Source organism: Streptomyces sp. NPDC048111, from assembly GCF_043202815.1.
In the GTDB taxonomy this organism is placed as follows: Bacteria; Actinomycetota; Actinomycetes; order Streptomycetales; family Streptomycetaceae; genus Streptomyces.
Window position 1 is genome coordinate 327,811 of sequence record NZ_JBIDBD010000003.1, and the last position, 193,897, is coordinate 521,707.

General features: G+C 71.8%; 145 protein-coding genes. 57 read left to right on the forward strand and 88 right to left on the reverse strand.

Features of this window, described 5'->3' with window-relative positions:
• Positions 1–691: 691 nt before the first annotated feature.
• Positions 692–1,324 carry a type I-E CRISPR-associated protein Cse1/CasA gene (locus ACGF3I_RS09340; protein WP_393130015.1) on the forward strand — a complete coding sequence of 211 codons (633 nt, stop codon included), beginning with the start codon at positions 692–694 and terminating at the stop codon, positions 1,322–1,324.
• Here ACGF3I_RS09340 and cas6e read toward each other — a convergent pair.
• The 10 genes from cas6e to ACGF3I_RS09390 all read right to left on the reverse strand — a co-directional run bounded on the left by cas6e (position 1,279) and on the right by ACGF3I_RS09390 (position 13,763).
• The gene (gene cas6e, locus ACGF3I_RS09345) at positions 1,279–1,932 is read right to left on the reverse strand and encodes a type I-E CRISPR-associated protein Cas6/Cse3/CasE (RefSeq protein ID WP_393130016.1); all 654 of its coding nucleotides are present in this window, start codon (positions 1,930–1,932) and stop codon (positions 1,279–1,281) included. The genes ACGF3I_RS09340 and cas6e overlap by 46 nt on opposite strands.
• Positions 1,929–2,093 carry a hypothetical protein gene (locus tag ACGF3I_RS09350; protein WP_393130017.1) on the reverse strand — a complete coding sequence of 55 codons (165 nt, stop codon included), beginning with the start codon at positions 2,091–2,093 and terminating at the stop codon, positions 1,929–1,931. The genes cas6e and ACGF3I_RS09350 overlap by 4 nt, the downstream gene beginning before the upstream one ends.
• 174 nt (positions 2,094–2,267) lie before the next feature.
• Positions 2,268–3,092 carry a type I-E CRISPR-associated protein Cas5/CasD gene (gene cas5e, locus ACGF3I_RS09355; RefSeq protein WP_393130018.1) on the reverse strand — a complete coding sequence of 275 codons (825 nt, stop codon included), beginning with the start codon at positions 3,090–3,092 and terminating at the stop codon, positions 2,268–2,270.
• Complete coding sequence (gene cas7e / locus ACGF3I_RS09360) at positions 3,089–4,264, reverse strand: type I-E CRISPR-associated protein Cas7/Cse4/CasC (RefSeq protein ID WP_393130019.1); 1,176 nt, start codon at positions 4,262–4,264, stop codon at positions 3,089–3,091. The genes cas5e and cas7e overlap by 4 nt, the downstream gene beginning before the upstream one ends.
• Before the next feature lie 21 nt (positions 4,265–4,285).
• Positions 4,286–4,960, reverse strand: a complete 675-nt coding sequence (gene casB, locus ACGF3I_RS09365; protein WP_393130020.1) for a type I-E CRISPR-associated protein Cse2/CasB — start codon at positions 4,958–4,960, stop codon at positions 4,286–4,288.
• Between the two features lie 30 nt (positions 4,961–4,990).
• The gene (gene casA / locus ACGF3I_RS09370; protein ID WP_393130021.1) at positions 4,991–6,598 is read right to left on the reverse strand and encodes a type I-E CRISPR-associated protein Cse1/CasA; all 1,608 of its coding nucleotides are present in this window, start codon (positions 6,596–6,598) and stop codon (positions 4,991–4,993) included.
• A 64-nt stretch (positions 6,599–6,662) separates the two neighbouring features.
• Positions 6,663–9,389 carry a CRISPR-associated endonuclease Cas3'' gene (locus ACGF3I_RS09375; RefSeq protein WP_393130022.1) on the reverse strand — a complete coding sequence of 909 codons (2,727 nt, stop codon included), beginning with the start codon at positions 9,387–9,389 and terminating at the stop codon, positions 6,663–6,665.
• Between the two features lie 1,077 nt (positions 9,390–10,466).
• A complete protein-coding gene (locus tag ACGF3I_RS09380) occupies positions 10,467–11,552 on the reverse strand; it encodes an IS110 family transposase (protein ID WP_393130023.1) in 1,086 nt (361 codons plus the stop codon).
• A 902-nt stretch (positions 11,553–12,454) separates the two neighbouring features.
• Entirely contained in the window at positions 12,455–12,667 is a 213-nt protein-coding gene (locus ACGF3I_RS09385; RefSeq protein ID WP_393130024.1) for a DUF6243 family protein, read from the reverse strand.
• A gap of 370 nt (positions 12,668–13,037) precedes the next feature.
• On the reverse strand, positions 13,038–13,763 hold the full coding sequence (locus ACGF3I_RS09390) for an SDR family NAD(P)-dependent oxidoreductase (RefSeq protein WP_393130025.1): 726 nt from the start codon (positions 13,761–13,763) through the stop codon (positions 13,038–13,040).
• 311 nt (positions 13,764–14,074) lie between these two features.
• On the opposite strand from ACGF3I_RS09390, the gene ACGF3I_RS09395 reads away from it, so the two are divergent.
• A complete protein-coding gene (locus ACGF3I_RS09395; RefSeq protein WP_393130026.1) occupies positions 14,075–17,062 on the forward strand; it encodes a BTAD domain-containing putative transcriptional regulator in 2,988 nt (995 codons plus the stop codon).
• Between the two features lie 90 nt (positions 17,063–17,152).
• Here the strand turns inward: ACGF3I_RS09395 and ACGF3I_RS09400 are convergent, their stop codons facing one another.
• Positions 17,153–17,359, reverse strand: coding sequence for a hypothetical protein (locus ACGF3I_RS09400; protein WP_393130027.1), 207 nt, complete (start codon positions 17,357–17,359; stop codon positions 17,153–17,155).
• A gap of 252 nt (positions 17,360–17,611) precedes the next feature.
• On the opposite strand from ACGF3I_RS09400, the gene ACGF3I_RS09405 reads away from it, so the two are divergent.
• The 17 genes from ACGF3I_RS09405 (at position 17,612) to ACGF3I_RS09485 (ending at position 54,747) form a co-directional block, all read left to right on the forward strand.
• Positions 17,612–18,922 (forward strand): ATP-binding protein, encoded by a 1,311-nt coding sequence (locus ACGF3I_RS09405; RefSeq protein ID WP_393130028.1) that lies wholly within the window; start codon positions 17,612–17,614, stop codon positions 18,920–18,922.
• A 26-nt stretch (positions 18,923–18,948) separates the two neighbouring features.
• Entirely contained in the window at positions 18,949–19,392 is a 444-nt protein-coding gene (locus ACGF3I_RS09410; protein WP_393130029.1) for a cobalamin B12-binding domain-containing protein, read from the forward strand.
• Positions 19,389–20,651: a methylaspartate mutase gene (locus ACGF3I_RS09415; RefSeq protein ID WP_393130030.1), complete on the forward strand. Its 1,263-nt coding sequence runs from the start codon at positions 19,389–19,391 to the stop codon at positions 20,649–20,651. Before ACGF3I_RS09410 ends, ACGF3I_RS09415 begins: the two co-directional genes overlap by 4 nt.
• A 67-nt stretch (positions 20,652–20,718) precedes the next feature.
• The gene (locus ACGF3I_RS09420) at positions 20,719–21,711 is read left to right on the forward strand and encodes an asparagine synthetase A (RefSeq protein WP_393130031.1); all 993 of its coding nucleotides are present in this window, start codon (positions 20,719–20,721) and stop codon (positions 21,709–21,711) included.
• Positions 21,708–22,964 (forward strand): glutamate synthase-related protein, encoded by a 1,257-nt coding sequence (locus ACGF3I_RS09425; RefSeq protein ID WP_393130032.1) that lies wholly within the window; start codon positions 21,708–21,710, stop codon positions 22,962–22,964. The genes ACGF3I_RS09420 and ACGF3I_RS09425 overlap by 4 nt, the downstream gene beginning before the upstream one ends.
• 272 nt (positions 22,965–23,236) lie before the next feature.
• A complete protein-coding gene (locus ACGF3I_RS09430; protein WP_393130033.1) occupies positions 23,237–28,003 on the forward strand; it encodes an amino acid adenylation domain-containing protein in 4,767 nt (1,588 codons plus the stop codon).
• A 29-nt stretch (positions 28,004–28,032) separates the two neighbouring features.
• Positions 28,033–32,484, forward strand: a complete 4,452-nt coding sequence (locus ACGF3I_RS09435; protein ID WP_393130034.1) for an amino acid adenylation domain-containing protein — start codon at positions 28,033–28,035, stop codon at positions 32,482–32,484.
• Between the two features lie 89 nt (positions 32,485–32,573).
• Complete coding sequence (locus tag ACGF3I_RS09440; protein WP_393130035.1) at positions 32,574–34,382, forward strand: non-ribosomal peptide synthetase; 1,809 nt, start codon at positions 32,574–32,576, stop codon at positions 34,380–34,382.
• A complete protein-coding gene (locus tag ACGF3I_RS09445) occupies positions 34,379–35,230 on the forward strand; it encodes a thioesterase II family protein (RefSeq protein ID WP_393130036.1) in 852 nt (283 codons plus the stop codon). Before ACGF3I_RS09440 ends, ACGF3I_RS09445 begins: the two co-directional genes overlap by 4 nt.
• A gap of 135 nt (positions 35,231–35,365) precedes the next feature.
• Positions 35,366–35,575: an MbtH family protein gene (locus tag ACGF3I_RS09450; RefSeq protein WP_393130037.1), complete on the forward strand. Its 210-nt coding sequence runs from the start codon at positions 35,366–35,368 to the stop codon at positions 35,573–35,575.
• Between the two features lie 69 nt (positions 35,576–35,644).
• Positions 35,645–36,667, forward strand: a complete 1,023-nt coding sequence (locus tag ACGF3I_RS09455; RefSeq protein ID WP_393130211.1) for a TauD/TfdA family dioxygenase — start codon at positions 35,645–35,647, stop codon at positions 36,665–36,667.
• Positions 36,668–36,700: 33 nt separating this feature from the next.
• Complete coding sequence (locus ACGF3I_RS09460; RefSeq protein ID WP_393130038.1) at positions 36,701–50,101, forward strand: amino acid adenylation domain-containing protein; 13,401 nt, start codon at positions 36,701–36,703, stop codon at positions 50,099–50,101.
• The gene (locus ACGF3I_RS09465) at positions 50,098–51,387 is read left to right on the forward strand and encodes an MFS transporter (RefSeq protein WP_393130039.1); all 1,290 of its coding nucleotides are present in this window, start codon (positions 50,098–50,100) and stop codon (positions 51,385–51,387) included. Before ACGF3I_RS09460 ends, ACGF3I_RS09465 begins: the two co-directional genes overlap by 4 nt.
• 6 nt (positions 51,388–51,393) lie before the next feature.
• Positions 51,394–51,963: a GNAT family N-acetyltransferase gene (locus ACGF3I_RS09470; protein ID WP_393130040.1), complete on the forward strand. Its 570-nt coding sequence runs from the start codon at positions 51,394–51,396 to the stop codon at positions 51,961–51,963.
• Between the two features lie 117 nt (positions 51,964–52,080).
• On the forward strand, positions 52,081–52,911 hold the full coding sequence (gene ddaH / locus ACGF3I_RS09475; protein WP_393130041.1) for a dimethylargininase: 831 nt from the start codon (positions 52,081–52,083) through the stop codon (positions 52,909–52,911).
• Between the two features lie 83 nt (positions 52,912–52,994).
• On the forward strand, positions 52,995–53,900 hold the full coding sequence (locus ACGF3I_RS09480) for a 4'-phosphopantetheinyl transferase family protein (protein WP_393130042.1): 906 nt from the start codon (positions 52,995–52,997) through the stop codon (positions 53,898–53,900).
• Entirely contained in the window at positions 53,866–54,747 is an 882-nt protein-coding gene (locus ACGF3I_RS09485; RefSeq protein ID WP_393130043.1) for a hypothetical protein, read from the forward strand. The genes ACGF3I_RS09480 and ACGF3I_RS09485 overlap by 35 nt, the downstream gene beginning before the upstream one ends.
• 39 nt (positions 54,748–54,786) lie before the next feature.
• On the opposite strand, the gene ACGF3I_RS09490 is transcribed toward ACGF3I_RS09485, so the two are convergent.
• The 7 genes from ACGF3I_RS09490 to ACGF3I_RS09520 all read right to left on the reverse strand — a co-directional run bounded on the left by ACGF3I_RS09490 (position 54,787) and on the right by ACGF3I_RS09520 (position 61,463).
• The gene (locus tag ACGF3I_RS09490) at positions 54,787–55,374 is read right to left on the reverse strand and encodes a hypothetical protein (RefSeq protein ID WP_393130044.1); all 588 of its coding nucleotides are present in this window, start codon (positions 55,372–55,374) and stop codon (positions 54,787–54,789) included.
• Complete coding sequence (locus tag ACGF3I_RS09495) at positions 55,374–56,543, reverse strand: ROK family glucokinase (RefSeq protein ID WP_393130045.1); 1,170 nt, start codon at positions 56,541–56,543, stop codon at positions 55,374–55,376. The genes ACGF3I_RS09490 and ACGF3I_RS09495 overlap by 1 nt, the downstream gene beginning before the upstream one ends.
• 75 nt (positions 56,544–56,618) lie before the next feature.
• Positions 56,619–57,461, reverse strand: coding sequence for an ATP-binding cassette domain-containing protein (locus tag ACGF3I_RS09500; RefSeq protein WP_393130046.1), 843 nt, complete (start codon positions 57,459–57,461; stop codon positions 56,619–56,621).
• Positions 57,458–58,495: an ABC transporter permease gene (locus ACGF3I_RS09505; RefSeq protein ID WP_393130047.1), complete on the reverse strand. Its 1,038-nt coding sequence runs from the start codon at positions 58,493–58,495 to the stop codon at positions 57,458–57,460. The genes ACGF3I_RS09500 and ACGF3I_RS09505 overlap by 4 nt, the downstream gene beginning before the upstream one ends.
• Positions 58,492–59,475, reverse strand: a complete 984-nt coding sequence (locus tag ACGF3I_RS09510; RefSeq protein ID WP_393130048.1) for a sugar ABC transporter substrate-binding protein — start codon at positions 59,473–59,475, stop codon at positions 58,492–58,494. Before ACGF3I_RS09510 ends, ACGF3I_RS09505 begins: the two co-directional genes overlap by 4 nt.
• A 128-nt stretch (positions 59,476–59,603) precedes the next feature.
• On the reverse strand, positions 59,604–60,617 hold the full coding sequence (locus tag ACGF3I_RS09515; protein ID WP_393130049.1) for a substrate-binding domain-containing protein: 1,014 nt from the start codon (positions 60,615–60,617) through the stop codon (positions 59,604–59,606).
• A gap of 126 nt (positions 60,618–60,743) precedes the next feature.
• Positions 60,744–61,463, reverse strand: coding sequence for a GntR family transcriptional regulator (locus tag ACGF3I_RS09520; protein WP_393130212.1), 720 nt, complete (start codon positions 61,461–61,463; stop codon positions 60,744–60,746).
• Positions 61,464–61,618: 155 nt separating this feature from the next.
• Between ACGF3I_RS09520 and ACGF3I_RS09525 the strand changes: the two genes are divergently transcribed.
• Entirely contained in the window at positions 61,619–62,620 is a 1,002-nt protein-coding gene (locus ACGF3I_RS09525) for a Gfo/Idh/MocA family oxidoreductase (RefSeq protein WP_393130050.1), read from the forward strand.
• A 100-nt stretch (positions 62,621–62,720) separates the two neighbouring features.
• Here the strand turns inward: ACGF3I_RS09525 and ACGF3I_RS09530 are convergent, their stop codons facing one another.
• Complete coding sequence (locus tag ACGF3I_RS09530) at positions 62,721–63,923, reverse strand: cytochrome P450 (RefSeq protein ID WP_393130051.1); 1,203 nt, start codon at positions 63,921–63,923, stop codon at positions 62,721–62,723.
• A gap of 210 nt (positions 63,924–64,133) precedes the next feature.
• On the opposite strand from ACGF3I_RS09530, the gene ACGF3I_RS09535 reads away from it, so the two are divergent.
• On the forward strand, positions 64,134–64,904 hold the full coding sequence (locus ACGF3I_RS09535; protein ID WP_393130052.1) for a hypothetical protein: 771 nt from the start codon (positions 64,134–64,136) through the stop codon (positions 64,902–64,904).
• A 28-nt stretch (positions 64,905–64,932) separates the two neighbouring features.
• Here ACGF3I_RS09535 and ACGF3I_RS09540 read toward each other — a convergent pair whose 3' ends face one another.
• The 3 genes from ACGF3I_RS09540 to ACGF3I_RS09550 form a co-directional block, all read right to left on the reverse strand.
• Entirely contained in the window at positions 64,933–66,123 is a 1,191-nt protein-coding gene (locus tag ACGF3I_RS09540; RefSeq protein ID WP_393130053.1) for a cytochrome P450, read from the reverse strand.
• A 25-nt stretch (positions 66,124–66,148) separates the two neighbouring features.
• On the reverse strand, positions 66,149–66,832 hold the full coding sequence (locus tag ACGF3I_RS09545; RefSeq protein ID WP_393130054.1) for a response regulator: 684 nt from the start codon (positions 66,830–66,832) through the stop codon (positions 66,149–66,151).
• 92 nt (positions 66,833–66,924) lie between these two features.
• Positions 66,925–68,148: a sensor histidine kinase gene (locus ACGF3I_RS09550; RefSeq protein ID WP_393130055.1), complete on the reverse strand. Its 1,224-nt coding sequence runs from the start codon at positions 68,146–68,148 to the stop codon at positions 66,925–66,927.
• Between the two features lie 146 nt (positions 68,149–68,294).
• Here ACGF3I_RS09550 and ACGF3I_RS09555 point away from each other — a divergent pair, with 146 nt between their 5' ends.
• Positions 68,295–68,501 carry a hypothetical protein gene (locus tag ACGF3I_RS09555; RefSeq protein WP_393130056.1) on the forward strand — a complete coding sequence of 69 codons (207 nt, stop codon included), beginning with the start codon at positions 68,295–68,297 and terminating at the stop codon, positions 68,499–68,501.
• A gap of 170 nt (positions 68,502–68,671) precedes the next feature.
• On the opposite strand, the gene ACGF3I_RS09560 is transcribed toward ACGF3I_RS09555, so the two are convergent.
• The gene (locus ACGF3I_RS09560; RefSeq protein ID WP_393130057.1) at positions 68,672–69,496 is read right to left on the reverse strand and encodes an AIM24 family protein; all 825 of its coding nucleotides are present in this window, start codon (positions 69,494–69,496) and stop codon (positions 68,672–68,674) included.
• A 179-nt stretch (positions 69,497–69,675) separates the two neighbouring features.
• Here ACGF3I_RS09560 and ACGF3I_RS09565 point away from each other — a divergent pair, with 179 nt between their 5' ends.
• A complete protein-coding gene (locus ACGF3I_RS09565) occupies positions 69,676–70,416 on the forward strand; it encodes an SDR family oxidoreductase (RefSeq protein WP_393130058.1) in 741 nt (246 codons plus the stop codon).
• 95 nt (positions 70,417–70,511) lie between these two features.
• Here ACGF3I_RS09565 and alc read toward each other — a convergent pair whose 3' ends face one another.
• Positions 70,512–71,627, reverse strand: a complete 1,116-nt coding sequence (alc, locus tag ACGF3I_RS09570) for an allantoicase (protein ID WP_393130059.1) — start codon at positions 71,625–71,627, stop codon at positions 70,512–70,514.
• Between the two features lie 4 nt (positions 71,628–71,631).
• Positions 71,632–72,969, reverse strand: coding sequence for an allantoinase AllB (gene allB, locus ACGF3I_RS09575; protein WP_393130060.1), 1,338 nt, complete (start codon positions 72,967–72,969; stop codon positions 71,632–71,634).
• Positions 72,970–73,280: 311 nt separating this feature from the next.
• On the opposite strand from allB, the gene ACGF3I_RS09580 reads away from it, so the two are divergent.
• Positions 73,281–74,084, forward strand: coding sequence for an IclR family transcriptional regulator (locus tag ACGF3I_RS09580; protein WP_393130061.1), 804 nt, complete (start codon positions 73,281–73,283; stop codon positions 74,082–74,084).
• An 84-nt stretch (positions 74,085–74,168) separates the two neighbouring features.
• Here the strand turns inward: ACGF3I_RS09580 and ACGF3I_RS09585 are convergent, their stop codons facing one another.
• Positions 74,169–74,903 carry an ABC transporter ATP-binding protein gene (locus ACGF3I_RS09585; protein WP_393130062.1) on the reverse strand — a complete coding sequence of 245 codons (735 nt, stop codon included), beginning with the start codon at positions 74,901–74,903 and terminating at the stop codon, positions 74,169–74,171.
• The gene (locus ACGF3I_RS09590) at positions 74,900–75,943 is read right to left on the reverse strand and encodes an ABC transporter permease (RefSeq protein WP_393130063.1); all 1,044 of its coding nucleotides are present in this window, start codon (positions 75,941–75,943) and stop codon (positions 74,900–74,902) included. The genes ACGF3I_RS09585 and ACGF3I_RS09590 overlap by 4 nt, the downstream gene beginning before the upstream one ends.
• 133 nt (positions 75,944–76,076) lie before the next feature.
• On the opposite strand from ACGF3I_RS09590, the gene ACGF3I_RS09595 reads away from it, so the two are divergent.
• Positions 76,077–77,258, forward strand: coding sequence for a sensor histidine kinase (locus ACGF3I_RS09595; RefSeq protein WP_393130064.1), 1,182 nt, complete (start codon positions 76,077–76,079; stop codon positions 77,256–77,258).
• A complete protein-coding gene (locus ACGF3I_RS09600; protein WP_393130065.1) occupies positions 77,255–77,896 on the forward strand; it encodes a response regulator in 642 nt (213 codons plus the stop codon). Before ACGF3I_RS09595 ends, ACGF3I_RS09600 begins: the two co-directional genes overlap by 4 nt.
• A gap of 850 nt (positions 77,897–78,746) precedes the next feature.
• On the opposite strand, the gene ACGF3I_RS09605 is transcribed toward ACGF3I_RS09600, so the two are convergent.
• Positions 78,747–79,055: a DUF5955 family protein gene (locus tag ACGF3I_RS09605; RefSeq protein ID WP_393130066.1), complete on the reverse strand. Its 309-nt coding sequence runs from the start codon at positions 79,053–79,055 to the stop codon at positions 78,747–78,749.
• Between the two features lie 165 nt (positions 79,056–79,220).
• Between ACGF3I_RS09605 and ACGF3I_RS09610 the strand changes: the two genes are divergently transcribed.
• A complete protein-coding gene (locus ACGF3I_RS09610) occupies positions 79,221–79,850 on the forward strand; it encodes an NTP transferase domain-containing protein (protein ID WP_393130067.1) in 630 nt (209 codons plus the stop codon).
• Positions 79,851–80,137: 287 nt separating this feature from the next.
• Positions 80,138–81,757 carry a malate synthase A gene (gene aceB, locus ACGF3I_RS09615; RefSeq protein ID WP_393130068.1) on the forward strand — a complete coding sequence of 540 codons (1,620 nt, stop codon included), beginning with the start codon at positions 80,138–80,140 and terminating at the stop codon, positions 81,755–81,757.
• A gap of 105 nt (positions 81,758–81,862) precedes the next feature.
• Here aceB and ACGF3I_RS09620 read toward each other — a convergent pair whose 3' ends face one another.
• Together ACGF3I_RS09620 and ACGF3I_RS09625 are read right to left on the reverse strand one after the other, a co-directional pair.
• The gene (locus ACGF3I_RS09620; protein ID WP_393130213.1) at positions 81,863–83,380 is read right to left on the reverse strand and encodes a YfcC family protein; all 1,518 of its coding nucleotides are present in this window, start codon (positions 83,378–83,380) and stop codon (positions 81,863–81,865) included.
• Between the two features lie 62 nt (positions 83,381–83,442).
• Positions 83,443–84,801 (reverse strand): M20/M25/M40 family metallo-hydrolase, encoded by a 1,359-nt coding sequence (locus ACGF3I_RS09625; protein ID WP_393130069.1) that lies wholly within the window; start codon positions 84,799–84,801, stop codon positions 83,443–83,445.
• A gap of 202 nt (positions 84,802–85,003) precedes the next feature.
• On the opposite strand from ACGF3I_RS09625, the gene ACGF3I_RS09630 reads away from it, so the two are divergent.
• Entirely contained in the window at positions 85,004–86,206 is a 1,203-nt protein-coding gene (locus tag ACGF3I_RS09630; RefSeq protein WP_393130070.1) for an FAD-dependent monooxygenase, read from the forward strand.
• 23 nt (positions 86,207–86,229) lie between these two features.
• On the opposite strand, the gene ACGF3I_RS09635 is transcribed toward ACGF3I_RS09630, so the two are convergent.
• Entirely contained in the window at positions 86,230–87,219 is a 990-nt protein-coding gene (locus ACGF3I_RS09635) for a fibronectin type III domain-containing protein (RefSeq protein ID WP_393130071.1), read from the reverse strand.
• Positions 87,220–87,377: 158 nt separating this feature from the next.
• On the opposite strand from ACGF3I_RS09635, the gene ACGF3I_RS09640 reads away from it, so the two are divergent.
• Positions 87,378–87,986, forward strand: a complete 609-nt coding sequence (locus ACGF3I_RS09640; protein ID WP_393130072.1) for a TIGR03086 family metal-binding protein — start codon at positions 87,378–87,380, stop codon at positions 87,984–87,986.
• A 221-nt stretch (positions 87,987–88,207) separates the two neighbouring features.
• Positions 88,208–90,373, forward strand: a complete 2,166-nt coding sequence (locus ACGF3I_RS09645) for an NAD-binding lipoprotein (protein WP_393130073.1) — start codon at positions 88,208–88,210, stop codon at positions 90,371–90,373.
• 13 nt (positions 90,374–90,386) lie between these two features.
• Here ACGF3I_RS09645 and ACGF3I_RS09650 read toward each other — a convergent pair whose 3' ends face one another.
• Complete coding sequence (locus ACGF3I_RS09650; protein WP_393130074.1) at positions 90,387–91,226, reverse strand: pentapeptide repeat-containing protein; 840 nt, start codon at positions 91,224–91,226, stop codon at positions 90,387–90,389.
• A 356-nt stretch (positions 91,227–91,582) separates the two neighbouring features.
• On the opposite strand from ACGF3I_RS09650, the gene ACGF3I_RS09655 reads away from it, so the two are divergent.
• Together ACGF3I_RS09655 and ACGF3I_RS09660 are read left to right on the forward strand one after the other, a co-directional pair.
• Positions 91,583–92,449 (forward strand): chitosanase, encoded by an 867-nt coding sequence (locus ACGF3I_RS09655; RefSeq protein WP_393130075.1) that lies wholly within the window; start codon positions 91,583–91,585, stop codon positions 92,447–92,449.
• Positions 92,450–92,627: 178 nt separating this feature from the next.
• Entirely contained in the window at positions 92,628–93,089 is a 462-nt protein-coding gene (locus tag ACGF3I_RS09660; protein ID WP_393130076.1) for an excalibur calcium-binding domain-containing protein, read from the forward strand.
• Between the two features lie 96 nt (positions 93,090–93,185).
• On the opposite strand, the gene ACGF3I_RS09665 is transcribed toward ACGF3I_RS09660, so the two are convergent.
• From ACGF3I_RS09665 to ACGF3I_RS09700, 8 genes are all read right to left on the reverse strand, one after another.
• Complete coding sequence (locus ACGF3I_RS09665) at positions 93,186–94,595, reverse strand: nucleobase:cation symporter-2 family protein (protein WP_393130077.1); 1,410 nt, start codon at positions 94,593–94,595, stop codon at positions 93,186–93,188.
• A 424-nt stretch (positions 94,596–95,019) separates the two neighbouring features.
• Positions 95,020–96,411: an 8-oxoguanine deaminase gene (locus tag ACGF3I_RS09670; protein ID WP_393130078.1), complete on the reverse strand. Its 1,392-nt coding sequence runs from the start codon at positions 96,409–96,411 to the stop codon at positions 95,020–95,022.
• 51 nt (positions 96,412–96,462) lie between these two features.
• Positions 96,463–97,863, reverse strand: coding sequence for a nucleobase:cation symporter-2 family protein (locus ACGF3I_RS09675; protein WP_393130079.1), 1,401 nt, complete (start codon positions 97,861–97,863; stop codon positions 96,463–96,465).
• A gap of 67 nt (positions 97,864–97,930) precedes the next feature.
• Positions 97,931–98,854, reverse strand: coding sequence for a factor-independent urate hydroxylase (gene pucL, locus ACGF3I_RS09680; protein ID WP_393130080.1), 924 nt, complete (start codon positions 98,852–98,854; stop codon positions 97,931–97,933).
• Positions 98,855–98,859: 5 nt separating this feature from the next.
• Positions 98,860–99,264, reverse strand: coding sequence for a hydroxyisourate hydrolase (gene uraH / locus ACGF3I_RS09685; protein ID WP_393130081.1), 405 nt, complete (start codon positions 99,262–99,264; stop codon positions 98,860–98,862).
• Entirely contained in the window at positions 99,264–99,776 is a 513-nt protein-coding gene (uraD, locus tag ACGF3I_RS09690) for a 2-oxo-4-hydroxy-4-carboxy-5-ureidoimidazoline decarboxylase (protein WP_393130082.1), read from the reverse strand. Before uraD ends, uraH begins: the two co-directional genes overlap by 1 nt.
• Before the next feature lie 168 nt (positions 99,777–99,944).
• Complete coding sequence (locus ACGF3I_RS09695) at positions 99,945–100,334, reverse strand: helix-turn-helix domain-containing protein (RefSeq protein WP_393130083.1); 390 nt, start codon at positions 100,332–100,334, stop codon at positions 99,945–99,947.
• Complete coding sequence (locus ACGF3I_RS09700; protein ID WP_393130084.1) at positions 100,331–100,582, reverse strand: hypothetical protein; 252 nt, start codon at positions 100,580–100,582, stop codon at positions 100,331–100,333. Before ACGF3I_RS09700 ends, ACGF3I_RS09695 begins: the two co-directional genes overlap by 4 nt.
• 123 nt (positions 100,583–100,705) lie before the next feature.
• Here ACGF3I_RS09700 and ACGF3I_RS09705 point away from each other — a divergent pair, with 123 nt between their 5' ends.
• From ACGF3I_RS09705 to ACGF3I_RS09725, 5 genes are all read left to right on the forward strand, one after another.
• The gene (locus ACGF3I_RS09705) at positions 100,706–101,539 is read left to right on the forward strand and encodes a TIM barrel protein (RefSeq protein ID WP_393130085.1); all 834 of its coding nucleotides are present in this window, start codon (positions 100,706–100,708) and stop codon (positions 101,537–101,539) included.
• 62 nt (positions 101,540–101,601) lie between these two features.
• Positions 101,602–102,492 (forward strand): 2-hydroxy-3-oxopropionate reductase, encoded by an 891-nt coding sequence (locus tag ACGF3I_RS09710; protein ID WP_393130086.1) that lies wholly within the window; start codon positions 101,602–101,604, stop codon positions 102,490–102,492.
• 220 nt (positions 102,493–102,712) lie between these two features.
• A complete protein-coding gene (locus ACGF3I_RS09715; protein WP_393130087.1) occupies positions 102,713–104,170 on the forward strand; it encodes a catalase in 1,458 nt (485 codons plus the stop codon).
• 465 nt (positions 104,171–104,635) lie between these two features.
• On the forward strand, positions 104,636–104,833 hold the full coding sequence (locus ACGF3I_RS09720; protein WP_393130088.1) for a hypothetical protein: 198 nt from the start codon (positions 104,636–104,638) through the stop codon (positions 104,831–104,833).
• 57 nt (positions 104,834–104,890) lie between these two features.
• The gene (locus ACGF3I_RS09725) at positions 104,891–105,586 is read left to right on the forward strand and encodes an HAD family hydrolase (protein ID WP_393130089.1); all 696 of its coding nucleotides are present in this window, start codon (positions 104,891–104,893) and stop codon (positions 105,584–105,586) included.
• 99 nt (positions 105,587–105,685) lie between these two features.
• On the opposite strand, the gene ACGF3I_RS09730 is transcribed toward ACGF3I_RS09725, so the two are convergent.
• Positions 105,686–106,924, reverse strand: coding sequence for an alpha/beta hydrolase family protein (locus tag ACGF3I_RS09730; RefSeq protein ID WP_393130090.1), 1,239 nt, complete (start codon positions 106,922–106,924; stop codon positions 105,686–105,688).
• A gap of 324 nt (positions 106,925–107,248) precedes the next feature.
• Positions 107,249–107,470: a hypothetical protein gene (locus ACGF3I_RS09735; RefSeq protein ID WP_393130091.1), complete on the reverse strand. Its 222-nt coding sequence runs from the start codon at positions 107,468–107,470 to the stop codon at positions 107,249–107,251.
• A 208-nt stretch (positions 107,471–107,678) separates the two neighbouring features.
• On the opposite strand from ACGF3I_RS09735, the gene ACGF3I_RS09740 reads away from it, so the two are divergent.
• The gene (locus ACGF3I_RS09740; protein WP_393130092.1) at positions 107,679–108,461 is read left to right on the forward strand and encodes an ArsR/SmtB family transcription factor; all 783 of its coding nucleotides are present in this window, start codon (positions 107,679–107,681) and stop codon (positions 108,459–108,461) included.
• 78 nt (positions 108,462–108,539) lie between these two features.
• Here ACGF3I_RS09740 and gcl read toward each other — a convergent pair whose 3' ends face one another.
• The gene (gcl, locus tag ACGF3I_RS09745; protein WP_393130093.1) at positions 108,540–110,327 is read right to left on the reverse strand and encodes a glyoxylate carboligase; all 1,788 of its coding nucleotides are present in this window, start codon (positions 110,325–110,327) and stop codon (positions 108,540–108,542) included.
• Between the two features lie 299 nt (positions 110,328–110,626).
• Between gcl and ACGF3I_RS09750 the strand changes: the two genes are divergently transcribed.
• Positions 110,627–111,319, forward strand: a complete 693-nt coding sequence (locus ACGF3I_RS09750; RefSeq protein WP_393130094.1) for a hypothetical protein — start codon at positions 110,627–110,629, stop codon at positions 111,317–111,319.
• Positions 111,320–111,428: 109 nt separating this feature from the next.
• Here the strand turns inward: ACGF3I_RS09750 and ACGF3I_RS09755 are convergent, their stop codons facing one another.
• Positions 111,429–113,036, reverse strand: coding sequence for an AMP-binding protein (locus ACGF3I_RS09755; RefSeq protein ID WP_393130095.1), 1,608 nt, complete (start codon positions 113,034–113,036; stop codon positions 111,429–111,431).
• A gap of 115 nt (positions 113,037–113,151) precedes the next feature.
• Positions 113,152–114,693 carry an AMP-binding protein gene (locus ACGF3I_RS09760; protein WP_393130096.1) on the reverse strand — a complete coding sequence of 514 codons (1,542 nt, stop codon included), beginning with the start codon at positions 114,691–114,693 and terminating at the stop codon, positions 113,152–113,154.
• A gap of 291 nt (positions 114,694–114,984) precedes the next feature.
• Here ACGF3I_RS09760 and ACGF3I_RS09765 point away from each other — a divergent pair, with 291 nt between their 5' ends.
• Complete coding sequence (locus ACGF3I_RS09765) at positions 114,985–115,644, forward strand: LysE family translocator (RefSeq protein WP_393130097.1); 660 nt, start codon at positions 114,985–114,987, stop codon at positions 115,642–115,644.
• Between the two features lie 455 nt (positions 115,645–116,099).
• Positions 116,100–116,450 (forward strand): SAV_915 family protein, encoded by a 351-nt coding sequence (locus ACGF3I_RS09770; protein WP_393130098.1) that lies wholly within the window; start codon positions 116,100–116,102, stop codon positions 116,448–116,450.
• 52 nt (positions 116,451–116,502) lie between these two features.
• Here ACGF3I_RS09770 and ACGF3I_RS09775 read toward each other — a convergent pair whose 3' ends face one another.
• A complete protein-coding gene (locus tag ACGF3I_RS09775) occupies positions 116,503–117,720 on the reverse strand; it encodes a winged helix DNA-binding domain-containing protein (RefSeq protein ID WP_393130099.1) in 1,218 nt (405 codons plus the stop codon).
• A gap of 319 nt (positions 117,721–118,039) precedes the next feature.
• On the opposite strand from ACGF3I_RS09775, the gene ACGF3I_RS09780 reads away from it, so the two are divergent.
• Together ACGF3I_RS09780 and ACGF3I_RS09785 are read left to right on the forward strand one after the other, a co-directional pair.
• Positions 118,040–119,257 carry a magnesium and cobalt transport protein CorA gene (locus ACGF3I_RS09780; protein WP_393130100.1) on the forward strand — a complete coding sequence of 406 codons (1,218 nt, stop codon included), beginning with the start codon at positions 118,040–118,042 and terminating at the stop codon, positions 119,255–119,257.
• Between the two features lie 328 nt (positions 119,258–119,585).
• A complete protein-coding gene (locus ACGF3I_RS09785; protein ID WP_393130101.1) occupies positions 119,586–120,116 on the forward strand; it encodes an SMI1/KNR4 family protein in 531 nt (176 codons plus the stop codon).
• A 1,527-nt stretch (positions 120,117–121,643) separates the two neighbouring features.
• On the opposite strand, the gene ACGF3I_RS09790 is transcribed toward ACGF3I_RS09785, so the two are convergent.
• The 25 genes from ACGF3I_RS09790 to ACGF3I_RS09910 all read right to left on the reverse strand — a co-directional run bounded on the left by ACGF3I_RS09790 (position 121,644) and on the right by ACGF3I_RS09910 (position 150,165).
• Entirely contained in the window at positions 121,644–122,780 is a 1,137-nt protein-coding gene (locus tag ACGF3I_RS09790) for a hypothetical protein (RefSeq protein ID WP_393130102.1), read from the reverse strand.
• The gene (locus ACGF3I_RS09795; RefSeq protein ID WP_393130103.1) at positions 122,777–123,085 is read right to left on the reverse strand and encodes a helix-turn-helix domain-containing protein; all 309 of its coding nucleotides are present in this window, start codon (positions 123,083–123,085) and stop codon (positions 122,777–122,779) included. The genes ACGF3I_RS09790 and ACGF3I_RS09795 overlap by 4 nt, the downstream gene beginning before the upstream one ends.
• Positions 123,082–123,837, reverse strand: coding sequence for a hypothetical protein (locus ACGF3I_RS09800; protein WP_393130104.1), 756 nt, complete (start codon positions 123,835–123,837; stop codon positions 123,082–123,084). The genes ACGF3I_RS09795 and ACGF3I_RS09800 overlap by 4 nt, the downstream gene beginning before the upstream one ends.
• Positions 123,834–124,121 carry a hypothetical protein gene (locus ACGF3I_RS09805; protein WP_393130105.1) on the reverse strand — a complete coding sequence of 96 codons (288 nt, stop codon included), beginning with the start codon at positions 124,119–124,121 and terminating at the stop codon, positions 123,834–123,836. The genes ACGF3I_RS09800 and ACGF3I_RS09805 overlap by 4 nt, the downstream gene beginning before the upstream one ends.
• Positions 124,115–124,906: a hypothetical protein gene (locus ACGF3I_RS09810; RefSeq protein ID WP_393130106.1), complete on the reverse strand. Its 792-nt coding sequence runs from the start codon at positions 124,904–124,906 to the stop codon at positions 124,115–124,117. Before ACGF3I_RS09810 ends, ACGF3I_RS09805 begins: the two co-directional genes overlap by 7 nt.
• 109 nt (positions 124,907–125,015) lie before the next feature.
• On the reverse strand, positions 125,016–125,717 hold the full coding sequence (locus ACGF3I_RS09815; protein ID WP_393130107.1) for a Crp/Fnr family transcriptional regulator: 702 nt from the start codon (positions 125,715–125,717) through the stop codon (positions 125,016–125,018).
• 128 nt (positions 125,718–125,845) lie between these two features.
• Positions 125,846–130,288: a hypothetical protein gene (locus ACGF3I_RS09820; RefSeq protein WP_393130108.1), complete on the reverse strand. Its 4,443-nt coding sequence runs from the start codon at positions 130,286–130,288 to the stop codon at positions 125,846–125,848.
• 145 nt (positions 130,289–130,433) lie between these two features.
• Positions 130,434–130,973, reverse strand: a complete 540-nt coding sequence (locus tag ACGF3I_RS09825) for a Pycsar system effector family protein (protein ID WP_393130214.1) — start codon at positions 130,971–130,973, stop codon at positions 130,434–130,436.
• Complete coding sequence (locus ACGF3I_RS09830; RefSeq protein WP_393130109.1) at positions 130,973–131,896, reverse strand: hypothetical protein; 924 nt, start codon at positions 131,894–131,896, stop codon at positions 130,973–130,975. Before ACGF3I_RS09830 ends, ACGF3I_RS09825 begins: the two co-directional genes overlap by 1 nt.
• The gene (locus tag ACGF3I_RS09835; RefSeq protein ID WP_393130110.1) at positions 131,893–133,965 is read right to left on the reverse strand and encodes a hypothetical protein; all 2,073 of its coding nucleotides are present in this window, start codon (positions 133,963–133,965) and stop codon (positions 131,893–131,895) included. The genes ACGF3I_RS09830 and ACGF3I_RS09835 overlap by 4 nt, the downstream gene beginning before the upstream one ends.
• Entirely contained in the window at positions 133,962–134,861 is a 900-nt protein-coding gene (locus ACGF3I_RS09840) for a hypothetical protein (RefSeq protein WP_393130215.1), read from the reverse strand. Before ACGF3I_RS09840 ends, ACGF3I_RS09835 begins: the two co-directional genes overlap by 4 nt.
• A gap of 129 nt (positions 134,862–134,990) precedes the next feature.
• Positions 134,991–135,632 carry a Crp/Fnr family transcriptional regulator gene (locus tag ACGF3I_RS09845; RefSeq protein WP_393130111.1) on the reverse strand — a complete coding sequence of 214 codons (642 nt, stop codon included), beginning with the start codon at positions 135,630–135,632 and terminating at the stop codon, positions 134,991–134,993.
• A 25-nt stretch (positions 135,633–135,657) separates the two neighbouring features.
• Entirely contained in the window at positions 135,658–135,870 is a 213-nt protein-coding gene (locus ACGF3I_RS09850; protein ID WP_393130112.1) for a hypothetical protein, read from the reverse strand.
• 2 nt (positions 135,871–135,872) lie between these two features.
• Positions 135,873–137,165, reverse strand: a complete 1,293-nt coding sequence (locus ACGF3I_RS09855) for a DUF6177 family protein (protein WP_393130113.1) — start codon at positions 137,163–137,165, stop codon at positions 135,873–135,875.
• A gap of 97 nt (positions 137,166–137,262) precedes the next feature.
• On the reverse strand, positions 137,263–138,114 hold the full coding sequence (locus tag ACGF3I_RS09860; protein ID WP_393130114.1) for a hypothetical protein: 852 nt from the start codon (positions 138,112–138,114) through the stop codon (positions 137,263–137,265).
• A complete protein-coding gene (locus tag ACGF3I_RS09865; protein ID WP_393130115.1) occupies positions 138,111–140,126 on the reverse strand; it encodes a hypothetical protein in 2,016 nt (671 codons plus the stop codon). The genes ACGF3I_RS09860 and ACGF3I_RS09865 overlap by 4 nt, the downstream gene beginning before the upstream one ends.
• A complete protein-coding gene (locus tag ACGF3I_RS09870) occupies positions 140,123–140,524 on the reverse strand; it encodes a DUF6507 family protein (protein ID WP_393130116.1) in 402 nt (133 codons plus the stop codon). Before ACGF3I_RS09870 ends, ACGF3I_RS09865 begins: the two co-directional genes overlap by 4 nt.
• A 672-nt stretch (positions 140,525–141,196) precedes the next feature.
• Complete coding sequence (locus ACGF3I_RS09875; RefSeq protein WP_393130117.1) at positions 141,197–141,763, reverse strand: dihydrofolate reductase family protein; 567 nt, start codon at positions 141,761–141,763, stop codon at positions 141,197–141,199.
• Between the two features lie 114 nt (positions 141,764–141,877).
• Positions 141,878–143,005 carry a hypothetical protein gene (locus ACGF3I_RS09880; protein ID WP_393130118.1) on the reverse strand — a complete coding sequence of 376 codons (1,128 nt, stop codon included), beginning with the start codon at positions 143,003–143,005 and terminating at the stop codon, positions 141,878–141,880.
• Positions 143,006–143,154: 149 nt separating this feature from the next.
• Positions 143,155–143,829, reverse strand: a complete 675-nt coding sequence (locus ACGF3I_RS09885) for a potassium-transporting ATPase subunit C (protein WP_393130119.1) — start codon at positions 143,827–143,829, stop codon at positions 143,155–143,157.
• A gap of 24 nt (positions 143,830–143,853) precedes the next feature.
• Positions 143,854–145,989 (reverse strand): potassium-transporting ATPase subunit KdpB, encoded by a 2,136-nt coding sequence (gene kdpB, locus ACGF3I_RS09890; RefSeq protein ID WP_393130120.1) that lies wholly within the window; start codon positions 145,987–145,989, stop codon positions 143,854–143,856.
• Positions 145,986–147,650, reverse strand: a complete 1,665-nt coding sequence (kdpA, locus tag ACGF3I_RS09895) for a potassium-transporting ATPase subunit KdpA (protein ID WP_393130121.1) — start codon at positions 147,648–147,650, stop codon at positions 145,986–145,988. The genes kdpB and kdpA overlap by 4 nt, the downstream gene beginning before the upstream one ends.
• Before the next feature lie 8 nt (positions 147,651–147,658).
• Positions 147,659–147,748, reverse strand: coding sequence for a K(+)-transporting ATPase subunit F (gene kdpF / locus ACGF3I_RS09900; RefSeq protein WP_366103141.1), 90 nt, complete (start codon positions 147,746–147,748; stop codon positions 147,659–147,661).
• 314 nt (positions 147,749–148,062) lie between these two features.
• Complete coding sequence (locus ACGF3I_RS09905; protein WP_393130122.1) at positions 148,063–149,580, reverse strand: DEAD/DEAH box helicase; 1,518 nt, start codon at positions 149,578–149,580, stop codon at positions 148,063–148,065.
• 381 nt (positions 149,581–149,961) lie between these two features.
• Entirely contained in the window at positions 149,962–150,165 is a 204-nt protein-coding gene (locus ACGF3I_RS09910) for a cold-shock protein (protein WP_100580096.1), read from the reverse strand.
• A gap of 427 nt (positions 150,166–150,592) precedes the next feature.
• Here ACGF3I_RS09910 and ACGF3I_RS09915 point away from each other — a divergent pair, with 427 nt between their 5' ends.
• The 4 genes from ACGF3I_RS09915 to ACGF3I_RS09930 all read left to right on the forward strand — a co-directional run bounded on the left by ACGF3I_RS09915 (position 150,593) and on the right by ACGF3I_RS09930 (position 154,639).
• Positions 150,593–151,663: a sensor histidine kinase gene (locus ACGF3I_RS09915; protein ID WP_393130123.1), complete on the forward strand. Its 1,071-nt coding sequence runs from the start codon at positions 150,593–150,595 to the stop codon at positions 151,661–151,663.
• Positions 151,660–152,316 (forward strand): response regulator, encoded by a 657-nt coding sequence (locus tag ACGF3I_RS09920; RefSeq protein WP_393130124.1) that lies wholly within the window; start codon positions 151,660–151,662, stop codon positions 152,314–152,316. Before ACGF3I_RS09915 ends, ACGF3I_RS09920 begins: the two co-directional genes overlap by 4 nt.
• A 123-nt stretch (positions 152,317–152,439) precedes the next feature.
• Complete coding sequence (locus tag ACGF3I_RS09925; RefSeq protein WP_393130125.1) at positions 152,440–153,078, forward strand: GPP34 family phosphoprotein; 639 nt, start codon at positions 152,440–152,442, stop codon at positions 153,076–153,078.
• A gap of 1 nt (position 153,079) precedes the next feature.
• Positions 153,080–154,639: a carboxylesterase/lipase family protein gene (locus ACGF3I_RS09930; protein ID WP_393130126.1), complete on the forward strand. Its 1,560-nt coding sequence runs from the start codon at positions 153,080–153,082 to the stop codon at positions 154,637–154,639.
• A gap of 28 nt (positions 154,640–154,667) precedes the next feature.
• Here ACGF3I_RS09930 and ACGF3I_RS09935 read toward each other — a convergent pair whose 3' ends face one another.
• The 7 genes from ACGF3I_RS09935 to ACGF3I_RS09965 all read right to left on the reverse strand — a co-directional run bounded on the left by ACGF3I_RS09935 (position 154,668) and on the right by ACGF3I_RS09965 (position 164,217).
• Positions 154,668–155,555, reverse strand: a complete 888-nt coding sequence (locus tag ACGF3I_RS09935; RefSeq protein ID WP_393130127.1) for a polysaccharide deacetylase family protein — start codon at positions 155,553–155,555, stop codon at positions 154,668–154,670.
• Positions 155,556–155,929: 374 nt separating this feature from the next.
• A complete protein-coding gene (locus ACGF3I_RS09940; protein WP_393130128.1) occupies positions 155,930–157,162 on the reverse strand; it encodes a GNAT family N-acetyltransferase in 1,233 nt (410 codons plus the stop codon).
• A gap of 114 nt (positions 157,163–157,276) precedes the next feature.
• Entirely contained in the window at positions 157,277–158,428 is a 1,152-nt protein-coding gene (locus ACGF3I_RS09945; RefSeq protein ID WP_393130129.1) for an XdhC family protein, read from the reverse strand.
• Between the two features lie 46 nt (positions 158,429–158,474).
• Positions 158,475–159,938, reverse strand: a complete 1,464-nt coding sequence (locus tag ACGF3I_RS09950; RefSeq protein WP_393130130.1) for an NCS2 family permease — start codon at positions 159,936–159,938, stop codon at positions 158,475–158,477.
• 354 nt (positions 159,939–160,292) lie between these two features.
• On the reverse strand, positions 160,293–162,698 hold the full coding sequence (locus ACGF3I_RS09955) for a xanthine dehydrogenase family protein molybdopterin-binding subunit (RefSeq protein ID WP_393130131.1): 2,406 nt from the start codon (positions 162,696–162,698) through the stop codon (positions 160,293–160,295).
• 2 nt (positions 162,699–162,700) lie between these two features.
• Complete coding sequence (locus tag ACGF3I_RS09960; RefSeq protein ID WP_393130132.1) at positions 162,701–163,318, reverse strand: (2Fe-2S)-binding protein; 618 nt, start codon at positions 163,316–163,318, stop codon at positions 162,701–162,703.
• Between the two features lie 2 nt (positions 163,319–163,320).
• Complete coding sequence (locus tag ACGF3I_RS09965; protein WP_393130133.1) at positions 163,321–164,217, reverse strand: FAD binding domain-containing protein; 897 nt, start codon at positions 164,215–164,217, stop codon at positions 163,321–163,323.
• A gap of 263 nt (positions 164,218–164,480) precedes the next feature.
• On the opposite strand from ACGF3I_RS09965, the gene ACGF3I_RS09970 reads away from it, so the two are divergent.
• Together ACGF3I_RS09970 and ACGF3I_RS09975 are read left to right on the forward strand one after the other, a co-directional pair.
• Positions 164,481–166,151, forward strand: a complete 1,671-nt coding sequence (locus ACGF3I_RS09970; protein WP_393130134.1) for a PucR family transcriptional regulator — start codon at positions 164,481–164,483, stop codon at positions 166,149–166,151.
• 141 nt (positions 166,152–166,292) lie between these two features.
• Positions 166,293–167,069 (forward strand): hypothetical protein, encoded by a 777-nt coding sequence (locus tag ACGF3I_RS09975; protein ID WP_393130216.1) that lies wholly within the window; start codon positions 166,293–166,295, stop codon positions 167,067–167,069.
• A gap of 78 nt (positions 167,070–167,147) precedes the next feature.
• Here the strand turns inward: ACGF3I_RS09975 and ACGF3I_RS09980 are convergent, their stop codons facing one another.
• Positions 167,148–168,005, reverse strand: coding sequence for a GntR family transcriptional regulator (locus ACGF3I_RS09980; RefSeq protein ID WP_393130135.1), 858 nt, complete (start codon positions 168,003–168,005; stop codon positions 167,148–167,150).
• 122 nt (positions 168,006–168,127) lie between these two features.
• Here ACGF3I_RS09980 and ACGF3I_RS09985 point away from each other — a divergent pair, with 122 nt between their 5' ends.
• Both ACGF3I_RS09985 and ACGF3I_RS09990 read left to right on the forward strand, forming a co-directional pair.
• Positions 168,128–168,976, forward strand: coding sequence for a (2Fe-2S)-binding protein (locus ACGF3I_RS09985; RefSeq protein ID WP_393130136.1), 849 nt, complete (start codon positions 168,128–168,130; stop codon positions 168,974–168,976).
• Between the two features lie 193 nt (positions 168,977–169,169).
• Positions 169,170–170,231, forward strand: a complete 1,062-nt coding sequence (locus ACGF3I_RS09990) for a DUF2637 domain-containing protein (protein ID WP_393130137.1) — start codon at positions 169,170–169,172, stop codon at positions 170,229–170,231.
• Between the two features lies 1 nt (position 170,232).
• Here the strand turns inward: ACGF3I_RS09990 and ACGF3I_RS09995 are convergent, their stop codons facing one another.
• From ACGF3I_RS09995 to ACGF3I_RS10015, 5 genes are all read right to left on the reverse strand, one after another.
• Entirely contained in the window at positions 170,233–170,700 is a 468-nt protein-coding gene (locus ACGF3I_RS09995) for an ATP-binding protein (protein WP_393130138.1), read from the reverse strand.
• Positions 170,701–171,500: 800 nt separating this feature from the next.
• Positions 171,501–173,405 (reverse strand): protein kinase, encoded by a 1,905-nt coding sequence (locus ACGF3I_RS10000; protein ID WP_393130139.1) that lies wholly within the window; start codon positions 173,403–173,405, stop codon positions 171,501–171,503.
• A 705-nt stretch (positions 173,406–174,110) separates the two neighbouring features.
• Positions 174,111–175,853, reverse strand: coding sequence for a pyruvate dehydrogenase (locus ACGF3I_RS10005; RefSeq protein ID WP_393130140.1), 1,743 nt, complete (start codon positions 175,851–175,853; stop codon positions 174,111–174,113).
• A gap of 27 nt (positions 175,854–175,880) precedes the next feature.
• Complete coding sequence (locus ACGF3I_RS10010) at positions 175,881–177,083, reverse strand: protein phosphatase 2C domain-containing protein (RefSeq protein ID WP_393130141.1); 1,203 nt, start codon at positions 177,081–177,083, stop codon at positions 175,881–175,883.
• 144 nt (positions 177,084–177,227) lie between these two features.
• Positions 177,228–181,007 (reverse strand): S8 family serine peptidase, encoded by a 3,780-nt coding sequence (locus tag ACGF3I_RS10015; protein WP_393130142.1) that lies wholly within the window; start codon positions 181,005–181,007, stop codon positions 177,228–177,230.
• Positions 181,008–181,196: 189 nt separating this feature from the next.
• Between ACGF3I_RS10015 and ACGF3I_RS10020 the strand changes: the two genes are divergently transcribed.
• The 3 genes from ACGF3I_RS10020 (at position 181,197) to ACGF3I_RS10030 (ending at position 183,251) form a co-directional block, all read left to right on the forward strand.
• A complete protein-coding gene (locus ACGF3I_RS10020; protein WP_393130143.1) occupies positions 181,197–182,177 on the forward strand; it encodes a helix-turn-helix domain-containing protein in 981 nt (326 codons plus the stop codon).
• A gap of 66 nt (positions 182,178–182,243) precedes the next feature.
• The gene (locus ACGF3I_RS10025; RefSeq protein ID WP_393130144.1) at positions 182,244–182,726 is read left to right on the forward strand and encodes a DUF456 domain-containing protein; all 483 of its coding nucleotides are present in this window, start codon (positions 182,244–182,246) and stop codon (positions 182,724–182,726) included.
• Between the two features lie 135 nt (positions 182,727–182,861).
• A complete protein-coding gene (locus ACGF3I_RS10030) occupies positions 182,862–183,251 on the forward strand; it encodes a PPOX class F420-dependent oxidoreductase (protein WP_393130145.1) in 390 nt (129 codons plus the stop codon).
• Between the two features lies 1 nt (position 183,252).
• Here the strand turns inward: ACGF3I_RS10030 and asnB are convergent, their stop codons facing one another.
• The 4 genes from asnB to rsgA form a co-directional block, all read right to left on the reverse strand.
• Positions 183,253–185,094 (reverse strand): asparagine synthase (glutamine-hydrolyzing), encoded by a 1,842-nt coding sequence (gene asnB, locus ACGF3I_RS10035; RefSeq protein WP_393130146.1) that lies wholly within the window; start codon positions 185,092–185,094, stop codon positions 183,253–183,255.
• Between the two features lie 192 nt (positions 185,095–185,286).
• Positions 185,287–186,387, reverse strand: coding sequence for a calcium:proton antiporter (locus ACGF3I_RS10040; protein ID WP_393130147.1), 1,101 nt, complete (start codon positions 186,385–186,387; stop codon positions 185,287–185,289).
• 138 nt (positions 186,388–186,525) lie between these two features.
• Positions 186,526–187,893 carry a bifunctional transcriptional activator/DNA repair enzyme AdaA gene (locus ACGF3I_RS10045; protein ID WP_393130217.1) on the reverse strand — a complete coding sequence of 456 codons (1,368 nt, stop codon included), beginning with the start codon at positions 187,891–187,893 and terminating at the stop codon, positions 186,526–186,528.
• A 660-nt stretch (positions 187,894–188,553) separates the two neighbouring features.
• On the reverse strand, positions 188,554–189,705 hold the full coding sequence (rsgA, locus tag ACGF3I_RS10050; protein ID WP_393130148.1) for a ribosome small subunit-dependent GTPase A: 1,152 nt from the start codon (positions 189,703–189,705) through the stop codon (positions 188,554–188,556).
• Between the two features lie 578 nt (positions 189,706–190,283).
• Between rsgA and ACGF3I_RS10055 the strand changes: the two genes are divergently transcribed.
• Together ACGF3I_RS10055 and ACGF3I_RS10060 are read left to right on the forward strand one after the other, a co-directional pair.
• Positions 190,284–192,032 (forward strand): ABC transporter permease, encoded by a 1,749-nt coding sequence (locus tag ACGF3I_RS10055; RefSeq protein ID WP_393130149.1) that lies wholly within the window; start codon positions 190,284–190,286, stop codon positions 192,030–192,032.
• Positions 192,033–192,132: 100 nt separating this feature from the next.
• Positions 192,133–193,590, forward strand: a complete 1,458-nt coding sequence (locus tag ACGF3I_RS10060; protein ID WP_393130150.1) for a nitrate/sulfonate/bicarbonate ABC transporter ATP-binding protein — start codon at positions 192,133–192,135, stop codon at positions 193,588–193,590.
• Positions 193,591–193,897: the final 307 nt, after the last annotated feature.

A 193,897-nucleotide genomic window follows, 5' to 3' on the forward strand; every position in this document is an offset into this window, starting at 1 on the left:
TCCCGGGGGGCCCCCCCCCCGGGGCCCCCCCCCCCCCCCCACCCCCCCCCCCCCCCCCCCCGCGCGCCCCCCCCCCCGGGGGGGGCCGGGGCGGGGGCCCCCCCCCCCCCCCCCCCCCCACGTGGTGGTGGGCGGGAAGCAGATCTTGCTTGACGACGAGCTGGGCCTGGTCCGTCGGTGAAGGGAAGTGCCGGCCCGACTGATACCCCCTGCATCGGCAGGGAAAGCGATTCCTGCTTGTCGAGACCTATTCCGGCTCACGGAGCACCCTCACAGCGGTGAGGAAGCAGGGCAGCTCCATCAACAGCTCGATGGCAGGCCGAGGCTCAACGCTTGAGTCGGCGATGCGCTTCTGCGGAGGCCAGAAGGATCGCACCGCAGGTCGTGCCCACTGCCGGTGCCGGTTGCACGACCACCACCACGACTACGACAAACGCAATGAGCACGAACAGATGTAGAGCGGCGGGAGGGAACGCTGCTAACGCGGAGTGACCTGAGCGATCAGCCATCAGACGGTCCTGTCTTATGAGAGTCCACACCCGGTCCGTGTGACTCCCGAGTGCGCTGAGGCAGTGAACGATTCCCGATCCACCACCTTGATCGCAACACTTAGACCGATTCCTGCTCACTTCTGCCGAGTCGATTGCGACGAGGAATTGTCTGTGGGTGAATCGGGGCGATCGACGTCCGGATGTCAGTGGCGGCTGTTTCACTGTCCTGCACGAGCCCGTCTCGGCGGGTGCTGACGGCGTGCGGGCGGAGAGGGGAGCCGCGGGGTGGGTGTCCGGGCGGGTTTAATCTGCGGGAGGAGCCGTGGATTCCGGTGCGGGTGGGGGGTGTGTCCTTAGGGGGCGGGCTGCGGGAGTTGTTCCATCGTGCCGGTGAGGTCGAGGATGTGGAGTTACCGGTGGCGCCTGCTGCCTCGGGGCTGCTGTGGATCCTGGCCGCGATCACGGCACGTATAGCCGGGCACGATGGTATCCGGATGGACGACGAGGATCTGGCCGCAGACGGCGACGCCTGGTTAGCCCCGAGGAATAGCGTCCTGGCCGGCGGCTTCGAATGGAGCGCGGGGGCCTCGGCCTTCGGAACACCCCCGCGTCCGCGGGGGTGTTCCGTCGGCCTCGTCCTGGGCCTTGTCCCTCGCGGCGTCCTCCCCGCTGCGGCGGGGAGGACGCGATTCAGCCCGGGGCACCGGGACTTGAGGACGGAACACCCCCGCGGCGAGGGTGGGGGCGGCGAGCCGGGCCCGGGTGTCGCCGCCCTTGCGCGGGGCGCTCACCCGGTAGTTGCGGGGGCGAGGGTGAGCAGGCCCGCTCCGTAGGGTTTGGCGCGGCCGATGCCTGCGAGCAGGGCGTGGGTGAGAGCGTCCGGGTCGGTGACGGTGGCCGTGCCGTCGTAGCGGGTGAGGTGGTGGCGCATGGGGGATGCGTCTTTGCCGCGAGGCCGGGCGGGGTCGACGGTGGTGGGGGCGAGCGTGTTCAGGTGCAGGCCGGCGGTGGCTGCGCGTTGTTGCCACCAGTGGTCGGCGTCGGCTCCGGTCAGGGCGATAATTTTGCCGCGACGGCCCTTCTGTTCCAGGGGCAGTCGTTCGGTTTTGCTGGGGTTGACGGTGATGCGGTAGCGGACTCCGAGGCCGGGCCGTAATGCGGTGAACATCGGCGTGAGGTCTTTGAGTTCGGTGGTTCCGTAGTCCGTCGGCAGGCGGCTGGGATCGATGGGGTGGGTGGCCTGGACGAGGACAGTGGTTGCGTGGTCGCTCTGGTCGAGGCGGAAGAGAAGTCCGCCCGCGTGGCGGGGGCTGTCGCCGAGGCCGTCGGGAAGAAGACGCATCAAGGTTTTGTGCATCTGGGTGGCATCGCGCAGGTCGCGCTGGACGTTGCGGCTGTGGGGGTTGAGGCGGATGCGGGCCAGGGTGGCTGCGGGTGTCACGCGACGGTCTCTTCCTGGGTGGCGTAGGTGACGAGCTGCTGGTGCAGCGGGGTGCGGTGGTCGAGCAGGCGGGCGGGGAGGTGCTCGACGGTGCGGCGGACGGTGCGCTTGCAGTGGCTACGATCGAGGGCAAAGCTGACCAGGTGGTCGTGGATAGTCATCTCCACGGCGTCGACGGGCGGGAGCTTTCAGGGGTGTTGGCATACGGGCCTATGAACCCGTCGGAGTCATCTGGCGCACAGGTTGGTGCAATCGGATGCCCTGGGTACTGCCGCTGAGAGCGCGGCGGGCCTGGTGCGAAGTTGGTAGGCACACGATGTCGGTCAGCCACGCAGTCACTGGCCGCTCCTCTCCGGGTGGGAGATGTGGGCATCGATATAGCTCTGAAGCTTCTCCAGGTAGCCGATGCCGAAGCCTTCGTAACGTGCATTCGGTAGGTACGCGGCACGCCGGTACAGCGGCCGGGGCCGGTACAGGCGCTCTGTCGGTGCGAACGAGATCGGCTCGTCGGTGACCTCGCCGCTGTGGTGGTCACCGTCACCGCTGTCTGGGGCATCGGTGCTCACGGGGAGGACTCCGAGCGGTCTGTCGCCGTAGAACTCGATCGGCTGCGGGCCGCCGCGTGGCGTTTTGGCTGCCAGTGGTATCCGGACCAGGTGCTGCAGCGGATTTTCGACGGTTCCCAGCAGTACCGGACCTTCTGGCGGGCAGGACCGGCGGCCGAGGAAGAGGGGCCAGTGCGGGTCGCGCAGGGCACCGGCGCATGAGTGAAGCAGTTCTTCATCCTCGGACGTGAGCGCGAGGGTGAAGGATGCATCGGATAGGTACTGACGCTTGGAGACGAGAGTGCCCTTGTTCTTGGGCCGGCGTTCCCCATCAACGGTGATCACCGTCTCGTCGGCGGGTAGCCCGCCGCCTACTGTGTGGTAGTCGGAGAGCACGACGCCGGGTCGGTCGACACGTACGGTCATCGACAGTTCCGCGAGGTCGTCCAGGGGGGCTTGGCGCTCTCGTCCAAGACCTGCGGCGAGCATGCCCACGATGCCGGACCGGGTGGGGAATCGTGCTGTGTCGCGGCGCAGGTATTTGCTGTGGGTGCCCCAGGACTGCAGTGGGCCTGCCAGGCGCAGCAGCAGGCCGCGGGCGGGGCTCTCGGTCACTTCGGGGCCTCGGCGAGAGCGTTGTCGATGGAGGTGTTGACGAGGTTCTCGAAGGATGCGTGGCGCTCGCCGAGGTGCTCCAGCTTGTCGAGGTGAAGGGAGGCGTGTGCCGCGTGCAGGACCCGCGCGGGGCCGAGGAGTGTGTTCGCGGCCTTGGAGTAGGCGTCGACGCTTTGCACAGAGCGGGCGACGTAGCCGCCGTGTTCGGCGGACCGTACGGGTTCTTCGAAGGCTGCGGCGAATGAGAGGGGCCGGTCGGAGCGGACGGCCACGTGGACCAGGTGCGGGAGCGTGTGCGGGGCGGTGGAGTTCTTCTTCGCCTGCGGCAGCGATTCGATGAAGGAGAGCAGGAACTGGCGGGCGAGTTCGCGGGCTGCCTCCAGGCCGATGGCGTTGTCGTCGCTCAGGTTCTTGGTGAGTTCCCTGAGGTCGATGGTGGCGAACCGGTAGAAGGTGCCGGTACTGAACTCGGCGGTGCCCATGTGACCGCTGCCGGTTTCATCGCCCCGCGTCGCGGTGAAGTCGTCGACGGCCGCGAAGTAGTCGAGTTCGATCTCGGTGCTATGCGTGGTGAAGGCATGCGCGACCTGGACGGCACCGTCGACACCGGCGTGGTCGACCTCGGCGAGCATGCGGCCGAAGAGGTTGATGACGCCGTTCCTCCGGGTCAGGACCTTGTCGATTTTTCCTTTCAGGGCGCTCTCAGGCTTGGTCTTCCCCTTCCCGGTGAAGTCCGTGGTGAGCGTGTCCTTGTGGGCTTCGGCGATGTCAGCGAGTTCTTCGACAGCGTCTTCGGGGAGGTAGACGAGTGCGTTGGTCAGGACTTTGTTCGTGAGGGGCTGTTTGTCCTTCCCCTTGGCCACCTCCCATTTGATACTGCTTCCCGCCGCGACATGCGCACCCGCACGTTCGGCAAGGGCCTCATCCCATCCACGGCCGTGGAGCACTTCGGCGACCCGCTCGCCAATGCGGCGTGTGCGCAGTGCGTTGTCGCCGAGCGTGTCCTGGAAGTGTTCGCGGATGGCCCTCTTCCAGGACTGACTGGAGATGCGGGTACGCAGGGCGTCGCCGTAGAGCATGGTTTTCACCGAGTTGGTGTCGTCCCGGTTCAGGTTCGCGTAGGGAACGGGCTGGACGACGTGGATGTCGATGAAGCGTGGCTTGCGGTCCATCAGGTCTCCTGTGATGAGGGTTCAGTCCTGGCCGGCGCGGTCGGTGATCCGGTAGAAGTCCTGCAGCCAGCGGCGGCTGATGCGCCCGGACTGGTAGGGCCAGTCGACGAGGTCTGCCAGCAGCTGGCCCCAGTCGATGGTGGCGCCGCTGGTGCGTGCCTGGTTCACCGCGGCGGGGAGGTGGAGGTGGATGCCGCGGAGGCTCTGCCGTGTCAGGAGGTTGATGCGGCTCTCTGCGGCGCTCATCCGCATGGATGCGCCCTTGGCCATAACGGCACGGCCGAGCGTGGCGCCGAACGAGGCGCCGTAGGGGATGGGCCCGGGCGCGGCGGCCCCCGTGTCGGGTTCGCCGTTTTCCTGAAGTACCTGCTGCGTGACCGCTTCCACCTCCACGGCGGTGTCTTCGTCGTCCTCCTGGTCGAACGCGAAGGCATGCCGGGGCTGGGCCGCGATCAGGGATGCCACGGTGTAATGGGCCTGCGCTGCTCGATCGTCACACCCCTCCGGCAGGAGCGGTGTCAGCAGCCGGTGCATAGCGCGGGCGCGCGGGTGGTTCAGATCGCGGCGCAGACCCGCGCGCAGCGCCCCACGAGCACCGGGGTCGGTGCGGCACAGGTGTTCGATGCGTGCGGTGAATGCGGCGTACGCAACACGGTTTCTCTGGTGCTTGCTCGCTTCAGGGCTTTGGAAGGTCATGCCTGTCCTCGGGTCGGCGGGCGGCGGTCACTACTTGCCGGCCGCCCGTTTCGTGCGCGGCTGCGCCATCGCCTTGCGCGGGTCTTTCAGGGCGGCCAGAATGATTGCTTTCGCCCTGGTGACGGCTTTCGCGCCTCGTGGGGTGCGTGTCACGGAGTCGGTCACCGTCTCGTACGCGTCGAGTGCGTGCCGCCCGAAAGCCCTGCACGTGGCGTCGAAATCGAAGCCGGAATCCTCGACACCGCCGGTGCGGTTCAGCCGCCGAAATCGTGACCAGAACTCGTCCTCCGCTGACGGCCAGTACCGTGCCATGGCCGCGTCCAGCCAGGCTCCCGGATCGTTCTTCTTGTCATCCGTATACGTCAGCCAGGCTTCCTTCGTAGCCAGCTCCAGCCGCTCCCCGAAGAGCTCGCCAAGTTCACGGAGCCGGCGAACCGGCAGCTCCGCGCTCACCACGTCCTCCTCCACTCGCGACAGAAGGACCGGGGTCGTGGAATCGACGTATTGACGGTTGGCCGCCTGGCTGGCGTCCTGTTCGAAGCCGAGCGCACGTACACGCAAGTACTGGCTGACGTCGAAGGCATGATCCATCACCTTCGGCTGGACGGGACTGGAGTCGTCCAGCTGCTTGAGCAGAAGCGCGTCGACATCACGCCACAGGGAACGGGAGGAGCGGGCAGCGCGAGGGAAGGTCTTCCCGTCCTTGTCGATGTCCCAGATCAGGTAGTCGTCTTCCGGCCGGATGCGTTCGGCGTTGTAGGCCCAGGTGATGTACGCGTCGGCGGTGTGCTCACGGTCCTGGTCGGGGACGAGGTGGAGAGCGTGCTGGGAACAGGCGGTGAGCCGTGAGCAGGGGCCCTGCGGCTCGGGCATCGGCTCGAGTGGGTTTGGGAGGTCGTCACGCTCCCAAGGACACAGGTCGCTCTGCCGGCTGACGTCGCCGTCCGGCGGTGTCAGACCTGCCAGCAGCGTCAGGAAGAGGTTGTCGCACTCCGGGTGGTACGACAGCGCAGCGCGCAGTGGTGAAGCCTTTGCGTAGTGGTGGCTCACCTGGCCGACGGCACGACTCGAGAGGCCGCCTGGAGCCCCCCAGTAATGCCAGGTCAGCAGCGACAGTGCTGTCTGCGAAAGGTTGGGGAGGACGAGATGTTCATGGCTCCAGTGCCCGAACCAGGAGTGGTTGTTGCCCGCCGCTCGGCTCATGACCAGTTTGTGGACGCCGGCGGTCCGGTTCCTGTCGCACTGGTCGAGGAGGCGCGGGTCCTGGAGCCAGGGGCGCTCGCGGTCGAACAGGTCGAATCGGTGGGTCCACTGGTCGAAGTAGCCGACGATGCCGGCCTGGCGGCCGTCGGGGAGTTCGATGCTTTGCTCCGGAAACCCTTGCTCAAGGATTTGTTCCCGCCGATCGCCCCAGCTTCCCGGACCGGACTCGTCCAGGGCGGTGATCCGTGCGGTGAGCGCGTACAGCACGCGCAGCACAGCAGAGTGAGCCGGCGCTTCCGGTATCGCCAGTGCGCGGATCTCCCGGGCCTGCAGGAACAGGCTCCTGAGGCTCACGTGAGATGGGCCTGACTTCCCATCCAGCCATGCGACCGGAATCCATGGCTGGTCGATCAGATTGGACGCGGATGCGGACACGCCCCTCCCCCCGTGGTCGTACTCCACCGCATGGTAGAAGGACGCGCCCGGACAGTGCGGGCTGTTACGTCAACCGGTCAATTTTCAGGCCGAGTTCACTCATGCAGAAACGGTGCGTCAGGCTGGTATGCACCCACTCACCGTCGTCCCGTGTCAGGTTCAGTCGCAGAACATTCTGGAGAGCGGCCATGCCGCGCCAGGCAGCGTTGGCGTCGCCCTCCACCCCCTCGACGAGCCGCCTCGGCACCGGTATCAGATACGGGACGAGCTGGCCTGGATTCGGTTTTCTGTTGGAGCCGTGTTGCTCGAGTTTCTGCTCCAGGACGCCGTCCTCCAGTAGGTACACCGTCTGCCTCTGCTTGTTGACCCAGGGGTAGAGGCAGACCACATGAACCATGTCCTCGCCGAGCACCGCGGAGAGCAGTCCGGGCTCCAGGCCCGGGTGGTCGCGGCTCAGCAGGCCGAGGTCACCGTCGAGTTCTCGTGGTCCAGGCACCGCCAGCCAACCCGCAGTGCCGCCGGCTCTGCGTTCCCGGACCGTGCGCTGGTTGTCGAGCTGCTGGAGCTCGCCCGCCCCGGCCTCCCGCAACCTGTCGACGAGGTCGTCGGCATACACCTCATCCAGCAGCGGGGGCAGTTCCTCAGGAAGCACAATGGTCCTGCCTGATCCCAGGAGCAGGTCGGTGCGCCGTATCAGCGAGGCGTCGCCTGTGGAGATCCTGTCCGCCCGGAGCACCACCAGCCTCGGCCGGTCACTCATGCTCTGCGCCGCGCGGGCCACCAAGTCCGCGAGTGGTGCCGGTCCGGAGATGACGAGGTCGAAGTGCAGTCCCCGGACGTGTTGCAGCATCGGTGTCGTCACCAGCACCGAGGTCGCGGCGACTCCACCATCGGGGGCAGAGGCATTCCGGCAGGCCGCGAGCCGCTGCCACCTGTCCTTGTTGCGCATCTGTTCATGGACCAGGGTCACTGCAAGGCTGGGCTGATCCTGTGTGAGCTGGTGGAACGTGCGGATCGCTTCCGTCGGTGTCGCCCGGTAGACGACGGCCCGCCTGTTGCCTGCAGAGACCATCGGCGCAAGAGCCGCGTGGATCTCCCCGTACGGCGAACCGTCGACGACTCGGATGCCGAGCGTGCGGGCGGGTGTGGTGCGGGCAGGCTGCTGAGGCAGGTGCCCGTCTCCCGATCGGGCGTCCACGAATGACCATCCCGGCGACCGCCGAGGCTGGGTCACCGGCTCTTGGCCGCCGCCTGCGCCTCGGCGGTAGGCGGCCAGCATCGCATCCACGGACTTGTCCGCGGCCGTCGCTGCCAGGACAACAGGAATCCGCAACGCGGCAGCCCACTCCAGGAACCGGAGCATCAGCTTCTGCCCCCAGGCGCCACGGGCATGGGCCTCATCCACGACGACGACCTTGCCGGACAGAGCAAAGAGCCGCATGACGTTGAACTTCACCGGCAGGACAGCCTGCAACAGCTCGTCCACCGTCCCCGTGCCGAGCGCCGCCAACAGCGCACGGTGATGGGAATTGAGCCAGCTGTTCGCTGCCGGGGCCCACTCCTCACCAGGCTCCGCGCTCACTCCCCCCGTCGCGTTCGCGCGCGCCCACTGCTCCGCGGCTTCTGCCGGCTTCAGCCGGGAAGAGCTGTGGAGCAGCAACGGCCGCCAAGGCCCGGTCAGCGCCTGCCCGGCGAACGCGTGGACGTGCGCCATGTGGCTGTCGGCCGCTGAACCGGTTGGCAGTGCGTAGAAGAGGCCCCGCGCGTTCGCCGCATGCCCAAGAACCGCCGCTGCCCGAAGGATCGCCTCGGTTCGGTCGGCTGACGGCGGAGCAGTCACGACCACCAGGCCCGGCCCGTGGTGGGCTACCAGGTCAGGCACCTGTCGCGCCATGCTCTCCCCAAGGCCAGTCTCCCCCAAGCCCTGGGCAGGCTCCGGCGGCCGGGCGAAACCCGTCCCCAGCAGGTCCGCCCGCTGCACCAAAGTGCGAGCCGCCGTGCGTGCGATCTGCCAGTAGGCATCCAGGTCTTCGGGAGTTCCAGCCCATCCCTCATCCGGGAGCCGGAGCACGATCTCCTCTTCGATACTGGCCAGCCAGTCCGACAAGGTCACCAAGCCCGTCAGAACAACGGCCGCCTCCGGCGTCAATCGCCCCTGCGGAACGGAGGCCGCCCCGACCACTCTGCGCACCTCCGCGAAGTGGATCCGGCGCTGCTCCTCCCAACTGCCGGCGCCCATACCGGGGTGGCGCGCAAGAGGACACCTTAAGTCCTTGTCGTAGAGCACCGGGTGGAAACGCCCACCGTGCCCACCCAGGAGCTGGGCCACCGCGTGGCTGAGCCGGGACTGCGGACGCCGACTCGATGCCGGATAGCCACTCTCCCTGAACGCCCCCGCCAGCCACCAGTGCGCCGCCGCTTCGTGCGACTGCCCGTCCTTGGAGGCAGCAGCACCGAACCCGTACCCCGACTCACCGCCCAGCTCCACAGCACGCAGCTTCTTGTCTGCATATTTCGGTCCGCTCGGGTGCAGTTGGAAGGGCACACTGATCTTCCCGATATCATGCAGCCCCGCCCAGAACGCCGCGAGCTCACGCGCCCGCCCTGGCGAAACCTGCAACGCCTCCACCACCATGCGCCGCTGATGCGCGGTCAGCAGTTCATCCCAGACCAGCTCAGCGACGGCCGCCGTATCCAGCAGGTGACAGATCAATGGATGCGCGCGATCCGCACCACGAGCGTCCTCCCTCAGTCCAGCATGCTTGCCCCAGAGCCGGGCATCCAGGGTCATAGCCCTCCCTATAGAAAGCTCCTCAGCAGAACGCAACAGAGCGGGCCTCACACGCAACGTCTCTGCGCCTTGCCACACCTCTCGCGGATCATGGGAGGAACTTCAGCCAACCGCAGAGCCACGAACTGGCTCTGCCCTTACACTACTTACCGCTGCACGTCTCCCTGGGAGGTGCAAGGAACCTTATTGACTATCCAGCCGGCAACACACCGAGATGAGCCCACGACCCTCTCGAGGGACGCGGCGCAAACCCTCGACTGTGGTATCCGCGATGGAGAAGCAATGTCCAGGTTCCAGCAAAAGTTCGTCCAGCGGCGCGAGGTCCTCCTCGAGGTCTCCCGCGTCGTGGTCAGCGCGGTACTCCGTGTACTGATCAACGAACTCGTCAGCTGGCTCTTCTGAGCCAACGGTGACGGACCCCAGGGGTCCGTCACCTCCTTGCATACCAACGTTGCTCCGCAGGCTGGCCCGGTCTCCACACAGCGATAGCCCAAACGACGCCTGGATACTGAGGCCCTAATTTCTCCGTCGTCAAGCCAGGCCCACGCGAGCAGGCATCAGCAGCTTTTCAACGACAAGTGGCGGGGCTCATGCCCTCCGCGTCCGTTCCTTGAAACGTGAAAAGCGACATCAGTGAGGAACTTGGCGGCATCCGCCCTGCCGACGCGGGGGTGTTCCGAGGTCCATGAACACATGCGCGTGCCAACCCCTCCGTTCTCTCTCCCCCCGACGCGGGGGTGTTCCGTACGTCTACTGGCCGCTGCTCGACCCCGTAGAGATCGCCCTGCCGATGGAGGGGGTGTCCCGCCGCCGGGTCCGCCCGCCAGGGCGGTGGTCTTCCACGGTGCAACTGCCGCGTGAGGATGACCGCAAGCTTCCCCCGCGTCCTCCAGTAGAGGCTTAGACGGTTCGACCTGGTGCGTGCGACGCGTACCTAGGAAGCGAGGACACGCGAGGGAATATCAACCCCGGCGCGCTGCGATGAAGCTCGTCATCTCCTTGCAGGCGGGCGGGACACCCTTCCCGGGAAGAGATCTGAGGATTTGGCCAGCACCCTCCTTCGCCTCCCGAGCCGGATCACTGAGACTCGCCGACATCCCGACGATGCCCCAGGACGAGGCCGTAGACCTCCCTTGCCACATATCGTTTCAGGCAGCGGATGATCTCGCGCCGGGTCTTCCCTTGTGCCACACGCCGCTCGTAATACACCTGGGTACGCGGGTCCCAGCGCAACCGTGTCAGCACGATGCGGTACAGGGCGGCATTGGCCTGCCGGTTTCCACCGCGGTTGAGCCGCCGATGGCATCTGCCGCCGGAAGAATATTCAACCGGGCTTGCCCCGCACAACGCAGCGAACGACGCTTCACCACGCAGGCGTTCCGCATTATCTCCCATGGTGATCAACAAAACGGCGGCGCTCCGTGGCCCGATCCCCGTGGCAGCGAACAACGCGGGGTAATGCGACTCGATCACCTCGGTCAGACGCCGCTCCAGTTCCCGGGCCTGCATGGTGAGGTGCTCGATACGCTCAGCCAGTGAACGTAACGTGAACCTCGTAGCCCGCACCACAGGGTCGTCGTCCGCGTCATCTTCGCCCAGGTCTGCACAAGCCCGAATCAGTGCTCGACGCTGCAACTTCGCCAGCCTTTCCCGTAAAGCCGGCTCGGTCGTTACCAGGATCGCCTTGAGCTGATTGATGGCCTGAGTACGGGCCTTGACGGCAGAGTCCCTGGCCGCGTTGTACATACGGGCCACCTCCACCGGACCATTCCCTGCCTTTACGCGAGAGCAGGCGCGGCCACTTAGCACAGCACGGGCAGCGGCCTGTGCGTCACCCTGATCAGATTTACTAGTTCGACGGCGAGCCGAACGGCCCGGCCCAGGGGCCTCGAACACGTCAATCCCTCGCGACCGTAAAAGGCGGGACAGGGCCGCCCCGTAATTTCCGGATCCCTCCACCCCGGCACGCCGCACAACACCTAACCGGGCAGCCCACTCGATGAGTTGGTCATATCCGACCGCAGTGGCCGGGAAGCTCGCCACGGCAAGCGTCTTCCCCATCGCCGAGACCACAGCGGCTACATGAGTGTCCCGGTGCGTGTCGACACCGAGAACCACCTCCTCAGCACCCTCGGGAAAATGGAGGGGAACAGTGCTGACCACGATCGCTCATTCACCGCCTTCAGTAGTTTCAAGCCAGCGTCGCCACTGGCCCGGAGGAGCGGTCATCAGTGAGACGGTGCACATTCCTCATGCAAGGCAGTCCTCTGGACACACTCCCCCGAGACAGGTCCTGCGCGCACTGCCGTGCACCAGTGATCGACGTAGGATCGTTAGGGCACTTCGGCCAGAAATTACAAGAGCCAGTTACCAGTTGACGGCAGTACCTTGACCATTCTTCCCAGCTGTCCAACGCCAGAACACCACTACCTCTGCACGAATGCTTCCCGGCGAAGCACACCCCGTCCCGCGCAACCCAAAAGCCGTACCGGCTCGCAACCGTGCGCGCCCGCGCAGACGCCCGACCGGCATGCGCCCTCAACTCCGCTCGCCCTGTAGTCCCCACGGGCCGTCCGCCCGAACGAAGAGGCCCCCGCCGACACCCGCCGACGGGGGCCCCATCTATCACCAAGTCTCACAAGCGACTCACGGACACCGTCGACACCCCTGGATGACAAGGTGCTGACCTGCGTAAACAGCCTCAGCCTGGACCACCTGGACGCCAGCAGACGGTTTGGCCTACCTATGCCATGTAGTGCCCAGTGAGGGACCCATGACCAGGACAGGGGCGTCTTCTGGCCCGTCAACGCGGTATTGCAGGGTATTCATCGGTGTCTCACTCACCCGCCCGACCCTCTCATCAGTCACGACAGCCCGTATGAGCGGGGTCCTTGCGCCAGGCGCGTCGGGTCTTGCCCTCTTTGATCCGGCGCCCGTAGTAGTCCTGGGTGCGCGGGTCGACCCGCAGGGGGGTGAACACGGTAGGGGTCATGTCGAGCCCGGCAGACGCCTCGACCCTGGCGCACGGCCTCGGCCCCGCACGGGCGCCCCGCGGCGGTACGTCGTCAGCTCTTGGGGGTGTCGTCGCCCGTCTGCCCGGCACCGGCCGCGTCGGCCTTCTCGCGCATCTTCCGCACCAGCTCCGCCTTCTGGTCGGCTGCACCCTGGCGGTCGAGGTTACGGTGCGGACCGTTGTTCTGCCGTTCGGTGCGGGACAGCTTCTTGCGCTGGCCGCCGCCCTGGCCCACGGGGTTGTTGATGTTCTTGCTCACGGTCACAGGTTCTCCCGGTCATGATGTGAAGTGATCTACGGATTCGTTGGTGGGGGACGGGCGGCGACGTCGAAGGAGGTCAGCAGGGGCCCGTCACGCGCTCACTCGTGAATCGGTGTCTGGAAGAACATGACCAAGACGTTACCCGCTTCCGTCGGCCCCGCACACCGAGGTCTTGGCCCTCCTGCTCCGCAACGCCGGCCAAGTGGTGCTCAGACCCTGACCACCCGCAGGACGCCAGATCCTCGTGCACCAGATCGCGCGCGTACAGCTTCAACTCGACGCTGATCATCTCCACCGCCTCCGGCCGGCCAGCATCCAGGCCAGTCACGCGGGACGCAACGCCGTTTCCGTACCGGGCCTCACGGCACCGGCCTCAGGCCAGTCCCCCCGTCGCCCGCAGGTTCTGGCCCGTGATCCACCTGCCGTCCGGGCTCGCGAGGAACGCGACGACGGCGGCCACGTCGGACGGCTCTCCGAGGTGGCCCAGTGGTGTCGCGCCGGCGACCGCCTCCAGCGCTTCGGGGGGATTGGCGCCGCGGAGCATGTCCGTGTCGGTCGCTCCCGGAGAGACGGTGTTGACCGTGATGCCCCGTGGTCCGAGCTCCCGGGCGGCGACCGCCGTCAGTTGCTCGATCGCGCCCTTGCTCGCGGCGTAAGGACCGATGCCCGGCACCGGACGCACGGTGTTCACCGTGGAGATGTTCACGATCCGCCCGCCGTCCCGCATCTGCCTGGCCGCGTAGCGCATCGTCAGGAAGACCGAGCGCGTGTTGACCGCCATCACGCTGTCGAACACCTCCAACTCGGTCTCGGCGAGCGGAGCCGGGCGGACGACCGTCGCCGCGTTGTTGACCAGGATGTCCAGGCCGCCGAGGTGGGTCAGCGCGGCTTCCATCAGCCGCTCCGGGGCGTCCGGCTCCCTCAGGTCACACCGCACTGCCCGGGCGTTGCCGCCGTTCTCCCGGACGACGCGGACGACGTCGGCCGCGGCCTCCTCACGGGCGGCGTAGGTGAAGACCACGTCGGCCCCGTCACGGGACAGGCGCTCAACGATCGCCCGGCCGATCCCCCGGGACCCGCCCGTGACCACGGCCGTCATGCCTGTGAGCACTGCTCCTCCACTCTGGCGCAAGAACGATGCGGGACCCCCGACCGTACGGACATCACCGCCCGCGCTCAATGGTCCTGGTCGGCATGATCCGCCGGACCGGCCTCTGCGGATCGGGTTTCGGTGACCCCCGGCCCCCGCACCCCCGCCCGGAAAGCGGGCGCGGCGCCCTGGAATACGGACGAGTACGGGCGTGCCCCTGGCTCTGCGAGGAGTGTGGGGGATACTTCCCCGGGGGGTTCGGAGCGCGATACCGGTGCGCCGGATTGGGGGTGGTTGAGGAGCGAGGGGGCTCTGGGTCCATGAGCGAGGACATTCGATTCACGGTATTGGGTGCCGTCCGGGTGGTGCGCGGCGAGGCCGATTTCGCGACGGGGGCGCCCCAGCAGCAGGCCCTGCTCGCGGCGCTGCTCCTGCGGTCGGGGCGGGCCGCGGCCGCCCATGAGCTGATCGGGGCGATCTGGGGGGAGGCCGCACCGGACTCGGCGCTGGCGAGCCTGCGCACCTACGCGTGGCGGCTGCGGCGGATCGTCGAGGAGGACCGCTCGGCGCCCAAGCGCCTGGTCTCCCTGCGGGACGGCTACCACCTGCTCGTCGACCCCGCCTCGGTGGACGCGGTGCGCGCCGAGGAGCTGGCGGCCGGGGCCGTACGGGCCAGGGACGCGGGTGACGAGGACATGTGCGGCCGGCTGCTGACCGAGGCTCTCGACCTGTGGCAGGGCGAGCCGCTGGCGGGCGTGCCCGGGCCGTTCGCCGAGCAGCAGCGGTCCCGGCTGGTGGCCTTGAGGCTGACCCTCCTGGAGGAGCGCTTCGACCACCATCTGCGCGAAGGCCGCCACGAGTTGCTCATACCGGAGCTCATCGCCTTCACCCACGAGTACCCCATGCAGGAGCGGCCCTACGGATTCCTGATGCGCGCGCTGTACGCGACCGGGCGGCAGGCCGAGGCGCTGGCCGCGTTCGGCCGGGCCCGGCACTGGCTGGCCGAGGAGCTGGGCATCGACCCGGGCCCGGAGCTGTGCGCGCTGCACGAGCGGATCCTCACCAACGACCCCTCGCTGCTCGCGGCCCCCCGCGAGCGCCGCTCCGTCGCGGTCGAGGTCCCGGCGGCCGAGCCCGCGCAGCGTCCGCCGACCGACCGGCCCGCCCAACTCCCGCCCGCCACCGCCGACTTCACCGGCCGCGCGGCGGACCTGGAGTCGCTGTGCGCGGCGCTGGGCAATCCCGACCGGGTGTCGCTCCCGGTGGTCTCCATCTCCGGCATGGGCGGCATCGGCAAGAGCACCCTGGCCGTGATGGGCGCGCACCTCGCCAAGCGGCACTTCCCGGACGGACAGCTGTACGTGGACCTGCGCGGCAACAGCCTGGAGCCGGCGGACCCGGGCACCGTGCTCGGCAGCTTCCTGACCGCGCTCGGCATCCCGGGACAGTCGGTGCCGACCTCGCCGGAGGACCGCGCCCAGCTCCTTCGCACCACCCTCGACGGGCGCCGGGTCCTGCTGATGCTGGACAACGCGCGCGATCCGGCGCAGATCAGACCGCTGCTGCCGGGCTCGGCCGAGTGCGGGGTCATCGTCACCAGCAGAGCCAGACTCACCGGTCTGCCGGCCACCTTCCAGACCGACCTCGACGTGTTCGACACGGACGAGGCGCTGGGACTGCTGCGGGAGGTCGTCGGGGCCCCGCGCGTCGAGGCGGAGCCGCGGGCCGCTCAGGAGCTGGTGACGCTCTGCGGCCATCTCCCGCTCGCCGTACGGATCATGGCCGCGCGGCTCGCCGCCCGGCCGCGGTGGACCATCGCGTCGATGACCGACCGGCTCACCGACGAGCGGCTGCGGATCAGCGAACTGCGGGCCGGCGACCTCGCCGTCGCGGCGGCCTTCGAACTCGGTTACCACCAGCTGACCGGCGAACAGGCCCGCTCCTTCCGGCTGTTGGCTCCGGTCACGCGGGCCGGCATCGGTCTGGAGACCGCCGCGGCGGCCCTCGGTCTGGCCCCTCTGGACGCCGAGGACCTGCTGGAGTCGCTGGTCGACGCGGCCATGCTGGAGGCTCCGCTGCCCAGCCGCTACCGCTATCACGACCTGGTCCGCTCGTTCGCGCTGCAGCTCACCACCGCGCAGCCGGACGCGTCCGGCGCCGGCCCGGACGGGATGGAGGAGGACGCGGTCCTGCGCCGGCTGCTCGACCACCTGCTGGCCGGCGCCTGCGCCGCGTTCCAGACCATGGTGCCCGGCGACCCGGTGGGCGCGCTGCTCGGTCACGGCGTCCGGCCGCGCCCCGCCTTCTCGGGCCTCGCCGACGCGCGCGCCTGGGTGGTGTCGGAGTTCGACTGCGCGGCCAGCGCCATCGCGCTGGCCGCCCGCAGTACGCCGGGCAGGGATCCGCGGGTCCTGCGCACCGCCGCCGATCTGCTGGTCTGCCTCACTCCGTTCGCGCGGGAGGTCTCGTACACCCAACTCGCCGCCGCCGCACGGATGGTGGCCGAGACCGCGGCGCTCCAGGGGGACGACCAGGCCGAGGGGCGGGCCCGGTTCGTATGCGGCAACGCCGCCCTGCACTCCACGCAGCTGGCCGAGGCCGAGCTGCACGCGCGCTTGGCGACGGATGCCTGCCGGCGGTCGGGCGACAAGGTCATCCTGCGGCAGCTGCTCAACGACCGCGGTCTGATCGCGCAGTTCCAGCAGCGCTACAGCGACGCGGTGGAGTGCTACGACCGGGCGATCGAACTCGCCCGGGAGCTGGGGCACCGTTCCGGTGAGCTGGTGACCACCCTCAACGCGGCCCACGCGCGCCTGCGCAGCGGTCTGCCGGAGGAGGCCGCGGCCTCCTGCGAACGGGTGCTGGCCGAACTGCACGCCCTGGAGGACCCGCACGGCATCTCGTACGCCTGGTACGTGCACGGCATGGCCCTGCACGAGGCGGGCCGGCACGCCGAGGCGGTCACCAGCTTCACCCGGTGCCTGGACATGTGCGGATCGGCCCGGATCCGCGGGCGGGAGGCGCAGGCGCGGTTCCGTCTCGCCGAGACGCTGCGGGTGCTCGGCTCGCCGGACGCGGCCCTGGCCGAGGCCGAGCGCGCGCTGGCCCTGTGCGAGGAGCTGGGCCTCGAACGTGAGCGGGGGCACTCGCTCCTGGTGATCGGCCGGGTCCTCGCCGACCTCGGGGACGCCGACGCGGGGCTGGCCCAACTGCACGTGGCGCAGAGCGTGTTCACCCGGCTCGGGCTGCCCGAGGCGGAGGAGGCGAACCGCATCGCCGGACAGCTGGCGGCCCCGGCCAAGGCCTGACCGGCCGCGTCCCCGAACCGGCCGCGTCCCCGACACACGAGAGCGGCCCGGCGGATGTTCCGCCGGGCCGCTCTCGCACGGCAGCGCCGCTCAGCCGCCCGTGCTGTTCCACTCCTCGGGGCCCGCGGTCCGGCCCCCGCCGGCCTGGCCGCCGTCGGCCTGGACGGTGACGGCACGGTGGTGGTCGACCGCCACGGCCGAGTAGGACGCGGTGCCCAGCAGGACGCCTGCGCAGACCGTGGTGATCAGCACGGCGGCCTTGCGGGAGATCGAGGTCTTGGGGGAACGCTGCATCATGGGTCGCTGTCCGCTCTGCCGTGGCGTGTTCGTGGGTGATCGAGGTCCTGGGCCGGTCTGCCCCGTTCGCTCGATGACGAGTCTGATCGCTGCCGATATACAGCCGATATTCGTGCGGTAACGCCCGGTCATGGAGCCGGTCACGCGACGACGAGCACGCGTAGATCCCCCTCGGGAAACATCGCTGCCGTGCGGCGGCCGGAAACGGCTCACGTCGTACGTCATCGACGAATGCGACCGGGGAGGATCGGCATGGACGGCATACCGCCGGCATCCAGTTTCGGTGAGCTGCTCAGGTTCCAGCGCGAACGGGCGGGCCTGACCCAGCAGTGCCTGGCCGACCACGCGTCGCTCAGCGTGCGGGCCCTGCGCGACATGGAGGCGGGCCGGGTGCAGCGCCCGCGCCAGGAGACCGTGCGCCTGGTGGCGGACGCCCTCGGGCTGCGGGGGCGTACGCGCTCCGTCTTCGAGGACACCGCGCGCCGGCGGGCCCCCGTCGAGGAGACGGTGGCGCCGCCGGCCCCGCGGGGGGCGATCATCGGGCGGGAGCGGGAGGCCGAGTCGCTCACCCAGTCCCTGACCGCGCACGGCGACCGCCTGCTGTCCCTGGTCGGCCTCGGCGGCGTCGGCAAGTCCCGCCTCGCGCTCGACGTGGCCTGGCGCACGCACCAGTCGGCCGGCTGGCCGGTGCGCTGGGTCGACTGCGGTCGGGTGGCACAGCCGCCCCGTCCCGCGCGGCCGGCCGGCACCCGAGGCCCGGACGCCGGGTTCGAGGAGCTCGCCGGCCTGATCGGGGACCGGCCCACGCTCCTGGTCCTGGACGGGGCCGACGAGGCCGTCGGCCCCGCCGTCCTCGACGAACTCTTTGGGCGGTGCCCGGAGTTGAGGGTGCTGATCACCTCGCGGGCGCCGCTGGGCCTGGACGGCGAGCGGGTGGTTCCGCTGCCGCCGCTGGCCGTGCCCGGGCCGGGCACCGATCCCGGCGCCGCCATGGAGAGCGCCGCCGTGCGCCTGCTCCTGGCCCATATGCGGCGGCTGCGTCCCGATCTGGAGCTCGACCCCGCCGACCGGCCGGAGATCGCCGAGCTCTGCCGGTATCTCGACGGGCTGCCGCGCGCGTTGGAGTATGCGGCGGGCTGGACCCTCCTGGAGTCGCCGGCCTCGCTGCTCGCGCGGCTCGCCGCCACCCCCTTCAGCCTGCCCGCACCGCCGGTGACGCTGTGCGAGCGCGGCGATCTGCGCGCCGCCCTGGACGAGGCGCACCGTCTGCTGAGCGAGCGGCAGCGGGAGGTGCTGACGCTGCTCGCCGCGGCCCCGCGCGACTGGTCGGTGGACGAAGCGGCGGCGGTCAGCGGGCGTTCGGCCCCCGAATTCCTGCTGACGGTGCACGAGTTGCTGCTGCGCGGCCTGGTCCGGCTCGTCCCGGCCAGGGACGGCGCCCGCTTCGCCGTGCTGAACCTCTCCCGCGCCCTGTGCCGGGAGCGGGCCGGAGCCCTCGCGCCCGCCCCGGCGGCCGACGGGCCCGCCCCGCGACCGCCGTTCGCAGCAGCCCTGGCTTCCTGACCACCCCCATCTGACGAGGACTCACCGTGACGCTCACTGCCGCCGCACCCGAAGGCCTGGACATCGTCGTGTCGACCATGGCGTCGGACGCGCACACCTGGAACCTGGTGTTCCTCCAGCTGCTCCTGGAAGAGCTCGGCCACCGGGTCACCAACCTGGGAGCCTGTGTCCCCGACGATCTGATCGTCGACCACTGCCGACGTGCGAGACCGGACCTGATCGTGCTCAGCAGCGTGAACGGGCACGGCCGGCTCGACGGGCAGCGGGTGATCGACCGGCTGCGCGCGGTCCCCGAACTCGCCGCCACGCCTACGGTGATCGGCGGCAAGCTCGGCATCAGCGACGAGGCCGACGCGCAGGCGGGCCGGGCGCTGCGGGAGGCCGGCTTCGACGAGGTCTTCACCGGGATGGGCGCGATCGAGCGGTTTAGGGCCTATCTGGCCGAGCGCACCAGCGCGGTGGCGGCATGACGGCGCCCGCCGCGTCGTTCGGCGGCTTCGTGGCGAAGGCGCGGGCCGAAGGCGCCCTGGTCGTCCAGCCGAGGATGGGCATGAGCCGCCCGGACCGGATGCGGGCGGGACTGCACGCCACCCGGCACGCGGCGGCCACCACGGTCGGCACCATCACCGTGGACAGCTACACGAGGACCGGCGAACTCGACGCGGCCCGGCGGGCCGTGGAGTCCGGCACCGCGCTCAACGGCTACCCCCTCGCCACCCACCCGCCCCGCACCACCCGCGCCGTGCTGGACGGGATCCGCGGACCGGACTTCCCGGTCCAGGTCCGCCACGGTTCGGCCCGGCCGGGTCCGGTCTTCGCCGCGCTGCTGTCCGTCGGACTGCACGCGACCGAGGGCGGGCCCGTCTCGTACTGCCTGCCCTACAGCCGCGTCCCGCTGGCCACCGCGGTCGCCGACTGGGAGCGGTGCTGCGCCCTGCTGGGCGGGGCGCGGCGGGACGGCGTGGAGCCGCATCTGGAGACGTTCGGCGGCTGCATGATGGGCCAGCTCTGCCCGCCGTCGCTGCTGGTGGCCCTCAGCGTCCTGGAGGCGCTCTTCTTCCGCCGGCACGGCCTGCGCAGCATCTCGCTCAGTTACGCCCAGCAGACCAACGCCCACCAGGACGAGGAGGCCGTCGGCGCGCTGACCGCGCTCGCGGCCGAACTCCTGCCGGACGTGGAGTGGCATGTGGTGCTGTACGCCTACATGGGCCTGTACCCGCTCTCGCCCGGCGGGGCCCAGCTGCTCCTGGACGAGGCGGCACGGCTCGCGGTGCGCACCGGGGCGGCCCGGCTGGTGGTGAAGACGACGGCCGAGGCCCACCGCATCCCGACCGTCGAGGAGAACGTCAGCGCCCTGGAGACGGCCGCCGCCACCGCCGCCGCGACGCCGCCGCGCACCCGGCCGGCGCCCGACACCGAGATCCACGCGGAGGCGCGCGCGCTGGTCGAGGCCGTCCTCGGTCTCGACCACGACATCGGCCGGGCCCTGGTGATCGCCTTCGCCCGGGGCTATCTCGACGTGCCGTACTGCCTGCACCCCGACAACGCGGGCCGGGCGCGCAGTGTGCTCGCGCCCGACGGACGTCTGGAGTGGGCCGAGACGGGGGCGCTCGCGCTGCCGGGCCGCCCGGTCAGGGGCCGACGGGCGATCCTCGGCTCCGCCGACCTTCTCGGCGCCCTCTCGCACGTCCAGCGCACGTTCGACCAGCGGGCCTTCAGCGCCGTGTGACCCCCTCCCGGCCGGCGCACCCGGCCGGCCGCACCTCATCAGCGAACCCGACGACCGGAGACCGACCATGCCCGAAGACCACCGCTCGCCCCTGCCCGACCCCCGGGCCCACCTCACCTCGCCCGCGACCCGCAGCACCCTGCGGATCCAGACCCAACTGCTGTCCGCCGCACGGGAGTTCCTGACCGACGCCGGGTTCACCGAGCTGCTCCCGCCGGTGATCGGCCCGGTCACCGACCCCGGCTCGCGCGGTGCCAAGCAGGTCGACGTCGACTTCTACGGCCACCGCTACAAGCTGATGACCAGCGCCATCCTGTACAAGCAGGCCTCGCTGCTCGCCTTCGACAAGATCTTCTGCATCGCGCCCAACGTCCGTCTCGAACCGCTGGAGACGACCGACACCCACCGCCACCTCGCCGAGTTCCACCAGCTGGACGTGGAGGTCGCGGGAGCGGGGCGGGAGCAGGTGCTCGACCTCCTGGAGGAACTCCTCGTGCACATGGTGGGCCGCACCACCGCGGCCCTGCCGGACGACTTCGCCCGGCTCGGCCGGGACGTGGACGCGTTCGCCGATCTGCTGCGCGGCGGCTTCGGCCGCACCACGCACACGGAGGCGGTCGCCGCCCTGCGGGCCTCGGGGCACGACCAGAACCCGGACGCCGAGATCGACTGGGCGGGCGAGGCACTGCTGTCGGACAAGGCGAGCCGCCCGTTCTTCGTGACCGACTACCCCAAGGGTTCCCGCGGCTTCTACGACCGCGAGTCGCGCACCGAGCCGGGGGTGCTGCGCAACTTCGACCTGATCGCGCCGGAGGGTTACGGCGAGCTGTGCAGCGGCAGCGAGCGGACCAACGACTACGCCGCCATCGTCACCCGCATCCGCGAGACCGGCGAGAACCCGGACAAGTACCGCTGGTACCTCGACCTGGTGCGCGAGGGCGTGCCCGCGAGCACGGGCTTCGGTGTCGGCGTCGAGCGGCTGACCCGGTACGTCGCGGGCCGCGAGGCGGCCTGGCAGGCCAGTGCCTTCCCCAAGCTTCCCGGGGTGGTCTCCCCGTGACCGCGCAGGTGCAGGCCCCGCCGGCGGTGGCCGCCCCGGGCTTTCCCGAACAGGAGGTGCGCCGCCGGGCCAGGACCGGGGCCGCGGCCGCCTTCCCGCCGGCCGCGTCGTACGGGCGGGTGCTGTTCGGCGCGGTCGCGCAGGCGCCGGGCGACGAACTGGACGCGATGCGCCTGGTGCCGCCGGTCTTCATGGAGGGGCGGCTGGCCAAGCTCATCGAGCTGGGCCGCGAGCCGATGTACGGCGATGTCGACCTCACCACCGGGATCGGCGGTTTCACGGCCCCGCTGCCGGTGTACGTGTCCGCCCTCGGCTCCACCCGAGCCGCGGGCGGCGACCCGGGTCTGGCGCTGAGCCGTCAGGCCGGTGCGCTCGGTCTGCCGATGGTCATCGGCGAGAACGTGGTTCCGGTCGCCGGGTACGGCCGTTCCGGCGAGGACGCCTCGCGCTCCCTGCTCGGACGGCTGCGCGCCTACACCGGCGAACTGCCCGACGGTGTGGGCGGAGTCGCGGTGCAGCAGAGCACCGAGGACGCCGACGCGGAGGTGTGGAACCTCGTCTACAGCGACCCCGCGGCCCGCCCGCTGCTCGACTCGGGACGGCTCGCCTTCGAGCTGAAGACCGGGCAGGGCGCCAAGCCGGGGCTCGGTGGCATGACCGTCCTGGACGCGGCGGACGCCGCACGCCTCGGCGGCGGCTTCGGGCTCGACGGCGGCCTGCTCGGCGAGGGGCACGTCCTGCGCTCCAGCAGCCCCGGCACCTTCACCGCGGAGATCCTGCGCCAGCAGATCCGGCTGATGCGCAACAACTTTCCGCGCGCCCGTGTCTGGGTGAAGCTGCATCCCGGGCGGGACGTGGCCGAGGCGGCCCGGGTCGCCGCGGACGCCGGCGCCGACGCGGTCACCGTGGACGGCGCCGAGGGCGGCACCGGCTGGGCGCCGCTCGCGTTCACTGCGCAGGTCGGCCTGCCGCTCGGCGCCGCGCTGCGCCGGCTCGCGGCCGACCCGCTCCCGAACCTGCTGGTGTCGGGTCGGATGTGGGAGGGCTGCCGGGCCGCCAAGAGCCTCGCGCTCGGCGCCCGCGCGGTGGGCCTCGGACGCGCGGCGCTGCTCGCCGTGGCGGAGGACCCGGACCGGGGGCTGATCCGCTTCACGGAGTGCCTGGCCACCGAACTGCGGCTGCTCGTCAGCGCGTTGGGCAAGTACTCCGCCTCCGCACTCACCCCGGACGACGTCTGGGCACCGGGCGACTGACCGCCTTCGCCCCAGCCCTCGGGCCCGGCTCATCGGCCCGGCTGATCGGCCGGGCGGCCGAGTCGCCGAATCGCCGAGTCGCCGGGAAGCCGGGCGGCCGAGCCGCCGGGCAGCCGGGCAGCCGGGCAGCCGGGCAGCCGGCCGCACACTGCCGCTCTTCTGCCGCTCCTTCTTCCGGCCGAAATGTCGAACTCGCCCTAGTGTCAGTCGTATTGGGGCCATCCTCCTCTCCTTGCCAGTTCCCTGACTCCTTCATCCAGCGGGGTTGAACCATGTCTTCAGACGGAATCACAGACGCCTTCGAGTCGGCGGTGCGCCACCGCCCCTCGAGCCCCGCGGTGCACGGGGCGGGCAGGACCCTCACCTACACCGAACTGGACGCGGCCAGCCGCGAATTGGCGCAGCGCATCGTGCCGGGGCAGGTCGTCGCGGTCTGCTCGGCGCACCACGCCGACTACGTGGTGGCGCTGCTCGCGGTGCTGCGGGCCGGCGGGGTCTACCTCCCGCTGGACGCCCAGGCGCCGGCGGAACGCAACGCGTTCATCACCCGCGACGCCGGGGCGACCGCGTTCCTCACCGACGGCGAACTCGTCGGCGGCGGCGCCGACGACGGCACCACCCCGGGCACCCCGGCGCCCACCGGGGCCGGGGCCGACTCCGGTACCGGGGCCGAGGCCCGCGCCGGCGGCGGCTACATCATCTACACCTCCGGAACCACCGGACTCCCCAAGGGAGTTCACGTCTCGGTGCGCGAGCTGGCCGCTCACATCGAGGCCGCCGTCCTGCGCTTCGGGACGACGGCCGACGACACCGTGCTGCACCTGGCCCGGCCCACCGTGGACGTGGCCATCGAACAGGTGCTCACCGCGCTGACCGCCGGCGCCCGCCTGGTGCTCCCCGACCGGGCGCTGCTCGCCCCGGGCGAGCTGCTCGACCTGCTCGCCGATGAGGGCGTGACGGTCGCGAACCTGTCGGCCGGATATTTCCAGGAGATCGCCGCGGCCGTGCGCTCCGGCGCCCGGGTCCCCCCGGCCCTGCGCCTGATGATCTCGGGCAGCGACCGGCTCTACCCGGAGGCGGTGGCCGCCTGGATCGGGACGACCGGAGTGGCGCTGCTCAACGCCTACGGCCCCACCGAGACGGTGATCACCTCCACCGTCCGCGAACTCACCGCCGACGACACCCTGGTGCCCATCGGCGGCGCCCTCGGCGAGCGCACCCTGTACGTCCTGGACGACCGGCTGCGCCCGGTCGCCCCCGGCACGGCCGGCGAGCTCTACGTCGGCGGACCGCTGCTCGCCTCGGGCTACTGGGGCCGGCCCGCACAGACCGCCGGACGCTTCCTCGCCGACCCGTTCACAGACGCGCCCGGGGCCCGGATGTACCGCACCGGCGACCTGGTGCGGCGCGACGAGCGGGACGGCGCGCTGGTCTTCCTCGGCCGCGCCGACCACCAGCTGAAGGTGCGCGGCTTCCGGGTCGAACCGGGCGAGATCGAGGAGGCCCTGGCCGCCCACCCCGCGGTGTCCGCCTGTGTCGTCACCGCCCCCGCCGGGCGCCTCACCGCCCACCTCACCACGGCCGGCGCGAGCGCTCCCGGGCCCGAGGAGCTGCGCGCCTTCCTCGCCGCGCGGCTGCCCGAGCACATGGTCCCCGCGGCCCTGGTCGTCCTCGACTCCTTCCCGCTGACCGTGAACGGCAAGGTGGACCGGGCGGCGCTGCCGGCGCCCGCCGGGAGCGCGGCGGACGCGGACGAGACGTTCGTGGCCCCGCGCACCGAGGCCGAACGCGTGCTGGCCGCCGTCTGGTGCGAGGTCCTGGGCGCGCCCCGGGTGGGAGCGCACGACAACTTCTTCCGGCTCGGCGGGGATTCGCTGACCGCGGTGCGGATGGTGGGCCGGATCGCCGACGCGTTCGGCCAGGTCTCCCCGTACGCGGTCTTCGACGCGCCCACGCTCGCGGAGTTCGCCGAGGAGGTGGGCGGTGCGCGCGGCGACGGACGCCCGCACCTCGGCCGCTCCGGGCGCACCCGGGCCCCGCTGGCTCCCCTCCAGCGCGGCCTGTGGTTCCTCGACCAGTGGGACCCGGGCTCGGCCACGTACAACGTGCCCTGGGTGTTCCGCTTCGACGGCGCGGTGGACGCCGAACTGCTGCGCACCGCTCTGCACACGGTCGTGGCGCGCCACGAGAGCCTGCGCACGGTCTTCGTCCTCGGCGACGAGGGACCCCGGCAGGAGGTCCGGTCCGGCGTCGACGTGCCGTTCACCGTCACCGACGCCGCGGACGGCGAGCTGGAGGCGCTGATCACCGCGACCGCCCGGCTCCCCCTCGACCTGGAGAACGGCCCGCTGCTGCGCGCCCGGGTGCTGCGCTCCCCGGGCGGGCGCACGACGCTCGTCCTGGTCCTGCACCACATCGTGTGGGACGAGGGCTCGCTGCCCGTCCTGGAGCGCGAACTCAAGGAGGCCTACGAGGCGCTGCGCGCCGGGCGCCCGCACCGGCTGCCCGAGCCGACGACCCAGTACGCGGACTACGCCGCCGGGCAGTACCACCCGGAGGCGACCCGTGCGGTGGACGCCCAACTCGACTACTGGGAGCGCCAGTTGGCGGACGTGCCGCAGAGCGAGGCGCTGCCCACCGACCGTCCGCGCCCCGAGTTCCAGGCGTTCCGCGGCGCGCACCACCGCTTCACCGTGCCGGAGCCGGTGGCCCGGGCCGTGCGCGACCTGGCGCGCGGCGAGGACGCCACCCCGTACATGGTGCTGCTCGCCGCCCTCGCGATGACCCTGCACCGCCGCTCGGGCGAGCCGGACCTGGTGATCGGCTCCCCGGTGAACGTCCGCGGCCGGGCCGAACTGCGGGACCTGATCGGCTACTTCGTGAATCTGCTGCCGCTGCGGCTGCGCGTCGGCCCCGACACCGCCTTCACCGACCTGGTGCGCCAGGCCCGTGACGTGGCCAGGGGCGCCTACCGCCATCAGGAGGCCCCCTTCGACGCGATCGTCGACCGGGCGGTCACCGACCCGCCGCCGGACCGCAACCCGCTGTGCCAGGTGGTCCTGGAGATGCACGGCGCGGACGAGCGCCCGCTGCTCGTGGACGGGGTGCCCGTCACCCGGGAGCTGCACATGCACGGCGTCTCCCGCTTCGACCTGTCCATCTCGGTCGAGGCCCGCGGCACGGGCTACAGCGGACGCTTCGAGTACGACAGCGACCTGTTCGAGCCGGCCACCATCGAGGCGCTCTGCGACGCCTGGCTCGGCACCCTCGCCGCGGCCGTCGCGGCCCCGGCGCACGAGCTGTTCGAGACGGTCGCCGCCCGCACCCCCGATGCCACGGCACTGATCGCCGGGGACGACGCGCTCAGCTACGGCGAGCTGGAGCGCCGCGCCAACCGGCTCGCCCACCACCTGGCCGGGCGGGGCGCGGGCCGCGGCTCGGTCGTGGCGATCCTGGTCGAGCGCGGCTTCGACCTAGTCGTCGCGCTGCTCGCGGCCCTGAAGACCGGCGCCGGCTACACCCTGCTCGACCCCGAGTTCCCGCCGGCCCGGCTCGCCGCGGCGGCCGCCGACAGCGGGGCCCGCCTCCTGGTCACCCACCGGGAGGAGCCGGTGCCCTTCGACTGGCCGGGCGAGCGCGTCGACCTGGACGCCTGCGCCGGCCTGATCGCCGAAGCGCCCGAGCACACCCCGGGCGCTGTGGTCACCGGCGAGGACCTGGCCTGCGTGATGTTCACCTCCGGATCGACGGGCCGCCCCAAGGGCGTTGCCGTCCCGCACCGCGCGCTGACCGCCACCTACCTCGGCCAGGACTACGCGCGCTTCGGACCCGGCGAGGTGTGGCTCCAGTGCTCCCCCGTGTCCTGGGACGCCTTCGCCCTGGAGCTGTACGGGGCGCTGCTGTTCGGCGGCGTCTGCGTGCTCCAGCCGGGCCAGCGGCCGGACCCGGAGGCGGTCGTCGAGCTGACCCGGCGCCACGGGGTCACCCAACTCCAGCTCTCGGCAAGCCTGTTCAACTTCCTCCTGGAGGAGTTCCCGGACGTCTACGCCGGGGTGCACACCGCGTTCACGGCCGGCGAGCGGGCGTCGGTGACCCATGTCGCCAAGGCGCTCGGCCTGTTCCCCCGGCTGCGCGTCGCCAACGGCTACGGCCCGGTCGAGAGCCTCGGCCTGACCACCTGTCACACGGTGCGGCCCGAGGACGTGGCCGCCGCCTCCATCCCGATCGGCCGCCCGCTCGCCGGCAAGGGCATCCTGGTCCTCGACGCGGCGCTGCGTCCGGTGGCACCGGGGGCGACCGGCGAGCTGTACGCCACCGGCGCCGGCCTCGCCCTCGGGTACTGGGGCCGGCCGGGCCTCACCGCGACCCGCTTCGTCGCCGACCCGTACGGCCACGGCCGGCGCCTCTACCGCACCGGCGACCTCGGGCACCGCGGCGAGGACGGCCTCCTGGAGATCACCGGCCGGGCCGACGACCAGATCAAGATCCGGGGCTTCCGGGTCGAGCCCGGCGAGATCGAGGACCTGCTCACCCGGCGCCCCGACGTCCGCGAGGCGGCCGTCACCGTCCACCACGACGCCACGGGCACCAGCCGTCTCGCCGCCTACATCACCACCAGCGGCGCGGCCACCGACACCGAGGCCGTCCTCGGCTGTCTGGCCGAGCAGCTGCCCGCCCACATGGTCCCCTCGACCCTCGACGTCCTGGACGCCCTGCCGCTCAACAGCAACGGCAAGGTCGACCGGCGGGCGCTGCCCGCCCCCGCCCGGACGGCGGCCCCGGCCCCGGCGCCCTCCGGCACACCGGAAACCGGCCGTACGGGCGCCGTGGAGCGGCTCGTCATCGCGGCGATCAGCGAGGTCGTCGGGGTGGAGGCGGTGGACCGCCACGACAACTTCTTCCGGATCGGCGGCAACTCCCTCTCCGCGGTGCGCGTCGCGATGCGCCTCACCCGGGAGACCGGCACCCGGGTGCCGCCCCAGCTGGTGTTCCGGGCCAAGACGCCGAGCGCCATCGCCGAACAGCTCCTGCAGCGCTGACCGCCCCGTCCCAGAAAGGCATGACACAGATGAGTTCAGCCACCGACACGGCCGCGACCCGATCGGCCCCGGTCTCGGGGCTCCAGCGCGGCCTGTGGTTCCTCGACCAGTGGAACCCTGAGAGCGCGACCTACAACATCCCCTGGATCTTCACCTTCAGCGGCGCCATGGACCCGGGCTTCCTCGAACACGCCCTCAACACGGTCGTCGCCCGCCACGAGGCGCTGCGCACCACCTTCGCGCTGCGCCCCGAGGGCCCCTGCCAGCTGGTCCACGAGGGCCTGCACATCCCGCTGGCCGTGACCGACCTGCGGGGGCTCGCCGAGGCCGAACAGCGGCGGCGGGCCGAGGAGCTGACCGCGGCCGAGGCCGCCGCCCCCTTCGACCTCGCCACCGGGCCGCTGCTGCGCGCCTCGCTGCTGCGCCGGGGCGAGGGCGACGTACTGGTCCTGGTCGTGCACCACATCGTCTGGGACGGCTGGTCGGCCGGCGTCTTCGAGGCGGAGTTCGCCGAGGTCTACACCGCGCTGACCGAACAACGCCCGCCGCGCCTGGCGGAGTTGAGCACGCAGTACGCCGACTACGCGGCCGAGGAGGCCGCCGGTTCCTTCGAGGAGCACCTCGCGTACTGGAAGGACCGGCTGGCCGGCGCCCCCGGGCTGCTCGAACTGCCCACCGACCGGCCGCGCCCCGACACCCCGACCCCGCACGGCCGCACCACCGGTTTCGCCCTGCCGGCGGGCACCGCGGCCCGGGTGCGGGCGCTCGCCGAGGCGGAGGGGGTCACGCCCTTCATGGTGCAGCTGGCCGCGTTCGCCGCGCTCCTCAACCAGTACACCGGCGCCGAGGACATGGTCGTCGGCACGCCCGTGACCACGCGCAACCGGCCCGAACTCGAAGACCTGGTCGGCTACTTCGTCAACCTGCTGCCGCTGCGGATCGCGCTGCGCCCGGACATGACCTTCGGCGAGCTGCTGCACCACGTCGAGGACGTTGCGTTCGACGCGTACGGCTATCTCGACGCACCCTTCGACACCATCGTCGACCACCTGGGCCTCGACCGCTCCGTCCAGCACGCGCCCCTCGTGCAGGTGGTGTTCGGCTCGCACACCGAGGACCGCGCACCGCTGCGGTTCGGCCCGGCGACCGCGGAGCGGCGCACGCAGTCCAACGGCACCACCAAGTTCGATCTCACCTGGTCGCTGTACGACGACGGCGAGCTGCGCGGCGAGGCGGAGTTCCGCTCGGACCTGTTCGACGCGGAGACGGTGCGCCGGATGGCCGACGACTGGCGGGCCCTGCTGGCGGGCGCGCTGGACGCGCCCGGGCGGACCGTGCGGGAGCTGACGTGTGCGCGCGAGACGCCCGCCGCCCCGGTGCGCATCCCCGAAGGACGCACCCTGCACCGGCTGTTCGAGGACGCCGTCGACGCCCACCCCGACTCCCCCGCCCTCACCTGCGGCGCCACCTCGCTGACCTATCGCGAGCTCGACGAGCGGGCGAACAAGCTGGCCCACGCCCTCATCGCACGCGGTGTACGCCCCGGCGACCGGGTGGGCCTGCTGCTCGACCGCACCGAGGCCATCCCGCTCTCGGTGCTCGCGGTCCTCAAGACGGGCGCGGCCTACGTCCCGGTGGACCTCACCGCGCCCGCCGACCGCGCGGCGACGGTCTTCGGCGACACCCGGGTCGCCGTCGTGATCAGCGACCGGCCCGACCGGGTGCCGGCGGGCCCCTGGCACCTGCTCGAACCGGCCGCCGTGGCACCGCTGCTGGCCGTTCTGCCGGCCACCCGCCCGGTTGTCACGGTGCGGCCCGGCGACACGGCGTACATCATCTTCACCTCGGGGTCCACCGGCCGCCCCAAGGGCGTGGCCGTCGCCCACGAGCACGTCAGCCGGCTGATGGCGGCCGGCGCCGAGCACTTCGACTTCACCCCGGCCCAGGGCCAGGAGGTCTGGACGCTCTTCCACAGCTACGCCTTCGACTGGACGGTCTGGGAGCTGTGGGGCGCGCTGCACCACGGCGGCCGGCTGGTCGTCGTCCCGTACGTCACCAGTCGTTCGCCGGAGGAGTTCGTGGACCTCCTCGCCGAGGAGGGCGTCTCTTTCCTCTGTCTGACCCCGTCCGCGCTGCGCCAGCTCGAACTCGCCCTGCGCACCCGGCCCCGCGAGCTGCCGGCGCTGCGGCAGATCATGCTCGGCGGCGAGGCCCTCGACCCGGCCGTGGTGGACCGCTGGTACGCCCTGAGCCCGCGGCCCCCGGCCCGCCTGTGCAACCTGTACGGGATCACCGAGACCACCGTCCACGTCACCACCCACGACATCGAGGGGGCCGAGGGCTTCGAGCGCAGCCTGATCGGCACCCCGATGCCGCACCTGAGCGCGGTCGTCCTGGACGACTGGCTGCGGCCGTGCCCGGTGGGAGTGCCCGGCGAGCTGTACATCGGCGGCGGCAGTCTCGCCCACGGCTACTGGGCGCGCCCCGGGCTCACCGCCACCCGCTTCGTCGCCGACCCGTACGCGGCGAGCCCGGGCGCCCGGCTCTACCGCACCGGCGACGTGGCCAAGCGGCTGCCGGGCGGCGGTCTGGAGTACGTCGGACGGGCCGACTTCCAGGTCAAGCTGCGCGGCTTCCGGATCGAACTCGGCGAGATCGAGAACGCGTTGACGGCGCATCCGGACGTGGAGGCCGCCGTGGTGACCGTCCACGACCAGCGCCTCGCGGCCTATGTCACCGGGCGGGAGCCGTCCGGGATGCGGGAGTTCCTCGGCCGCTCACTCCCCGAGTACATGATTCCGGCGAGCGTCACCCTGCTCGACACGCTGCCGCTGACCGTCAACGGCAAGGTCGACCGCACGGCGCTGCCCGCCCCCGGCCCGCACACCGCCGCCCGCACCGGCGCCGGGCATGCGGCGCCCCGCACCCCGGTGGAGCGGATCTTCGCCGAGGTGTGGTCGGGGGTGCTCGGGATCACCGGCATCGGGGTGGAGGACGACTTCTTCCACCTGGGCGGCGACTCGATCCGGGCCGTGCAGCTGGCCGGCCGGCTGCACGAGAGCGGCTGGGCGGTGACCCTGCGGGACATCTTCAACGCCCCGACCATCGCCGCCCTCGCACCGCTGGCCCGGCCCGTGACCCAGGACGCCGCCGCGGCCGAGCCGTTCGCGCTGGTGGACGCGGAGACCCGGGCGGAGCTGCCGGTCACGGTGGTGGACGCCTACCCGATGGTCTCCATGCAGCTCGGCATGGTCTTCCACATGGAGATCGCCGGCGGGACCGACAGCTACCACAACGTCAACAGCTACGAGATTTCCGGGCCGCTGGACGAGGACGCCTTCCGCCGGTCCGTGGTCGAGGCGATGGGGCGCCATCCGGTCCTGCGCACCGGGCTCGACCTCTCCGGCTACCGCGAGCCGCTCCAGCTCGTCCACGGTGAACTGCCGCCCCCGGTGGTCTTCGAGGACCTGCGCGGCCTGTCCGAGCAGGAGCGGCAGGCGCGGATCCTGGCGGTCTTCGAGCAGAACCGCTCGGCGCCCTTCGACCTGATGGCGCCGCCCCTGTTCCGGATCACCGTGCAGCGGCTCGGCGACGCCTCCTTCCAGCTCACGATCTGCGAGCACCACGCGATCCTCGACGGCTGGAGCTTCACCTCGCTGATGACCGAACTCCTGGAACGCCACAGCGAGTTGGCGAGGGACCCGGAAGCGGCTCCGGCCGCGCCGCCCGGTTCGACGTTCCGCGACTTCGTGACCGTCGAGCAGGAAGCGGCGGCGGACCCCGACTCGCTGGCGTACTGGCGGGCCAAGCTCGACGGCGTCAGCGCGGAGCTGTGGGAGGGCGCGGGCGCCACCCATGAACTGGCGCGCACCGTCGAGCGGGTGCTGCCCGAGGCCCCCGGACAGCTGCGCAGGGTGGCCGACGCCACCGCGGTGCCGGTCAAGTCGGTGGCGCTCGCCGCCCATCTGCGGGCCCTGCAGTCGATCACCGGCCACCGCCGTGTCACCACCGGACTCGCGATGAACGGCCGCCTCGAACGGCAGGGCGGCACCGAGGTGTACGGGCTCTTCCTCAACACCGTGCCGCTGGTGGCCGAGCCCCGCGAGGACGATCCGCTGGCCCTGGTGCGCGCGGTGCACCGCGAGGAGCTGGAGATGATGCCGCACCGCCGGGTGCCGGTCGCGCGCCTGGCCCGGCTGATGCAACGCCCGCGCCTGGACAGCCAGTTCGGGTTCCTGCGCTTCCACGCCCTCGGGCAGCTCAGCGACGCGCGGATCGTGGACGGACGGATCGGCTGCGAGCCGACCATGCGGCACGAGCCCAACAGCTTCGCCTTCGGCGCCTCACTCATCCAGGACCCGGTCTCCGACCGTGTGCTGCTGGCCGTGGACCACCAGCGGTCCGTGGTGCCGGACGACATCGCCGAGTCCTTCATGGACGCCTACGCGGCGGCCCTCGCCGAACTGGACGCCGCCGTATGACGCACCCCGACCACCCCCGCACCGACGGCCTTGGCCCCGACCTGCGCCCCTCTCTGCCCCTGCCCCTTTCTCCGGAAGGAACACCCCGCATGACCTCCACCGCTCCCGCCCCCGCCGCCCACGTCGACCCGCTGGCCGGCTTCCTGTCCGCCGCCGAGGCGGCCCCGGACCGGATCGCCGTCCGCGGCACCGACCGCACGCTGACCTTCGCCGCCCTGGCCCGGCGCACCGAGGCCCTGGCCGGCGCGCTGCGTGCCCACGGCGTCGGCCGCGGTGACCGGGTCGGCGTCCACCTGCCCCGCACGAGCGACCTCCTGGTCGCGCTGCTCGCCGTGTGGCGCACCGGCGCCGCCTACGTCCCGCTCGATCCGGCCTACCCCGCCGAGCGGCTCGCCTTCATGGCCGAGGACGCGGGCATCGCCCTGCTCCTGACGTCGGGCCGGGACGCGGTGCCGCCGCTGCCCGCCCATGTCCCCTCCCTCACGCCGGACGCGACCGGACCCGCCGCCCCCGACGCCCAGGTCACCGCCGCCGATGCGGCGTACGTCATCTACACCTCCGGCTCGACCGGCACCCCCAAGGGGGTCGAGGCGACCCGCGGCGGCGTGGCTTCCCTGCTGGCCGGGCTCACCGGGCTCGGGATGTACCGGGCCGAGCCCGCCGTGGTGGGCTGGAGCGCCAGCGTCTCCTTCGACGCCTCGGTCCAGCAGTGGGCCCGGGTGTGCCGCGGTGACGGCGTGGTGGTGATCGACGAGGCGACCCGGACCGACCCGGCGCGCCTGGTCGCGCTGCTCGACGAGCACGGTGTCACCGACCTCGACCTGACCCCCTCGCACTGGGAGCTGCTGCGCGAGGTGTTCGGCGACCGCCGGGTGCGCCTGTTCATGGGCGGCGAACCGGTGCCGGCCCGGGTCTGGGACGAGATCGGCGCGCGCGGCGTCGACGCCCTCAACCTGTACGGGCCCACCGAGTGCACGGTCGACTCCACCGCCACCCCCGTCGCCGGCTCGACCCCGCACCTGGGGGCGCCGCTGCCGGGCGTGGGCGTGCACCTCCTGGACGAGGGGCTGCGTCCGGTCGCCGCCGGTGTCACGGGCGAGCTGTACGTGGAGGGACCGGGCCTCGCCCACGGCTACGTACGCCGCCCGGGGCTGACCGCCGAACGCTTCGTCGCCTCCCCCTTCACACCCGGCGCCCGCCTGTACCGCACCGGCGACCTCGCCCAGTACGGCACGGACGGCACCCTGCGGTTCGGCGGCCGGGCCGACCGGCAGCTCAAGCTGCGCGGCTTCCGCGTCGAGCCGGGCGAGATCGAGGCGGCCCTCACCACGCACCCGGGGATCGCCACCGCGGCCGTCGCGGTCCGGCACACCGAGCACGGCGACCAGCAGCTGGCCGGCTACGTCACCACGACCGGCGCCGGCGCCCCGGACGGTGCGGCCGTACTCGCCCACGCCCGCACCGTGCTGCCCGCCCACATGGTCCCGGCGGTCGTGCACGTCCTGGACTCCCTGCCGCTGACCCCCAACGGCAAGGTGGACCACGAGGCCCTGGCGGCCCTGCGGCCGGCGGCGACGGAGGCGGGTTCGGCTGCGGTTTCGGCGGAGACGGGTTCGGCGGAGCCCGGTCTTGCCGAGCAGGTCGCCGAGGTGTGGCGCACCGTGCTCGACCGCGACGACATCCGGCCCGAGGACGACTTCCTGTCGCTCGGCGGCCACTCGCTCGCCGCGCTGCGCGTCACCCACGTACTGCGCCGCCGCCTCGGCATCGAGCTCCAGTTGCGCCACCTGCTCGACGCCCGCGACCTCGCCGAGTTCACGGAGACGGTCCGCCGGGCGACGCGCGCGGACGCGCCCCGCCGCCCCGCGCTCGTCGGCAGCGGGGCAGGCGCCCGGTGAACGGCCCGCGCCCCCGCGTCGAGGGCGACTGGCTCTTCGTGCCGGCCCCGCAGGAATACCGCCCCTACCGGCTGTTCTGCTTCCCCCACGCCGGCGGCGACGCCACCGCCTTCACCCGGCTCGGCCACGCGCTGGCTCCGGCCGCCGAGGTGTGGGCGCTGCGGATGCCCGCGCGCGGCGGGCGGGGACGGCACCCGATGCCGGCCACCTTCGACCAGCTGGTCCGCAGCGTCGTCGAGGCCCTCGGACCGCACCTGCACGGCCGGTTCGGGTTCTACGGCCAGAGCTTCGGCTCCCTGCTGGCCTACGAGGTGGCCCGGGCCCTGCCCGCGGGCCACCGCCCGGACGCGGTGATCGCCGCCTCGGCCTCCCCGCCGCACGAGTGGGGCGGCACGACGGCGCCCCGGCGCGACGCCGAGGACCTGCTGCGGCTCGCCGGGATGGGCGAACTCATCGCATCAGCGCCGGAGTTGAGGGAGATGGCACTGCACGCCATCCGCGCCGACCTCGGCGTGCTCGGCACCTACCGGCACCGTGGCGCCCCGCTTCTGCGCGGCGACCTGTACGCGCTCGCCGGCGACGCCGACCCGATGCTCGACGCCGGCGCCCTCGCGGGCTGGTCGCGGCACACCACCGGGGACTTCGGCCTCACGGTGGTGCGCGGCGGCCATCTGCTCGCGACCGTCGAGGAGCCCGGCCCCGTCGACGTCCTGACCTCAGTCATCGGACGGGAGCGGGCCCGGCCCGGCACGGCGGACCAGTGGCTGCCGCCCCGGCCGGTCCGGCCCCGCCGAACTTCCCCTCAGCTGCCTGAATTCCTGCCGGGCGGCGGCAGTTCACGCCGATAGCTTGAACGAGCCCGCACGGCACGCCCCCTCAGGAGCGAACGCCGCGAACCCCGCGGCCACCCGCGGCCCACGCCGCCCACCCACACCGCCCTCACCCCACCGCGCACCGCGCACCCACTCATGGAGGAACCACCCATGTCGAACCCCTTCGAGGACGAGAACGGCACCTACCGGGTCCTGGTCAACGAGGAGAACCAGCACTCGCTGTGGCCGAGCTGGATCGGCGTACCGGCCGGCTGGACGGTCGTCTTCGGCGAGGACACCCGCCAGGCCTGCCTGACCTACATCGAGGAGAACTGGACCGACATCCGCCCCGCGAGCCTCGTCGCCGCACTGGCCGGCTGACGCACGGACCCGACGGAGACCGACGTGACGCAGACCGACGTGACCCAGACCCCCGTGGCTCAGAACCACGTGACACACACCGACACGACACAGGCACCGCACTGGGAGATCGCGGAGGGCCGCCCGGCCCTCACCCGGATCGACGGCATCGACACGATGGCCGCGGCCACCGACTGGCTGCGCGCCCACCTCCGCCAGCTCCGGTCGGCGCTCGCCGAGCACGGCGCGCTGTTCCTGCGCGGCCTGCCGGTGGCCACCAGCGAGGACGTCGCCCTGGTCCGCGACGTCCTGCTCCCCACCCCCACCCCGTACCGCGAAAAGGCCACCCCGCGCAGCGACTTCGGCAACGGCGTGGCCTCCTCGACGGACCTTCCGGCGCACCAGTCGATCCGGATGCACAACGAGAACAGCTACACCCTCACCTTCCCCGGAAGGCTCCTGTTCGCCTGCCTCACCGCACCCGCCGAGGGCGGCGCCACGCCCGTCGCGGACTGCCGCAAGGTGCTGGCCCAGCTGCCGGCCGACCTCGTCGAGCGGGTCCGGGCCACCGGGTGGACGCTGACCCGCAACTACTCCGAGTACGTCTCCCTCGACTGGCGCACGGCGTTCGCCACCGAGGACCCCGAGGCGGTCGCGGCGTACTGCGCGCAGAACCACATCGCCGTCGAGTGGCAGGAGGACGGCCGGCTGCGCACCCGCCAGCTGCGTCCCGGCATCGTCGTGCACCCGGAGACCGGCGAGGAGAGCTGGTTCAACCATCTCGCCTTCTGGAACGAGTGGTCGCTCGACCCCGTCATCCGCGAGGCCCTCACCGACGAGTTCGGTTCGGACGGCCTGCCGTTCAACACCGGCGTCGGCGACGGGATCCCGCTCACCGAGGACGACGTGGCGAGCATCCACCGGGCCTACGAGGCGGCGACCGTGCGGGAGCCGTGGCAGCGGGGGGACCTGCTGCTCGTGGACAACATCTCCACCTCGCACGGGCGGGACCCCTTCTCGGGCGACCGCAAGATCGCCGTGGCGATGGGCGAGCCCGTTGACCTCCTCGACTGCCGGCCCGGCGTGCTGCCGGCCGCCGCCCCCTCCGTGTGACCCCTCCCCGCACAGTGACGTAAGGACAGATCCGTGATCCCGGTTTCGTTTGCGCAGCAGCGCCTGTGGCTGATCGACCAGATCGAGGGGCCAGGCCCGCTCTACAACCTGCCGTTCGCCCTGCGCCTGCGCGGCGCACTGGACCGGGACGCACTGCGGGCGGCGACCGCGGACGTCGTCACCCGCCACGAGCCCCTGCGCACGGTCTTCCCGGCCGTCGCGGGCGTCCCCGTGCAGCGGGTGGTGCCGGCCGCCACCGCCGTCACGGATCTCGCCTTCGACACCGTCGACTGCTCCACCGACCCCGAGGGCTACCCGGCGCTGCGCGACGCCGCGGCGGCCTGGGCCTTCGACCTCAGCAGTGAACTGCCGCTGCGGGTCAGCGTGTTCACGCTCGGACCCGAGGAGCACGTGCTGCTCGTGGTGCTCCACCACATCGCGGGCGACGGCTGGTCGCAGGGCCCCTTCCTGCGCGACCTGGCCACCGCCTACACGGCACGGTGCGCGGGGGCGGCCCCGGCCTGGGAGCCGCTGCCGGTGCGGTACGCCGACTACGCCCGCTGGCAGCGCGAGGTGCTCGGCGACGACACGGACCCGCAGAGCCTGATATCACGTCAACTCGACTACTGGCGCGTTCAGTTGACCGGTACGCCCGAAGAACTGGCGCTGCCCTTCGACCGCAGCAGACCGCCCGCGCCGAGCGCGCACGCCGACGGGTACGCGTTCCGGATCGACGCGGCGCTCCACCAGCGTCTCGCCGACCTGGCCCGCGCCCACCGCGTCACCCTGTTCATGGTGCTCCAGGCGGGCCTCGCCACGCTGCTGACCCGTCTGGGCGCCGGCACCGACGTCCCGATCGGTTCGGTGGTGACCGGCCGCACCGACGAGGCGCTGGACGACCTGGTCGGGTTCTTCGTCAACACCCTGGTGCTGCGCACCGACACCTCGGGCGACCCGACCTTCGGCGAACTCTTGGGCCGGGTCCGCGAGACCCAGCTGCAGGCGCACGCCCACGAGGACGTGCCCTTCGAGCGCCTCGTCGAAGAGCTCAACCCGGTCCGTTCGCTGGCCCGTCATCCCCTGTTCCAGGTGATGTTCGTGCTGCAGAACAACGAGCGGGCCGAACTCGGCCCGGCGGACCTGCGCTGGGAGTCCGAGCCGCTCGGCCTGCGGGTCGCCAAGTTCGACCTGAACATCGGCATGACCGAGAGCTTCGCGGCCGACGGCACCCCCGACGGCCTTACCGGCGCCGTCGAGTACGCGGCCGACCTGTTCGACCGGGAGACGGTGGAGCGGCTCACCGCCTCACTGGTGCGGCTGCTCGACTCGGTGACGGCCGCCCCTCAGCTGCGGATCGGGGACATCGACCTGCTCGGCCCCGCGGAGCGCGAGCGGATCCTGGTCGGCTGGAACGACACCGCGCGGGCGGCCCTGCCCGAGGCCTCGCTGCCGGAGGCGTTCGCCGCTCAGGCGGCCCGGACGCCGGACGCGGTGGCGCTGGTCGCGGGAGACGTGCGCCTCAGCTACGCCGAACTGGCCGAGCGCGTCGACCACGTGGCGCTGCGCCTGGCCGCGCTGGGCGTGCGCACCGAGTCGCCGGTGGCCATGCTCCTGGAGCGCTCGGCGGACGTGGTCGTCGCCACCCTCGCCATCCTGCGCGCGGGCGGCGTCTACGTACCGCTGCACGCGGCACTGCCGCCGGAGCGGCTCGCCTGGGTCCTGGGCGAGACCGGGGCGGTGGCGCTGCTCACCGACCGCGCCGACCTCGGCTTCGCCCCGGCCGTTCCCGTGGTGCGCCCGGACGGCACGCCGGTGGCCGGCCCCTGCCCCGCCCCGGCCGCGGTCCTGCCGCAGGTCCACCCGGAGCAGCTCGCGTACGTCATGTACACCTCGGGGTCGACGGGGCTGCCCAAGGGCGTGGCCATCACCCACCGGGACGTCGTCACCTTCGCCACCGACCACCGCTTCACCACCGACGCGCCCGACCGGATGCTGCTGCACTCGCCGCACGCGTTCGACGCGGCCACCTACGAGCTCTGGGTGCCGCTCCTGTCCGGCGGCACCGTCGTGGTGGCCCCGGCCGGCGCCGTCGACCCCGGTCTGCTGCGCGCCGCCGTGGCCGAGTACGGGGTCACCTCGCTCTTCCTCACCAAGGGCCTGTTCGACCTGGTCGCCGAAGAGGCTCCCGAGACCTTCGCCGGGCTGCGGGTGGTCGCCACCGGCGGCGACGCGGCCTCGGCGACGATGATGCGGCGCGCCCTTGAGCACGTGCCCGCCCTGCTGGTCCAGAACCTGTACGGCCCCACCGAGATCACCACCGCAGCCACCGCGCACACCCTGGCCCTGTCCGACCTCGCCACCGGACGCGTACCGATCGGCGGCCCGCTCGACGACACCCGGGTGTACGTCCTGGACGAGCGGCTCCAGCCGGTCCCGACGGGTGTGCCCGGTGAGCTGTACATCGCCGGCGCCGGTCTGGCCCGCGGCTACCTCGGCCGGCCGGCCCTGACCGCCGAGCGGTTCGTCGCCTGCCCGTACCTCGCGGGCGAGCGGATGTACCGCACCGGCGACCTGGTGCGCCGGCGCGCCGACGGACTGCTGGAGTATCTGGGCCGCGGCGACGACCAGGTCAAGATCCGCGGTTTCCGGATCGAACTCGGCGAGATCGAGGCGGCTCTGGGACGGCACGAGGGCGTCGGTCAGGTCGTGGTCGTGGTCCGCGAGGACGGCGGCGACAAGCGCCTGGTCGCGTACTGCACCCCGCAGGGCGAGCGCGGGGACCTGGCGTCCGAACTGCGCCGGCACGCCGCCGACGTCCTGCCGGGCTACATGGTTCCGCACGTGGTCGTCCTCGACGCCCTGCCCCGCAACGCCAACGACAAGGTCGACCGCAAGGCGCTGCCCGCGCCGGACTTCGGCGGGGTCGGCCCGGGCCGGGCCCCCCGCACCCCGCAGGAGCAGGTGGTGTGCGCCCTGTTCGCCTCGGTGCTCAATCTGGAGTCCGTCGGCATCGACGACGACTTCTTCGCCCTGGGCGGGCATTCGCTCCTGGCCACCCGCCTCATCACCCGCATCCGCGGCGTCCTCACCACCGAGGTCTCCGTCGCCGACCTCTTCCAGGCCCCCACCGTCGCCCAGCTCACCGACCGGCTCAGCGCGTCCGCCGACCGGCCCGCCCTGGCACCGGCCGAGCGCCCGGACCTGCTCCCGCTGTCCTTCGCCCAGCAGCGCCTGTGGTTCATCGACCAGGTCGAAGGACCCAGCGCCACCTACAACATTCCCCTGGCCCTGCGGCTGCACGGCCCCCTCGACACCGCCGCACTCGAAGCCGCCCTCGGCGACGTCGTCACCCGCCACGAAGCCCTGCGCACCGTCTTCCCCTCCCTCGACGGCGTCCCGCACCAGCAGATCCTCGACGCCCCGCCCGCACCCCTGCTCACCGTCACCCATCAGCCCGCGAGCGACGTCACGGGGCACCTGTTCCACCTGGCCACCGACATCCCCCTGCACGCCTACCTCATTCCGCGGGGCGCCGACGAGCACACCCTCGTCCTGGTCGTGCACCACATCGCGAGCGACGGCTGGTCCCTGCGTCCCCTGTTCACCGACCTCGCCACCGCCTACCAGGCCCGCCTCACCGGCTCAGCCCCCACCTGGGAGCCGCTCCCCCTCCAGTACGCCGACTACACCCTGTGGCAGCGCGAACTCCTGGGCGCCACCGACTCCGACAGCAGCCCCCTCGGCGACCAACTTGCCTATTGGTCACGCCAGTTGGCGGATCTTCCCGACGAGCTGTCGCTCCCCGCCGACCGGCCCCGCCCCAGCACACCCACCTACCGGGGCGGCGTCGTCCCCCTGGCGCTGGACGGCGAGCTCTACGGCCGCCTCACGGAACTGGCGCGCGAGCAGCACGTCACCCCGTTCATGCTGTTCCAGGCCGCGTTCGCCGCGCTGCTCGGCCGCTACGGCGCGGGCGAGGACGTGCCGCTCGGCACACCCGTGGCGGGCCGCACCGAGGAAGCCCTGACGGACCTCGTGGGCTTCTTCACCAACACCCTGGTGCTGCGCGTCGACCTGTCGGGCCGCCCCAGCTTCACCGACCTCCTGGCCCGGGTGCGCGACACCAGCCTCGCCGCCTACGCCCACCAGGACGTGCCCTTCGAGCGCCTCGTCGAGGAACTCAACCCCGTACGCTCCATGGCCCGCCACCCGCTGTTCCAGGTCATGCTGGCGTTCAACAACACCGGCGGGGGCGGTCTGCGCTTCCCCGGAGTCCGCGTCGAGGACGAGCCGCTCGACACCGCCTCCTCCCAGTTCGACCTCACCCTGAACCTGGCCGAGCGGGCGGCTGCCGACGGCGCCCCGGCAGGGCTCGACGGCGCGCTGGAGTACGCGAGCGACCTGTTCGACCGCGAGAGCGCGGAACGCCTGTCGGCCGGTCTGGTCGCGCTGCTGCGCGAGGTCGCCGCGGCCCCCACCCGGCCGCTCGACACCCTGGACCTCCTGTCCGACGGCGACCGCGCCTCCCTCACGGCCTGGAACGAGACCGAACTCGACCTCGGCCAGGCCCTGTTGCCGGAGATCTTCGAGGCGCAGGCCGCCCGGACGCCGCACGCCGTCGCCCTGGTGAGCGCCGACGCCACCCTGACCTATCAGGAGCTCAACGAGCGGGCCAACCGGCTCGCCCACCGGCTGGTCGCCGCCGGCGTCGGCCCGGAGCGGATCGTGGCGCTCGCGCTCACGCGGTGCGCCGATTCGGTGGTGTCGATCCTGGCCGTCCTCAAGGCCGGCGGCGCCTACCTGCCGCTGGACGCGGACTACCCCGCCGACCGCATCGCCCAGATGCTGAGCGACGCGCAGCCGTTCCTCGCCCTCACGCACGACCGCTGGCCGCTGTCCGAAGTCCTGGACGGTGTACGCCTGTTGAGCACCGACGAGAACGATCCGGCCGCCCCGGCCACCAACCCCGACCGCCGTGCCGGTGCGCGCGACGCCGCGTACGTCATCTACACCTCGGGCTCCACCGGGCGGCCCAAGGGCGTCGTGATCGAGCACCGCGGTGCGGCGAACCTCTACGCCTTCCACCGCACCCACACCATCGCCGAGGCCGAACGCGCCCACCCGGGCCGCCGGTTCCGTGCCGCGCTGACCGCATCGCTGTCCTTCGACACCTCGTGGGAGGGGCTGCTGTGGATGCTCGCGGGGCACGAACTGCACCTGCTGGACGACGACCAGCGCCGGGACGCCCGCGCGGTGGTGCGCTACGCGGCCGAGGCCCGGATCGACGTCATGGACGTCACGCCCACCTATGCCGAACAGCTCCTGGAAGAAGGGCTGTTGGAAGCGCGGCGGCTGCCGGTCTTCCTGATCGGCGGCGAGGCCGCGGGCCAGGCCCTGTGGACCGCGCTGCGCGAGACGCCCGGCGTCACCGGGCACAACCTGTACGGCCCGACCGAGTACTCCGTCGACGCGCTGCACGCACGACTCGACGAGCACGGGGCGCCGCTCATCGGACGGCCCGTGTCCAACACCCGGGTGTACGTCCTGGACGCGGGGCTGCGCATGGTGCCGCCCGGCGTCGCCGGTGAGCTGTACATCGCCGGCGCCGGCACGGCCCGGGGCTACCTCGGACGGCCCGGGCTCACCTCGGAGCGCTTCGTCGCCGACCCGTTCGTCACCGGCGAACGCATGTACCGCACCGGTGACCTGGCCCGCCGCACCCGCCACGGCGACGTCGAATACCTCGGCCGCACCGACCACCAGGTCAAGATCCGCGGCTTCCGCATCGAACTCGGCGAGATCGAGACCGTCCTCACCCAGCACCCCGGGGTCTCCCAGGCCGTCGTCATCGCGGACCAGGGCCGGCTCGCCGCCTACGTCACCGGCACCGCCGAGGGCGCCGACGTGCGCGCCTACGCGGCGGGCCTGCTGCCCAACTACATGGTCCCGTCGGCCGTGGCCGTGCTCGACGCGCTGCCCCTGAACGTCAACGGCAAGCTCGACCGGGCGGCCCTTCCGGCGCCGCGGTTCACCGGCACCGGCGCGGGCCGGGCGCCGCGCACCCCGCGCGAGAGCATCCTGTGCGAGCTGTTCGCCGAGGTGCTCGGGCTGTCCTCGGTCTCCGTCGACGACGGATTCTTCGACCTCGGCGGCCACTCCCTGCTCGCCACCAGGCTCCTCAGCCGCGTCCGCACCGTCCTCGGCGCCGACCTCGGCATCCGCACCCTGTTCGAACACCCCACCCCGGCCGGTCTGGGCGACCAGCTCGACAGCGGCGCCGCGGCCCGTCCCGCACTCACCGCGGGGCCCCGCCCCGAGGCCGTCCCCCTCTCCTTCGCGCAGCAGCGCCTGTGGCTGATCGACCGGATGGAAGGCCCGAGCGCGCTCTACAACGTGCCCCTCGCACTGCGCCTGCGCGGCGCCCTCGACAGCACGGCCCTGGACGCGGCACTCGCCGACGTCGTGGCCCGCCACGAGAGCCTGCGCACCGTCGTGACGGAGACCGACGGTGTGCCGTGCCAGCACGCCCTGCCGGCCGAGCGGTCCGGCTTCGCCCTCGACGTCGTCGAATGCACCGAGGACGAGGCCCCGGCGCTGGCGCAGTCCCTCGCGGCCCGCCCCTTCGACCTGGCCACGGACATCCCGGTGCGCGCCACGCTGCTGCGCACGGGGCCGCAGGAGCACCTGCTGCTCCTGGTCCTCCACCACATCGCCGACGACGGCTGGTCCACGGGCCCGCTGGTGCGCGACCTCACCACCGCGTACACCGCCCGGTGCGCGGGCAGCGCCCCCGAGTGGGAGCCGCTGCCGGTGCAGTACGCCGACTACGCGCTGTGGCAGCGCGCGGTCCTGGGCGACGAGCGGCAGGACGACAGCCTCATATCCCGCCAACTCGCCTACTGGCGCGCCACGTTGGCCGACCTTCCGGAGGAGCTGGCACTGGCGGCGGACCGGGTGCGGCCCACCGCGCCCAGCCACCGGGCCGGACGCGTCGCCGTGACGCTCGACGCCCAACTCCACGCGGATCTCCTCGCGTTGGCGCGGAGCCACCGCGTCACCCTGTTCATGGTGCTCCAGGCCGGACTCGCCGCGCTGGTCTCCCGGCTGGGCGGCGGCGCCGACGTGCCGATCGGCACCGCCGTCGCGGGCCGCTCGCACGAGGCACTGGACGACCTCGTCGGCTTCTTCGTCAACACCCTGGTGCTGCGCACCGACACCTCGGGCGATCCCACCTTCGGCGACCTCCTGGCCCGGGTCCGCGAGAGCGACCTGGCCGCCTTCGCCCACCAGGACCTGCCGTTCGAGCGCCTGGTCGAGGAGCTGAACCCGGCCCGGTCCACCGCGCGCCACCCGCTGTTCCAGATCATGCTGGTGCTCCAGAACAACGAGCAGGCCGCGTGGGAGCTGCCGGGGCTCGTCACCACGGCGGAGTCCACCGGGACCAGCGCGGCCAAGTTCGACCTCAACGCCATCATGGAGGAGTCCTACGACGCGGACGGCAGCCCGGCCGGCATCGACGGCGCCCTCGACTACGCGGCCGACCTGTTCGACGCGGGGACGGCCGAGCGGATCGCCGACGGCCTGGTCCGTCTCCTCGCGGCGGCCGTCGACGCCCCGGACACCGCCGTCGGCGCCCTCGACATCCTCGGGGACGACGAGCGCCGGCTGCTCCTCGTCGACCGCAACGACACCGCGCGCCCCGCGGTCACCGAGCCGACCCTGACCGCCGCGTTCGCGGCCCAGGCGGCCCGCACGCCGGACGCCGTCGCCGTCGAAGGCGACGAACTCTCCTACAGCTACCGCGAGTTGGACGAGCGTACGGACGCGATGGCGGCCCGCCTGGCCGGGCTCGGCGTCGGCCGGGAAACCCCGGTGGCGCTGCTGATGGAGCGCTCGGCGGACGTCGTCGTGGCCACCCTCGCGGTCCTCAAGGCGGGCGGTGTGTACGTCCCGCTGCACCCCACGCTGCCGCCCGAGCGGCTCGCCTGGATCCTCGCGGAGACCGGCGCCGCGGTCCTCGTGACCGACCGCGACGAGCTGGGCTTCGACACCGAACTCGCCGTCGTCCGTCCGGACGGGGCGGCGGACGGACTGCCGACGGCCACGGCCCGTCCGGTCCCGGCCGCCGTGCACCCGGACCAGCTGGCCTACGCGATGTACACCTCGGGGTCGACGGGTCTGCCCAAGGGCGTGGCCGTCCGCCACCGCGACGTGGTGGCCCTCGCGACGGACCACCGCTGGCAGGGCGGGGCCCACGACCGCATCCTGCTGCACTCGCCGCACGCCTTCGACGCCTCGACGTACGAGCTGTGGGTGCCGCTGCTCTCCGGGGGGACCGTCGTGGTCGCACCGGCCGGGAACCTCGACCCGGCGCGGCTGCACGCGGTGATCGAGCGCCACCGGGTCACGGCGCTCTGGCTGACCAAGGGCCTGTTCGACCTGGTCGCCGAAGAGGCGCCGGAGACCTTCGCGGGCCTGCGGGCGCTCACCACCGGGGGCGACGCGGCCTCGCCGGCCGCGGTGCGCCGGGTGCTCGACGCCTGCCCGGGGCTCGCCCTCGGCAACGGTTACGGCCCGACCGAGACCACCACCTTCGCCGCCTTCCACCCCATCACCGCGCAGGACGCGGCCGGGGCACGGGTGCCGATCGGCAGCCCGCTGGACAACATGCAGGCGTACGTCCTGGACGAGCGGCTCCAGCCCGTCCCGACGGGTGTGCCGGGCGAGCTGTACGTCAGCGGCGCCGGTCTGGCCCGCGGCTACCTCGGCCGGCCGGCCCTGACCGCCGAGCGGTTCGTCGCCCACCCCTTCCTCGCGGGCGAGCGGATGTACCGCACCGGCGACCTGGTGCGCCGGCGCGCCGACGGCGCCCTGGAGTTCCGGGGACGGACCGACGACCAGGTCAAGATCCGCGGCTTCCGGATCGAACTCGGGGAGATCGAGGCCGCGTTGAGCGGTCACGAGGGCGTCGGCCAGGTCGTGGTCGTGGTCCGCGAGGACGGCGGCGACAAGCGGCTCGTGGCGTACTGCACCCCGCAGGGCGACCCGTCCGGCCCCACGGCAGGAGGCCCTGCCGAACGCGGCCTCGCCGAAGGGACCCTCGCGGACGGCGTACGCCGGCACGCCCTCGCCACGCTGCCCCCGTACATGGTCCCCGCCGCGATCGTCGTCCTGGGGGCCCTGCCCCTGAACAACAGCGGCAAGGTGGACCGCAAGCGGCTGCCGGAGCCCGTGTACGCCTCCGACCTCCCGGGCCGTGCCGCACGGACCCCGCGCGAGGAGGTGCTGTGCGGCCTGTTCGCCTCGGTGCTCAATCTGGAGTCCGTCGGCATCGACGACGACTTCTTCGCGCTGGGCGGGCATTCGCTCCTGGCCACGCGTCTCATCACCCGCATCCGCGGCGTCCTGGGCGCCGAGGTCTCCGTCGCCGACCTCTTCCAGGCCCCCACCGTCGCCCAGCTCACCGACCGGCTCACCACCGCAGCCGGCCGGCCCGCCCTGGCGCCGGCCGAGCGCCCCGACCTGCTCCCGCTGTCCTTCGCCCAGCAGCGCCTGTGGTTCATCGACCAGGTCGAAGGCCCCAGCGCCACCTACAACATCCCCTTCGCCCTGCGCCTGCACGGCCCTCTCGACACCGCAGCGCTCGAAGCGGCCCTCGGCGACGTCGTCACCCGCCACGAAGCCCTGCGCACCGTCTACCCCTCCCTCGACGGCGTCCCGCACCAGCAGATCCTCGACGCCCCGCCCGCTCCCCTGCTCTCCCTCACCCACCGGCCCCCGTCCGAGGTGACCGGGCACCTGTTCCACCTCGCCACCGACATTCCCCTGCACGCCTACCTCGTCCCGCAGGGCGCCGACGAGCACGTCCTGGTAGTGGTGCTGCACCACATCGCGAGCGACGGCTGGTCCCTGCGCCCGCTGTTCACCGACCTCGCCACCGCCTACCAGGCCCGCCTCAGCGGCACCGCCCCCACCTGGCAGCCGCTCCCCCTCCAGTACGCCGACCACACGCTGTGGCAGCGCGAGCTGCTCGGCACCACCGACACCGACGGCAGTTCGCTCAGTGACCAACTCGCCTATTGGACAAGCCAGTTGGCGGATCTTCCCGACGAGCTGTCACTCCCCGCCGACCGGCCCCGCCCCAGCACACCCACCTACCGGGGCGGCGTCGTACGCCGGGAGTTCGGCGCAGAGCTGCACACGCGGCTCACCGCGCTGGCGCAGCAGCACCACGTCACCCCGTTCATGCTGTTCCAGGCCGCGTTCGCCGCGCTGCTCGGCCGCTACGGGGCGGGGGACGACATCCCCATGGGCTCGCCCGTGGCGGGCCGCACCGAGGAGGCGGTCTCCGATCTCGTCGGGCTCTTCGCCAACACCCTGGTGCTGCGCGTCGACCTGTCGGGCCGTCCCAGTTTCGTGGACCTCCTGGCCCGGGTGCGCGACACCAGCCTCGCCGCCTACGCCCACCAGGACGTGCCCTTCGAGCGCCTCGTCGAGGAACTCAACCCCGTACGCTCCATGGCCCGCCACCCCCTGTTCCAGGTCATGCTGTCCTTCGACAACACCTCCGCCGCCGAACTGCACTTCCCCGGTGTGACGGCGCGGCCGGAGCCCGTGGACGAGTCCGGTGTGGCCAAGTTCGACCTCACGCTCGGTCTGGCCGAGCGGCACGACGCCCAGGGCGCTCCGGTCGGACTCGACGGCGCGCTGGAGTACGCCAGTGACCTGTTCGACGAGGAGACCGCGCAGAAGCTGCTCGCCGCGCTCGGACGGCTGCTGCACCAGGTGGCGGAGCACCCGGACCGTCCCATCGGTTCGCTCGACCTGCTGGCCGACGGCGATCTCGCCGCCCTGGAGCGCGGCAACGACACCGCTCGGGCGCTACCGCCCGGCACCGTCGCCGATCTGATCGGCGCGCAGGCGGCCCGCACTCCGCACGCCCCGGCCGTCGTCCATGGCGACACGGTCGTCAGTTACGCGGAGCTGGACGCCCGCGCCGACCGGCTCGCCCGGCGGCTCGCGGCGGCCGGTGCCGGGCCCGAGCGGTTCGTCGCCATCGCGCTGCCCCGGTCGGCGGACTTCCCGGTCGCGGCCCTGGCGGTGCACCGGACGGGAGCGGCCTACGTACCGCTCGACCCGCGCCAGCCGGCGCAGCGCGTCGAGGCGATCCTCGGCGAGGCGGCCCCGGCCCTGCTGATCACCGACGGCGGGACCGACCTGAACGTCCCGGGCCTGCCGGTGATCCGCGTCGACCTCGACCCGGACGCCGCGCAGGACGGACCCGCCCCGCACGGCCACGGCGCCCAGCACGACCACGGCGCGCACGACGGTCCTGGAGCGGCCGGTGCGGCCCGGCAGCCGGTGGCGGTGACGGCGGACCAGGCGGCGTACGCGATCTTCACCTCCGGCTCGACGGGCAAGCCCAAGGGTGTCGTGGTCACCCACGGCGCTCTGGTCAACTTCCTCACCACGATGGCCGACCGGTTCCCGCTGGACGCCGACGACCGGGTGCCGGCGCTGACCACGCTCGCCTTCGACATCTCCGCCCTGGAGATGTACCTGCCGCTCATCAGCGGCGCCGCCGTGGTCGTCGCGGACGACGACACGGTGCGCGACCCGAGCGCGCTGGCCGCCCTGATCGAGGACTCCGGGGCCACCCTGGTGCAGGCCACCCCGAGCCTGTGGCAGGCGCTGCTGGCCGAGCACTCCGCGGTGGCCCGCGGACGGCGACTGCTGGTCGGGGGCGAGGCGCTGCCGCCCGCCCTCGCCGACACGATGTGCTCGCTGTCGTCCGAAGTCACCAACCTGTACGGGCCGACCGAGACCACCGTGTGGTCGACCGCGGCCACCCTCGGCGGGGCGGGCACCACCAAGCCGGTGATCGGGAGGCCGGTGGCGAACACCCAGATCCACATCCTGGACACCGCGCTGCAACCCGTTCCGCCCGGCGTCGCCGGCGAGCTGTACATCGCCGGAACGGGCCTGGCCCGCGGCTACCTCGGGCGGCCCGGGCTCACCGCCGAACGGTTCGTCGCCAACCCCTACTCCCCGGGCCAACGCATGTACCGCACCGGCGACTTGGCCCGCCGCACCCGTCACGGCGACCTCGAATACCTGGGCCGCACCGATCACCAGGTCAAGATCCGCGGCTTCCGCATCGAACTCGGCGAGATCGAGACCGTCCTCACCCAGCACCCCGGCATCACCCAGGCCGTCGTCACCGCGGACGGCGACCGGCTCAACGCCTACATCACCGGCACCGCCGAACCCGCCGAGGCCCGCAGCCACGCGGCCGACCACCTGCCCGGGTACATGGTTCCCGGCGCCGTCGCCCGCCTCGACGTGCTCCCCCTCAACGTCAACGGGAAACTCGACCGCAAGGCCCTCCCGCCCATCGACCACGTCCCCACCCAGGGGCGCCCGCCACGCACCCCCCGCGAAACCGTCCTCACCGAACTCTTCGCCGAGACGCTCGGCCTGGCCGCCACCACCATCGACGACAGCTTCTTCGACCTCGGCGGACATTCGCTCCTCGCCACCCGGCTGCTCAGCCGCATCCGCGCCGTCCTCGGCGCCGACCTCGGCATCCGCACCCTCTTCGAACACCCCACCCCCGCCGCCCTCAGCCATCACCTCGACGGCGAACACAGCACGCAGGACGCGCTCGACGTGCTGCTCCCGCTGCGTACCGGAGGCGCCGGAGCCGCGCTCTTCTGCGTGCATCCGGCGGCCGGCATCAGCTGGGTGTACTCGGGTCTGCTGCGCCATGTGACGGCGGACCATCCCGTGTACGGGCTGCAGGCGCCGGGCCTGCGGGGCGCCACGCCCGGCAGCGTCGACGCCATGGCGGCCGCGTACCTGGAGCGGATCCGCTCCGTCCAGCCCGCGGGCCCCTACCACCTGCTCGGCTGGTCGTTCGGCGCGGTGGTCGCCCACGCCGTCGCGGTGCTGCTCCAGGAGCAGGGCGAGGAGGTCGCCTCCCTGACGCTGCTCGACGGCTACCCGGTGACGCCCGCCGCGGAGCCCGGGGCCGCCCCGGACCCGCTCGCCGCGGAAGAGGATCCGGTCGCCATGCTCCTGGCCTCGCTCGGTTACGAGGACGGCGCGGACGCCGAGGAGGGGCTCGCGACCCTGGAGGCCATGCTCGGACCGGCCGCCCGCGAGCTGCCCCGCATCTACGCCGACCACCACGTGCTGCTCGACGCCCACCGCCCGGGCGTCTTCCACGGCGACGCCCTGTTCATCGGTGCCTCGCTCGACAAGCCCGAGGGCTGGCCGTACGAGAGCGCCTGGCGCCCCCATGTGACCGGCCTGATCGAACACCGCACCATCGCCTGCGCGCACGGCGCGATGACCCGGCCCGGCCCGATCGCCGCCGTCGCCGAGGCCGTCACCAAGAAGCTGGCCACGACGGATCAGGGAGAGACCCGATGAGCACGACGTACGCGCCGCGAAAGCCGGCGGGGCCCGACAGCGCGCCGCGCGGACGCTGGGGCCTGTGGGGCGCGGCCAACTTCCGCCGGCTGTGGCTCGGTGAGACCGTCAGCGGCCTCGGCACCGCCATCGGCAACGTCTCGCTGTCGCTCGTGGCGGCGGTCACGCTGGACGCGAGCCCGCTCCTGATGGGCGTCCTGACGGCGGCCACCTGGCTGCCGTGGCTGTTCATCGGACTGCCGGCCGGTGCCTGGGTGGACCGGTGGCGCCGGCGCCGGGTCATGCTGGTCTGCGACCTCGTCCTGATGGTGCTGTTCGCCAGCGTGCCGGTGGCCGCCTGGACGGGCTGTCTGACGGTGGCCCAGGTCCTGGTGGTGGCCCTGCTGACCGGCGTCGCCAAGGTGTTCTTCAGCACGGCCTACGGCGCCCTGCTGCCGTCCGTGGTCGACTCCGCCGACATCCTGGAGGCGAACACCAAGCTGCGCGGCGGCGAGGCGGCGGTGGAGGTGGCGGGCCCCGGTGTCGCGGGCCTGGTCACCCAACTCCTGGGCGTGGTAACGGGTTTGTTCGCGGACGCCCTGAGCTATCTGGTCTCCGCGCTGTGCCTCGGCCGGATCGACGTGCACGAGGAGCCCCCGCCGCCGGCCGCGCGCCGTGCGCTGCGCCAGGAGATCCTCGAAGGCCTGCGCTTCCTCCTGGGCGACCCCTATCTGCGGACCCTGGCCTGCTTCAGCATGCTGGGCAACCTCGCCCTCAACGGCATCCAGGCCGTCCAGACGGTGTTCCTGCTGCGCGACGCCGGTCTGTCGCCGGGATCCGTCGGCACCGTGTTCGCGGTGGTCAGCGCCGGGGGCCTGGCCGGCGCGGGCGTCGCGGGGTGGATCGCCCGCCGCTTCGGGAGCGCCCGGGGCCTGCTGCTCTGCATGCTGGTGATCGCGCCCTTCATGTTCCTCGTGCCGCTGGGCGGACGGCAGTTGCCGATCGCGCTGAGCGCGGTGGCCTGGGGCGTGGCGGTGTGCGGAGTGATCGCCGGCAACGTCATCGCGGGCAGCTTCTTCCAGACGTACTGCCCGACCGAACTGCTCGGCCGCGTCCGCGCCACCAGCGCGACCATCGGTTACGGGGCGATCCCGGTGGGCGCCCTGCTCGGCGGCGCGCTCGGCAGCACGCTCGGCACCCGGCCCACGATCTGGATCATGGCGGCGGTCCTGCTCGGCGCGGCCGGGGTCCTGCTCGCCAGTCCGATCCGCCGCCTGCGGGACTTCCCCGCCCGAAAGGAGAGCTGAACCACCATGCGCATCAGACCACTTCGCCCGGCGGACAGTGAAGCGCTCGCCGAGCTCTACCGCCAGGACCGCGCCTTCCTGCGCGAGTGGGAACCCGACGAGCCCGACGCGTTCTTCACCCCCGAGGGCCAGCGTGCCTCCGTCGCACAGGCCCTGCGGGAGTCGGCGGACGGGCGGATGATGCCCTGGATCATGGAGGCCGACGGGCAGCCGGTGGGCCGGATCAATCTGACCGGCATCACGCTGGGCAGCCTGATGGCCGCCTCCGTCGGCTACTGGGTGCCGCGCCGCTTCGGCGGCCGGGGGCACGCGAGCAGCGCCGTGGGCCAGGTCCTGGACATCGCCTTCTTCGAGCTCGGCCTGCACCGGATCGACGCATACGTCCGGGTGGACCACGCGGCCTCGCTGCGCGTCCTGGCCAAGCACGGGTTCCACACCGTGGGCGTCTCGCGCGGCCATCTGTACGCCTCGGGGCGCTGGCAGGACCAGATCTGCCTCCAGCGGATCGCCCCCTGGGACGACGGCGTACGGATGGGCGCCGACTTCGACGACGCCCTCCTCACCCCGGCCGTCTGACCTCGGCCGGCGCCGCGTACATCTCTCAACTCCCGTACCACCGGCCTTACTTCACTTCTCTCACTTCACCCCACACGCTTCGCGTCCCTGCGAACCGCGACGTTCCGGAGGAACATCATGAACAAGCCCGCCCGCACCGCCCGCGTCCGCCACTACCTCATGTGCCGCCCGACCCACTTCGAGGTCACCTACGCGATCAACCCGTGGATGGACCCGGCGAAGCCCGTGGACACCGACCTCGCCATCGCGCAGTGGGAGCAGCTGTACGCCCTGCACCAGGAGCTGGGCCACACCGTCGAGCTGATCGACCCGCTGCCGGGCTACCCCGACATGGTGTACGCGGCCAACGGCGCGACCGTGGTGGACGGCAAGGTGCTCGGCGTCAAGTTCCGCAACGTGGAGCGCGCCGCCGAGGGGCCGGCCTACCTGGAGTGGTTCCGTTCGCACGGATACGCCGAGCTGCACGACCCGGTGCACGTCAACGAGGGCGAGGGCGACTTCCTGGTCACCGGCAACTGGCTGCTGGCCGGCACCGGTTTCCGCAGCGCGCCCGAAGGCCACGCCGAGGCACAGGAGTTCCTCGGCCGGCCGGTGATCAGCCTGAACCTGGTGGACCCCCGCTTCTACCACCTCGACACCGCCCTCACGGTGCTCGACGGCGACGAGATCATGTACTTCCCCGGGGCCTTCTCGCCGGGCAGCCGCGCCGTACTGGAGCGCCTGTTCCCCGACGCGATCCTGGTCAGCGAGGCCGATGCCGAGGTGTTCGGCCTCAACGCGGTCAGCGACGGCCACCACGTCATCCTGCCGGAGGCCGCCACCGGCGTGGCCCGGCAGCTGCGCGAGCGGGGTTTCGAGCCCATCGGCCTCGACCTCTCGGAGCTGCTCAAGGGCGGCGGCAGCGTCAAGTGCTGCACGCTGGAGATCCGGCCCCGCCCCGGCGTCTGAGCGTCCGACGCGAGGCGCCGGCGGGCCGAGCCCGCCGGCGCCTCCACCGACCCGATTGGCGACGACCGAACACCGAGGTCTCGATGCCCACGACCCTTCCGCACACCCTCTCCACCCCGCCCGGCGCCCGCCCTCGCGTCCTCACCGCCGCCCCGCTGCCCGTTCCCCTGCCCCGGCCCCAGGAGGTGCTCGACCTGTGGCAGTTGACGGTCGGCGACCACGAGGAGGCGGTCGCCGAAGCCCACCGGGTGCTGGACGCGACCGAGCGGCGGCGCTGGACCGGCTTCCGCTCACCCGCCGACCGCAACCGCTACGCCGCCGCGCACCTGGCCCTGCGCCGGCTGCTCGGCTCCTACCTCGACGTGGACCCCGCCGACGTCGTCCTGGGCCGCGAGCCCTGCCCGTTGTGCGCGGAACCGCACGGCCGACCCGCCGTGCCCGGCTCGGGGCTGCACTTCTCGCTCTCCCACAGCGGCGACCAAGTGCTGCTGGCGTTCGGGCCGACCCCGGTCGGCGTGGACGTGGAGCGCCTGCCGGACGCGGCGGTCGCGGACGAACTCGCCCCCACCCTGCACCCCCTGGAGACGGCCGAGCTCGCCCAACTCCCCTTGCCCGGTGAGCGGGTGGCCGGGTTCGGCCGCTGCTGGTGCCGCAAGGAGGCCTATCTGAAGGGCATCGGCACAGGGCTCGGGGTCTCGCCGGACGTGGACTACGTGGGCACCGGCCACCGTCCGGCCGAGCTCACGGGGTGGACGCTGGTGGACCTCAGCGTGGCCCGCGGATACGCGGCGGCCGTCGCGTACGCGGCTCCCGGGCCGCCGTCCGGGCAGGGCAGCGCGGTCGGGGCCGGCGAGGGGTCGTCGGATATCAGGAATCTATCGGCCGCATATCGCGGCCGGGTTCCATGGACCGACCCCGTCCTGCGGCAGCGACCCCCGAGAGGAACAGCCGAACATGACCCGCGAGGAGTTCAGGCGCATCCCCACTGAGGCGGAGGTCCGGGCTGCCTTCGTCGCCGTGGTGGGGGGCGCGGCGGCCGACCCCGAGCAGGCGCTCGTACGGGCGGCCGCCGAGCCGGCGCTCGCCGGAGTGCCGGCGGGGACGGCCGACCTGGACCCGTTCCTGAGCGCGCTGGCCGCCCGGGCGGCGGCGGGGCTCGGCCGGGGCGCGCCCTGGGGCATGGACCTGGTGACGGGCGAACTCCGCCGCATCCCCGCGCACGCCGTCCCCGCCGCCGACGGGCGGGCCGCCGGGCTCGCACCCGTCGGCGCGGCGGCGGGGTTCACCTGGCTGAGCGCGGTCGAGGAGGGCCTCGCCCAGCAGTGCGAGTCGCTGATCGCCGAGCGGCTGGCCGCCGACGGCGTGCGGGTGCCGCGCCTGGATCTGCGGCCGGGCTGTGCGGGGAGCTGTCATCCGGCGGACTGTGCGGCGTGCGCCGTGGCCCCGCTGCGCACCCCCGGCCACCCCGTGGTGCACGACCTCTCGGAGCTGCTCTCGCTGCCGGCCTGTGCGCTGCGTCCCGCTCCGCACGGACCGACGTTCATCGCCGTGGCGGGCGGCCGGGCCGCCGCCGTGCACCGGGCGGCCGAGCGCGCGCTGCGCGGCGGCTGCCGCAGCGTCCCGGCGGTCCGCCCGGACCAGGAGTGCCCGGCGCGGGCGTCCCGGGCGGCCTCCGTGCAGTGGACCCGGCCCTTCGACGCCCTGCGCGCCGGCGGCTGGTCACCGGCCGCGGTGCTGCTCGACCACGACCCGCGGATGGTCGCGGTCCTGCCCTATCTGGTGCACGTCGTCCTGCCGGACCCGGTGGGCGCGCGCCCGGCCCCGCAGCTGGTCTGAGCCGGCGGAGGAACGCGGGGCGCGGCGCGGCCGCCCGGGTCAGGGCGTCGCCGTGGACACGACGAAGACGACCGGCTTGTCGGGGTCGGTCTCGTCGACGGTGATGTTCTGCGTCGGCAGCGGGTCCTTCTGCACGTGGGTGGTGCCCGCCCAGTCGTGTCCCGGGAAGAACGTCCAGCCCACCCGGTGGGCGTCGTCGGCGTCGATCGTCACGTCCCCTGGCTTGAGCGCGGCGGTGCTGGTGCCGCTCTCCTTCATGAACTCCGCGAGGCCGGCCGCGCTGGTCGTGAACTGCACGAACAGCTTGCTGACCTGCCAGCTGTTCGTCTCGTAGTACGCGACGCCGATCGCGTCCGAGGGCACCGGCACGTCGTAGATGCGGCGCTGCGTCTTGGACGGCCAGTCCTTCTGGAGGCCGCGGGCCGATGCCTCGGACTCCTTGTCCCGGCCGCTGGTGCGGCTCTGTTCGGCGGAGATGGCCAGATAGCCGGCCGGCACGCCGATGAGGAGCACGATGATGATCGCGGTGATCCAGCGCCGCCGGATCATGTGCGTGCGGCTCTCGGGCGGCTTCTCGTCGGGCGGCGGGGACTGGCGCGGCACCGCGGGGCGGTCGGGCGGGATCATCAGTCGGTTTCCTGGGTGGTGCGGGTGGTGCCCGTCCTGCGGACGGCTTCGGCGGCCTTGGCGTAGCGCTCGTAGCGCTCGACGCGGCGGCGGTTGGCCCGGCGGAAGCGGCGGGCGACCAGACGGGCGAGGTCGGCCGCGCCGACCATGCCGGCCTCGGGACCGAGCTGCGCCTTGGCGATGCGAGCCTCGGGGCGGTAGCCGCGGCCGGTGAGATGGCGCTTGAAGGCGTCCCGCGCGGGGCCGATCAGGAGGTCGTCGGCGGCGCTGACACCGCCGCCGATCACGAAGCAGGACGGGTCGAGGGCGGCGGCCAGGTTGGCGATGCCGACGCCGAGCCACTGCCCGATGTCCTGGAGCAGCTCGACGCACATGGCGTCGCCCTCGCGGGCCAGCTCGGTGATGAGCGGTCCGGTGATCTCGGGGATGTGCCCGCCGACCCGCTCGATGATGTTGTACGCCACCGGCGAGTCGGCACCGGCCAGTTCGCGGGCCTCGCGCACCAGCGCGTTCCCCGAGCTGTACTGCTCCCAGCAGCCGCGGTTGCCGCAGGCGCAGCGGTGCCCGCCGGGCACGACCTGCATATGGCCGAACTCGCCCGCCACGCCGTACTTGCCGCGCTTGACCTGACCGTCCTCCAGGATGGCGCCGCCGATGCCGGTACCGAGCGTGATCATGACGAGGTGGTCCTCGCCGCGTCCGGCGCCGAAGCGCCATTCGGCCCAGGCCGCCGTGTTGGCGTCGTTGTCCACCATGACCGGCACGGCGAGGCGGGCCTGGAGGGCGTCGCGCAGCGGCTCGTTGCGCCAGGCGAGGTGCGGGGCGAACAGGATGGTGGAGCGGTCCGCGTCGACCCAGCCGGCCGCGCCGATGCCGACGGCGTGCACGTCGTGCCGGTCGGAGAGGTCGAGCACCAGCTCGGTGATGGTGTCCTCGACGACCTTGGGGCTCTTGGACTTGTCCGGGGTCTCCGTGCGGAGCTTCTCCAGGATGTTGCCGTCCGCGTCCACGACCCCGGCCATCACCTTGGTGCCGCCGATGTCGATGCCGACGGTCGGGACCCGGGGCGCCGTGAGATGGGAGCGGCGTTCCCGGGTGCCGACGGTGCGCAGCACGGTGGCCCGGGCGGAACCCCGGTGGGCTAGGGCGAAGTCGCGGTACGTGGTCATCGGGGCCGATTCTGCCACCCCTGCCGGGCGCGGACCGTGTGCGAGGGGCCGCCCCGGTGGCCCGGGGCGGCCGGTTCACTCCTTGCCGGGCGGGCCGCCGAGGTGCTCGGGGGCGGGTGCGCGCCGCAGCTCGTGACTGAGCTCTTCGAGCTCGCTGCCGCCCGCCATCTGGCGGGTCAGCTCGTCCAGGGTGATGTCCGTACGCAGGTGGCTGCCGGTCATCGCACCGCGCTTGAGGAGCACGAAACGGTCCCCGACGAGATAGGCGTGGTGCGGGTTGTGCGTGATGAGAACCACGCCGAGCCCGGCGTCCCGGGCCGCCGCCACGTACTTCAGGACGACTCCGGACTGCTTCACGCCGAGGGCCGCGGTCGGCTCGTCCAGGACGAGCACCTTGGCGCCGAAGTGGACGGCGCGCGCGATGGCCACGCACTGGCGCTCGCCGCCGGACAGGGTGCCGATGGGCTGGTCCACGTCGCGCAGGTCGATGCCCATGCGCAGCAGTTCCGCGCGGGTGGTGGCGCGCATCGTCTCGACGTCGAGCCGCCGGAAGGGGCCCTTGCCCCTGGTGGGCTCGGAGCCGAGGAAGAAGTTGCGCCACACCGGCATCAGCGGGACCACGGCCAGGTCCTGGTAGACCGTGGCGATGCCGCGGTCCAGGGCCTCGCGCGGGTTGCTGAGCGAGACGTCCTCGCCCTCGATGCGGAAGGCGCCCGCGTCGTGCCGGTGCAGCCCGGCGATGATCTTGATGAGGGTGGACTTGCCGGCCCCGTTGTCGCCGAGGACGCAGGTGATGTCCCCGGCGTGCACTTCGAGGGAGACGCCTTCGAGGGCGCGGATGTTGCCGTAGTACTTGCTGACGTCGTCGAGCTCGACCAGGGGCGTCTGCCCGGCCGTCCCGGGTGGGGTGGTCGTCATGCTGTCGCCTCCGCCCGCTTGCGCACCCAGGCGTTGAGCAGGGTGGCGAGGAGGAGCATCGCGCCGAGGAAGAACTTGAACCAGTCCGGGTTCCACTCCGCGTACACGATGCCCTTGCTGGTCATGCCGAAGATGAACGCGCCGACCGCGGAGCCGATCGCGGAGCCGTAGCCGCCGGTGATCAGACAGCCTCCGATGACGGCCGCGATGATGTAGATCAGCTCGTTGCCGACGCCCTCGCCGGACTGCACCACGTCGAACGAGAACAGCAGGTGCTGGCCCGAGACCCAGGCCGCGAACGCGACGCCCATGTACAGGCCGATCTTCGTGCGGAAGACCGGGACGCCGACCGCGCGGGCCGCGTCCGCCCCGCCGCCCACCGCGAAGATCCAGTTGCCGAAGCGGGTCCGCAGCAGGATCCAGGTGGCCACCGCCACCAGTGCGAACCACCACAGGATGGTGACCTTCAGGTCGACCGCCCCGATGCTCCACTGCGACGCGAACAGCTCCTTCGCCGACTCGAAGCCCTCCATGTCGGCGATGGACTTGGTGGAGACCGTGCCGCTGATGAGCTTGGTGAAGCCGAGGTTGAGGCCGGTCAGCATCAGGAACGTGCCGAGCGTGATGATGAAGCTGGGGAGCTTGGTACGGGTGAGCATGAAGCCGTTGAAGGCGCCGATGGCGAGGGTGACCAGGAGCGAGACGCCCACGCCCACCCAGACGTTGGCGGTCATCTGGTAGCTGAACATCGAGGAGACGAGCGCCGAGGTCGTCACCAGGACACCGGCGGACAGGTCGAACTCGCCGCCGATCATCAGCAGTGCCACCGGCACCGCCATGATGCCGATCGTCGAGGCCGCGTAGAGCACGGTCGACAGGCTGGAGGGCTGCAGGAAGCTTCCGGCGACGACGGAGAAGAAGAGGAAGACGGCGCCCGCCCCGACCACCGAGCCGAGTTCGGGACGGCCGAGGATCTTGCGCCAGACCGAGCGGCGCAGCAGCCGCTCGTCCGCGGCGATGTCGGTCGCGGTCATCGCGTCCCCCGCTTCGTGTACGCCTCCAGCTCGGCGGCCTGGTCCTTGGTGATGATCTGGGGCCCGGTCAGGACCGGGAGCCCGCCGCCGAGCACGTCGGCGTTGTACCGGTAGAGCCAGAGCAGGTCGACGGCCTCGTACCCCTGGAGGTAGGGCTGCTGGTCGACGGCGAAGCCGAGGGTGCCGGCCTTCAGGGAGGCCGCGACCTTGGCGTTCAGGTCGAAGGTGTCGACCTCGGCCGAGCTTCCGGCCGACTGCTTGGCCTTGACGGCCGTGTCCGCGAACGGTGCGCCGAGGGTGACGACGGCGTCGATGGACGGGTCGGCCTGGAGCTTGGCCTCGATGGAGGACTGCACGTCCGGCATGCTGGTGCCGGTGACGTAGAGGTTCTCGACCTCGCCCTTGAACGTCTTCTTGGTGCCCGCGCAGCGCTGCTCGTGACCCACGTTGCCCTGCTCGTGCAGGACGCAGAGCGCCTTCTTGCGGCCCCGCTTGCTCAGCTCGTCGCCGACGGCCTCGCCCGCGATGGTCTCGTCCTGGCCGATGTGGGTGAGCGCGCCGAACTCCTTGGACTTCTCCGAGCCGGAGTTCACGGTGATCACCGGGATGCCGGCCTTCTCGGCCTTGGCCACGACGTCCTTGAGGGCGTCCGGCTTTGCGAGCGTGACGATCAGTCCGTCGACCTTCTGGTCGATCGCGGCCTGCACGAACTGGGCCTGCTGCTGGCCCTGGTCGCTGTGCGAGTAGAGGAAGTCGATGTTGTCCTTGACGGCGGCCTGCTTGGCGCCGCTCTGGACGATGTCCCAGAACGTGTCGCCGTCGCCCGAGTGGGTGACCATCGCGACCTTCCAGCGGGGCGTATCCACCGCGGCCCTGCCCTGGGCCTGCGCCGACTTGCGCGCATCCTCGGCGCGCTTCCCGCCGGTGCTGCTGCACCCCGCCAAGGACGCTCCGAGCACCGCTGCCAGCACCGCGCCCATGACGCGTACCCCTGTCCCAACCCTTGCCACGACGCCGTGCCCTTCTTGCTGTACCACCGGGTGCCGCCGGGGCTGGTTCAGGCCATCCCCGGCCGCCCAAGTATGGGTCACGCGGGGTCGGCGGGCGATCATCGGGTACCGCGGGCGGTGTACTTCTCCAGCGTCGGCGCGTCCTTCGCGGTGACGATCGCCGGCCCCGTGAGGACCGGCCGGCCGCCGCCGATCACATCACCGTTGGTCTTGTTGAGCCACAGCTCGTCGACGGCGAGATAGCCCTGGAGGTAGGGCTGCTGGTCGACGGCGAAGCCGATCTGCTGGGCCTTGAACTGCTTGACCACCGCCGCGTTCAGGTCGAAGGTGTCCACCTCGGCCGCGCTGTTGGCGTCCGCCTTCGCCTTGACGGCCGCGGCGGCCATCGGGGCTCCGAGGGTCACGACGGCGTCGATGTCCCGGGCGGACTGGAGCTTCGCCTCGACGGAGGAGGTCGCGGCGGGCGTGTTGGTGCCGTCCACGTTCAGGTTCTCGACACTGCCCTTGAAGGTCTTCTTCACTCCCGCACAGCGTTGCTCCAGGGAGACGTTGCCCTGCTCGTGGATGACGCAGAGCACCTTCTTCCTCCCCCGTCCGGACAGCTCCTCGCCGACCGCCTCGCCGGCCACCCCCTCGTCCTGGCCGATGTGGCCGAGCGCGCCGACGGCCCGGGAGAAGTCGGCGCCGGAGTTGATGGTGACCACGGGTATCCCGGCGGCGACGGCCTTCTTGACGACGTCCTTGACGGCCTCGGGCTTGGCGAGCGTGACGATGAGCCCGTCCACCTTCTGGTCGATGGCCGCCTGGACGAGCTGCGCCTGCTGCTGGCCCTCCTTGCTCGCGGAGTACAGGAAGTCGACGTTGTCCTTGGCCGCGGCCTGTTTCGCACCGCTCTGCACGATGTCCCAGAAGGTGTCGCCCTCACCGGAGTGGGTCACCATCGCGATCTTGAGGCGGGGGGTGGTGACGGCCGCCCCGCCGCCCGCCGGGGCGGAGCCCTTGTCCTCGGAGCTCTTGCCGCCCGAGCTGCTGCAACCGCCGACCGTGAGCGCCAGTGCGGCGACGGCCACGGCCGCCGTGGTTGCCGTGCGGGGTGTGCGGGGTGTGCGCATGGGTTCCGCCTTCTGTCCCGGCCGCCCGGTTGCGGCACGTGAGTTCTAGCGGCGCGGGCGCGACAGCGTCAACACTTTGTCCGAACATTCTGACGCAATGACGTCACAACCCCGTCGACCCCGCTGTCACGGCCGGACGAGCAGCTGGAAGTCGAAGGAGTAGCGCGAGGCCCGGTAGATGTGCGAGCCGAACTCGACGGCCCGGCCGGTGTCGTCGAAGGTGGTGCGCTGCATGGTCAGCAGCGGAGCCCCGACGGTCTCGGTCAGCAGGTCGGCCTCCTGCCCGGTGGCCGCCCGGGCGCCCACGGTCTGGCGCGCGCTGTGCAGCGTGATGCCCGCCCCGCGCATCAGGCGGTAGAGCCCGGTGCCCTCCAGGTATTCGGTGTCCAGCGGGAGCAGCCCGGCCGGCAGATGGTTGCGCAGTCGTGCCATGGGCTCGCCGTGCGCGTACCGCAGCCGCTCCACCAGCTGGACGCCGCTGCCCTCGGGCACGCCGAGCGCCGCGGCGACCTCGGCGGTGGCCGGCTCGAAGGTGTTGCGCAGGACGGTCGTGGCGGGGTTCTGGCCGGCCGCCTCCAGGTCGTCGTAGAGGCTGCTCAGTTCGAGCGGGCGCTTGACCTGGCTGTGCACGACCTGCGTACCCACGCCCCTGCGGCGCACCAGGAGGCCCTTGTCGACCAGCGCCTGAATGGCCTGGCGGACGGTGGGCCGGGACAGGCCGAGCCGCCCGGCCAGGTCGATCTCGTTGCCGAGGAGGCTGCCGGGCGTCAGGGTGCCCCGCTCGATGGCCGCCTCCAGCTGCTGCGAGAGCTGGAAGTACAGCGGGACCGGGCTGGTGCGGTCCACGCTGAGCTGGAGCGGCTTGGGGAAGTCCGGCACGGACCTGGGCTGCTTGGGCACGGAGCGAGCGTAGTGCGCCGGGGATGTTGACGGGAAGTCGTGAAGTTCGATTGTCAGGACAAACTCTTGACACGTCCTCCTGTCCCGGCCACGGTGTGCCCATGCGTATCGCACTGATCGGAACGGGACAAATCGGCGCCTTCCACGCGGGGGTGCTGGCCCGCCACCCGGACGTCGGCCAGCTGGTGGTCGCGGACGCCGACCCCGCGCGGGCCGCCGAGGTCGCGGCCCTCACCGGCGCCACGGCCGCGCCCACCGCGCCACAGGCACTCGCCGGGGCGGACGCCGTGGTGATCGCCTCCGCGACCGCCGCCCACGCCGGCCTCATCGCCGAGGCCGCCCGCGCCGGACTGCCCGCCTTCTGCGAGAAACCCGTGGCGCTCGACGTGCCGGGCACCCTGGAGGCGCTCCGCGCCGTCGAGGCGGCCGGCACCGAGCTCCAGCTCGGCTTCATGCGCCGTTTCGACGCGGGCTACCGCCGCGCCCGCGACCTGGTGCGCTCGGGTCGCCTAGGACGGCTGCACACCGTGCGGGCCGTCACCTCGGACCCGGCGCCGCCGCCCGCCGCCTATCTGCCGCTGTCCGGCGGGCTCTATCGGGACTGTCTGGTCCACGACTTCGACATCGTGCGCTGGGTGACCGGACGCGAGGTCACCGAGGTGTACGCCACCGGCTCGGACGCGGGGCCGGCGATGTTCCGCGCGGTCGGCGACATCGACACGGCCGCCGCCGTCCTCACCCTGGAGGACGGCACCCTCGCCACCGCGACCGCCACCCGCTGCAACGGCGCGGGCTACGACGTACGTCTCGAACTGGCCGGTGAACAGGACCAGTTCGCGGTCGGCCTGGACGACCGCACCCCGCTGACCTCGGCCGAACCACACGGCCCGGCCCGCCCGGACAAGCCGTGGACGGGTTTCCTCGAACGCTTCGGCCCCGCCTACGAGGCGGAGCTCGACGCGTTCGTCCGGCTGGTGCGCGGCGAGGCGGCCAACCCGTGCGACGGCCGGGACGCCCTGCACGCGCTGCGCATCGCGGAGGCCTGCGAGGTGTCGCGCCGGGAGCGCAGGGTGGTGCGGATCGCGGAGATCCCGGCCGGGTGAGCCCGGGGTGTGAGATGGCCGAGCCCCCGGGAGGGAGAGCCCGGCCGGGCCCACCCGGGCGAAGGACCCGGCCGGCCGACCCCGCGCCGCCTCCGGTGAACTACCAGCGCACCGGCAGGTGTTCGGGGCCGCGCATCATCATGCCGGTGCGCCACTGGATGGCCGCCGGGTGGATGTCGAGCGCCAGGTCCGGGCAGCGGTCGAGCAGGGTGCGGACCGCGATGCGGGCTTCGAGGCGGGCCAGCGGGGCGCCCAGGCAGTAGTGGATGCCGTGCCCGAACGCGACGTGGCCCCGGGCGTCGCGCCGGATGTCGAAGCGGTCGGGGTCCGCGAAGCGCGCGGGATCGCGGTCGGCGTCGGCCAGCGCGACGAGCACCAGCTGACCGCCGCCGGGCACCGGAGTCCCGGCGATCTCGACCGGCTCCCTGGTGAAGCGGTACGTGGGGGTCTCGACCGGTCCGTCGTAGCGCAGCATCTCCTCGACGGCGCCGTCGATCAGCCCGTCGAAGTCGGCGCGCAGTGCGGCCAGTTGATCGGGGTGGCCGAGCAGCGCGAGCATGCCGTTGGAGATGAGGTTGACGGTCGTCTCGTGGCCGGCGACGAGCAGCAGCCAGGCCATGCCGAGGAGTTCGTCGTGGGAGAGGTGGTCGCCGCCCTCCTCGTCGGCCGCGTGGATCAGCCCGCTCATCAGGTCGTCGCCGGGCCTGGCCCGCTTCTCGTCCACGAGGCGCGTCAGGTACTCGGTGACGGACCGGGCGGCGGCGAGCCGGTCGTCGAGCGAGGTCGCCGAGACGGAGACGTTGGACCAGTGGCGGAAGGTGTCCTGATCGAGGGTGGGCACACCGAGGAGTTCGCAGATGACGGTGATCGGCAGCGGGAAGGACAGCGCCTCGACGAGGTCGGCCCGGCGCTCCGGCGCGGCCAGCATCGCGTCCACGAAGCCGTCGGTCATCTCCTGGACGCGCGGGGCGAGCGCCGCCATGCGGCGGGGCGTGAACTCGCGGGTCACCAGCTTGCGCAGCCGGGTGTGGTCGGGCGCGTCGGAGCTGAGCATGGTGGTGCCGGACGAGACCTGCCGCACCCCGAGGTCGGGCGCCGCGTTGCGCCACTCCTTGGAGAGGCGGTCGTCGGCGAGCGCGGCGCGCCCCGCCTCGTACCCGACGACGAGCCAGGCCTCGCCGCCTTCGGGCATACGGATGCGGTGCACCGGCCCCCGGGCCCGCAGCGCGGCGTAGACGGGGTACGGATCGCGGGTGAAGTCATCGCCCAGTGCGGCGAGATCGACTATGACATCGCTGGTCAACGCGTGTCCCCTTCACGTCGGTTCGGCGGATACGGCGGACAGTACGGTGCCCGGGGCCGCGACGCACGGCTTTCCGGCGCGTCGCCGGTGCGGGTGAACGGGAGGCGGCCGTGCGGGGTGGCGCCCCGGGCACCCGGGCGGTGGGCGGCCGGACCCTGGCGCTCCGGCGTCGCGCCGGGCTTCTACCCTGGTCGGGGCGAGGGAGGCCAGGTGCTGAGGCGTTGGTGGTTCATGGAGCGGCTGCGTCCCGCCGTGCCCGAACAGCGGTCCGGGGAGCTGTCGAAGGAACAGCAGCAGCTCGTCCTGGAGGAGTGGGCGGCGGCCCGTGAACGGCTCGACCGGCTGGTGTCGGAGCGGGTGGCGGCGATCGGTGACGTACTGCGCACGGCCGAACTCCCGCCCTTCGACGGTCCTTTGGGGCCGATGGGCGCCGACCCGCGGACCGGGCTCGACTGCGCCTGGGCCTTCGACGCCTTCCAGGCGGCGGGCAAGCTGCTCGACGAGGCGGCCGATCTGCCCGATCTCGCCGCCGCGGCGGTGCTCGCCGACCGCGCGCTCGAACGGTTCGCGGCCGTCCACGCCCGGGCCGCCGGACAACCCGCGCCCAAGGCGGCCCGCCGCTGCTTCTACAACCCGCTGCACACCGCGGCCGAGGACACCCACTCCCCCGACCGCAAGCAGCACCGGCAGCGGGCCAGGCGCCGCACCGGGCCGCGCGAGGCGGCGGCCGACCGGCGCCCGGCCTGCCCGTCGTGCCGCCGGGCGATCCTGGCGGGCCAGACCCCGGACGTGTTGCCCGCGCTGGTCCCGGTCAAGGTGTCGCGGCTGCGCACGGCCAGGGTGCTGGTGCCGTACTACTCGGTGCCCCAGCAGTGGTCGCTGTGGTCGGTGTGCGCCTGCGGGGCGTACGGGGACGAGTGGCCCTCGCTCGTGCTCAGCGGCGAGCACCGCAGGCGCGCGGCGGCGGCCCGCCGCGCCTAGGGCGTGTCTTTCGGACGGCTAAGGCGGCTCACCAGCGCACCGGCAGGTGGCGTACGCCCCGGATGAGCAGGCCGGGCAGCCACTCCAACGCGCCCTCACCGGCGTCGAGTTGGAGGTCCGGGGCGCGTTCCAGGAGGGTGCGGACCGCGATCCGGCCCTCCATGCGGGCGAGCGGGGCGCCGAGGCAGAAGTGGATGCCGTGGCCGAAGGCGAGATGGCTCTGCGGGGCGCGGCGGATGTCGAAGCGGTCCGGGTCCGTGTGGCGCGAGGCGTCGCGTCCGGCGGAGGCGAGCGAGACCAGGACCGGGGCGCCCGCCGGGATGCGGGCGTCGCCGATCACGACCTCCTCGCGGGCGAAGCGGTAGGTGGCGGTCTCCACCGGCCCCTCGTAGCGGAGCATCTCCTCGACGGCGCCGTCGATCAGGCCGTCGAAGTCGGCGCGCAGCGCGGCCAGTTGGTCGGGGTGGGTCAGCAGGGCCCGTACGCCGTTGGAGATCAGGTTGACGGTGGTCTCGTGGCCCGCCACGAGCAACAGGAAGGCCATGCCGATGAGTTCGGCGTGCGAGAGCTGGTCGCCGCCCTCGTCCCGGGTGCGGATCAGGGCGCTCAGCAGGTCGTCGGCCGGGCTCGCGGAGCGCTTGGCCTCGATGAGACCGGCCAGGTACTCGCCGATCTCGGTGACCGCGGCGGCGCCGTCGTCGCCCGAGGGCGGCGCGACGGCCTGGTTCGACAGGACGCGGAAGGCGTCCCGGTCGAGGTCGGGGACGCCGATGAGTTCACTGATGACGGTCATCGGCAGGGGGAAGGCGAGCGCGTCGACGAGGTCGGCCGTACGGCCCGGGGCGGCCAGCATCGCATCGAGCAGCCCGTCGGTGATCTCCTGGACGCGCGGGCGGAGTGCCTCGATGCGGCGCGGGGTGAACTCGCCCGCCACCAGCTTGCGCAGCCGGGTGTGGTGGGGCGGGTCGGCCTCCAGCATGTTGGCGCTGGCGGGCAGTTCGACGTACCCCTCCTCGGCCAGCGGGCGCCAGTCCTTGCCGAGCCGGGGGTCGGCGAGCGCGGCCCGCGCCTCCTCGTGACCGACGACCAGCCAGACCTCGTCGCCCGTGCCGGGGGCGCGCACCAGATGGGCGGGCCCCGCCGCCCGCAGCTTGGCGTACATCGGATAGGGGTCGGCGTTGAATTCCCCGGCGCGCTCGTTCAGATCGATCACCGTCATGGCCCCGCCCTCCGTTCGGATGCGGTCAGCCTACGTCGCCGTCCTCGGCGTCGAGGAGGCCGGCATCGTGCACCAACAGGGCGATCTGCACACGGTTGTTGAGCCCCAGCTTGGCCAGCACGCGCGAGACGTGGGTCTTCACGGTGGGCACGCTCAGATACAGGCGGGCCGAGATCTCGGCGTTGGAGTGGCCCCGGCCGACGGCCACGGCCACCTCGCGTTCGCGTTCGGCGAGCAGTGCGACGCCCTCCCTGGCGCGGGCCGTACGGTCGCCGGGCGCGACCGCGGCGCCGGCGGCCTGGACCATCAACTGCCGCATGACGGCCGGGGAGAGCACCGGATCGCCGTGTGCCACCCGGCGCACCGCGGCGACGATGTCGGCGGGCGGGGTGTCCTTGAGGAGGAACCCGGCGGCTCCGGCCCGCAGGGCGCGCAGCACCTGTTCGTCGGCGTGGAAGGTGGTCAGGACGATCACCTCGGGCGCGTCGGGGCGGGCGCGCAGCGTCTCGGTGGCGGTCAGTCCGTCCACGCGGGGCATCCGGATGTCCATCAGCACCACGTCCGGCCCGAGTTCCAGGGCGAGTTGGGCCACCGCGGAGCCGTCGGCCGCCTCGCCGACGATCTCGATGTCCTCGGCGCCGCCGAGCATCAGGGCGAGACCCGCGCGCACCAGGGGGTCGTCGTCGACGACGAGCAGTCGGATGGTCATGGGGGTCACCGTAGCCAGCCGGCGGGGCTCGCCGGGAACGGGGTGGTCCCGGCGGGTGCGGACGGCAGGGGGGTCATGGTGGCGCGGTCCCGTCACGCCGGCCACGGCAGCCGGGCGACCACCGCGAAGGAGCCGTCGGCGCGGGGGCCGTGGTCGAGCCGGCCGCCGGCCAGGGTGGCGCGTTCGGTGAGGCCGATGAGGCCCTGCCCGGAGCCGGGGACCTCGGGGACGGGCCCCGGCGGCGGGGGGTTGGTGACCTCGATGATGAGCCCGTCGCCGGGCCGGCCGGCCACCGTGACGGTGACCTGGGCGCCGGGGGCGTGCTTGCGGGCGTTGGTGAGCGCCTCCTGTGCGATGCGGTAGGCGTTGCGCCCGGTGGCGGCGGGCACGTGGTCCGCGTCCGGGATGCGGCTGTCGAGGACGACCTTCATGCCCGCCTCGCGGGACTCGGCGACCAGCGCTTCGAGGGTGGCGAGGGTGGGCTGGGGCCGGTCGTCGGCGCCCTCGCCCGGGCTGCGCAGCACGCCGATGATCTGCCGCAGGTCCTGGAGCGCCTCGTGCGCGCTGTCCCGGATGACGCCGGCGGCCCGGGCGACTTCGGCGGGGGGTGCGTCGGGCCTGAATTCGAGGGCGCCCGCGTGCACCGAGAGCAGGGTGAGGCGGTGGGCCAGCACGTCGTGCATCTCGCGGGCGATGTCCTCGCGCGCCAGGCGCTGGGCGTTCTCGGCCCGCAGCGCCGCCTCCGCCTCGGCGCGGGCGGCCCGCTCGCGCAGCGCCACGACGAGCTGGCGCCGGGAGCGTACGAGCATGCCCCAGCCGGTGACCAGCAGGATCAGGACGGTTCCGACGACCGCGTTGGTGAGCAGGCTGGTGGTGGGGTCGGGGCGCACGACGGGCTGGAACACCGAGCTGAGCACGGCGACGCCGCCCACACCCAGCACGAGGGGCTTGAACGGCCGGTGCACGGCGAGGCTGAACAGGGCGACCAGGAACGCCCCGGACGCCACCGGTGCCACCAGCGACACCAGGGCGAGCACGAGCGCAAGACCGGCGGGCCGTCGCCTGCGCAGCCAGACCGCGCAGCACGCGAGGGCGCCCACCAGCTGGTCGAGGACCATGACGGTGTCGGAGTAGCCGGGCGTCTTGCCGAGGGCGTCCGCGGTGAGCATGCCGATGAGGGCGGCGCCGAGGAAGGCGCAGAGGTCGACGGCCCAGTCCCGTACGGTGCGGCGCGGCCGGGACCGGTCCCCGGGCAGCTCGGGGTCGGCCACCGCGGAGGGCAGCAGCCAGCGGAACTCGGGTCCGGCACGTGTCATGTCGACAAAGTTACGCAGCTCCCGGCCGCGGCGGCACGCCCTGGGCGCGCCCCGCTACCAAAGTCGCACGGCCGCAGACTTTGGACGCACGGACGGCGTCCCGACGGCCGACGCGGGGCGCCGGGTGGCCGGCGCAGGCTCGGGGCATGAGGAAATTCCTGGAAGTCGCCGGGCTCCTGCTGCTGCTCCAGGGCATCGGCGGACTGCTGCACCAGTGGACCGGCTGGTTCAAGCTCTGGGCCCTGGTGCACCGTGTCGACGCGCTGCAGGGCCACGAGGTCTTCGCGAGCATCGTGCTGGCGGTCACAGGAGCGGCCCTGCTCCTGGCCTCCGAAAGAGCCCCCAAGAAATGACCCCGCCCCACCCCGGCACCGCCAGGGGCGCGGGGAACTGCGCGAGAAGCGACCACGGCCCGCACCCGACAGCGGGTTTCAGGGGCGCGAGGAACTGCGCGAAAAGCGACCACGGCCCGCACCCGACAGCGGGGGGTCAGGGGCGCGAGGAACGGCGCGAAGAGCCGGCGTCACCCCGCATGGGTGGAGAAGAGCCCCCCAGTGGGCCCCTGCTTGTCACCCCCCTGCGCCTTGCGCAACGCATTGGCCAGCCCCTCAATGGTGAGGGACTGGAGAATGACCCGCCCATTCCCCTCCAGGGTCGCCAACGACAACCCCTCCCCACCGAAGACCGCGTTCATCAACCCCTGCCGGTTGAGGCCGCCGATGCGCTGCACCCCGTACTCGATCCCCTCCTCGAAGGCGACGATGCAGCCGGTGTCGACCTCGATGCGCCCCCCGAAGTCGGCCGGGTTGAGGTCGATGAAGTTGCCCGCGCCGCAGATGATCACGGTGCCGGTGCCGGTGAACTTCTCCAGGACGAAGCCCTCGCCCCCGCTCATGCCGGAGCGCCCGCCCTGGAAGGCGATCCCGAAGTCGACGGTGGACTCGGCGGCCACGAAGGCGTCCTTCTCCGCGAACCAGGCGCGGGAGCCGGTGAGTTCGAGGGCGCGCATCTCACCGGGCAGCACCCCCGCGAACCCGACGGTGCCCTCGCCGCCGGTGGAGGTGAAGTACTGGAAGGCGAGCGATTCGCCGGCCAGGGCGCGCTGCCCGACCTGCATCGCGGTGCCCATGGCCTGGCGCAGCATCCCGCCCATGCCGCCCCCCGCGCCACCGCCCTGGCCGCCCGGAGCACCCCCGTCTCGCCCGGGCCCGGACAGCCGGGTCTCCATCGACACGTTGGCGGTCTTGAAGAGGAACTTCCCGGCCTCGCAGTAGACGGTCTGGCCGGGGGTGAGGTTCACGACGGCCATCTGCATGGCGTTGCCGACGATCTCTTGCCTGAGGGTCACGGCCGGTCTCCTGACGCGCGCGGGGTGGTGTCCGGATGTCAACGTACGACACGGAGTGCCGGGTTCCGGCATCCGGGCCTCGGTGTCCGAAGGCCGCCAGCGGGGGCGCGGCGCGAGCGCTTTGCTTGAACCCGCAACCAATGCGGCCGGTCGTACGGCTCGGAAAGAGGGACGTCATCATGAACGCACTCATGGGCAAGAAGGCCCTGGTCACCGGCGGCAGCCGGGGCATCGGCGCGGCCACCGCGCTGCGGCTGGCACAGGAGGGCGCCGATGTCGCCGTCACCTACGTCCAGGACGAGGGAGCGGCCAAGGAGGTCGTCGCGAAGATCGAGGCGATGGGCCGGCGGGGGCTCGCGCTGCGCGCGGACCTGGCGGACCCGGCGGCGGCCCGCACCGCCGTCGAGGAGACCGCGGAGGCTTTCGGCGGTCTCGACGTCCTGGTGAACAACGCGGGCGTCGGCGTACTCGGCCCGCTGGACCAGCTCACCCACGCCGACGTCGACCGGGTGCTCTCGGTGAACGTGCGCGGCGCCTTCCTCGCGGCCCAGGCCGCGGCGGCCCGCATGACGCCGGGCGGGCGGATCATCACCATCGGCTCCTGCATGGCGCAGCGGGTGCCGGGCCCCGGCGGAACCCTGTACGCCACGAGCAAGGCCGCCCTGAGCGGGCTCACCAAGGCGCTGGCGCGGGAGCTCGGCGGGCGCGGGATCAACGCCACGCTCGTCCAGCCCGGGCCCATCGACACCGACATGAACCCGGCGGACGGCCCGTACGCGGACGGCCAGAGCGCGATGACCGCGCTCGGCCGGTTCGGTACGGCCGGCGAGGTCGCCTCGGCGGTGGCGTATCTGGCGGGTGAGGGCGCCGCGTACGTGACGGGCGCCGAACTCTCGGTGGACGGCGGCCACGCGGCCTAGTGGCGAAAGAACGCGAGGCACCCCGGTGCTGTCGGGTCGGGGTGCCTCGCGCCGGCGGGCGGGTGTCGTGCCGCCCTGATCGGGGGGACCGGGCGTCAGCCGCCCAGTTCCTGGTGGCGCGCGGTCAGGCGCGCCGCGCCCTCGGCCGTCAGGGAACCGAAGAGGCGCAGGCGGGAGATGCCGCCGTCGGGGAAGATGTCGATCCGTACGTGGCTGCCCACGGCGGGGGCGTCCAGGACGAAGCGGTGGTTGGTGTCGGGCTGCAGGCGCGTGCGCGGCAGCACCTCGCTCCACTCACCGGACTCGCCGTCGCGCACCGAGAGCGCCGCCCAGCCGGCCGAGTTGCCCTTGAGGTAGGCCGTGTCGATCTCGACCGCGCGGATCTCGGACTGGGCCGCCAGCTGGTAGCGGATCCAGTCGTTGCCCTTGTCGCGCCGGCGCCGGGTCTCCCAGCCGTCGTCCATCTTGCGGGAGCGGCCCGGCTGGATGGTGTTGGTGGCGGGCGAGTAGAAGCGGTCGGACGCGTCCTCGACCTGGCCGCCGTTCTCCAGGGCCGCGAGGTCGAAGGTGCCGAGGGTGGCGAGCCAGCGCGGGTCGGGGACGACCTCGCCGTACACGCGCAGCCGGGCCACGCCGCCGTCGGGGTGCTGGTTGAGCCGCAGGTGGGTGAAGCGCTGCTCGACGTCGACCGCGAAGCCGTTGGCCGCGTGGCCGCCAACCGCCGTACGGGGTACGAGGGTTGTCCACTTCACGTCCGGGGCGAGCAGCTCCTCGGGGGACGGGGAGCCCGGCACCGAGGTGGCCTCGACGGAGACGGCCTGGGGGTAGTTGCCGCGGAAGTGGGCGGTGTCGACGACGATGCCGCGCACCACACCGGGGGCGCCGAGGCGGACGAGCGCCCAGTCGTGGTCCTCGTCGGTGGGGTGCGGGCGGTCGGCCGAGACGCCGCGGCGGCGCCGGGTCTCCCAGCCGTCCATGATCTTGCCCTTGTGCCCGAAGTGCTCCGGGTCGAACTCGGCGGCCTCGGGCTTGAGCAGGTTCTCGCGCTCGGCGAAGAACTCGTCGTTCGCCGCGATGACGCCCGCGCCGAGGCGCCGGTCGGCGAGGTCGGCGTACTGGGTGAAGGCGAAGTCCGCGGAGCGGTAGTCCGCGTAGGGGTCGCCGCCGCCGTAGGGGCTGGCGTCACCGGTGAAGGTGGGCAGGGTGCTCACGGTGTCAGTTGTTCCTTTCGAGGAGGCGGCCGGCGGGCTCGGCGATGACGCCGTCGTGCTGGATGCGCTGGCCGCGCAGCCAGGTCGACTTGACGACACCGTGCAGCGTCTTGCCCGCGTACGCGGTGACGCGGTTGCGGTGCTGGAGTTCGGCCGGGTCCACGGTGAAGGTCTCGTCGGGGGCGAGCACCGCGAAGTCGGCGTCGCGGCCGGCCTCGATGGCGCCCTTCTGGCCGAGCCCGACGAGTTCGGCGGTCGCGGTCGACATCCAGCGGACCACGTCCTCCAGGCTGTGGCCGCGCTTGCGGGCCTCGGTCCAGACGGCGGGGAGGCTGAGCTGGAGACCGGAGATGCCGCCCCAGGCGGTGGCGAAGTCGTCGGTCTTCAGGGCGATGGTGGAGGGCGAGTGGTCGGTGACGATGCAGTCGATGGTGCCGTCGGCGAGCGCCGCCCACAGCAGGTCCCGGTTGGCGGCCTCGCGGATGGGCGGGCAGCACTTGAACTCGCTGGCCCCGTCCGGGACTTCCTCGGCGGTCAGGGTGAGGTAGTGCGGGCAGGTCTCGACGGTGAGCCGGACGCCCTCGCGCTTGGCGGCGGCGATCACGGGCAGCGGGTCCGATGAGGACAGGTGCAGGATGTGCACGCGGGCGCCGACGCGCTTGGCGGCCGCGATCAGGCCCTCGATCGCGGTGTTCTCCGAGACGCGCGGCCGGGTCGCCAGGTAGTCGGCGTACTTGGGGCCGGTCAGGTGGGGGGCCGCGTCCAGCTCGTGCGGGTCCTCGGCGTGGATGATCATCAGTCCGTCGAACCCGGCGATCTCGGCGAGCGAGCGCTCCAGCTGCTCCGGGTTCAGCTCGGGGAACTCCTCGACGCCCGACGGCGACAGGAACGCCTTGAAGCCGAAGACGCCGGCCTCGTGCAGGGCCTTGAGGTCGCGCAGGTTGTCGGGCAGCGCGCCGCCCCAGAAGCCGGTGTCGACGTGCGCCTTGCTCGCCGCGACCTCCCGCTTGATCCGCAGGTTCTCGACCGTGGTGGTGGGCGGCAGCGAGTTGAGGGGCATGTCGACGAGGGTGGTGATGCCACCGGCGGCCGCCGCGCGAGTGGCGGTCCAGAAGCCCTCCCACTCGGTGCGGCCGGGGTCGTTCACATGCACATGGGTGTCGACGATGCCGGGCAGCAGCACGTCGTCGCCGAAGTCCTCCAGGCGCGCGCCGGCGGGCACCTCGGCCTCGTACGGCAGTACGTCCGCGATCTTCCCGCCGGCGACGGCGACCGTGGCCGGGCGCGTCCCCTCGGGGGTGATGACGCGCGTCGAGCGCAGTACCAGGTTGACGTCGGACACCCGAGCCCTCACTTCCCAGCGAAATCTTCCGTACAACGGAATTCAACGATCTGTTGAAGGAGTTTGCGCGCTCGCCGACGAAGCCGTCAAGGGTGGCCGGGGCGTGACCGCCGCCACGGGGGCGAGTCTTGGAGGTTTCCACAGAATGGAAATAGAATTTCGCGCAGCAGAATGGAGCTATCGCCACGGGGTGCCGCGAACGAACGGACAAACCCGCTCCGACCGGCGGGCACACCCCACCTGTCCAGGGTAGGCCGGACAACCGCCCGATAGTCTTCTGCTTCGCCTGCCAGCATCGAAAGGAACGCGCCGTGCCGACGTCAAGCGCCAGCACCACCGACGCCTCCAAACCCTCCGCCGCCAGTGGAGGAGTCCAGTCTCTTGAGCGCGCCTTCGATCTCCTCGAGCGGATGGCGGACGCGGGGGGCGAGGTCGGCCTCAGCGAGCTCTCCGCGAGCAGCGGCCTGCCGCTGCCGACCATCCACCGCCTGATGCGCACGCTCGTCGCCTGCGGGTACGTGCGCCAGCAGGCCAACCGGCGCTACGCCCTCGGCCCGCGCCTGATCCGGCTCGGCGAATCGGCCTCCCGGCTGCTCGGCACCTGGGCGCGGCCGTATCTGACCCGGCTCGTCGAGGAGACCGGCGAGACCGCGAACATGGCGCTGCTCGACGGCGACGAGATCGTGTACGTGGCGCAGGTGCCCTCCAAGCACTCCATGCGGATGTTCACCGAGGTGGGCCGCCGGGTGCTGCCGCACTCCACGGGCGTGGGCAAGGCGCTGCTCGCGCACACCCCGCCGGAGGAGGTGCGCGCGCTCCTCGCCCGTACCGGCATGCCGGCGGCGACCGAGAAGACGATCACCACGGCGGACGGCTTCCTCGACGCCCTGGAGCAGGTGCGGCGCGCCGGATACGCGGTCGACGACAACGAGCAGGAGATAGGGGTGCGCTGCCTGGCGGTGTCGGTGCCCAACTCCCCGACCGCGGCGGCCATTTCCATCTCCGGCCCGGCGGGCCGGGTCACCGAGGCGGCCACCGACCGGATCGTGCCGATCCTCCAGGGGATCGCCCAGGAGCTGTCGACGGCGCTCGCCAGCACGGGCGGCCAGAACTGAGCGGACCCGGGCGGCCGGCCCGGGACACCCCAGGACCCCGGCGGTATGTGCCACACCGCCGGGGTCCCGTGCGTGCGGACCGGGTCAGCCCGTCACCGCGCCCGCCGGGCTCAGGCGTCCGTCGGCCATGGTCACCACGGCGTCCATCCGCTCCAGACGGGCCCGGTCGTGGGTGACCAGGACGGTGGCCGTGCCGCGTTCGCGGGTGAGGTCGAGCAGCAGGTCGAGCACCGCGGTGCCCCGCTCGTGGTCCAGGGCGCTGGTGGGCTCGTCGACCAGGAGCACGGCCGGCTCGTTCATCAGGGCGCGGGCGATGTTGATCCGCTGGCGCTGGCCGCCGGAGAGCTGGTGGGGGCGGCGGTGGGCCTGGTCGGCGAGGCCGACGGCGGCCAGCAGCTCCAGGGCCCTGGCCCGCACCGCGCGCGGCCCGCGGCCCGCGAGGTGGGCCATCACCTGGAGCTGCTCGGCGGCGGTGAGCGAGGGCAGCAGGTGCGGCTGCTGGAACACGATGCCGATGGAGCTGCGGCGCAGCGCCGTCTTGTCGGCGGGGCCGAGGCGGGCGGTGTCGGTGCCCGCCACCACGACACGGCCGCGGTCGGGGGTGACCAGGGTCGCGGCGACCGCGAGCAGGCTGGACTTGCCCGATCCGGACGGGCCGACGCAGGCCGTCACCGTACCGGCGCCGACCGCGAGGCAGACCCCGTCCAGGGCGGTGAGGCGGCTCTCGCCGTCGGGGTAGGTGAGCGTGACGCCGTCCAGGAGCAGCGCCGGGGCAGGGGTCTGCCGGGGGATCTCGTGGCGGGTGGTGGCAGAGGTCATCGGGCACTCCCGAGCGCGGTCAGCGGGTCGACGGCGGTGATGCGCCGGATGGACAGGGCGGCGCCGAGCACGCCGAGCACGATCAGGACGGCGGCGGGCCCCAGCGTGGTGGCCGGATCGAGCACGAAGGGCACCGCGTCGCCGACGAGCGATCCGGCGAGCGCCGCGATCCCCGTGCCGGCGAGGGTGCCGGCCGTGAGCATCACGACCGCCTGGCCGAGCGCGTCCTTGAGTAGGTAGGGCGTCGAGGCGCCGAGGGCCTTCAGTACGGCGATGTCGGCGCTGCGCTGGATCGTCCACACCGTGAAGAACGCGCCGACCACCAGCGCCGAGATGACGAACAGGAAACCGCGCATCAGCTGGAGCGAGCCGTTCTCCGCCTGGTAGGCGGGCAGCGCGGCGAGGGCGTCGGTGAGGGTCAGGCTCCGGGTGGCGAGCCGGTGATCGGTGGCGGTGAGATCGGCGCCGGAGCCGAGGGTGAGGGCGACGACGGTGGCGGGCGCGCCGTCGGCGAGCGCCGTCCACACGACCGGGGTGTGGCTGTAGGAGTCCTCGCCCGCGACGCCCGCGACGGTGAGGGTCCGGCCGCCCAGCGTCAGGGTGTCGCCGGTTCGCGCGGCCAGATCGCCGGCCGCGCCCCGGGACAGCACCACCGATCCCTCGCGCACCGGCGCCGGCGCCAGCCGCGATCCGGGCGGCACCGCGAAGGAGGAGACCGCGGCCGTGCGCCCGCCCACCTTCGCGTTCAGTGTCGAGACGGCGATCGGATCGGCGGCGCGCACCCCGGGCGCCTGCCGCCAGGCATGCCAAGTGGCGCTCGAAACAACGGAGTTGGTGAAGGAAACGGACTGCCCGGAGGGCGGTGCGGCAAACGCGAGCCGGTCGGCGGGCAGCGCGCCCAGGGCCGAGGTGTTGTCCCGGGCCAGGCCCGCGGTGAGCCCGGACAACAGCCCCACCAACAGGGTGATGAGCACCACGACCGTACCCATCAGCGCGAACCGGCCCTTGGCGAACCGGAGGTCTCTCCATGCGACGAACATGGTCCCAAGCCTGCTGAGCGCGGCCCGCCGCCACATCGCGCCCGGGCATCGCGTGCCGCATCGAAGGATGCACCCGCACATCAAACTTTCGGTTGACCGGGGCCGCCCGCCCGGCCCGTACGCTGGAAGTCCTATGGATTCCGCACGCCCCCACCCCCCTGTCACCGCCCTGCTGCGGCTGTGCCTGCACGCCCTGCTCGGCGGGCTGCTCGCGCTGGCCGCGGTGCGCGCCGTCGGCGACGGCGGGCCGCACGCAGGGGCGGCGGTCGTGGCGGTCGTCGTCATGGCCGCGGTGTACGCGGTGGGCGTGGCCCTGCCCGCGGTACGGCCGCGCACCCGGGCCGGTGCCTGGTGGCTCGGGGCGCTCGGCGCCACCTGGCTCGCACTGCTCGCCCTGTCGCCGGACGCGCTGTGGGCCGCCTTCCCGCTCTACTTCCTGCTGCTCCACCTGCTGGCCGCGCGCTGGGCGCTGCCCGCGGTCCTGGCGACCGCGGGGGCCGCCATAGCGAGCTTCCTGCTGCACGGGCAGCAGGTCACGCCCGGCGCGTTCATCGGGCCGCTGCTCGGGGCGGCGGTCGCGGTGGCGACCGTGTTCGGGTACGACGCGCTGTACCGCGAGAGCGAGCGGCGCCGCGAGCTCATCGACGAGCTGGTGGCCACCCGCGCCGAGCTCGCGGAGGCCGAGCGCACGGCGGGCACCCTGGCCGAACGCGAGCGGCTCGCCCGCGAGATCCACGACACGCTCGCCCAGGGACTCTCCTCGATCCAGCTGCTGCTGCGGGCCGCCGAGCGCGCGCTGCCCGACGGCGACCCGGCCCGCGGCCACGTCGAGCAGGCCCGCCGCGCGGCCCAGGACAACCTGGCCGAGGCGCGCCGCTTCGTGAAGGCGCTGACCCCGCCGGACCTGGAGCACGGCTCGCTGTCCGGCGCCCTGGAACGGCTGTGCGCCGCGGCGCCGGGACCCGCCGTGCAGTTCGGCGTGAGCGGCACCCCGGTCGCGCTGCCGACCCCGTACGAGGTGGCGCTCCTGCGCATCGCGCAGTCGGCGCTCGCCAACACCGTGCAGCACGCCTCGGCCGGCCGGGCCGAGATCACGCTCAGCTTCATGGACACCTCAGTCGCCCTCGACGTGGTCGACGACGGGCGCGGCTTCGACCCGGCGGCGCGGCGCCCCCGCGAGACGAGCGGCTTCGGCCTGCCCGCGATGCGCTCGCGGGCCCAGTCGCTGGGCGGCACCCTGAGCGTGGAGTCGGCGCCGGGCCAGGGCACGGCCGTCGCGATCACGCTGCCGCTGCCCGTGGCGGGCGCCCGGTGAACGCGGCCCCGATCCGGCTGCTGCTCGCCGACGACCACCCCATCGTGCGGGCCGGGCTGCGCGCGGTGCTCGACACCGAGGCCGACTTCGCCGTCACCGGCGAGGCGGCCACCGCCGAACGCGCGGTGGAGCTCGCCGCGTCGGACGCGTACGACGTCGTCCTGATGGACCTCCAGTTCGGAGCGGGGATGCACGGCGCCGAGGCGACCGCGCGGATCACGGCGCGGCCCGGCGCCCCCCGCGTCCTGGTGCTCACCACGTACGACACGGACGCGGACATCCTCGCGGCGGTGGAGGCGGGAGCGGCGGGCTATCTGCTCAAGGACGCCCCGCCCGAGGAGCTGGCGGCGGCGGTACGCACCGCGGCCGCGGGCCAGTCGGCGCTCGCCCCCGCGGTGGCGCACCGGCTGATGGACCGGATGCGTACGCCGGCCCAGGCGCTGACCCGGCGCGAGCTGGAGGTGCTCCAGCTCGTGGGCGACGGTCTCTCCAATCAGCAGATCAGCAAGCAGCTGTTCCTGAGCCAGGCCACCGTCAAGTCCCATCTGGTCCATATCTACGCAAAGTTGGGGGTGGACTCGCGCACGGCGGCGGTCGCCGTCGCGGGGGCGCGCCGTCTGATCCGCCAGCCGGGCTGAGTGCATCCGCCGCACCCGGGCACCCCGCGCGCGACCGGGTCGCGCGGGCCCGGGGTGCGCCATGCTGCTGCCATGCCCCGAGGAACTCCGCCCCTCGAACCCCGGCGGGGACTGCGTCCCCTGCACCCCTTTCGGGGGCTGCGCCCCCGGACCCCCCATCGCGCCTGAACGGCGCTCGTCCTCAAACGCCGGACGGGCTGAGGTGCCCGGTGCGGGCCAGCACCGGTGCTGTTAGGGGCGCGGGGAACTGCGCAAGACGGGCCGGGATACAAGTGCGGGCCAACACCGACCCTGCCAGGGGCACGAGGAACTGCGTGAGAAGCGACCACGGTCCGCAGACGATCAGGGGGTTGAGGGGCGCGGGGAACTGCGCACACCCCGGGCATCCCCAGCACCCCCAGGGGCGCGGAACCGCGCGAGGGGGGGCCGGGCCACAGGTGCGGGCCGGCACCAGTCCTGCCAGGGGCGCGGGGAACTGCGCACCCCCAGCCCCCTGCCCCCTGCCCCCTGCCCCCTGCCCCCGCGAGCACAACCACCTAGACCCTCCCGGCGCGACACCAAACCGCACCCACCCCCCACCCCCTCCGAAGCGTGGGGAACCTCAAAGGCAGCAGGGGGTGCGAGAGCCCGCGAAGGGCCAGGGCCCAGGAGCCCGACAGGCCCACGAGGCCGGGGCCCAGGAAACCGGGAGGCCCAGGAGGTCTAGGAGCCCAGGACCAGGAGGCCAGGACCGGGGAGCCCAGGACCAGGAGGCCAAAACCGGGGAGCCCAGGGGCCGGGAGGCCAAAACCGGAACGCCCAGCAGCCCAGGCCCAGGAGCCCAGGACCAGGAGGTCCAGGGGGCCGGGCCTTAGGGGGTCGGGGGCGGAGGGCCGCCGAAGAGTTCCACGGCTCGGCGAACCCCCGCCACCGCACCCCCCAACGCACTGACCGACCCAATGGACCCCGCGATCAACAACAGCGACCGGCGCAGCCGAGGCACCTCCGGCACCCCGCTCATCGCCATCGCCTCGAGCGCCGCCAGCTCGTCCTCCGCCACGGCCCGGTCGGGGAACTCCGCCGGGTGCCCGGCCAGCTCGCGGCGCAGCCGGGACACGGCCGCCCGTAACTGGCTCACCCTGGGGTCCTCGCCACTGCCGGTCACGGCTCTCTGCTCCATGCCTCGCAACAAAAGTCCTCCCCCACGCACGTCCTTGTGCAGGTGTTCAAAACCCGTGCAGCGAAGGTCAACTGCCGGGATGCGCGGGTCAGTTAACGCCATCCGGTGTGTCGTGCGCCACTGCGCGGACGGAATTGAGGACAAGCGTTGGGTATATCTGGGGCCATGACACAACCGACGACAAATCAGGCAGCGGTCGCGGGACTGCTGCTCGCGGCAGGCGGCGGGCGCCGGCTCGGCGGGCGGCCGAAGGCGCTGCTCCCGCACCGGGGCCGCCCCCTCGTGGAGAACGCGGTACGGGTCCTGCGCGAGGGCGGCTGCCGCACGGTGTACGTGGTGCTCGGCGCCGCCGCCGACGAGGTCCGGGCCCGCGCCGATCTGGCGGGCTGCGTCCTCGTGGACAACCCGGACTGGGCCGAGGGCATGGGCTCCTCGCTGCGGGCCGGGCTCGACGCGCTGGCCAAGGACGGCGGCGCCGACGACGCAGGGGCGCCGCGCGGCACGCTCGTCTCGCTCGTGGACCAGCCCGGCATCGGCGCCGAGGCGGTGGCCCGGGTGCTCGCCGCCCACCGTTCGGGCGATTCCCTGGTGGCCGCGTCGTACGACGGAAAGCGCGGCCATCCGGTGCTGTTCGGGTCGCGGCGCTGGGCGGACATCGCGGCGGGGGCGACGGGCGACCGGGGCGCGCGCACCTATCTGCGGGCGCATGAGGCGGAGATCGAACTCGTCGAGTGCGGGGACGTGGCCGAGCCGTACGACATCGATACGGAGGCGGATCTCGGCCGCCTCCAGTAGACCTGGAGGGAAGGTCGAGGACAGCGGGAGTGGACCGGGTGGCTCCGGGCAGGCGCTGAGGACGCGCTGTGAACGGGGTGGCACCCAGCGCCATGGTCTGTCGACCCGGAGAATCTCGACATCAACAAACCATTGAACTTCCACCATGAGGAAACTAGTATCCACTGTTCAGAAGCGCCCGTCAGATCAGCCGGCGCCCGCAGTCGTACCTCGGAGCCCTGGCACTGAGTGCCATACATGGCGACCCGGCGGCCGTCAGGGCACCGCCCGCGAAGGAGTGACAGCTCATGTCCGCACCAGCGCCGTCTCCGCTGGCCATCGTCGATGCCGAGCCCCTGCCCCGGCAGGAAGAGGTGCTCACCGACGCGGCCCTCGCCTTCGTGGCGGAGCTGCACCGGAACTTCACGGCGCGCCGTGACGAGCTCCTCACCCGCCGCCGGGACCGCCGCGCCGAGATCGCCCGCACCTCCACGCTGGACTTCCGTCCCGAGACGGCGGAGATCCGCGCCGGTGACTGGAAGGTCGCCCCGGCCCCGGCCGCGCTGAACGACCGCCGCGTGGAGATCACCGGTCCGACCGACCGCAAGATGACCATCAACGCCCTGAACTCGGGCGCGAAGGTCTGGCTCGCCGACTTCGAGGACGCCTCCGCCCCCACCTGGGAGAACGTCGTCCTCGGCCAGCTCAACCTGATCGACGCCTACGAGCGTCGCATCGACTTCACCGACCCGCGCTCCGGCAAGTCGTACGCCCTCAAGGATGCCGACCAGCTCGCCACCGTCGTCATGCGCCCGCGCGGCTGGCACCTCGAGGAGCGCCACCTGCAGTTCGACGGCCGCCCGGTGCCGGGCGCGCTCGTCGACTTCGGGCTGTACTTCTTCCACAACGCCCAGCGCCTGATCGACCTCGGCAAGGGCCCGTACTTCTACCTCCCGAAGACGGAGTCGTACCTGGAGGCCCGCCTCTGGAACGACATCTTCGTCTTCGCGCAGGACTACGTGGGCATCCCGCAGGGCACCGTCCGCGCCACCGTGCTGATCGAGACGATCACGGCCGCGTACGAGATGGAGGAGATCCTCTTCGAGCTCAAGGACCACGCGGCCGGGCTCAACGCGGGCCGCTGGGACTACCTCTTCTCCATCGTCAAGAACTTCCGTGACGGCGGCGCCAAGTTCGTCCTGCCGGACCGCAACGCGGTGACGATGACGGCCCCCTTCATGCGCGCGTACACCGAACTCCTGGTGCGCACCTGCCACAAGCGCGGGGCGCACGCGATCGGCGGCATGGCCGCGTTCATCCCCTCGCGCCGCGACGCCGAGGTGAACAAGGTCGCGTTCGAGAAGGTCAAGGCGGACAAGGACCGCGAGGCCGGCGACGGCTTCGACGGCTCGTGGGTGGCCCACCCCGACCTGGTCCCGATCGCGATGGCATCCTTCGACGCGGTGCTCGGTGACCGGCCGAACCAGAAGGACCGGCTGCGCGAGGACGTCTCGGTGGCGCCGGGCGACCTGATCGCCATCGACTCCCTGGACGCCAGGCCCACCTACGCGGGTCTCGTCTCGGCCGTGCAGGTCGGCACCCGCTACATCGAGGCGTGGCTGCGGGGCCTGGGCGCCGTCGCCATCTTCAACCTGATGGAGGACGCGGCCACCGCCGAGATCTCCCGTTCGCAGATCTGGCAGTGGATCAACGCGGGCGTCGTCTTCGAGAACGGCGAGAAGGCCACGGCCGAGCTCGCCCGCAAGGTGGCGGCCGAGGAACTCGCCGCGATCCGCGCCGAGATCGGCGAGGAGGCCTTCGCGGCCGGCAAGTGGCAGCAGGCCCACGACCTCCTGCTCCAGGTCTCCCTGGACGCCGACTACGCGGACTTCCTGACGCTCCCCGCCTACGAGCAACTGGTCGGCTGACAGCCCGAGTTGGCCCCGTCCGCGCCCCCGGTACCGCACAGCACCGGGGGCGCGTTCGTGTCCGGCGACGGCATGCCGGGCGGCGGCGTGCCAGGCCGGGGCAGGTCAGGTGAAGGCCGCGCCCACCGCCACGAACGCGCAGATCAGCACGAACAGGATGGCGAGCAGCGGGGCCACGAAGCGCAGGTACTTGTTGTAGCCGACCTTGGCCAGGGCCACACCTCCGATGGTGACGGCGGTCGTGGGCACCCACAGGTTCATCCAGCCGCTCGCCGCCTGCCAGGCGGTGACCACCACCGCGCGCGAGACGCCCGCGAAGTCGGCCAGCGGGGCCAGGATCGGCATCGCGAGGGTGGCGTGGCCGGAGGTCGAGGGGATCAGGAAGGCCAGCGGCAGGTTGACCACGAAGACGAGCACGGCGAACAGGGCGGAGGGCGCCCCGCGCACCGCGCCCTCGATCGAGTGCAGCACCGTGTCCGTGATCCGCGCGTTGTTCATGATCACCGTGACGCCCCTGGCCAGGACGATCACGAGCGCCGGCGAGATGAAGTCGGCCGCGCCCTGGATGATCGTCGAGCTGAGCGCGGCCTCGCCGAGCCGGGCCGCGACGCCCACCAGGACCGCCGCCACCAGGAACAGCGCCGCCAACTGCGGGAAGGACCAGCCCAGTTCCCACCCGTAGGGCGTGGCGTCGGCCCGGCCGGTGAGGGCGCTCGACCACGGCACCACCGAGAAGATCATGAACGCGAAGACGAGGGTGAGCAGCGTCAGGACGACCTGGTGGGTGCGGGTCAGTTCCGGGGGCCCGCCGCCGGCCGGGTCCGCCTCGGCCTCCGCCTGTTCGCGGTCCCCGGGCAGGAAGCCCGACAGCGACCTCGACGGGTCCCGCTGCACGCGCCGCGCGTAGTGGACCACGTAGAGGATCGACACCGCCGTCAGGGCCACCCACATCACGAAGCGCAGCACGATGCCGTCGCCGAGCGAGATGCCGGCCGCGGAGGAGGCGACACCGGTCGCGAAGGGGTTCACCGTCGAGCACAGCACACCGATGCCCGCGCCCACGATGATGGTGCCGGTCGCCACCAGCCGGTCGTAGCCGAGCGCCAGCATCAGCGGCACGATCAGTCCGTAGAAGCCGAGCGTCTCCTCCGCGAAGCCCTCGACCGTGCCGAGGACGGAGAACACCGTCATGACGCCCGCGATCAGCAGGGCGCCCCGGGCGCGGAGCCGGTGGGCGAGCAGCCCGATGCCCCGGTCGAGCGCGCCGGTCGCGAAGACCACCGTGATGAACGCGCCGATGGCGAGCACGAAGAGGAACACCCCGGCGCTGCCGTAGAGTTCGCCGGCCAGTGAGGGGCCGACCTGGCCCGTCCTCGCGTCCTGGATGCCGTAAAGACCGTTCACCGGCGACAGGAAGAGGTCGTTGAGGCGGTCCACGAAGCTCTGGCCGCTGTCGACCCGGTGGTAGGTGCCCTCGACGGGCGCCCCGTCCGCGTTGCGGTCGTACGTGCCGGACGGGATGACGAACGCCAGGATCCACACGGCGACGGTGACGATGGCGAGGATCGTCAGCGCGCTCGGGAAGCGCGGCCCCGGCCCCCTGGACGGCGCCGGGTCCTCCAACTCGGGCTCGGGCGGCGGCCCTTGGGGCGGCGAGTCCGCTCCCGACGGCCCCGGCGGCGCCGTCACGAGCCGCTCCCGAACGCCGCCGCGTACGCACGCAGGAACGCCGCCTCGGCGATCACCGCGCCGCGCAGCTCGTCGAACAGGACGCGTTCGTTCGGGGCGTGCAGCGCGCACATGCTGTCCTGGGCGCCGAAGAGCAGCACCTCCGCGCCCGGTGCGGCCTTGGCGAGCCCGTTGACCAGCGGGATCGAGCCGCCGCTCGCCGCGAAGGCGGGCTCGGCGCCCCAGCCCTCGCGCAGCGCGCCGCGCGCCGCCCGGTAGGCCGGCCCGTCGGTGGCCGCCTCGAATCCGGGCCCGGTGTCGCCCGGCGTGACGGTGAGGGCCACACCGAACGGACGCAGTGCCTCCAGATGGGCGACGAGACACCGCTGCGCCTCCCGGGGGTCCTGTCGCGGATGGAAGCGCAGGTTCAGCTTGGCGCGGGCGTACGGGACGACCGCGGACGCGGCGTGGTCGACGGCCGGGGCGTCGATGCCGATCACGGTGACGGCGGGCCCGCTCCACAGGCGTTCGCCGAGACTGCCGCGCCCCATCAGCGGCACCCCCTCGCACACCGTCGCCAGGTCGCGGAACTCCTCCTCGGTGTAGGAGGTGCCCGACCACGGCTCGCGGCGCAGCCCGGCGACGGCCACGTCTCCCGCGGCGTCGTGCAGGGTGGCGAGGGCGTGCAGCAGCACCAGGAGCGCGTCGGGTGCGGCGCCGCCGAACTCTCCGCTGTGCCGCGCTTCGGCCAGCGTGCGCACCTCGACGGTCACCTCGCTCGCCCCGCGCAGCCCGGTGGTCAGGGTGGGTGAGCCGGGGCGCAGGTTGCCCGTGTCGGCGATGACCATGGCATCGCAGGCGAACCGCTCGGGGTCGGTCGGCGGGTGGTCGTCGAAGGCGCTGCCGTACTCCTCCTGGCCCTCGATCACGATTTTGACGCCAGTCGGCGGGCGTCCGCCGTACACCCGCAGCACGCCCAGGTGGACGATGATGTTGGACTTGTCGTCCGCGATGCCCCGGGCCCGCAGTCCGCCCTCGACGGGCGTGGGCTCGAACGGCGGCGACTGCCAGAGCGACGCGTCGCCCGGCGGCTGCACGTCGTAGTGGCCGTACAGCAGCACCGTGGGCGCGCCGGGGTGGGGCGGTGGGATCTCGGCGTGGATGACGGGAGCCGTGTCCGGCAGGTCGAGCCGCTCGACGCGCTCGACCCCGGCCCCCCGCAGCAGCTCCACCACCAGGTCGTGCGCCTGGTGCACCGGCTCGGGAGGGAAGCCGGGGAAGGCGATCGAGGGGATGCGGGCCAGCCGTTCGAGGTCTGCCCGCAGTCCGTCCATCAGCCCGTCGACCGTCGATCGCAGGTCCTGGTCCGCGTCCATGCGCCCAATGGATCACGCGCCGCCCGGCCGCGCATCCGGTGCTCGTCCACGTGCCGGGGGGGGCGGCTGGCTCGGGTTCGCAGGGTTGCGCGGGATCACGCGCGGTCGAGGCACCGGTGCGCGGCGGTGGGCGCTGCTGCGACAATCCGGCGGAGGCGGCCCGGGCAGCGCGCCCGTCTCACACGGACTGCGAGGGCATGGGATGTGTGGAGGACGTATCGCCGTGGTGGGCGGGAGCATCGCGGGCTGCGCCGCCGCACTGGCCGCGCACCGCTCCGGTGCCGGACGGATCACCGTGTACGAGCGGGCCTCGGGACGGCTGGCCGACCGCGGGGTGGGTCTTGCGGTGCACAACGACCGCTATGCCGAGCTGGAGTCCCACGGCTTCGTGACGGACTCGATGCCGTGGCTCCAACTGGACCGCCGCGGCTGGTACGTGCGCGACGGCTCGTCCCCGATGGGCCGGCGCATCGGCACCCTGCCCTTCCCCTTCCGTACGTACAACTGGGGTCCGCTCTGGCGCGAACTGCGCGCCCGGGTACCGGAGTCGGTGCGGTTCAGGACGGGCACGGCAGTCACGCGTCTTCACCTCGCGCCCGAGCACGTCGAGGTGACGACGTCCGGCGACGAATGCGAGCGGTTCGACCTCGTCGTCGGCGCCGACGGATACCGCTCGGTGGTGCGTGCGGCGGCCTGGCCCGACGTGCGGCCCGAGTACGCGGGCTATCTCGCCTGGCGCGGCGCCTTCCCGGTCGAACGGCTGCCGGACGCCGACCGCTGGCCGGTGCGGGAGTGCGCCTACGCCGTCTTTCCCGGCGGACACGCCGTCGTCTACCGCATCCCGGACGGCCACGGCGGCCACCGCGTCAACTGGGTGCTGTACGCCCTGCCTCCCACCGACCACCGGCTGCCGCTCGACTCCCCCACCAGCATTCCCCCGGGCGCTCTGACCGCCGCGCTGCGCGAGCACGTCCTGGAGATCGCGGACGCCCATCTCCCGCCCTTCTGGGCCCGGTTGGCGGGGCTGACACCGCCCGGCGAGATGTTCGTCCAGCCGATGTACGACTTCACCGCGCCGCGCTACGCGACGGGACGCCTGGTGCTGATCGGGGACGCCGCCACGGTGGCCCGGCCGCACACCGGCGGGGGCGCGGTGAAGGCGCTCCAGGACGCCACCGCCCTGGAGGCCGCGCTCACCACGGCGCCGGACAGGGCCGCCGCCCTGTCCGCCTACGACGCGGAACGGGCGGCGGCCGGCCGCGGCATGGTCGGCCTCGGCCGCAGCCTGGGCCACGGGCTCGTGCGGAGCGGCCCCGACTGGAGCGCGATGGACCAGCGCGGCCTGGAGAACTGGTGGCGGCGGGCGGACGGAGCGAGCGCTTTTGGTGGACGCCAACTACGCTGAGGAACAACGCAGTTGATGGCGCGTCAAGGGATGACCACGGTCGGCTGGGCCGAGAAGTCGCCCCACTTCCCGTCCCCGAGCCGGGCGCGGAGCTTGACGCTGTAGCGGGTGCCGGGCGGGTCGGTGACGGTGAAGGTGTACGAGGTGAGACCTTCGGGCGAGGGGCCGCCGGGGACGACGGTGGTGGTCGGGGAGCCGTTGAGGAAGAGCTGGTACGCACCGATCTCGCCGCCGGTACGCGGGGGCACCCAGTGCAGGGTGATGTCCGTGCCGCCGCCCGACGCCGCGTGTGCGGTGGTGACGCGCAGTCCGGTGGGCGCGGTGTTCGGCGGCGCGCCGGGCGCCCGGGCGGTGGTGACGTCAATGGCGTTGCTGTCCGGCGAGGCGTTGTCGGCGGCGTCCCGTGCGCGCACGGTCAGGGTGTAGACGGTGCCGGGCCGCAGTCCGGTGAGCCGGGTCGCGGTGCTCGAACCGGGAACGCTGTGGATGCGCGCGCCCTCCTGGTAGACGTCGTACGCCGTCACTCCCACGTCGTCCGTGGCCGGCCCCCAGGTCAGCGTGACGGCGCCGGTGCCGTCCGGGCGGCCGGCGAGATGGCCGGGCGCGGTGGGCGGATGCTTGTCGGCGGGGGTGGCGGCCGGCGTGGTGACAGCGGCCGGGGCGCTGGGGGCGGACACATTGCCGGCGGCGTCCCTGGCCCGCACGCTGAAGCGGTAGCCGGTCGCGGCGGTGAGTCCGCCGACGTCGCTCATGCTGACGCCCGCCGGCACGCGCTTGGCCACGGCGCCGTCGCGCAGGATCTCGTACCCGGTGACGCCCCGGTCGTCGCTCGACGGCTGCCACATGACGTGCGCCGAAGTGGCGCTGCTCGCCTGGGCGGTGACGGTGCCCGGCACCGTGGGGCTCTGGCGGTCCTCGCCCTGCCCCGTGCCGCAGGCGGTGAGCAGCAGCGGCAGGACCGCGAGGGCCAGGCAGGCGGCCCCCTGGACGCGTCGGCTGGTTCCACGGCGCACGGCAACTCCGTCCGGCAGGCCCCGCTCCACGAAAAGGTCCAGACCTGTATGCCATGTCGGGCGTGCGCACGACAAGAGGGCGGACCGAACGGGCGGGCCCGGGGCGGACGCGCCCCGGCCGAGCGATGAGTTTTCGGCTCCCCTCCGGTCTCCCCTGCATGAGCAGTGAAACGAACGCCCCAGCGCCCCTGCCCGACCTCGGCCCCGCGGCGGCCGAGCTGACCCGTCTGCTCGACGGCGTACGCGACGACCAGCTGGCGGGGCCGACACCCTGCCCGGCCTACCCGCTGCAAGATCTCCTCGCCCACGTCCTCGGCCTCAGCACCGCCTTCCAGGATGCCGCGCGCAAGGAGTTCGGCCCGTCGACCAGCACCCCTCCCGGCAGTGTGCCGCCGCCCCAACTGCCCCTGGACTGGCGGAAATCGCTGCCCGCGAGCCTCGCCGCGATGGCCGAGGCCTGGCGGGACCCGGCGGCCTGGGAGGGCGAGACGCGGGCGGGCGGGCTCAGCCTGCCGGCCGCCGTCGCGGGCCGGGTCGCCCTGGACGAACTGGTCGTGCACGGATGGGACGTGGCCCGCTCCACCGGCCAGGAGTTCCGGGCCGCCCCCGGCGATCTGGAGATCGCCTACTCCTTCCTCGCCCCCTCCAAGGACGACCCCGCCTCGCGCGGCGGCGCCTTCGGCCCGGCCGTCGACGTGCCGGACGACGCGCCCATGGTGGACCGCCTGATCGGCATGAGCGGCCGGGACCCGGGGTGGAGCGCCTGAGCCGTGGCGCGCCCGAAGTAGCGCGCGTCGGCACCGCGCGCACCCGAAAGGGAGTCCGGTCCGTCACGCTGCGGGTGGGTTTACGGGCGGCCCCGCTTGCGGAGCGTGACGTCCCGTTAAGGTGCCCTGTGCACGAACCCGTCGGTGCCGGGGGTCGGCGGCACGGCTCGAACGGCCGTGGACGCCACGGCACTTCTCGCCATCCGCCCGAGGAACGCCGGTTGTCAGGTCGTAAGGCAGCATCACGCACCGCCCGCTCCCGACGTGCGGCCCGGCGCACCGCGCCGCCGGGCACGCCGGTACGGCCCGTGGCGCCGCACGCCTGGGCGCGCACCCGGTACTGGTTCGACACCATCGTGGCCCGCGGCACGGCCATGCTCATCGGCTGGCTCGTCCTGATGTGCCTGGCCGTCGTGGTGCCGGCCAGCGCGGCTCTGGTGTGGGCCGACGACAAGCGCCCCGCCACGCTGTCCGGCCGGGCCCTCGCGGTGTGGGTGAGCGTGGGGCAGACCCTGAAGATCGGGGGTGCGATCGGCAGCCCGCTGTACGTACTCCTGTCGGTGGTGCTCGCGCTGGTGGCCCTGCTGTTCGTCTCCTCGCTGGTCAGCCTGATCACCACCGGGCTCAACGACCGGCTGCTGGCCCTGCGCAGGGGCCGGTCCACCGTCCTCGAATCGGGGCACACGGTACTGCTCGGCTGGTCGGACCAGGTCTTCCCGATCGTCTCCGAGCTGGCCGCGGCCAACGCCAACCGGCGCCGCGCGGTCCTCGCGGTCCTCGGCCCGCGGGACAAGGCGGAGATGGAGGACGAGATCGGGACGGCCGTCGGACGCCTCGGCCGGCTGCGGCTGATCTGCCGCAGCGGGGTGACCACCGACCCCGCGGTCGTCTCGCTGGTCGCCCCGGCCGCGGCCCGCGCCGTGCTCGTGCTCACCCACGAGGGCGAGGACGGCGACGCCCACGTGGTGAAGACGCTGCTGGCGCTGGAGGCCGCGGTGCGCGGACCGGGCCGCCGGCCCGCCGTCGTCGCCGCGGTACGCGACGGACGCCACAAACGGGCCGCCGATCTGGCGGCCGGCCCGCACGGACACGTCCTGAACATCGAGGACGTCACCGCCCGCCTCATCGCCCGGACGTCCTGCGAACCGGGCCTCTCGCTCGTCTACCGCGAGCTGTTCGACTTCGACGGCGACGAGATCTACACCGTGCCCGCGGGCCCCCTCGCGGGCAGCACCTTCGGCGCCCTGCTCTTCGCGTACGAGGACTCCAGCGTGATCGGCCTGGTGCGCGCCGACGGCCGCGTGGAACTCAACCCGCCCCGCGACAGCGTGCTCGGGGCGCACGACCGGATCGTGGTGATCACCGAGGACGACGACACGGCGGTGCCGTGGCAGGGGCCGCCGCTGCCCGTCGAGGACGACGCCGTGGTGGCCGCCCCGCCCGCACCACGCCCCGCGGAACGCTTCCTGCTGCTCGGCTGGAACCCGCGGGCCCCGCACATCATCGAGCAGCTCGACGGCGGCGCGCCCGAGGGCTCGGTCCTGGTGGTGATGGCCGAGGGCGACCGGTACGTGCGGGAGGCGGACCACTGCGCGCGGGCTCCGGGGCGGCGGATGCCCGTCACCGTGCTCGACGGCGACGTCACGGACCCGGACGTGCTGGCCGGGCTCGACGTACTCACCTTCGACCGTGCCGTGGTGCTCGGCTACGACCGTCCCCGCTCCGGCGGCACCGCCCTCGCCGGCGACGACCGCACCCTGGTGACACTGCTCCACCTGCGGGGCCTCGAAGAGGCCGGGGGGCGGGAGCTCGCGGTGGTCACGGAGATGGCCGACGACCGCAACCGGCTGCTCGCGCCCGCCCGCGAGGGCGCCGACTTCATCGTCGGCAGCCGTCTCATCAGCCTCCTGATGACACAGATCGCGGAGGACCGGAACCTGGCGGCGGTCTTCGACCGCCTCTTCGCCTCCGGCGGCGACAGCCTGCATCTGCGCCCCGCGCGGGACTACGTCCGCACCGGGCGGCCCGTCACCTACGCGACCGTGGTGGAGGCCGGCCGGCGCCGCGGGCACTGCGTCGTCGGGTACCGGCTGCTGCACGGCGCGGCGGCGGACGTCCGGTCCGGGCCCCCAGCGCCCCCATCGGCACCCGCCGCCGCGCGGGGCGTACGCATCAACCCGTCCAAGCGCGCGGTGGTGTGCTTCGGCCCCGGGGACTTGGTGATCGTCCTGGCTCCGGGCCTCTCCCGGCCCGGCACGGCGGACGCGAACTCCCCAACGCCGTCGCGGAGTTCAGCCCCCGCGGCCCTCCCGGCCCCGGCGAGCCGGCCCGAACTCCCGGCGCCGCGCCCGTCGGCCGGGCCGTCCGCGGACGGGCCTCAGAGGTGACGCGGGGCGCCGGTCACCAGTGGGCGGGCCGCGTCAGGGACGGCGGAATCCTGGTGGTGGCGTCGCCCTTGGCCGCGTTCACCTGGGCCTGGGTGAGGAAGAACGCCTCGGTCAGGTCGGCGCCGGACAGGCGGGCGTCACGGAAGTCCGCGCCGATCAGGTCGGCCAGGCGCAGATCGGCGCCGGTCAGGTCGGCGGCGATCAGGAAGGCGCCGCGGAGGTTGGCACCGCGCAGGTCGGCGCCCCTGAGCCGGGCGCCCATCAGATCGGCTCCCCTGCGGTCCTTCTTCTTGCCCGGGAACTCGGCCCTGACCAGCTCGCTCGCCCGCAGCAGCAGCCGGTTGACCCGGTCGCGGTGGGCCGACACGTCCAGGGCGGCGAGGTCCTCGGGGGCGAGCGCCGTGAGCGACTCGGTCTCCTCCTGGACGGCGCGCAGCTCGGCGTGGACGGGCCGCGCCCTCGGCAGGTCGAGCGCTTCGGCGATGTACCAGAGCAGCTCATGGAGCCCGCGCATGACCGGGAACACCGCGAACATCGAGGCGGCCGTGTCCGGCGCCGTACGCCAGTCGCGACCCCCGAAGGTCTGCTGGGACACCTTCTGGCCGGCGCCGAAGCAGTCGTACACCGTGCAGCCCTGGAAGCCGCGGCCCCGCAGCTCGCGGTGGATGCCGCACCGGAAGTCCTGCGCGAGGTTGGGGCAGGGCCGGCCGGCCGGCTTGTCGATCGCGAAGTCGGCGGACGCCGCATAGGCGAGGGCGACACAGCACAAGCCGAAACAGTTGCCGCAGTCGGAGACGAGGGCGAGTCGGGTCGCGCCCGGCGGCGGGGCGGCGCTCTCGTGGTGCTCGGACAACGTGCGGGGCTCCTTCGGGGTGCTTCCGGCCGCGGCACCGGCGGTCCGCCAGTCTAGTCGGCCGCCCGCGGCTCCCCGCCGGCCGTGGCCGGGTGGCCTGCGCCTTCGGCCGGCCGACGCGCAGACGCGCCACGCTCGGCGCGCGCCCGGCAGGGCTCCACCCGAGGCGGTGGCAACCGCACGCCAAGGCACCGAACCCCACAACTCCCGTGTCGGCGTGGCGCGTTCGGCGATCAAGCCGAACGCGACGACTGCTCAACTTCCCTCTGCCGCAGGACTGTACGGCCGCTTCCCGGCAATGGTAGGAAAGTTTCCTAACAGAACACCGGAGCGACGAACTCCTCTTGGAGGTCCAGGTGCACACCCCCCACCGCAAGACCACCGCACGTCGAACCAGACTCGCCGTTCGCGCCCTGCTCGGCACCGCTCTCCTCGCGGTCCCGGTCACGGCGTACGCCGCCGAGAACCCGGCCGCCCCGGCAGCGGACAATGCGTCCGTGATCAATGCCGCCGCGACCGGGCTCGACGACCCGGCGAAGAAGGACATAGCCATGCAGCTCGTCTCCAGCGCGGAGAACTCCTCGCTGGACTGGAAGGCGCAGTACAAGTACATCGAGGACATCAAGGACGGGCGCGGCTACACCGCCGGCATCATCGGATTCTGTTCCGGCACCGGTGACATGCTCGACCTGGTCAAGCTCTACACCGCGCGCAAGCCCGGCAACGTCCTGGCGAAGTACCTGCCCGCCCTGGAGAAGGTGGACGGGAGCGACTCGCACAAGGGCCTCGACCCGAACTTCACCAAGGACTGGAGGACCGCGGCCTCCGACTCGGCCTTCAAGCAGGCACAGAACGACGAGCGGGACCGCGTCTACTTCAACCCGGCCGTCAAGCAGGGCAAGTCCGACGGGATCGGCACCCTGGGCCAGTTCATGTACTACGACGCCATCGTGATGCACGGCGACGGAGGCGACCCGACCAGCTTCAGCTCCATCCGCAAGCGGGCCCTCGCCAAGGCGAAGCCGCCGTCGCAGGGCGGCAACGAGACGACGTACCTCAACGCCTTCCTCGACGCCCGGGTCTGGGCGATGCAGCAGGAGGAGGCGCACAGCGACACCAGCCGGGTGGACACGGAACAGCGCGTCTTCCTCAAGAAGGGCAACCTGAACCTCAACACGCCGCTCGACTGGAAGGTCTACGGCGACCCGTACCACATCGGATAACAGCCCCCACAGGGAACGGCGGGTACGGCGCGAGGGCTGCCGTACCCGCCCGTTCCGGTGCCAACAGCTGCTGCGAGCGACGGAGTTGGCCCGTTTCGCTTTACGGAACCTTTGCGGCCCGTATTCTCTCCTTCACCAGATCAACACAAGCTCACCGAGTGCCCGAGAGAGCCGCCGCATGCGCATATCCCGTTCCGCCGTCCGCACTCTGCTCGCCTCCGGCCTGCTCGGTGCGCTCGCCCTGACCACCGCCGGCTGTCAGGACGACGCGGTCAAGCCGGCCAAGTCCACGGCCGGCAGCCCCGCCGCCACGCCCTCGGCGTCCGCCTCCCCCACGCCCTCCGCCTCGCCCTCGCCGACGCCCAGCGCGAGCGGAACCCCGACGCAGGCCGCGACGCCCACCCCTCCCCCGGCCACCAAGAAGCCCGCGGCGCCCAAACCCCCGGTGAAGCCGAAACCGAAGATGACGGCCCCGGTGGTGCCGCCGCCGATGAACGGCGGCGGGAACAAGGGCGGAGGCAGCGCCTACTACAAGAACTGCACCGCCGCCCGCGCCGCCGGGGTCACCCCGCTGCACCGGGGAGACCCGGGCTACGACTCCCACCTGGACCGCGACGGCGACGGTGTCGCCTGCGAGTGACGGGGGCCGGGCGACCGGCGAGACGCCCGAGGGCCGCCACTCCTGACGGAGTCGCGGCCCTCGGGCGTCAACCGGTGTGTACGGCAGGCCTGTTGGTCAGTGCAGGGCGACCGCCGGTTCGGCCGCCTGGAGCGCCTCGGTCTCCGTCTCGGCCCGCTGCTTGCCGAAGTGGTTGAACGCGAGGTTGAGCACGATGGCCACCACGCAGCCGGTGGAGATCCCGGAGTCGAGGACGACCAGGAGCTTGTCGGGGAAGGCGTGGTAGAACTCCGGCTTGGCGATCGGTATCAGACCGATGCCGACGGAGGCGGCCACGATCAGGGCGTTCTCGCCCCTCTCCAGGGCGGCCGTCGACAGGGTCTGGATGCCGCTCGCGGCGACCGAGCCGAACAGGACGATGCCCGCCCCGCCGAGCACCGGCAGCGGTACGAGGGAGATCACCGAGGCCGCCACCGGGCACAGCCCGATCACCACGAGGATGAGTCCGCCGGTGGCGACGACGAAGCGGCTGCGCACCTTGGTCATCGCCACCAGACCGATGTTCTGGGCGAAGGCGCTGGCCATGAACCCGTTGAAGACGGTGCTGAGAACGGATCCGATGGTGTCGGCGCGCAGTCCCGCGGCGATCGTCTCCTGCCCGGCCGGGCGCTCCACGATCTTTCCGAGGGCGAGCATGTCGGCGGTGGACTCCGTCATGCAGACCAGCATCACGATGCACATCGAGACGATGGCGGCGACGTCGAACTGCGGGGCGCCGAAGTGGAACGGCGTCGGGAAGCCGATGACGTCCGCGTTCTCGATGGCGTCCAGGCTGGTCTTGCCCATCGGGATCGCGACGAGGGATCCGGCGACCAGGCCCAGCAGGATGGCGATCTGCTGGAGGAAACCGCGCAGCAGCTTGCGCAGGGCGAGGACGATGACCAGGGTGATCGCGGCCAGCGCCAGATTGGACAGCGAACCGTAGTCGGAGGCCTTCTCGTTGCCGCCCGACGACCAGTTGAAGGCCACCGGGAGCAGGGAGACCCCGATCAGGGTGATCACGGTGCCGGTGACCACCGGCGGGAAGAAGCGGACGAGCTTGCCGAAGTAGGGCGCGGCGACGAAGCCGAGCAGACCGGCGACGATGACGCCGCCGAGTATGACGGGTATCGCGTCGGCACCGTGTTCCTTGCCGATGGCGATCATGGGGCTGACCCCGGCGAACGAAACGCCGTTCACGAAGGGCAGCTTGGCGCCGATCTTCCATATGCCGAGGGTCTGGAGCAGGGTGGCGAGTCCCGCGGTGAACAGGCTCGCGGCGACCAGGAAGGCGGTCTCCTTGGCGTCGAGCCCCACGGCGGGGCCGACGATCATGGGCGGGGCCACCACGCCCGCGTACATCGCGGCCACGTGCTGGAGGCCGCTGGTGAACATCTTCAGAGGGGGGAGCGTTTCGTCGACCGGGTGTTTCTCGGCGGTCTGGTCGGTGCTGACTGCGTTGGTGCGAAACCTGGGCTGTGCGGCCACGGCGGTTCCTCCGGTCGGTTACACGTCGGCGGTGGACGCGGGTGTCTTGGAGGTGGTGCGTTGTGGTGCGTTGAGCAGCTGATGCAGGTGGTGCGGGGCAGTACGGACAGCGCGGCTCGGCTGTCGGGCGCGACGAAGCGTGCGGGGCGGCGGCCCGCTGTGGGGGGCCGGCCCGGACGGGAGGGCGTGGGGTGGCGCCGGTGCGTCGGGGGACGGGTGTCCGTCGGTGGGAGGGTCCGTCCGCGCTGTGCCTGACAGACCGTCACACAGCTGTGTGCGTACGAGGGTTGAAGCGACGGGTTTCACCTTTCCGGGGGGTGCGTACGTCCTTGTAGTACGCACCCCCCGGTCCAGCTGCCGTGTACCCCGCTCGGGTGCACGGCGACCGGCCGAGGGCCGTCCCCCTCGGCCGGACTCCTTGGGGTCAGGCCTGCGCGGCGATCCGGGCGAGGCGCTGGGCCTCTTCGCGGGTCGCCACCGCGATGGCGTCCTCGTCGACCGTGGTGAGACGGTTGTTCTCGACGATCTGCTTGCCGTTCACGAACGAGGCGGTGACCGGGGCCGCCGCACCGAAGACCAGCGCGGTGACCGGGTCGGCGATGGAGGCGTGGGCCAGCGTGTCCAGCTTCCACAGCACGAAGTCGGCGAGCTTGCCGGCTTCCAGGGAACCGATCTGGTCGGCGCGGCCGAGCACCTGGGCGCCGCCGTAGGTACCGAGGCGCAGTGCCTGGCGGGCGTTGAGCGCGGCCTCGCGGTGCTGGGCGTTGAGGCGGTTGATGAGGAGCGCGTTGCGCAGCTCGGTGTGCAGCTCGCCCGACTCGTTGGAGGCGGTGCCGTCGACACCGAGGCCGACCGGCACGCCCGCCTTCAGCATGTCTGGGACGCGGGCGATGCCCGCGGCCAGACGCGCGTTGGAGGACGGGCAGTGGGCGACGCCGGTGCCGGTGCGGGCGAAGGCGGCGATGTCGGAGTCGTTCATGTGGACGCAGTGCGCCATCCACACGTCGTTGCCGAGCCAGCCGGTCGACTCGAAGTAGTCGGTCGGGCCCATGCCGAACAGCTCCTTGCAGAACTGCTCCTCCTCCACGGTCTCCGAGCCGTGGGTGTGCAGCCGTACGCCCTTGGCACGGGCCAACTCGGCGCCCTGCTTCATGAGTTCGGTGGAGACCGAGAAGGGCGAGCACGGGGCGACGGCGACCTGGGTCATCGAGTCGAAGGAGGCGTCGTGGAAGCGGTCCACGGTCTCGGCGGTGGCCGCGAGCGCGCCGTCGAGGGTCTCGACGGCGAAGTCCGGCGGCAGGCCGCCGTCCTTCTCGCTGCGGTCCATGGAGCCGCGGGCCAGGGTGAAGCGCACACCCATCTCGGAAGCCGCGCCGATGATCGCGCCGGACAGGTCGCCCGAGTCCCGCGGGTAGACGTAGTGGTGGTCCATGGCGGTGGTGACACCACCGCGGGCCATCATCGCGAGCGAGCCCTGGGCGGCGACGCGGCCCATCCGCTCGTCGATGCGCGCCCACGTCGGGTACAGGGCGACCAGCCAGTTGAACAGGTTGTGGTCGGTGGCCAGACCCCGCGTGATCCACTGGTAGAAGTGGTGGTGGGTGTTGATCAGGCCGGGGGTGACCAGGTGTCCGGTGCCGTCGATGCGGCGGACCACGTTCTCCAGGCCCTTGGGAGCCGCGCCGGCTCCGATCGACTCGATCTTGTTGTCGGCGACGACGAGGTACCCGGAGGCGTACTCGGTGTCATTCGCGTCCACGGTGGCGATCGCACAGTTCTCGATGACGATGCGCTGGGGGGCTGCCGAAGGTGCCATGGTGCTTCCTTCTTCGATCAGTGGCGGGGTGTGATGGGGCACGGCAGGACCCTACGAGGATTTGAGTGCCGGGGCCGCGACGCGGCTCCGGGTGCCGAGATGGTGGAAGAAGAGGTTGAGCAGGACCGCGGTGAGCGCTCCCGCGCTGATCCCGGACCCGAGCACGGTCTGTGCCCAGGCGGGGAATCCGGCGTAGAAGGTGGGCGCGGCGAGCGGGATGATGCCGGCCCCGAGCGCCACGGCCACCAGGATGATGTTGGAGCTGTCGTCGAGCCCGGCCTCGGAGAGGGTGCGGATGCCGCTCACGGCGATCGAGCCGAAGAGGACGATCCCGGCGCCGCCGAGCACCGGCATCGGAACCAGCGAGACCACCGCGCCGAGCACCGGGAAGGCGCCGAGCACCAGGAGTGCTCCGCCGGCGACGGCCACAACGTACCTGCTGCGTACGCGAGTCAGCGACACGACGCCGACGTTCTGCGCGAACGCGCTGGTGGGGAAGCCGCCGAAGACCGGGCCGAGCAAGGTCGCGATGCCGTCGGTGCGCAGCCCGCGGGCGATGGTGCGCCCGTCGGTGCGGCGCTCGCAGATCTCGCCGATCGCCAGCATGCCCGCGCTGGACTCGGTCATCAGGACGAGCATCACGATGCACAGCGACAGGACGGCCGCCGGGTGGAACTCGGGTGCGCCGAAGGAGAAGGGCGTCGGCAGCGCGGCGACCGGCGCGGACCGCATGGCGGAGAAGTCCGCCATGCCGAACGGGATCGCGGCGAGCGTGCCGATCAACAGGCCGAGCAGCAGGGCGACTTGGCGCAGGAAGCCGCGGCCGAAGCGCTGGAAGAGGAGGATCACGACGAGCGTGAAGGCGGCGAGCGCCAGATTGCCCATGGAGCCGAAGTCGGCGGCGCTCTTGTCGCCGCCCTGGGCCCAGGAGACGGGTACGGGCATCAGGGTGACGCCGATGAGCGTGATCACGACACCGGTCACCAGCGGCGGGAAGAAGCGCAGCAGCCTGCCGAAGAACGGTCCGACCAGGAGGCAGAAGACTCCGGCGACCATCACCGCGCCGTAGATGGCGGGGAGTTGATGGCCCGGGGCGCTGGTCTCGGCTATCGCGAGCATGGGCGCGATGCCGGCCGAGGAGGCGGCGTTCACGAACGGGAGCCGGTTCCCGGCGAAGTTCGCGAGGCCCAGGGTCTGCAGGACGGTCGCGAGGCCCGCGATGAGCAGGCTGGCCGCGATCAGACGGGTCTGTCCCGCGGTGTCCAGGCCGACGGCCTGGCCGATGATGAGCGGAGGGGTGACGACGCCCGCGTACATGGCGGCGATGTGCTGGAGCGCGGCGGGGACGAGCCGCGAGGCAGGAAGCTTTTCGTCCACCGGGTGCACGGCACCTTCGGGTGGGGTGGGACATGGGCCGTCGGCTGGTGCCGGCCCCATTGCAGGCTGTGCCATGAGATTCCCTCCGGCCGGGCCGGCCCCCGCCCGACTGCGGGCGGACGGGGGCCGGCTCAGTGCCGCGTCAGAGGTTGGTCATGTCGACCGGGATCTGCGGCTCGACGCCGTCGCGCAGGACGGTGCCCTCGATGAGACCGTACGGACGGTCCGCCGCGAAGTAGACCTCGTTGTCGTTCTTGAGCCCGAACGGCTCGAGGTCCACCAGGAAGTGGTGGCTGTTCGGCAGCGAGAAGCGAACCTCGTCGATCTCGGACCGGCTGTTGATGATGCGCGAACCCATCTGGTACAGGGTCTGCTGGAGCGAGAGCGAGTACGTCTCGGCGAAGGCCTGGAGCATGTGCTTGCGCACCTGCTCGTAAGACTTCTCCCAGTTCGGCGCCTTCTGCTCGTCGTCGGTCCAGTTGAACCGCCAGCGGGCGGAGACGCTCGTCGCCAGGATGCGGTCGTAGGCTTCCTTGAGCGTCGTGTACTTGTCCTTGACGTAGCCCCAGAACTCGGAGTTCGTCGAGTTCATCACCGTCAGGTCCTTGAGGCCCGAGATGACCTCCCACTTCTCACCGTCATAGGTGATCTGGGTGACCCGGGTCTCCTGGCCCTTGCGGACGAAGGAGTGCTTGACGTCGTCGGAGCCGATGAACTTCGAGTTGGCCTCGGAGGTCTCGATGCGCTCCCAGGCGTACTCCTCGATGCGGATCCGCGCGATCTTGATCGGCTCCTGCGAGGTCACGAAGTGCCGCGCGAGGTGGATGCCGAACTGCTCGGCGGACTCGATGCCGTACTCCTTGGCGAACGCGTACACCGTGTTCTTGGTGGTGTCCGTGGGGAGCACATTGGCGTTCGAGCCGGAGTAGTGCACGTCCTCCATGTCGCCGGACAGGGCGACCGAGACGTTCAGGTCCTTGATGTGGTGCGTGTCGCCGTCCCGCGTGATCTTGACGACGCGGTTCTCTGCTTTGCCGTACTGGTTCTGGCCGAGAATCGTGGGCATGTCTGCTAGCTCCCTCGGTAAACGGAGTAGCCGAACGGGTTGAGCAGCAGCGGTACGTGGTAGTGCTCGCCCGGGGTGACGGCGAATGTGATCGCCACCTCCGGGAAGAACGCACCGCTGTCCCTTACGCGGGGGGCGTCCTGCTGCGCCTCGGCTTGCTTCACTGGCTTGGTTGAACGCGTGAAGTACGACTCGACCTCGAAGTCGAGTCGCACGTGGGTGGTGCCCTCCGGCAGCGCCGGGAGGTCCTTGCAACGCCCGTCCGCGTCGGTCGCGGAGCCGCCGAGCGCGGTCCACTCGGCGCCGGAGCCCGAGCGGGCCGCGAGTGAGACGGCGACGCCCTCGGCGGGGCGTCCGATGCTGGTGTCCAGGATGTGCGTGGACACCGACGCGGTGGTGGCGGTGCTCATCAGTCCTTGTCCTCTTCTACGAGACGGGTCAGCCGGATTCGGTTGATCTTCCCGAGTTCGGTGCGCACGATCTCGCGCTCCTCCTCGGCGGTGTTGCCGATCCGGGTCTTCACCGCGTCGCGCATCTGCTCGCCGGTGGCACCGGTGGCGCAGATCAGGAAGACGTGGCCGAACTTCTCCTGGTAGGCCAGGTTCAGTTCGAGCAGCTCGGCCTTGAGGGCCTCGGAGGCCCCGGCCATGCCGCGCTGTTCACGTGCGGAGGTGGGGTCACCGGGCTTCGGCCGGCCGATCGGCGGGTGCCCGGCCATCGCCTCTTCCAGGTCCTGGACACCGAGCTCGGCCAGTGCGGCGTCGCTTGCGGTGAAGAGGTCCTCTGCGGTGGCGTACGGACGCTGGGCGAGCAGCTTGCTCCCCCACGCCGAACTGGCGCACACCTCGTGGAGCGCGGCGAGCGCCGTGCTGTCCTGTGAGGTGTTGAACCGGGCGAGGCCCGGCGTCGAAGTCGAAGTCACGGCGGCCTCCGTGGCCTTGGTGCTGAACGGGCTGCCGATAGCTAACGCCCTCGGAAACATCCCGTCAACACTTTGTTGAAAACTTGGGGAGACAAAAACCGCCGCCCGGTGTCCGGACGGCGGTTCGTTGCGTCGAGGGGTGCCCGAGCGGGTACCGAGCGTGCTCGCTCAGTCGTCTTTCGCGGTGTTTTCCCTGTTCAGATCCCTGTTCAGATAGTTGTAGACGGTGAACCGGCTGACCCCGAGCGCCGAGGCGACGGTCTCCACGCCGTGCCGTACGGAGAAGGCGCCGCGCGCCTCGAGGGTGCGCACGGCCGACTGCTTCGCCTTGCGGTCCAGCTCCGCGAGCGGCATGCCGTGGCGGCGTTCCATGGCGGCCAGGATGTGGTCCAGCGAGTCGGACAGCTGCGGCAGCCGCACCGCCAGCACCTCCTCGCCCTCCCAGGCGAGCACCACGTCGTCGGGGCCGGCGTGCCCCGGCGCGAGTATCTCGGCGCCCATGGCGTCGACCAGCGGCTTGACCGCCCGGATGAGGGGGTGCTCCGTGGGGCCGGTCACTTCTCGCCCTCTCCGAGCACGTTGACCTGGAGGGAGACACGGGTGGCGCCGGCGGCCAGGGCCCGGCGCAGCAGCGCGTCCACCGCGGTCAGCACCTCGTCGGCGCCGCCCTCCGCCGTATTGCCGAAGGGGCCGACGTCCACCGCGTCGAGCCGGGCCGCCTGAATGACGTCCCGGGCGACGACGGCGTGCGGCGGCGCCTCGTCGAGGTCGAAGGGCTCGGTCGTGAACTCCACTCTCAATCGCACGCGCTCAACCTACTGCGAGGGGCCGAAATCCGGGAGGCCCCCTTGACAAGCTCGCCCGTCCCCCTGCAACCTTCCATCAAGCAGAAAACAACTTCCGCAATACGGAAGGAGCGCACACCCCTCATGGGCTACTCGAACCAGCGCTTCGATGTAAACCTCTCGATCCTCTTCACGGAACTCCCGCTCCTGGAGCGCCCCGCGGCCGCCGCCGCGGCGGGCTTCACCGCGGTCGAGCTGTGGTGGCCCTGGATCGAGACCCCCACCCCCGAGCAGGCCGAACTCGACGCGCTCAAGAAGGCGCTCGACGACGCCGGCACCCAGCTGGTGGGCCTCAACTTCTACGCCGGCGCCCTGCCGGGCCCGGACCGCGGCGCGCTGTCGATCCCCGGCGAGGAGTCGGACCGCTTCCGCGCCAACATCGAGGTGGCGGCCGACTTCGCCGCCTCGGTCGGCTGCAAGGCGCTGAACGCGCTCTACGGCAACCGCGTCGAGGGCGCCGACCCGCAGGTGCAGGACGCGCTCGCCCTGGAGAACCTCGTCCTGGCGGCCCGCGCGGCCGACCGGGTCGGCGCGATCCTCCTGGTCGAGACCCTGAACAAGCCGGAGTCGCCGCTCTACCCGCTGGTGAGCGCCCCCGCCGCCATCGAGGTCATCGACAAGGTGAACGCCGCGACGGGTCTTGGCAACGCCAAGTTCCTGCTCGACATCTACCACCTGTCGATGAACGGCGAGAACGTCGCCGAGGTCATCGAGGCGTACGCCGACAAGACCGGGCACGTGCAGATCGCCGACAACCCGGGCCGTGGCGCGCCGGGCACCGGCTCGCTGCCGCTCGAGGAACTCCTCGACCAGCTGGGCAAGGCCGGCTACGACGGCTGGGTGGGCCTGGAGTACAAGGCGCCCGACGCCGCGGCCTCCTTCGCGTGGCTCCCCGCCGAGGTCCGCGCGGCCCGCTGAGGCACACCCCTCGGGGCCTCAACTTCTCGACGTACCAAAGCTTTTAGGAAGGCAGCACCCTCATGAGCAACCTCCCCAAGATCGCATGGGTCGGCCTCGGCATCATGGGTTCCCCCATGTCCGAGAACCTGATCAAGGCCGGTTACTCGGTCACCGGCTTCACCCTGGAGCAGGACAAGCTGGACCGCCTCGCGGCGGCCGGCGGCACCGCGGCGTCCTCGATCGCCGAGGCCGTCAAGGACGCCGACGTGATCATCACGATGGTTCCGGCGTCCCCCCAGGTCGAGGCCATCGCGTACGGTGAGGCCGGCATCCTGGCCAACGCCCGCAAGGGCGCGCTGATCGTCGACATGTCGTCGATCACCCCGCAGACCTCGGTCGACCTCGCCAAGAACGCCGCCGAGAACGGCATCCGTGTTCTGGACGCCCCCGTCTCCGGCGGCGAAGCCGGCGCCATCGAGGCCGTGCTGTCGATCATGGTGGGCGGCGAGCAGGCCGACTTCGACGCCGCGCTGCCGATCCTCGAAGCCCTCGGCAAGACCATCGTCCTGTGCGGCCCGCACGGCTCCGGCCAGACGGTGAAGGCCGCCAACCAGCTCATCGTCGCGGTCAACATCCAGGCCTGCGCCGAGGCCGTCGTCTTCCTCGAGAAGTCCGGCGTGAACCTCACGGCTGCCCTGGACGTCCTCAACGGCGGTCTGGCCGGATCGACCGTGCTGACCCGCAAGAAGGACAACTTCCTGAACCGGGACTTCAAGCCCGGCTTCCGGATCGACCTGCACCACAAGGACATGGGCATCGTCACCGACGCCGCCCGCAACGTGGGCGCCGCCCTTCCGGTCGGCGCGGTCGTGGCCCAGCTGGTCGCCTCGCTGCGCGCCCAGGGCGACGGCGGGCTCGACCACTCGGCCCTGCTGCGCGCCGTGGAGCGCCTCTCCGGCTCGCAGGTCTGACCCCCTCAACGGGTCCGGCCCACCGGAAGCACCCCCTCGGGGGCCCTTGATTTCCGGGCGGCGGCGGCGCTGACACCTGTCCTGTCGCGCCCAGGCGCCGCCGCCGCCCGGAAGCTCACACCTCGTTTTTCAACAAACTGTTGACGTTCCCTTCCAGGCGTCCCTACGCTCACGGAACCGCGGAACAGTCAGCGGTGCAGCTCCAGTACGGAAGGTCACGATGTCGAAGCGCGTGCTTACGACCGAGTCCGGCGCCCCCGTCGCCGACAACCAGAACTCCGCCACCGCCGGCGTCGGTGGCCCCATCCTGCTCCAGGACCAGCACCTCCTGGAGAAGCTCGCGCGCTTCAACCGTGAGCGCATCCCGGAGCGTGTGGTGCACGCCCGCGGCTCCGGTGCGTACGGCTACTTCGAGGTGACGGACGACGTCACCGGCTTCACCAAGGCCGACTTCCTGAACGAGGTGGGCAAGCGGACCGAGACGTTCATCCGCTTCTCCACCGTGGCCGACTCGCTCGGCGGCGCGGACGCGGTCCGCGACCCGCGCGGCTTCGCGCTGAAGTTCTACACCGAAGAGGGCAACTACGACCTCGTCGGCAACAACACCCCGGTGTTCTTCATCAAGGACCCGATCAAGTTCCCCGACTTCATCCACTCCCAGAAGCGCGACCCCTTCACGGGCAAGCAGGAGCCGGACAACGTCTGGGACTTCTGGGCGCACGCCCCCGAGGCGACGCACCAGATCACCTGGCTCATGGGCGACCGCGGCATCCCGGCCTCGTACCGCCACATGAACGGCTACGGCTCGCACACCTACCAGTGGACGAACGCGAAGGGCGAGGCCTTCTTCGTCAAGTACCACTTCAAGACGAACCAGGGCATCCGCAGCCTGTCCTCCGAGCAGGCCGCCGAGACGGTCGGCAAGGACGCCAACAGCCACCAGACGGACCTGCTCCAGGCCATCGAGCGCGGCGTCAACCCGTCCTGGACGCTGTACGTCCAGCTCATGCCCGCCGCCGAGGCCGCGGACTACCGCTTCAACCCGTTCGACCTCACCAAGGTGTGGCCGCACGCCGACTACCCGCTGCAGCGCGTGGGCCGGCTGGTCCTGGACCGCAACCCGGACAACGTCTTCGCCGAGGTCGAGCAGGCCGCGTTCTCCCCGAACAACTTCGTTCCGGGCATCGGCCCCTCCCCCGACAAGATGCTCCAGGGCCGTCTGTTCGCCTACGCGGACGCGCACCGCTACCGCCTGGGCGTCAACCACACCCAGCTGCCGGTCAACGCGCCGAAGGCGACCGTGGCCGACAACTACGGCCGGGACGGCCTGATGGCGACCCGCAACGGTCGCCGCGGCGACAAGAACTACGAGCCCAACTCCTACGCGGGCCCGGCCCAGACGGACGCGGCGCACTCCGCCCCGCTGGCCGTCCACGGCTACACGGGCACGCACGCGGCCCCGGCCCACGTCAAGGACGACGACTTCTTCCAGGCGGGTGAGCTCTACCGTCTGATGTCGGACGACGAGAAGGCCCGTCTGGTCGCGAACATCGCCGGCGGCCTCTCGCAGGTCTCCCGTGACGACGTCGTCGAGAAGAACCTGGCCCATTTCCACGCAGCGGACCCGGAATACGGCAAGCGCGTCGAGGAGGCTGTCCGCGCCCTGCGCGAGGACTAGCAGCCTGGTTCGACCTCCAGACCGTGCAAGGGATTTGACGGGAGGTCAAACCCTTTGCACAGTCCGATCCGCCGACCCGGATGAGGGGTGGTCGGCGGATATGGACACCCTGAGGATCGCGGCGGTCCGGCGATGCCAGTGCGGTGGTCAAGGCGTGTGCGCCCCCCTTCCTGACCTGAAGGAGGGGACCCGGCGCCCTCGCCAATCGCCACCGCCGCGATCCCAGAACAGACCCCGCCCGGCGGTGCGAACGTCCTGTCGCGCCAGCCTCGTTCCGCCGGGCGGCAACAACTCCCCAGCCAGGACGCCGGGTTCGGTTTACGGTCCCGAATCCGGCGCCCGACGATCAAGGCCCCGCCCGTTTGCCCGGGCGGGGCCTTGATCTTTTTCCGGCCCGCCCCGGCAGCCGGCCCGGGGCATCCCCAAACCGCGCACAGCACAGTCCGCCGCCATGCACAATGAGGCATGACCACGACGCTTGTTTCCGCCGCCGCCGTTTCCGTCGCCCCTGCCGCCCGGCCCGCCGCCGCGCCGCCGCGCCGCAGGGGGCTCGCCGCGCGGGCCGCGGCGCAGCACGCCGGACGCACTCCGGCGACCCTCGGCCGCGTCGTTCTGGGCGCCGACACCGTTCCCTCCGCGTCCGCCTTCCAGTCGTCGTTGTAGCGGCGCCGCAGTCGCGTCGGCCCGATATGTCCGTCCGAGCGCCTAGGATCGGCCTCGATGATTGAGACCATCGTCCTCGACGTGGGCGAAACACTGGTGCGCGACGACCGCTACTGGGCGTCCTGGGCCGACTGGATCGGCGTTCCCCGGCACACGCTCGCCGCGCTGGTCGGCGCTGTCGTCACGCAGGGCCGTGACCCGGCGGACGCGCTGCGTCTGCTCAAACCCGGCATGGACGTGCACGAGGCCCGGCTGGCCAGGGAGGCCGCGGGGCGCGGCGAGCACCTCGGCGAGATCGACCTCTACGACGACGTGCGGCCGGCCCTGGGCGGGCTGCGGGGGCTCGGCGTCCGGGTCGTGGTCGCGGGCAACATGAGCGCCCGGGCCGGTGAGCTCCTGCGCGGCCTCGATCTGCCCGCCGATCTGGTGGCCACCTCCGAGGAGTGGGGGGTCGAAAAACCCCAACCAGCTTTCTACGAGCGGGTGTTGGAGGCGGCGGGCGCGGATCCGCACGCGACCGTCCACGTCGGCGACCACCCCGTGCACGACCTGTTCCCCGCCAAGGCGGCCGGGCTGCGCGTCGCCCAGCTGCGGCGCGGCCCCTGGGGCCACTGGTGGGCCGAGGACCCGGAGGTCGTCGCGGCGGCCGACTGGCGCATCGACTCCCTCACCCAGCTGACCGCCCTCGTCCTGGAGGACGCGGCGACCGCCTCAACTCCCGTACGCGCGGCGCTCCGCAGCGTCCCCGACTGAGCGGCGCCCCCCGACCGAGCGGCTCTTCCCCGACGCCCGGGGCCCCGGCCTCCCCCGCCGACGGGTGGTGTGGCGGGCCCCCGGGCGCGACCGGCCGGGTCAGGGGTTGTTGAACACCACCTCGGGGTTCGCGGCGCTCGGCCCGTCGAGCACCGGCCGGGCGCGGCCCAGCAGCGCCCGGTCGAAGAAGGCGCCCACATACGTCCGCACGACGGGCACGGCCCGCCCGGCCGGCAGTGATGTCCTCGGCAGGCCGAAGTGCGCGGCGAGGACGGGTTCGTCGGAGAACGTCAGGTGCTCGGCGCCCGCGACCGTCAGCCAGCGCTTCCAGCCGCCCAGGGCGGGCCAGGTCGCGTCCCAGGTACGGTCATCGCCGCCGGGGCGGTGCGTCGCGTCGTCGGTGCCCAGCATCAGGAACGGCCGGCCGCCGAGCCCTCCGGGCGCCGGCACGTCCCAGAACGCCCCGTCCATGTTGACCCCGGCGCCGATCCGCCGGTCCCCCTCCATCGCCGGTATCGCCGAGGCCCCGCCGATGGAGTGGCCCGCCATGCCGATGCGGCGCCCGTCGATCGCGCCGGAGTAACGCCAGGCCGGACGCACCCCGGTCAGGCGGTCCAGGAGGAACGACACGTCGGCGGCGCGCGTGCGGGTGACGGTACTTCCCGGGGTGCCGTTCTGCATCGCCGTGCAGGCCACACAGGTCAGCAGCCGGCCGCCGGGAAAGCTGGTGGCGACGGATTCGTAGGCATGGTCCACGGACGCGACGACGTAGCCGCGGCTCGCCAGGTCCTCGGCGAGGGTGGTCAGCGAGTAGCGCGGGGCGCCGAAGCCGGGCGACAGGACGATCAGCGGGTGGGCGCCCCGGGCGGGCCGTACACCGGTGCGCGCGTGCGTCGTGGTCGCCTCGACGTCGCCGGTCCGGGCGGGATCTGCGCCGATGGCGCGGAGCAGGGCGGGGGCCTCGGCGGCCGTGGCGTAGGCGGCGGGACGGCCGCCCCTGGGGCGGGCCGCCGGATAGGTGAGGGTGACCATCAGCTCGCGGTCGCGGTCCGGCACCCAGGGGTCGCGGCGGGCGTGATCGACGAGGTGCAGGGTCTCGCTGCCCAGCGTGAACGGGCCGGTGGGGTGCGGGAGTTGGATCGCGGAGGCGCTCGCTGGGGCGGAGGGGGCAGCGGTCGGGGCCGCGCGTGCAACCGGGACGGCCGGCGGAGCTGCGAGTGCAATCGGGGCTGTCGGCGGGGCGGCGGGTGCGGCGTGGGCGGCCGTCGTGGCGGCCGTCGGCGCGGCGAGCAGTAAGGACAGGGCGACGGTCGTGGCCGTACGGGAGAGGGAAGGCATGGGCCTCACGCTATGCGGGCCCCGGGGTCGCCCACGTCAGCCCCTGGTCGCGGCCTGGGGCCTTGGAAATACACCTCTGGTCGCACCGCCCGGCGTCGCGGGGTCGGCCTCCGGTCGCGGATGCGGAGCCGTGCGGATCAGCCGGTGGTCGCACGGTTCGTCGCACGGTTCCTCGCGGCGGGCGGGCCGGCCCCACCGGGGTGTGAGGTTGGGTGTGAGGTTCACCCGGAAGGGAGCCCCGGGCGGGCGTCAAGGGGCGGGGACACGCCCCCGGCCCGGGCCGCAGTCGCGATCCGGGCCGGGGTTCTCCCCTGGGGGCGAAACCTAGAGCTTGTCCATGCGGGTGTACGGGCTCACGATTCGGGCCTGGCGGGAGCCGAAGTCGACGAGCATGGCGACGCCGTCCTCGACCCCGATGATGGTGCCCAGGCCGAACTGGTCGTGTGTGACCCGGTCTCCCAGGCTGAAGTGCTTGGCCGCCGGAGCATCCGGGGCTTTGAAGGGGCTGGTGGGCAGGTGGCGCCGGGGCGCGGATGGCTTCGTCATCGTCACCCCAGTATGCGCCGCGAAACGGCCCGAAGGGCAGGGCCGACGGGTGACGATGGGGAATCGATCCGGTATCTCCGTGCGCTGATACGCATCCTGGTGCGAAAAACGTCACGAATTGACACGCAACTGTGAGGTTGCCAATGTGGAGACGGAGGCGGGGACTCCGCCGGCCGAGCCGGTGTGCGGGTGGCTCCGGGAGGTGAGCGTGGACGACGTCTTCCGGGCGCTGGCCGACACCAGCCGGCGGCGCCTGCTCGACCGCCTGCGGGCCCGGAACGGGCAGACGCTGCGGGAGCTGTGCGAGGGCCTCGCGATGTCGCGTCAGGCGGTGAGCAAGCACCTCGCGGTGCTCGAAGCGGTCGGCCTGGTCGCGACGGCGCGACGGGGCCGGGAGAAGTTCCACTACCTCGACCCGGCGCCGATCCTGGAGCTGAGCGACCGCTGGATCGGCAAGTACGGACGCGATGCGCACGCCCGGCGCGGGCCGGGCCCGGAGGAGGAACGAGCCATGGACAAGCCCGAGTTCGTCTACGAGATCTACATCCGGACCACGCCCGAGCGGCTCTACGCGGCCCTGACCGACGCGGAGTTCGCGCAGCGGTACTTCGGCGGCTGGGGCCCGATGTCCGACTGGCGGGTGGGCTCGCCGGTGCTGTGGAAGATGGGCCCCGAGGGCGCCTACGAGGATCTCGGCCAGGCCGTGATCGAGGCGGTGCCCGGCCGCAAACTCGCCTACACCTGGCACCGGCTGCTTCCGATGCACCGTCAACTCTTCGACAGCGACGAGGAGTTCGAGAAGGCGCGCACCGAGCAGTCCCAGGTGGCGTTCGACATCGTGCCCGCCGACTCCGACACCCTCGGGGTGAAGCTGACCCTGACGCACGACGGGTTCGAGAGTACGCGGAGCGAGATGCTCAAGGGGGTCAGCGAGGGCTGGGTGATGATCCTGTCCACCCTCAAGACGCTGATGGAGCACGAGGCGTCCTAGCGGCCCGTCCCCGGTCAAGACGTCCGGCCCCCGCTCCCCAGTGCGGGGGAACGGGGGCCGGACCGTTTTCGGGGCGGCTCAGACGGTGAGCGGGCGGATCGCCGTCGGGGCGTGGCCCGGCTCGGTGGCGAGCTCCTCGAACTCCGAGACGTCGCTGATGTCGGCCGTCTTGCTCATCGAGATGTTGGTGATGCGCTCCAGGATCGCCTCGACGACGACCGGGACGCGGAACTCGGCGGCCAGCTTCTTGGCCTCCTCGAACGCGGGGAGCAGCTGGTCCGGCTCGGTGACGCGGATGGCCTTGCAGCCGAGACCCTCGACGACCTTGATGTGGTCGACGCCGTAGACGCCCAGCTCCGGGGAGTTGATGTTCTCGAACTCCAGGTTGACCTGGAAGTTGATGTCCAGACCGATCTGCGCCTGACGGATCAGGCCGAGGTAGGCGTTGTTCACCAGGACGTGGACGTACGGGATCTTGTGCTGGGCGCCGACCGCGAGCTCCTCCAGCATGAACTGGAAGTCGTAGTCGCCGGACAGGGCGACGACCGGGACCTCCGGGTCGGCGGTGGCGGCACCGAGCGCGGCCGGGATGGTCCAGCCGAGCGGGCCCGCCTGGCCGCAGTTGATCCAGTTGCGCGGCTTGTAGACGTGCAGCATCTGCGCGCCGGCGATCTGGGAGAGGCCGATGGTGGTGACGTAGCGCGTCTCCGGGCCGAAGGCCTTGTTCATCTCCTCGTAGACCCGCTGCGGCTTCATCGGCACGTTGTCGAAGTGCGTACGGCGCTGCAGCGTGGACTTGCGCTCCAGGTGGGAGGCGACCCACGCGGAGCGGTCGGGCAGCCTGCCGGCGGCCTTGAGCTCCTTGGCGACCTCGACGAAGAGCTCCAGGGCGGCCTTGGCGTCGGAGGCGATGCCGTAGTCCGGGGCGAAGATCTTGCCGATCTGGGTGGGCTCGATGTCGACGTGGACGAACTTGCGGCCCTTGGTGTAGACGTCGAGCTTGTAGCCGGTGTGACGGTTGGCCCAGCGGTTGCCGATGCCGAGGACGAAGTCCGACTCCAGGAACGTCGCGTTGCCGTAGCGGTGCGAGGTCTGCAGGCCGACCATGCCGGCGTTCAGCTCGTGGTCGTCCGCGATGGTGCCCCAGCCCATGAGGGTCGGGATGACCGGCGTGTTGGTGATCTCCGCGAACTCGACCAGCAGGTCGGAGGCGTCCGCGTTGATGATGCCGCCGCCGGCGACGATCAGCGGGCGCTCGGACTCCAGGAGGAAGGTGATGGCCTTCTCGATCTGGGCACGGGTCGCGGTCGGCTTGTAGACCGGCAGCGGCTCGTAGGTCTCCGGGTCGAACTCGATCTCGGTGAGCTGGACGTCGATCGGCAGGTCGATGAGGACCGGGCCGGGACGGCCGGAGCGCATCAGGTGGAAGGCCTGCTGGAAGACGCCGGGAACCTGGGCGGCCTCCAGGACGGTCGTCGCGGCCTTGGTGACCGGCTTGGCGATCGAGGCGATGTCGACGGCCTGGAAGTCCTCCTTGTGGATCACCGCGACCGGGGCCTGGCCGGTGATGCAGAGGATCGGGATCGAGTCGCCGATCGCGGAGTACAGACCGGTGATCATGTCGGTGCCCGCGGGGCCCGACGTACCGATGCAGACGCCGATGTTGCCCGGGTTGGAGCGCGTGTACCCCTCCGCCATGTGGGAGGCGCCCTCGACGTGGCGGGCGAGCGTGTGGTCGATGCCACCGCCCTCCTTGAGCGCCTTGTAGAAGGGGTTGATCGCCGCGCCCGGCACACCGAAGGCGTGGCTGACGCCTTCGCGCTTGAGGATCTCAACTGCCGCTCGGGCAGCGGTCATACGAGGCATGGGGTGCTCCTGCTTCGGCCGGCGAAATCGGCTCGGGCGCGCCGCCAGGCCGCGCCACCCATGAACCGAATTCCATAATGCGGAAGTTTCATTCTGCTATGTGGAAGCAATGTAGGACGGGCCCGGCCAGCCCGTCAAGGGAGTGCCGGGATGTGCGAATGCGCCACGCCGCGGACGCGGTTGGTGGACCATGGACCGCGGAGCCCCCGACAGGCCGCCGGGGATTTCGTCCGGCGCGGGATGGAGCCCGTCGTGGTACGCGTCCGCGCGGACCCGCGCCGCCAGGGAGGTGGGGGCGGATGAACGGTGACGGAGTGCCGGTGCGCTGCCCCACCTGTCGGCGCGATCACGTCTATGTGCCGCCCGCCTACCCCTGTGCGTGCGGCACCCCGCTCGCGCCCCCCATACAGCGCGGCGCGGCACCCTCCCCCATCACCCACCGCACCTGGACGGACACCTGGGTCACCGTCCGGTGCCGGGCCTGCGGTCGCCAGAGCCAGTGGCCCCAGCCCGAGCTGGGCTGCTCCTGCGGGTCGGTCCTGAGGATGCCGGTGCGTCCCGTGACGGCCCCGCCCGGATCCCCGGCCCGGCCCCGGCCCGCCGCGCCGGCGCGCGCCGCGTTCCGGCCGCTCACCATCCGTACGGCGCGGGACGCGGTGACGACGGCGGGGCTCTATCTGACCTGGCTCGGCTTCAGGGACGTACTCCACGCCGAGCCGCGTCCGGCCTCCGGCATCGACCTGCGCGGGCGGGGCCTGGTCGCGCAGGTGGATCCGACCACCCGGCCGGCCACGCTCAGGGCCGTGGAGTGCCTGTGGCTGCACGCCATGGCGGCCTCGGCGCGCGGCGTCCACTTCTCACTCGCCGGGCACGCACCCGACGCCCGGCGCCGTGCCGACGAACTGCTGGTCCCGCTGTTCGTGCTCGATCTGACCGGCACCCCGCAGCCGGTCAACGCGGCGGCCTCGGGCCTGGTGACCGCGGGCGCCTGAGCACGGAGCGGGGGGTGGTGCGCGGCAGCCCGGGGGCCGGGCGCCACGTGCGGCCACCACGGGCGGCGGGCCGTGCGCGGCAGCCCGGGGCGGGGGCCCGCGCGCCGCGTCAGGCGCCGTAGCCCTCCCGCAGCTCCACCTTGCGGACCTTGCCGCTCACCGTCATCGGGAAGGCGTCGAGGATCCGCAGCAGGCGGGGGATCTTGTAGTGGGCGAGCCGCTCGCGGCAGTGCGCCGTGATCTCCGGGAGGGTGGGCGGATCGGCCGGGTCGCGCGGGATGACGCAGGCCAGGATCTCCTCGCCGTACCGCTCGTCCGGGACCCCGACCACCTGCACATCGGCGATCTTGGGATGCCGGTGGAGGAACTCCTCGATCTCGCGCGGGTACACGTTCTCGCCGCCACGGATGATCATGTCCTTGATGCGTCCGACGATCTCGACGTAGCCGTCCTCCCGCATCACCGCGAGGTCGCCCGTGTGCATCCAGCGCGCCGCGTCGATCGCTTCGGCGGTCCGTTCCGGCTCGTCCCAGTAGCCGAGCATCACGCTGTAGCCGCGGGTGCACAGCTCGCCCGCCTCGCCGCGCGCGACGGTGCCGCCGCCCGCCGGGTCGACGACCTTCACCTCGACGTGCGGCATGACCCGGCCGACCGTGCCGGTGCGCCGCTCCAGGTCGTCGTCGGTGCGGGTCTGGGTGGAGACCGGGGAGGTCTCGGTCATGCCGTAGCAGATGGACACGTCCGCCATGTGCATCTCGGCCACCACCCGCTTCATCACCTCCTCGGGGCACGGCGAGCCCGCCATGATCCCGGTGCGCAGTGAGGTGAGGTCGTACGAGGCGAAGCCCGGCAGGTTCAGCTCGGCGATGAACATCGTCGGCACCCCGTACAGCGAGGTGCAGCGCTCCCGCTGCACGGCCCGCAGGGTCGCCTCCGGGTCGAAGGACGGCGCCGGGATCACCACACAGGCGCCGTGCGAGGTCGCCGCGAGGTTGCCCATGACCATGCCGAAGCAGTGGTAGAACGGAACCGGTACGCAGATCCGGTCGGCCTCGGTATAGGCGAGCAACTCCCCTACGAAATAACCGTTGTTGAGGATGTTGTGGTGCGAAAGCGTGGCCCCCTTGGGGAACCCGGTCGTGCCCGAGGTGTACTGGATGTTGATCGGGTCGTCGCAGGACAACTCCCCTTCGCGCGCCTCCAGTTCACCGCCGTCCGGGCCCTCCCCCTCGGCCATCAGGCGGTCCCACCCGGTGTCGCCGAAGAACACGGTGCGGCCCAACCGGGGGCAGGCGGGGCGCACTTGGTCCACCATCGCCCGGTAGTCGCTCGACTTGTGGGCCGACGAGCCGAACAGGACCGACACACCGGCCTGGCGCAGCACGTACTCGACCTCGTGCACGCGGTAGGCCGGGTTGATCGTCACCATCACCGCCCCGATCCGCGCGGTCGCGTACTGGACCAGTACCCACTCGGGGCAGTTCACCGCCCAGATGCCGACCCGGTCCCCCTTGGCGACCCCGGCGCGCAGCAGGGCGCGCGCCAGCCGGTCCACGTCCGCGCCGAATCGGGCGTACGTCCAGCGCCGCCCCGAGCCGGCGTCGACCAGCGCCTCGCGCTCTCCGTACCGCCGTACCGCGCGGTCCAGACTGGCGCCGATCGTGTCGCCGAGCAGGGCGGTGTCGCTCACCCCGTGGGCGTAGGACTGGGTCACCATCGCAGCGCGCCTCGCTTCCTCGACCGGGGCCCCAGGATGCCCTGACCGGCCCTGACCTGCCTACCCTCGTGCGCCGGGAAGATCGACTCGGCCCGGCGGGGGTGCCGGGCCGGCGTCAGTTGACCCCGCGGTCGCGGCCCGACCAGTAGGGCTCCCGGAGCTTGAACTTCTGGATCTTGCCGGTGGCGGTGCGCGGAATGGCGTCCCGGAACTCGACGGACGTCGGCGCCTTGTAGCGGGCCACGCGCTCCTTGCAGTACGCGATGAGGTCGTCCTCCGTCACCTCCGCCCCCTCCGCCAGGACCACGAGCGCCTTGATCGTCTCGCCCCACTTCTCGTGCGGTACGCCGATGACGGCGACCTCGGCCACCCCCGGGTGACTGAAGAGCGCGTCCTCCACCTCGATCGAGGAGACGTTCTCACCGCCCGTGATGATGACGTCCTTCTTGCGGTCCGAAATGGTCAGGGTGCCGTCGGCGGGGTCGATGGTGCCGCCGTCGCCGGTGTGGAACCAGCCGTCCGCGAGGGCCGCCCCGGTCTCCTCGGGCTTCTCCCAGTATCCGTCGAGCACCACGTTGGAGCGGGCCAGGACCTCACCGGCCTCCGACACCTTGAGCCGCACACCGAGCGCCGGCACCCCGGCCCTGGACAGCTTGTGCGCCCGCTCCGCGGCGGAGAGCGCGGCGTCGGCGGCCCCGGCGCGGTTCATGGTGAGCAGCGGGGACGTCTCGGTCAGACCGTAGATCTGGCTGAACTCCCAGCCCAGTTCCTCGTCCATGCGCTGGATCATCCGGCTCGGCGGGGGCGCCCCCGCGCACACGACCCGCACCCGGTCGCGGCCCGGGATCTCGCCCCGCCACGACGCCGCGGCGTCCAGCACCATGTTCCACACCGCGGGCGCCCCGCACATCAGGGTGACGCCGTGCTCCTCAATCCGCCGCAGGATCTCGGCGCCGTCGACCTTGCGCAGCACGACCTGCTTCACTCCGAGCCCCGCCATCACATAGGGCATGCCCCAGCCGTTGCAGTGGAACATCGGCAGGGTGTGCAGGTAGACGTCGCGCTCCCACACCCGGGTGTGCAGACCGAACGTCAGGCCGTTGACCCAGATGTTGCGGTGGGTGAGCTGAACTCCCTTGGGGCGGGCGGTGGTTCCGGAGGTGTAGTTGATGGTGGCGGTGGCGTCCTCGTCGGGCCGGGACCACGGGCGCGGCTCCACACCGAAGCGCATGAGCGCGGACTCGGTCTCCTCGCCGAGCACGAACCGGTGGCGCGCCGTGACGCCGGACAGCGTCTCGTCGAGCTCCGGGTCGACGAGCAGGACCGAAGCCCCGCTCTGGCGCACCACGTACGCGACCTCCTCCGGCTGGAGACGGAAGTTGACCGGCACACAGATCCGCCCGCTCATCGGCACCGCGAAGAGCAGCTCCAGCATGCGCGCCGAGTTGTGGCTGACCACCGCGACGCGCTCCCCCTCACCGACGCCGAGCGCGTCGAACCCCGCCTGCCAGGCGCGCACCCGCTCGGCGAGCCGTCCATAGGTGAGCCCGGGGACGGGCGGGGCCGGCTGGTCCGGCTCGTCCACGACGCCGGTCACACCGGCGAAGCCGAGCTCCGCCCGGTCGAGGAAGTCCGAGACCGTCATGGGAATCCGCATCGCTCTCACTCCTGTGTCCCAAGATCCGCATCACCTGTCAGGTGGGGATTCTGGTACCTGGGGGCGCCGATGGCGGCCGAAACCCTGAATCGGCGCACGTCGGCCGCGCACGTCCACAGGACCAGACGCCGTACGTGCGGGCCGCCCATGGGGCGTCCACCCATGTGCGGGCCCTCTGTGTGCGGCGCGTCTACACGGGGACCCTCAGCATGGGGTGGATCTCCATGGGGCCGGTCCGGCACTTGTTCATCGCCTGGGCGCACCCCACAGGGGTGCGGTTGAATGACCGCCATGGTGTCGACCGATCGCTTTCTCGCCTTCGCCGCGATGTCCCTTCTGGTGATCGTGATCCCGGGTCCCAGCGTCCTCTTCGTGATCGGCCGCGCCCTCGCGCACGGCCGCCGCACCGCGCTCGCCACGGTGCTCGGGAACGTCCTCGGCTCCTATGTGCTGGTGTGCGCGGTGGCGCTCGGCATCGGGGCGCTGGTGGAGCGCTCGGCCTCGGTGTTCCTGGCGGTCAAGCTCGCGGGCGCCGCCTATCTCGTACTGCTGGGGGTCCAGGCGTACCGGCACCGCAAGGACATGCGACTGGGGGTGGCGGCGATCGGCGAGGTGGCGGCGAAGATCCGGCCGGCCCACGGCGATCTGCGTACCGTCGGGGACGGAGTGCTGGTGGGCGTCACCAACCCCAAGGGCATCGTGTTCTTCGCGGCGGTGCTGCCGCAGTTCGTGGACCACACGGCGGGACACCTGTCGTCGCAGATGCTGCTGCTCGGCCTGATCCCGATCACGATCGGCCTCATCACCGACACCCTGTGGGGCCTGGGCGCGGCGGCAGCGCGCGGCTGGTTCGCACGCTCCGAGCGGCGGCTCTCACTGATCGGCGGTGCGGGCGGCTTCGCGATGATCGGGCTCGGCGTGACGGTCGCGGCGACGGGGCGGGCGGACTGACGGGGGGGGCGGGCCGGGCGGCCGGGTCGGGGCGATGGGGTCGGGTGCCGGGGTTGGGCGATTCGGATCAGGTGACGGGGTTGGGCGATCGGATCGGGTGACGGGATCGGGCGATTCGGATCGACCGGCTCGCGTGTCGCCCCAGCCCCAGCCCCCTCCTCCCCGAAACCGGACGCGGAACCGGTCCTGTCTCGGACTCGTACGCGTACTGCACCTCGTACTCGTACTGCACCTCGTACTCGGCCACCCGGTGGGATGAAATCGGCGCGCGGAGGCGCCGGGGCGCGGCCGGCCGGGGCTCTCCGCCCGGACCTGCGACAGGATCGCGTCAATTTCGGCCACCTGGGAGTCAATGCCATGTCATTGCGGCAGACCGCGCCGGTGCCGGGGGCATAGCTTCGGGCGTACGGGCGCACGACGCGTACGGCATCCGCACTTCCGCACCGGAGGACACCATGGAAACCCTCACCCTTGAGGACGCCGACCCCGACGAACGCACCTCGGCAGGGCCGCTGTACGTGCCGGTTCGGCTCGGCTCTGCCGGAGGACACCAACTGCGCTTCCTGCGCGACGAGTTCGGCACGCGCACCGCGGTCGGATTCACCAGCCCGGACCGGCTGACCGCCGTCCTCGGCCGCGACCAGCGCTGGATCCGGCTCGCCGAACCCGCCCTGAGGGCGCTCTCGGCGCCGCTCGGTGTGGACCGCGTGACGGTCGACCCCCTGCTCACCCCACCCGCCCAGCACACCCGGCACGGCCAGACCCCGGCGCCGTGCGCCCGCCGTGACCCCGCCCTGAACCGCTGACGGAACCCGCAACGGAAGCGACGACGGCCGGGGGCGGTCCGGCGGCCCCACGTCAGCCCTGGTCCACGAACTCCCCGAACCGTACGTCGTAATCGGTGGCCGAGGTCATGCCGGCGAGCAGCCGCGCGCCTTCCTCGGCCACCGACGCGCGTTGTGCCCGGCCGAGGGCGTCGAACGCCTGCACCGTCAGCAGAGCGCCGCCGCCCTTCGTCTCCTCGATCCGCCAGATCCCGGCGAGGAATCCGTCGACGAGCAGGGTGCGGTGGGCCTGGTTGCCGCTCCAGCTGCGGCCCTTGTGAGCGGCGGGAACGAGGCGGGAGCGGTCGGCGTGCGAGAGGAGCACGTTGTCGAACTCGGGCAGGAAGCGCGGGGGTGCCGGAGCGTCCTCGTCCGGGCGGACAGCGTCCGGGAGGTCGAAGAGTTCGGTGCCGCGCTCGTCCCGGAAGACCGCCAGCCGGGGCCGCAGCCGCTCGAAGACGACACCGAGCCGGGTGAGCCCGGCCCAGGTCTGCATGTCCTTGACGGAGGCGGGCCCGAAGGCGCGGAGGTAGCGCAGCACGGTCTCGTCGGGGGCGGGGGCGGGGGTGAGGACCTGGGCAGGGGCAGGGCCGCGTTCGGTGGCGGGTGCGGTGGCGCGGGTGGGCGCGGTCTCGCGGGCGGGTGCGGTCGCGCGGGTGGCGCCCAGCCAGTGTTCGAGCGTCGTCAGCGCGACCTTCCCGCTGCGCCCCCACACCCCCCGCGGGGTGACCTGGACCAGCGGCAGCACACAGCGCGCGGCCACGGACAGCGCGAACGGATCGGCGTGCGGCCACTCCCGCCCCAGCGCCTCGCGCAGCTCCTTCATGGTGTGCGGGCGCTCCTCGACCAGCCCGCGCGCGAGCACCGCGAGGCGCTCCGTGTCGACCCCGGTGAGCCCGCTGCGGAAGGCGTGGAGCTCACGGCCGCGTGCGGGCTGGACGAGCGGGCGCAGGGTGAGGGCGTCGGCGGCGGTGTGGGTGTGCAGGGTCGACCGCATGGTCACCATGCGCACCACCTCGCGCGACTCCATCAGCTCCGCGAGCGCTTCGGGCCGGAAGCCGGAGAGCCGCGACCACAGGGCGAAGTACGGCGGCCCGACGTTCTGGGCCTGGAGCCCGAGGAGGTGGGCGACGGCGTCCTTGGGCGAGAGCGCCTCGCTGCGGCGCAGCAGGAGCTGACGTTCGAGGGTGGCGCGGTTGAGAGCGCGATCCGAGAGCGGGGGCGCTGCACTGGTGCCGGTCTTGAGGGCCATGGGGGGACGCTACCGACCGATGCGGCCAGAACCTGTCCGCAGGGCGGCCCTCACGGGCAGTCTCCGCCGGAGTGTGTGAGCGCCCAGAAATGACACCAGGAAGAGCCCGGAGACGGCACCAGGAGGAACGAAGCCCGCCCACCCCCCTCCCCACCACCTCGCCCCGCCTCCCCAGGCCGGTGTGAGGTATGCCGTATATCCTGCCCGAAGGGCATCTTGGACGCATACGGACCAGGCCACGGACCAGGCCATGGGCCGGGCCACAGACCTTGGTTTGACCGCCCCCGGGCTGGTGAAGGACCGAGCGGGAGGTGAGGACGTGCCCGAGCGAGGAGAGCGCTCCGCGGGGCCGTCGAAGAAGCACTCCTGGCGCAGACAGCCCACCCCGGACACCAGGCCCTCCCCCACACCGACCGGTCCCGCGACCACGGACGGCGTACGAGCGGGAGCCGGCGCGAGCGGCAAGGACTCCGGCGCCGCAGCCGGCGACATCCCGGTCGCCGGATCCGCCCCCGGGAGCAGCGTCGTCCAGTCGTCGCTGTACCGGGACGGCCGGCACACCGCGTCGCCCAGCACCCTCGCCGAGACGTTCCGCCGTCTGCGCGAGACGCCCGAGGGCATGGCGTGGATCGGCCTGCAACGGCCCTCGGAGGCCGAACTCCTTTCTCTGGCAGCCGAGTTCGACCTGCACGAGCTGGCGGTCGAGGACGCGCTCGAAGCCCATCAGCGCCCGAAGCTGGAACGGTACGGCGAGACCCTGTTCGTGGTGCTGCGCGCCGCCCGCTACCTGGACGCACCGGAGGAGGTGGACTTCGGTGAACTGCACGTCTTCGTGGGCCGGGACTTCGTCATCACCGTCCGCCACGGCGCGGCCCCCGACCTCTCGGCCGTCCGCCGCCGCATGGAGGACGACCCGGACCTCCTGGCCCTGGGCCCGGAGGCGGTCCTGTACGCGATCCTGGACGCGGTGGTGGACGGGTACGCACCGGTCGTGGCGGGCGTGCAGAACGACATCGACGAGATCGAGACGGAGGTCTTCCGCGGGGACCCGGAGGTCTCGCGCCGCATCTACGAACTCTCCCGCGAAATGGTGGAGTTCCAACGCGCCACCCGCCCCCTGGTGGGCATGCTGCACGCCCTGATGGCGGGCTTCGCGAAGTACCGCACGGACGAGGAACTCCAGCGCTCCCTGCGCGACGTCGCGGACCACGTGACCCACATCAGCGAACGAGTGGACGGCTTCCGCCAGGCCCTGACCGACATCCTGACGGTGAACGCGACCCTGGTGACGCAGCAACAGAACGCGGAGATGCGGGCGTTGGCGGAGGCGGGCTTCGAACAGAACGAGGAGATCAAGAAGATCTCGTCGTGGGCAGCGATCCTGTTTGCGCCGACGCTGGTCGGGACCATCTACGGCATGAACTTCGAGAACATGCCCGAGCTGAAGTGGGCCGGCGGCTACCCCTTCGCGATCCTCCTGATGGCAGTGGTCTGCGTGAGCCTCTACGTCATCTTCAAGAAGCGCGACTGGCTATAGACCACACAGCAACACTACTGATCAACTTAGCTCCTGCGAACGCTGAGAAATGGCCCGCACGACCCTCTGGGGTGAATCTGGGGAGAATCAGCGGACCGCCGATGCCGGGCGCTCCCCCGCACCTTGGGGCCAGCCCTCCCGCACCGCCGACCACCTTCAACGGCACACGGTTGCGGAGGGTAACGACAATGGGTGGCACAGCAGATGCTGTGCCACCCGTTGTCGCGACCAGGCCTGTCCTGTTTCCCTCTACGATTAGAAGCTGGCAGTCGTCCAACGACCTTGCCCGTGGGGCGTCGATGTCCGACTCCCTGTCTAGCCTGTCTCCGTGAAGCCCACCAATGACCGCCAGTTCCCCGCCGCGCTCGCCACCGCGATGGCCGTTCGATTCGACTACGCCGACGGAAAGACCGGCGTCGACTTCGAACCCTTCCCGGCCTTCCTGTCCGCTGCCGAGACCACCGACTGGTTTCAGGCGTGGACGGGGAACAGCGAACTGGACGGCAACGACTTCCGGGTGTTCGGACAGGACGGCACCGGCGGGTACGCCGCGATCTGGCTCATCCGCCCCGGCCGGCCACTGGCCGAGCAGCCCGTGGTCTTCCTCGGGTCCGAAGGAGAGACCGGCGTCGTCGCCCGCGACCTGGGCGACTTCCTGTGGCTCCTAGCCGACGGCTTCGGCCCCTGGGAAGCCGCCACCTCTTACGAGCCCGACTGGAAGGCGCACCCCAACCCGGAACTGGCAGCCATCGCCGAAGAATTCGCACCGCACCAGCGCCGGTCGGCGGCAGCCGTGATCGAGCTGGCAACCCGGGAGTTCCCCGACTTCGACGACACCATCACGGACCTCTGCCGCTGAACCCAGCGCCGCCGTCGCGGACGTTCACTCAAGTCCCCATGCCGACCTGCTGCATTCGAGCATCGCTGTAGCCTCTGGCCATGGGCCATGGCCCATGGGGAGGGCGAGGGCAGTCTGCACCTGGAGGCCCGCAAAATGCTGGCCACCGGACGGGACTGGGAGGAGGTCTTCGCCGAACTGGCCGCGCACACCAACGACTGGGGCCTCTCCGCAGGGCTGTATGTCCGGCCCTCGGAGCCCCCCCCAGGACGGACGCCGAAGCCCGAATCCGCGAGGTTCGACCCCTCTTCGACGAGTTCGAGGTGGGGGAGGAAGACCTCACCCCCTGGGGGCGCGTGCTCACCGTGGACCGGGTGCTGGACGGTCTCGGTGAGCGAATCCGGGACTTATTGTGGACCGCAGCTTGCGCCCGCGGAGACTTTCCTGACGGCATGATCCCCTGGTTCCGCACCGGGGAGCTGACGAAGGTCTTCCTGTTCTTCACAAAACGCGGTTCCGGGATGGGCAGGACTCCGCTCCCGAGTTCTGGGCGGCAATGATTACGGCCGAGGAACTGCTGGCGGCCGAGGACGGCTCGGACCAGACAGAGATGGCGGCGGGGCTGGAACCGCGCGGGGAGCATGCGACCTCCTTCGGTACGGGATCTCAGATGCTGACGTGAGAGGAGACCAGGGCCTGGGGTACGTGCCCGGGCACCGTGCCGAGCAGTGTGTCGATGACCGTGCGACCCTGCCGCCGACCTCCGGCATGAAGTGGGCGTAGGGGCCGAGGGCGACGGTCGGACTTGAGTGACCTAGCCGTCGGGCGAGCGTGAGGATGGACTCGCCCGCTTCGAGGAGGACCGAGGCGTAGGTGTGACGGAGCACGTGGAAGCCGTCCTTGCGCGAAGCGTTCCACCGCGCGTCCTTCTCCCGTACGGGAATGACTCCGGCCGCAGCGAGGGTCGAATACCAGGCCCCGTCGTTGAAGATGTTGGTGCGGATGGCGTTACCGTACGTCGTCGTGAGGACGAGCGGAAAGCCCTGCTTCTCCCGGTCGGGCTCCGGTCCGCCCCAGGGGAGCTTTACATCGACTGCCGGGTGGCCGAGGAAGCGCGCGGCCAGCTCCGTGGCCACCGACCGGGGCATGTCGACGATGCGCGTCTTGCCTACCTTGGGCACGGCGAAACCACCCAACCTGAAGTCCTGGGCTGGGTGGCGGCGGTCACGGGCGCCGGGCAGAACGGGCCTGCCGGTATCCGGAGCATCGCCTACGGCCCTGCCGATCGCCGGGCGCACCGGCATCGGCAAGACCCACCGAGCGTACGGCGCCGTCCGCTCACTGCTGGCCGCCGAAGTCCGCCTGCGCTGGCAGGCGATCACCTCCGCCGGCCTCAGCGCCCAGTCATCGTCAAGAAACGCGACTGGATTGCAGAGAGAATGTGGGGCGGCAAGCCGTCTCGGCAGCACCACATCGTCAACCACTACTTGGAAAGTCAGAGCGCAGCGAGACCCGGGCCCATGAGGCCCGGGTCTCTGCGAGGCTGGTTCACTCAGGGGTGCTCTGCACCAGATCTCGGGCTTTGCTCGCCCACTCTCCCATGCACGTGATGGCAGACGTCATCTGATTCACCGCGGTGGAGATGTCCTTCACCGGATTGCGAAGGTGTCGGCTCACACGGATCAGGCCGCCGGCAGAGGTGCCCAGGAAGCCGATCTGTGCCAGCCCCTCCTGAGCCGACTCGTCCAACGCAATGAGCTGTTCCAGAAACTCGTCCGTTCCCTCGCCACGCTCATCGAGCGGCGTCGTCTCGATGAGGCTCAACGCGGCCCTCACACCGCTGTCCAGAGTTTTCATCTGCTCCGCGAAAGCCGCGGAGACGGCGTTCATTTCCCCGGTCGGCGCACTGAGCGACCGCGCATACCGAGTCACAGCCGCGAGCCGTGCGCTCGCCGGGGCGTTGGCCTGGGTGAGGTCGAGGATCTCGATGTTGCCCTGTTCGGTCAGGGTTCCAATCGTCTCGATCGCCTTTGTGATCGCCTCCAGGTGGGCGGTCATCTCGTCCAGCCCAACTTCGATCGCGGCGAAGTCGTCGAGCAGGCCGGGCGGGTCCTCTTCACTCGTGTCCCCCGTGTTTCCCCCTGACTCAGGGGGCGACTGCCCGTCGACGGTCTGGAGCGCCCGCACCACCCGTGCAGGAGTGAGGAGCTCGAAGCCGTCCCTGATACCGACCTCCAGTGCGCTCTCGATCTCGCGCCGCGCACCGGCCAGATGACTGCGCGCCCGTTGGTACCGGATCGTCCTGATCGAGGCGATATCGAAGGGCAATTGCCCAGCCTCCCCGATGTGAATCGTCGGTTTGCCGGTGATGTGGCGCAGCCCCAGCTCGTACATCACGTTGGGGTTGCCACCGCTGACGTCCGCGATGACGAGGTCGGACTCGATGACATGCCGGCAGATCTGCTCGTTGATGTCACCGGCGTGCGCGATGCCGTCCGCGCGCACAGCGGCGATTTCGTACTTCTGGCAGGCAGGCGCGATCACCTGTTCGAAGATCCCCAGGTGGTACTCGTAGGCCTCCCGCTCCGGGCTGCCGTGCGCGGCGTACTGGTCGCCAATGGGGCCGACGACGAAACACATCCGAGGCCGGTCGGGTTCCGACCGACGTGCCTGCAACGCGTTCATACGAGGTCCTCCTTCTCGCGAGAGTGTGTTTCGTCGAGCCGGGCCGCGTGCGCGGCGCCGGCTTCCAGGTCGACGGCATACACCGGCCGTTCCTCGATACCGAGGGCGCGCAACAGGTACGCGGTCGGGATGCGGTACTGCCCGCCGACGCGCAGAACCGGGCAAGGGAACGTCCCGCGGCGGATCAGTTTGTACGCCGTGCCGGGACAGACTCCGAAGGCTCGGGCAGCGGTCCGGAGGTCGACACTCAGGGGAAGGTCGAAGGCCTCCGCGAAGCCCAGGGGCGGGCCGGACCGGGCGTTCACCGCCGAACCCCCATAGGGCTCAGCGCCAAGGTGCCGATGAGTTTCGAGTCCTTGTGGCGACGGGCCCGGAATACCAGGTCGGGCAAGCCTGCACAGTGTGCCAGTGCCCCGATCCGCTCCCCTTCTCGTCGGGTGCGCGAATCCGTAAAACGAAGTGTCGCGGCCAGCCCGTCAGGGCGTGGCGGGGGCGTGAGATGCAGTTCCCACTCATCGGTCAGCTGCTGTGGTACCGCTCGCAGTGCCGTGGCGCGGCGGGCCTCGGCGAAGCCTGCTACGTCGACAACGGGAACCTCCCTCCTGACTCGGTCGGCATAGGACCACATCCGGTTCACCGCCTCCTTGATCATGTGACCGCCCAGGTCCGGGCTCTCCGGATGCGCGCTGTCGAGGGCGCCGAGTACGGCCAGTACGGCCTCCGCCTCGAGATCGGCGCGCTCGACCCGCGACTGGCGCAGGATGCGACGCAGGTTGCGGTACAGGCCGGGAATCGTCAGCCAGACGACAAGTAAGCGGCCCGTGCCGACCCCACCCGCCGGTTCTTGCCTGGCCTCCGCGACCACCTGTCGCCAAATCGTTGCCCGCAATCCCTCGTCACGTCCCGGTCCGTACAGAACATTCCTGCATTCCTCCGGGGACAGCCGTACCGAACAGTGGCCGACACTCACCGCTAGGAGCCAGGGTGCACTTACGGATTCCTTCCGGAGGGCCCCCTCGATCAGGGAGAACGCTCCGCCCGGGTCAGTCCTGATCATGGTTTCTCCTTCTCCGGCCCCATCAGGCCGACATATGACAGCGCCGTGGCAGCCAGCTCGCAGGCACTCCCTAGGGCAGTCAGTGCCGATCGCGCAGCGGCGTGGCGCTTCCCCGAGATCGGGCTCGCTCCCTGGATCCGGCACCAGGCCGTTCGCGCGGCGATGTGCGGCAGGTAGACATTGATGACGCCATGCACGTCGTGGCCGACGTTCACCCCGTAGTCCGCCCACTGGGTGCTGTCCCCAGCAAGGTGGCGCGCGGCCTTGCCCGAATCGGTCACCACACGCGCCAGGGGTCGGCCGACCGGGACATCATGGGCACGCCGACGTTCACACCGCCGCTCACGTCCCCGCCGACGGCAGCACCTTGGTGAACGTGCTGAGAGAGGTTCGCCCGACCCTGGACGGGCGCTTGCAGCAACGGCAGCGGCTCGGTCACTTCTTCCACGACCGGCCTGATGCCGTCGGGGCCGTGCCCGGGCACGCGGATCCAGCCGTAGCCTCCGAACTCCTTGACCTGCACGTGGGCACGGACGTACTGCGCCGGGTCGAGGCCAGGGTTCCCGAGCCGTACAACGTCCTGGTACAGCCGATCCGACACGATGACGGCGAGGTCGGCCGAGGTGTAAGCGGCCAGCACGGCTTTCAACTGAGGGGCGTTCACGTAGCGTGCCACGGCGACCGGCGCAGGTCCGGCGTGACCAAGAGTGGCGTCCGTGGCGACACCAACGTCGATGGCCAGCCGCAGCCTGATCCGCGGGGTCTCCGGACGGGCGTTGAGCGTGCTCAGGCAAGCCGACAGGTGGTGCACGAAGGGCCCCAGCACGGTGGCTTCCGGGGTGTCCGCGGGAAGTACGGCGAACTCCATGTCGCCTTGCGGTTGGCGGGCCCATGCCGCACGGTCCAGTCCGGTCAGCCTCGCCGCCTCGTCCAGCAACCGGACCAGGTGGGCCTGAGTGACCGACTGGGTCCGGGTGTCGAGACGGCTGTACTTCTCCACGTCCGCCGCCAGGCACAACCGACGGGACGGGATGACGTCCGGGAGCGAAGGGGAGGCAGATTCGTTCATGACAGATCGTCACCTTCCAATGCTTGTTGGGTGCGGTGCAGCCAACTGTGCGAGGAAGGAGGCAGAGCAGTCCACAAACCCGCATTAATGCGGGTTTGTGGCTGTGGCGCTACGTGGCTGGCATCCTGAGCAGTGCTACTTCCTGCAGTCGGGCCAGGTCCCGCACCTGAGTCCGCCGTTCGCCGGTGAAGATGAGCCCGTCCTCACGGAGCTGGCGAAGTGTCTTCTGCACGGTGTTCGTTTTGGCACCGGCGAGCGCGGCAAATTCGGCCTGGGACAGGTTCACCTCGATCCGCAGCGAGTTCAGGCCCGGCTTCCTCTGCGCCAAGGCCAGTTCGACCAGTACCCGAGCCAGCCGAACCAGCACCGGGTGCCTACCGAAATCCAGGCGCCAGCGGTCCGAGCGGCGCAATCGGCTGCCGATCACCCGCTTGAGGGCCAATTCCGCTTCCGGGTTGGCCCGGAGGAAAGGCAGCAGTTCGCACCTGGGGACCACGGTGGCGACCACGTCGCCACAGGCGGTAACCGTCGCCGACCTCGGCCCGAAATCCATGGCTGCTACCTCACCGACCACCTCCCCTTCGACCCTGATGTCCATAAGGGCTGATCCGTCACCGTCCAGACGGCCGGTCACCTTGACCACCCCCTGGTGGAGCAGCATCAACTCCTGCGCGCGGTCGCCCTCATTGATCAGCACGTCCCCCACGGCGAAGGTGTTCCGGGTCCCAAGCAGCGCGAAGGCCGTGCGCGCCCCATCCGGCAGGGTGTCGAGAAACGGCGCGTGACCATGCATGTTCGAGCCGTGCATCATGTGCAAAGCAGAGCACGCCGTCGGCGCCGTGGCCCGCATTTCCGCTCGGGCCAGAGGTACACCGAACGCACCTTGGGGCGCACAGCGGCGCACGGCCGGAGCACTCATCGTTCTCCTCGTGAAGGAGCTCAACCCCGGTCGGCGCTGCCGATCGCTTGGGCCACGCCAAAAGATCCCCGGAGCAGCATCTGGTCCAGCAGGTCCAGGATCTCGGACCGCCGCGCAGCTGAGCCCGCCTGGGTGTGGGCGCGCACCAGTAGCTCCCCGACGTGGTGCGCATCAGCCGCGGCACCGGTCCTGATGTCGGCGGATGCCGCACCGAACACGTCGAGGAATCGCCGCACACATGCCAGTACCAGCACATCGACCCTGTCAGGGGCCTGCTCAAGTGTGATCAGCAACTGGGGCAGGGCCAGCTCGAAAGTTCCAGAATCAATGAGTGCGGTCAGCGTCCGGCGGACGGGCCCCAACCGGTGGCCCCGCAATGCGCTTGCCACGGCCGCGGCAGCTCCCCGGACGTCCTCGTCCGGATCGTGGAAGAACCGGACGAGTGCGTGATGCGCCAGGGCCGCGTCCCCGGTGTTCACAAGGCGCTGAGCACACACGTCCGCGGCGCCTTGTCGCTGCGCGCCGTCGCTTCCGGCCAGCACTCTGACCAGCAGATCCGGCGCCTCCCACTCCATCGCTGCCAACGCGGCGACCTGCCCGCCGATCCGTCGCACCGCCGCCACCGAGGAGTCCAGCATCCTTTCCATCACCGGCCTGGCCGCCACTGGGTCTCCATGGCACAACGCCACGAAGAGACGGAACACGTGTGGTGAAGCCAAAAGGTGATCCCGGGCTCGGATGAGCTCGGTGAAGGCCTCGGCCACCGCAGTGCGGTCGAACCTCATTGCCGCGTCCAGCACGTTAGCCACGCATGCTCGGACGGCGAGCGAGGGGTCTGCGGCCAGCCTGCTCAGACGAGGTACCACCAAGGCTGCCCGGGAGCCGTCCGCATCGTGGACCAACAGGTAGCCCAGGCTTTCGGCAGCGCTGCCGCGCACGGTGTTGATCCCAGCAGTCAGCAGGTCCCGCTCCACATCGTCTTCGTCCTCGCCGACCGTGTCACCGGCGTCCTCGGAACCGAGCGCGCGATCCAGCAGCACCTCGAAGAGATCGAGGGGCAAACCGGCCAGGTACTTCTGTACAGCCCATCCGAGCCAACGGTCGTGTGCCGGCCGACCTTGGCGTGCGAGATGACGGATCGCTGCGAAGACGCTGTCCGTATCGGCATGGGGCTCCGCATAACCGAGACCAAGCAGTAACGCCGCTCCGTACGCAGGGTTCAGCCCGGCGTGCATCCGCAGAGCGAGGCGCGCGAAACGGCCGGGGTCCGCCGCCGTCATGCTCTGCAGCACGTGTGACAGCTCCCGGGCCCCGCCTGTGAGCGTCGCCCAGTCCGTGCGGTCCTGACTGTGCTTTCTCATGGCGCCCAGCCACTGATCGTCGGTCATACGCTGAGCCACCTCCGACGAGATCGGCGGCCCGATGAATCCTGCCGTCGCCCCACTCGGTGCCTCAGGCTCCCGCTTGTCATCGTGAAGCCTTCGGAGCTCTCCGAGCCTGCGGGCCGCCCGACCGGAAAGCCGGCCCTCGGGAAGCGCCGTCAGCAGAGTGAACTCATGCCAGGGCGCAAGCTCGTCGTCTGGAGGAAGACGCAGATGGAGGAGCGCACGCTCCAGCTGCGCGACAGTGGCGTCGGACAAGGCGTCGCCAATGGCACGCAGGACTTCTCGGGCACCCCATGCAACATTGGACAGATGGCCGGACAAAAATCGATGTCTGCCCTGTAACAGGATCTCCGCAGCCCACTCAGCCAGGGCGGGGCCTGCCCCGATCAGGGCATGGTAGAGGAGCCACTGTGCCGCATCGAACGGCAGGTCCGCGAGTCTCGCTACAAGCTCTCGTACGCGAGCAGGGTCTTGGTCCCCCAGGATTCGCAGAGCCGTTTCCGTGCTCCGGAACAGGGCGTCACCCAACTCGCTGGGGTCGTCATCTGGGTTACGGAAGCCGAAGTGTTTGTCGTTGACCGGACAACACGCGCGCGATGGAATGGCCGTTGCCGCCATGACGTCCAGGAGCAACGGAAGGAAGCGGACGCAGAAATCCTCGGGAGCCCCCAGAGCGGCAGCCTTGACCACACGAATCGCTGAGTAGTCCCGGTTGCGTAGGACGGTAACTCTGCCGTCGTGATCGAGTTGGAGGGAATCCGGACGGTCCGGCACCAGAGCACCGATCAACTCCACTGCCCAACCAGGTTGCTCCTCGACCAGATCACTCGCTGAGATCCAGATGAGGTGCTCGTGTCCGGAGAGAAGCCCGGTTCGTACACCGATCAGGAGGAGGTCGAAAAGCCTCCTGCTGTCAGCGAAGCGACCGAATCGCACGATCCACGCCAGCCAGTATGGGAACTGAGGATGCGACGTGTGCGGTTCCAACAGGCGGGCCACTCGGTCGGGAGAAGCCTCGGCGCCCGCGGCCATCATTCGCACGGCCCAGTCGCGCTCCCTCGCGTCGGCACTGATCAGCCAGTCATCGAACACCGACTCATCATCCGCGCGGCGGAACCATGCTGCCTTACTGACCGCATTCACAAGCTGCAAATGGAAAGGAGGGCGGGAGTCCAGGACACGTGAGACAGCCCCCCACTCGCTGGCAGTGGGATCCTCAAGACCGTGAAGCACCGCCAAAATCAGGTCTTTGAGGTGATAACGGATATCCGGACTGGTCAGCAACGCCTCCACCTCATCGGCGAAGCGCTCCGGATCCAGGTCCCGCAGATGGTCGAGAACCTGCCTCACTTGTCCCCGGCGGAAGAGCTCCTGCTCCCCATCGACGAGAAATGCGACCAGGCTCTCATCGCGCCGGAGCCAGTCGCGGGCAAAGGCGTAGTCGAAGAAGCTCTCATGGAAGAAAGCCAGTTGTCTGCCGTCTCGCACACACACGTGCTCCGACACCAACACGTCCCCGCTTACGGCGAGGTCGTCCGCATCGAGCACGCTGTCCGGTACGAAGAGCCGCTGCCTCGTGCTCATGGCCGTCATGACGGCCGACACCGCCTCGTGGAACCGCACGGACGGCTGACGACGCATGCACTCCTTCCGTTTGTTGTTCCAGAAGGCGTCGAACAGCTGCCGGGTAGTACGGAAGGAAAGGGCTTCCTCCTGACCGGCGATCTGAGCCAGAAGGACCAGATGCAACGGAGAGCGCAGCAAGCCGCGCTGCGAAGGCGTCAACGGGAAAGCACCGAGGCCCATGCTCTCGATCGCGGCATCGACCTGTGCATCGGAGAGCCGGTCGACTGAAATACATGTGGAACGGTCCAATGCCGTGAGTTGACGGATCCTGTGATCGGCGTGAGCATCGAATGTCCGGCACACGAGCACGACGCGCATGGCAGGGTGCGCCATCGCCTCACCGATCAGATCGGCCACCACGTCGAACGTGTCCGGGATGCGCCCCGAGGCCAAGCTGACCGCGTCGAGCTGGTCCACGATCAGCACACACGGGCGCCCGTTCGCCGCGGCTCCTAGCGCAGTGACCGGTGATGTGACCAGACCGACGCTTCGGCCCAGCTCATGGGTCGTAGTAAAGGGAGCCAGGCGGTCGAGACGGAACCCGAGCACGGGGATACCCAGCTTGGTCAGGGCAGTGAAAGCCTGGTGCAGCACTGCACTCTTTCCGCTGCCGGCGGCACCCGTGAGAACTACGGTCTGCCGTACGTCACTCGCAAGGACCTTCACGAGCTGATCAGCTGCTTCGCGGGGGATCTCGGGGCGGAGCAGCGCACGTTCGACGCTCGCTGCCCACCGACGCGTCGCCTCGCTCGCCACGTCCCCCGCCTTGTCCCCGCTCGTCCCTCTGACCTGCCTCAGCCCATACTCCTCCAATCGGGCGATGATGGCCGGGGCATCGAGAGTGGTCCCCAGATTGTTCAGCAAGAGGTCGCCGAGTGCGACGGCGGCAAGGCGCCCTGGAGCCCCAGCAAGGACCTGTTCGGCCAGGACCGCATTGATGTTCACGATGTCCCGCTCGTTGTGCCATTCCACCCAGAGGCTTCTCAGCATGCGCCAGGCCATTTCGACCGAGCCATAGACATCGAGCGCGGCCAATGCCTGAAAAGGCCCTCTGAGCCCATCCGTCAGCCAATCGCCTTCGAAGGACGGAAAGTCGTCGGAGCGTCGGGCGCGGTCGGCCAGTTCGTCGAGCTCACGGGCAGGAAGCAGAGAAACGAAGTGAAATGCGCGGCCCGCCTCGGCGTGGGATCGGAGACTGTTCCAGACCTGTTTGCCTCGGAGGGAAGCAACATTCCAACTGTTGGCGTTCCGGTTCTGGCGCTTGACCTGGTGGACCTGCGTCACTCCGTCATGCCGGTAAACGAACTCGATCCCGTCGCCCGAGGGGGAACCCGGTTCCAGAGTGAGCGATGTACCTCTGCCCAACAGCACGTACAGGGCATGCCTGACGGTCCAGGCACCCTCGTAGCGGTTGCCGAACTTGTCCGTCTCGCCCCCCGGCCGCGGTGCCACCTTTACTCCCCTCCACACCCCAGAAGGCTGCGTCAGACGCGCGCCTGCGCCGGACGGTACCGCAGATACCGTGCATTGCAGGGGGTATTGGGCGCACCCGTCCTCTCCCTTTGAAGCCAGCCCCGAACGTCTCGCTCGATCCTGGTCAGCGATCGAGCGCAACCGCCAGGAAGGCCGCGATGATCGCCGGTAGCAGCATGACAATGGCGTATCGCACGCAGCGGTTCTTGGCTCGGGCGATCCTGCTGGTCTCCCTCAGCGCACGGAGTAGCCGGGGCTGGGGATCTGAGCCGTTCCGCCTGAGCCCAGCCGACAAATCGGCGCGTGTCTCTGCACGCACCACGTCTTCGTAGTATGCGAGGAGGCCGTGCCTCTCGCTGGCTCGCGTCCCACGGCGCGGGGCGAGAGCCAGGAGCAGGAAGACCAACGCCCCCGTCGTGGTGGCCGCTGCCGCCCACCACAAAGGAACGGCCGACGGGACATCGAGGGGACGCCGTACGAGAAGGAGCCCGAAGAGTGTTCCCCCAGTAGCCAGAAGAACGGCTGCCTTGCCGTCAGCCCGGCCGATCTCCAAATAGTTCTGCGCGATGAGCTCTCGCGACAGAACCACCACGTGGTCCGCGTCCGAGGTATGGCGTTCGGGCCGGGACGTCAATTGGGCGAGACGAGACGGTAGAGCCCACATCACGGCGCCATTCCGTGGAAGCCGTTCATGCCCCTGTGCGGTCCACCCGCGTCACCTATCCTGCGCAAGACCTCATCGCCCTGGGGTACGCCGATTTCGCTGAGGAGGCGCGCCAGGTTCACCCCGACGAAGCCCCTGTCCTCCTTCGTCAGTCCCTGGAGCGTTGCGGCCAGCGTCCGCTCCCATCCGTCCCTCTCGGTGAGCAGCTTGTCGTGTGCGACCGTCCAGTCGAGCACCTCCCTGGCCTGGTCGGGATGGTGGAGCAGCCAGAGCGCCGCCAGACCAACCGGCCCGCCGGCCACCACCTCACGGTAGAAGCGGTACGCCTCGCGGTGCGCCTCGCCGAAGCCCGATGGAAGGAGGAGCTCGGCAGGATGGGTGGAAACCGGTAGAAGGCTGGCTGGGGGGTCCAGAAACCAATAGGTCAGGCCCGTCCCGTCGATGCTCATTGCCTGACCGGGGGGCTCGACCTGAGCGGTCCCGTACAGGGTCGGCGGCTGTCGAAGGGGATCAGAAGCACCCGGCAGTTCGGCACTTCCACGGATGGCCTGGCCGATCAGCCGGCGTGCGGCGTCCTCTGTCAAGCCGCTGCGTGCCGCGACCACCGGATCGCTGACGTTCCAGGCGACTTCGTAGCGTGCTCGCGAAGGCGTTGATGTCGCAGGACCCCTGCGTGGCGCCTCCACCACGATCCGGCGTTCTGCCAACGAGACCCACCCGATCGAGTCGAACTCCCGCCGGAAGGTCGCCCCGATCGAAGGTCGGGGGTATCCCCAGATGTCTCCGCCCCGGGGCGGCTCGAGACGGTCCGCTTCCTGATCCGAGAGGAAGACGAGCGCCCGATCCGAAGACGATCCGAACCGTTGCCGCAGCAGCTGCCGGACGAGTGAAGACCTGACTGGCGTAAGCAGGGGCCTGCTCATGACGCACTCTCCCCTCTCGATGTGTTCGCCTGATCTCGGCGGCGCCCCAGTAGGAAACGGATGACTCCCCGCCGCTGGCGAGCGGTTCGGGAGAGTTCGCTCAGGAATTGGTCAAAGGCCGTCTTCTGGAACATGTCGGGGTCGGCTTCGACCCGCCCAAGTTCTTGAGCCACCGCGTCGTACGTGGCCGGGTCGTCGAGACCCAGCACGACGAGTGCGAAGCCCTGCGCGGGGTGGCGCTCCAGAACCCGGGCCAGACTCATACGGACGGCACCCGGTGTGCCCGGCTGGGGGAACGTCGAGAGCGACATGGAGTGGAGCACGTGCACCGCCAGCGAATGGCGGGGTGTTCCCCGGCCGGCTTCCAGCCACCTCGTCACCGTCTCCAAGACCTCGATGTGGTTTGCCTCCTCGGTGAGCAGGGCGCCCAGCGCGAAGGAGACGGCAGAACGCAGTTTCGCGTCCAACTCCGGAGAGCAGCCGTCGAGGACGGTGTCCAGGAGTTTGAGGGCCGCGGCCGGCCGGGCGAGACCGTAGCTGCCCGCACACGTCTCGGCGACCGTGCACCGGAGAACGGCAGATGACCGGCTCCACCGGCGCACTTGCTCCTTGACCGCACCGGAAGCCAGGGGGTGCTGGACGATCTCTCCCAGCGCGACTCCGACCAGACGTCGGCGCCAGCGGTCGCCCGACGAGGCGAAGCGGTGCAGCTGAGTCAGCGCACCGGGGCCGGTGGCATGTGCGAGCACCTGGCCAATCGCCTCTCCGGCGGCCACGTCCAAGCCCGGCTGGTAGCGCAACTGCTCCAGCGCTCCCCACAGCACGTCTGGCAAGCCCTCGAAGTCCAGCCACAGGTGTCGCAGGAGCGTCGCGGAGCGGTGCCTTCCGGAGAAGACGATCGGCTGCACCGGATAGCGGTACCGGTCGGCGGAAGAACTACGAGGTACCAGCGGGCGTGCGCCGATGGCTTCGAGCCGGTCCTCGAACGAGGGGCCGAGGACATCCGACGGCTGTTCCTCCGACGTCGCGTTCTGTCCTGTCCTGGCAGCACGCGCGCCGATCAGGGGCCGCATTGCTGCGGCGAACTGCTCGATCACCGTGCGGTCCTGTCCGGGGAGCAGAGCGACGGCCGCCATCAGGGAGACGGCGTCGGCGCTGTGCCGGGCCTTTGCGAGCGCGGACCGAGCAGCGTCCTCGGTGCCGGTCAGGAGTTCCTCAAGCACGGCCCCTGTCGGTGTCGAGGTCTCCACACACTGCCGCAACCCGTCCGATAGGTCGACCGCGTCGCCCGGCAGCGGATGCGTCGAGAGGTAGTCGATGAACTCAGGGGCGGCCAAGTGCCCCAGTGCGGCGGCCAATTGTGGGCTGTCGAGCCTCCCTTCAGCGACCATCAGCCGAAGTCGCCTCTCCGCGACCTCGCGCGGTCCGGGCGCGGCATGGACCTCCTCCCACCGGCTCGTGTCTGACGGCAAGCGGGCATCCTGCGCCATGGTGACTACCAGGTGCGCCCCGGCACCCTGCAAGGCCTCGGCCAGACCCGCCAGCCGCACGCCGTCGAGAGAACGGGCGGATGCCGGCGGCAGACCCTGTAGGAGGTATCCGCGGCTGGCTTTCGGTCGCCACGCCGACAGATCCGCCATCGCGTCCAGGCCCGTAACTCCACCCTCGCCGTGCCGTTCGGCGAGAAGGGCGAACGCCGCCGTACGACCACCCGTTCCGGCCCGCGCCCTGAGCAGCACGATCCGGCTGTCCAGCGCCTTCCGGCAGCGTGCGTACGCCGGCGGTTCAACGAATCCGTACAAACGGCCGCGCACCTCTTCCACCGGATAAGGTCCCTCGCGCAGGCGCGGCTTGAGGATTCGCTCGGTGGCTTCATCGGTCCACGCACTGACGTTCAAGTATGTGAAGTCGCCGCCAACGTTCCCCATGAACGCGACCCCGCTGTCCACCCGTTGGTTGCCCTCACGGAGAGAACTGTGCTGGCCTCCATCGGGGCCAACCGGCGGAGCAGGCTGGTCAGTGTCCACCTGAATGTTCGGCCCAGCGGCTGGGCCGGGTTCGGCGTTCACCGGTGGTCCCTGTCGCCGACCCGCTTGTCACCCGCAACGTTGTCTCCGCTGCCCCAGTGCTGGTTGGTTCCGCGGTACGTGGTCGCGGGCGCGGTATAGGTGAAGTCACGACCGACGTTGCCCATCACCGCGGCTCCTTCCCCGACGCGCTGGGAGTTTCCGCTGTACTCCGCACCGGAACCCTTGTCCGGTGCCTTGGCGGGCCCCGTCGGCACCGCAGGTCCGGGTTCCTCACGCGGCTGGATACCCGCCCGCACGAGGTTCCCGGAGGGCGAAGGAACGTACAGCCAGGCCCGCTGCGAGAAGTTCTTGCCTTCGACGGTGGCCGACACTTCGACACACCGGTCGGGGTGGAGCCCCGTGTAGGCACCCAACACGACGTCTTCGTAGACCCGCTCCGAGACGATTGCGGCGAGGTGGGTCACCTCCTCGCTCGCCGCGGCGAGGATGGCCTTGACCGGACGCGAATCCAGAAGCCGGTGCATGTCGTTGCGGGCCGTTCCGTTGCCGTCCCCTAGCTCGCCCCCGTCGGGCAGCGGGCCGACGTGGATGCTGGCCCGGAGCCTGATCCGCGGACCGACGGCCTGCCGGTTGTACGAACCGAGCACGTCGTCCAGAACGCCCAGGAACGGCCACAGCACGAAGGGCAGGTGCACCGGGTCGAACCCGAAGACGACGCCGTCCCCCGTATTGGCGGGAAAACGCTGGGCATCGCGCAACTGCTGCAGACCGGCCCGCTCCAGGGCCTGGTCCACCAGTTGGGGGATGAGCTGACTGACCGGGCCGTGTTGAGCAGCCGGCAGGCCGGTGAAGTCCTTTGCGTCAACCGCGAACAAGGCACGGTAGGGCGGGAGTGGTCGGCTTTCGGCGTACGGAACAGGAACGGGTACAGACATGCGGGATCTCCTCACGAATGGTCCGGTGAGCAGCCGTAATCGGGCTGCTTCGAGGTTCCATCCGCGCCGCTCGGCCAAGTGCACAGCGCTGGGCGTACAGGATGTGTCCCGGGTCACAAACTGCCGTCCTCAGTCGACCGCCGCCCAGCGCTGCAAAGCTTCCACGTCCCTGATGACGATCGACCGCCGACCCGTTTCGACCAGCCCGACGGCCCGCAGCTCCCCCAACCCGCTGATGACCGCATTGCGTGTGACACCGATCGCCTGCGCGACCTCTTCCTGGTTCAGCCCCGTTAGCCGGACGGGGTTGCTCCCGGGCATCTGATCAGTGAGCACGGCCAGCCTCAGCAGCGTGCGCACCAGTCGCACGACCAAGGGCAAGGTCTGCAGTTCGGCCCGGTGGATGTCGGACTCGCGCATTCTCGCGAGTGCCTGGCGCATCAGATGCATGACCAGTCCGCGCTCCTCAACGAACTGGACAAAGCGTTGCGCGTCCAGAACGACTGCAGCGCAAGGCGTCAGGGCAACGACGTCCGCCGTCCGTGAGGTTCCGTTGAAGACGGAGACTTCTCCGAGGAGGTCCCCCGGCCCTCGAAACGCGAGCCACGTCCCGGCGCCGTTCGGTTCTCGGCAAACCACCTTGGCCAAACCGGAGGTGAGAGCGAGGAGGTGCGTCCCCGGGGATCCCTGCCGCAGCATCACGCTGCGCTCGGAGTACATCCTGGTCACGCCTTGACTGCGCAGGTCGCGCCAGACCTCATCGGACAGCACTCGTCGCCTCCCTGTCACGCCCGCATCAGTACACATCAGCCCCCGAGTTGTACGCCGATGCGGCGGGCGGCATCGGCGCACGGATGATGTTGACCGGAAGTGGTCGTGCCTTCGACGCATTGGCAATCCGCACCAAGACCCGGTCTGCGCATATCGAGCGCATCGCCTCCGTGCCACAGGCCGCTGCCTTGACGTGGATGAACACTCGTACTGGCGACATCGGAGCGTCGATGCTCACGCTTATATCGGCAAGCGTAGGCTCCCGCCGCCCCGGGCTCTCTGCGTACAGTGCGCGGTAGTAAGCGGCGCGGGTGGGTGTTCGGCATGGGGCGTGGTCGTGAGGTCGCGGTGGGCTGGGCGGAGAGTGGCAAGGATGGTGGTCAGGTGATGCCGTTCGGTGAGGCGCTTGACCAGTTCGGGGAGGGTCTTCAGGGGCAGAGTGTCGTCGGGACCGTAGCCGAGGGCGAGGGTCATGTGCTCTTCGATACCCGCTCGGGTGTGGACGACCCGCGTGGTGGCAATCGCCGGCCGCTCGGGCGCACCGAGAGCGATAAGGAAGGTGGGGGCACCTTTCTGGGCGCGGGTACGGGCCAGGTCGGTCAGTTCGCGCCTGGACCAAGGAAGGTTGACGGGTTCGGCGGTGGCCCAGCCGGTGGGCGGGGCGCTGGTGAGGTGCTGCCAAGCGGCTTCGAGTGCTCCGCCGAGGAGGAGGTCTGCCGTGGCGGGGTGGATGGTACGCAGGGAGAGAGTGAGGCGGCACTCGCCCTCCGGGGTGGGGGCGTCGGCGGTGGCCGTGAAGGACTCGGAGGCGTGGGGCGTGCCGTCAGATCCAACTGCTTCGGTGAAGGCGCCGCCGCTCCAGTGCAGTTGGGTGCCCCTGAGCCCGTCGTAGTAGCCGGTTTCGGGATGTTGGACGACCCAGCGGTGCGGACCGAGAGCCAGTGCGGCGCGGGCGGGGACGGTTAGGCGGCTCGTGGGCGGGGTGACGAGTTGCAGGGACCGGCCCTGTGCGGCGGCTTCGGCGAGGGCGTTCGAGATCCAGGTGGTCAGCGCGATGACGGGGCGGTCCTGGACGACGATGGAGACCCGATCATTCTGGATGTCGACCGCCGGCGGCTGGCCGTCGGGGACCGGCGGGAGCGTGAGGGAGGAAGGGAGCGGGACGACGTCTGTGTGGGCGGCGTCCGGGGGCCAGACGGCGCCGCCGAGGACGCTGGTGAGGCGTCCGGCGAAGGAGGCGGCGAGGCGTTCGGCCTCAGGAAGGGAGCCAGCGGCGCGGGCCTCCGTCCACCAGAACGGGCCGTCAGGGAGGGGGACTTGAGAGCCGAGGAGGCGACGGGCTTCGTAGGCGTGGTGGACCAGGAGCGGGGCCTCGACGGAGAGTAGGGGCATGCTGTCGGGGGTGCAGAGCTGGAGGACCGCGCCGTCGGCCAAGGTATTCACGGTGACGTTGGGGCCGCCCGCGTACAGGCCCGCGAGGAGGGTGGCCGGGTCGGGCATGGAGGGGGTGAGGGCGACGACGTCCTTGGTCACGGCTGAAGTTCTTCCGGTCGGTGGGTGTCGTCGCTCAGCGAGGGCTGGGCGGGTTGGTGGTGCCTGTCTCGGCTCTGTCGGAAGGGAGGCTCTTCGCTCATGCACTCCACGGAGCGTCTACGGGGTACCTGTGCCAGTACCAGGGCATGAGGGCCATGTCCTTGATGCTTTTCTGTAGATCGCTGGACAATGCGCTCCCTCCATCATCAATGGTCAGATCGCAGTAGACGACATCCAGTTGACTCACGAGTGCTTCGAGTTGGCTGCGCCTGACCTCGGGGACGTCGCGCAACTTCGATTCAAGCTGCGACCGGCATTCCAAATCTTCCTGATACAGGCCAGCCGAATACCAGCCGCCCGGAGGCCAGTTCGCGCCCATGCGAATCCCCAGCCTCTCCCACATGACGAGAAGACTCCGAATGTTTCCGAGCTCCTCGTCCGCACCGGGCGGTATCGCAGCGTCAGCGAGAGGAGTTGCGATCGGGTGAGCGCGCACGACCTCGGGCAGGTGCGTGACCGTGAGGTGCGGGAAACCGGGTACTGCCACCTCTGCTGCTTGGACGGAAAACCCTGCCCTGTCGTCCCCAAGTTCCGTCGTGCGGGCGAGCGTCGCAGTACCGTCCAGCAGCGCTACCGCGCGAATCCAGGGGATGCCGCCGTCCCACGTGAAGAACACCGGGATACCGAGGCGCTGGGCCAGGAGCGACGCCAACTGGGCTTCCGAGGGGTGCTGCTGGACCTCAGCTGCTGCATAGATGCCGAGCGACCACGCCAAGTCCCCGTCGAGGCGCTCGTATTCACACGTGACGATCGCGTCCCAGTTCCGGTTCTCCAATTCAGAGCTTTCCGAAACGTCAGTCTCGGACACCTCGACACGGAATGCGTCGGCAAGGATCATGGACAGACAGTCGAGGATATTCCCATCAGGGAGCAGAAGGCTGTACATCATCCATAATACTTCCTATAAAGGGCGTACATTTCGGTCGCCTTTTCTACGGCTTGGGGGTTGTCCCGGAATTGAGGGGCCTTGCTGAACATTTTCTCTAGCTTGCTCATGTCTCCGTTTGCCTGCATGATCGCCTTGAGTGCCGTGTACTCAACCCGGTTCATTTCGACGAGCCCAGGCCCGTCCACGGGGAAAATTCTTCCGCTGGGTTCGACAGCGTACCGTCTGCCGTTGATCTTGTAGCGTTGCGTCAGAGGGTCGAACTCGGCTCGCCCCTCGGCAATGCCGGCGATGTCCTGCCGGACCTTGTCCCGGGTTTCCGGCAGGATCACGGTGTTCTCAGAGTCCGGAGGGCCTTTGCGTACGCCGACGAGCTCATGCCGATAGTTGGGGTAGAGCAGGGTCTGTCCACGCGCCGGCCCAGCGACGCCATCGCCGGCCTGCCACTCCTTCTGCGGACTGGGCTGATGACCCTCGGTCGCCCCGCCGCTTCTCCCTGCACCACCGCCGGAACCGGCCCCATTCCCACTGCCCGAGTAAGACCCCGACGAGGACTCTTCGTACCCGTGATGAGACTCCGCTCCGGCATGGCCGTCGTGAGTTGGCTTGCGCTCGGACGAGCCACCACCATCGTGGTTCGCACGGGTTGTGGACCTGTCATCTGCGTGGGTGTGGGCGTCTGGTGTGCGTCCGCCGACGCCGACGAGTTCGTGTTCGTGTGTTGGCGTGGCGGCAGGGGTGCGTTGGTGCGCCGAGGGTTCGTGTGAGGCGGGCGTGGTGTTGCGGGTGCCGTCTTTGCTGGTGGTGAACTGACCGTCGCTGAGGTGGAGTTTGGAGCCGTCCTTCAGTTCGAGGATGCTGTGCACGCTGTTGGTCTCGGAGGTTGTTCTGGTGACGGTGGCGATGCTCTTGGCAAGCTCGGAGACCTTGGGCAGGGCGCGGGCGCCGGTACCGACGACCTTCGCGGTCGCACCGATGGGATCGAGGACCTCGCCGGCCCGGGACAGCACGCCTGCTGTGCGGGCGGCGATGGAAGCGGCCTCGCCGGCCTTGCCCACCGCCCCTGCCTTCGAAGCCGCGCCCAGAGGCCCGGAGGCGAACGTCAGGGCGTTGAAGACGACCGTGGCCGATGCCTTGCCCGGGTTGGTCTTCCAGTCGTCCCAGCCCACCAGCGACTTGCCGAACGCCCTGGCGTAAGGGCGCCCCGCGGGCCCGATCGGGTCCATCGGGTGATCGCCGTCAGGGTCGCGCAGATAGTCCTCGGCTCCCACGATCGTCATGAACAGGCCCTTGCGGGTTTCCTGTCCCCTCTCGCCGGGACGGAACAGGTCGACCAGGCCGGTGACGGTCCCCTTGATGTTGTCACCCAGGCTCTCGCCGAACTGCTGGACGTGCCAGTCGAGTTCGAAGGGCAGGACGGAGAAATGCTCCGGGGTGCCCCAGGGCAGCGCGCCGTTCCCATTGAGCTGCTCATCACTGAAACCGTAGGGGTTGTCCTGCTTGGGGCTGCCGTCGGACAGATTCCATTGGGTTCCGTGCACCACAGAGGTAATGGCGTCGGCGGCCGCCACCTCGGCGTCCTGGAAGGCCCGCACGGTGGCCGCCACCTCATGCATCAGCGCATCATGGGCGGCCACCTTGGCTCTGTCGTGGTGCCACTGGGGATCGATGTCCCCCTGGCCCTGGACGGATGCGACGAACGCGGCGGCCTCGCCGCGCAGCCGCTCCAGTGTGTCCACCAACGGCCGGATCTCGCAGGCATAGGTCTCCAGGGCACCGGCCACCGTCTCCAGCCTCGAAGCGAAGCCGGCGGAAGCATCCTGCACACCCTGGGTGGTCTGGAACAGGTGCTCGGCCTCGGGAGCCCGGTAGACGGTGTGCAAGTGCCGAAAACGGGTGTTGACGTCGCCACCGTGCTCACGGATGCTCTGCGCGGCCCTCCGTAACCGGCCGACCTCGACCTCCACCGCCCCGACATCCCCGGTGTAGGTCGGCACCGCGGCCGGGCTGATCACTTCCCGGCCCCCTTCTTCCGCGCCGCCTCCAGGACCGCAGCGACGTCCGGCGCCAACTCCGCCCGGCGCTGCGCGTTCCACGCCTGCTCCAGCGCCCCGCGCTCATAACAGTTCGTCGCCTCGACCGCGCCATCGATCGAGTTGCTGGTCCGCAACGGTATGAACACCACATCGGCCTCAGTGCCCTGCATGAACTCACCCAGCGCGACAGCCACCAAACCCGCCTGCCCACCACCGTGCCCGCCCGCACCACTGAAGTCCAAGGTACCCACCGACACGGCCGCGCCCTCCAGGCCCTTGCCGAACATCGCAATACCGTCATGCAGACCGCGCTCGGCCTCCTGCACCCGCGACAACACCCCCGCCACCCCGGCCGGGTCAATATCCCACCCCGTCACACCAACCCCCGCACTCCGCAGCCTGCTTCCTTCCTAACTATTGAAGCCGTGCGTGGTCGCGCCAAGTAGCGACTCACCCATGTCGGGGTCCCGCGCGTCCCGCCCTACGGCTGTCGGTCAACGTGACCGTACGTTCGGCGTGTTGATCTCTCACACTGTGTGATCAGGTATCACTCACACCTAGTAGCTGACTGGCATCCTCTCCCTACGGCGTTGCATGGGCAACGCAGATAAGAGTCTTGTGGCCTGATCCGGCTCACGAGAGTCCGAGGTTGCGCCACACCTGCAACTCCGCCCGCACGTCACCCGCGCCGACTCCGACACTGCGGCCGCTGCACTCCGACCGCCCCAGACTTCAGCTGCTGTGGCCGAATAACGTGACCCGATTCCCCGCATGTGAGCATCAACAGCTGTGCCGCCACCAGCCGTTCGCCTTCGCTCACCGCCTCCCACTGTCGGGCCTGTCGGCGTGCCGCCTACCACTGCTCGCACAGCATTCACGCCTGCCGTCGCGCCTCCTGCGCCCGTCGCGACCCCGACCCTCCCGCCCAGCCGTTTGCCGTCATACTCAGCCCCCCTCGTATACGGAGCAGTGATCATAGGGCGGGCCGCACAGAGCGCGGCAGGGCGCGCGGCGGGGGCGGGTCCGTAAGGGCGGGGCGTGCGGTGGGGCTAGCGGATGACTCGGTGGCGGAGGTAGGCGACTCGGGAGTTGAAGGTGCGGTGCTCGACGAGTTCGAGGTCCACCCGACGCTCGTCCCGCGGGAAGAACGGGATGCCGCCGCCGACCAGGACCGGGTACACCCTCGCCCGGTACTCGTCGATCAGGTCCGCGGCGGCCGCCTCCGCGGCGAGGGTCGCGCCGCCGATCGCGATGTGGCCCTCCCCCGGCTCGGCCCTCAGGCGCTCGATCTCCTCGGCCACGGTGCCCGTGGCCAGCCGGGCGGCCTGTCCCCGTACCTCCGTCAGCGTCCGCGAGAACACCACCTTGGGCAGCGGGTTCCAGAGCGCCGTCCAGGTGCGCTCCGCCTCGCCGAGGGACGGGTCCTCGTCGGCGGTCTCCCAGTACAGCATCGTCTCGTACAGCCGTCGGCCCATCAGGTGGACCCCCACCCCGCGGATCTCCTCGATGGCGACGCCGAACACGTCGTCGTCGGGCACCGACCAGCCGAAGCCGCCGTCCGGGCCCACGATGTATCCGTCCAGGGAGATGCTCATCGAATAGGTGACGTCACGCATCGGACTCCTCCTGGGTCTGCGGGCCGGGCCTCTCGGGACGGGGGGAACAGGGCACCCGGCCAGCGTAGGGTGAACGACGCCGTCGTTCATCCGAGGTGGTTCATCCGAGGTGGTTCATCTGAGGTGCTCGATCGCGGTGAGCAGCTGGTCGACTGCGCCGGGCTCGGCGGCCAGGGCCGCCAGGGAGACGGAAGGCCACCCGCCGTACCCCTTCAACCGCTGTTCGGCCAGTTTCTGTGGCAGACCCCCCACCGCCGGGAGGCGCTCCGCGAACGCCGCGGCCGCCTCCTGGCCGAGATGGTGCGAGATCGACCCGAAGCTGAAGGACAGGCCCTCCTGGGCCGGGCCCTCGAACAGCGACACCGTGCCCACGGGCACCCAACGGCCTCCGACGCGGTAGTGGAGGTTCACGCTCGGATACTGGGCCGTGCCGCCCTCGATGCGCCCCGCTCCCTCCGCGTGGTCGAGCAGCCGCCGCACCACCCGCTGGACCTCAGGGGCGCACCGGGCGGCGACCGCGTCGTCCATGTCCTTCCTGGACCGCCTCGGCACGGCACGCCGCGCGGACGGCACCTTGGCCACCGTGGCCGCCTCCCCGTGGACCCGCGGCACGAGGACCCGCAGGTCCCCGTCCCCCCTGTACTGGGTCAGCTCCACCGCGTACACATCGGTCGTCCGCATCTGCCGGTTCAGGAACTCCACTACGGCCCGCAGTTCCATCGGGATGCGGTCGGCCACGAACAGCAGCCGCATCCGCCCCGCCGCGAGCCGCTCCTCCACCGCCGCCCAGAACTCGTCCGGCGTGCGCCCGCCGAGCAGTTCGCCGTACGCCTCCTCCAGCGAGCCGCCGTCCTTCGCGCACGTCTGCTCGAAGGAGTGCCGCAGCAGGGCGGCGGGCCAGTAACGGGAGCCGTTGGCGGCGTAGTCGAGCATCTGGCCCACCACCTCACGGCGGATCCGGGTATCGCCGGCCCGCTTGACCTCGACGAGCGTCACCACGGCGTCGGCGTCGACGAAGAGGTGGTCGAGCGCGAGGGCCGCGCCGCCCTCCGGCCCCGTCGGGACCGGCATCTCACGGGCCACCAGCGCCAGCCGCAGGGGCCGGCCGTCCACGAGCGTCCCGAAGTCCAGCACACGGGGATGCCGTGCGAGCAATTCCTGGAACTCGGCCTCGGTCTCGAACTCCGCCGCCTCCAGGGCCTGAAGTCCCCCGCCCACGACGAACACCGGCTGATCGGTCACGTCCGCTCCCTCGTACTTCCGCGCGGCGGCTGCGACCGCCCCTTGCTGGTTCCCGATTGATACACCCACCGCGCCGGCTCGCAGGAAGAACCACGGGGTTGTGCGCCCGGGCGGGCGGGCGGCGAACGGTGCGCGGAGGGGCCCGGGTGTCAGCCCGCCGTCAGCGCCCGCAGCGCCACGTTCAACCGGAGGACGTTGACGCCCGGTTCGCCCAGGAAGCCGAGGATGCGGCCGTCGGTGTGGGCGCTCACCAGTTCCTCCACCCTGGCCACGGGCAGGTGGTTGCGCTCGGCCACGCGGTGGATCTGGAGCCTCGCGTACGCCGGGGAGATCTCGGGGTCGAGGCCCGAGCCGGAGGAGGTGACCGCGTCGGCCGGGACGGCGGCCGGGTCCACCGGGTGGCCGGGCGTGGAGTTGTCCCTGACGACCGCCTCCTTGGCCGCCTCGACCTGCTGTATCAGCTTCTCGTTGTCCCCGGCGAGGTTGGTGGCGCCCGACACGAGCAGGCCGTACCGGGTGTTGAGGGTGTTCGTGCCGAGCCCGTGGGAGGGGCGGGGCTGGAACCACCTCAGGTCCGGCACCGCCGGCTCCTCGGCGTTGGTGGGGTCCTTCTTCGGCAGGGTGTAGGTCTGGCCGATGAGGGCGGAACCGACCACCCGGCCGCCGGACGTGATCTCGGACCCGTTCGCCCTGTCCGGGAAGGCCAGTTGGGCGACGCCGGTCACGGCGAGCGGGTAGAGCACCCCGCACACGAGGGTCAGGACGAGCAGGGCCCGCAGACCCGCGCCGATCAACCGGGCCGTATTTCCAAGGGAGTTGTTCATGACGGTTCCGCCGCTTTCGGGGAGCTACAGGCCGGGGACGAGGGAGATGAGCAGGTCGATGACCTTGATGCCGATGAAGGGGGCAATCAGACCGCCGAGTCCGTAGATCCCGAGGTTGCGGCGGAGCATCCGGTCGGCGCTGGTCGGCCGGTAGCGGACGCCCTTGAGGGCGAGCGGCACCAGGGCGACGATGATCAGCGCGTTGAAGACGACCGCCGACAGGATCGCGGTCTGCGGGCTGTGCAGGCCCATGACGTTGAGCTTGTCCAGGCCGGGGTACACCACGGCGAACATCGCGGGAATGATGGCGAAGTACTTCGCCACGTCGTTGGCGATGGAGAAGGTCGTCAACGCGCCCCGGGTGATGAGGAGTTGCTTGCCGATCTCGACGATCTCGATGAGCTTGGTCGGGTCGGAGTCGAGGTCGACCATGTTGCCGGCCTCCTTCGCGGCGGAGGTGCCCGTGTTCATCGCGACGCCCACGTCCGCCTGGGCCAGCGCCGGGGCGTCGTTGGTGCCGTCCCCGGTCATCGCGACCAGCTTGCCGCCCGCCTGCTCCCGCTTGATGAGCGCCATCTTGTCCTCGGGGGTGGCCTCCGCGAGGAAGTCGTCCACGCCCGCCTCCTCGGCGATGGCCTTCGCGGTCAGCGGGTTGTCACCCGTGATCATGACCGTCCTGATGCCCATGCGCCGCAGCTCGTCGAAGCGTTCGCGCATGCCCTCCTTGACGACGTCCTTGAGGTGGATGACGCCGAGCAGGCGGGCGCCCGCGGCGTCCTCCACGGCCACCAGGAGCGGCGTTCCGCCGGCCTGGGAGATGCGGTCGGTCAGCTCCTGGGCGTCCGGTGCGACGGCGCCGCCCCGCTCCGTGACCCACGCGGTCACCGAACCGGCCGCGCCCTTGCGGACCTTGCGCCCGTCGACGTCCACGCCCGACATCCGGGTCTGCGCGGTGAAGGCCACCCAGTCGGCTCCGGCCAGCTCCCCCTGGTGCCGCTCGCGCAGTCCGTACTCCTCCTTCGCGAGCACCACGATCGAGCGGCCTTCGGGGGTCTCGTCCGCCAGCGAGGACAGCTGGGCCGCGTCCGCGACCTCGGCCCGGGTGGTGCCGCCGACCGGTACGAACTCGGCGGCCCGCCGGTTGCCGAGGGTGATGGTGCCGGTCTTGTCCAGGAGCAGCGTCGACACGTCACCGGCGGCCTCGACCGCACGGCCCGACATGGCCAGGACGTTGCGCTGCACGAGCCGGTCCATGCCCGCGATGCCGATCGCGGACAGCAGGGCTCCGATGGTGGTCGGGATCAGACAGACCAGGAGCGCGGCCAGCACGATCATGGACTGCTCGGCCTTCGCGTACGCGGCGAAGGGCTGGAGGGTGACGACCGCGAGCAGGAAGACGATCGTGAGGGACGCCAGCAGGATGTTGAGGGCGACCTCGTTGGGCGTCTTCTGGCGGGCCGCGCCCTCGACCAGATTGATCATCCGGTCGATGAACGTCTCACCGGGCTTCGTCGTGATCCGGATGACGACGCGGTCGGACAGCACCTTCGTCCCGCCGGTCACCGCACTGCGGTCGCCGCCCGACTCCCGGATGACCGGGGCCGATTCACCGGTGATCGCCGACTCGTCGACGGAGGCGACGCCCTCGACCACGTCACCGTCGCCGGGGATGACGTCACCCGCCTCGCACACCACCAGGTCGCCAATCCTGAGCCCGGTGCCGGGCACCCGTTCCTCGCGACCGCCGTCCAGGCGGCGGGCGACGGTCCCGGTCTTGGCCTTGCGCAGGGTGTCCGCCTGCGCCTTGCCTCGGCCCTCGGCGACGGCCTCGGCGAGGTTCGCGAAGACCGTCGTCAGCCAGAGCCACCCGGTGATCGCCCAGCCGAACCAGTCCCCCGGATCCTTGATCGCCAGGACGGTGGTGAGGACGGAGCCGATCTCCACGACGAACATGACCGGGGACTTGACCATGACGCGCGGGTCGAGCTTCCTGATCGCGTCCGGAAGGGACGTGAGCAGCTGCTTCGCGTCGAACAGTCCGCCCCCGACCCGTCCGGGCCCGGGCGCGGGCCCGTCGCGGAGGTCGCTGTGGGGGGCGCGGGTGGGTGTGGCGGTGGACATGGAGCCGGGCTCCTCGGGCTTCTTCGTGTCGGTGGTCATGACGCCAGGCCTTCCGCGAGGGGGCCGAGGGCCAGCGCCGGGAAGTAGGTCAGACCCGCGACGATCACCACGGTGCCGGCCAGCAGGCCGGTGAACAGGGGCTTGTTGGTGCGCAGGGTGCCGGCCGTCTCGGGGATCGGCTGCTGCTCGGCGAGCGAGCCGGCCAGGGCGAGCACGAAGACCATGGGGACGAACCGGCCGAGCAGCATCGCCAGGCCGATGCTGGTGTTGAACCACGGGGTGTTGGCGTTGAGGCCGGCGAAGGCGGAGCCGTTGTTGTTGGCCCCCGAGGTGTAGGCGTACAGGACTTCGGAGAAGCCGTGCGCGCCGGAGTTGGTCATCGAGGTCAGGGTGGACGGCATCGCCATCGCGATCGCCGTGAAGACCAGCGCCAGTGCCGGGGTGACGAGGATGTAGCAGGCCGCGAACTTGATCTCGCGGGTGCCGATCTTCTTGCCCAGGTACTCGGGCGTGCGGCCCACCATCAGGCCGGCGATGAACACCGCGATGACGGCCATGATCAGCATGCCGTAGAGGCCCGAGCCGGTGCCGCCGGGGGCGATCTCGCCGAGCTGCATGCCGAGCAGCGTGAGCCCGCCGCCGAATCCCGTGAACGAGGAGTGGAAGGCGTCCACCGCTCCGGTCGAGGTCAGCGTGGTGGCGACGGCGAAGATGGACGAGCCGCCGACGCCGAAGCGGTTCTCCTTGCCCTCCATGGCACCGCCCGCCAGGTCGAACGCGGGGCCGCCGTGGTGGAACTCGGTCCACATCATCAGGGCCGTGAACCCGACCCAGATGGCCGCCATCGTGGCGAGGATCGCGTACCCCTGCCTGACCGAGCCGACCATCCGGCCGAACGTGCGGGTCAGCGCGAACGGGATCACGAGGATCAGGAACACCTCGAAGAGGTTCGAGAAGCCGTTGGGGTTCTCGAAGGGGTGGGCGGAGTTGGCGTTGAAGTAGCCGCCGCCGTTGGTGCCGAGCTCCTTGATCGCCTCCTGCGAGGCGACCGCGCCGCCGTTCCACTGCTGCGCACCGCCGGCGAACTGGCCGACCTCGTGGATGCCGGAGAAGTTCTGGAGGGCGCCGCAGGCGACCAGGACGAGCGCGCCGAGCACCGAGACGGGCAGCAGGACGCGGACGGTCCCGCGCACCAAGTCCGCCCAGAAGTTGCCCAGTTCACCGGTGCGCGAGCGGGCGAAGCCCCGTACGAGCGCCACCGCGACGGCGATGCCGACGGCCGCCGACACGAAGTTCTGCACCGCGAGACCGCCGGTCTGCACCACGTGGCCCATGGTCTGCTCGCCCGCGTAGGACTGCCAGTTGGTGTTGGCCACGAAGGAGGCGGCGGTGTTGAAGGCCTGGTCGGCCGGGATGGAGACGAAGCCGAGGGAGCCGGGCAGCGAGCCCTGGACGCGCTGCATCAGGTAGAGGAAGAGGACGCTCACCGCGGAGAACGCGAGGACGCCGCGCAGATAGGCGGGCCAGCGCATCTCGGTGGAGGGGTCGGCGCCGATGGCCTTGTAGATCCACTTCTCGACGCGCAGGTGCTTGTCGCTGGAGTAGACGCGGGCCAGGTGATCGCCCAGCGGGCGGTAGGCGAGGCCGAGGGCCACGGCCAGAGCCAGGAACTGGAGCACGCCGGCAACAACAGGAGACATGACGGTGCTCAGAACCTCTCCGGATACACAAGGGCGAGGACGAGGTAACCCAGCAGGGAGACGGCCACGATCAGGCCGACGATGTTCTCGGCAGTCACAGCTTCGCCACCCCCTTGGCGATGAGCGCCACCAGCGCGAAGACCGCGACCGTGGTGACGACGAGGGCCAGGTCGGCCATCGTGAACTCCTCAGAGAGGCTCGAAAGAATCGGACGTCTTGAGGAAACCCCGCCGCCGGGGGCCCGCCGCTCGCGTTGACGCCCCTCATACGGCCCGCGCCTGCTCCTTGACGGGTCCCATACGCCGACGGCCCCCGGCAGCGCCGTGGAGGGCGCGGCCGGGGGCCGGAGTGAGCCTGTTCCGGCCACCTGGAGGCGGCGGCCGGGGCGGAGGGTGGCGGACCCTCCCGGGGGTCAGGCGGCGCGTCGGACGCGGGCCGCCTTGCGGGCCTCGGCGAGCTCGCGGGACTCACCGGCGCGGCGGCCGTTCCCGCCACGGCCGGAGGCCGCCTGGCCCCGCGCGGTGCCGCGGCCGCGGAACGGGGCCTGGCCGCGCTGCTTGGGCCGCTCCGCGGACGCGGCGGGCCCGACGGGGATGCCGGAGGGTGCCTGGGCGCCGGTGATGCGGCTGAGCTCGGCTTCGCCGGAGCGGACCTGGGTGATGGTCGGGGTGATCCCCGCGGCCATCATGAGGCGGCTCATCTCGCGGCGCTGGTTGGGCGTGACGAGGGTGACGACGCTGCCGGACTCCCCGGCCCGCGCGGTACGCCCGCCACGGTGGAGGTAGTCCTTGTGATCGGTCGGCGGGTCCACGTTCACCACCAGGTCGAGGTTGTCGACATGGATACCGCGCGCCGCGACGTTGGTGGCCACCAGGACCGACACGTCACCGGTCTTGAACTGGGCCAGCGTACGGGTGCGCTGCGGCTGGGACTTGCCCCCGTGCAGCGCCGCCGCCCGCACCCCGCTCTGCAACAGATGCTTGGTCAGCTGGTCCACCGCGTGCTTGGTGTCCAGGAACATGATCACCCGGCCCTCACGCGCCGCGATCTCCGTCGTCGTCGCGTACTTGTCCGCGCTCTGCACGTGCAGCACATGGTGCTCCATCGTGGTCACCGCACCCGCCGACGGATCCACCGAGTGCACCACCGGGTCACTCAGGTAACGGCGCACCAAAAGATCCACGTTGCGGTCCAGGGTCGCCGAGAACAGCATCCGCTGCCCACCCGGACGCACCTGGTCCAACAACTCGGTGACCTGCGGCATGAACCCCATGTCCGCCATCTGGTCGGCCTCGTCCAGCACCGTGATGTCCACCTGGTCAAGACGGCAGTCACGCCGCTCGATCAAGTCCTTCAACCGGCCCGGAGTGGCCACCACCACCTCGGCACCCGAGCGCAGCGCACCCGCCTGACGCCCGATCGACATCCCGCCCACCACCGTCGCCAGCCGCAGCCGCAACGCCCGCGCATACGGCGTCAGCGCATCCGTCACCTGCTGCGCCAGCTCACGCGTCGGCACCAGAATCAGGGCGAGCGGCTTCTTGGAGTCGGCGCGGCGGCCGGCCGTGCGGGTGAGCAGCGCGAGGCCGAAGGCGAGGGTCTTGCCCGAGCCGGTACGGCCACGGCCCAGCACATCGCGGCCCGCCAGCGAGTTCGGCAGGGTGGCGCCCTGGATCGGGAACGGTTCGTTCACACCGAGGCTCGTGAGGAGTTCGAGGATCTCGGCGGGCAGGTCGAGGTCGCCGAAGGCGGTGACGGGCGGCAGCGCCGGGGTGACCGTGACGGGGAGGGCGAACTCGCCCTGCGGCGCGGCGGGCCTGCGGGCGCCGGCGGAGCGGTTCGGCCCCTGGGGCCGGAAACGGGCCCCGCGGTCGGCGCCGCTCTTGCGGGCGGCGGAGTAACGGTCGTTCGTGCGAGCTGAACGGTTCAAGGAGAACCTTCCTCGATATGGCACGTATCGAGGGACTCCCGGTGAAATGGAACAGCCGGGACATCGCAAGAACGAGCCGAAAACAGAAGTCGAATTCTGATCCGGCCGCACCGGGGCGCGGTAATTCCCCGCCCGTTGTCGGAATGCCGGAAATCCGCCGCCACAGGGCGGCCGGGCCGGATCAGGACAGCGGGCCGGCGCCCGCCGCGGCCGTGGCCGGGGCGGTTCGTCCGCTGCGTGGCGGGGCGTCGGGCCGTGCCCGGTGCCCCGCGGGCCGTGGAACATCCCGTCACGCCGTGACGGCCGGCCGGTGGTACAGCAACGGGCTGGGGCCCGCACCCCAAGGTGCGAGCCCCAGCCACGTGCAGAAGACGCTCAGCGTCAGGCAGGCGTGATGTTCTCGGCCTGCGGGCCCTTCTGGCCCTGCGTGACGTCGAAGTTCACCTTCTGGCCTTCCTGAAGCTCACGGAAGCCCTGGGCGGCGATGTTGGAGTAGTGGGCGAACACGTCCGGGCCGCCACCCTCCTGCTCGATGAAGCCGAAGCCCTTTTCCGCGTTGAACCACTTCACGGTGCCAGTAGCCATGTCATATCTCCTTCGGGGCAATGCCCGGGGGCCCGCACTGTGCTGACCCCGTCGTTACCGCGATGATTGCCCCGTCCGGAAGAACACCGGAAATACAAAAGCGCCCGACGGCATAAAACCGTCAAGGCACTTGAAGTCTTTGGGAACCACAACTGCAACTGGGATCAACCGTAGCACGGATCCGGGACCACGGCACGGCGAATACTCCTGATTTTCGTGTGCCGCCAGGAGGCCCGGCCGTACTTTGCGTAAATTTCCGTGGCCGTGCGGTGAAAAAATGTGCCGCGCGCCCGTCCCTGGACGTCCCGGAAGTGAGCGGCCCCACGGTAGGCGGCTGTAGCGTCGCGGCGTGGGTCGTGAACGCGGTCGTGACAGTGGCAACCCCTCGTCGGACAGGGGCGTCGGGATGCTCCGGGCGGGGTCGGCGGTGGTTGTCCTCGGGCCGGCCGTGCCCGTCTGTCTGACGGCCGGGGCGGAGGCGGGCACCCTCTGGCGGCCCGCCGTCGCCCTCGCTCTCGCGGTGGTGCAGACCGCGGTGCTGTGGTGGGTGGTGGCCCGGCCCGGCGCGGTCCTGGTGGCGAGCGCGCTGCTCGGGTCCGCGATGTGGCTGCTGCTCCCGGCGCTGAGCCTGACCGGCGCGCTGCTCGGGGCGCAGCTCGCGCTGTGCGTCCTGTCGGCGGAGCGGCCGGTGCGCCTCTCGCGGTGGGGGCTGTTCGGGATGCTGGCGCTCACCCCGCTCGCCTTCGCGGGCGGCGGCACGCTCTCGCTCGTCACCCAGGCCCTCGCCGCCACGCTGGCGTGGACGGTGGGCCAGTGGCGCAGGGCGCAGCAGGACCGGCTCGCCGCCGAGACGCGGCGGGCGGTCGCCGAGGAGCGGGCCAGGATCGCCCGTGAGGTGCACGACGTGGTGGCCCACACCGTCTCGGTGATGGTGATCCAGGCGAGCGCCGCCGAGGACGGCTTCGACGCCGATCCGGAACAGGCCCGCCAGGCCCTGCGCGCCATCGACAGCGCGGGACGCTCCGCGCTCGGCGAGCTGCGGCTGCTGCTGCGCGGCGGCATGGGCGGGGACGGGGACGACGCCGACGAGGGGCGCCGGCCGCCGCGCGGGCTCGGTGATCTGGCCGATCTCGCGGCGGGGGCCCGGGCCGCCGGGCTCGCCGTCGAACTGTACGAGGAGGGCCCGCGCCTCGCACCGCCGCCGTCGGTGGACCTCGCCGGGTACCGGATCGTGCAGGAGGCCCTCACCAACACGCTGCGGCACGCCGGGGCGAGCCGGGTGCGGGTGTCGGTGCGCCGCGACGCGGAGTCGGTGCGCATCGAGGTGTGCGACAACGGCCGCCCCGGAGCGCGGAGTTGGCGCTCGGCGGGTTCGGGGCGCGGCCTCGCGGGGATGCGCGAGCGGGCGGCGCTGCTGGGCGGCACCCTGGAGGCGGGGCCCGGGTCCGAGGGAGGTTTCGAGGTGCGCGCGGTGCTGCCGATAAGGTACGCGTCGTGACGATCCGCGTGGTGGTGGCCGACGACCAGGCGCTGGTGCGCGGCGGTTTCCGCATGATCATCGACGCCCGGGACGATCTGGAGGTGGTCGGCGAGGCGGCCGACGGCCGGCACGCGGTGCGCCTGGTGGGCGAGTTGAGGCCGGACGTCGTGCTCATGGACGTACGGATGCCGGTGATGGACGGCATCGAGGCGACGCGCGCCATCGTCGAGTCGGGCAGTGCGGCCCGGGTCCTGGTCGTGACCACCTTCGACCTCGACGAGCACGTCCTGACCGCGCTGCGGGCCGGGGCCAGCGGGTTCCTGCTCAAGGACATCCGGCCCGCCGAACTCGCGGAGGCGGTGCGGATCGTGGCGCGCGGCGAGGCGCTGCTCGCGCCCACCGTGACCCGCCGCATGCTCGACCGTTTCGCGCTCTCCCCCGCACCCCCGGCGCCCGCCGCCCTCGCCGAGCTGTCGCCGCGCGAGCGCGAGGTGCTCACCCTGATCGGGCAGGCGCTGTCCAACGGCGAGATCGCCCGCCGGCTGCACCTGTCGGAGGCGACGGTCAAGACCCATGTGTCGGCGGTGCTGCGCAAGTTGCGGCTGCGCGACCGGGTGCAGGCGGTGGTCGCCGCCTACGACCACGGCCTGGTCGAGCCCCGCCGGAGCTGAGGCCCGCGCGAGCGCGGCTCATCCCACGGGATGAGCGGGGCGCGCACTCATCCCGTGGTCGCGGTGCCACTCCATCCGGCCGGTGGATGCCCCGCACGGCTCGCGCTGCCTACCGTCGGTTCCATGACGCACTCCCTGTACGGCCGGATGTACCTCGCGGCCTACGACACCGACGCCGGAGCCCTCTACGACCGCACCCGCACCGGGTTCCTGCTGCGCGTCGCGGTCCTGGCCGAGCTGGCGCTCACGGGCCGCCTCACCGACAGCGCGGGCGAGGTGGCGGCCCGGGGTTCCGGGGCCGTCGGCGACCCCGTGCTCGATCTCGTCCTGTCCCGCGTCATGGAGCGGCGGCACACCTGGAAGGCGTGGGTGCGCACCGACCGCAAGGAGACCCTGGGCGCGGTCGAGGACCGGCTCGTCGAAGAGGGCCTGATCTCCGTGCGGGAACGGGCCGCGCTCGTGCCCTCGGCGCGGCGCGTGGTGACGGTGGCCGATCCGGCCGCGGTCCGCGGATACCAGGCCCGGCTCACCGCGCTGCTGGGCGAATCCGGCCCCGTCGAGCCCTTCGACGCGGTGGTCCTGGCGCTCGCCGCCGCGGGCGGCGCGCACCACGTCGTGCCGAGGGCCGACGCCCGCGCCCACCGGGGCCGTGTCGAGGCGCTGACCGGAGAGCTCGACGCCGTCGCGCCGGGCCTGGCCGAGGCGGTGCGGGGCCTTGGCACCACGCTGGTCGCGGCACAGGGCGGAATGGGGGGCGGCTGAGATGCGGAAGCTCGCCAGAGGCCTCGCGGGCGCACTCGCCGCGCTGACCGCGGTGGCGGCCCTGCCCTCCGCCGCGGCCGCCTCGCAGCCGGGGGCCGCGTCCGCGCCGGTGGTGCACACCCGTGCGGGGGCGGTGCGGGGCGCCGTGCACGAGGGGTACCGGGTCTTCGACGGCGTCCCCTACGCCGCGCCGCCGGTGGGTCCGCTGCGCTGGGCGGCGCCCCGGCCGGCCGCGCCGTGGCACGGGGTGCGCGACGCGACACGGCCGGGCCCGGCCTGTGCGCAGCCCGCCGGAGAGGTGCCCGGGGGGAGCACCGACGAGGACTGCCTGTACCTGAACGTGACCGCCCCCGCCCGCGCGACCCCGGGGCGGCCCAGGCCGGTGATCGTGTGGCTGCACGGCGGCGGCTTCACCAGCGGCGCCGGAAGCTCCTACGACGCCCACCGCCTGGCGGTCCAGGGCGATGTGGTGGTCGTGACGGTCAACTACCGCCTGGGCGCGCTCGGTTTCCTCGGCCGGGCGGACCTGCCGGGCTCGGGCACCTTCGGCCTCGCCGATCAGCAGGCGGCGCTGCGGTACGTACGGGCGAACATCGGGGCGTTCGGCGGCGACCCGCGGCAGGTGACGCTGGCCGGGGAGTCGGCCGGGGGCTATGCCGTCTGTGCGCAGCTCGCCTCTCCGTCGGCGGCCGGGCTCTTCCAGCGGGCGATCGTGGAGAGCGGGCCGTGCACGGGAGGCGCGGCCCGCCCGTTCGCGCCCTACGCCGTGGACCGCGCGACCGCACGGGCGGCCGGCACGAAGCTCACCGGGGCGGTGGGCTGCGCGACGGCGGCCGATGTGCTCGGGTGCCTGCGCCGGGTGCCGGTGGCCCGGCTGCTCGCGGCCCAGGGGGCGGACCAGCAGCCGGAGTACGGCACCGGCCTGCTGCCGCGCGACCCGGCCGCCGCCCTCGCCTCGGGCCGGGTGGCGCGCGTACCGGTGCTGATCGGCGCCAATCACGACGAGGGCACCATCTGGGCGGCCGGGATCATGGCGGCGGGGGTGTCGGTCACCCCGGCCGATTGGCCCGGTGTGGCGGCCGGGTTCGTGCCCGATCCGGCACGGGCCGCCGAGGTCGTACGCGCCTATCCCGTGCACGCCGCGGACGGCGGGCCGGTGTTCGGCGCGGTGCTCGGTGACGCCGACTACGCCTGTCCGACGCTGCGGGCCGGATCGCTCCTGGCGCGCCAACAGCCGGTCTGGCGCTACGAGTTCGCCGATCCGGCGCCGCCGCGCCCCACTCCCGCTCCCCCGCCGTTCCCGCTGGGCGCCACGCACACCACCGAACTGCCGTATCTGTTCGATCTCGGCGGCCGGCCACGGGCGATGACGGAGGCACAGCACCGGCTGGCGGCCACGATGATCGGGTACTGGTCACGCTTCGCGCGCTCCGGCGACCCCAACGGCTCCGGTGCGCCGCGCTGGTCGCCCGGCGCGGTGCAGAGCCTGGCTCCGGACCGTACGGGCCCGGTGCGGCCGGGCGCCGCCCACCACTGTGCGCTGTGGGCGACGATGCCGTGAGGCGCGGGCCGGGCCGGGGCCTCCTGTCCTAGACGGCCGGGAAGCTGAAGGTGTAGCCCTGCTGGGCGAGCCAGGGCAGCAGCTCCTTGAGGGCGGCGACCGTCTGCGCGCGGTCGCCGCCGCCGTCGTGGAACAGCACGATCGGACCGTTCTTGAGCTCCTGCTTCACCGTCTTGACGATGGTCGCGGTGCCGGACTGCTTCCAGTCCTTGGTGTCGACGTTCCAGCCGAGCGGGCGCATTCCGTGGGTCGCCGAGATGTGCCGGTTCTCGGGAGTGAAGGCGCCGCCGGGGGCGCGGAAGTACTGGACCTTGGCACCGCCCGCCGCCTCCTCGATCATCTTCTGGGCGTCGAGGACCTGGGCGCTCTGGTAGGCGACGGGCTTCTTGTTCATCGCCTCGTCGTGGTCGACGGTGTGGTCGCAGAGCCGGTGCCCGGCCGCGACGACCTGCTTGACCATGGCCGGGTCGGCCTTGGCCTGCGGGCCGATCATGCAGAACGTCGCCTTCACGCCGTACTGCTTGAGGACGGCGAGGATCTTCGGCGTCCAGACGGGGCTCGGCCCGTCGTCGATGGTGATCGAGACGGACTTGCCGCCGCTTTCGGTGGCGTGGTCGATCGTCTCCGATATGACGCCGGTGCCGGGCGGGGCGGCGGGCCCGGTGGAGTCGGCGGAGCCGTCCGAACCGTCCGGCGCGCTGTCGTCTCCGGCGGGACCCGAGGGCTCGGGCGGGCCCGAGTGGCGGCCGCCCGGCTTGTCGTCCGACCTGGCGGTGGAGTGGGCGAGGGCGGGGCCGGGACCGTCCGCGGAGGTGTCGCTGCCCAGGAGGACAGCGGCCGCGACGCCGCCCGTCAGCACCACGGCCGTAGCCGTGGCCATCACGATGCGGCGTGTGTGGACAGTCAGTCGCGCCATGGTTTCCCCATCCCCTCGGTACGTGCCGTTACGGCAGCGGAGCTTCACCGGTTGGCCACGATCGCACGATCGCGCTCGAATCCCGAAATGTGAATGCTCCGGCCGGATACCGGCGGAAAACACCCCGATCCCGGCAACGCCCCCGACACGCAAGGGGGTTGACGCGACCTCAGCGGTACGAGCAGCTCGGCGTGGGCTCCGCGCGCCGGGACCTTGGTCCCTCACGCGCAGGCAAAGACCCCGTCAAGGGGCCTTGTGGTTCCCGCCGCGAGCAGGGAGTTCCCCGCGGGACGTTCGTCCCGGCCGCCCCCACTCCCCCGTGAGAGCCTCGTCACTCCGCGGCCGGCGCCGCCGCCGAACGTACCGCCGTCCGGTCAGAACTCGTCGACGGTGTGCGGGAGTTCGGCGGTGCGCAGCCCCGCGTCCAGGGCCTGCGCCGCCCCCGGGGTGTGTTCGGTGACCAGGCCCGCCCGGACCAGGCGGCGCACCTCGGTGCCGCCGAGGTAGCAGGCCGCGAGGTCGCGCACGTCGAGGGCGAGGTCGGGTGTGGCGGTGGTCGGCTCGTAGGCACAGCCGTGCGGGGACGCCGCCAGCCGGAAGCGGCCCGCGTTGGCCGGGACGCGGTCGTCGGTGACCTCCAGGACCAGGAAGACCTCGGTGGCCCAGGACCGGGTGGTGAACGCCGCCGCGACGTCCACCAGGCGGATCCACAGTGCGGGGAACTCCGCGACGGCGCGCACCTGGTCCCGGTCGGTGGCGAACAGGAGCAGCGGGTCGTCCGGGGCCAGGCCCCAGGCGCGGACGGTGCCGGTGAGGTCGATGCCGGCCAGGTAGTGCCACAGGGCCGCCTCGCCCGCCGGGGTGTCGGCCTCCAGCTCGGCGACCTGCACGGTGCCGGGCCTGGCCGGGTCGTCCTCGCGCCGGGTGCGGTAGACGGCGTACCCGGCGAGCGGCTCGCCCTTGGCGCCGAGGCCGACGACGCGCGGCGGGCCGAGTTCCTCGTCGTCCTCGTCGGTCTCGGGCAGCCACTCGCCGCGCCAGCGTCCGGCGTCGCGCGCGACCCGGCCCGCGCGCCTGGCCCGGGTCGCCTCGTAGTAGGGGCCGAGTTCGGCGGGCGCGTCGGCCGGGTCGATGAGCCGCAGCGGGCGCGGGTCGGCCTCGATGCGCAGGGCGAGCGGGCGGGTGGAGTTGATCTCGACGGTGGTGCCGTAGGTGCCCGCGCCGAAGCCGAAGCGTCCGTAGATGGCTGCCTCGGTGGCCCACAGGGCGGCGATGGGGCGCCCGTGTTCGGCGCAGCGCCGGAACACCTCGGCGATCATGCCGGAGAGCACGCCGCGGCGCCGGTGGGTGGGGGCGACGGAGACGAACGTCAGCCCGGGGCACGGCAGTTCACCGCCCGGTACGGACAGGGTGAAGCGGTGGGCGACGAGGAAGCCGACGAGCGCGTCGCCGTCGTAGGCGCCGACGCGGTCGCAGCGGAGCACCATCGCGCGGTGGTAGGCGCGCTTCGCCTCCTCGTCGGGCCGGTCGTGGAAGACGAGCCACCAGAGCTCCAGGGCGCGGTCGACGTCGGACTCGGGCACATCGCGGAACACCAGCTCGCTCATGCGGCGACCCTAACCCGGGCAAAACGGGGCGTCGCGAACCCGGGTGGGACGGGGCGTCGCAGCTGATCTTCGCCGCGTCGGGGGCGGTGGCCCGCCGGGCGAACTGCGGGGGGGCTAGGCGACCGAGCCGATGCGGCCCACCGCCGAGTCACCGCTGTCGTGGTGGATCGGGGTGTGGGCGCCGGTCAGTGAGGCGCCGCTGCCCCCGCGCCGGTTGGCGACGATCTCGGCGGCGATGGACAGGGCGGTCTCCTCGGGCGTACGGGCGCCGAGGTCGAGGCCGATCGGCGAGCGCAGGCGGTTCAGTTCGAGCTCGGTGACGCCCACCTCGCGCAGCCGCTCGTTGCGGTCCAGGTGGGTGCGGCGCGAACCCATGGCGCCGACGTAGGCGACCGGCAGCTTGAGCGCGGCTTCCAGGAGGGGGATGTCGAACTTGGCGTCGTGGGTCAGGACGCACAGCACCGTGCGGGAGTCGGTGGCGGTGCGCTCCAGGTAGCGGTGCGGCCACTCGACCACGATCTCGTCCGCCTCGGGGAAGCGGGCCTTCGTCGCGAAGACGGGCCGGGCGTCGCACACGGTGACGTGGTAGTTGAGGAATTTGCCGACCCTGACCAGGGCGGCGGCGAAGTCGATGGCGCCGAAGACGATCATCCGGGGGGCCGGCACGCTCGACTCGACCAGGACGGTCAGCGGCTGTCCGCACATCCGGCCGTCGGCGCCGAGGGAGAGGGTGGCGGTGCGGCCGACGTCGAGGAGGGCGGCGGCCTCGTCGGCGACCGCGCGGTCCAGTTCGGGGTGGCCGCCGAGGGCGCCTTCGTAGCGGCCGTCGGGGTGGACGAGCAGGGCGCGGCCCATGAGTTCGGCGGGGCCGTCGGTGACCCGGGCGAGGGCGGCGGTCCCGCCGTGGGCCGCCGCGGCCAGGGCGGCGGCGAACACCGTGCGGGCGGGGGCGGCGGCGCCGACCGGGGTGATGAGTATGTCGATGACTCCGCCGCAGGTCAGGCCGACCGCGAAGGCGTCCTCGTCGCTGTATCCGAAGCGTTCGAGCACGGTTTCGCCGTCTTCGAGCGCCTGTTGGCACAGTTCGTACACCGCGCCCTCCACACATCCGCCGGAGACCGAGCCGATCGCCGTGCCGTCGCTGTCGACGGCGAGGGCGGCTCCCGGCTGCCGGGGCGCGCTGCCGCCGACGGCCACCACGGTGGCCACGGCGAACTCGCGTCCCTGCTCGACCCACCGGTTGAGCTCTTCGGCGATGTCCAGCATGTTCGGTCTCCTTACGAAGGTGTGGAGGGCGTCAGCGGCGCGGCCGCTACTTGACGCCGAGCCAGTTCTCGATGGGATGGAGGGCGAAGTAGATGGTGAAGACGGCTGTCAGGGCCCACATGAACCCGCCGATCTCCCTCCACTTGCCCTGTGCTGCCTTGATCACCGTGTAGGCGACGACGCCCGCGCCGACACCGGCGGTGATGTTGTACGTGAACGGCATCAGGGCCACGGTGAGGAACACCGGGATCGAGACCGAACGGTCGCTCCAGTCCACGTGCTTGGCGGCGCTCATCATCATCGAGCCGATGACGACGAGGGCGGCGGAGGCGACCTGGGCGGGCACCAGCTGGGTGACCGGGGTGAAGAAGAGGCAGGCCACGAAGAAGAGGCCGGTGACGACCGAGGAGAGGCCGGTACGGGCGCCCTCACCGGCGCCGGAGGCGGACTCGATGAACACGGTCTGGCCGGAGGACCCGGTGACGCCGCCGATCGCACCGCCGGCGCCGTCGATGAACAGGGCCTTGGACAGGCCCGGCATGCGGCCCTTGTCGTCGGCGAGCTTGGCCTCCTGGCCGACGCCGATGATGGTGGCCATCGCGTCGAAGAAGCCGGCCAGCACCAGGGTGAAGACGATCATGCCCACGCTGATGGCGCCGATGGAGCCCCAGCCGCCGAACTCGACGTGGCCGAAGAGGCCGAAGTCGGGCGTGGAGACCGCGCTGCCGTCGAGGCCCGGGGCGGTGCCGCCCCAGTCCGCGTCGGTCAGGCCGCCGACCTTGGTGACCACGAAGGCCAGGACGCTGCCGGAGACGATGCCGATCAGGATCGCGCCGGGCACCTTGCGGGCCTGGAGCGCGAAGATCAGGAGCAGGGTGACGGCGAAGAAGAGGACGGGCCAGCCGACCAGCTGGCCGGTGGCGCCGAGGGTGACCGGCGGTCCGTGCTCGGGGCCCTTGCCGACGAATCCGGCCTTCACCAGGCCGAGCAGGGCGACGAACATGCCGATGCCCATGGTGATCGCGTGCTTGAGCGCCAGCGGGATGGCGTTCATGATCATCTCACGCAGGCCGGTGACGACCAGGAGCATGATCACGACGCCGTACATGACGCACATGCCCATGGCCTGCGGCCACGTCATGTTCGGGACCACCTGGGTGGTCAGGGCCGCGGAGACGTTGAGTCCGGCGGCGAGTGCGAGCGGGACCTTTCCGATGAAGCCCATCAGCAGGGTGCTGAGGGCGGCTCCGAGGGCGGTCGCGGTCACCAGGCCCGCATGGCCCAGCGTGTGCTTGTCGACATCGGGCGTCGAGAGGATCAGGGGGTTGAGCAGGAGGATGTAACACATCGCCATGAAGGTGGTGATGCCGCCGCGCACTTCCTGCGCGAACGTGGATCCTCGCTCGGATATGTGAAAGTACCGGTCGAGCCAAGACCTGCCGGCGGGGGGACGGGAGCCGGAGCCCGCGTCCTCGGCGGTGGTCTTCGGCTCCACAGACTGCTGGGTCATGGTGCCTACTCCCAAGGTTCACAGGGGCACCCGCATAAGACTTGAGTCCTCAGGTCAGACAAGCTGCGGGATTTGGGATGGTGCGTGGGCTGCACGACCCGGGGGACGGCCCGAGACGAACGGTGTCTGCTCCTGCCGGGGTACCGGGGCCGGTACCGCAGGACAGATGGCTACGGGTGTTGCTGGTGTGACTCGGTCGAGCTGATGGTGCTGGTACTGCGGGTACTTCGGGGGTGCTGCGAGGACCGCGAGCGGTGCGGTCCCGCTGTTGCTCCGGGCGGTGCGGCCTCGGAAGTGTGACGTTCCTGGGGAGGCACGCACCGCCCGGAGGGATCGGGGGATCCCGGGGTGGGATCAGACGCCCGTGCCCGTGAGGTGTTCGGGGCGGACGGGGGTCTTGTTGAGCTCCAGACCCGTCGCGTTCCGGATCGCCGCGAGGACGGCCGGGGTGGACGAGAGGGTCGGGGCCTCGCCGAGACCGCGCAGACCGTACGGCGCGTTCGGGTCGGCGAGCTCCAGGACGTCGACCGGGATGGTCGGGGTGTCCAGGATCGTCGGGATCAGGTAGTCCGTGAAGGAGGGGTTGCGCACCTTCGCGGTCTTCGGGTCCACGATGATCTCTTCCATCACCGCGACGCCCAGGCCCTGGGTGGTGCCACCCTGGATCTGGCCGACGACGGAGAGCATGTTGAGGGCCTTGCCCACGTCCTGCGCGGTGGCCAGCTCGACGACCTTGACGAGGCCGAGCTCGGTGTCCACCTCGACCACCGCGCGGTGCGCGGCGAAGGTGTACTGGACGTGGCCGTTGCCCTGGCCGGTGACGAGGTCGAAGGCCTGGGTCGGGCGGTGCCGGAACTCCAGCTCGACGTCGATCTCCTCGCCCTCCAGGACGTCCGCCAGATCGGCGAGGACCTCGCCGCCGTCGGTGACGACCTTGCCGCCTTCGAGCAGCAGCTCGGCGGTGGCCCAGGCGGGGTGGTAGGAGCCGAACTTGCGACGGCCGATCTCCAGCGCCTTGGCGCGGACGGCCTCGCAGGTGTTCTTCACCGCGCCACCGGTCATGTACGTCTGCCGCGAGGCGGACGTGGATCCGGCGGAGCCGACCTGGGTGTCGGCCGGGTGGATGGTCACCTGCGTGACGCCCAGCTCGGTACGGGCGATCTGGGCGTGCACGGTGACACCGCCCTGACCGACCTCCGCCATGGCCGTGTGGACCATCGCGACGGCTTCGCCGTTGATGACCTCCAGGCGCACCCGGGCGGTCGAGTAGTCGTCGAAGCCCTCGGAGAAGCCGACGTTCTTGATGCCGACCGCGTAGCCGACGCCCCGGACGACACCCTCGCCGTGCGTGGTGTTGGACAGACCGCCGGGCAGGGCGCGTACGTCCGCCTGCTCACCGGCCGCCAGCCACTGCTGCTCGGGCGGCATCGGGCGGGCCTTGACCCGGCGCAGCAGCTCGGCGACCGGGGCCGGCGAGTCCACGACCTGGCCGGTCGGCATGATCGTGCCCTGCTCCATGGCGTTGAGCTGGCGGAACTCCACCGGGTCCATGCCCAGCTTGGCCGCGAGCTTGTCCATCTGGGCCTCGTAGGCGAAGCAGGCCTGGACCGCGCCGAAGCCGCGCATCGCGCCACAGGGCGGGTTGTTCGAGTAGAGCGCGATCGCCTCGATGTCGACGTCGTCGATGACGTACGGGCCGACGGAGAGCGAGGAGGCGTTGCCGACGACGGCCGGGGAGGCCGAGGCGTAGGCGCCGCCGTCCAGGACGATCTTGCACTTCATGTGCGTGATCTTGCCGTCCTTGGTGGCGCCGTGCTCGTAGTAGAGCTTGGCCGGGTGGCGGTGCACATGGCCGAAGAAGGACTCGAACCGGTTGTAGACGATCTTGACCGGCTTGCCCGTGCGCAGCGCCAGGAGGCAGGCGTGGATCTGCATCGAGATGTCCTCGCGGCCACCGAAGGCGCCGCCGACGCCGGACAGCGTCATGCGGACCTTCTCCGGCGGCAGGCCGAGGACCGGGGCGATCTGCTGGAGGTCGGAGTGCAGCCACTGGGTGGCGACGTACAGGTCGACGCCGCCGTCCTCGGCGGGCACCGCGAGACCGGACTCCGGGCCGAGGAAGGCCTGGTCCTGCATGCCGAAGGTGTACTCGCCCTCGACGATCACGTCGGCCCGCTCGCGGGCCTTCGCCACGTCGCCGCGGATGATCGGCTGGCGGTGCACGATGTTGGGGTGCGGGACGTGACCGGAGTGGTGGTCGTCGCGGCCCTCGTGGATCAGCGGCGCGTCGGAGGCGAGGGCCGAGGCCTCGTCCGTGACGAGCGGCAGCTCCTTGTAGTCGATCTTGATCTTGGCGGCCGCGCGGCGGGCGGTCTCCGGGTGGTCGGCGGCCACGAGGGCGACCGGCTCACCGTGGTGACGGACCCGGCCGTTGGCCAGGACCGGGGTGTCCTGGATCTCCAGGCCGTAGTTCTTCATCTTGGCCGGCAGGTCGTCGTAGGTGAGCACGGCGTAGACGCCGGGCATCGCGACGGCCTCGGAGATGTCGATGTTCTCGATGAGGGCGTGGGCCACGGTGGAGCGCAGCGTCTGGCCCCACAGCATGTCCTCGTGCCACATGTCCGAGGAGTACGCGAACTCACCGGTCACCTTGAGGGTGCCGTCCGGGCGGAGCGTCGATTCGCCGATGCCGCCCTTGGTGTGCTTCTGGGTGACGTTGGTGGGCGTACCGGCCGGAGCGGTGCGAGTGTTCTGCGCCATGATCAGACCGCCTCTTCCTGACGGGCGGCCGCGAGGCGGACCGCGTCGAGGATCTTCTCGTAACCGGTGCAGCGGCACAGGTTGCCCGAGAGCGCCTCGCGGATGTCCGCGTCGGACGGCTCGGAGTTGCGCTCCAGGAGCTCGTCGGCGGCGACCAGCAGGCCAGGGGTGCAGAAACCGCACTGCACGGCGCCGGCGTCGATGAACGCCTGCTGGATCGGCGAGAGCGCGCCCGCCTCTCCAGTCTGCCCGTCCTGGGCCCGCGGGCGCTCGCCGTCCAAGCCGTGCGCCGTCCACCGCTTGGCGGCGTCGATGGAGGTGCCGCAGGCGCCGGAGGCGCAGCCGCCGCCGGGGTGGGCGTCGGTGCGGTGGGCGGCGTAGTCGGCCAGACCCTCCACGGTGACGACCTCGCGGCCCTCGACCTGACCGGCCGCGACCAGACACGAACACACCGGAACACCGTCGAGGCGGACCGTGCAGGAACCGCACTCGCCCTGCTCACAGGCGTTCTTCGAACCCGGAAGCCCCATGCGCTCGCGCAGGACGTACAGGAGGCTCTCGCCCTCCCACACGTCGTCGGCCTCCTGCTTACGGCCATTGACCGTGAAATTCACGCGCATGGTTATGCAGCTCCTTCAAGGGTGCGGCCGTTGCCGCCCCGGTACGTCTCCCAGGTCCACGTCAGCGTGCGACGGGCCATGACGCCCACGGCGTGACGCCGGTAGTTCGCGGTGCCGCGGACGTCGTCGATCGGGTTGCACGCGCCCGAGGCGAGCGTGGCGAACTGCTTCGCGATCGAGGGGGTGATGATCTTTCCGTTGTCCCAGAAGCCGCCCTCTTCGAGCGCCGCGTTCAGGAATTCCTCGGCCGCCTTCGCCCGGATGGGGGTCGGGGCCGCGGAGCCGATGCCGGTACGGACCGTACGGGTCTCGGGGTGCAGCGCCAGGCCGAACGCGCAGACCGCGATGACCATGGCGTTGCGGGTGCCGACCTTGGAGAACTGCTGGGGGCCGTCGGCCTTGGGGATGTGGACGGCCTTGATCAGCTCGTCCGCCTCCAGGGCGTTGCGCTTGACGCCCTTGTAGAACTCGTCGATGGGGATGAGCCGGACCCCGCGCGCCTGGGACTCGACCTCGACGTCGGCTCCGGAGGACAGCAGCGCCGGGTGCGCGTCACCGGCCGGCGAGGCGCAGCCGAGGTTGCCGCCGACGCCGCCGCGGTTGCGGATCTGCGGCGAGGCGACGGTGTGCGAGGCGAGCGCGAGGCCCGGCAGCTCCGCCCGCAGGTTCTCCATGATCTTGGTGTACGGGACGGAGGGGCCAAGCCGGACGCTGTCCTCCCCGACCTCCCACTGGGCCAGCTCGCCGATGCGGTTCAGGTCCAGGAGGTACTCGGGCCGCCGGTGGTCGAAGTTGATCTCGACCATCACATCGGTGCCACCCGCAATGGGCACAGCCGTGGGGTGCTCTGCCTTGGCGGCGAGCGCCTCCTCCCAGCTGGCGGGGCGAAGGAAGTCCATGAGTGGCTCTCTTCCGATTCTCAAATTCGGGGTCGTTCGCGCGGGTCCCGGGGACGGCAGGCCCTCGACATCTCAGTCGTTCATGTGCTGTTAACGCGGTGTGGAATCAGTACACAAGCCCCGATCCCTCGGGTGCAGTCACCGAAACCATGAAGGAGTTGGCTGGTCTCCGCTTACGTCTTGTAGATTCGTATGAAAGGCGGTGCTCCGTTACCTCACCGCTTTCCAACGGCAACATCAAGACAGATCGGCGGCGACACGCGATGCGGCTGCGCGCACTTCTGGAAACCGACGCGCTGGGGCTGCGGCTGCTCGGCGGCGAGGACGAGCTGGACCGCACGGTGCGGGGTGTGATGACCACCGACCTGCGGGACCCGAGCCGCTACCTCACGGGCGGCGAGCTGGTTCTGACGGGGCTGGCCTGGCGGCGGGACGCCGAAGATTCCGAGCCATTCGTACGCATCCTGGCGAGCGCGGGCGTCGCGGGCCTCGCGGCCGGCGAGGCGGAGCTCGGCGCGATTCCCGACGATCTCGTGATGGCCTGTTCTCGCCACCGGCTCCCGCTCTTCGCGGTGAACGAGTCGGTCGCGTTCGCCACCATCACCGAACACGTCGTGCGGCAGGTCTCGGGCGAGCGCGCGGGCGACCTGGCCGCGGTCGTGGACCGCCACCGCAGGCTGATGACCTCGGGCCCGGCCGGCGGCGGCCCCGAGGTGGTGCTCGACCTGCTCGGTTCCGACCTCGACCTGCGGGCCTGGGTGCTCTCCCCCACCGGCCGCCAGATCGCGGGCGCCGGTGAGGCGCTCACCCCGGCGGTCGGCGCCGCACTGGCCGCCGAGCACCTGGGCGCGACCCGCACCGGCCGGCGCGGCCCGCACCGGGCCACCGTCGAGGGCGTGACCTACTCGCTCTTCCCGATCCGCAACAACGGGCGGGGCGCCGCGCCCGCGGCCCGCGATGTGCGCGAGAGCGTGCTGTCGGACTGGCTGCTCGCCGTCGAGGCGGACGCGAGCGACTGGCCGGCCGCGCGGCTCGACCTGCTCCAGGGCGTCACCCAGCTCATCGCCGTCGAGCGCGACCGGCGCGACGCGGCCCGCTCGGTCCGGCGCCGGCTGGCCCAGGAGGTCCTGGAACTGGTGCAGACCGGCGCCGCGCCCGCCGAGATCGCGGCCCGTCTGCGCGTCGCCGCCCCCGTACTGCTGCCGGGCCTCGGCTCCGCGCCGCACTGGCAGGTCGTGGTGGCCCGGGTGGACTGGGAGCGCGACTCGGGCGCCGAGATCGCGGGCGGCCCGGTCGCCCAGTCGCTGCTGGAGGAGATCCTGGTCGACCCGGCGGTCATCGGCTCCGAGTCCTCCGACCGGATCGCGGTGGCCCACTCGGGTGACGAGGCCATCGCGCTGGTGCCGCTGCCCGCGGTCACGCCCGAGGGCGCCGAGGGCGGACTGCACGCGGACGCTCTGCTGGCCGCGGTGCGCACCCCGCTCTCGGCGGGCCTCGCCGACGACGGCCGTCTGACACTGGGTGTCAGCGCCGCGGTGCACTCCGCCGAGGGCCTGCGCGGCGCCCTGGAGGAGTCCCGGCACGCCCGCCGGGTCGCCGCCGCCCGGCCCGGCCGGGTGTGCGCGGCCGGCCACCACGAGCTGGCCTCGCACGTCCTGCTGCTGCCGTTCGTGCCGGACGACGTGCGGCGCGCGTTCACGGCCCGTCTGCTCGACCCGCTGCGCGACTACGACCGTCGCCACCGGGCCGAACTCATCCCGACCCTGGAGGCCTTCCTGGACTGCGACGGCTCGTGGACGCGCTGTGCCACGCGGCTGCACCTGCACGTCAACACCTTGCGCTACCGGGTGGGCAGGATCGAGCAGTTGACGGCCCGTGACCTTTCGCGTCTGGAGGACAAGCTGGACTTCTTCCTGGCCCTTCGGATGAGTTGACAGTCGCTCCCGGCCACTGTCGGACGATTGTGAACTCATTCACGCACCCCCCTTGGCCCGGCGTGCCATTCCGTGTTGAGATGCGGACCTACTCAGCAGCTCGATGGCGCGCTCGGGGAGGGCAACGTGGCGTACACCGCCATGTCTGGTTCCGGAACGACTGCAGATGACGGGGATCCGCTCCAGACCGCGGTGTGGCGGCTGCGCTCGCGCGGCTGCTGGACGGACGCCGCGGCCCTGCTCGAACCCCATGCGGGAGCGGCGGCCGGCGCCCTTCAGCGCACCGCCCTGCTGACGGAGCGCTGTGTGTACACCGAGTCCGGCTGGGCCGAGGCCGACGAGGCGCTGCGCGGCGCCGAGGCCGTCGCGCGCAGCGACGAGGAGCGCGGCGCCGCCGCCTGCGAGCGCGGCTATCTCGCCTACGCCTCCACGCTGTTCGGGGTGCGCGACCGGGCGGACGAGGCCCGTTCGGCGTTCGGCCGGGCCGCCGCGCTGATCGCGCCGGCCGGGCGCGGCCGGGCCCTGCTCGACTTCCGGCGCGGGCTGCTCGCGGAGAACGTGGCCGACGCCCCGCAGGCCGCCCGGTCCGCCTACCGGCGCGCGCACGAGGGCGCCGAGGCGCACGGCGACACCCTGCTGCTCTCGTTCACCTGGCGCCATCTGGCCGGACTCGCCCTGCGCGAAGGGGAGTTGGCGGAGGCGCGGCACGGCTTCACCGAGTCCCTGCGGATCCGCGAGGAGCTCGGCTATCTGATCGGCACGGCCCCCGCGCTCGCCGCGCTGGCCGACACCGAGGAGGAGCCGGTCTCGACCCGGCTGCGCACGGAGGCGGCCCGCCTGGTGCGCCTGCTCGGCGTCCCCACCTGGCTCGCCGCCCACCTGGAGACGGTCCCACCGCCGCGGCCCGCCACGGCGTGAGCCCGGCGCGCTGATGGTGACGACCCGTCAGGCGCTCGAACTTGCTTCAAGCGCAGGGGAGTTGCGGCAGCCCAGGGCTCAGAGCGCCGAGCCGGTGAAGTGTTCCCGTACGAGGGACTGGACGACCGGCAGGTTCTGGGCGCACAGGGCGTCCAGGAGGGCCAGGTGTTCGGCGGCGTCGGCGACCAGGTCGGCGCGGCGGGCGACCGGCGCCGCGGTCAGCGGCCACTGGGCGCGCCGGTGCAGATCGTCGGCGACCTGGACCAGCTGCTGGTTGCCCGCCAGCGCGAGCACCGCGCGGTGGAAGGCGCGGTCGCACTCGGCGTAGCCCGCCCGGTCGCCGGTGGCGGCGGCCTCGGTGGTGGCTTCGGCCAGGGGGCGCAGCTCGGCCCAGCGGGCCGCCGGGACGGTTCGGGCCAGACGCAGCATGACGGGAACCTCTATCAGGGCCCGCACCTCGGCGAGCTCCGCCAGTTCGCGGGCGCTGCGCTCGGTGACCCGGAAGCCCCGGTTGGGCACCACCTCGACGGCGCCCTCGATGCTGAGCTGCTGCATCGCCTCGCGCACGGGCGTGGCCGAGACCCCGAACCGTTCGCCGAGCGCGGGCGCCGAGTACACCTCGCCGGGCACGAGCTCGCCGTCGACCAGCGCGGTGCGCAGGGCCGCCAGGATCTGGCCGCGCACGGAGTGGCGGTGGACCGGGCGGGGCGCGGCTGCGGCGGGTCCGGCAGTCCCGGTGGCCCGTGCTGTCCCGCGGGCTCCCGTCCCGGCGGCCCCGGCACGGGCGCGCTCGTCACGGGCGTGCTCGCCATGAGGGTGCTCGCCACGGGCCGCGGGCAGCGGCGGCGGCAGCGGTGCGCCGCCGCGGAACTGGCCGGGGACCCCGGACGACCCGGATGGAGGTACGACCGCCTCCCGCGTTCTGCCCTGCTCCACCCCGGCCTCCTACGGCTCAGCTGCCCCCACAGACCATAGGCGGACAAAGCACGAGTTCAAACATCGCACCGATCGGCTAAGGTAAGCCTTACCTGTCCACGATCGTGATTCGGTGGTTCCGCATGGCCGTCTCCACCTTGCTGCCCAGCCCCGCGCCGAGCCCGGTCGCGGACTCCTACGCCCGGCTCGCCGAGGTGTTTCCCGGTCTGCGGCTCGGGGAGCTGAGCGCGACCCAGCCGGTCCCGAGCGGCGCCGGCTGGGTCGGCGCGGCGGAGCTCGCGGCGGGCGGCGCGGCCCTCGACGCGTTCCTGGCCCAGGACGACGCCCAGGTCGTACGGGACTACGGACACCAGGCCCGCCCCGACGTCATCGCCTCCTTCGGCTTCCACCGCTACGCCTGGCCCGCCTGCCTCCTGATCACGGTGCCCTGGTTCCTGCACCGCCGGGTGCCTCGGGTGCCCGTGGCGGACGCGGCCTTCCAGCGCGCGTCCGGCCGGTTCGCCGTCCGCGTGACGGAGTTCGCGTGCCTGCCGGGCGATCCGGCCGCACACCTGCCCGGCGCCCGGGTGGTGGCGGACGAGGAGGCCCTGCGGGGCGAGGTGCGGGCCGCGGTGGCCGAGCACATCGGCCCGGTCCTCGACGGCTTCGGACCGCGGATGCGGCGCGGCAGGCGGGCGCTGTGGGGCATGGCGACGGACGAGATCGTCGAGGGGCTCTGGTACGTCGGCGCCCTGCTCGGCGAGGAGGCGCGCGCGATGGCCGAACTCGACGCGCTGCTCCCCGGCACCGCCAAGCCGTACGTGGGCACGCCCGGCTTCCGCGAGCTGACCGCGCCGGACGGCCGGCCCCTGCCGACCCGCGACCGGGCGAGCTGCTGCTTCTTCTACACGGTGCGCCCCGAGGAGACCTGCGTGACCTGTCCGCGCACCTGCGACGCGGAGCGGGTGGAGCGGCTCAGCGCCGCGTCCTGAGTCCATGCCACCCGTCCGGGTGAGCGCCAGTCGAACTCAACTCGCGCGCCGGGCACGGCAGTTCGAGCCATTGCCCCCTATCCGAGCACCCTCGCACTCCGTTGGCGTCCTCTTGCCCCGAAACCCCCTGCCGCCCCGCGCGGCAGGAGCAGTATGGCGGCCGATACGCCCTACGCGATGCAAGGGACACCGCATGCGACTGACCGACATATCGCTGGACTGGCTGCTTCCGGGCGGCGTGATGATCGTGGGGGTCGTCGTGGCTCTGGTAGTGCTCGCGCGCGGCAGGCGCGCCGGTGACAACGCCACCGGCGACGACTCCTGGGAGCGCAGCGAGGAGCGCCGCAGAAGGAAGGAGGCGGTGTACGGCACCGCTTCCTATGTGCTCCTGTTCTGCTGCGCGGCGGTGGCCGCCGCGCTCTCCTTCCACGGTCTGGTCGGCTTCGGCCGGCAGAACCTCAACCTGACGGACGGCTGGGAGTACCTCGTCCCGTTCGGCCTCGACGGCGCTGCCATGTTCTGTTCCGTGCTCGCGGTGCGCGAGGCCAGCCACGGCGACGCGGCGCTCGGCTCGCGCCTGCTGGTGTGGACGTTCGCGGGCGCGGCCGCCTGGTTCAACTGGGTGCACGCGCCGCGCGGCATGGACCACGCGGGGGCCCCGCAGTTCTTCGCCGGGATGTCGCTCTCGGCCGCGGTGCTCTTCGACCGCGCGCTGAAGCAGACCCGCCGGGCGGCCCTGCGCGAACAGGGCCTGGTTCCGCGGCCGTTGCCGCAGATCCGGATCGTCCGGTGGCTGCGCGCTCCCCGGGAGACCTTCGGCGCCTGGTCGCTGATGCTCCTGGAGAACGTACGCACCCTGGACGAGGCGGTCGACGAGGTCCGCGAGGACAAACGCACCAAGGAGGAGAACAAGCTCCGCAGGCGGGACCAGGAGAAGCTGGACCGGGCGCACTTCAAGGCGCTCAGCCGGCAGAACCGGTCCTGGGGGCGCGGCAGGAGCGGCGGCCGCCAGGTCGACGTCCAGGGGATCGGCCCGGGGCCGGGTTCCGCGCAGCCCAAGGCCGTCGCGGAGCCGGCCATACCCGAGCCGGGACAGCTGCCCCTGCGCAACCGGCCCTCCCTCCAGGCCGTCGGGACCGCTGAGTCCCCGGCGGCCAGGACCGTCGACCTCACCGCCGAGGACGACACCCAGGCCCTGCCCCGCCTCGACTCCCTGGAGCGCAAACTGAAGGACCTTGAGCAGCAGTTCGGGTGAGTCAGTACGGCGGGGTCGCCCCGGCTCCGAGTTCGAACCAGACGACCTTGCCCATGCCGTGCTCGCACACGCCCCAGGCGTCCGCGAGCGCCTCGACGAGCAGCAGGCCCCTGCCGTGCGTTCCGTCGCCGTCCGACGGAGCGTGCGGCGTGGGCAGCGCCGCCACGAAGTCACGCACCTCCACGCGCAGCCCGTCCTCGTCGACCGTCGCCGTCACCACGGCGCCGTGCTCGGTGTGCACGAGGGCGTTGGTCACCAACTCGCTGGTGAGCAGTTCCGCCACGTCCGTCGCCCCTGCGTGCGGCGAGGCGTCCAGAAGCTCCCGCAGCGCGCGGCGCACGTCCCGCACGGCGCCCAGATCCGCGTGCCCCACCCGCCTGCGCAGCAGACGTCGCTCCCCCTGCTGCCCACCAGGTCTCCGGACGGGTCCGCCCCCCGCGGAGCCGATCCTTGCCTGATGCCCTGTCATAACCCCCACCTGCACGTTGTGACGACCCTTCCCCCTCGAACACGTACACGGGATGCATGCCCAGTCGGGCACCGGTCACGCATGGTGATTCCCCAACGACGCAGTGGACACCCCCTTGCGGGTCGCCGCTCGCGACGGCGGCCCGCCGGACGCGGCGCGGCGGCTGTGCGCCCCGCGCCGTGCGTGCGCCCGTCCGTGCGCCCCGCGCGGCGGCCCGGCCTGCTGTCGCGGGCCCCGTCCCCGCGTCCGGCAGCGGCCGGGGCCGCAGCCGCCCGGCCGGGCGTTGACGGCGGCATACGGGCCGGTCGGGAGCGCCAACGGCGTTCCCCCTGGCGGGCCCGGCGTGACGGGCGGGTCCACCGGGGAACGACGGCGACGATCGCGCCCGCTCCGGGTCGCTCCGCTCGCGCACGGCATATCCCGGCGGCAGCGCGCGGTGGCCGCTCGGCAGACTTCCGCGGGGGGCGCACCGCGTCGCGCGGCCTTGGACCGCGCCGGGTCCGCGCCCCACGGCGTCCCGGCGCCGGGCGCGATCACGGCCGTGCCCGGGCCGCGGGGCCGCCCGGCGGGCATCGCGTCCGGTCCCCCCGCCCACCGCATCCCGTACGGGGATCCCGACCGGTTGGGGCATGGGCCGCTGCCGCATCCGGGTCACACCAACCCGTCCGCCCCGTCGACCCGCCGAGCACGCGTGACGCCGGCGGTGGCGTAGGGCGCGTACGCGGGACACGGGAGGGGGCCGTCGCGGGGGCGGGGCGCGCCGGGCCCGGTGCGGTGCGGGCCCGCCCGGACGGCGAGGGCTAGTACGGAACCGTGCCGCACCACGTCTCGGCCCAGGCGGAGGGGCCGTACGCGTTCGCCGCGCGCACCGCGACGCAGATCTCGTCGCCGGAGTACGGGCCGTCGATGGTGTAACCGCTCCCGCCGGTCGAGTAGATGGTGTCGACGCTCTTCTTCGTGAAGTTGCTGCCCTTGTTCGTGTAGTGGATGTCGTAGCGGGTCGCGCCGGAGACCGCCGGCCAGCTCACCGCGATCGGCATGGAGCAGGCCCCCACGCAGCCGTGGGTGTATTCGAGCTTGTAGGCCTTCATGGCGGGCGGCGGGGACCCGGCCGGCGTGCCGGTGGAGCCGGACGCTCCCGACCCGCCGGATGAGCCGGACGTGTGGGTGGACCCCGAGCCGCCGCCCGCGCCGCTTCCAGCGCCCCGGGTGGAGCCGCCACCGCCGGACGGGCTGCCCTGGCCGCCGCCCGACTGCACGGCGCCGCCGTTGCCCGTGGCGCTCTGGCCACCGCCGCCGGCGCCCGCATCCGGCCCCTTGGCGGCGCCCTGGTCCGTGGCACTCGGGCCCGGAGAGGGTGAACCGCCGGGCGCGCCGGGCGAGTTGCTCGGGGACGGGGTGGCCCCCGCGCTCGCGCTCGCACCGGTGCTCGCGCTCGCACTCGGACGCAGGCTCGCGCTCGCGGAACTGCTCGGCGCCTGGGCGTGCGCCTCCTTGCCGGGGTCGCTCGCGAAGGGCTGCAGTACGGCGACCGTACCGCCGCCGACGGTGAGCACCGCGATCACGGGCAGCACGATCAGCCTGCGCCGACGGCGCTCCCGCTCCTTGGGCCCGGGCCCGGGCTCCCGCAGCGTGACGGCGCCGCCCGCCGGGGCCGGTACGTCCTGCCCGGGCGCCGGGCGCAGACCGACGGTCGGGCGGTCCACGGGTGCCTCCCGCAGCGGCGCCGCCTCGGCGTCCAGCAGCCGCGCGGACTGCTGGGCCAGGCGCGCGACGATGCGGGCGGGCAGCCAGGCGCCGCGCGCCGTACCGGGGCGGGGCCGCTCCGGGTCCGCCAACAGCTCGTCCACGCCCGGCCGTTGGTCGATGTCCTTGGCCAGGCACCGGCTGATCAGCGCGCGCAGCGCGTCGTCCTCGACGCCCGCCAGGTCGGGCTCGCCCTCCACGATCTGGAACATCACGGCGTGCTGGTTGCTCGCCCCGTGCCCGAACGGCAGCTGTCCGGTCGCGGCGTACGTGAGGACGCACCCGAGGGTGAACACGTCGCTCTTGGCCCCGGCGCTCTGGCCGCGCACCTGCTCCGGGGACATGAAGCCGGGCGAGCCGACGGCCATGCCCGTGCTGGTCAGCAGGGACTCCACGGACGTCTCCAGGGCCCGCGCGATGCCGAAGTCGATGACCTTCGTGCCGTCGACGGTCAGCATCACGTTGGACGGCTTGAGGTCGCGGTGCACGATGCCCGCGCCGTGGATGTCCTTGAGCGCTCTCAACAGCCCTTCCGCCAGGGCGTACAGGGACGTGGCGGGCAGCGGGCCGTGCCGCCGTACGATCTGCTCCAGCGAGAGGCCGGGGACGTATCCGGTGGCGACCCACGGCGGCTCGTCCTCGGGCCCCGCGTCCAGCACCGGCGCGGTGTAGCGCTCCCCGACCTTGCGCGCGGCCTCGATCTCGCGCCGGAACCGCGCCCTGAACTGCTCGTCGGACACGTGCTCCTCGTGCACGACCTTGACGGCGACGGTACGGCCGCTGTCCGATCGCGCCAGGAACACCCGGCCCATGCCGCCCGCGCCCAGACGGCCCAGCAGCAGGTACGGGCCGATGCGGGCGGGGTCGCCCACGGCGAGTGGCTTGATGCCGCCGTTGACGTAGTCGTCGTCCTTCGGGCCCCGTGCCGACCCGTTCCCGTCCCCGTTGGTACTGCTCATGATGGTGTGGCCCCCCGGCCCTTCTCGCCTGGTCATCGGCGTAACTGGGTTGAGCGTAACGCCTGTTGCCCGTCCGGCCCGAGCCCCTGGGCTCCGCCCATGTCCGTGCCGGGGCCCGAGAGGGGGGTTTGCCCCACCCGCCCGCCCGCTGAGCCCCGGGGCTGCGCCCCAGACCCCCCGAGGGGCTCCGCCCCTCGAACCCCGCCGGGGGCTCCGCCCCCTGCACCCCTGCGCGGGGACTGCGTCCCCTGCACCCCTTTCGGGGGCTGCGCCCCCGAACCCCCCTTCACGCCTGAACGGCGCTCGTCCTCAAACGCCGGACGGGCTGAGGTGGCCTGGCGCTGCCCAGCACCGAGCAGTTAAGGGGCGCGGGGAACTGCGCGAGCAAGCGGGCACGGTCCGCACCCGATAGACGTTTTTAGGGGCGCGAGGAACTGCGCGACCAGCCACGCACGGTGCGAGGCCGACAGCGGGTTCAGGGGCGCGGGGAACTGCGCAAGGCAGGCCGGGACACACGTGCGGACGAGCCCCGGTCCCGCCAGGGGCGCGGGGAACTGCGCGAGAAGCGACCACGACCCGCACACGACCGGGGGGTCAGGGGCGCGGGGAACTGCGCGAGGCAGGCCGGGATTCACGTGCGGGCCGACACCAGTCCTGGCAGGGGCGCGAGGCACCTCGTGGAAGGGGGTCCGGGGTCGCCCCGGGTCAGGGGCGGGGGACGTTGCGCAGGTTGGAGCGGGCCATCTGGAGCATGCGGCCCACCCCACCGTCCAGCACGATCTTCCCCGCGGACAGCGCGAACCCCGACACCATGTCCGCACTGATCTTCGGCGGGATCGACAGCGCGTTGGGGTCGGTCACCACGTCCACCAGCGCGGGCCCCTTGTGCCGGAAGGCGTCCTTCAGCGCCCCGGCCAGCTGCTTCGGCTTCTCCACGCGGACCCCGTACGCCCCGGCCGCCCGCGCGATCGCGGCGAAGTCCGGGTTGTGGTTGGTCGTGCCGTACGACGGCAGCCCCGCCACCAGCATCTCCAACTCCACCATGCCGAGCGAGGAGTTGTTGAACAGCACGATCTTGACCGGCAGATCGTGCTGGACCAGGGTCAGGAAGTCGCCCATCAGCATCGAGAACCCGCCGTCGCCCGACATCGAGATCACCTGGCGGCCGCGGTCGACGAACTGCGCGCCGATCGCCTGCGGCAGCGCGTTCGCCATCGAGCCGTGGCTGAACGAGCCGATGATGCGGCGCCGGCCGTTGGGCGAGATGTAGCGGGCCGCCCAGACGTTGCACATCCCGGTGTCGACCGTGAACACCGCGTCGTCGTCGGCGAGTTCGTCCAGGACCGAGGCCACGTACTCGGGGTGGATCGGCAGGTGCTTGTCCACCTTGCGGGTGTACGCCTTGACCACGCCCTCCAGCGCTTCCGCGTGCTTCTTCAGCATCTTGTCGAGGAACCTGCGGTCGGTCTTCACCTTCACCCGCGGCGTGAGCGAGCGCAGCGTCTCCTTCACGTCGCCCCACACCGCGAGGTCCAACTTCGAGCGCCTGCCCAGGTGTTCGGGGCGCACGTCGACCTGGACGATCTTCACGTCGTCGGGCAGGAAGGCGTTGTACGGGAAGTCCGTGCCGAGCAGGATCAGCAGGTCGCACTCGTGGGTCGCCTCGTAGGCCGCGCCATAGCCGAGCAGCCCGCTCATGCCCACGTCGTACGGGTTGTCGTACTGGATCCACTCCTTGCCGCGCAGGGCGTGCCCCACCGGCGACTTGATCCGCTCGGCGAACTCCATCACCTCAGCGTGCGCCCCGGCGGTCCCGCTGCCGCAGAACAGGGTGACGCGCTTGGCCTTGTCGATGAGGGCCGCGAGCTTGTCGATCTCGGCGTCCCCGGGCCGTACCGACGGCAGCGAGGTCACCAGCGCGTGGTCGATCGCCTTGTCGGGGGCGGGCGCGGACGCGATGTCGCCGGGCAGCGCGAGGACGCTCACACCGCCCCGGCCGATCGCGTGCTGGATCGCCGTCTGGAGCACGCGGGGCATCTGCTGGGGGCTGGAGATCAGCTCGCTGTAGTGGGAGCACTCGCGGAAGAGCTGGTCGGGGTGGGTCTCCTGGAAGTAGCCGAGGCCGATCTCCGAGGAGGGGATGTGCGAGGCGAGGGCGAGCACGGGGGCCATCGAGCGGTGCGCGTCGTACAGGCCGTTGATGAGGTGCAGGTTGCCGGGCCCGCACGACCCGGCGCACGCGGCCAGGCTGCCGGTGAGCTGAGCCTCGGCGCCCGCCGCGAACGCGGCGACCTCCTCGTGCCTGACCTGGACCCAGTCGATGGCGGGGGTGCGGCGGATGGCGTCGACGACGGGGTTCAGGCTGTCACCGACGACTCCGTACAGCCGCTTGACGCCCGCGCGGACGACGATGTCGACGAACTGCTCTGCGACGTTCTGCTTGGCCATGGGTCCATCAACCCATGGCGCATGCGGTTACGCCTCCCAGACCGCCACCGCCGTACGGTCGTCGGCGTACCCCTTCACCCTCAGTTGGACGTCGGCGAGGAAGCCCGCGAGGCCTGGCGGCTCGGGGGCGGCCCACCGTCCGGCCAGCTCCTCGGCGAGGGCCTGCTCGCCGCGAAGGGGCTCGGCCAGGCCCGCGCTGCACAGCAGCAGGGTGTCACCCGGGCGGGCGACCGACGCCCGGAAGCGGAACGGTTGCGACGGCGGGGCGGGCGGCTCGATGTAGGGGCGGGCGGGCTCGACGGTGCCGAGGTCCATGGTCAGCCGGTCGCCCTGCGGGGTCTCGGACGGGGCCGACCCGAAGCCTACGACGGGCTCGCCGAGGACCGCGCCCGGCTCGGGCACGGCGGGCTCGATGTCCTGCCACACACCGTCGCGCAGGCGGAAGAGGCCGCCGTGGCCCACCCCGAAGAACACCCGGGTGCGGCAGGCCGGGTCGGCTGAGAGCAGCAGGCAGCGCAGGGTGGCGGTGTAGTCCTCGGGCTGCGCGCCCAGCTCCGCGGCCCGGGCCCGCAGCATGCCGTAGCTGCGGTCGGTGAGCCGGTGCAGCCCCGACTTGAGGTCGCCCCGGCGGCCCGCCCTGATGTCCTCGGCGAGGCGGTGCCGGCTGCGGCCGATGGCACCGCCGATCCAGTGACACGCGTCGGCGGCGGCGAGGTGGGCCTGCTCGCTGGTGCGGGTGCCGCTGGCCACGGCCACCAGGACGAGGGCGTTCTCGCCGCTGCCGAATCTGGCGGTGAGCAGCGCGTCGCGGCGCGGCTCACCGCGGTAGCGGGCCGAGTCGCCGCGCGAGGAGGCGGCGCGCAGGACGTAGGCGCCGTACCGCGCGCCGTCCAGCACGGTGTCGGCCACGAGGTCGCCGAGTTCGTCGGGCCGGGCGGTGGGCAGCGCGGTGGGCTCGGCCTCATAGGTGGGCGGGCCGTCCCCCACGTGTCCGGGACGCGGCCGGGGCAGCGGCACGAACGTCTCGGGCGGGGCGGTGAGCGGCGCAGGGGGCGCCCCGGTGGGCGGGGCGGGGTCGTCACGGCGACCGACCGTCTGCGAAGCCGAGTCGAACCGGTCGTCCAGGCTGTCGCCCGACCGGTCGGGAGCGGCGGCGTCCGGAGCCGGCTCGTCGTACAGCCGGTTCCACCAGTCGTCGTCCCGGGTCGGCCTCTCCCCCTGCTGACTCATGCCCATAGTGTCCACCGCGGGAGGCATACGAAAACGGGGCATCGGGAAAATGTGCTCAACGGACAAGTGTCGCAGGACGGCCGGGGGCCCGCCGGGCGGCCCCACCCCCCCACGGGAGGGACACCCGGCGGACCGGCCTCGTGGCTAACGCACCGCGTAGGCGTTCACCACGGTCTGGGTGACCGAGTTGCCGTTGGCGTCGGTCAGTTCCGTCCTCAGGGTCACGTTCTTGGCGGCCGCCCCCGCGTGGTTCACGGTGACGGTCCAACTCCCGTTCCGCTGCGTGCACTTGGCCTTGGTCCAGGTGGTCCCGCCGTCGTACGAGTACGACAGCCCGGCCGAGACCAGGGCGGCCGGCGTGTAGCCCGCGTGCCCGGTGGCGGAGAGCACGATCCGCTGCCCGTCGCTCGCCGGGACCGTCTTGAGGCCGTCCTCGGGGACGTCGTAGCGCGGGAAGAGGAGCGGGATGCCCTGCGAGTAGACGTCCGCCTCCTGGTGCGAGCGGAACCGCCAGCTCGTGACGACCTCCTGCGAGCGCTTCCACACCGATCCGGACGGCCCGATCTTCTGGTTGTCGCTGACGAGTTCGTACGCCGCGTCGTCCGCGGGGACGGTGAACACCCCCGACGGCCAGCCGCTGCTGTCGTAGTCCTCGCCGTTGCGGCGCAGCAGCAGGGAGCCGATGTCGCCGAACGAGCCGGGCTGGGCGCTGTGCGAGGAGTCGCCCCACATGTTCGGGGCGAAGCCGATCAGGTTGCCCTGTCGCTCGGCGGCGAGCAGGGGCCTGCCCGTCGCGTCGCGCCCGGCGTCGGGGCCGAGCACCCCGTCGTACCAGCTCTCCGCCGTCTGCCTGCCGGGCCGGTGGACGGTGGCCGGGGAGAGCATGAACTCGCCGAAGGGAAAGCTCGACGAGACGAAGTGGTCCCACGCGGTGGGGCCGGGCGTGTAGTACTCGGTGCGGGTGGAGGGGACGGAGACCAGGTCGATGCCGGAGACGCTGACCGGCCCCGCTCCGTCGGGGCGGTGGGCGGACACCCCGTCGATGAAGTCGGCGGGCACGCCCATCGAGTGGTAGGTGGAGATGGTGCGGCCGAGCTGTCCGTCCCGTGCCCGGTAGACGCGGTCGGCGCCGATGCGGCCGTCCTCGGGGAATCCCAGGTTGTAGACGTAGGGGCTCCGCGCGGTGGCCTTCCAGCGCAGGGTGACCGGGCCGCCCGACAGGCGGTCGGCGAGCGCCTTGGCCTCGCCCGCCTCCACGGCGAGCGCGGGCAGCGGGCCGCCGCCCGCGAACCCGTACGTGGGCAGCCAGCGTCCGGCGGACGGGCGGTGCACGAGCAGCGCCTTGGCACCGGCCGCCTGGGCGTTCCTGCCGAGGGTCAGGACCGACGCGTCGTCGTCGGGCACCGCCACGAAGGCGATCTTCCCCGCGACCCCGGCAGCCTTGAGCTCCTCGGGGCTGCCCCTGCCCGCGTCCACCAGCGCCGCCTGCCCGGTGCCGTCCAGGTTGTCGGAGCCGACGCTCGCGGTGAGCGGGTGCAGGGCGGGGCCGCCGACCGCGCCGAACTGCTCGAACTGCGGGGCGTAGGCCCGCCAGTAACTGCCGAACTCGAAGTCGCCGGTGCGGGCGTCGCCCTGGACGTCGGCGAAGTAGTCCTTGATCAGGCGCGAGCCGCTGAGGGAGCCGGAGTGCAGCCACTGGCCGCCCCAGGAGCGGGCGAAGTCCAGGGTGGTGGTGCGTACTTCGCTGGGCCGGTCGGTGCGCACCGTGAGCCGGTGTGCCGTGCGGGCGTCCAGGACGAGGGTGGTGTCCTTCCTCAGGTCGAGCTGCGGGCGGGCGAGGTAGCTGACCGAGCCGATGGTCGCCCCGGTGGCGTCGGCCGGGTCGCCGGACGTGACGAAGGAGGAGACGAAGTAGGCACCGGGACGCAGCCGGTAGACCTGGTCGGCGGCGCCCTCGTTGAAGCGGCGCTCGCCGGTCGCGGTGTCGGTGCCGATGACGTCGAGCGAGGAGGCGCCGGCGGCCGGCCCGCCCTGGCGGTCGACCAGTTTGACGCGCAGGGTGACCGTCTCGGGCTCGACGTACAGGGAGAACGGGGTGGAGACCCGCACGCCGTTCGCCGTGGCGAGCACCCGCCCGGTGACGTCGCCGTACTGGGCGGCCTTGAGCCGGGCGGTCGGGTCGATGCCCAGCGGCACCTTGACGGTGGCGCCGGCGGGCACCGTGACCGAGCGCGAACTCAGCCTGGCGACCGCCGAGTTGACGGCGGAGCCGTCGTTGCCGGTGACGCCGGCGACCGCGAGGGCGAGCGTGACGGGGTGATCGGAGACGTTGGTGTAGGGCACGTCCACGGTGGTGCGGTCGCTCTTGTCCTGCGGCCAGTCGAAGGTGCCGGCCTGCACGGCGGGCGCGCCGAGTACGGTCTCGTCGATGGCGGCCTTGACGTCGAGCCGGCCGCCGCCGGTCTCGCGCACGTCCCCGGGGACGCCGCTGTGGGCGGACGAGACGAGCGCGGCCTTGATCTGCTGCGCGGTCCAGTCGGGGTGGCGCTGCTTGACGATGGCGGCGGCGCCCGCGACGTGCGGCGTGGCCATCGACGTGCCGGACATCGTCTGGTACGCGTAGACGCCCCGGCCGCCCGCGTTGGCGGCGGAGATGCCGACCCCGGGTGCGGTGATCTCGGGCTTCAGGGTGTGGGTGAAGGGGGCCGGGCCGCGGCTGGAGAAGCTCGCCGTGGTGTCGTCGCGGTCGACGGCGCCGACGGTGAGGACGCCGGGTGCGCAGCCGGGCGAGGACACGGTGTTCAGGCTCGGGCCCGCGTTGCCCGCCGCGACGACGAACAGGGTGTGCGGGGCGCGGGTGGCGAGTTCCTGGGCGGCGGTGCTCATCGGGTCGGTGCAGTCGGTCGGTTCGGGACTGCCGAGCGACATCGAGACCACGTCGGCCTTGTTGTCCACGGCCCACTGCATCCCGGCGATGATCCAGGAACTGTCGCCCGAGCCGGAGTCGTTGAGCACCTTGCCCACCAGCAGGTCGGTGCCGGGCGCGATGCCCTTCTTCCTGCCGTCGCTCGCGGCGCCCGAGCCGCCGACCGTGGAGGTGGTGTGGGTGCCGTGGCCCTGGCGGTCCTCGGTGTCGGGCGAGTCGGTGAAGTTCTTGGCGGCGGCGATACGGCCCTTGAGGTCGGGGTGTTCGGCGTCCACTCCGGTGTCGAGGACGGCGACCTTGGTGCCCTTGCCGTCGTATCCGGCCGCCCAGGCGAGGTCGGCACGGATCTGCCGGGCCGAGCGGTCGAGCGACGCGCTCACCTTGCGGTCGAGCCACAGCTTCTTGACGCCCGAAGTGGCGCTCCGCGTACGGGAGTCGGCGATGTCGTCCCAGGCCTGTGCGGCCTTCGCCTTGTCCACGGTGAGGGCCGTGCCGTTGACCGAGGGCAGGCGCACACCGGCCTTCGCGCCGCGCGGCAGGGCGGCGGCGGACCGCGCGGCGGGGCCGTCGTACACGGCGATCAGCGGGATCGTCCTGCTGTGCGCGTCGTCGTAGCCCTGGCGGATGAGCCCGGAGACGTTGAACAGCTCCTCGTCGACCCGGCCGGCGGCCAGCGCGTGCGCCGCGCCGTCGGGGTAGACGTACAGCTCGTCGCCCGACCTCCTGGTCTGCACGAGCGGGACGGAGCCGTCGTCGCGCGGCAGCGCGGTGACACCGGTGGGCGTGCCGGAGCCGTCCCTGCTCACCACGACCCTGTCCCCGGTGACCAGGGTGACGGTGGCCGGTTTCCCGGCGCTGCTCGCGGCGCTGCCGACGAGTGGTCTCTTGGCGGCGGCTGCGTCGTCGTGGTGTGGCGCTGCCACGGACGGCGCCACCGCGGTGACGGCGAGGGCGGCGGCGCTCGCCATCCCCAGTGCCGTGCGCGATATCGGGCGCATCGCTCTCCCCAGGTGAATCCGGACAGGGAACACCGCGCCGAAGGACGCATGTCCCCTGTGTCCGGAGGCTGTTGGTGCTGCGGTGGCTCGACAGTGGCAGAGCGGCGGCCGATACGGTGATGATGTTGCGCGGCGGGTTTGCGCCGGGGCGGCTTCCCGCCAGCGCGCAGGTGAGAGAGGCGGTCCGGGGTGCTGGGAGCGATAGGTCTCGACGAGACGCAGGAGTCGGCGTACCGCGCGCTCGTCGCGGTGGGCGCGGCCGAGGTGACCGACCTCGCACACCGGCTCGCGCTGCCCGAGAGCGAGACCGAGCGCGCACTGCGCCGGCTGGAGCGGCACGGCCTGGCCGCCCAGTCCTCGGCGCGCACCGGCCGGTGGGTGGCCGCGCCGCCCGGGGTCGCGCTCGGCGCGCTGCTCACCCAGCAGCGTCACGAGCTGGACCAGGCCGAGCTCGCGGCGGCGCTGCTCGCCTCGGAGTACCGGGCGGAGGCGGCCGAGCCCGCCGTGCACGACCTGGTCGAGGTGGTGACCGGGGCGAGCGCGGTGGCCCACCGTTTCCACCAGCTCCAGCTCGGGGCGGCCGAAGAGGTGTGCGCCCTGGTGACGGGCAGACCGGTGGCGGTCACCGGCATGGACAACGAGTCCGAGGAGCGGGCCTCGACGCGCGGGGTGGTCTACCGGGTGGTGATCGAGCGCGAGGTGCTGTCGCTGCCCGCCGGGATCGTCGAGCTGTCGGCCGCGCTCGGTCGCGACGAGCAGGTGCGGACGGTGGACCGGGTGCCCACCAAGTTGGTCGTGGCCGACCGCAGTCTGGCGATGGTGCCGCTGACCGGGCGCGACGCGGAGCCGGCCGCGCTGGTGGTGCACGCGAGCGGGCTGCTCGAATCCCTGATGGGCCTCTTCGAGGCGGTGTGGAAGGACGCCCTTCCGCTGCGGCTCGGCAGCGGCGGACGGAGCGTGGTGACGGAGGGCCGGGGCCCGGACGCGACCGATCTGGAGATCCTGTCGCTGCTGCTCGCCGGGATGACCGACGCCAGCGCCGCCAAGCAGCTGGACCTCGGGCTGCGGACGGTGCAGCGCCGGGTCAAGGGCCTGATGGAGCTGACGGGGGTGACGACCCGCCTCCAGCTGGGCTGGCACGCCTACGAGCGGGGCTGGGTGGCGCGCTGAGCTCCGCCCGAGGGGACCGCGATGCCCGGAACTGCGGGAACGCGCCGGTTCCTGCACCCTGGGCAGATGAGCGTGTGGCAGCTCCTCGTGGTGGGGGCGGTGATGCTGATGGGCCTGTGCGGGGTGCTGGTGCCCGGCGTGCCCGGGCAGGCGATCGTGTGGGCCGCGGTGGCGTGGTGGGCGCTCGACGACATCACGGGGCTCGCCTGGGCGGTGCTCGCGGGGGCCACCGGCGTCCTCCTCCTCAACCAGGCCCTGCGCCCCTTCCTGCCGCCGCGCCGCTTCAAGGCGGCCGGGGTGTCCCGGCGCTCGGTGCTCACCGCGGGTGCGGCGGCGGTCGCGGGGTTCTTCGTGCTGCCGGTGGTCGGCGGCATCGCCGGGTTCGTCGGCGGGCTCTACGGGGCCGAGCGGGTGCGGCTCGGCAGCCGCGGGGACGGCTGGGCCTCGGCCCGCGCGATCCTGCGCGCGGGCGGCTCGTCGGTGCTGGCCGAACTCTTCGCGTGTCTGCTGATCGTGGGGGCCTGGGTGGGCGCGGTGGTGTGGGGCTGAGGGCGGTGGTGCGGGGGCGGGGGTCTTTCACGGCGGTGCGGCGCGCGGCCGAACGGGGGGGGGCCGGGCCTACGTCCGAGGACCTGGGTCCACATCCCGATGACGGGGGTGCTCGGGCCGTGTGAGGGTGGGCCCATGAGCGAATTCAGCGAGGCCGAGCGCGTCTACCTCAAGGGCCAGCGACTTGGCCGACTGGCCACGGTGGACGCCACGGGCCAGCCGCAGGCCAACCCCGTCGGCTTCTTCCCGCAGGACGACGGGACGATCCTCATCGGCGGCTACGCGCTCGGCACGACCAAGAAGTGGCGCAACCTCCGGGGCAACCCGAAGGCCGCCCTGGTGGTCGACGACGTGGTGAGCGTGCGCCCCTGGAAGGTGCGGGGCGTCGAGATCCGCGGCACGGCCGAACTCCTCACCGGGCCGCACGATCTGGGACCGCACTTCAGCGAGGAGCTCATCCGCATCCGGCCGCGCAAGATCCACAGTTGGGGCCTGGAAGAGGATCCGGGCCCCAACCGGTCCTGAATCAGGCGAAGTTGAGCTGCGGCTTGTACAGGTCGAGCCAGATCGCGAGGTCGAGGGTGCGCTCCAGGCCGCGGCGCGAGGCCTGGTGGATCTGCGGGGCGCTCACCTCGGCGGCCCGGCGCAGCCCGTCGCGGTCGATGAGGTCGAAGACCGGGTGGGAGGGCCGGGCCAGCAGGTCCTTGGCGTGGCCCTGGAGGGCGGTGGCGTACTTCGGGTCCTGGGTGGAGGGGTAGGGGCTCTTGACGCGGTCGTACACGGTCCGCGGCAGGACGTCCTTCGCCGCCTCGCGCAGCAGGCTCTTCTCCCGCCCGTCGAAGGACTTCACCGCCCAGGGCGCGTTGTAGACGTACTCGACGAGGCGGTGGTCGCAGAACGGGACGCGCACTTCGAGGCCGACGGCCATGCTCGCGCGGTCCTTGCGGTCGAGCAGGATGCGCACGAACCGGGTGAGGTGGAGGTGGCTGATCCTGCGCATCCGGTACTCGAAGTCGCTTTCGCCGTCCAGCCGTTGGATGCCCGCCACGGCGGTGTCGTAGGAGTCCTTGACGTAGGCGGGGACGTTGAGGGCGGCGGTCAGGTCCGGGCGGAGCAGACCCGAGTCGTCGCCGAACTGCTCGGCGAACTTGACGAGCCAGGGGAAGGTGTCGGCGCTGCGGGCCTCCTCGTCGAAGAACTGCTTGTAGCCGCCGAAGACCTCGTCCGCGGACTCTCCGGACAGGGCGACCGTGGAGTGCTCGCGTATCGCCTTGAACAGCAGGTAGAGCGAGGCGTCCATGTCGCCGAAGCCCATGGGGATGTCACGGGCGCGGATCACCTTGGCGCGCACCTCGGGGTCGGCGAGCGCCTCTGCGTCCAGGACGATGTCCTGGTGGAGGGTGCCGGAGGTGCGGGCCACGTCGTGGACGTAGGGGGTGTCGGGGGTGGCGCGCAGTTCGTCGGCGACGAAGTTCTCGGTCTGGCCGACGAAGTCCACCGCGAAGCTGCGCACCTGCTGGCCGACCTCGCCGAGCTGACGGGCGGCGATGGCGGTCAGGGCGGAGGAGTCGAGGCCGCCGGAGAGCAGCATGCAGCGGGGCACGTCGGCGACGAGCTGGCGCCGGACGATGTCGTCGAGCAGTTCGCGGACACGGGCGATGCTGGTGGCGCGGTCGTCGTCGTGCGCACGGGTTTCGAGCGACCAGTAGGTGTGGGTGCGCAGGCCGCCGCGGTCGACGGTGACGACGGTGCCGGGCTCGACCTCCCTCATGCCGTCCCACACCGCGTGGCCGGGCGTCTTGACCATGGTGAACAGTTCGCGCAGCCCGTCGAGCGAGACCGAGCGGCGGGCCAGCGGGTTGGCGAGGATCGCCTTGGGCTCGGAGCCGAAGAGCACGCCGTCGGCGGTCTCGTAGTAGTAGAAGGGCTTGATGCCCATCCGGTCGCGGATCATGACGAGGCGCTGGACGCGCTCGTCCCAGATCGCGAAGGCGTACATGCCGTTGAGGCGTTCGGCGACGGCCTCGCCCCATTCGAGGTAGCCGTGCAGGACGACCTCGGTGTCGGAGTCGGTGGTGAACCGGTGCCCGCGGGTGGCGAGTTCGGCCTTCAGCTCGGTGAAGTTGTAGGCCTCGCCGGAGTAGACGAGGGTGACGCTGCGGCCGTCGGCCTCGACGGTCATGGGCTGGCGCCCGCCCGGGAGGTCGATGATCGCGAGCCTGCGGTGGCCGAGCGCGGCCGGCCCCGCGGCCCAGACGCCGCGGTCGTCGGGACCGCGGCAGTCCATCGTCTCGGTCATCGCGTCCAGGGTGTCCCGCTCGTCGCGCAGTTCACGGTCGAAGGAGATCCAGCCGGTGATGCCACACATGGTGCCTCCTGCCTCGCCGTTCCGGCCGGAGGGGGGACGTACCGCCGACGGGACGGATGTATGGAGCAACTACCTACCTTTCGATCGTGTGGCTCGGCAGGGCGGCCCGTCAACAGGGCCTGGAAGCACGTGACTTGAATGCGTCGGCCGATCGGTCGGAAGGCGGGCGGTACGGGCCGGGACCCGGGCGGGTCACGGGCTGACCGCGAGCACGATGTACGCGGCGAACAGCGAGAGGTGCAGACCGCCCTGCATCAGGGTCGCGCGGCCCGGCACCACCGTCAGGATGCCGACCGGGACGGTCAGGGCCAGCAGCACCATGTGGCTCGCGCCGAGGCCGAGGACCAGCGGCCCGGACAGCCAGATCGTGGCGAGCGCGACGGCTGGAATGGTGAGCCCGATACTGGCCATCGCCGAGCCGAGCGCCAGGTTGAGACTGGTCTGGACGCGGTCGCGCCGGGCGGCGCGCACCGCGGCGATGGTCTCGGGCAGCAGCACGAGCAGAGCGATCACGACGCCGACCACCGAGGCGGGGAGCCCGGCCGCCGCCACCCCGCTCTCGATGGTGGGCGAGACGCCCTTGGCCAGTCCCACCACCGCGACGAGCGCCACCGCCAGCAGGGCCACGCTGGTCCAGGCGGTGCGCGCGGAGGGCGGGTTGGCGTGGTCGTCGTCCCGCATGACCTCGCCCTGCTGGGTCACCGGCAGGAAGTAGTCGCGGTGGCGCACGGTCTGGGTGGCGACGAAGAGCCCGTACAGGAACACCGAGGCGATGGCGGCGAAGACCAGTTGGGCGGGTGAGAACTCGGGGCCCGGCCTGCTGGTGGTGAACGTGGGCAGCGCGAGGCTGAGGCCGGCCAGGGTGGTGACCGTGGCGAAGGCCGTCACGGTGCCCTCGGCGTTGAAGACCGCGAGCCGGCGGCGCAGTGCGCCGACCAGCAGGCACACCCCGACGATGCCGTTGCAGGTGATCATCACGGCGGCGAACACGGTGTCGCGGGCGAGCGAGGCGCTCTTGTCGCCGCCGTCCGACATCAGGGTGACGATCAGGGCCACCTCGATGACCGTCACCGCGACCGCGAGCACCAGGGATCCGAAGGGTTCGCCCACCCGGTGCGCGACCACCTCGGCGTGGTGGACCGCGGCGAGCACCGCACCGGCCAGGAAACAGGCGACCACCGCTACCAGCCAGCCGGGCAGCGAACGCCCCCAGGTCAGGGCGAGCAGCACGAGGGCGAGCGGGGGCACGACGGCCGACCAGCGGTCCAGGGGCAGGCGCGCGAGACGGATCATGCCTCGACGTTCCCAGAAGAGGCCGGGCCCCGCCCGTCGGACTACTGCGCCGGCTCCGGGACGGGGGCGGGCGCGTGGGGGGGGACTCGTTCGGCTGCCGTGCCCGGAGGTTGCGTTGGCCGCCGCGCATGTACGGGGTCAGCGCACCCGTGCGGAGGCGACCGCGAGGTGGCGGCGGGCGTAGGAGCGCCAGGGCCGCCAGGTGTCCTCGGCCGCCGGGCCCACATCGGGATCGCCGAGCGCGCGGGTGCGGATGGCGTCGACGGTCTCCTCGTCCAGGCCGGGCAGGGCAGCCAGGATCCGCGTGGCCTCGTCGCGGTCGGCCCCCGCGTCCAGGCGCAGGGCGCCGTCCGCGAGCGCCGTCGCGAGCGCCGCGAGGCGCGGGTCGGGGTGGCCGGTGAGCAGCGCGGGCTCGGGGAAGGTGTGGGTGAGCTCGCCGCAGGGCACGTCGAGGCGCTTGCCGTACGTCTCGACGAGGCCGGCCGCGCCGTCCCTTCCGACCAGCGCCCGCACCGCGCACTCCTCGGGGTCGGCGGCGCCGGGCGAGCGCAGTCCCGGGGTGCGGGCGACCAGCGGGGCGAGGCGCGGGTCGGCGCCGAGGCGTTCGTCGACGGCGTACGGGTCGGCGTCCAGGTCGAACAGGCGGCGCAGGCGCTGGACGGCGGTGGTCAGGTCGCGCAGATCGGTGAGGTGGATCCGGGCTTCGAGCCAGCCCTGGCGGGCGGCGGTGTGCGCGGGGGCGGCCTCGTCCACGGAGACGACCGCGCTGCCGTGCGGCAGGCGCAGGGTGCGCCGGTGGGTACGGGCGCCGGGCTCGCCGGTGACCTCCTCCACGCGGGGTACGGCCTCGGCGGCCAGCAGGTCGAAGGTCTCCCGGGTCGCGTACGGGCCGCGGTAGGCCAGGCGCAGCGGGATCCCGGCGGCGGTGACACCGGACCCGGCCGAGCGGGCGCCGGCCTCCTCGCGCAGGGCGCTGGGGGTACGGGCGTAGATCTGCCGGACGGTGTCGTTGAACTGGCGCACGCTGGCGAAGCCGGCGGCGAAGGCGATCTCGGTGACCGGCAGCCCGGTGGTCTGGAGCAGCACCCGTGCCGTGTGGGCGCGCTGGGCGCGGGCCAGGGCGACCGGGCCCGCGCCCACCTCCGCGGTCAGCTGGCGCTGGACCTGGCGGGTGCTGTAGCCGAGCCGGGTGGCGAGCCCCGGCACTCCTTCCCGGTCCACCACGCCGTCCCCGATCATGCGCATGGCCCGGCCCACGACGTCGGCCCGGGCGTTCCACGCGGCGGAGCCGGGCACAGCGTCCGGCCGGCAGCGGCGGCAGGCGCGGAAGCCGTTGCTCTGGGCGGCGGCGGCGCTCGGGAAGAACCGGACGTTCTTGCGGCGGGGGGTGACGGCGGGGCAGCTCGGGCGGCAGTAGATGCCCGTGGTCGCGACGGCGAAGAAGAACTCTCCGTCGAACCGGGCGTCTCTGCTGCTGACCGCCTCGTACTGGGCGTCTTGGTCCATCACGGGTTCAGTCTGCGGGGTTTCCCTGCCGGGGGCTGGCGGCTTCCGGACACCAAGCTCCGGCGCGGGCCGTGCCGGGGGGCTTGCCCACCCACCCGCCCGTGCAGCGGGTTGAACCGGCTGAGCCCTGGGGCTCCGCCCCAGACCCCGAGGGTGCTGCCCACCCGCCCGCCCGTGACGGGGGTTGGAGGGTGCCTGGCCCTGGGGCTCCGCCCCAAACCCCCATCGCGCCTGAACGGCGCTCGTCCTCAAACGCCGGACGGGCTGAGGATGCCGGTGCGGGCCAGCGCCGGTGCAGTTAGGGGCGCGGGGAACTGCGCGAGAAGCGACCACGACCCGCAGCCGACTATCTTGCGCGCGCCGCGCAACCCCACAACCCGGCCAGAGGTCAACCCCCTGGGGGCGCGGGGAACCGCGCAAGGCAGGCCGGGCTACGCATGCGGCCCGACACCAGCCCTGCCAGGGGCGCGGGGAACTGCGCGAGAAGCGAGCACGGCCCGCAGCCAACTACTTAGCGCGCGCCGCGCAGCACAACAACCCGGCCGAAGGTCAACCCCCTGGGGCGCGGGGAACTGCGCGAGCGACCCCCCGCGGCCCCCGGGTGGGTACCCGCCGGGGGCCCGGGGCCGCCCCGGGTAGAGGGGGGCGGGCCCCCAGGGGTCAGCGGAGGTGGCCTCGCTTCAGGGCGCTGTTGGCGCGCCCCACCGCCCCCTTGATCCTCCAGTCCCGCCGCATCTCCGCCCGCAAACGCGCATCCGTCTTGGCCACGATCCGCTGGTTCTCGCGCAGCAGCTTGCGATAGCTCTCCAGGCGGCGGTGCGCCAGCGAGCCGTCCTCGATCGCGGCCAGCACCGCGCACTCGGGCTCCGCCTGGTGGGAGCAGTCGTGGAAGCGGCAGCCCGTGGCCAGTTCCTCGATCTCGGCGAAGACCTGCCCGACCCCCGCCCCGGCGTCGTAGAGGCCGACACCCCGCAGGCCCGGGGTGTCGATCAGAACTCCCCCGCCGGGCAGCACCAGGAGGTTGCGGGTGGTCGTGGTGTGGCGGCCCTTGCCGTCCACCTCCCGCGCGGACTGTACGGCCATGACGTCCTCGCCGAGCAGCACGTTGGCGAGCGTGGACTTGCCCGCGCCGGACTGCCCGAGCAGGACACTGGTCCCGCCGGCGACCACCGCGGCGAGGGCGTCCACGCCCTCCCCGGTGGTCGCGCTGACCGGCAGCACCCGCACCCCCGGCGCCGCGGTCTCGACGTCCTGGACGAGGTAGGCGAGTCCCACCGGATCGGGCACCAGGTCGGCCTTGGTGAGCACGACGAGCGGGACCGCGCCCGACTCCCAGGCCAGCGCCAGGAACCGCTCGATGCGGCCGAGGTCGAGTTCCAGGGCGAGCGACACCGCGATGACCGCGTGGTCGACGTTGGCCGCGAGGATCTGCCCCTCGGACCGGTTGGAGGAGGTACTGCGCACGAAGGCGGTGCGGCGCGGCAGATACGTCCGTACGAAGCGCGGGTCGCCGACCGGTTCGACGGCGGCCCAGTCACCGGTGCAGATGACCCGCAGCGGGTCGTGCGGGGTGACGAACGCGGTGTCGGCGCGCAGGGTGCCGTCGGCGGTCACGACGTCGCACTGGCCGCGGTCGACCCGTACCACCCGGCCGGGCACCAGGCCCTGCTCGGCGTACGGGGCGAAGGCGTCGGCCCAGGCGTCGTCCCAGCCGTAGGCGGCGAGCGGACGCGAGGGGGCCGAGGTGTTGGACTCGGCGTCGTTGAACTCGTGGAACGGGGAGTCGTGCCACGCGGAGAACGAGGAAGACAAGGGGAACCCTTCGAAGGGCGGCCCCGGCGCCACGCGCACAGGCGTGGGAAGAGATGAGTCGGTCAGCCGGAGACCACGGGGATGTGAGAGACGAACTTCGGAATGCGGGCAGCGCCCTTCGCAACGACAGCCATCGTTCACACCTCCCGAACACGTCTCATCACCGGCGACGACATTTCGTCGCCCCGCTCCAACAGCCCTGACTCTAGGGCGGGATGGTCCGGCCGCGCCACCGAATTGTTCGCCCCGTCCGCCTCCACCGTCCGCGCCCCCACCCCGGCTCAGCTCTGGGCCTCACGAGCCCGCTATTTGCGTATCGATGCAAGGAGGGTGCAGACTGCGAGAGTCGCCGGACACCGTCACCGAGCCGGACACCATCACCGAGAGGGGGCAGCCATGGACGCGGATCCTCCCAGTCCGCAGCGCCCCGCCGGGCACAGCTGACTCTCCCCCTCTCACCCTCTCCCCCGCCCTCCTTCCCACTGCGTCGGGCTCCGCCACGCCGGGGTGCGCGGTCGCGCCCCCGGGGCCGTTGTGCCCGCAGTGTGGTCGCAGGTACCTGTCGGAGGTTTCTTGTGATGTCGTTCCGGACGGCCGGCTCCGCCACGCGGCCGGCCTCCCGCTTCGCCGGGCGCCTGGCCCGGCTGACCTGGGTCGACGCGGTGGTCGCCGCGGCCGTGCTCGTGCTCTTCTACGTCGTGCTCCAGGTCGGCCACGGGACCACGGTCCGCTTCTCCACCGACCAGTCGATCAGGGTCGACACCGATCCGGCCCGGCTGCCGTACGACGCGGCGCGCTCACTGCTCCGCATGTTCGTCGCGCTCGCCCTCTCCACGGTCTTCACCTTCGGGTACGCCCTCGCCGCCGCCAAGAGCAGGCGCCTGGAACGCGTCCTGATCCCCGCGCTCGACATCCTCCAGTCGGTGCCCGTGCTCGGCTTCCTGACGGTCGCCGTCAGCGGCTTCATCGCGCTGTTCCCCGGATCCCTGCTCGGCCTCGAATGCGCGTCGATCTTCGCGATCTTCACCTCGCAGGCATGGAACATGACGTTCGGCCTCTACCACTCGCTGACCTCGCTCCCCCGCGAACTCGACGAGCTGTCACGGTCGTTCGGGTTCACCCGGTGGATGCGGTTCTGGAAGGTCGAGCTGCCCTCCGGGACGATCAGCCTCGTCTGGAACGGGATGATGAGCTTCGGCGGCGGCTGGTTCTTCCTCGTCGCCTCCGAAGCCATCAGCGTCAACAACAAGGACTACGCGCTGCCCGGCGTCGGTTCGTACGCGGGCGCCGCCATCGCCGACGGCGACCTCGGCAAGGTCGGCTGGGCGATCCTGACCATGGCCGTCATGGTCATCGGTGTGAACTTCCTGTTCTGGCGCCCGCTGACGGCCTGGGCGGAGAAGTTCAAGAACGAGCAGTCCGAGGCGAGCGAGACCCAGCGCTCGGTCGTCCTCGACCTCCTGCGGCGCTCGCACTGGCCCCGGCTGCTCGGCGGGGCGCTGCGCCCGCTCGGGCGGGCCCTGAGCAGGGCCGGGCGGGTCTTCGGCACCGACGACCGCGCGCTGCACACGGACGGGGCGCGACGGCTCACCGGGGACATCGTCTTCGGCGTCGTCGCGGGCGGGCTCGTCCTGTGGGGCCTGTTCGACCTCGGCCGCTATCTGCGGGACGAGACCGGCCTCGGTGTCTTCGGCGAACCCCTGCTGCTGGGCCTCGCCACACTGGCCCGGGTCGTGGTCCTGGTGGCCGCCGCCACCGTCGTCTGGGTGCCGATCGGGGTGAAGATCGGCTTCTCGCCGCGGCTCACCCGCATCGCCCAGCCCGCCGTGCAGGTCCTCGCGAGCTTCCCCGCCAACTTCCTCTTCCCGCTCGCCGTCTGGTTCTTCCTGAAGACCGGCCTGTCGATCGACATCGGCGGCATCCTGCTGATGGCGCTCGGTGCCCAGTGGTACATCCTCTTCAACACCATCGCGGGCGCCATGGCGATCCCGAGCGATCTGCGCGAGGCCATGGACGACCTCGGCGTACGCGGGTGGCAGCGCTGGAAACGGCTGATCCTGCCCGGCGTCTTCCCCGCGTACGTGACCGGCGGCATCACCGCGTCGGGCGGCGCCTGGAACGCCTCGATCGTCGCGGAGGTCGTCACCTTCGGCGGCACCACGCTGACCGCCACCGGGCTCGGCGCGTACATCGCCGAGGCCACCGCGGCGGGCGACTTCCCCCATCTGCTGGCCGGTGTGGCGGTGATGAGCCTGTACGTGGTCGGCCTCAACCGCCTGCTGTGGCGCCGCCTGTACCGGCTCGCCGACACCCGCTTCGCCCTGTGACGGCTCCGCACCACCGACACACCACGCGACACGGCCTCCCCTCCTTCTGCTGCTGGACGCCTCGAACGTCCGGCACCCCGATCGACCCTGGAGCTCCCTCATGGTTCTGCACACCCTCCGCGCCCTGCGCGGCGCACGGCACGCGGCCGCCCCGCGGGCCCCCCGCCCGGCCGACGGCGAGATCCTGCTCGAAACCGTCGGCCTCACCAAGGCGTACGCCGGTGCCGACGGCGAGCTGCCCGTCCTCGGCGGCATCGACCTCCAGGTGCGGGCAGGCGAAGTCGTCGCGCTGCTCGGCAAGTCGGGCTCGGGCAAGTCGACGCTGCTGCGCTGTCTGGCCGGCCTCGTGCCGGCGAGCTCCGGCACGGTGTCCTACCGCGGCACGCCGCTGACCGGGGCCAACCCCGGTACTGCCATGGTGTTCCAGACCTTCGCGCTGCTGCCCTGGCTGACCGTGCGGCAGAACGTCGAGCTGGGCCTCGAGGCCCGGGGCGTACCGGCGGACGCGCGGTCCGACGCGGCGCGCCAGGCCATCGACCTCATCGGCCTCGACGGCTTCGAGTCGGCGTACCCCAAGGAGCTGTCGGGCGGCATGCGCCAGCGCGTCGGCTTCGCACGGGCGCTGGTGGTCGAACCGGACGTGCTGATGATGGACGAGCCGTTCTCCGCGCTCGACGTGCTGACCGCGGAGAACCTGCGCGGCGAGCTGATGGAGCTGTGGGAGTCGGGCCAGTTCCCGACCCGGGCGATCGTCCTGGTCACCCACAACATCGAAGAGGCCGTCCTGTTGGCCGACCGGATCGTGGTGCTCGGCTCACGTCCGTACGGCACGATCCGCGAGACCTTCGAGGTGGGTCTTGAGCGGCCGCGCGACCGCGAGGCGCCCGCGTTCGACGAGCTCATCGACCGCGTCTACCGCACGATGACGGGCCGCCCCAAGGAGACCCACCGGGGCGTCGCGCTGCCCGGGCGCGGCGAGGGGGGCGGCGAGGCACGGGGCGAAGGTGGGGAGGGCCGCGGCGCGGGGGCGGGTGCCGGTGCCGGTGCCGGTGCCGGTGCCGGTGCCGAGGGTGATCGGCGTACGCTCGCCGACACCCCGCTGCCCGCGGCGAGCGTGGACGGGCTTTCCGGGCTCGCGGAAATGGTGGCCCACCGGGGCGGCGGCTGCGACCTCGCGGACCTCGCCGACGACCTCGGTCTGGAGGTCGACGACGTCCTGCCGCTGGTCGACGCGCTCGAACTGCTCGGCTTCGCCTCCGTCGGCGGTGACGATCTGGTCCTGACCGAGCGGGGGGTGGCGTTCGCGGGGGCGGATGTGCGGGCGTCCAAGGAGATCTTCGCGGCGGCGGCGCCGGACGCGCCGCTCGTGCGGCTCATCACGACCAGCCTCCGCCAGAGCCCCGACGGCACGCTGCGTGCGGGCTTCTTCCGTGACGTGCTGGCCCACCACTTCACGAGCGAGCAGGTGGGGGGGCAGTTGGAGACGGCTACGGATTGGGGGCGGTACGGGGAGCTGTACGGGTATGACGCGGAGCGGGAGGAGTATCGGTTGGGGTGAGTTGGGGGGGGGGGCGGCTCCGCCGGGGGTGCGGGGGGGGAGGCCGGGAGCCGGGGCTTTTTGCGCAGTTCCCCGCGCCCCCAAACCCCCGGTCGGCTGCGGGCCGTGGGTGCTTCTCGCGCCGTTCCCCGCGCCCCCAAACCCCCGGTCGGCTGCGGGCCATGGGCGCTTCTCGCGCCGTTCCCCGCGCCCCTAAACCCCCCGTCGGCCGCGGGCCATGGGCGCTTCTCGCGCCGTTCCCCGCGCCCCTAAACCCCCCGTCGGCCGCGGGCCATGGGCGCTTCTCGCGCCGTTCCCCGCGCCCCTG

What these genes read in the sequence shown, in the direction of transcription:
- ACGF3I_RS09340 (WP_393130015.1), top strand. Translation starts at nt 692, where the DNA reads ATGTCAGTGGCGGCTGTTTCACTGTCCTGCACGAGCCCGTCTCGGCGG.
- ACGF3I_RS09350 (WP_393130017.1), bottom strand. Translation starts at nt 2,093, where the DNA reads ATGACTATCCACGACCACCTGGTCAGCTTTGCCCTCGATCGTAGCCAC.
- cas7e (WP_393130019.1), bottom strand. Translation starts at nt 4,264, where the DNA reads ATGGACCGCAAGCCACGCTTCATCGACATCCACGTCGTCCAGCCCGTT.
- casB (WP_393130020.1), bottom strand. Translation starts at nt 4,960, where the DNA reads ATGACCTTCCAAAGCCCTGAAGCGAGCAAGCACCAGAGAAACCGTGTT.
- ACGF3I_RS09375 (WP_393130022.1), bottom strand. Translation starts at nt 9,389, where the DNA reads ATGACCCTGGATGCCCGGCTCTGGGGCAAGCATGCTGGACTGAGGGAG.
- ACGF3I_RS09390 (WP_393130025.1), bottom strand. Translation starts at nt 13,763, where the DNA reads ATGACGGCCGTGGTCACGGGCGGGTCCCGGGGGATCGGCCGGGCGATC.
- ACGF3I_RS09395 (WP_393130026.1), top strand. Translation starts at nt 14,075, where the DNA reads ATGAGCGAGGACATTCGATTCACGGTATTGGGTGCCGTCCGGGTGGTG.
- ACGF3I_RS09400 (WP_393130027.1), bottom strand. Translation starts at nt 17,359, where the DNA reads ATGATGCAGCGTTCCCCCAAGACCTCGATCTCCCGCAAGGCCGCCGTG.
- ACGF3I_RS09405 (WP_393130028.1), top strand. Translation starts at nt 17,612, where the DNA reads ATGGACGGCATACCGCCGGCATCCAGTTTCGGTGAGCTGCTCAGGTTC.
- ACGF3I_RS09415 (WP_393130030.1), top strand. Translation starts at nt 19,389, where the DNA reads ATGACGGCGCCCGCCGCGTCGTTCGGCGGCTTCGTGGCGAAGGCGCGG.
- ACGF3I_RS09420 (WP_393130031.1), top strand. Translation starts at nt 20,719, where the DNA reads ATGCCCGAAGACCACCGCTCGCCCCTGCCCGACCCCCGGGCCCACCTC.
- ACGF3I_RS09430 (WP_393130033.1), top strand. Translation starts at nt 23,237, where the DNA reads ATGTCTTCAGACGGAATCACAGACGCCTTCGAGTCGGCGGTGCGCCAC.
- ACGF3I_RS09435 (WP_393130034.1), top strand. Translation starts at nt 28,033, where the DNA reads ATGAGTTCAGCCACCGACACGGCCGCGACCCGATCGGCCCCGGTCTCG.
- ACGF3I_RS09440 (WP_393130035.1), top strand. Translation starts at nt 32,574, where the DNA reads ATGACCTCCACCGCTCCCGCCCCCGCCGCCCACGTCGACCCGCTGGCC.
- ACGF3I_RS09450 (WP_393130037.1), top strand. Translation starts at nt 35,366, where the DNA reads ATGTCGAACCCCTTCGAGGACGAGAACGGCACCTACCGGGTCCTGGTC.
- ACGF3I_RS09465 (WP_393130039.1), top strand. Translation starts at nt 50,098, where the DNA reads ATGAGCACGACGTACGCGCCGCGAAAGCCGGCGGGGCCCGACAGCGCG.
- ACGF3I_RS09470 (WP_393130040.1), top strand. Translation starts at nt 51,394, where the DNA reads ATGCGCATCAGACCACTTCGCCCGGCGGACAGTGAAGCGCTCGCCGAG.
- ddaH (WP_393130041.1), top strand. Translation starts at nt 52,081, where the DNA reads ATGAACAAGCCCGCCCGCACCGCCCGCGTCCGCCACTACCTCATGTGC.
- ACGF3I_RS09480 (WP_393130042.1), top strand. Translation starts at nt 52,995, where the DNA reads ATGCCCACGACCCTTCCGCACACCCTCTCCACCCCGCCCGGCGCCCGC.
- ACGF3I_RS09485 (WP_393130043.1), top strand. Translation starts at nt 53,866, where the DNA reads ATGACCCGCGAGGAGTTCAGGCGCATCCCCACTGAGGCGGAGGTCCGG.
- ACGF3I_RS09490 (WP_393130044.1), bottom strand. Translation starts at nt 55,374, where the DNA reads ATGATCCCGCCCGACCGCCCCGCGGTGCCGCGCCAGTCCCCGCCGCCC.
- ACGF3I_RS09495 (WP_393130045.1), bottom strand. Translation starts at nt 56,543, where the DNA reads ATGACCACGTACCGCGACTTCGCCCTAGCCCACCGGGGTTCCGCCCGG.
- ACGF3I_RS09500 (WP_393130046.1), bottom strand. Translation starts at nt 57,461, where the DNA reads ATGACGACCACCCCACCCGGGACGGCCGGGCAGACGCCCCTGGTCGAG.
- ACGF3I_RS09505 (WP_393130047.1), bottom strand. Translation starts at nt 58,495, where the DNA reads ATGACCGCGACCGACATCGCCGCGGACGAGCGGCTGCTGCGCCGCTCG.
- ACGF3I_RS09510 (WP_393130048.1), bottom strand. Translation starts at nt 59,475, where the DNA reads ATGGGCGCGGTGCTGGCAGCGGTGCTCGGAGCGTCCTTGGCGGGGTGC.
- ACGF3I_RS09515 (WP_393130049.1), bottom strand. Translation starts at nt 60,617, where the DNA reads ATGCGCACACCCCGCACACCCCGCACGGCAACCACGGCGGCCGTGGCC.
- ACGF3I_RS09525 (WP_393130050.1), top strand. Translation starts at nt 61,619, where the DNA reads ATGCGTATCGCACTGATCGGAACGGGACAAATCGGCGCCTTCCACGCG.
- ACGF3I_RS09540 (WP_393130053.1), bottom strand. Translation starts at nt 66,123, where the DNA reads ATGACGGTGATCGATCTGAACGAGCGCGCCGGGGAATTCAACGCCGAC.
- ACGF3I_RS09545 (WP_393130054.1), bottom strand. Translation starts at nt 66,832, where the DNA reads ATGACCATCCGACTGCTCGTCGTCGACGACGACCCCCTGGTGCGCGCG.
- ACGF3I_RS09550 (WP_393130055.1), bottom strand. Translation starts at nt 68,148, where the DNA reads ATGACACGTGCCGGACCCGAGTTCCGCTGGCTGCTGCCCTCCGCGGTG.
- ACGF3I_RS09555 (WP_393130056.1), top strand. Translation starts at nt 68,295, where the DNA reads ATGAGGAAATTCCTGGAAGTCGCCGGGCTCCTGCTGCTGCTCCAGGGC.
- ACGF3I_RS09565 (WP_393130058.1), top strand. Translation starts at nt 69,676, where the DNA reads ATGAACGCACTCATGGGCAAGAAGGCCCTGGTCACCGGCGGCAGCCGG.
- ACGF3I_RS09585 (WP_393130062.1), bottom strand. Translation starts at nt 74,903, where the DNA reads ATGACCTCTGCCACCACCCGCCACGAGATCCCCCGGCAGACCCCTGCC.
- ACGF3I_RS09590 (WP_393130063.1), bottom strand. Translation starts at nt 75,943, where the DNA reads ATGTTCGTCGCATGGAGAGACCTCCGGTTCGCCAAGGGCCGGTTCGCG.
- ACGF3I_RS09595 (WP_393130064.1), top strand. Translation starts at nt 76,077, where the DNA reads ATGGATTCCGCACGCCCCCACCCCCCTGTCACCGCCCTGCTGCGGCTG.
- ACGF3I_RS09605 (WP_393130066.1), bottom strand. Translation starts at nt 79,055, where the DNA reads ATGGAGCAGAGAGCCGTGACCGGCAGTGGCGAGGACCCCAGGGTGAGC.
- ACGF3I_RS09610 (WP_393130067.1), top strand. Translation starts at nt 79,221, where the DNA reads ATGACACAACCGACGACAAATCAGGCAGCGGTCGCGGGACTGCTGCTC.
- aceB (WP_393130068.1), top strand. Translation starts at nt 80,138, where the DNA reads ATGTCCGCACCAGCGCCGTCTCCGCTGGCCATCGTCGATGCCGAGCCC.
- ACGF3I_RS09625 (WP_393130069.1), bottom strand. Translation starts at nt 84,801, where the DNA reads ATGGACGCGGACCAGGACCTGCGATCGACGGTCGACGGGCTGATGGAC.
- ACGF3I_RS09630 (WP_393130070.1), top strand. Translation starts at nt 85,004, where the DNA reads ATGTGTGGAGGACGTATCGCCGTGGTGGGCGGGAGCATCGCGGGCTGC.
- ACGF3I_RS09640 (WP_393130072.1), top strand. Translation starts at nt 87,378, where the DNA reads ATGAGCAGTGAAACGAACGCCCCAGCGCCCCTGCCCGACCTCGGCCCC.
- ACGF3I_RS09660 (WP_393130076.1), top strand. Translation starts at nt 92,628, where the DNA reads ATGCGCATATCCCGTTCCGCCGTCCGCACTCTGCTCGCCTCCGGCCTG.
- ACGF3I_RS09670 (WP_393130078.1), bottom strand. Translation starts at nt 96,411, where the DNA reads ATGGCACCTTCGGCAGCCCCCCAGCGCATCGTCATCGAGAACTGTGCG.
- ACGF3I_RS09675 (WP_393130079.1), bottom strand. Translation starts at nt 97,863, where the DNA reads ATGGCACAGCCTGCAATGGGGCCGGCACCAGCCGACGGCCCATGTCCC.
- pucL (WP_393130080.1), bottom strand. Translation starts at nt 98,854, where the DNA reads ATGCCCACGATTCTCGGCCAGAACCAGTACGGCAAAGCAGAGAACCGC.
- uraH (WP_393130081.1), bottom strand. Translation starts at nt 99,264, where the DNA reads ATGAGCACCGCCACCACCGCGTCGGTGTCCACGCACATCCTGGACACC.
- ACGF3I_RS09705 (WP_393130085.1), top strand. Translation starts at nt 100,706, where the DNA reads ATGGGCTACTCGAACCAGCGCTTCGATGTAAACCTCTCGATCCTCTTC.
- ACGF3I_RS09710 (WP_393130086.1), top strand. Translation starts at nt 101,602, where the DNA reads ATGAGCAACCTCCCCAAGATCGCATGGGTCGGCCTCGGCATCATGGGT.
- ACGF3I_RS09715 (WP_393130087.1), top strand. Translation starts at nt 102,713, where the DNA reads ATGTCGAAGCGCGTGCTTACGACCGAGTCCGGCGCCCCCGTCGCCGAC.
- ACGF3I_RS09720 (WP_393130088.1), top strand. Translation starts at nt 104,636, where the DNA reads ATGACCACGACGCTTGTTTCCGCCGCCGCCGTTTCCGTCGCCCCTGCC.
- ACGF3I_RS09725 (WP_393130089.1), top strand. Translation starts at nt 104,891, where the DNA reads ATGATTGAGACCATCGTCCTCGACGTGGGCGAAACACTGGTGCGCGAC.
- ACGF3I_RS09730 (WP_393130090.1), bottom strand. Translation starts at nt 106,924, where the DNA reads ATGCCTTCCCTCTCCCGTACGGCCACGACCGTCGCCCTGTCCTTACTG.
- ACGF3I_RS09735 (WP_393130091.1), bottom strand. Translation starts at nt 107,470, where the DNA reads ATGACGAAGCCATCCGCGCCCCGGCGCCACCTGCCCACCAGCCCCTTC.
- gcl (WP_393130093.1), bottom strand. Translation starts at nt 110,327, where the DNA reads ATGCCTCGTATGACCGCTGCCCGAGCGGCAGTTGAGATCCTCAAGCGC.
- ACGF3I_RS09750 (WP_393130094.1), top strand. Translation starts at nt 110,627, where the DNA reads ATGAACGGTGACGGAGTGCCGGTGCGCTGCCCCACCTGTCGGCGCGAT.
- ACGF3I_RS09755 (WP_393130095.1), bottom strand. Translation starts at nt 113,036, where the DNA reads ATGGTGACCCAGTCCTACGCCCACGGGGTGAGCGACACCGCCCTGCTC.
- ACGF3I_RS09760 (WP_393130096.1), bottom strand. Translation starts at nt 114,693, where the DNA reads ATGCGGATTCCCATGACGGTCTCGGACTTCCTCGACCGGGCGGAGCTC.
- ACGF3I_RS09765 (WP_393130097.1), top strand. Translation starts at nt 114,985, where the DNA reads ATGGTGTCGACCGATCGCTTTCTCGCCTTCGCCGCGATGTCCCTTCTG.
- ACGF3I_RS09770 (WP_393130098.1), top strand. Translation starts at nt 116,100, where the DNA reads ATGGAAACCCTCACCCTTGAGGACGCCGACCCCGACGAACGCACCTCG.
- ACGF3I_RS09775 (WP_393130099.1), bottom strand. Translation starts at nt 117,720, where the DNA reads ATGGCCCTCAAGACCGGCACCAGTGCAGCGCCCCCGCTCTCGGATCGC.
- ACGF3I_RS09790 (WP_393130102.1), bottom strand. Translation starts at nt 122,780, where the DNA reads ATGAACGCGTTGCAGGCACGTCGGTCGGAACCCGACCGGCCTCGGATG.
- ACGF3I_RS09800 (WP_393130104.1), bottom strand. Translation starts at nt 123,837, where the DNA reads ATGATCAGGACTGACCCGGGCGGAGCGTTCTCCCTGATCGAGGGGGCC.
- ACGF3I_RS09810 (WP_393130106.1), bottom strand. Translation starts at nt 124,906, where the DNA reads ATGAACGAATCTGCCTCCCCTTCGCTCCCGGACGTCATCCCGTCCCGT.
- ACGF3I_RS09815 (WP_393130107.1), bottom strand. Translation starts at nt 125,717, where the DNA reads ATGATGCACGGCTCGAACATGCATGGTCACGCGCCGTTTCTCGACACC.
- ACGF3I_RS09825 (WP_393130214.1), bottom strand. Translation starts at nt 130,973, where the DNA reads ATGTGGGCTCTACCGTCTCGTCTCGCCCAATTGACGTCCCGGCCCGAA.
- ACGF3I_RS09830 (WP_393130109.1), bottom strand. Translation starts at nt 131,896, where the DNA reads ATGAGCAGGCCCCTGCTTACGCCAGTCAGGTCTTCACTCGTCCGGCAG.
- ACGF3I_RS09840 (WP_393130215.1), bottom strand. Translation starts at nt 134,861, where the DNA reads ATGTCTGTACCCGTTCCTGTTCCGTACGCCGAAAGCCGACCACTCCCG.
- ACGF3I_RS09860 (WP_393130114.1), bottom strand. Translation starts at nt 138,114, where the DNA reads ATGATGTACAGCCTTCTGCTCCCTGATGGGAATATCCTCGACTGTCTG.
- ACGF3I_RS09875 (WP_393130117.1), bottom strand. Translation starts at nt 141,763, where the DNA reads ATGCGTGACGTCACCTATTCGATGAGCATCTCCCTGGACGGATACATC.
- ACGF3I_RS09885 (WP_393130119.1), bottom strand. Translation starts at nt 143,829, where the DNA reads ATGAACAACTCCCTTGGAAATACGGCCCGGTTGATCGGCGCGGGTCTG.
- kdpB (WP_393130120.1), bottom strand. Translation starts at nt 145,989, where the DNA reads ATGACCACCGACACGAAGAAGCCCGAGGAGCCCGGCTCCATGTCCACC.
- kdpA (WP_393130121.1), bottom strand. Translation starts at nt 147,650, where the DNA reads ATGTCTCCTGTTGTTGCCGGCGTGCTCCAGTTCCTGGCTCTGGCCGTG.
- ACGF3I_RS09910 (WP_100580096.1), bottom strand. Translation starts at nt 150,165, where the DNA reads ATGGCTACTGGCACCGTGAAGTGGTTCAACGCGGAAAAGGGCTTCGGC.
- ACGF3I_RS09925 (WP_393130125.1), top strand. Translation starts at nt 152,440, where the DNA reads ATGACGCACTCCCTGTACGGCCGGATGTACCTCGCGGCCTACGACACC.
- ACGF3I_RS09930 (WP_393130126.1), top strand. Translation starts at nt 153,080, where the DNA reads ATGCGGAAGCTCGCCAGAGGCCTCGCGGGCGCACTCGCCGCGCTGACC.
- ACGF3I_RS09935 (WP_393130127.1), bottom strand. Translation starts at nt 155,555, where the DNA reads ATGGCGCGACTGACTGTCCACACACGCCGCATCGTGATGGCCACGGCT.
- ACGF3I_RS09940 (WP_393130128.1), bottom strand. Translation starts at nt 157,162, where the DNA reads ATGAGCGAGCTGGTGTTCCGCGATGTGCCCGAGTCCGACGTCGACCGC.
- ACGF3I_RS09945 (WP_393130129.1), bottom strand. Translation starts at nt 158,428, where the DNA reads ATGCTGGACATCGCCGAAGAGCTCAACCGGTGGGTCGAGCAGGGACGC.
- ACGF3I_RS09950 (WP_393130130.1), bottom strand. Translation starts at nt 159,938, where the DNA reads ATGACCCAGCAGTCTGTGGAGCCGAAGACCACCGCCGAGGACGCGGGC.
- ACGF3I_RS09955 (WP_393130131.1), bottom strand. Translation starts at nt 162,698, where the DNA reads ATGGCGCAGAACACTCGCACCGCTCCGGCCGGTACGCCCACCAACGTC.
- ACGF3I_RS09960 (WP_393130132.1), bottom strand. Translation starts at nt 163,318, where the DNA reads ATGCGCGTGAATTTCACGGTCAATGGCCGTAAGCAGGAGGCCGACGAC.
- ACGF3I_RS09965 (WP_393130133.1), bottom strand. Translation starts at nt 164,217, where the DNA reads ATGGACTTCCTTCGCCCCGCCAGCTGGGAGGAGGCGCTCGCCGCCAAG.
- ACGF3I_RS09970 (WP_393130134.1), top strand. Translation starts at nt 164,481, where the DNA reads ATGCGGCTGCGCGCACTTCTGGAAACCGACGCGCTGGGGCTGCGGCTG.
- ACGF3I_RS09975 (WP_393130216.1), top strand. Translation starts at nt 166,293, where the DNA reads ATGTCTGGTTCCGGAACGACTGCAGATGACGGGGATCCGCTCCAGACC.
- ACGF3I_RS09985 (WP_393130136.1), top strand. Translation starts at nt 168,128, where the DNA reads ATGGCCGTCTCCACCTTGCTGCCCAGCCCCGCGCCGAGCCCGGTCGCG.
- ACGF3I_RS09990 (WP_393130137.1), top strand. Translation starts at nt 169,170, where the DNA reads ATGCGACTGACCGACATATCGCTGGACTGGCTGCTTCCGGGCGGCGTG.
- ACGF3I_RS09995 (WP_393130138.1), bottom strand. Translation starts at nt 170,700, where the DNA reads ATGACAGGGCATCAGGCAAGGATCGGCTCCGCGGGGGGCGGACCCGTC.
- ACGF3I_RS10000 (WP_393130139.1), bottom strand. Translation starts at nt 173,405, where the DNA reads ATGAGCAGTACCAACGGGGACGGGAACGGGTCGGCACGGGGCCCGAAG.
- ACGF3I_RS10005 (WP_393130140.1), bottom strand. Translation starts at nt 175,853, where the DNA reads ATGGCCAAGCAGAACGTCGCAGAGCAGTTCGTCGACATCGTCGTCCGC.
- ACGF3I_RS10010 (WP_393130141.1), bottom strand. Translation starts at nt 177,083, where the DNA reads ATGAGTCAGCAGGGGGAGAGGCCGACCCGGGACGACGACTGGTGGAAC.
- ACGF3I_RS10015 (WP_393130142.1), bottom strand. Translation starts at nt 181,007, where the DNA reads ATGCGCCCGATATCGCGCACGGCACTGGGGATGGCGAGCGCCGCCGCC.
- ACGF3I_RS10025 (WP_393130144.1), top strand. Translation starts at nt 182,244, where the DNA reads ATGAGCGTGTGGCAGCTCCTCGTGGTGGGGGCGGTGATGCTGATGGGC.
- ACGF3I_RS10030 (WP_393130145.1), top strand. Translation starts at nt 182,862, where the DNA reads ATGAGCGAATTCAGCGAGGCCGAGCGCGTCTACCTCAAGGGCCAGCGA.
- asnB (WP_393130146.1), bottom strand. Translation starts at nt 185,094, where the DNA reads ATGTGTGGCATCACCGGCTGGATCTCCTTCGACCGTGAACTGCGCGAC.
- ACGF3I_RS10040 (WP_393130147.1), bottom strand. Translation starts at nt 186,387, where the DNA reads ATGATCCGTCTCGCGCGCCTGCCCCTGGACCGCTGGTCGGCCGTCGTG.
- ACGF3I_RS10045 (WP_393130217.1), bottom strand. Translation starts at nt 187,893, where the DNA reads ATGGACCAAGACGCCCAGTACGAGGCGGTCAGCAGCAGAGACGCCCGG.
- ACGF3I_RS10055 (WP_393130149.1), top strand. Translation starts at nt 190,284, where the DNA reads ATGTCGTTCCGGACGGCCGGCTCCGCCACGCGGCCGGCCTCCCGCTTC.
- ACGF3I_RS10060 (WP_393130150.1), top strand. Translation starts at nt 192,133, where the DNA reads ATGGTTCTGCACACCCTCCGCGCCCTGCGCGGCGCACGGCACGCGGCC.